This is a genomic window from Ottowia sp. VDI28 (assembly GCF_049532675.1).
GTDB lineage: Bacteria > Pseudomonadota > Gammaproteobacteria > Burkholderiales > Burkholderiaceae_C > Ottowia.
On record NZ_CP149820.1, the window covers coordinates 5751029 to 5980147 of the forward strand.

General features: G+C 62.7%; 209 protein-coding genes and 18 pseudogenes (2 of these 227 only partly in view). 82 read left to right on the forward strand and 145 right to left on the reverse strand.

Annotated features, from left to right (window positions below):
• From WJU18_RS27245 to WJU18_RS27255, 3 genes are all read right to left on the reverse strand, one after another.
• On the reverse strand, window positions 1–591 hold the 5' portion of the coding sequence (locus WJU18_RS27245) for a glycosyltransferase family 4 protein (RefSeq protein WP_423457162.1). The gene continues 414 nt to the left of window position 1, outside the view; the window shows 591 of its 1005 coding nt (coding positions 1–591); the start codon lies at window positions 589–591; the stop codon falls past the left edge of the window.
• Entirely contained in the window at window positions 588–1835 is a 1248-nt protein-coding gene (gene lplT, locus WJU18_RS27250; RefSeq protein ID WP_423457164.1) for a lysophospholipid transporter LplT, read from the reverse strand. The genes WJU18_RS27245 and lplT overlap by 4 nt, the downstream gene beginning before the upstream one ends.
• A 139-nt stretch (window positions 1836–1974) precedes the next feature.
• Window positions 1975–2733, reverse strand: a complete 759-nt coding sequence (locus WJU18_RS27255; RefSeq protein WP_423457166.1) for a GntR family transcriptional regulator — start codon at window positions 2731–2733, stop codon at window positions 1975–1977.
• Window positions 2734–3079: 346 nt separating this feature from the next.
• Here WJU18_RS27255 and WJU18_RS27260 point away from each other — a divergent pair.
• The 12 genes and pseudogenes from WJU18_RS27260 to WJU18_RS27315 all read left to right on the forward strand — a co-directional run bounded on the left by WJU18_RS27260 (window position 3080) and on the right by WJU18_RS27315 (window position 14189).
• Window positions 3080–3876: pseudogene (locus tag WJU18_RS27260) on the forward strand (tripartite tricarboxylate transporter substrate binding protein).
• Window positions 3873–4157: a hypothetical protein gene (locus tag WJU18_RS27265; protein ID WP_423457168.1), complete on the forward strand. Its 285-nt coding sequence runs from the start codon at window positions 3873–3875 to the stop codon at window positions 4155–4157. Before WJU18_RS27260 ends, WJU18_RS27265 begins: the two are co-directional and overlap by 4 nt.
• 116 nt (window positions 4158–4273) lie before the next feature.
• Window positions 4274–5050, forward strand: a complete 777-nt coding sequence (locus WJU18_RS27270) for an acyl-CoA dehydrogenase family protein (protein ID WP_423457170.1) — start codon at window positions 4274–4276, stop codon at window positions 5048–5050.
• A gap of 17 nt (window positions 5051–5067) precedes the next feature.
• Entirely contained in the window at window positions 5068–6255 is a 1188-nt protein-coding gene (locus WJU18_RS27275) for an acyl-CoA dehydrogenase family protein (RefSeq protein WP_423457172.1), read from the forward strand.
• Complete coding sequence (locus WJU18_RS27280) at window positions 6252–7394, forward strand: acyl-CoA dehydrogenase family protein (RefSeq protein WP_423457174.1); 1143 nt, start codon at window positions 6252–6254, stop codon at window positions 7392–7394. Before WJU18_RS27275 ends, WJU18_RS27280 begins: the two co-directional genes overlap by 4 nt.
• Entirely contained in the window at window positions 7391–8194 is an 804-nt protein-coding gene (locus WJU18_RS27285; protein ID WP_423457176.1) for an enoyl-CoA hydratase/isomerase family protein, read from the forward strand. Before WJU18_RS27280 ends, WJU18_RS27285 begins: the two co-directional genes overlap by 4 nt.
• 8 nt (window positions 8195–8202) lie before the next feature.
• Window positions 8203–9372 (forward strand): CaiB/BaiF CoA transferase family protein, encoded by a 1170-nt coding sequence (locus tag WJU18_RS27290; protein ID WP_423457178.1) that lies wholly within the window; start codon window positions 8203–8205, stop codon window positions 9370–9372.
• Between the two features lie 200 nt (window positions 9373–9572).
• A complete protein-coding gene (locus WJU18_RS27295) occupies window positions 9573–10580 on the forward strand; it encodes a Bug family tripartite tricarboxylate transporter substrate binding protein (protein WP_423457180.1) in 1008 nt (335 codons plus the stop codon).
• 64 nt (window positions 10581–10644) lie between these two features.
• Window positions 10645–11232 carry an amino acid synthesis family protein gene (locus tag WJU18_RS27300; RefSeq protein WP_423457182.1) on the forward strand — a complete coding sequence of 196 codons (588 nt, stop codon included), beginning with the start codon at window positions 10645–10647 and terminating at the stop codon, window positions 11230–11232.
• On the forward strand, window positions 11222–12046 hold the full coding sequence (locus tag WJU18_RS27305) for an alpha/beta fold hydrolase (RefSeq protein WP_423457184.1): 825 nt from the start codon (window positions 11222–11224) through the stop codon (window positions 12044–12046). Before WJU18_RS27300 ends, WJU18_RS27305 begins: the two co-directional genes overlap by 11 nt.
• Complete coding sequence (locus WJU18_RS27310) at window positions 12043–13488, forward strand: NAD-dependent succinate-semialdehyde dehydrogenase (RefSeq protein ID WP_423457185.1); 1446 nt, start codon at window positions 12043–12045, stop codon at window positions 13486–13488. Before WJU18_RS27305 ends, WJU18_RS27310 begins: the two co-directional genes overlap by 4 nt.
• Window positions 13489–13496: 8 nt before the next feature.
• The gene (locus tag WJU18_RS27315; RefSeq protein WP_423457186.1) at window positions 13497–14189 is read left to right on the forward strand and encodes a GntR family transcriptional regulator; all 693 of its coding nucleotides are present in this window, start codon (window positions 13497–13499) and stop codon (window positions 14187–14189) included.
• A 103-nt stretch (window positions 14190–14292) separates the two neighbouring features.
• On the opposite strand, the gene WJU18_RS27320 is transcribed toward WJU18_RS27315, so the two are convergent.
• The 5 genes and pseudogenes from WJU18_RS27320 to WJU18_RS27340 form a co-directional block, all read right to left on the reverse strand.
• Complete coding sequence (locus WJU18_RS27320; RefSeq protein ID WP_423457188.1) at window positions 14293–15456, reverse strand: iron-containing alcohol dehydrogenase; 1164 nt, start codon at window positions 15454–15456, stop codon at window positions 14293–14295.
• A 23-nt stretch (window positions 15457–15479) separates the two neighbouring features.
• Window positions 15480–16727, reverse strand: coding sequence for an ABC transporter substrate-binding protein (locus WJU18_RS27325; protein ID WP_423457190.1), 1248 nt, complete (start codon window positions 16725–16727; stop codon window positions 15480–15482).
• A gap of 35 nt (window positions 16728–16762) precedes the next feature.
• Window positions 16763–17472 (reverse strand): annotated as a pseudogene (locus WJU18_RS27330) (ABC transporter ATP-binding protein).
• Window positions 17465–19261, reverse strand: a complete 1797-nt coding sequence (locus WJU18_RS27335) for an ABC transporter permease subunit (protein ID WP_423457191.1) — start codon at window positions 19259–19261, stop codon at window positions 17465–17467. Before WJU18_RS27335 ends, WJU18_RS27330 begins: the two are co-directional and overlap by 8 nt.
• Before the next feature lies 1 nt (window position 19262).
• A complete protein-coding gene (locus WJU18_RS27340) occupies window positions 19263–20204 on the reverse strand; it encodes a branched-chain amino acid ABC transporter permease (RefSeq protein WP_423457192.1) in 942 nt (313 codons plus the stop codon).
• Window positions 20205–20399: 195 nt separating this feature from the next.
• On the opposite strand from WJU18_RS27340, the gene WJU18_RS27345 reads away from it, so the two are divergent.
• Window positions 20400–21872 carry an aldehyde dehydrogenase gene (locus WJU18_RS27345; protein WP_423457193.1) on the forward strand — a complete coding sequence of 491 codons (1473 nt, stop codon included), beginning with the start codon at window positions 20400–20402 and terminating at the stop codon, window positions 21870–21872.
• 31 nt (window positions 21873–21903) lie between these two features.
• Here WJU18_RS27345 and panD read toward each other — a convergent pair whose 3' ends face one another.
• Genes panD through nadA form a run of 3 tightly spaced genes read right to left on the reverse strand, consistent with a single transcriptional unit; the run spans window position 21904 to window position 24993 of the window.
• The gene (gene panD / locus WJU18_RS27350; protein WP_423457194.1) at window positions 21904–22284 is read right to left on the reverse strand and encodes an aspartate 1-decarboxylase; all 381 of its coding nucleotides are present in this window, start codon (window positions 22282–22284) and stop codon (window positions 21904–21906) included.
• A gap of 34 nt (window positions 22285–22318) precedes the next feature.
• The gene (nadB, locus tag WJU18_RS27355; RefSeq protein WP_423457195.1) at window positions 22319–23899 is read right to left on the reverse strand and encodes an L-aspartate oxidase; all 1581 of its coding nucleotides are present in this window, start codon (window positions 23897–23899) and stop codon (window positions 22319–22321) included.
• Complete coding sequence (nadA, locus tag WJU18_RS27360; RefSeq protein ID WP_423457196.1) at window positions 23896–24993, reverse strand: quinolinate synthase NadA; 1098 nt, start codon at window positions 24991–24993, stop codon at window positions 23896–23898. The genes nadB and nadA overlap by 4 nt, the downstream gene beginning before the upstream one ends.
• Before the next feature lie 263 nt (window positions 24994–25256).
• Between nadA and WJU18_RS27365 the strand changes: the two genes are divergently transcribed.
• Together WJU18_RS27365 and chrA are read left to right on the forward strand one after the other, a co-directional pair.
• Window positions 25257–25802: a GNAT family N-acetyltransferase gene (locus WJU18_RS27365; RefSeq protein WP_423457197.1), complete on the forward strand. Its 546-nt coding sequence runs from the start codon at window positions 25257–25259 to the stop codon at window positions 25800–25802.
• A 12-nt stretch (window positions 25803–25814) separates the two neighbouring features.
• Window positions 25815–27026, forward strand: a complete 1212-nt coding sequence (gene chrA / locus WJU18_RS27370) for a chromate efflux transporter (protein ID WP_423457199.1) — start codon at window positions 25815–25817, stop codon at window positions 27024–27026.
• Here chrA and WJU18_RS27375 read toward each other — a convergent pair.
• The 3 genes from WJU18_RS27375 to WJU18_RS27385 form a co-directional block, all read right to left on the reverse strand.
• Window positions 27020–27169, reverse strand: coding sequence for a hypothetical protein (locus WJU18_RS27375; protein WP_423457201.1), 150 nt, complete (start codon window positions 27167–27169; stop codon window positions 27020–27022). The genes chrA and WJU18_RS27375 overlap by 7 nt on opposite strands.
• A 26-nt stretch (window positions 27170–27195) precedes the next feature.
• Window positions 27196–27900 carry a phosphoribosyltransferase gene (locus WJU18_RS27380; RefSeq protein WP_423457203.1) on the reverse strand — a complete coding sequence of 235 codons (705 nt, stop codon included), beginning with the start codon at window positions 27898–27900 and terminating at the stop codon, window positions 27196–27198.
• Between the two features lie 157 nt (window positions 27901–28057).
• Entirely contained in the window at window positions 28058–29200 is a 1143-nt protein-coding gene (locus WJU18_RS27385) for a serine hydrolase domain-containing protein (protein WP_423457205.1), read from the reverse strand.
• A gap of 92 nt (window positions 29201–29292) precedes the next feature.
• On the opposite strand from WJU18_RS27385, the gene WJU18_RS27390 reads away from it, so the two are divergent.
• The gene (locus WJU18_RS27390) at window positions 29293–30297 is read left to right on the forward strand and encodes a serine hydrolase domain-containing protein (RefSeq protein ID WP_423457207.1); all 1005 of its coding nucleotides are present in this window, start codon (window positions 29293–29295) and stop codon (window positions 30295–30297) included.
• A 27-nt stretch (window positions 30298–30324) separates the two neighbouring features.
• Here WJU18_RS27390 and WJU18_RS27395 read toward each other — a convergent pair whose 3' ends face one another.
• The 3 genes and pseudogenes from WJU18_RS27395 to WJU18_RS27405 all read right to left on the reverse strand — a co-directional run bounded on the left by WJU18_RS27395 (window position 30325) and on the right by WJU18_RS27405 (window position 33004).
• Window positions 30325–30594: an MFS transporter gene (locus WJU18_RS27395; protein ID WP_423457208.1), complete on the reverse strand. Its 270-nt coding sequence runs from the start codon at window positions 30592–30594 to the stop codon at window positions 30325–30327.
• Window positions 30531–31571 (reverse strand): annotated as a pseudogene (locus WJU18_RS27400) (MFS transporter); the annotation flags it as partial. The gene WJU18_RS27395 and the pseudogene WJU18_RS27400, both read right to left, overlap by 64 nt.
• Window positions 31568–33004 carry an amidase gene (locus WJU18_RS27405; protein ID WP_423457210.1) on the reverse strand — a complete coding sequence of 479 codons (1437 nt, stop codon included), beginning with the start codon at window positions 33002–33004 and terminating at the stop codon, window positions 31568–31570. The pseudogene WJU18_RS27400 and the gene WJU18_RS27405, both read right to left, overlap by 4 nt.
• Before the next feature lie 110 nt (window positions 33005–33114).
• Here WJU18_RS27405 and gcvA point away from each other — a divergent pair, with 110 nt between their 5' ends.
• Window positions 33115–34008: a transcriptional regulator GcvA gene (gcvA, locus tag WJU18_RS27410; RefSeq protein ID WP_423457212.1), complete on the forward strand. Its 894-nt coding sequence runs from the start codon at window positions 33115–33117 to the stop codon at window positions 34006–34008.
• On the opposite strand, the gene WJU18_RS27415 is transcribed toward gcvA, so the two are convergent.
• The 5 genes from WJU18_RS27415 to WJU18_RS27435 all read right to left on the reverse strand — a co-directional run bounded on the left by WJU18_RS27415 (window position 34002) and on the right by WJU18_RS27435 (window position 37954).
• The gene (locus WJU18_RS27415; protein WP_423457214.1) at window positions 34002–34661 is read right to left on the reverse strand and encodes a dihydrofolate reductase family protein; all 660 of its coding nucleotides are present in this window, start codon (window positions 34659–34661) and stop codon (window positions 34002–34004) included. The two genes, gcvA and WJU18_RS27415, sit on opposite strands and share 7 nt — an antisense overlap.
• 45 nt (window positions 34662–34706) lie before the next feature.
• Window positions 34707–35081, reverse strand: a complete 375-nt coding sequence (locus WJU18_RS27420) for a nuclear transport factor 2 family protein (RefSeq protein ID WP_423457216.1) — start codon at window positions 35079–35081, stop codon at window positions 34707–34709.
• A 50-nt stretch (window positions 35082–35131) separates the two neighbouring features.
• Window positions 35132–35557, reverse strand: coding sequence for a VOC family protein (locus tag WJU18_RS27425; RefSeq protein ID WP_423457217.1), 426 nt, complete (start codon window positions 35555–35557; stop codon window positions 35132–35134).
• 242 nt (window positions 35558–35799) lie between these two features.
• Window positions 35800–36975 carry an FAD-dependent monooxygenase gene (locus WJU18_RS27430; protein ID WP_423457219.1) on the reverse strand — a complete coding sequence of 392 codons (1176 nt, stop codon included), beginning with the start codon at window positions 36973–36975 and terminating at the stop codon, window positions 35800–35802.
• A gap of 10 nt (window positions 36976–36985) precedes the next feature.
• Window positions 36986–37954 carry a Bug family tripartite tricarboxylate transporter substrate binding protein gene (locus WJU18_RS27435; protein WP_423457221.1) on the reverse strand — a complete coding sequence of 323 codons (969 nt, stop codon included), beginning with the start codon at window positions 37952–37954 and terminating at the stop codon, window positions 36986–36988.
• 131 nt (window positions 37955–38085) lie between these two features.
• Here WJU18_RS27435 and WJU18_RS27440 point away from each other — a divergent pair, with 131 nt between their 5' ends.
• Window positions 38086–38865 (forward strand): IclR family transcriptional regulator domain-containing protein, encoded by a 780-nt coding sequence (locus tag WJU18_RS27440; RefSeq protein WP_423457223.1) that lies wholly within the window; start codon window positions 38086–38088, stop codon window positions 38863–38865.
• Between the two features lie 37 nt (window positions 38866–38902).
• On the opposite strand, the gene WJU18_RS27445 is transcribed toward WJU18_RS27440, so the two are convergent.
• From WJU18_RS27445 to WJU18_RS27460, 4 genes are all read right to left on the reverse strand, one after another.
• Window positions 38903–39880, reverse strand: a complete 978-nt coding sequence (locus WJU18_RS27445) for a PDR/VanB family oxidoreductase (protein ID WP_423457224.1) — start codon at window positions 39878–39880, stop codon at window positions 38903–38905.
• A gap of 9 nt (window positions 39881–39889) precedes the next feature.
• Window positions 39890–41086: a Rieske 2Fe-2S domain-containing protein gene (locus WJU18_RS27450; protein ID WP_423457226.1), complete on the reverse strand. Its 1197-nt coding sequence runs from the start codon at window positions 41084–41086 to the stop codon at window positions 39890–39892.
• A gap of 20 nt (window positions 41087–41106) precedes the next feature.
• Complete coding sequence (locus WJU18_RS27455; protein ID WP_423457227.1) at window positions 41107–42069, reverse strand: Bug family tripartite tricarboxylate transporter substrate binding protein; 963 nt, start codon at window positions 42067–42069, stop codon at window positions 41107–41109.
• Window positions 42070–42231: 162 nt separating this feature from the next.
• On the reverse strand, window positions 42232–43155 hold the full coding sequence (locus WJU18_RS27460) for a LysR family transcriptional regulator (RefSeq protein ID WP_423457229.1): 924 nt from the start codon (window positions 43153–43155) through the stop codon (window positions 42232–42234).
• A gap of 463 nt (window positions 43156–43618) precedes the next feature.
• On the opposite strand from WJU18_RS27460, the gene WJU18_RS27465 reads away from it, so the two are divergent.
• Together WJU18_RS27465 and WJU18_RS27470 are read left to right on the forward strand one after the other, a co-directional pair.
• Window positions 43619–43948 carry a helix-turn-helix transcriptional regulator gene (locus WJU18_RS27465; RefSeq protein ID WP_423457231.1) on the forward strand — a complete coding sequence of 110 codons (330 nt, stop codon included), beginning with the start codon at window positions 43619–43621 and terminating at the stop codon, window positions 43946–43948.
• Window positions 43945–45192: a type II toxin-antitoxin system HipA family toxin gene (locus tag WJU18_RS27470; RefSeq protein ID WP_423457232.1), complete on the forward strand. Its 1248-nt coding sequence runs from the start codon at window positions 43945–43947 to the stop codon at window positions 45190–45192. The genes WJU18_RS27465 and WJU18_RS27470 overlap by 4 nt, the downstream gene beginning before the upstream one ends.
• Before the next feature lie 127 nt (window positions 45193–45319).
• Here WJU18_RS27470 and WJU18_RS27475 read toward each other — a convergent pair whose 3' ends face one another.
• The 7 genes from WJU18_RS27475 to glmS all read right to left on the reverse strand — a co-directional run bounded on the left by WJU18_RS27475 (window position 45320) and on the right by glmS (window position 52204).
• Window positions 45320–46495 carry an MFS transporter gene (locus WJU18_RS27475; protein ID WP_423457234.1) on the reverse strand — a complete coding sequence of 392 codons (1176 nt, stop codon included), beginning with the start codon at window positions 46493–46495 and terminating at the stop codon, window positions 45320–45322.
• A 10-nt stretch (window positions 46496–46505) separates the two neighbouring features.
• A complete protein-coding gene (gene arsH / locus WJU18_RS27480) occupies window positions 46506–47222 on the reverse strand; it encodes an arsenical resistance protein ArsH (RefSeq protein WP_423461110.1) in 717 nt (238 codons plus the stop codon).
• A complete protein-coding gene (arsC, locus tag WJU18_RS27485) occupies window positions 47209–47640 on the reverse strand; it encodes an arsenate reductase (glutaredoxin) (RefSeq protein WP_423457236.1) in 432 nt (143 codons plus the stop codon). The genes arsH and arsC overlap by 14 nt, the downstream gene beginning before the upstream one ends.
• A gap of 28 nt (window positions 47641–47668) precedes the next feature.
• Window positions 47669–48955: an arsenic transporter gene (locus WJU18_RS27490; RefSeq protein ID WP_423457238.1), complete on the reverse strand. Its 1287-nt coding sequence runs from the start codon at window positions 48953–48955 to the stop codon at window positions 47669–47671.
• 26 nt (window positions 48956–48981) lie between these two features.
• Complete coding sequence (locus WJU18_RS27495; RefSeq protein ID WP_423457240.1) at window positions 48982–49305, reverse strand: ArsR/SmtB family transcription factor; 324 nt, start codon at window positions 49303–49305, stop codon at window positions 48982–48984.
• Window positions 49306–49540: 235 nt separating this feature from the next.
• Window positions 49541–50167, reverse strand: a complete 627-nt coding sequence (locus tag WJU18_RS27500; protein ID WP_423457242.1) for a LysE family translocator — start codon at window positions 50165–50167, stop codon at window positions 49541–49543.
• A 117-nt stretch (window positions 50168–50284) separates the two neighbouring features.
• Window positions 50285–52204 (reverse strand): glutamine--fructose-6-phosphate transaminase (isomerizing), encoded by a 1920-nt coding sequence (glmS, locus tag WJU18_RS27505; RefSeq protein WP_423461111.1) that lies wholly within the window; start codon window positions 52202–52204, stop codon window positions 50285–50287.
• Window positions 52205–52356: 152 nt separating this feature from the next.
• Here glmS and WJU18_RS27510 point away from each other — a divergent pair, with 152 nt between their 5' ends.
• Window positions 52357–52827 (forward strand): Lrp/AsnC family transcriptional regulator, encoded by a 471-nt coding sequence (locus WJU18_RS27510; RefSeq protein WP_423457243.1) that lies wholly within the window; start codon window positions 52357–52359, stop codon window positions 52825–52827.
• Window positions 52828–52830: 3 nt separating this feature from the next.
• Here WJU18_RS27510 and WJU18_RS27515 read toward each other — a convergent pair whose 3' ends face one another.
• From WJU18_RS27515 to cyoA, 8 genes and pseudogenes are all read right to left on the reverse strand, one after another.
• Window positions 52831–54555 (reverse strand): lysoplasmalogenase family protein, encoded by a 1725-nt coding sequence (locus tag WJU18_RS27515; protein WP_423457245.1) that lies wholly within the window; start codon window positions 54553–54555, stop codon window positions 52831–52833.
• Between the two features lie 43 nt (window positions 54556–54598).
• The gene (locus WJU18_RS27520; RefSeq protein WP_423457246.1) at window positions 54599–55150 is read right to left on the reverse strand and encodes a response regulator transcription factor; all 552 of its coding nucleotides are present in this window, start codon (window positions 55148–55150) and stop codon (window positions 54599–54601) included.
• Window positions 55131–56510: an ATP-binding protein gene (locus WJU18_RS27525; RefSeq protein ID WP_423457248.1), complete on the reverse strand. Its 1380-nt coding sequence runs from the start codon at window positions 56508–56510 to the stop codon at window positions 55131–55133. The genes WJU18_RS27520 and WJU18_RS27525 overlap by 20 nt, the downstream gene beginning before the upstream one ends.
• Window positions 56511–56519: 9 nt before the next feature.
• Window positions 56520–57326, reverse strand: a complete 807-nt coding sequence (locus WJU18_RS27530) for an SURF1 family protein (RefSeq protein WP_423457250.1) — start codon at window positions 57324–57326, stop codon at window positions 56520–56522.
• Complete coding sequence (gene cyoD / locus WJU18_RS27535) at window positions 57286–57711, reverse strand: cytochrome o ubiquinol oxidase subunit IV (protein ID WP_423457251.1); 426 nt, start codon at window positions 57709–57711, stop codon at window positions 57286–57288. Before cyoD ends, WJU18_RS27530 begins: the two co-directional genes overlap by 41 nt.
• Window positions 57711–58327 (reverse strand): annotated as a pseudogene (cyoC, locus tag WJU18_RS27540) (cytochrome o ubiquinol oxidase subunit III). Before cyoC ends, cyoD begins: the two are co-directional and overlap by 1 nt.
• The gene (cyoB, locus tag WJU18_RS27545; protein WP_423457253.1) at window positions 58320–60326 is read right to left on the reverse strand and encodes a cytochrome o ubiquinol oxidase subunit I; all 2007 of its coding nucleotides are present in this window, start codon (window positions 60324–60326) and stop codon (window positions 58320–58322) included. The pseudogene cyoC and the gene cyoB overlap by 8 nt, the downstream one beginning before the upstream one ends.
• Window positions 60327–60332: 6 nt before the next feature.
• Entirely contained in the window at window positions 60333–61334 is a 1002-nt protein-coding gene (gene cyoA, locus WJU18_RS27550) for a ubiquinol oxidase subunit II (RefSeq protein ID WP_423457255.1), read from the reverse strand.
• Window positions 61335–61570: 236 nt separating this feature from the next.
• Here cyoA and WJU18_RS27555 point away from each other — a divergent pair, with 236 nt between their 5' ends.
• Window positions 61571–62902 (forward strand): MFS transporter, encoded by a 1332-nt coding sequence (locus WJU18_RS27555; RefSeq protein WP_423457257.1) that lies wholly within the window; start codon window positions 61571–61573, stop codon window positions 62900–62902.
• Between the two features lie 69 nt (window positions 62903–62971).
• Here WJU18_RS27555 and WJU18_RS27560 read toward each other — a convergent pair whose 3' ends face one another.
• From WJU18_RS27560 to ttcA, 5 genes and pseudogenes are all read right to left on the reverse strand, one after another.
• Window positions 62972–63541: a cysteine hydrolase family protein gene (locus WJU18_RS27560; RefSeq protein WP_423457259.1), complete on the reverse strand. Its 570-nt coding sequence runs from the start codon at window positions 63539–63541 to the stop codon at window positions 62972–62974.
• A 7-nt stretch (window positions 63542–63548) separates the two neighbouring features.
• A complete protein-coding gene (locus WJU18_RS27565; RefSeq protein WP_423457261.1) occupies window positions 63549–64157 on the reverse strand; it encodes a hypothetical protein in 609 nt (202 codons plus the stop codon).
• Between the two features lie 208 nt (window positions 64158–64365).
• A pseudogene (locus tag WJU18_RS27570) lies at window positions 64366–65009 on the reverse strand (histidine phosphatase family protein).
• Between the two features lie 182 nt (window positions 65010–65191).
• Window positions 65192–65866, reverse strand: a complete 675-nt coding sequence (locus WJU18_RS27575) for a DUF4136 domain-containing protein (protein ID WP_423457263.1) — start codon at window positions 65864–65866, stop codon at window positions 65192–65194.
• Window positions 65867–65885: 19 nt separating this feature from the next.
• On the reverse strand, window positions 65886–66842 hold the full coding sequence (gene ttcA, locus WJU18_RS27580) for a tRNA 2-thiocytidine(32) synthetase TtcA (RefSeq protein ID WP_423461112.1): 957 nt from the start codon (window positions 66840–66842) through the stop codon (window positions 65886–65888).
• A gap of 157 nt (window positions 66843–66999) precedes the next feature.
• Between ttcA and aroQ the strand changes: the two genes are divergently transcribed.
• Window positions 67000–67443 (forward strand): type II 3-dehydroquinate dehydratase, encoded by a 444-nt coding sequence (gene aroQ / locus WJU18_RS27585; RefSeq protein ID WP_423457265.1) that lies wholly within the window; start codon window positions 67000–67002, stop codon window positions 67441–67443.
• 8 nt (window positions 67444–67451) lie between these two features.
• On the opposite strand, the gene WJU18_RS27590 is transcribed toward aroQ, so the two are convergent.
• Window positions 67452–67832 (reverse strand): dihydroneopterin aldolase, encoded by a 381-nt coding sequence (locus tag WJU18_RS27590; RefSeq protein WP_423457267.1) that lies wholly within the window; start codon window positions 67830–67832, stop codon window positions 67452–67454.
• A 4-nt stretch (window positions 67833–67836) separates the two neighbouring features.
• Window positions 67837–68628: an SDR family oxidoreductase gene (locus WJU18_RS27595; protein WP_423457268.1), complete on the reverse strand. Its 792-nt coding sequence runs from the start codon at window positions 68626–68628 to the stop codon at window positions 67837–67839.
• 114 nt (window positions 68629–68742) lie between these two features.
• Here WJU18_RS27595 and WJU18_RS27600 point away from each other — a divergent pair, with 114 nt between their 5' ends.
• Entirely contained in the window at window positions 68743–69762 is a 1020-nt protein-coding gene (locus WJU18_RS27600; protein ID WP_423461113.1) for a class I SAM-dependent methyltransferase, read from the forward strand.
• A 17-nt stretch (window positions 69763–69779) separates the two neighbouring features.
• On the forward strand, window positions 69780–69974 hold the full coding sequence (locus WJU18_RS27605; protein ID WP_423457270.1) for a DUF2905 domain-containing protein: 195 nt from the start codon (window positions 69780–69782) through the stop codon (window positions 69972–69974).
• 28 nt (window positions 69975–70002) lie between these two features.
• On the opposite strand, the gene WJU18_RS27610 is transcribed toward WJU18_RS27605, so the two are convergent.
• Genes WJU18_RS27610 through WJU18_RS27630 form a run of 5 tightly spaced genes read right to left on the reverse strand, consistent with a single transcriptional unit; the run spans window position 70003 to window position 75546 of the window.
• Window positions 70003–71238, reverse strand: a complete 1236-nt coding sequence (locus WJU18_RS27610; RefSeq protein WP_423457272.1) for a CaiB/BaiF CoA transferase family protein — start codon at window positions 71236–71238, stop codon at window positions 70003–70005.
• Window positions 71235–72290, reverse strand: coding sequence for a tripartite tricarboxylate transporter substrate binding protein (locus tag WJU18_RS27615; RefSeq protein ID WP_423457274.1), 1056 nt, complete (start codon window positions 72288–72290; stop codon window positions 71235–71237). Before WJU18_RS27615 ends, WJU18_RS27610 begins: the two co-directional genes overlap by 4 nt.
• 28 nt (window positions 72291–72318) lie before the next feature.
• Window positions 72319–73884 (reverse strand): acyl-CoA carboxylase subunit beta, encoded by a 1566-nt coding sequence (locus WJU18_RS27620; protein WP_423457275.1) that lies wholly within the window; start codon window positions 73882–73884, stop codon window positions 72319–72321.
• Window positions 73885–73920: 36 nt separating this feature from the next.
• Window positions 73921–74142, reverse strand: coding sequence for an acetyl-CoA carboxylase biotin carboxyl carrier protein subunit (locus WJU18_RS27625; protein WP_423457276.1), 222 nt, complete (start codon window positions 74140–74142; stop codon window positions 73921–73923).
• Between the two features lie 27 nt (window positions 74143–74169).
• Entirely contained in the window at window positions 74170–75546 is a 1377-nt protein-coding gene (locus WJU18_RS27630) for an acetyl-CoA carboxylase biotin carboxylase subunit (protein ID WP_423457278.1), read from the reverse strand.
• Window positions 75547–75677: 131 nt separating this feature from the next.
• Here WJU18_RS27630 and WJU18_RS27635 point away from each other — a divergent pair, with 131 nt between their 5' ends.
• From WJU18_RS27635 to WJU18_RS27655, 5 genes and pseudogenes are all read left to right on the forward strand, one after another.
• Entirely contained in the window at window positions 75678–76175 is a 498-nt protein-coding gene (locus tag WJU18_RS27635) for a MarR family winged helix-turn-helix transcriptional regulator (protein WP_423457280.1), read from the forward strand.
• Window positions 76176–76452: 277 nt separating this feature from the next.
• A pseudogene (locus tag WJU18_RS27640) lies at window positions 76453–77258 on the forward strand (Bug family tripartite tricarboxylate transporter substrate binding protein).
• A 5-nt stretch (window positions 77259–77263) separates the two neighbouring features.
• Window positions 77264–78022: an IclR family transcriptional regulator gene (locus WJU18_RS27645; RefSeq protein ID WP_423457281.1), complete on the forward strand. Its 759-nt coding sequence runs from the start codon at window positions 77264–77266 to the stop codon at window positions 78020–78022.
• Window positions 78023–78028: 6 nt separating this feature from the next.
• A complete protein-coding gene (locus WJU18_RS27650; protein ID WP_423457282.1) occupies window positions 78029–79213 on the forward strand; it encodes a mandelate racemase/muconate lactonizing enzyme family protein in 1185 nt (394 codons plus the stop codon).
• Window positions 79214–79216: 3 nt separating this feature from the next.
• On the forward strand, window positions 79217–80170 hold the full coding sequence (locus tag WJU18_RS27655; protein ID WP_423457283.1) for an NAD(P)-dependent oxidoreductase: 954 nt from the start codon (window positions 79217–79219) through the stop codon (window positions 80168–80170).
• Between the two features lie 191 nt (window positions 80171–80361).
• On the opposite strand, the pseudogene WJU18_RS27660 reads toward WJU18_RS27655, so the two are convergent.
• The 3 genes and pseudogenes from WJU18_RS27660 to rodA form a co-directional block, all read right to left on the reverse strand.
• Window positions 80362–81923: pseudogene (locus WJU18_RS27660) on the reverse strand (phospholipase D family protein).
• 125 nt (window positions 81924–82048) lie between these two features.
• Window positions 82049–82384, reverse strand: a complete 336-nt coding sequence (locus WJU18_RS27665; RefSeq protein ID WP_423457284.1) for a YegP family protein — start codon at window positions 82382–82384, stop codon at window positions 82049–82051.
• A 173-nt stretch (window positions 82385–82557) separates the two neighbouring features.
• Window positions 82558–83708 (reverse strand): annotated as a pseudogene (gene rodA, locus WJU18_RS27670) (rod shape-determining protein RodA).
• Window positions 83709–83747: 39 nt separating this feature from the next.
• On the opposite strand from rodA, the gene WJU18_RS27675 reads away from it, so the two are divergent.
• Window positions 83748–84338, forward strand: a complete 591-nt coding sequence (locus tag WJU18_RS27675; RefSeq protein ID WP_423457285.1) for a YqiA/YcfP family alpha/beta fold hydrolase — start codon at window positions 83748–83750, stop codon at window positions 84336–84338.
• 9 nt (window positions 84339–84347) lie between these two features.
• Here WJU18_RS27675 and WJU18_RS27680 read toward each other — a convergent pair whose 3' ends face one another.
• Genes WJU18_RS27680 through WJU18_RS27695 form a run of 4 tightly spaced genes read right to left on the reverse strand, consistent with a single transcriptional unit; the run spans window position 84348 to window position 87025 of the window.
• Complete coding sequence (locus WJU18_RS27680) at window positions 84348–85247, reverse strand: patatin-like phospholipase family protein (RefSeq protein WP_423457286.1); 900 nt, start codon at window positions 85245–85247, stop codon at window positions 84348–84350.
• A complete protein-coding gene (locus WJU18_RS27685; RefSeq protein WP_423457287.1) occupies window positions 85240–86148 on the reverse strand; it encodes a patatin-like phospholipase family protein in 909 nt (302 codons plus the stop codon). The genes WJU18_RS27680 and WJU18_RS27685 overlap by 8 nt, the downstream gene beginning before the upstream one ends.
• Window positions 86145–86642 carry a type III secretion system chaperone gene (locus WJU18_RS27690; RefSeq protein WP_423457288.1) on the reverse strand — a complete coding sequence of 166 codons (498 nt, stop codon included), beginning with the start codon at window positions 86640–86642 and terminating at the stop codon, window positions 86145–86147. Before WJU18_RS27690 ends, WJU18_RS27685 begins: the two co-directional genes overlap by 4 nt.
• Complete coding sequence (locus WJU18_RS27695) at window positions 86639–87025, reverse strand: hypothetical protein (protein WP_423457290.1); 387 nt, start codon at window positions 87023–87025, stop codon at window positions 86639–86641. The genes WJU18_RS27690 and WJU18_RS27695 overlap by 4 nt, the downstream gene beginning before the upstream one ends.
• Before the next feature lie 188 nt (window positions 87026–87213).
• Here WJU18_RS27695 and WJU18_RS27700 point away from each other — a divergent pair, with 188 nt between their 5' ends.
• The 10 genes and pseudogenes from WJU18_RS27700 (at window position 87214) to ruvC (ending at window position 98125) form a co-directional block, all read left to right on the forward strand.
• Window positions 87214–89286 carry a ribonuclease catalytic domain-containing protein gene (locus tag WJU18_RS27700; RefSeq protein ID WP_423457292.1) on the forward strand — a complete coding sequence of 691 codons (2073 nt, stop codon included), beginning with the start codon at window positions 87214–87216 and terminating at the stop codon, window positions 89284–89286.
• Window positions 89286–90146: pseudogene (locus WJU18_RS27705) on the forward strand (energy transducer TonB); the annotation flags it as partial. The gene WJU18_RS27700 and the pseudogene WJU18_RS27705, both read left to right, overlap by 1 nt.
• 152 nt (window positions 90147–90298) lie before the next feature.
• On the forward strand, window positions 90299–91024 hold the full coding sequence (gene mtgA / locus WJU18_RS27710) for a monofunctional biosynthetic peptidoglycan transglycosylase (RefSeq protein WP_423457294.1): 726 nt from the start codon (window positions 90299–90301) through the stop codon (window positions 91022–91024).
• A gap of 429 nt (window positions 91025–91453) precedes the next feature.
• Window positions 91454–92287, forward strand: a complete 834-nt coding sequence (locus WJU18_RS27715) for an enoyl-CoA hydratase-related protein (RefSeq protein WP_423457296.1) — start codon at window positions 91454–91456, stop codon at window positions 92285–92287.
• Window positions 92284–93885, forward strand: coding sequence for a class I adenylate-forming enzyme family protein (locus tag WJU18_RS27720; RefSeq protein WP_423457297.1), 1602 nt, complete (start codon window positions 92284–92286; stop codon window positions 93883–93885). Before WJU18_RS27715 ends, WJU18_RS27720 begins: the two co-directional genes overlap by 4 nt.
• A gap of 65 nt (window positions 93886–93950) precedes the next feature.
• Window positions 93951–94940: pseudogene (locus WJU18_RS27725) on the forward strand (CaiB/BaiF CoA transferase family protein); the annotation flags it as partial.
• 133 nt (window positions 94941–95073) lie between these two features.
• Entirely contained in the window at window positions 95074–95934 is an 861-nt protein-coding gene (locus tag WJU18_RS27730) for a Bug family tripartite tricarboxylate transporter substrate binding protein (RefSeq protein ID WP_423457299.1), read from the forward strand.
• 137 nt (window positions 95935–96071) lie between these two features.
• The gene (locus WJU18_RS27735; protein ID WP_423457301.1) at window positions 96072–96746 is read left to right on the forward strand and encodes an enoyl-CoA hydratase/isomerase family protein; all 675 of its coding nucleotides are present in this window, start codon (window positions 96072–96074) and stop codon (window positions 96744–96746) included.
• Between the two features lie 81 nt (window positions 96747–96827).
• The gene (locus tag WJU18_RS27740) at window positions 96828–97580 is read left to right on the forward strand and encodes a FadR/GntR family transcriptional regulator (protein ID WP_423457302.1); all 753 of its coding nucleotides are present in this window, start codon (window positions 96828–96830) and stop codon (window positions 97578–97580) included.
• Between the two features lie 5 nt (window positions 97581–97585).
• The gene (gene ruvC / locus WJU18_RS27745; protein ID WP_423457303.1) at window positions 97586–98125 is read left to right on the forward strand and encodes a crossover junction endodeoxyribonuclease RuvC; all 540 of its coding nucleotides are present in this window, start codon (window positions 97586–97588) and stop codon (window positions 98123–98125) included.
• Between the two features lie 11 nt (window positions 98126–98136).
• On the opposite strand, the gene WJU18_RS27750 is transcribed toward ruvC, so the two are convergent.
• From WJU18_RS27750 to urtA, 6 genes are all read right to left on the reverse strand, one after another.
• The gene (locus WJU18_RS27750) at window positions 98137–98970 is read right to left on the reverse strand and encodes an urease accessory protein UreD (protein ID WP_423457304.1); all 834 of its coding nucleotides are present in this window, start codon (window positions 98968–98970) and stop codon (window positions 98137–98139) included.
• Window positions 98967–99659, reverse strand: coding sequence for an urea ABC transporter ATP-binding subunit UrtE (urtE, locus tag WJU18_RS27755; protein ID WP_423457306.1), 693 nt, complete (start codon window positions 99657–99659; stop codon window positions 98967–98969). Before urtE ends, WJU18_RS27750 begins: the two co-directional genes overlap by 4 nt.
• Window positions 99660–99684: 25 nt before the next feature.
• Window positions 99685–100563, reverse strand: coding sequence for an urea ABC transporter ATP-binding protein UrtD (gene urtD, locus WJU18_RS27760; protein WP_423457307.1), 879 nt, complete (start codon window positions 100561–100563; stop codon window positions 99685–99687).
• Complete coding sequence (urtC, locus tag WJU18_RS27765) at window positions 100560–101720, reverse strand: urea ABC transporter permease subunit UrtC (protein ID WP_423457309.1); 1161 nt, start codon at window positions 101718–101720, stop codon at window positions 100560–100562. Before urtC ends, urtD begins: the two co-directional genes overlap by 4 nt.
• A 3-nt stretch (window positions 101721–101723) precedes the next feature.
• Window positions 101724–103325, reverse strand: a complete 1602-nt coding sequence (urtB, locus tag WJU18_RS27770; protein WP_423457311.1) for an urea ABC transporter permease subunit UrtB — start codon at window positions 103323–103325, stop codon at window positions 101724–101726.
• Between the two features lie 114 nt (window positions 103326–103439).
• Window positions 103440–104720, reverse strand: coding sequence for an urea ABC transporter substrate-binding protein (gene urtA / locus WJU18_RS27775; protein ID WP_423457312.1), 1281 nt, complete (start codon window positions 104718–104720; stop codon window positions 103440–103442).
• 305 nt (window positions 104721–105025) lie between these two features.
• Here urtA and ureA point away from each other — a divergent pair, with 305 nt between their 5' ends.
• The 4 genes from ureA (at window position 105026) to ureC (ending at window position 108179) form a co-directional block, all read left to right on the forward strand.
• Entirely contained in the window at window positions 105026–105328 is a 303-nt protein-coding gene (gene ureA / locus WJU18_RS27780; RefSeq protein WP_423457314.1) for an urease subunit gamma, read from the forward strand.
• Window positions 105329–105366: 38 nt separating this feature from the next.
• Window positions 105367–105981, forward strand: coding sequence for a HupE/UreJ family protein (locus tag WJU18_RS27785; protein WP_423461114.1), 615 nt, complete (start codon window positions 105367–105369; stop codon window positions 105979–105981).
• Between the two features lie 7 nt (window positions 105982–105988).
• On the forward strand, window positions 105989–106294 hold the full coding sequence (locus WJU18_RS27790) for an urease subunit beta (RefSeq protein ID WP_423457315.1): 306 nt from the start codon (window positions 105989–105991) through the stop codon (window positions 106292–106294).
• A gap of 166 nt (window positions 106295–106460) precedes the next feature.
• On the forward strand, window positions 106461–108179 hold the full coding sequence (gene ureC / locus WJU18_RS27795) for an urease subunit alpha (protein WP_423457317.1): 1719 nt from the start codon (window positions 106461–106463) through the stop codon (window positions 108177–108179).
• Window positions 108180–108212: 33 nt separating this feature from the next.
• Here the strand turns inward: ureC and WJU18_RS27800 are convergent, their stop codons facing one another.
• Window positions 108213–108746, reverse strand: coding sequence for a gamma-glutamylcyclotransferase family protein (locus tag WJU18_RS27800; protein ID WP_423457319.1), 534 nt, complete (start codon window positions 108744–108746; stop codon window positions 108213–108215).
• A gap of 90 nt (window positions 108747–108836) precedes the next feature.
• Here WJU18_RS27800 and ureE point away from each other — a divergent pair.
• The 3 genes and pseudogenes from ureE to ureG form a co-directional block, all read left to right on the forward strand.
• A pseudogene (gene ureE / locus WJU18_RS27805) lies at window positions 108837–109373 on the forward strand (urease accessory protein UreE); the annotation flags it as partial.
• Window positions 109366–110079 carry an urease accessory protein UreF gene (locus tag WJU18_RS27810; RefSeq protein ID WP_423461115.1) on the forward strand — a complete coding sequence of 238 codons (714 nt, stop codon included), beginning with the start codon at window positions 109366–109368 and terminating at the stop codon, window positions 110077–110079. The pseudogene ureE and the gene WJU18_RS27810, both read left to right, overlap by 8 nt.
• Window positions 110076–110741: an urease accessory protein UreG gene (gene ureG / locus WJU18_RS27815; protein WP_423457321.1), complete on the forward strand. Its 666-nt coding sequence runs from the start codon at window positions 110076–110078 to the stop codon at window positions 110739–110741. Before WJU18_RS27810 ends, ureG begins: the two co-directional genes overlap by 4 nt.
• 32 nt (window positions 110742–110773) lie before the next feature.
• Here ureG and WJU18_RS27820 read toward each other — a convergent pair whose 3' ends face one another.
• The 22 genes and pseudogenes from WJU18_RS27820 to WJU18_RS27925 all read right to left on the reverse strand — a co-directional run bounded on the left by WJU18_RS27820 (window position 110774) and on the right by WJU18_RS27925 (window position 135862).
• On the reverse strand, window positions 110774–110950 hold the full coding sequence (locus WJU18_RS27820; protein WP_423457323.1) for a hypothetical protein: 177 nt from the start codon (window positions 110948–110950) through the stop codon (window positions 110774–110776).
• 17 nt (window positions 110951–110967) lie between these two features.
• A pseudogene (lpxC, locus tag WJU18_RS27825) lies at window positions 110968–111890 on the reverse strand (UDP-3-O-acyl-N-acetylglucosamine deacetylase).
• A 124-nt stretch (window positions 111891–112014) separates the two neighbouring features.
• Complete coding sequence (ftsZ, locus tag WJU18_RS27830) at window positions 112015–113229, reverse strand: cell division protein FtsZ (RefSeq protein WP_423457324.1); 1215 nt, start codon at window positions 113227–113229, stop codon at window positions 112015–112017.
• Window positions 113230–113375: 146 nt separating this feature from the next.
• Complete coding sequence (gene ftsA, locus WJU18_RS27835) at window positions 113376–114605, reverse strand: cell division protein FtsA (protein WP_423457326.1); 1230 nt, start codon at window positions 114603–114605, stop codon at window positions 113376–113378.
• Between the two features lie 34 nt (window positions 114606–114639).
• Window positions 114640–115431 carry a cell division protein FtsQ/DivIB gene (locus tag WJU18_RS27840; protein WP_423457328.1) on the reverse strand — a complete coding sequence of 264 codons (792 nt, stop codon included), beginning with the start codon at window positions 115429–115431 and terminating at the stop codon, window positions 114640–114642.
• Window positions 115432–115492: 61 nt separating this feature from the next.
• A complete protein-coding gene (locus WJU18_RS27845) occupies window positions 115493–116476 on the reverse strand; it encodes a D-alanine--D-alanine ligase (protein WP_423457329.1) in 984 nt (327 codons plus the stop codon).
• A complete protein-coding gene (murC, locus tag WJU18_RS27850; protein ID WP_423457331.1) occupies window positions 116477–117895 on the reverse strand; it encodes a UDP-N-acetylmuramate--L-alanine ligase in 1419 nt (472 codons plus the stop codon).
• The gene (gene murG, locus WJU18_RS27855) at window positions 117892–118959 is read right to left on the reverse strand and encodes an undecaprenyldiphospho-muramoylpentapeptide beta-N-acetylglucosaminyltransferase (RefSeq protein ID WP_423457332.1); all 1068 of its coding nucleotides are present in this window, start codon (window positions 118957–118959) and stop codon (window positions 117892–117894) included. Before murG ends, murC begins: the two co-directional genes overlap by 4 nt.
• 262 nt (window positions 118960–119221) lie before the next feature.
• A pseudogene (ftsW, locus tag WJU18_RS27860) lies at window positions 119222–120484 on the reverse strand (putative lipid II flippase FtsW); the annotation flags it as partial.
• On the reverse strand, window positions 120481–121995 hold the full coding sequence (gene murD / locus WJU18_RS27865; RefSeq protein ID WP_423457334.1) for a UDP-N-acetylmuramoyl-L-alanine--D-glutamate ligase: 1515 nt from the start codon (window positions 121993–121995) through the stop codon (window positions 120481–120483). The gene murD and the pseudogene ftsW, both read right to left, overlap by 4 nt.
• Before the next feature lie 132 nt (window positions 121996–122127).
• Window positions 122128–123306 (reverse strand): phospho-N-acetylmuramoyl-pentapeptide-transferase, encoded by a 1179-nt coding sequence (gene mraY / locus WJU18_RS27870; protein ID WP_423457336.1) that lies wholly within the window; start codon window positions 123304–123306, stop codon window positions 122128–122130.
• The gene (locus WJU18_RS27875) at window positions 123296–124717 is read right to left on the reverse strand and encodes a UDP-N-acetylmuramoyl-tripeptide--D-alanyl-D-alanine ligase (protein ID WP_423461116.1); all 1422 of its coding nucleotides are present in this window, start codon (window positions 124715–124717) and stop codon (window positions 123296–123298) included. Before WJU18_RS27875 ends, mraY begins: the two co-directional genes overlap by 11 nt.
• Before the next feature lie 5 nt (window positions 124718–124722).
• On the reverse strand, window positions 124723–126246 hold the full coding sequence (locus WJU18_RS27880) for a UDP-N-acetylmuramoyl-L-alanyl-D-glutamate--2,6-diaminopimelate ligase (protein ID WP_423457338.1): 1524 nt from the start codon (window positions 126244–126246) through the stop codon (window positions 124723–124725).
• Complete coding sequence (locus WJU18_RS27885) at window positions 126246–127976, reverse strand: peptidoglycan D,D-transpeptidase FtsI family protein (protein WP_423457340.1); 1731 nt, start codon at window positions 127974–127976, stop codon at window positions 126246–126248. The genes WJU18_RS27880 and WJU18_RS27885 overlap by 1 nt, the downstream gene beginning before the upstream one ends.
• A complete protein-coding gene (ftsL, locus tag WJU18_RS27890) occupies window positions 127973–128245 on the reverse strand; it encodes a cell division protein FtsL (RefSeq protein WP_423457342.1) in 273 nt (90 codons plus the stop codon). The genes WJU18_RS27885 and ftsL overlap by 4 nt, the downstream gene beginning before the upstream one ends.
• Entirely contained in the window at window positions 128242–129156 is a 915-nt protein-coding gene (gene rsmH / locus WJU18_RS27895) for a 16S rRNA (cytosine(1402)-N(4))-methyltransferase RsmH (protein WP_423457344.1), read from the reverse strand. The genes ftsL and rsmH overlap by 4 nt, the downstream gene beginning before the upstream one ends.
• Window positions 129157–129172: 16 nt before the next feature.
• Window positions 129173–129601 carry a division/cell wall cluster transcriptional repressor MraZ gene (gene mraZ / locus WJU18_RS27900; protein WP_423457346.1) on the reverse strand — a complete coding sequence of 143 codons (429 nt, stop codon included), beginning with the start codon at window positions 129599–129601 and terminating at the stop codon, window positions 129173–129175.
• 412 nt (window positions 129602–130013) lie between these two features.
• Window positions 130014–131354 (reverse strand): ATP-dependent protease ATPase subunit HslU, encoded by a 1341-nt coding sequence (gene hslU / locus WJU18_RS27905; protein WP_423457348.1) that lies wholly within the window; start codon window positions 131352–131354, stop codon window positions 130014–130016.
• An 8-nt stretch (window positions 131355–131362) separates the two neighbouring features.
• Window positions 131363–131908 carry an ATP-dependent protease subunit HslV gene (gene hslV / locus WJU18_RS27910; protein ID WP_423457350.1) on the reverse strand — a complete coding sequence of 182 codons (546 nt, stop codon included), beginning with the start codon at window positions 131906–131908 and terminating at the stop codon, window positions 131363–131365.
• Window positions 131909–132000: 92 nt separating this feature from the next.
• Window positions 132001–133734 (reverse strand): STAS domain-containing protein, encoded by a 1734-nt coding sequence (locus tag WJU18_RS27915; protein WP_423457352.1) that lies wholly within the window; start codon window positions 133732–133734, stop codon window positions 132001–132003.
• A gap of 25 nt (window positions 133735–133759) precedes the next feature.
• On the reverse strand, window positions 133760–134503 hold the full coding sequence (gene dksA, locus WJU18_RS27920; RefSeq protein WP_423457354.1) for an RNA polymerase-binding protein DksA: 744 nt from the start codon (window positions 134501–134503) through the stop codon (window positions 133760–133762).
• A 303-nt stretch (window positions 134504–134806) separates the two neighbouring features.
• Window positions 134807–135862, reverse strand: coding sequence for a CobW family GTP-binding protein (locus WJU18_RS27925; protein ID WP_423457356.1), 1056 nt, complete (start codon window positions 135860–135862; stop codon window positions 134807–134809).
• A gap of 131 nt (window positions 135863–135993) precedes the next feature.
• Between WJU18_RS27925 and WJU18_RS27930 the strand changes: the two genes are divergently transcribed.
• The gene (locus WJU18_RS27930; protein ID WP_423457358.1) at window positions 135994–136836 is read left to right on the forward strand and encodes a phosphate/phosphite/phosphonate ABC transporter substrate-binding protein; all 843 of its coding nucleotides are present in this window, start codon (window positions 135994–135996) and stop codon (window positions 136834–136836) included.
• 161 nt (window positions 136837–136997) lie between these two features.
• Here the strand turns inward: WJU18_RS27930 and WJU18_RS27935 are convergent.
• From WJU18_RS27935 to WJU18_RS27970, 8 genes and pseudogenes are all read right to left on the reverse strand, one after another.
• A pseudogene (locus WJU18_RS27935) lies at window positions 136998–137978 on the reverse strand (tyrosine-type recombinase/integrase); the annotation flags it as partial.
• 43 nt (window positions 137979–138021) lie between these two features.
• Entirely contained in the window at window positions 138022–138786 is a 765-nt protein-coding gene (locus WJU18_RS27940) for a DUF484 family protein (RefSeq protein ID WP_423457360.1), read from the reverse strand.
• Between the two features lie 28 nt (window positions 138787–138814).
• Entirely contained in the window at window positions 138815–139681 is an 867-nt protein-coding gene (gene dapF, locus WJU18_RS27945) for a diaminopimelate epimerase (protein ID WP_423457363.1), read from the reverse strand.
• A 314-nt stretch (window positions 139682–139995) separates the two neighbouring features.
• Complete coding sequence (gene aqpZ / locus WJU18_RS27950) at window positions 139996–140679, reverse strand: aquaporin Z (protein ID WP_423457365.1); 684 nt, start codon at window positions 140677–140679, stop codon at window positions 139996–139998.
• A gap of 298 nt (window positions 140680–140977) precedes the next feature.
• Entirely contained in the window at window positions 140978–142051 is a 1074-nt protein-coding gene (gene ruvB, locus WJU18_RS27955; protein WP_423457367.1) for a Holliday junction branch migration DNA helicase RuvB, read from the reverse strand.
• 273 nt (window positions 142052–142324) lie between these two features.
• Window positions 142325–142594: a hypothetical protein gene (locus WJU18_RS27960; RefSeq protein WP_423457369.1), complete on the reverse strand. Its 270-nt coding sequence runs from the start codon at window positions 142592–142594 to the stop codon at window positions 142325–142327.
• On the reverse strand, window positions 142582–143817 hold the full coding sequence (locus tag WJU18_RS27965; protein WP_423457371.1) for a hypothetical protein: 1236 nt from the start codon (window positions 143815–143817) through the stop codon (window positions 142582–142584). The genes WJU18_RS27960 and WJU18_RS27965 overlap by 13 nt, the downstream gene beginning before the upstream one ends.
• A 48-nt stretch (window positions 143818–143865) precedes the next feature.
• Window positions 143866–144210: an I78 family peptidase inhibitor gene (locus WJU18_RS27970; RefSeq protein WP_423457373.1), complete on the reverse strand. Its 345-nt coding sequence runs from the start codon at window positions 144208–144210 to the stop codon at window positions 143866–143868.
• A 130-nt stretch (window positions 144211–144340) separates the two neighbouring features.
• Between WJU18_RS27970 and radA the strand changes: the two genes are divergently transcribed.
• Window positions 144341–145729, forward strand: coding sequence for a DNA repair protein RadA (gene radA, locus WJU18_RS27975; RefSeq protein WP_423457374.1), 1389 nt, complete (start codon window positions 144341–144343; stop codon window positions 145727–145729).
• 25 nt (window positions 145730–145754) lie between these two features.
• Here radA and WJU18_RS27980 read toward each other — a convergent pair whose 3' ends face one another.
• The 19 genes and pseudogenes from WJU18_RS27980 to WJU18_RS28070 form a co-directional block, all read right to left on the reverse strand.
• Window positions 145755–146549 carry an ABC transporter ATP-binding protein gene (locus WJU18_RS27980; protein ID WP_423457376.1) on the reverse strand — a complete coding sequence of 265 codons (795 nt, stop codon included), beginning with the start codon at window positions 146547–146549 and terminating at the stop codon, window positions 145755–145757.
• Window positions 146546–147469, reverse strand: a complete 924-nt coding sequence (locus WJU18_RS27985) for an ABC transporter permease (protein ID WP_423457378.1) — start codon at window positions 147467–147469, stop codon at window positions 146546–146548. The genes WJU18_RS27980 and WJU18_RS27985 overlap by 4 nt, the downstream gene beginning before the upstream one ends.
• 135 nt (window positions 147470–147604) lie before the next feature.
• Entirely contained in the window at window positions 147605–148585 is a 981-nt protein-coding gene (locus WJU18_RS27990) for an ABC transporter substrate-binding protein (RefSeq protein ID WP_423457380.1), read from the reverse strand.
• Between the two features lie 169 nt (window positions 148586–148754).
• Window positions 148755–149492 (reverse strand): enoyl-CoA hydratase/isomerase family protein, encoded by a 738-nt coding sequence (locus WJU18_RS27995; protein WP_423457382.1) that lies wholly within the window; start codon window positions 149490–149492, stop codon window positions 148755–148757.
• Window positions 149493–149572: 80 nt separating this feature from the next.
• Entirely contained in the window at window positions 149573–151687 is a 2115-nt protein-coding gene (locus tag WJU18_RS28000; protein WP_423457384.1) for an acetate--CoA ligase family protein, read from the reverse strand.
• Between the two features lie 83 nt (window positions 151688–151770).
• Window positions 151771–152931, reverse strand: coding sequence for a CaiB/BaiF CoA transferase family protein (locus WJU18_RS28005; protein WP_423457386.1), 1161 nt, complete (start codon window positions 152929–152931; stop codon window positions 151771–151773).
• Between the two features lie 172 nt (window positions 152932–153103).
• The gene (locus WJU18_RS28010; protein WP_423457388.1) at window positions 153104–153844 is read right to left on the reverse strand and encodes an ABC transporter ATP-binding protein; all 741 of its coding nucleotides are present in this window, start codon (window positions 153842–153844) and stop codon (window positions 153104–153106) included.
• Window positions 153845–154009: 165 nt separating this feature from the next.
• Window positions 154010–154855, reverse strand: a complete 846-nt coding sequence (locus WJU18_RS28015; RefSeq protein ID WP_423457391.1) for an ABC transporter ATP-binding protein — start codon at window positions 154853–154855, stop codon at window positions 154010–154012.
• A gap of 187 nt (window positions 154856–155042) precedes the next feature.
• A complete protein-coding gene (locus WJU18_RS28020) occupies window positions 155043–155942 on the reverse strand; it encodes an ABC transporter permease (RefSeq protein WP_423457393.1) in 900 nt (299 codons plus the stop codon).
• Entirely contained in the window at window positions 155939–157030 is a 1092-nt protein-coding gene (locus tag WJU18_RS28025; protein WP_423457395.1) for an ABC transporter permease, read from the reverse strand. The genes WJU18_RS28020 and WJU18_RS28025 overlap by 4 nt, the downstream gene beginning before the upstream one ends.
• A complete protein-coding gene (locus WJU18_RS28030) occupies window positions 157027–158622 on the reverse strand; it encodes an ABC transporter substrate-binding protein (protein ID WP_423457397.1) in 1596 nt (531 codons plus the stop codon). Before WJU18_RS28030 ends, WJU18_RS28025 begins: the two co-directional genes overlap by 4 nt.
• Before the next feature lie 69 nt (window positions 158623–158691).
• A pseudogene (locus WJU18_RS28035) lies at window positions 158692–160130 on the reverse strand (NAD-dependent succinate-semialdehyde dehydrogenase).
• A gap of 84 nt (window positions 160131–160214) precedes the next feature.
• A complete protein-coding gene (locus WJU18_RS28040; RefSeq protein WP_423457399.1) occupies window positions 160215–161858 on the reverse strand; it encodes an ABC transporter ATP-binding protein in 1644 nt (547 codons plus the stop codon).
• Entirely contained in the window at window positions 161836–162699 is an 864-nt protein-coding gene (locus WJU18_RS28045; protein WP_423457401.1) for an ABC transporter permease, read from the reverse strand. Before WJU18_RS28045 ends, WJU18_RS28040 begins: the two co-directional genes overlap by 23 nt.
• Complete coding sequence (locus WJU18_RS28050) at window positions 162696–163673, reverse strand: ABC transporter permease (protein WP_423457403.1); 978 nt, start codon at window positions 163671–163673, stop codon at window positions 162696–162698. The genes WJU18_RS28045 and WJU18_RS28050 overlap by 4 nt, the downstream gene beginning before the upstream one ends.
• Before the next feature lie 26 nt (window positions 163674–163699).
• The gene (locus WJU18_RS28055; RefSeq protein WP_423457405.1) at window positions 163700–165283 is read right to left on the reverse strand and encodes an ABC transporter substrate-binding protein; all 1584 of its coding nucleotides are present in this window, start codon (window positions 165281–165283) and stop codon (window positions 163700–163702) included.
• 24 nt (window positions 165284–165307) lie between these two features.
• A complete protein-coding gene (locus WJU18_RS28060; protein WP_423457407.1) occupies window positions 165308–166684 on the reverse strand; it encodes an aminotransferase in 1377 nt (458 codons plus the stop codon).
• A 57-nt stretch (window positions 166685–166741) separates the two neighbouring features.
• Entirely contained in the window at window positions 166742–167776 is a 1035-nt protein-coding gene (locus tag WJU18_RS28065) for a histone deacetylase family protein (RefSeq protein WP_423457409.1), read from the reverse strand.
• Between the two features lie 133 nt (window positions 167777–167909).
• Window positions 167910–168935 (reverse strand): AraC family transcriptional regulator ligand-binding domain-containing protein, encoded by a 1026-nt coding sequence (locus WJU18_RS28070; RefSeq protein ID WP_423457410.1) that lies wholly within the window; start codon window positions 168933–168935, stop codon window positions 167910–167912.
• A gap of 156 nt (window positions 168936–169091) precedes the next feature.
• Between WJU18_RS28070 and WJU18_RS28075 the strand changes: the two genes are divergently transcribed.
• Window positions 169092–169856, forward strand: coding sequence for an IclR family transcriptional regulator (locus WJU18_RS28075; RefSeq protein ID WP_423457412.1), 765 nt, complete (start codon window positions 169092–169094; stop codon window positions 169854–169856).
• Between the two features lie 16 nt (window positions 169857–169872).
• Here the strand turns inward: WJU18_RS28075 and WJU18_RS28080 are convergent, their stop codons facing one another.
• Window positions 169873–170778: a LysR family transcriptional regulator gene (locus WJU18_RS28080; protein WP_423457414.1), complete on the reverse strand. Its 906-nt coding sequence runs from the start codon at window positions 170776–170778 to the stop codon at window positions 169873–169875.
• A 142-nt stretch (window positions 170779–170920) separates the two neighbouring features.
• On the opposite strand from WJU18_RS28080, the gene WJU18_RS28085 reads away from it, so the two are divergent.
• The 5 genes from WJU18_RS28085 (at window position 170921) to WJU18_RS28105 (ending at window position 176175) form a co-directional block, all read left to right on the forward strand.
• Window positions 170921–171577 (forward strand): FMN-dependent NADH-azoreductase, encoded by a 657-nt coding sequence (locus WJU18_RS28085; protein WP_423457416.1) that lies wholly within the window; start codon window positions 170921–170923, stop codon window positions 171575–171577.
• 239 nt (window positions 171578–171816) lie between these two features.
• Window positions 171817–172512: a response regulator transcription factor gene (locus WJU18_RS28090; RefSeq protein WP_423461117.1), complete on the forward strand. Its 696-nt coding sequence runs from the start codon at window positions 171817–171819 to the stop codon at window positions 172510–172512.
• Complete coding sequence (locus WJU18_RS28095) at window positions 172509–173885, forward strand: ATP-binding protein (protein WP_423457418.1); 1377 nt, start codon at window positions 172509–172511, stop codon at window positions 173883–173885. The genes WJU18_RS28090 and WJU18_RS28095 overlap by 4 nt, the downstream gene beginning before the upstream one ends.
• A 258-nt stretch (window positions 173886–174143) precedes the next feature.
• Window positions 174144–174632, forward strand: coding sequence for a tripartite tricarboxylate transporter TctB family protein (locus WJU18_RS28100; RefSeq protein WP_423457420.1), 489 nt, complete (start codon window positions 174144–174146; stop codon window positions 174630–174632).
• A gap of 31 nt (window positions 174633–174663) precedes the next feature.
• Window positions 174664–176175 carry a tripartite tricarboxylate transporter permease gene (locus tag WJU18_RS28105; protein ID WP_423457421.1) on the forward strand — a complete coding sequence of 504 codons (1512 nt, stop codon included), beginning with the start codon at window positions 174664–174666 and terminating at the stop codon, window positions 176173–176175.
• A 64-nt stretch (window positions 176176–176239) separates the two neighbouring features.
• Here WJU18_RS28105 and WJU18_RS28110 read toward each other — a convergent pair whose 3' ends face one another.
• Window positions 176240–176440: a DUF2783 domain-containing protein gene (locus tag WJU18_RS28110; protein ID WP_423457422.1), complete on the reverse strand. Its 201-nt coding sequence runs from the start codon at window positions 176438–176440 to the stop codon at window positions 176240–176242.
• 10 nt (window positions 176441–176450) lie between these two features.
• Window positions 176451–178150, reverse strand: a pseudogene (locus WJU18_RS28115) (FAD-dependent monooxygenase).
• Window positions 178151–178240: 90 nt separating this feature from the next.
• On the opposite strand from WJU18_RS28115, the gene WJU18_RS28120 reads away from it, so the two are divergent.
• From WJU18_RS28120 to WJU18_RS28160, 9 genes are all read left to right on the forward strand, one after another.
• A complete protein-coding gene (locus WJU18_RS28120) occupies window positions 178241–179032 on the forward strand; it encodes an IclR family transcriptional regulator (protein ID WP_423457423.1) in 792 nt (263 codons plus the stop codon).
• Window positions 179033–179453: 421 nt separating this feature from the next.
• On the forward strand, window positions 179454–180713 hold the full coding sequence (gene proV / locus WJU18_RS28125; RefSeq protein ID WP_423457424.1) for a glycine betaine/L-proline ABC transporter ATP-binding protein ProV: 1260 nt from the start codon (window positions 179454–179456) through the stop codon (window positions 180711–180713).
• 14 nt (window positions 180714–180727) lie between these two features.
• Window positions 180728–182005 carry a glycine betaine/L-proline ABC transporter permease ProW gene (proW, locus tag WJU18_RS28130; RefSeq protein WP_423457426.1) on the forward strand — a complete coding sequence of 426 codons (1278 nt, stop codon included), beginning with the start codon at window positions 180728–180730 and terminating at the stop codon, window positions 182003–182005.
• Between the two features lie 25 nt (window positions 182006–182030).
• Window positions 182031–183053 carry a glycine betaine/L-proline ABC transporter substrate-binding protein ProX gene (gene proX, locus WJU18_RS28135; protein ID WP_423457427.1) on the forward strand — a complete coding sequence of 341 codons (1023 nt, stop codon included), beginning with the start codon at window positions 182031–182033 and terminating at the stop codon, window positions 183051–183053.
• A gap of 271 nt (window positions 183054–183324) precedes the next feature.
• Window positions 183325–183741 (forward strand): glycerate kinase, encoded by a 417-nt coding sequence (locus WJU18_RS28140; RefSeq protein ID WP_423457428.1) that lies wholly within the window; start codon window positions 183325–183327, stop codon window positions 183739–183741.
• Between the two features lie 82 nt (window positions 183742–183823).
• Complete coding sequence (locus WJU18_RS28145; RefSeq protein WP_423457429.1) at window positions 183824–184762, forward strand: branched-chain amino acid transaminase; 939 nt, start codon at window positions 183824–183826, stop codon at window positions 184760–184762.
• Between the two features lie 12 nt (window positions 184763–184774).
• Window positions 184775–184981 (forward strand): zinc-finger domain-containing protein, encoded by a 207-nt coding sequence (locus tag WJU18_RS28150; RefSeq protein ID WP_423457431.1) that lies wholly within the window; start codon window positions 184775–184777, stop codon window positions 184979–184981.
• Between the two features lie 49 nt (window positions 184982–185030).
• Window positions 185031–186320 (forward strand): O-antigen ligase family protein, encoded by a 1290-nt coding sequence (locus WJU18_RS28155; protein WP_423457432.1) that lies wholly within the window; start codon window positions 185031–185033, stop codon window positions 186318–186320.
• On the forward strand, window positions 186317–187429 hold the full coding sequence (locus WJU18_RS28160) for a glycosyltransferase (protein ID WP_423457433.1): 1113 nt from the start codon (window positions 186317–186319) through the stop codon (window positions 187427–187429). The genes WJU18_RS28155 and WJU18_RS28160 overlap by 4 nt, the downstream gene beginning before the upstream one ends.
• 92 nt (window positions 187430–187521) lie before the next feature.
• On the opposite strand, the gene WJU18_RS28165 is transcribed toward WJU18_RS28160, so the two are convergent.
• A complete protein-coding gene (locus tag WJU18_RS28165; protein ID WP_423457434.1) occupies window positions 187522–188451 on the reverse strand; it encodes a LysR family transcriptional regulator in 930 nt (309 codons plus the stop codon).
• Between the two features lie 156 nt (window positions 188452–188607).
• Here WJU18_RS28165 and WJU18_RS28170 point away from each other — a divergent pair, with 156 nt between their 5' ends.
• Window positions 188608–189687, forward strand: a complete 1080-nt coding sequence (locus WJU18_RS28170) for a YeiH family protein (RefSeq protein ID WP_423457436.1) — start codon at window positions 188608–188610, stop codon at window positions 189685–189687.
• A 3-nt stretch (window positions 189688–189690) separates the two neighbouring features.
• Here the strand turns inward: WJU18_RS28170 and WJU18_RS28175 are convergent, their stop codons facing one another.
• The 4 genes from WJU18_RS28175 to WJU18_RS28190 all read right to left on the reverse strand — a co-directional run bounded on the left by WJU18_RS28175 (window position 189691) and on the right by WJU18_RS28190 (window position 193641).
• Window positions 189691–190938 carry a sensor histidine kinase gene (locus tag WJU18_RS28175; protein WP_423457438.1) on the reverse strand — a complete coding sequence of 416 codons (1248 nt, stop codon included), beginning with the start codon at window positions 190936–190938 and terminating at the stop codon, window positions 189691–189693.
• An 18-nt stretch (window positions 190939–190956) separates the two neighbouring features.
• Window positions 190957–191664, reverse strand: coding sequence for a response regulator (locus WJU18_RS28180; RefSeq protein ID WP_423457440.1), 708 nt, complete (start codon window positions 191662–191664; stop codon window positions 190957–190959).
• 133 nt (window positions 191665–191797) lie between these two features.
• The gene (locus WJU18_RS28185) at window positions 191798–193126 is read right to left on the reverse strand and encodes an AmpG family muropeptide MFS transporter (RefSeq protein ID WP_423457442.1); all 1329 of its coding nucleotides are present in this window, start codon (window positions 193124–193126) and stop codon (window positions 191798–191800) included.
• A 35-nt stretch (window positions 193127–193161) separates the two neighbouring features.
• On the reverse strand, window positions 193162–193641 hold the full coding sequence (locus tag WJU18_RS28190) for a winged helix-turn-helix transcriptional regulator (RefSeq protein WP_423457444.1): 480 nt from the start codon (window positions 193639–193641) through the stop codon (window positions 193162–193164).
• A gap of 139 nt (window positions 193642–193780) precedes the next feature.
• Between WJU18_RS28190 and WJU18_RS28195 the strand changes: the two genes are divergently transcribed.
• A complete protein-coding gene (locus WJU18_RS28195; RefSeq protein ID WP_423457446.1) occupies window positions 193781–195103 on the forward strand; it encodes a D-amino acid dehydrogenase in 1323 nt (440 codons plus the stop codon).
• Window positions 195104–195206: 103 nt separating this feature from the next.
• On the opposite strand, the gene WJU18_RS28200 is transcribed toward WJU18_RS28195, so the two are convergent.
• From WJU18_RS28200 to phnG, 11 genes and pseudogenes are all read right to left on the reverse strand, one after another.
• Window positions 195207–195845, reverse strand: a complete 639-nt coding sequence (locus WJU18_RS28200) for an MBL fold metallo-hydrolase (RefSeq protein ID WP_423457448.1) — start codon at window positions 195843–195845, stop codon at window positions 195207–195209.
• Window positions 195846–195902: 57 nt separating this feature from the next.
• Window positions 195903–196661 (reverse strand): phosphonate ABC transporter, permease protein PhnE, encoded by a 759-nt coding sequence (phnE, locus tag WJU18_RS28205; RefSeq protein ID WP_423457450.1) that lies wholly within the window; start codon window positions 196659–196661, stop codon window positions 195903–195905.
• Between the two features lie 73 nt (window positions 196662–196734).
• Entirely contained in the window at window positions 196735–197679 is a 945-nt protein-coding gene (phnD, locus tag WJU18_RS28210) for a phosphonate ABC transporter substrate-binding protein (RefSeq protein ID WP_423457452.1), read from the reverse strand.
• Between the two features lie 73 nt (window positions 197680–197752).
• The gene (gene phnC / locus WJU18_RS28215; RefSeq protein WP_423457454.1) at window positions 197753–198607 is read right to left on the reverse strand and encodes a phosphonate ABC transporter ATP-binding protein; all 855 of its coding nucleotides are present in this window, start codon (window positions 198605–198607) and stop codon (window positions 197753–197755) included.
• A gap of 96 nt (window positions 198608–198703) precedes the next feature.
• A complete protein-coding gene (locus tag WJU18_RS28220) occupies window positions 198704–199864 on the reverse strand; it encodes an alpha-D-ribose 1-methylphosphonate 5-triphosphate diphosphatase (RefSeq protein WP_423457456.1) in 1161 nt (386 codons plus the stop codon).
• Window positions 199861–200576, reverse strand: a pseudogene (gene phnL, locus WJU18_RS28225) (phosphonate C-P lyase system protein PhnL). The gene WJU18_RS28220 and the pseudogene phnL overlap by 4 nt, the downstream one beginning before the upstream one ends.
• The gene (gene phnK, locus WJU18_RS28230; RefSeq protein ID WP_423457458.1) at window positions 200573–201364 is read right to left on the reverse strand and encodes a phosphonate C-P lyase system protein PhnK; all 792 of its coding nucleotides are present in this window, start codon (window positions 201362–201364) and stop codon (window positions 200573–200575) included. The pseudogene phnL and the gene phnK overlap by 4 nt, the downstream one beginning before the upstream one ends.
• Window positions 201361–202284, reverse strand: coding sequence for an alpha-D-ribose 1-methylphosphonate 5-phosphate C-P-lyase PhnJ (locus WJU18_RS28235; protein ID WP_423457460.1), 924 nt, complete (start codon window positions 202282–202284; stop codon window positions 201361–201363). The genes phnK and WJU18_RS28235 overlap by 4 nt, the downstream gene beginning before the upstream one ends.
• Window positions 202281–203393: a carbon-phosphorus lyase complex subunit PhnI gene (locus WJU18_RS28240; protein ID WP_423457462.1), complete on the reverse strand. Its 1113-nt coding sequence runs from the start codon at window positions 203391–203393 to the stop codon at window positions 202281–202283. Before WJU18_RS28240 ends, WJU18_RS28235 begins: the two co-directional genes overlap by 4 nt.
• Before the next feature lie 2 nt (window positions 203394–203395).
• Complete coding sequence (gene phnH, locus WJU18_RS28245) at window positions 203396–204049, reverse strand: phosphonate C-P lyase system protein PhnH (RefSeq protein WP_423457464.1); 654 nt, start codon at window positions 204047–204049, stop codon at window positions 203396–203398.
• The gene (gene phnG / locus WJU18_RS28250; RefSeq protein ID WP_423457466.1) at window positions 204046–204561 is read right to left on the reverse strand and encodes a phosphonate C-P lyase system protein PhnG; all 516 of its coding nucleotides are present in this window, start codon (window positions 204559–204561) and stop codon (window positions 204046–204048) included. The genes phnH and phnG overlap by 4 nt, the downstream gene beginning before the upstream one ends.
• A gap of 74 nt (window positions 204562–204635) precedes the next feature.
• Here phnG and phnF point away from each other — a divergent pair, with 74 nt between their 5' ends.
• The 3 genes from phnF to phnN are packed head-to-tail and all read left to right on the forward strand — an operon-like array spanning window position 204636 to window position 206744.
• Window positions 204636–205400: a phosphonate metabolism transcriptional regulator PhnF gene (gene phnF / locus WJU18_RS28255; RefSeq protein WP_423457468.1), complete on the forward strand. Its 765-nt coding sequence runs from the start codon at window positions 204636–204638 to the stop codon at window positions 205398–205400.
• The gene (locus tag WJU18_RS28260; protein ID WP_423457470.1) at window positions 205390–206181 is read left to right on the forward strand and encodes a DUF1045 domain-containing protein; all 792 of its coding nucleotides are present in this window, start codon (window positions 205390–205392) and stop codon (window positions 206179–206181) included. Before phnF ends, WJU18_RS28260 begins: the two co-directional genes overlap by 11 nt.
• On the forward strand, window positions 206178–206744 hold the full coding sequence (phnN, locus tag WJU18_RS28265) for a phosphonate metabolism protein/1,5-bisphosphokinase (PRPP-forming) PhnN (RefSeq protein WP_423457472.1): 567 nt from the start codon (window positions 206178–206180) through the stop codon (window positions 206742–206744). Before WJU18_RS28260 ends, phnN begins: the two co-directional genes overlap by 4 nt.
• Before the next feature lie 138 nt (window positions 206745–206882).
• Here phnN and WJU18_RS28270 read toward each other — a convergent pair.
• Window positions 206883–207514, reverse strand: a pseudogene (locus tag WJU18_RS28270) (LysE family translocator).
• Between the two features lie 199 nt (window positions 207515–207713).
• On the opposite strand from WJU18_RS28270, the gene WJU18_RS28275 reads away from it, so the two are divergent.
• The gene (locus WJU18_RS28275) at window positions 207714–208784 is read left to right on the forward strand and encodes a pirin family protein (protein ID WP_423457474.1); all 1071 of its coding nucleotides are present in this window, start codon (window positions 207714–207716) and stop codon (window positions 208782–208784) included.
• Between the two features lie 761 nt (window positions 208785–209545).
• Here the strand turns inward: WJU18_RS28275 and WJU18_RS28280 are convergent.
• The 5 genes from WJU18_RS28280 to WJU18_RS28300 all read right to left on the reverse strand — a co-directional run bounded on the left by WJU18_RS28280 (window position 209546) and on the right by WJU18_RS28300 (window position 215814).
• The gene (locus WJU18_RS28280; RefSeq protein ID WP_423457475.1) at window positions 209546–210502 is read right to left on the reverse strand and encodes a hypothetical protein; all 957 of its coding nucleotides are present in this window, start codon (window positions 210500–210502) and stop codon (window positions 209546–209548) included.
• Window positions 210499–212415 carry a hypothetical protein gene (locus WJU18_RS28285; protein ID WP_423457477.1) on the reverse strand — a complete coding sequence of 639 codons (1917 nt, stop codon included), beginning with the start codon at window positions 212413–212415 and terminating at the stop codon, window positions 210499–210501. The genes WJU18_RS28280 and WJU18_RS28285 overlap by 4 nt, the downstream gene beginning before the upstream one ends.
• On the reverse strand, window positions 212412–213674 hold the full coding sequence (locus WJU18_RS28290; RefSeq protein ID WP_423457478.1) for a metallophosphoesterase family protein: 1263 nt from the start codon (window positions 213672–213674) through the stop codon (window positions 212412–212414). The genes WJU18_RS28285 and WJU18_RS28290 overlap by 4 nt, the downstream gene beginning before the upstream one ends.
• A 34-nt stretch (window positions 213675–213708) precedes the next feature.
• Entirely contained in the window at window positions 213709–214539 is an 831-nt protein-coding gene (locus WJU18_RS28295) for a DNA adenine methylase (protein ID WP_423457480.1), read from the reverse strand.
• Between the two features lie 813 nt (window positions 214540–215352).
• Complete coding sequence (locus tag WJU18_RS28300; protein ID WP_423457481.1) at window positions 215353–215814, reverse strand: hypothetical protein; 462 nt, start codon at window positions 215812–215814, stop codon at window positions 215353–215355.
• A gap of 603 nt (window positions 215815–216417) precedes the next feature.
• Here WJU18_RS28300 and WJU18_RS28305 point away from each other — a divergent pair.
• Complete coding sequence (locus WJU18_RS28305) at window positions 216418–216702, forward strand: helix-turn-helix domain-containing protein (protein ID WP_423457483.1); 285 nt, start codon at window positions 216418–216420, stop codon at window positions 216700–216702.
• A gap of 233 nt (window positions 216703–216935) precedes the next feature.
• On the opposite strand, the gene WJU18_RS28310 is transcribed toward WJU18_RS28305, so the two are convergent.
• Together WJU18_RS28310 and WJU18_RS28315 are read right to left on the reverse strand one after the other, a co-directional pair.
• Entirely contained in the window at window positions 216936–217847 is a 912-nt protein-coding gene (locus WJU18_RS28310) for a polysaccharide deacetylase family protein (protein ID WP_423457485.1), read from the reverse strand.
• 58 nt (window positions 217848–217905) lie between these two features.
• On the reverse strand, window positions 217906–218790 hold the full coding sequence (locus WJU18_RS28315; protein WP_423457487.1) for a LysR family transcriptional regulator: 885 nt from the start codon (window positions 218788–218790) through the stop codon (window positions 217906–217908).
• A gap of 147 nt (window positions 218791–218937) precedes the next feature.
• Between WJU18_RS28315 and argC the strand changes: the two genes are divergently transcribed.
• The 6 genes from argC to WJU18_RS28345 all read left to right on the forward strand — a co-directional run bounded on the left by argC (window position 218938) and on the right by WJU18_RS28345 (window position 224383).
• The gene (gene argC / locus WJU18_RS28320) at window positions 218938–219870 is read left to right on the forward strand and encodes an N-acetyl-gamma-glutamyl-phosphate reductase (protein ID WP_423457489.1); all 933 of its coding nucleotides are present in this window, start codon (window positions 218938–218940) and stop codon (window positions 219868–219870) included.
• A gap of 54 nt (window positions 219871–219924) precedes the next feature.
• Window positions 219925–220494 (forward strand): YdeI/OmpD-associated family protein, encoded by a 570-nt coding sequence (locus tag WJU18_RS28325; protein WP_423457491.1) that lies wholly within the window; start codon window positions 219925–219927, stop codon window positions 220492–220494.
• 146 nt (window positions 220495–220640) lie between these two features.
• Window positions 220641–221162, forward strand: coding sequence for a MarR family winged helix-turn-helix transcriptional regulator (locus WJU18_RS28330; protein ID WP_423457493.1), 522 nt, complete (start codon window positions 220641–220643; stop codon window positions 221160–221162).
• Window positions 221159–222346, forward strand: coding sequence for a mandelate racemase/muconate lactonizing enzyme family protein (locus WJU18_RS28335; protein ID WP_423457495.1), 1188 nt, complete (start codon window positions 221159–221161; stop codon window positions 222344–222346). Before WJU18_RS28330 ends, WJU18_RS28335 begins: the two co-directional genes overlap by 4 nt.
• Before the next feature lie 32 nt (window positions 222347–222378).
• Window positions 222379–223347, forward strand: coding sequence for a D-2-hydroxyacid dehydrogenase (locus tag WJU18_RS28340; protein WP_423457497.1), 969 nt, complete (start codon window positions 222379–222381; stop codon window positions 223345–223347).
• Between the two features lie 40 nt (window positions 223348–223387).
• Entirely contained in the window at window positions 223388–224383 is a 996-nt protein-coding gene (locus WJU18_RS28345; RefSeq protein WP_423457499.1) for a Bug family tripartite tricarboxylate transporter substrate binding protein, read from the forward strand.
• A gap of 126 nt (window positions 224384–224509) precedes the next feature.
• Here the strand turns inward: WJU18_RS28345 and WJU18_RS28350 are convergent, their stop codons facing one another.
• Together WJU18_RS28350 and WJU18_RS28355 are read right to left on the reverse strand one after the other, a co-directional pair.
• Window positions 224510–224881: a VOC family protein gene (locus WJU18_RS28350; protein ID WP_423457501.1), complete on the reverse strand. Its 372-nt coding sequence runs from the start codon at window positions 224879–224881 to the stop codon at window positions 224510–224512.
• Between the two features lie 51 nt (window positions 224882–224932).
• Entirely contained in the window at window positions 224933–225823 is an 891-nt protein-coding gene (locus WJU18_RS28355; RefSeq protein WP_423457503.1) for a LysR family transcriptional regulator, read from the reverse strand.
• Window positions 225824–225942: 119 nt separating this feature from the next.
• On the opposite strand from WJU18_RS28355, the gene WJU18_RS28360 reads away from it, so the two are divergent.
• The 4 genes in view from WJU18_RS28360 to WJU18_RS28375 are tightly spaced (at most 11 nt apart) and all read left to right on the forward strand, a layout consistent with a single transcriptional unit that may run on beyond the window.
• Window positions 225943–226965, forward strand: coding sequence for a Bug family tripartite tricarboxylate transporter substrate binding protein (locus WJU18_RS28360; RefSeq protein WP_423457505.1), 1023 nt, complete (start codon window positions 225943–225945; stop codon window positions 226963–226965).
• 11 nt (window positions 226966–226976) lie between these two features.
• Window positions 226977–228158 (forward strand): thiolase C-terminal domain-containing protein, encoded by a 1182-nt coding sequence (locus WJU18_RS28365; protein WP_423457507.1) that lies wholly within the window; start codon window positions 226977–226979, stop codon window positions 228156–228158.
• Entirely contained in the window at window positions 228155–228646 is a 492-nt protein-coding gene (locus WJU18_RS28370; protein ID WP_423457509.1) for a Zn-ribbon domain-containing OB-fold protein, read from the forward strand. The genes WJU18_RS28365 and WJU18_RS28370 overlap by 4 nt, the downstream gene beginning before the upstream one ends.
• On the forward strand, window positions 228643–229119 hold the start of the coding sequence (locus WJU18_RS28375; RefSeq protein WP_423457511.1) for a CaiB/BaiF CoA transferase family protein. Its footprint extends 717 nt past the window's final position; only the first 477 of its 1194 coding nucleotides appear in the window; its start codon is at window positions 228643–228645; the stop codon falls past the right edge of the window. Before WJU18_RS28370 ends, WJU18_RS28375 begins: the two co-directional genes overlap by 4 nt.

Here is a 229119-nt window from a genome sequence, read left to right on the forward strand (position 1 = left end):
AAACTTGTGCACCTGCTTTTCCACCGCCAGCCGGCCCACATACAAAAAGACGGGTGAAGCACTGCGCTCCAGCTTAGGGCCATCAGGCGAGAAAGCCTCCAGGTTCACCCCGCGAGACCAGAGGCGTGCTTTCGTGAAACCGCGCGCCCTCAGGTCATCGACAATGGCTGGCGTGGGTGCCAACGTGGCCGCCGCGGCATTGTGAAACTTGCGCAAGAGGGCGTAGCTCCAGTTCAGAGGTATCCGCACACGCGCATGCACGTACTCTGGAAAGCGGCTGTGATAGGCCGCGGTGAAAGGCCAGTTGCGCCGCATTGCGACACCGCGGGCGGCCCACCCCAAGGGTCCTTCGGTGGCAATGTGCAGGCAATCCGGCGCTACTTCGTCGATACGGCGCGCTGCTGCCGAGCCAGTGGCCAGCGCCAGCGATATCTCGGGATAGGTGGGACAGGGTACGGACTTGAAATCCAGCGGCGACAGGATGTGCGTCGAGTGCCCCATGGCTTGCAACTCTCGTGTGGTCATTTTCAGCGTGCGCACCACCCCGTTGACCTGAGGCTCCCAGGCATCGGTAACGATCATGATCCTCATGGTTGCTCCTCTTTCAGCGGCAGATACCCAAGGCCGGCCTTGCGATGGCGCCACATCACCAGAGCCACACCGCCTGCCACGAACGCTCCCAGCAGGAATACAAGCCGGTGCAGCGGCCACCCGGCTGCCTGCAGGCTCGCGTACGCGCCCAGCATGGCCAGGACACACAGGTTCTCGCTGAAGTTCTGCACGGCGATCGACTCACCGGCCCCTTGCAGCAGCCGGCCCCGATGCTGCAGGAGTGCATTCATTGGCACGATGAAAAAACCCGCAAGCGCCCCCACGGCGGCCATGAGCGGTACCGCCACCGCCACGCTCTGCACCAGTGTCATCAGCGGCACGCAGCAGCCCATCAGCAAACCGAGTCCGAGCATGCGGGGGGCCTGGTCCAGCGTTACCCAGCGGCCCGCGGCCAGCGCGCCTGCGCCGATTCCCACAGCCACCATACCCTGCAGATAAGCGGCCTCTGACAAGGACAATTCCAGGTTGTGCTGCGCCCAAGCCAGAACCACGAACTGCAGCGTCGCTCCCGCGCCCCAGAACAATGTGGTGACTCCCAGGGAAATGCTGCCCAGCGGATCGCGCCACAACACACCCTGCGCATGGACGAAGCGCTTCATCAGTGCCCGCCAATCGCCCTGCATTGCATGCGGCCGTGCGCCACTGGCCGGAATCAGAATATTCAACAAGGCCGCCAGCACATACAACCCCAGCACCATCGTCAACGCGGCCGCCAGCGGCGCGCCAACGGGCAGCCAGGCCCCCAACTCCGGCACGAGATCATCGGCCAGCAATGGGCCCACGAGCGCACCACCCAGCATCGTGCCGAGCACGATGGCGCCCACGGTGGTCACCTCCAGCCACCCATTGGCGTCGACCAGTTGATCGATTGACACCAACTCCGCGGTCAAGCCATATTTGGCGGGAGAATAGGCTGCCGCGCCCACCCCGGCCACTGCGAACGCGAGCAAGGGGTCGACACCCAACGCGATCAACATGCACCCCAGCGCCTTGAGCCCATTGGCCGCCAGCATCACCCGAGCCTTGGGCCAGCGGTCAGCCACCACTCCGACGACAGGCGCCAATCCCACGTAAGCCAGCGTGAACACCGCTTTCAGCAGCGGCGCGAGCCACATGCTTTGCCCCTCTTCATGCAAGCGGGCCATCGCGACGATGAGCAAAGCGTTGTCGGCCAGGCCCGACACGAACTGTGCCGCCACAAGAAGGGCGATGCCGCGCGTCATCGCCCGGCGCTGCTGGCGCAAAGATGCATCCAGCGATTGGAGCGGGAGAGTGTGAAAGCGGGATGACGGCCGCTACGCCCAGCACCATGCTGGGCACCAACGTCGCATTAGCGTCGCACTAGCGCCGCATTGCGCCGTATTAACGCCGCACCACCACCCTGTACGTGAACTGATCAGGCCGGGAATACATATCGGCGTAGAACAGGGCAAGCCCCGTCAGGTCGTGGGGCACGAACCGCATGTACAAAAGAGGCGTATCGGCGGGAACGTCCAGCAGCACGCCCCGGACTCGCCCGGCCTTCACCGCGGAGGCGGCGATTTGCGTACGGTCCAGCCGGAAGCCCAGTTCGTCCTCAAGCAGGGTCATGGCGTCTTCCTCGCCCACCCTGTCGGCCAGGATGTCTCGGCCCAGCGTGGGTTCGTAGTAGCTCTGGAAGTACGCGGCAGGGACGCCGTCGGCCATGCGTATCGTGCGCGCGATGGTCACGAGGGTGCCCGGCGCCAACTTGAGCGCCCTGGCCACGCGGGCCGGTGCAGGCCCGGTGCGCTTGCTGAACGTGCGCCCGCTGATCACTTTGCCATGGGTGCGCAGCAATTCGTTGAACCCGGTGAGCATGCCCAGCCGCGGCGCATTGGCCGGGCGGGTCACGAAGCTGCCTTTGCCGTTGAAGGTTTCGATCAAGCCTTCCGCCTGCAACTCGCTCAGCGCTTGCCGCACCGTGATGCGGCTGACGCCGAAGGCCTTCTGCATCTGCGCCTCGGAAGGCAGCTTCTGGCCTGCCGGAAGCCGCTTTTCGAGGATGTCCTGGCGCAGGCGCGCCTTGATCTGCGCAAAAAGAGGCAGCGGCTGCGGCGCGGGTTCACCGCTGGGGAGAGGAAGGTCCTGGAGGCTTGTCATGAACTTCTTGGTGGGACATGGCCAGATTGGAAATGACGCAGTGTAGCGTCAAGCCAACCTGTCATATCAGGTATTGCCTATTTGCCAAACCACACCTATCATGACAGGTTAGAGGAAGCTGGCGCAGACCAGCGGGAATCCACAACCGGCACATCCATTCAATTCAAGGAGACATTCGATGAATCGTCGGCACCTATTGCAGACTCTTCTCGCCACTGGCGCCACGGGAGTCCTGGGCGTATCGGCCCATGCGGCGGACGCCTACCCCTCCAAGCCCATCAAGATCCTGGTGCCCTACGCGGCTGGCGGGGTCGTGGACGTGCAGACGCGCGCCATGACGCAGACCATGGCGGAAGTGCTGAAGGCGGCTATCGTGGTGGAACCCAAGCCTGGCGCCAGCGGCAGCATCGCCGCGGAAGCGGTGTCCTTGGCTGCCCCGGATGGGTACACCCTGATCGTGTCGGCCAGTTTCCTGAATTCGGCTCCGCTGCTGGAAACCAATCTCCGCTGGACTCCCAAGCAGTTCACCCCTGTGGGCCGGTTCGCCCTTTCGCCCAGCTACTTCACCGTGCCGGCCAACTCGCCCGCCCGCACGGTCAAGGAATTCGTCGAGATGGCCAAAAAATCGGCCAAGCCGCTGCAGTACGCCAATGGCGGAAACGGGACTCCCCAGCAGATTTCCAACGAGTTGTTCGCCCATGAAGCCGGTATCCGCCTGGAGCCGGTGATGTACAAGGGCGCGCCCCTTCGGTCCCTGATTTGATCAATGGGCTGATCGCGATGGCCGTGCTGCCCTCCTCGGTCGCTCATCCGCAAGTCAACGGAGGCAAGCTGCGCGCCTTGGCCAACATGAGCAGCAGGCGGTCTGCCCAATTGCCGGACGTGCCGACCATTGCCGAGGCCGGCTACCCTGGTGCTACCGTGCTCTCATGGTACGGGCTGCATGCCCCGGCGGGAACGCCGCCGGAAGTGATCCGTGTGCTGGAAGCCGCCATGCGGCAAGCCTGCGCCACTGCTGAGGTCAAGCAGCGCCTGGTCGCCGCTGGCGGCGAGGAAGCGTTCATGGGCACCAAAGACTTCACGGCCTTCCTCGCCAAGGACGCCGAGCAATGGGTACAAGCCGTGAAAGTGATCTCCAAGTGAAGCACCTGGCAAACACCCGAACCCCTGATGAGTATGCGGCGCTGATCGATAATGCTCGCGATTTCATCGACACGGAAGTCATCCCGCGCGAAAACCTGACATCCGCCCACGATGGCAACGAGGTACGCCGCGTCGCCCGCGAGCTGCAGGCGCTGGCGCAAGCCCGCGGCCTCGGAGCCCCCGCGGCCGCCGCGAAGATGGTGGCCTGGCACTGTCATGGACAGAGTGCTGCGCCTACCTGGAGCAAGCTGGCCGCAGCTTTCTCGGCCCCCAGGCGCTGAGCTGCGCGGCACCGACACAACCTGACGTCTTCGCGCTGGAACGGCTGGCCACTCCCGCCCAACGCGAACGCTATCTGCTGCCCCTGATGCGGGGTGAGCGGGCCTCCTGTTTTGCCATGACCGAACCCGCACCAGGGGTGGGCTCCGACCCGCGCATGCTCTCGACAACTGCCCGGCGCACGAACGGCGGCTGGGCCATCAACGGGCACAAGTGGTTTATCTCAGGTGCCATGCGGGCGGATTTCGCGATCGTCGTGGCGCGCACCGAATCCGGCCCCTCGTGGTTCCTGGTGGATATGGATACGCCGGGCTTCCGGATCGTGCGCGACATTCCCACCATGGAGCCCTTCGATATTGGGGGGCATGCCGAGATACTGCTCGAAGACCTTCATGTACCTGCCGACGCGCTGATCGGCGAGGAAGGCAAGGGTTTGGCGCAGTCCCAGCTGCGACTGGAGGGCGCCCGGCTCTTTCACTGCATGCGCTATATCGGGCTCGCGTCGCGCGCGATGAGCATCGCGCAGGAGTACGCCAGCCGACGCGAATCACAAGGAGCCAAGCTCGCCGATCACCAGATGGTTCAAGCCATGGTGGCGGATGCCCACATCCAGCTCTATGCCGCCAGGCAAATCACCGTGGACGTGGCGCGCCGTCTCGATGCGGGAGAGTCCATCCGCCACCACTCGTCCATGGCCAAGGTATTCGTTGCCGAGGCCGTTTACCAGGTGGCTGATTCCGCGGTGCAGATCTGCGGTGCGTTGGGTATTTCCGAGGACATCCCTGTTTCCATGATCCTGCGCATGCTGCGGCCGTTCCGTATCTATGACGGTGCATCGGAAGTTCATCGGGCAGCCATCGCCCGCCGTGCGCTGGCGCACGGCCTGGCAGCCTGACGGCCATAGGAGCAAGCATGTTCACCACAACGAACCTCGATCAGTTCCGCGAGGAAGTGCGGCAATTCGTGCACGAACAATTGCCCCCAGAGCTGCGCCAGACCGTGCGCCAAGGGCAACAACCCACACGTGAGCAACTCATCGGTTGGCACGAGCGGCTGGCGCAGGCGGGTATTCTGGTACCTCATTGGCCGGCCCAATGGGGCGGCCGCGGCTGGACGGTGACCCAGCAGATGATCTTCGACGAGGAAATGGCCCTCGGCGGTGCGCCTGAGTTGAATGCCATCACTTTCGACATGATCGGGCCGGTGCTGATGCGCTATGGCCGCCCTGATCAGCAGCAGCGCTTTCTGCCAGACATTGCCTCCGGGCGGCAGTGGTGGTGCCAGGGCTACTCCGAGCCCAATGCCGGTTCCGATCTGGCAGGGCTGGTGACACGCGCCGAACGCGATGGCGATGACTATGTGATCAACGGCTCCAAGATTTGGACCTCCTACGCCCAATACGCCGACTGGATCTTCGTGCTGGTACGAACTGAGCGAGGCGGCAAGCCGCAGGAAGGCATCAGCTTCCTGCTGGCGGACATGAACACCCCCGGCATCACTGTGCGGCCGATCACCGGCATCCATGGCTGGCCGGTGTTCTGTGAAGTGTTCTTCGACAACGTGCGTGTGCCGGTCCATCAGCGCATCGGCGAAGAAAACCAGGGCTGGACCGTTGCCAAGTCGCTGTTGGAGTTCGAGCGGCTCAAGCTGGCACGCATCGGAGAGAATAAGCGCCGCATGGACCGTGTGCGGGAAATCGCGCTGTCTCGCAGACGCGGCGGCCGCCGCGTGGCCGATCTGCCCTGGTTCCGCGAGCGCTTTGCCGATCTCGAATCGCGCCTGATCGCGCTGGAAGCCAACGCCGGGCGCTTCGTGGCGCGTCAGGCCGCGGGCGAACGGCTGGGCGCGGAGGTGTCCATGCTCAAGATGCGCGGCAGCCGGCTGATTCAGCTCTGGGAAGAATTGATCGTGGATGCGCTGGGTCCAGAAGCCATGCCCCTGTCTCAGGAGTGGCTGGCCGGCCAGGCCGGCGCGGCGCCGCAGGAGGCGTTGGCGGGTACGGCGTCGTCCCGGCGGTTTCTGGCACGCGGCTACACCATCGCCGGTGGGTCGAGTGAAATCCAACACAACATCCTCGCCAAGCAGGTGCTTGCCTTATGACCGATCTTTCGACCGTGGACTCCGCCTTGGGCTCCGATACCGAGATGCATCAGATGTTGGCCGAGAGTGCCCGGCGGTGGGCTGAACATGCCTGCACGCCGGAGCAGCGCGCCCTGGCCTCCGATCATGCGACGGGCTGCCCGCCCGAGCGCTGGCATGAGCTGGCCGAACTCGGCTGGCTGGGCATCGCCCTGCCGGAAGCCGATGGTGGCTTGGGAGCCGGGCTGCCTGAGCAATGCCTGCTGGCCGAGCAACTGGGCCGCTCGTTGCTGGTCGAGCCATTCGTGGCTTGCGCGGTCCTGGGCAGCGGCCTGCTCGCACAGGTTGCAGAGGGTCCGCTGCGCGACGCATGGCTTCCCGCGCTCGCCTCCGGTGAGCGGCGGATAACCTGGGCCGCCTGGGAGCCCGATGGCAGCGCCATGCTGAGCCAGCCCTCCGTGCGGGCCGCCCGCCATGACAGCATCTGGCGGCTTTCCGGCGCGAAGGGCTTGACACCCGGCGCCAGCGGCGCCGATGCGCTGCTGGTGGCCGCACAGCTCACCGGCGATACCACCCGCATGGGGTTGTTTCTGCTGGAAGCCGGTACCCCGGGCCTCACCCTGAACCATCAGCGCCTGTACGACGGGCGGCACGCTGCCGAGTTGCGGCTGGAAGACGCCGCCGGCACGCTATTGAAAGAGGGCTCCAGCAAGGACATACTCGCCCTGCTGCACCAGGCGCTGGATCAAGGCCGTGTCGCGCATTGTGCGGAAACGCTGGGTACGGCACAGGCGGCCTTCGACATCACCCTGGAATACGTACGCACACGGCGCCAATTTGGCCGCGCCTTGGGACAGAACCAGATCGTGCAGCACCGCCTGGTGGACTTGTACGTGGAGATCCAGGAAACACGCGCCTTGTGCCTGGAGGCGGCCAGTGCCCCAGCTTGCCGCCAGGTCGCGGCGCTCGGCATCCGCACGGGACATGTCGCCCGCCACATGTGGGAAGAAGCCATACAGCTTCATGGTGCCATCGGCATGACGGAAGAGTATGTGCTGGGCGCCTACGTACGCCGGCTGGCACTGGCAGCCGACCTCTACGGCAGCGGCACCGACCATGCCGAACGCCTGACAAACCTGTCCTTGGGAGACGCCATATGACCACCCACTCCGCCGCATCGCAACCCGCCGTTCTCGTCGAGCGCCTGGATGGCGTGATCCAGTTGACACTCAACGCGCCGCAGAACCGCAACTCACTGCAATCTCCCGGGATCTACGAAGGCTTGATGGCCGGCCTTGAAGAACTGGAACAAGATCGGAACTTGCGCGCAGCCATCATCACCGGAGCCGGTGGCGCATTTTGCTCAGGTGGCGATCTGCGCCAACTGGCCGCCGGCAGCGAAGACGAAGTGCGCACACGCATGACACGCAATACCTGGCTGTACCGCCGCATTGCCCTCTCGGACAAGCTGATCGTGGCCGCAGTGGATGGCCCCGCCTACGGGGCAGGTCTCGGTCTCGCGGCGGCATGCGATGTCGTGGTCGCGGGGCAGAACGCGGTATTTTGCTGCGCCTTCACCCGCGTGGGCGCCATGCCTGATGCGGCCCTGTTCTGGTCGCTGCCGGCCCGCGTCGGGGTGGCCCAGACGCGCCGCCTCATGCTCTGGGCCAACGAGGTCAAAGGCAGCGAAGCAGTATCGATCGGCCTCGCCGATGAGCATGCCGCGGAGGGCAGTGCACTGCCCCTGGCGCAAAAACTGGCCCTGCGGATCGCCCAAGGCCCCGCCCGGCCCTTCGGCCGCATCAAGGCAGGCCTCCGGCAAGCGCCCATGTCGCTGGAACAAGCGCTCGGCTTTCAGCTCGACAACGCCCCCGGCCTTTTCGCAAGCGACGACTTCCGGGAAGGTGCCGCCGCCTTTTTTGAAAAGCGGGCGCCCCGCTTCGGACGCAGACAGGATTGAATACGCCAATGACCACAAGCCAGCCAACCTCCGAAAAAGCCCCGCCCCCTCTGCAAGGGCTGCGCGTGGTGGAACTGGGCCAATACATTGCTGCGCCCGCCGCTGGCCAGATGCTCGCCGATCTGGGGGCCGACGTGATCAAGATCGAACCACCAGGTGGCGACGCCTCCCGCCGCGTAGGCTGGGTCCATGACGACTACGGCCCGATGTTCAGTGCCTACAACCGCGGCAAGCGATCGGTCATGCTGGATCTTCGCGGCACCGAGGGACAGTTGCAAGCCAGGCGGCTGGCCCTCGGCGCCGATGTCGTGCTGGCCAACTCCCGGCCCGGCGCACTTGAGAAGCTGGGACTGGGTGCCGATCAATTGCTCCCCGAAGCGCCGCGCCTGGTCTATGGCCGCGTCAGCGCCTTTGGCCAGACAGGCCCCGCCAGTATCCGCGCGGGCTTCGACATTGCAGCCCAGGCAGAAAGCGGCATGATGAGCCTAAACGGCGAGGCCGGCCGGGACCCCGTGCGCGTCGGCTATACAGCGGTCGACGTGCTGGCGGCCCACTCCCTGGCGACAGGCGTGCTCGCGGCCCTGGTGCGCCGCGGTATCACCGGGCGCGGCGCGCTGGTTGACCTTTCGCTGATCGATGTGGCCATTTCGGCGCTAACCTACACTTGGGCCGAGTACCGGCAATCAGGCCAGATGCCCATGCGTCGCGGCAACGGCCAACCCACCGTGGCGCCCGCAGCCGATGTGATCCAGACCCGGGACGGCATGGTGGTGCTTTCCGCCTATATGGACGAGCACTTCGTTCGCCTGTGCAAAACGATCGGACGGCCCGAGTTGGCCCAGGATCCCCGCTTTGCCAACAACCCGGCCCGAGTCAGCCATCGCACTGAACTGATGAGCCTGCTGAAGGAGGCCATGAGCCACTTCGACTCCGATGCACTGGTCGATATGCTGGCCGAGGGCGGTATCGTTTCGGGCGCCATACGGGATATGTCGCAGGTTCGCCCCGGCCACGCCGGCGTCAGTGCGGACCTCTTCGTGGACGTACATGCCTCAGGCCGGACGCTCATCAACATACCGGGCCTGCCCATCAACCTGGACGGCATTCAGCGCCGGCCGGGGCGCTTGCCGGGACTCGGCGAGCACACGAACGAAGTGCTGGCCAATCTCGAAAGCTGAAGACGCTGAAACTTCTCGGCAACGCAACGGGGCGGGTTTGAAACCCGCCCCATACAAGCCGCTCAAGCAACTACGGCACCCCTCCAGAGCACAGAGCGCGCAGGCCCTGCCACCTGACCCCAGGTAGCGTCCAGGCCATCATCTTGCATCACCCATTTTTTTGGTATACCATAATATCGGAATACAAATGGAGAATGCTCGTGAACAAAACCCACCGGAATCCTGGATGGGCGACAAGGCTCGCCCACCATCTGCGTCTCGGCGTTGTAGCCGGACTGGCCTGTGCCTGCAGCGCCGCCTTCGCCGTCTACCCTGAAAAGCCGATCACGCTGGTCGTGCCGTTTGCACCGGGCGGCAGTTCGGACATCATCGGCCGCAGCCTCGGCCAGCCCTTGTCCGAAAAGCTCGGGCAGCCGGTGGTTATTGAAAACGTCGCGGGCGCTGGCGGCGTCCTGGGCACGCAACGCGAAGTACGCGCTGCGCCCGATGGCTACACGATCCTGCTGGGCTCGGGCTCCGAGATCCTGATCAACAAGCTCATCAACCCCAGCATCTCCTACGATGCGTCCCGCGACCTGGCACCGGTGGTCTTCGTCGGCACCGGGCCGATGGTGCTGCTCGGGAAGCCCTCGCTGCCGGCCAACAATGTCACGGAACTGTTGGCGCTTGCCCGTGCGAAGCCAGGTGCGCTCAGCTATGGCTCGGCCGGCAATGGCACGCCGATGCACGTCGCTGGCGAGCTGTTGAAAATGCGCGGCAACATCTCCATGACTCATATCCCCTACCGGGGAGCTGCGCCCGCGCTGGTTGACCTGCTGGGCGGCCAGATCGATCTGGCGGTGTCCACGCTCAGCGCGGCACAGACCTACATCAAGAGCGGCCGTGTGAAGGCGCTCGCCATCACTGGAGCCAAGCCGTCGGAACTCGCACCAGGGCTTCCCGCCATGGGCATGCAGCCCGGGCTCTCAGGCTTCGACCTGGGAGTATGGTTCGGCCTTTTCGTGCCGGCCAAGACGCCGGCTGACGTCATCCAGAAGATCCAGACAGCCGCGCAGCAGGTGCTAGCCGATCCGGCTGTGCGCAGCCGGCTTGCAGAACAAGGTGTCAGCGCTTCCGGCGAATCAGCCGACAGCCTGCGCAAGTTCATGGCCGCTGAAACCGAGAAATACCGCGCGGTGGTCAAGGCAGCGCACATCACCGCCGAATGAGCGGTCCGGCCGCCAAGCGCCAGCCGCCTTTTCGCTGCAAATACCTCAAACACAAGGAACCCGTATGAACGCCAATATCCGCAAGATCGTCAGCTATTCCGAAGAAACCCGCATCGAAGGCGGTAAAGCCGCGGAGCGGCCGTTAACCATGTACGGCGTGGCCGCCGTACTCACCAACCCATGGGCCGGCCGCGGCTTCGTGGAAGACCTCCAGCCGGAAATCCGAGCCCTCGCGCCCATCCTGGGCGAGCTGCTGACCTCCGCCATCCTGAAACAGGCTGGTTCAGGCGAGGCCATTGAAGGCTATGGCAAGGCAGCCGTCGTCGGCACCGCCGGAGAAGTGGAGCATGCTTCCGCCCTCATTCACACGCTGCATTTCGGCAATTTCTATCGCAAGGCCGTGGGTGCGAAGAGCTACTTGAGCTTCACCAACGTGCGCGGCGGACCCAACTGCTCCATTGCCATCCCGATGATGCACAAGCACGACGAAGGCAAGCGCTCCCACTACCTGACGCTGCAGTTCGCGATCAATGATGCCCCCGCCCCTGACGAGATCGTCGTGGCGCTGGGTGCCTCGGTCGGCGGACGTCCTCACCACCGTATCGGCGACCGCTACCAGGACCTGAAAGAGCTCGGCAGCAATGATGCGTGAAGGAAGCATCCTGCACGCCCCCGATGGAACCGCCTATGCCGTTCATGGCGAAGGCGAGCCCCTGGTGCTGGTGCATGGCGTCGGCATGCAGCATGGCGTGTGGGCACCCCAGGTCGATGTACTGGCTCGTACCCACCGCGTAGTGGCCTATGACATGCTCGGCCATGGCGGCAGCCCCTTGCCGCCGGCAGATGCGGCCCTGGAGGACTATGCCGCTCAGCTCGAAAGGCTTCTCGACCACCTCGGCATTCCCGGGGCCAACATTGCAGGGCACTCGATGGGCGCACTGGTCGCCATCGAATTCGCCTTGCGTCACCCCTCGCGCACCTTTCGCCTCGCAGCCCTCAACGCCGTCTTCCGGCGAACGCCGGAACAGCGCGCAGCCGTGCAGTCCCGCGCCGCGACGCTGAATCAGGCAGGTGTGCAAGCCACCATCGGAAGCACCATCGCACGCTGGTTCGGAGACCCCGTTCCAACACCGCTGCAATCGATGGCAGCCAATGTGGCAGGCTACCTGCGCGACGTCCAGCCGGAAGGCTACGCCCGAACCTACAAACTCTTCGCCTCGTCGGATGAAGCGCACGCCGGCCGGCTGCACCGGCTGTCGATGCCTACCTTGTTCCTGACCGGCGAATACGATGCCAATTCGGCTCCTGAAATGTCACGGGCCATGGGAACGGAGGCGCCTCACGCCGTGGTTGAAGTCATCCCCGGCGAACGCCACATGATGAACGTGGTGGCACCGGAGGCCGTCAACCAGAGCCTGCAGCGCTGGCTCAAGGTACCGCTTGGAAAAGAAGCCGCGTTGCCATGACCCTATTGACTGACGACGATCTGCGCGAAACGCGCTGCCTGATCAATGGCGAATGGATCACTGGTCCCGCCACCTTTGACGTGCTGAATCCAGCTACCGGGCAGCGCGTCGCCTCGGTGCCGCTGCTGGGGGCCAGCCACACGCGCTCGGCCATCGATGCGGCCCACAAAGCGGGGACGAATTGGAAAGCGCTGACCGCCCACGAGCGATCCGGCATTCTCAAGTGCTGGCACACGCTGATCCTCGCGCATGCCGAGCCTCTGGCGCGCCTGCTCACGGAAGAAATGGGCAAGCCGCTCGCAGAAGCTCGGGCCGAGGTGATGTACGGCGCCTCTTATGTCGAATGGTTCGCCGAAGCCTGCCGCCGCGTCTATGGGGAAGTGATCCCGTCGCATGATCCGCGCAAGCAACTGAGCGCGGTGCGCCAGCCGGTAGGCGTGGTCGCCGCGATCACACCCTGGAATTTTCCCAATGCCATGCTGGCCCGCAAGCTCGCGCCCGCCCTCGCGGCCGGGTGCACGGTCGTCGCCAAGCCAGCCGAGCAAACTCCGCTCTCCGCCTTGGCGCTTGCCAAGCTGGCCTGCGCCGCTGGCGTTCCTGCGGGTGTGCTCAATATCGTGACGGGAGATCCGGCCGCCATTGGCAGCGAACTCACCAGCAACCCGCTGGTGCGAAAACTCACGTTCACAGGCTCCACAGCCGTGGGCAAGCTCCTGCTCCGCCAGTGTGCCGATACGGTCAAGCGCGTGAGCATGGAGCTGGGGGGCAACGCGCCCTTCATCGTCTTCGACGATGCTGATCTGGATGAGGCCGTTGAAGGCGCGATCATCTCCAAATTCCGCAATGCCGGCCAGACTTGCGTCTGCGCCAACCGCCTGTTTGTGCAGGAAGGCATCTACGATGCCTTCTCTGCACGCTTGGTCGAGGCGGTGCGCCACCTGCGTGTGGGCGACGGCATGCAGGAAGGCGTGAGCATCGGCCCCTTGATCGACGACCGGGCCCGCCGCAAGGTCGAGCGGCATGTTCAGGACGCGCTCGCCCATGGAGCCGTGCTCCTGCAGGGAGCCCGCGAGCCGGATGGATTCTTTTTCGCGCCAATTGTGCTGGGCGACGTCACGCCATCGTTGCTCGTGGCGAGCGCGGAGACCTTTGGGCCGGTTGCCCCGCTGCTGCGCTTTCGCGACGAAGCCGACGTGCTGGCGCAAGCCAACGCCAGTGAGGCGGGCCTCGCCGCCTATTTCTTCACCCGGGATATTGCCCGCGCGCACCGCGTGGCAGCGGCCCTGGAGGTCGGAATGGTCGGCATCAACACAGGAGCTATTTCCACCGAAGTAGCCCCTTTCGGAGGGATCAAGGAATCAGGTTATGGCCGCGAGGGAGGACCTAACGGACTGGATGACTACCTGGACGTGAAATACTTATGCCTCGGAGGTCTTAACTGAGGAACGTGATGACTACCCCCCGCCCAGCTTCGTTGAAAGTCGATCGCAGCGCGAAGACGCTGCGTGAGTTGTCGCTCGAAAAGATGCGCGACGCCATCTGGAATGGGCATTTCAAGCCCGGCGACCGCCTGGTCGAGCGAAATCTATGCGAACAACTCGATGTCAGCCGCTCCATCGTGCGGGAAGTGCTGCGCCACCTGGAAGCCGAAGGGCTGGTGGAATCCGGCAGCCACCAAGGCCCGGTCGTCGCCACGCTGACGGCCGACCAGGCCGCGCAAATCTATGAAATCCGTGCCCTGCTCGAAGGACACGCCGCGCGCACCTGTGCCGAGAAGGCCAGTCCCGCGGCCATCAAAAGGCTGGTCTCCCTGAACGCCGCGACCCAGGCCGCTTTTCGCGAAGGCGACTTCCACGAAGTTCTGGTACGCACCACGGCGTTCTATGAGGCCCTCTTCAGCGAGGCAGGCTTGAGCATGGCCTGGGAAGTGGTGCAGTCGCTCAATGCGCGTATCAATCGGTTGCGCGTGATGACCATCAGTTCCGCCGGCCGCAAGAAGGAAGCTGCCGCGGAAATGAGCCGTATTGTCGAAGCCCTGCAAAAACGGGATCCGCTGGCCGCACAGCAAGCATCACAGGAGCACGTTCAGCGGGTGGCGCAGATCGCCGCCGAGCGCCTGAAAGAAGGCGGCATCGCGCCCTGATCAGGCGTCATCCCGTACTCCCGTACTCCCGTACTCCCGCGCAAGCCGGGATGACGGGATGACGGGAATTCTTGAGTATCCGCCTGCGAATGAAACTCCACCCTCAATCCACCCAGGCGGCAGCGTAGATCGCCTCGATGTCCTGCTCTGTTGCCAGGCGCGGGTTGTTAGCCGGCGTGCCAGACTGCAAAGCTTGGGTCGCCATGGTGGTGCGCAACTCGAAATAGCGGGTCTTGTCGATACCGAAGGCTGCCGGTGTCGGCACTTTCAGGACACTGTTGAGCCGGTGAAAGCCCGCGATCAGCGCGGCGACAGCGTCGGTCTCCGCGTCGCTTTCCTTGGCCCAACCCAGGGCGCGGGCCGCCGCGGCATAAGGCGCTGGAGCCGCCGGAGCGGAAAATTCCGTCACCGCTGCCAGCAGCATCGCATTGGACAAGCCATGCGGCACATGGAAAAAAGCGCCGATCGGCCGGCTCATTCCGTGCACCAGGGCGGTGGACGTATTCGACACCGCCAAGCCGGCATGTGTCGCGCCCAGCATCATCGCCTCGCGCGCGGCGCGGTTGGCCGGTTCGAAACAAGCGGTTTCAAGATGGGCGCCAATCAGCCGCAACGCGGACAGCGCGAACGCATCCGCATGGGGATTGCGGTTGCGGTTGACCAGGGCTTCCAGCGCGTGTGTCAGCGCATCCAGGCCAGTATCCGCAGTCACCCGGAAGGGACAGGACAGCGTGAACTCGAAGTCCACCACTGCTGCCGCGGGCAGACAGGACATCCCCAGGATCAGCATCTTCTCGTGCGAAGCCGAATCAGTCACCACGCAAGCGCGCGTCACTTCGCTGCCCGTGCCTGCCGTCGTGGGAATGGCCACGACCGGCATGGCGGCCTCGTCCACGATGCGAGGCACCATGAGGGAACGGATGGGCTGGCGCAGGGTCGCCACCACTGCGGCGGCCTTGGCCGTGTCAATGGCGCTGCCTCCGCCGAAGCCGATCACACCGTCATGATCCCCCTCGACGATAGCCGCGGAAGCGGCATTCACACAGGCATCGGTCGGATCCTCGACCACATCGGTGAACAGGGTATAGGACACACCGGCGTCACGCAGGACACTTTCCACACGGGTGGAGAGGCCCAGGCGGACCAGGTTCGGATCCGCCACAAGCAGGGGGCGCTTGATCCCTAATTGCGCCAGCACCTGGGGTAACTGCTCAATGCTGCCGCCCCCAACCACGAGCCGGCGTGGCGTAAGAATGTTGTTGATCATGGATTGACGCCTTCCGCTCGGACTCAACGGGCCCACACAGGGGCGGAAGCCGCGATTTCGCTAGGATAGACCAGCACGGGCTTGCCTTTGCGCCACTGCACGAGCATCACGGTCTCACCACGGCGCAGGCCGCGCTCGTCGTAGGACACCCCGCCAGGAAACACGTTTCCGGACTGCGCTTCGGTCAGATTCATGGAGTGCAGAGTCTGGCCCAGGGCCACGCGGTCGGCGGACTTGGTGAGCTCCAGAGCCTCCTTGATGATGTGCATCTCGGCATAGGGCACGATGGAATCCTGGGTCAGGAAAGGCTCCTTGGTCCGCGCGACGAAGTTCTTTTCCAGCGCGGCGTGCGCCTTGCCTGGCCAAGCGGCCACAGTGGTCAGCATGCCTTCGAGGGCGTCAGGACCGACCGCCGACAGCACGGCGGGATCAAGCACCGGACCTCCATGCCCCAACAGCGGCAACTTGATGTTGTACTCCTTGAGCTTGTCAAGCAGCAGCTTGTAGTCCTGCGGATTGGTCGCCAGAAGATACAGCGCATCGGGTTTGGCACGGCGCAAGCGCTGAATCAGCGTCGACGCGTCGGACAGTGGTGGGGTGTAGACCTCGTCCATCACCAGCTTCACGCCCATCGTGGGTGCCACCTTCTCCCGGAACTCCTTGACGAAACCGCTGGGATTGGGCGTGTTGTCATAGATCGCCGCGATGTTCTTGAATGGCGCGCCCGCCGATTTCGCCAGGGCCGCGGCCGTGGGTGCGGCCTTGTCGGCAAAAGTGGACGCACGCGGAGCGGTCTGGAACACGTACTTGAAGCCGCGTGAAGTGATCTGATCCGAGAACGAGAATGTGAACCAGGGCAGCTTCTCCCGCTCCGCGACTTCCGTGATCGCCAGCGTGAGCGACGACAGCCATGCGCCGCTGCCAGCGACGATATCGGGGTGAGAAGCCAGCAGGCCCCGCACGGCCGCCGCGGCCTTGTCGGCGCTGTCGCCCGCATCGGCCACCACGAGCTTCATCTTGGCGCCGCCAAGGGCCTTGATGCCGCCCTTGGCATTGATCTCCTCGATGGCCATCTCAGCGCCTGTCCGCATGAGTACCCCCGGACGAGCCCAGGGCCCGGAGAGCGGCGCCACCATGCCCACCTTGATTTCCTTGGATTGCGCGTGCGCGATGGCGGAGAAGCCACCCAGCGCCGCGGCGGAAGCCAGGCCACTGGAGGTGCGGAGAAACTGGCGGCGGGATGCCTGCCGCCCCATGGGTGCTGAAGACATGAACGGTCCTTTCGAGAGGATGAGTGGGAGAGAAACTAAACGCCGATGTAAGCCGAGCGCAGGGCGCCGCCATCAGCGATGAGGGACGAACGCGGACCCGACCGCACGATGCGGCCGGATTCCAGGACCACGCCGTGATCGCAGGCGTCAAGCGCCTCGCCAGCACGCTGCTCGACCAGCAGAATGGTCAGGCCGTGCTCACGATGAATCTGGCCGACACGATCGAAGATCTCGTCCACGACCACCGGCGCAAGCCCCAGCGAAGGCTCGTCCAGCAGCAGCAGTTGCGGAGACGCGGCCAGCCCGCGGCCGATCGCCAGCATCTGCTGCTGGCCGCCGGACAGCGTACCGGCGAGCTGGTCGCGGCGCTCGGCAAGAATGGGGAACATGGCGTAGATGGCGTCCAGCGTCTGCTTGAAATGCGCGCGGCCCCGGCGCGAGTAAGCGCCCATCTCGATGTTTTCCAGCACGCTCAGCGAGGCAAAACCCTCCGGCCTTCCGGCACATGCGCGATACCCAGGTGGGCGCGCTCGTGCGGCGGCACCCGCAGCAGGTCCTGCCCATCGAAGCGGATCGACCCTGACGCGGGCTTCACGGTGCCGGACAATGCCTTGAAAAGCGTGCTCTTGCCTGCACCATTGGCCCCCACCACGGCCACGAACTGGCCCTTCTTCACGCTGAATGAAATGTCGGACAGCGCGCGCAGGCCGCCATAGTTCACGGTCAGGTTCTGGATTTCAAGCATGGGTCATGCCCTCCGCAAAACGGCGGCCCAGGTAAGCTTCCAGCACCTGCGGAAGCTGCATCACGGCGCGCGGCTCCCCGTCGGCAATCACGCAGCCGTGGTCCAGCACGAGGAAACGATCTGCCAGGCGGAGCATGGCGTGCATGGTGTGTTCAATGATCATGATGGTGGTGCCTGCATCGCGCAGCCGCAGCAAGGCGGTCACCATTTCTTCGACGTCGTCGGAGCTCAGGCCCGCCAGGCACTCATCCACCAGGATGAGGCGCGGCTGCTGGGATGCCGCGCGCGCCAACTCCATGAGCCGCAGGTCGCGTGCGGTAGCCTGGCCAGCCAGCACATCCGCGCGCCCCTGCAAGCCCACCAGATCCAGCGCACGCCAGGTCGCGGCACGCCAGTCGCCGCTGGCTGGACCGGCCAGCGCGCCAACCGCCACGTTCCCGAACAACGTCATGTCCGGGAAGACCCGAGCCACCTGGAAGGTACGGCCGACGCCCGAGCGAGCCACTTCGTGCACGGATTGGCCGAGCAACTCCGCCCCATCCAGAAGCACCGATCCGGCATCCGCCGCGATGTAGCCATTAACCAGGTTCATCAGCGTGGTCTTGCCCGCGCCATTGGGCCCGATGACGCCCAGGATTTCGCCACGGCGGACTTCAAAAGACACGTTATCGGCGGCGGTCACGCCGCCGAACGCGCGCTTCAGCCCCTCGACACGCAGCAGCGGAGTGCCTGCCTGCCCCGCCTCCCTGGGTGCGGCTTGCGCAGACAAGGCCGGGACTGTAGAGACAGACAATGGCGGTGACTCGCCAGGCTCACTGTATGGATCGCTGGCAGTCTTGCGGCCCAACGCCTCGCGGACACGCCAGAAAATCCCGCGAGGTGCCAGCAACACGGTGGCGATCACGATCGCGCCGAAGATCACACCGTTGATGCCAGGCAATTGCGCCCCCAACTCATGCTTGAGCAGTTCCGCCAATGGCACCAGCAACACCGCGCCGATGACCGGCCCCCACAAAGTCCCCAGGCCGCCAAACAACGTGAGCACCAGGGCTTGCGCCGACACCGCCATGCCGAAAACACTGGTGGGGGTCACGACCAGCACGACCTGTGCATACAGCGCACCAGCCGCCGCGCCGAGGCCCCCGCTGAGCGTGAGCGCCAGCAGCTTCCAGCGGAAGCAGTGCACGCCCAAGGCCAGTGCCGCAGGCTCGTTCTGCTTGATCGCTCGCAACCAGAGGCCGAAGCGCGAGCGCTCGATCATCTTGCACAACACCAACGCCACAGCCAACAGCCCCAGTGCAAGAAACACATAACTGCGCTGGCTCTGGAATTGCATGAACCACAACGGCGCCTCCCGGTGCATGGGCACGGTGACTTCCTGCAAGCCCAGATACTCGAACAGATAGATCAGTGCCATGGGATAGCACAGCATCGCCAGCGCGAAGTACACCCCCGACAAGCGCAGCGTGATCACACCGATGAGCGCGCCCGCGGCAGCGCCAAGCAGCGTAGCCAGCGGCAACCCCAGCCATGGGGAAAGCTGGAACTTCAGTTGCAGCAACACGATGGCGTAGGCGCCCAGGCCGAAAAACACCGCATGGCCGAAGGACACCAGCGCGGCGTATCCGCTCACCAGGTTCCACGACAACGCGAGCACCATCCACAACACCACGATTGTGAGCAGGTTGAGGTGAAACGCCGAACCCAGGCCAAAGGCCAGCAACAGGCCAATGGCCAGCACGGCGGCGATGCCGCCATAGTTCTTCAGAAAGCTATCGGTAGCGGGCATGTCAGATCCTTTCCGACACGCGGCCGAACAAACCTTGCGGGCGCATAAGGACAATCAACAGGAAAGCGACGAAAACCACCATGTTCTGCAACTGGATTGGCAAGAACACAGTCGAAACCTGCTGCAGCAAGCCGATGGTCATGCCGCCCCAGAATGCGCCGGTGATACTGCCCAGGCCGCCCAGCACCACCGAGGCATACATCAGGATCAGGAAATCCAGACCGATATAGGGTTGAAACGGGGTCCAGGTCGCGATCAGCGCGCCAGCCGCGGCGGTCATCGCGATGCCCAGGCCGAAACCGATGCGGTGCACCCGCGCCACGTTCACACCCATGTAGACGGCCGCTTCCGGGTTGTCGGCAGCCGCGCGCATGGATTTGCCGGTGAGCGTGCGAGCCATGAACAGCTGAAGGCCAATGGTTAGCACAATGGCCGCCGCGAATGCCATGGCCTTTCCCTGATTGAAAAGCAGGAAGTCCCATGACCACGCCTGCGAAGACAACGGCGTGCGGATGGTCAAGGGATCTACCCCGAACAGCATGCGGCCACCGTTCTGCAGCAGCATCGAGATACCCAGGGTCATCATCACCTGCGCGTCCTGCCCGCCCTGCTTCTCGCTGAGTACGCGGGAAAGCAGCACGCGGTGGACACCCCACCCCAGCAGCCCGACAACAATCGCGGCGACGATCGCGCCCATCAACGGTGTCGCCACAGGCCCTGCGAAAGCCATGCCGCCCACGGCGGTGATCGCGAAGAACGCGGCGTACATGCCAAGCATCATGAAATCCGGCTGAGCGAAGTTGATCACCCGCATCAGGCCGAAGATCAGCCCCAACCCCACCGACATCAGCGCGTAAACACCCCCAATGAGAATGCCGCTGACGACGGCCTGCGCCAGCAGCTCCAGCGTAAAGGACACGTCGTCCCAAGAAATTCCTGTCATCGCGATCTTTCTGTCTCCTGAATGCGGCCGATCCGAATCACCGAAGACCGCCAAAAGCGAAGGCGTCAACGATGAATGTCAAAATACTGTCAGCTGGTATACCATATTATATAAATCGCGATTTGGCAATATTTTTCGTTCTCCCGGGGGAGACGGCCTGATCGCGCCGCCTCTTTCCAACAAGGAGTTATGACCATGGTCCAACGTTTCCAGCAGTACATCGACGGCGTCTTTGAAGATGGCGGCGCGAGTTTCGACAGCCTCGACCCCTCTACCGGCAAAGTCTGGGCGCAGATGCCGCGTGCGAGCGCCGCGGATGTGGACCGCGCCGTGCGCGCGGCGCATCGCGCGTTCAACGCTCCCGAATGGACCGGCCTCACCGCCACCCAGCGCGGGAAACTGCTGTCGCGGTTGGCGGACCTCGTGGCCGCCAAGGCACCGCATCTGGCGCAGCTCGAAACCGCCGACACAGGCAAGATCATTCGCGAAACCCGCAGCCAGATCGGTTACGTGGCTGACTACTACCGCTACTACGCAGGTCTGGCCGACAAGATCCAGGGGTTTACCGTGCCAGTGGACAAACCGGATATGGACGTCACCGTACGGCGCGAACCCATCGGCGTGGTGGCTGCCATCGTTCCATGGAACTCGCAGCTCTTTCTCTCGGCCGTCAAGCTGGGACCGCTACTTGCGGCAGGCTGCACCGTGGTGCTGAAGGCCTCCGAGGACGGCCCCGCGCCCCTGTTGGAATTCGCCCGCCTGGTGCATGAGGCGGGTTTTCCACCGGGCGTGGTCAACGTGCTCACGGGCTTCGGAGAAGACTGCGGGCAGGCGCTCACGACCCATCCCTTGGTAGCCCGTATCGCCTTTACCGGTGGTCCTGGCACGGCGCGGCATGTGCTGCGCAACTCGGCGGAGAACCTGGCCAGCACCAGCCTGGAGCTGGGCGGCAAGTCACCCGTTGTCGTATTCGATGATGCCGATCTCGACAGCGTTGCCAACGCGGTAGTCGCGGGCGTCTTCGCAGCAACAGGCCAGAGCTGCGTGGCCGGCTCCCGCTTGCTGGTACAGCGTGGCGCGCATCAGCCCTTGCTGACGCTGCTCAAACGCAAAGCCGAAGCCATCCGCATTGGCGACCCACAGGACATGGACACCGAGATAGGCCCTCTGGCCACACGGCGCCAGCGCGACCATATCGAGGACGTGGTGGCGCGGAGCGTCGCCGAGGGTGCGGCGCTGATCACGGGCGGCAAGCGAGCGCTGGATGACAGCGAAGGCATTTATTACCAGCCCACCATCCTCGATTGCCCGAATGCCACCATCAGCAGCGTGCGGGAGGAGTTGTTCGGCCCTGTGCTGAGCGTCCTGAGCTTCGACACGGAAGCCGAAGCCATCGCCTTGGCCAACGATACGGCCTACGGCCTCGCTTCGGGCGTTTTCACCACCTCGCTCACGCGTGCACACCGCGTGGTGCGGGCCCTGAGAGCCGGCGTCGTGTGGGTCAACACCTACCGGGCCGTCTCACCGATCGTCCCCTTCGGTGGCTACGGGCTGAGCGGCCAAGGACGTGAAGGCGGCCTGGACGCGGCGCTCGAATACACCCGCACCAAATCCGTCTGGATACGCACCTCCGACGAGCCGATCTCGGACCCCTTCGTCATGCGCTGAAGCCAGGGCGATTGCGCCTGCCTCACGCTCCTCAGAGTGTCTGTGTCGGTACTGCGTGGCGCAACTCCACCTGCCGGTTGGCGGCATCTACGAACACCAGCTTCGGCTTGTGTTCCTTGACCTTGTCCTCGTGCACTTGGGCGAAGGCGGCAATGATGAGCAGATCGCCCACCGCCGCCCGCCGCGCGGCGGAACCATTCACGGAGATCATTCCGCTGCCGCGCTGCCCCTTGATGGCGTAGGTGACGAAGCGCTCGCCGTTGTCGACGTTCCAGATGTGGATCTGCTCGTTCTCCACAATGTCAGAGGCATCCATCAAGTCTTCGTCGATCGCGCAAGAGCCTTCGTAGTGGAGCTCGCATTGCGTGGTGGCAACGCGGTGGATCTTGGATTTGAGAAGGGTTCGGAACACGATGAAATCTCCTTGGAACTAGGGTAGGCATGCCTCAGGCTGCAAGCATGGCACCCGCATAATCACTGTTGAAATGCCCGCCACGGCTCTCGCGGCGGGACTGCGCCGCGGAAACGATCAGGCTGGCCACCTCCACGAGGTTGCGCAACTCAGCCGCCTCGCGATGAGCCGTCGAATCTACCTCAGGTTGTGCCAATGTGCGCCGCAAGCCTGCCAATCGCTGTGCCGCGCGCGCAAGCCCAGCCGTGGTGCGCACAATACCGACATCTTCCCACATGGCAGCCTGGAGAGAACGCCGAAGCAATGCCCAATCCACCGCGGCGGAATCGCCTCCGCGGACATGATCGTTAACCGCCAGCTCAGGCTCCCACCCCGGTATTGGCGAAGACCGGGTGATGTCCTGGGCGGCCGCGTGCGCCAGTACCACGCACTCCAGCAGCGAATTGCTGGCCAGGCGGTTGGCACCATGCAGGCCCGTGCAGGCAGTCTCCCCAATCGCGTAAAGCCCCGCCACGTCGGTACGGCCATGCAAGTCCGTGCGAACGCCGCCGCAGGTGTAGTGCGCGGCGGGCACCACTGGAATCGGGGTACGCGTAATGTCCAGCCCCAGCGCCAGGCAGCGGGCATGAATGTTCGGGAAATGCGCCAGGATCTGCCCAGGCGGCAGGTGCGATATGTCGAGCTCCACGCAATCGAGGCCGTGGCGCTTCATTTCCAGGTCGATCGCGCGGGACACGATATCGCGCGGCGCCAGCTCGGCCCGGGCGTCGTGCGCGGGCATGAAACGTTCACCGCCCGCCTGTGCCGGCAAACGCAGCAGGCCGCCTTCGCCCCGGACTGCCTCGCTGATCAGGAATGAGTTGGCTTGCGGATGGTGCAGGCTGGTCGGGTGGAACTGAATGAACTCCATGTTCGCCACCCGGCAGCCGGCACGCGTGGCGGCGGCTATGCCATCGCCTGTGGCGGCCTTGGGATTGGTGGTGTGCTGATAGACCTGCCCTGCGCCACCTGTGGCCAGCACGGTATGCGGCGCCTGAAAACGGCGCCTGATGCCGGTGGCCACGTCCAGAGCCCGCAGCCCCACGCAGCGCCGCTGGCCATTTCCTCCGGGCACGGTCAGCAGATCGAGCAGCATATGCTGCTCGAACACCTGAACGCCGGGTGTCATGCGCAACTGCGCCACCAGAGCCTGCTGCACCGCCGCCCCGGTCGCGTCGGTGGCGTGCACAATGCGCCGCGCGCTGTGGCCGCCTTCGCGGGTCAGGTGCAAGGCGGCTCCTTCGCGCGTAAAGGGCACACCCAATGACTCGAGCCACGAGATGCAGCGCGGCGCTCCCTCCACGATGAAACGCGTGGCCTCGGGATCGCTCAGGCCGGCACCCGCTACCAGCGTATCCTGCAAGTGCGCATCAAAACTGTCGCTCTCCGCCAGCACCGCGGCGATGCCGCCCTGCGCTTGAGCGCTCGCACCGTCCCCCAGGCTTTCCTTGGTCAGCACCGCCACGCGATGGTGTGGCGCCAACTGAAGCGCGGCGCTCAATCCGGCGAGGCCACTGCCTACGATCAGTACATCGACGGCCTGCACCTCTCCCTCTTGCGGCTCGGACGATTTCATACGGCGCCCAGGTGCGGCACAAGCCCGGCTGCTGTCCCTTTGGAACGCGACGCTGCGGTGAACGCGAGCATGCGATCGATGGGCACACGGGCACGCACACCGATCGCCGGATCGACATGAATCTCATTGGCGCCGGCCTCCAGCACGCGTGCGAGATCCGCCAGCCCGTTCATGGCCATCCAGGGGCATTGCGCGCAACTCTTGCAGGTGGCGCTCTGGCCTGCGGTCGGTGCGGCCAGAAAGGTCTTGCCCGGGTTCAATGCGCGCAGCTTGTGCAGCAAGCCGAGATCGGTGGCCACGATGAACGTCGTGGCATCGAGTTCGCGCGCGGCCTTCAGGATGCCGGAAGTCGAGCCTACGGCATCGGCCAGCGCCACGACTTCGGCAGGCGCCTCGGGATGGACCAGCACCTTGGCGCCCGGATTCTCATCGCGCAGCCCCTGCAATTCAAAGGCCTTGAACTCGTCGTGCACGATACAGGCGCCGTTCCAGAACAGCATGTCGGCACCGGTTTCGCGCTGGATATATCCCCCCAGATGGCGATCGGGCGCCCAGAGGATCTTGTTGCCCTGCTCATGCAGCGCACGCACCACGTCGAGCGCGCAACCGGAAGTCACCACCCAATCGGCCCGTGCCTTGACTTCGGCGCTGGTGTTGGCATAGACCACCACGGTACGGTCTGGATGCGCATCGCAGAACGCGCGGAAGTCCGGCGCGGGGCAGCCCAGGTCAAGCGAGCATGTGGCGTCGAGGTCGGGCATCAGCACGCGCTTGTCCGGGGAAAGAATCTTGGCGGTTTCCCCCATGAAGCGGACACCCGAGACCACCAGCGTGCTGGCCGGGTGGTCTCGCCCGAAGCGCGCCATCTCCAGTGAATCGCTGACCAGCCCGCCCGTTTCTTCCGCCAGATCCTGCAAGGCCGGGTGCACATAGTAATGCGACACCATGACGGCGTTGCGCGCCCGCAGCAGTTCCTTGATGCGTGCCTTCAAGACCGCCGCTTCCTCCGGCGAGGGTTCGGCAGGAACGCGTGCCCAGGCTCGCTGCGTGCTGCACGCGTGCTGTTCGTAGTCAACTTCGAAAACAGCGCTCATGGACGAAGCTCCCCTGTTCGGCCGGAAGTGCTGGGCGATGAGCGTAGCTCGGGGATCGGGATGGCAATCTGCATGCGCTGACGTGCGTGGGGCACGCTCTCCTGTTTTCAAGATAGGTCGGAAAACGGGCGCATGTTAGCCCCACTTGTTCAGAAAACCGGCCAGTTTAATAGACAGATCGACAATATGGGTATGCCAGCCAGGAATAAGGAAGCCCTTCCCTTCCACGAAATTCCAGCCCGCGGCTGCTCTACGATTCAGATATGCGCAACTTTTCAGAAACACGCTCCAGAGGCGTGGGCCACTGGCAAATCCGCCGGCTTGAATGGCCCGACATCGAGGGGCTGATGCAGGTTCAGGAAGCTTGCTATGGCGCGGACTACATGGAATCCGCCGAGGTCTACCGGGCGCGCCTGGCGTGCACCACTCAATGCTCCTTGGCAGTGGTAGATGGCAATACGGTGCTGGCCTATCTGGCGGCTTACCGCTCGAACCTGGGCAGCATCACACCCATCCATGGCGGATTCTCGGTCAGCCCCTTGCCTGACACCCTGTACTTGCACGACATGGCGGTCAGGCCGGACTGCGCCGGACAGGGCTTGGCGGCCGCTCTATTCGAGGCCTTGTGGCGCGAGGCCCAGACGTGGTCGCCCCGCTATTCGGCATTGGTTTCGGTACAGGGCTCGCAAGGCTACTGGGCGCAAAAGGGTTATGCGCTGCATACGCGACTCACGCAGGAAAACGCCGAAGCTTTACGCAGCTATGGCGATGATGCGGTGTACATGACGCAACCTTACGTGCAGCCTTAAGTCCCTTCACTCATGGGAAACAGCCAATCCACCAGAGAAAGAGAAAGCGCGTGGAGCGTCTTTCTGATTTTTCTTCGGCTCGGCCTGACCTCCTTCGGCGGGCCGGTAGCGCACCTGGGCTATTTCCGCGACGAATTCGTGGACCGGCGCCGCTGGCTGAGCGAGCGGAGCTACGCCGATCTGGTAGCCCTTTGCCAGTTTCTGCCAGGACCCGCCAGCAGTCAGGTCGGCATGGCCTTGGGTCTCTCACGCGGCGGCTACGGCGGCGCGTTCGCGGCATGGGCGGGGTTCACATTACCCTCGGCCCTGGCCCTGATTCTCTTCGCGCTCGGTCTTACCCATCACGCCAACCTTATTCCCGCAAGTGCGCTGCACGGACTGAAGATCGCGGCGGTGGCCGTGGTCGCTCAGGCCGTCTGGGGCATGGCCAGGGGCCTCTGCACGGATACGCCCAGGATAACCTTCATGGCAATCGCGTGCTGCTCGGCCCTGCTGGTGCCCTCCGCGATCGGGCAGATCGGCCTCATCGCGGCAGCCGCCGTGGCGGGCCTTCTCCTGTTCAAACCCGCACCGGCCCATGAGCACGACCCGTTACCTATCGCTGTCAGTCATCGCGCAGGCGCCATGTGGCTGGCCCTGTTCTGCGGGCTGCTGATCGGCTTACCCGCGCTGGCCGGGCTGCTGCCCTATCAGGCCCTTGCGGATCTCGATGTGTTCTTCCGCGCAGGCGCACTCGTCTTCGGCGGCGGCCATGTGGTGCTGCCTTTGCTGCAAGCCGCCGTCGTTCCTCCCGGCTGGATCAGCAACGATGCATTTCTTGCAGGCTATGGCGCTGCACAAGCGGTGCCGGGCCCCTTGTTCACCTTTGCAGCTTTCCTGGGCGCGTCCATGAACACCGCCCCTTCCGGATGGATCGGCGGGCTGCTCTGCTTGCTGGCCATCTTCGCGCCTTCCTTTCTGCTGGTAGCGGGTGCCTTGCCGTTCTGGGAGAAGCTGCGCCGCCACACGCGCACTCAAGCGGCGCTGATGGGAGTCAACGCGGCAGTGGTCGGCCTGTTGTTGGCCGCGCTCTATCACCCGGTATGGACCAGCGCCATCCTGGGAGCGAAAGATTTCGGCGTCGCCGTGTTCGCACTCGTCGCTTTGATGGTCTGGAAACTGCCGCCTTGGATGGTGGTCATAGGGTGCGGCGCGGCGGGCTGGCTGATCAGCTTCGGTCAGTGACGCTTGAAGTACTGCACCTCGCGTTCATGCTGCTCAGCTTGCGCACGGGTGTCGAAGGTGCCCAGGTTACGGCGCTTGCCGGTCTTGGGATTGATTTTGCGGGAATATAGGCGGTACTGGCCGCTGGCGAGCTTGCGGATCATGGTGGCAACTCCTTGATGCAAAAAATCTACTTGGGACGCGCGGCGTCATATGAATCAGCCCCAAACTGCGCCGCCTCATCCAGCAGGCGAATGACCTCTTCGTCTGAAGTCGCATCGAAATTCTCATAAGCCTGCCCCACGGATACGAAGTTCTGGGGGCGCCAGGGGCAAACCAAGCTATCGCATATCTCCCCAACACGGACGCATGCATCAGGCATGCCTACCGGCGCCGCCGCAATCAGCCGAGCCGGTTGCAGCATCCGAAGCGCGAGCAAACCTGCGTACATGGTGGCGCCGGTAGCGAGCCCATCGTCGATCACGATCATCGTTCTCCCCTCTACGGAAAGAGGCCTTATCGGCGCGCCTCGATAGAGGGCCTCGCGCCTCTCCAACTCCAGGCTCTCTCGTTGCCTCGCCAACTCGAGTTGCCTTTCGGTGATTCCCAGCGCAGCGACTACATCCGTATCGACAAACTCAGCTCCGCCACTGGCCATGGCACCCATGGCGAATTCCTCCCGGCCAGGGACACCCAGCTTGCGCACCACGTAAACGTCAAGCGGCGCTGCCAGCACCCGGGCCACCTCGAAAGCAACCGGTACACCCCCGCGCGGAAGTCCCAGGATCAACACGTCCTGCCGATCCGCCCACACCCGCAATTGGTCGGCCAGGTATTTGCCTGCGTCGCGGCGATCGATGAAGGGAAGAACTCGCATGGCAACCAGATTCGTCATGTTGCGCGCAACGGCATATCCAACGCGCACTGCTCACCATACGCTGTTGAGCGGGGCTGTCTGTCAGCTAAAGACGGATCTGCTGGTGGGCCGGCAGACAACGGCCATTCATCATCTGAACGCGCCCCGCGAAGGGCTGCCGCCGAGAATCATTCCATCAAACGGCTTCGACGACCGCCGCCAACCGCTCGAACAACTCCTGTGCCAGATTGAAATCCCGCCGTGAACCTTCGGGTGAGGCGTTCACCATGACCGACACCGTCACATTTCGCGAAGCGAGGTTCATGGTCGCGATCTGGAATCCGACACCACTGCCCGTGTGGCCCCACCATTGACCAATCTGTCCGATACCCAGGCCGTAGCGATCGTACTCAGGGCCATTGGTGACATCCCGCGCCAACGATTTCCGCAGGCCCTGAAGTGCGGGATCGAGAAGCGAGCCGAGTCCCAATGCCTCCCCCCATACGAGCAGATCAGCGAGTGTCGACGCCATGGCACCAGAGCCCGCCAGCGAGGTCGGGCTGATGAGCGGTTGCTCATCGAGAGCGCCTGTGACGACGTTGACCGCATAAGGCGTCGGCGTCGGCGAAGGGAGATCAGCCGATGCCGGATAGCGGGTGCCGGCCAGTCCCAGCTGCTTGAAGATCCGCTCCCCGAGCACATCGGCCAGCGGTTGGCCTGTGACCGCCTCCACCACCATGCCGAGCAGAACCGTATTGGTGTTGCTGTACTGGTACTGTTCGCCGGGAAGGAACCCCGGCTGCACAGCGAACGAAAAATCCACGAGCTCCTGAGATGTCCAGATGTGCAATGGATCTTCGACGAAGACCTGAAAGAACCCGGGCTGTGCCGAATAGTCGGCCAATCCGCTCTGGTTGCCAGCCAGGTCCGCCAGGCTGATCAGATGTCCATTGGGCACACCGGCAAGGTAACGCTCGATCTTGTGATCCAGCCCTACCCTGCCGGCCTGGACCAACTGGAGGAGCAATGTCACGGTAAATGACTTGGTGATGCTGCGGATCGGAAATGTACTGTTCAGCGCCATGGGCACCGCACCGGCCACATCGCCCAAGCCGAAGGCCTTCATCCACAGTGTCTCACCGGCCCTGCGCACCCCCGCCAGAATGCCGGGCGCGTGATAGTCCGTGAACAGGCTCTCGACGGCCTTCACGTAGCCCGCTTCGCGAAGATCCGTACCGCCTGCATCATCTGATCCGCCGCATGAGGCCAGCCAGGGAGCCAGCGCCGCAGCCGCGGCCCACCGGCCCAGATGACGGCGTGATAGATCGTGATGAGTCATGATGGCCGCCTCCTGGTGTAGATTGTTCTCAGCACCAAGCCCAAGCCCGCCATCTTTACGATCATCCTGGAGACCTTAGTGTGAAACCTTTAGTGCGAAACATCATCATATGCCTACTTCTGCTGGCCGGAACGATAGCCTGGGCTCACGATACGCCCCCTTGGCGCCCTTCCAGCCAGGAGCAGCAGCAGCTTGACGCCGCCGCGTTCCAGGCGGTGGACCAGGACATCACTGGCAAGTTTGGCGACGTGCAGAGTGTGGTGGTGATCCAGAAGGGCCGCAAGGTCTACGAGTTTTATCGGGACGGCCAACCGGACACCTTGCGTGAGGTTCATTCCGTGACCAAGAGCGCGCTGGCCTTGCTGGTAGGAACCGCATTGCAGCGAGGGCAGATTTCATCACTGGACCAGCCCGTGCTTGATCTCATGCCCGAATGGAAAGCGCTCAATGCCGATTCACGGGCTTCTTCGATCACACTTCGGCACCTGCTCTCCATGACACCAGGCTTCGACGTGGATGATCCCACAGGGACCGCCACTGCACTAGCACCGGCAGCGGCGTGGGCCCGTCCCATGGGAGCGGCGCCAGGGCAGCGGTTCGCTTATGACAACAGCGTGCCATCCATCGTTGCAGCCGTACTCGAACGAGCGGCGGGCCTCCCCATTGAAGACTTGGCGCGCGATCAACTCTTCACACCGCTGGCCATGCGCGAACCCAGCCTTCTACGCGGCCGGCTGAGCATGCGGACAGAAGACATGGCCAAGCTGGGCTACCTGATGCGGCAAGACGGCCGTTGGGCAGATCAGCCTTTGATGCCTCCAGGGTTCGTGGCCCAAATCATTCACCCTGAAAGCTCTGGCGGCGCTCCGGTACGACTACCCTATGGCTTGCTATGGTGGGTGGCGTCAAGAAACACTTATTTTGCGAGCGGACATGGCGGGCAGCTTGTGTGGGTGCACACACCGCTGGATCTGGTCGTCGCCGTCACAGCCAAAGTATCACCGCAGGGCGTTCAGCGAGGAGAAGCCCTCAAGCTTGTGCGGGAGCGCGTCTTTCCTGCCGCACAAAGAAGATTTTCTGCCACGTCTGCTCCATAGTGCACTACCCGGCACAAAGATGGACACTCATACATCCTGCGAGCGTTCCATGGGCTTCTTTGACCTGACCGTCGCCCATGCAATCACCGCCGCCAACGCATTGGTGCCGGCGCTGATCAGAATCGGGACCGAATAGCTGTGCTGGATATCAAACAGAAATCCGGCAGCGGCGGGCCCAAGCAGCGTGCCAATGGCAACGCTGGTATATAGCGCCCCAATGATTCCGGCAACGTGCTGCGGGCCAAAGTTGTCAGCCACCACGGCAGGAAGGACTGCAACCCAGCCGCCATAGAACACTCCAAAAAGCAAAGCGAAAACCGAGAGCGAAAAAATCCTTCGCCCAAACTCCAAATGCCCAACGACGCCGCCATGCCAACGTTTGTCGCCACCAGAAAGAGATTGCGGCCAACTCGATCTGCCACACCTCCCAGAAAGAAGCGCCCGGCGGTACTTCCTACGCCAATCATCCCGAGAAGAATGACGGCATTTGCACCCGATACCTCGCGCTCCAATGCATATGGAATCAGGTGCACAAACGGCACGAAGACCCCGATCGCGCTGAGTAAGCACGCCACATAGAGTCCTAGAAATCGGCGCGTACGAATCGCCTGGCGCACGGTAAGCCCATGCCCAGCGGTCGATGCCGGCGGGGCAGCCACGCCCTCTCCATCGGGAACGAGCCCCAGCTTGGCGGGCATGTCGACCATCATCATGGCTGCGCCCAAGCCCATGAGAACAGCTACCACACCTATCACCAGATAGGCAGAGCGCCAACTGAGCGTTGAGATCAGCCAGAGTGCAATCGGCGGCATGACAAGTGTCCCCACACCGATCCCACTGACAGCAAGCCCTGATGCAAAACCCCGGCGCCTCACAAACCAGCGCTGTACGACGCCAAGTGCGGGAACATAAACACAGCCCACGCCCAAGCCAACCCCCAGGCTATAGGCCGCATACACGTGAAGTATCGACTGGGCCCGGCTTGCGAGAATAAAACCTGTGCCGATCAGGCAGACACCCAATGCAATCAGCTTTCTCACGCCCCAGCGATCTGCAAGAGGGCCAGTGATGACTCCCAATCCAAAGTACAGGAAGCCAGCCAGAGAAAACACCAGGGAAATGGCTCCTCGCGATGCGCCAAACTCTGCCTGCATTGACTCCATGAAGGAGCTGAATGTGTAGGCGCAACCAAAGCCGACGAAAGTGATGGTGAACACCGCCGCCACGATGTTCCACCCATAGAAGTAGGCCGGTTGAACACGCCCTCGCGTCATCGGATGCCTCCGGTCGGCGGATGCTGCAGATGCCAGCTAGTGACCCTCTGAAAGGCTGAGCCCAATCTAAGTAGCGTGGATTCGTCGAACTGGGCAGCTATCAATTGCATTCCAATGGGCATACCGTCCCGTGCGAAGCCGGCAGGGATGGAAAGCGTTGGGTGCCCGCTCATGTTGAAAGGACTCGTATACCGCTGTAGTTTCGAAATGAGTTCAGGTTGTGCGCCCAACGTGGAGATCGTTTTCAGAGTCAGCGGTGGGAATGGGTGCGCGGGAGTGATCACCGCATCAACCGATGCAAGGAGCGCGTTCACCTTTTCCTTGAAAGCGGCGCGGCGCAGCAGGATCTTCTGATAGTCCATCCCTGATAGGCTGGCGCCGGCTTCAATCACGGAAGAAAAAACCGGGCCATATAGGCTCTTGTGCCTTGCGAAGAGAAGCTCATGAGCCACCGCCGCTTCCACTGCACAGTTGGGTACCCAGTCCTTTACAACCTCATCGGCCTTTGGAAACTCGATTTCCACAATTGAAGCCCCAAGCTCCGCAAAGGCCTTTGTCCCGGCGAGCACCGCATCCTGAGTCTCTTTATCTACATCCAGAGTGTTCCATTGCGGATCAACGCCGATACGTAGTCCTTGTATATCAGCGCCCATGGCGGCGGCCACGTAATCCGGCCTTGGCAACTGTGAAGCTGTCGGGTCTCGCGCATCGCCGCCTGCAATGGCCGAGAGAACAATGCTCGCGTCGACTACGCTTCTAGCCATGACACCGATATGATCCAACGATGCGGCGAGCTCGATAACGCCGAACCGGCTGACCAATCCCCATGTAGGTTTGATACCCGTAATGCCATTGGCAGCCGATGGCCATCGAATAGAGCCTCCGGTATCCGTGGCAATCGAACCGAAGCAAAAGCCGGACGCCACGGCAACCGCCGACCCGCTCGATGATATTCCTGTCCAGTAATCACTGTTCCAAGGATTCAACGTAGGTTGAATCGAAGAGTGGTAGTCTGAATAGGCGCCCTCGGTCAATCGCGTCTTGCCGATCAGGATCGCTCCCGCCTCCCTCAGAAACCGGACCACGCTCGCATCTTCTTCGGGCCTGAATTCGCTGAGTACGGCAGTGCCGCCCGCACACGGAAAGCCTTTGATCCAGCATAGATCCTTGACCGCCACTGGAACACCGTGAAGTGGTCCTCGCACCTTTCCGGCCGCAATTTCCCGGTCAGCGCGGTCGGCCTGCGCGAGAGCCTCCGTCCCCATCACCAACACGAAGGCACGCAGCCCGGAATCGCGTTGCGCAATCCGCTGAAGCAGGGCTTCCGTCACTTGCCGCGATGTCACTGCGCGGCTCTGAATCAGGGCCCCTATGCCCGCAAGGCTCTGATAAGCCCAATCCTCTTCCGAAGAATATGCCAAATCTTCCTTCATGATCTATATTCTCTAAATCGTGACCGATGAACAAGAACGCTATTTGATCGGCTATATTTGTTCTTTGCAATTCATAATATTTTTCAATATTGAATTAGATTTTCTAAATCATGAATCACAAGCTTCCACCGCTCAACGCCTTGAAAGCTTTCGAGGCGACAGCCCGGCACCTTTCGGTCAAATCAGCAGCGGAGGAGCTTTGCGTCACTCCTGGCGCGGTCAGCCAAATGCTGAAAATACTGGAGTCTCATCTGGGCGTGCAGCTTTTCCAGCGGGTGACCAGAGGGATCTATCTCACCGATGCCGGGCGCAACTATCTGCCTGCCATCAGGAATGCATTCCGGTTGATTACGGATGCATCCCTCAAAATCGCATCGTCCGCCGAATCCGGCCTGCTGACCGTCAGCGCGACGCCATTCTTTGCCTCTGCATGGCTCGTTCCTCGTCTGGCGTCATTTCAAACCATGCATCCAGAAATTGACTTGCAGGTCGTCGCAAGCAGCACGGTCGTTGATTTTTCGCGCGGCGATGCGGATGTTGCCGTACGGCACGGTCTGGGCCGCTACCCTGGCCTTAGAAGCGATCATGTGGTTGCCGTGGAAATGGTTGCCGTGGCAGCACCACGGCTTGTGGACTCCTTGGGATATCCAGAAACACCACAGGCGCTTCTGAACTGGCCTTATGTGCACGATGCGGAGCGCAAGGGATGGAGCCTTTGGTTCGAAAGCCATGGCATCACAGAGTTGCCCTCGCTACGAGGCCCGTCATTCAATGATTCGGCGCTTCTGCTGAAATCTGTACTTGCAGGTCATGGCGCCGGTCTTCTGCCTGCGGCCATGGTGGAACGAGAACTGGTTGAGGGCGCTCTGGTCCAGCTTGTGGAGGCGGCGCGCATTGAGCAATTCGCGTACTACCTGGTCTATCCCGAAAGCCGCCAAGGGAACCCCAGAATCGAGGCATTCAGGAAATGGATTCTTTCCGCCGCCTCTCAGCCTGGTCACTGATCTTGCTGCCGGGTGAAAACCACGTGCGTGGCCAGTGGCGACGCCACATGCTGCGTGCAAGCGTATCCCAGGGCGGGCAGGTTGATCCCTTCGAACAGCCGCTCTCCAGAGCCAAGAAGAACGGGCGCGATCGCGACGTGCATCTCATCGATCAGGCGCTGGCGAAGATACTGCTGGATGACGTTGACGCCACCTCCCAAGCGAATGTCCTTTCCTTGGGCGGCTTCACGCGCTTGGGCGAGCGCGGCTTCGATACCTTCCGTGATGAAGTAGAAGGTCGTGCCGCCTTCCATGACCAGCGGTGCGCGCGCATGATGGGTCAATACGAAAACGGGTACTTGATACACCGGGTTTTCACCCCACCAGCCTCTCCAGCTTTCATCCGGCCAAGGCCCGCGAACAGGACCGAACATGTTTCGGCCGAGAATCCATGCGCCAAAGTTCCTGAAGCCTCGCGCAGCGAAATCTTCGTCGATACCCTCCGTGGCTCCGCTCTCGCTGCCTAGCACCGCGCGCTGAAAGGTCCTGGTGGAGAAAGCCCAGCCATGGAGCGATGTACCACCCACCCCAAGCGGGTGGTTGAGATCCTGGTGAGGACCGGCCCCAAAGCCGTCCAGTGAAATCGTGAAGCTCTCCACGCGAAGCTTGGACATGGTGTCTCCTGAATTGATCTTCGAGCAGCCGGCTATCCGCCCCTGTCATCCTTTAGGCGTTTCGGTGTGAACGGCTGCCAGCCATTTACCGTTACTTTTGACCCAGGTCGTCGTGTCAAAACAAATCATTTCATGCACCGTATCATTCATTTCGAAGCTTTGCCGGGCCTCGTAGGTGGCAACCGCCACATCTGGCGCAGGAAAAAAGACCTTCTCATTCGAAAATAAAAAGGATGTGAGCTTCGCGGGACCATCCTTGGCCATTTTCAGATACTCGGCCGGACTGAAATGATGGATCCCGTACATCGCGACGTTGGCTGCCTCACCGGTCAACAGCGCGGCGGCTTTTTCCGGCGCTTGATCAACCAGCGACTGCCAGAATTCAGTCTCAAGCTTCATGATGTCTGCCTTTGTGGCCATGCTGCTCTCCGTAACGAATACGACAGGTAAAGAATAGCAGCGCCAGTGACCTACTCGGTGTTACCAGGAGTTTGCGGAAGGCAGACCACTTCCCACAGATGCTCGTCCAGATCCATGAAATATCCCGCATAGCCGCCATAGAAAGTTGCGGCAGCGGTTCTCACGATCTTCGCGCCAGCCTTGACCGCTTGGGCCATGACGGCATCCACCTCGTCCTTCGAAGACACGTTATGCCCCAAAGTGAACTCCAGCGAACCTCCCGTTCGCAATTCCAGGCCTGTGTCGGCTGCGATGCTGCTACGGGGCCACAAGGCCATCCGCAGGCCTTCCTGCAAATCGAAGAACGCGACGGCCCCGATCTCGAACTCCGTGCCGATGATGCCCTCCGTTCTGAACCCCAGGCCGTCGCGGTAAAACGAAACCGCTCGCTCCAAGTCCTGAACCGCGAGAGTGATGACAGTGATTCTTGCTTGCATGACGCACTCCATGAAAGTGATGTTGAAAATAAAACATCACCTGACGGGGGACGGCAAGAAGCGGGAAGACGCACGCAACCCCACTCTTGACGGAAACCATGTCAGGAGAAGGTCGCGGGGCTGGCACGCCAGCGCAGAGTTCCATGCGGAACGGTCGGACTAACCATACCGACCCGTCTTTTTCGACAACCCCATCGTAGCACCGTCAAGGCCTGCGTAAAAGAGCAACTCCGAAAGACTATTCAGCCCGGGAAAGACAGTGCCTCCTTCTCGATGTCATAGTCATAGAGTGATTTCCGGAACTCCGCGGCATTGGCAATTTCTCTATCGCGCTGGGCCAGGTCTTCGTACTTGGAGTCGTAGCGCAAGCCATTTTTCCTGGCTTCGGCTTGCACGAGAGAAGTGCGCGAGTGCCGGAATGCTTCATATTTTTTCAGCACCGTCTCGATATCGTCGCCCTTGCGGCACTTTTGCAGCAACACGGCCAGTGCGGTCCCATCCTCAATGGCCTGATTGGCCCCCTGGCCCAAATGCGGCAGCATGGGATGCGCGGCATCGCCAAGCAAAGTGAGCCGCCCGTTCACCCATCGACCGAGCGGCTTGCGGTCGTACAGCCCCCACCAGAAGCAGCTTTCCACCTTGTCCAGCAGTTCGGTCACGCGAGGATCCCACCCGGTGAAAGACGCCGCCAACTCGTCCCGGTCCCCTACAGCGGACCAGGATTCGGCCGTTTCGCTTGCCGTGGGAACAAAGCCCACGTAGTTCAACAACTCGCCGCGCCGAACAGGAAACACCATGAAATGCTTGCCGTGCCCCATCCAGACTTGATGCGCTTGAGACCTCCATTGCGGCAGCTTCTCCGCTGAAATCAACCCCCTGTAGGCCCGGCAACCGGAGTATTCGGGCGCCGAAGGTTCGACGACATATTTCTGCAGGACCGAGTTGATACCATCCGCCGCGAGCACGACATCCGCGTAAGCCACGTTGCCATTCTCGAAGGTCAGGCGCGCGCCCTTCTCATCCTGGGTGAATCCCACGCAACGGTGGCCGGTATGAATCGAGGCCGGCGGCAAGGCATCCGCCAGCACGTTCAACAGATCAGCGCGGTGCATGCCGTACATCCCATTCCAGCCGCTGGAATCGGTGGTCAGGATCTTGCCGACCACCGAGCCGTCCATACGGTAATACTCGGAGCCAGGGCCAACCTTTGCACCCACTCGCGCCAAGGCGGCACCCAGGCCCATGCGCTCCAGTTGCCTCAGGCTATTGGGGTAGATGAAAACCCCCGCGCCCACTTCTCCCAGTACCGCTGCTTGCTCGTATACCGCCACGCTGATGCCGCGATGCCTCAAGGCGTTCGCTGCGGCAAGGCCGCCTATGCCACCGCCTACGATGGCCACATGAATATTGCTCGACACAGAGACTTCCTCAAGACTTTCTTTTGGCACCAGAGCCGAGCAGGTGCTTGACCGACTGATATTCGTTGATGATTTCCTCGGACATCTTCTGTGCCGAAGCCCATTCCTGCACGATACCCATGGGTTGCAGCTTCGCCGCGATAGCGGGATCCTTCACCACCTTTTCCAAGGCCGGCAAGATGGTGTCCAAGACATTTTTCGGGGTGCCTTCGGGCATGAAAAACCCGAACCAGACGCCCAGGATTTCTTGCTTGTATCCCAACTGGCCGAGGGTGGGTATATCGGGAAATTCCGGGAACTTGGAAGAGATGGCCAAGCCTCTCAAGGACCCGCTGCGCATATGGGCACTGACCGCTCCCAGCGCCAGAATGATGCCTTCGATGTGGCCCCCCAATAGATCGCTCACAGCGGGTGCGGCGCCCTTGTAATTCACCGACATCATTTCGGTACCGGTGGTGGCACTCATCAGTTGCACGCTGATGTCACCAACGGATCCAGGCCCCGCATTGCCGATGCGAACGGCATTGGGGTTCTTCTTGGCATACTCCACCATCTCCTGGAAATTCTTGAAGGGAGCGTCCTTGCGCACGACCAAGACGGACGGACTCCTGGTTGCCATGCCCAGGGGAGACAGGTCTTTCAATGGGTCATAGGATGCGCTGGCAGGATCGGTCACCCGGCGGATCGTCAAAGGACTGTTTTGCGCATAAAGCATGGTGTAGCCGTCCTTGGGAGCGCGGATGACGGACTGTGTTCCCAGCGACCCGCCTGCACCGGGGCGGTTGGCCACCACAATCGCGACACCCAGCAGTTTCCCCAGCTCCTGTCCCATCAGTCGCGCTGCCGTATCAGCGGCGTCGCCTGACGCGAGAGGCGTCACCAAGTTGATGGGCGAACTCGGATAATCGTTCGCGTATGAAGCCATGGGAACAGCCAGCAGGCTGGTCAGGGCCAGGATTTCTCGTCGTTTGAAGGTCATCTTGAAGAACTGGTTTGCACTTGGGGCAATGCTGAATTTCATGGCCGGATGGCATGAACCAACCTGACAAATTCTGAAGATCATCAAGAGTTGACGCAACACAATGCTTCGCATTGCGCAATAATGGACGGATGTCCGACGAGTACCGCTCTCATTCCCGAGACTTCGTCGCCTCCCTGGACAAGGGTTTTCAGGTGCTGATGTGCTTCGAGCGCAAGCACTCCAAACTGACTCTGTCCGAGGTAGCCCGCCTGACGGGCTACTCGCCTGCGACGGCCCGCAGATTCCTCATGACGCTGCATGCGCTTGATTACCTGCACACCGATGGCAAGCATTTCTGGGTCGCGCCCCGCACGCTGTTGCTTGCAAGGCCTTATCTGGTTTCACGGCCTGCCCCGCAACTGGCACAGCCCATTCTGGACAGCCTGGCCGAGCGCACGCGCCAATCAGCTTCTCTCGGCATATTGCTCGACAACGAAGTGCTGATCATCGCCCGGTCCACAGGCAGGCGAACTCTTTCGACGGGCTTGGCAATAGGCTCCCGGCTGCCAGCTTATTGTTCCTCGCTCGGCCGGGCGCTGCTATCGGCCCTTCCTCAGGAAGATGTCATGAATCGCTTGGCCGAAACTTCTTTTGAACAGTGGACGCCCAAGACCGTGCAGGACGCGGCATCTGCCGCAGAATGTATAGAGCGCTGCCGGTCCCTGGGTTGGTCTGAATGCAATGAGGAACTGGAAATGGGCGTTCGTGCGATCGCAGTCCCCATCCGCAATGCCTCAGGCCAAGCTCTTGCCGCAGTCAGTCTCTCTGTACGGGCCGAGCGCATGAGCCTGCAGACGTTTCAGGAAACGCATCTTTCCGCGATTCAGGAGGCTGGCAACCGCCTTGGATCGATCATCTCTTTCGATTGAAACGCTTCGGACTAAAAGAGAAAGCACGAGTTGGCGGTTACAAGTCCAGCACCAGCCGGGACGACAGCGCCCGAGAGCAACAAGGCGTGAACTGGTCGTTGGCAGCCTGCTCCTCGGGCGTGAAGTACAAATCCCGGTGGTCGGGCGCGCCTTCAAGCACGCGAGTGACGCATGTACCGCACACTCCTTGCTCGCATGAGGTCGGGATCTCGATACCCGCCTCGGCAAGAACTTGCGAAGCCGACTGATCTGGTGGAACAATGAAAACTTTTCCCGAACTGGCGAGCTGAACTTCGAAACTCTTGTCGGAGTCACGTTGCACCGGTTCGGCGCTGAAGAACTCGTAGTGCAATCGTGCTTCAGGCCAGCCCTGTCTTCGGGCCTCCGCCAGAACCATATCCATGAAGCCTTTGGGACCGCACACATAGATGTGTGTATCGCAGCAACCTCGAGTGTTCAGCAATGCGGGAATATCGAGCCTCTGCAAATCGGCGCCGTCATCAAAATGGAAATGCACGCGGGATGCGAAGCCGCTATTTGCAATGTACGAAGTGAACGCGGTACGGTCCCGGTTGCGCGTGCAGTAGTGCATTTCAAAGTCAACGCCTACCGCGGATAGCCGCTCGGCCATGCACAGGATGGGCGTCACACCAATCCCACCAGCCAGCAGCAGACTGCGCTCGCCCGCGTGTGCCAACGGGAAGTGGTTGCGCGGCGCGCTGATCTCCAGGACGTCGCCGATACGCAAGCGCTCGTGCATCGCTTTTGATCCGCCACGGCCGTTAGCTTCCTTCAACACCGCGATCAGGTAGCGGTGCCGCTCGGTTGGAGCGTTGCAGAGCGAGTACTGTCTCACCATGCCCTCGCCGAGCCTCACGTCGATGTGTGATCCCGCCGAGAATGCCGGCAGTAAACCCCCATCGGTGGCGGCGAGTTCAAAACTGATGATGTCGGCAGCTTCTTCACGACGCTTAGCGATTCGCACCGCCAGCGTGCCTGACTGGTCATTGGCCATGTTCCAGCATTAATCCTCGATGAAGTTACCGGCGTTGAAACGTACCGGCGGTGCATGGGGATCAAACACCACGCCAGCCGGATCTCCCCCTTGCCGCACTGTCTCGACCTGCTTTTGCAGAAAACGCCTCAGCATCACGATGCCGCGGTCGCTGGTCGCCAAATGCTCTTCAGAGTGTCTGGCGATCTTGCCCTGGCCAGTCATGGCTTCGTAGTCGCCGGGGAAACGCTGATGCTCCTCCTCAGTCAATTCCTCCCATAGCCGTTGGCCATCAGGGCGCGAACGCATGCGTGTCAACTCTCCTGCCGCTTGCACCCTGCCCACGGTATAGATGCGGAAGTGATGGTCATCGATCGGCAGTACCCAGCCAATCGACTCTACCGGCCCGAACCTGCCGACGCGAGGACTGGGCACGACCCGCAGCGTCGGTATCGCGGCTTGGCTGAGGCGGCGGAAAATCTTGCCATCCGGAAACTGGCGCACCTGCGTGGTCTGCACGCCGAGCTCCACGGGATCCCAACTCACCTGAGGCATCTGTGCCAATTGCTCGACGAACTGTGTGCCACTGAAGGTCGAGTGCAACACGACGACGTGAAATGGATCGACCAGATTCTCATAGTGCTGCAGCCAATTGCAATCGACGATCCGAGGCCCGCCGCCGCCAATGCTGCTGTCATCTGCCTCGAGGAATTCGCCTTCGCCCAAGCTCTCCAGGCTCTCATAGCGCGGAAGCACCGGCTTTTTTTCTGGTGGCCCCATGTAGGCCCAGATCAATCCGTACTGTTCCAGCACTGGATACCAAGGCTGCCGAATCTTGTCGCGCGCGCGACCGCCATTTGGCTCGCAAGGCTGCTCAACGCAACGTCCCTGCACGTCGAACAGCCAACCGTGATAGCAGCAACGAATGCCTTGCTCCTCCACTTTGCCATAGTAAAGCGAGGTACCACGATGCGCACAGTGCGGGTATACGAGGCCTGGACGCCCTCGCTTGTCGCGAAAGAGGATCAAATCTTCGCCAAGCACACGCACGCGCCGTGGCGTATCCGTCGCATCGGCCAACAGCCCAATGGGATGCCAGTAGCGCCGCAGCAGCTCGCCCATTGGCGTACCAGGACCAACTTCGGCAAGTTCCACCCGATAGGATGGCTGGGGCCGGCCATAAGCCGTACCTGCATCGATGGCAATCGGAATCACGCGTTCACTCATGATTTTTCTCTCGTTGGAACTCAACTGCCGCGAACACCTGACGCGCGGATCAGTTCACCCCAGCGCGGCAAATCTCGCTCCTGGCTTTTCGCAAACTCCTCGGGACTGCTGGAGATCGGCTCAAGCCCCATCTCCAGCAAGCGCGTGCGCACATCGGGCGCCTGGGCGCTCTCATGCAGCTTCTTGACGATCTGATCGACAATGGGGCGCGGTGTATGCGCTGGCGCGAGAAAGCCGAACCAACTGTCAAGCTCGAAGCCGCCTTGATACCCTTGTTCTGTGAAGGTCGGCACGTCCGGCAATACGCCAATGCGGCGGCTTCCGGTCAAGCCAAGAATCCGCACCTTGCCAGCCTGCTGATGGACCTTGGCGGTCGCAGGGTTGGCCCAAGCCGAGTCCAGCACGCCGCTCAGAAGATCAACGTGCGCCGGCCCCTGGCTTTTGTAAGGAATATGCTCAAGCGGAGCATCAGCCTGGTTTTTCAACAACTCCGTGTACAGGTGCGCAGCCGTACCCTGTCCCCAAGTCCCGCAGGTCGCCCGCCCCTTCTTTTTGGCCCAAGCGACGTAGTCCTTGATGTTGTTCGCAGGATTGTCTGCGCGCACCATCAGCACAGGTCCACCAGCACCTACCGGAGTCAAGGGCTGGAAATCCTTGACCGGGTTGTAGGGCACTTTCTGCAGGTACGGCAGCACCAGTTGGGTATGGGTCAGAGTAAACAACAACGTGTAGCCGTCAGGGGCGGCGCGCGCCACGAAGTCTGCCGCGATCATTCCCCCCGCACCGGGCTTGGCCTCTACGACGACAGGCTGCCCCCAGGCGTCCGACATCTTGGTCCCGAAGGTTCGGCCCAGAATGTCCAACGGCCCACCGGGTTCGCCGAATGGTATGAGCCGGATCGGCTTGTTGGGATAGATGGCAGACTGTGCCCGTGCCGCGCACGGCAACGCCACTGCCGCGCTCAATAGAGTTCTGCGCTTCATCTTTGTCTCCTGTCATCCGCCAAGGGCCAGATCAGCGTTCTTGCCTCGCATCCAACGAGAATCGCTGAAGGGCATGAGGATATGGCGTCACTCCGGAAGAATCCAATTCAATGCATGGATAAGTGACATCCGCGGTATCAATACCTGGAAACTCCTGACGAGTCAGAGGTTGACTTGGGCCGCCTGGCAGATCTGCTCGCGCAGCCATTCGATGGCTGGATCCGCATCGCTTTTTCGGTGCCAGCATAGGTGCAACCGATAGCTCGGCAAGTCGAACGGCAATGGAACAATGCCCAGTACGCGGGCGTATTTTTCTGCCACTCTCTTCGGAAAAACCGAGATCAAATCCGATTCCGTCAGCAGATCCGCCATTTGGCTGAAGGATGCAACAGCGACCTGTATCTGGCGAGCCTTATCACTGCGCGCGAGAATCTCATCAATGGTGTCATCCAAGACGGAACGGGTTTGGCCCAACACGATATGCCGGTACGCAGAGAATCGGTCCAGATCGAAATGTCCGTCCAGAATCGGATGCCCTCGATTGGCGACGCAGACATACGAGTCCTCGCACAGGAGTGCGCTTTGCACGCCTGTAATCTGCGTGATCCGAGGCACCAGGGCAACGTCCACTTCGTTCTTGGATAACTGCTCGGCAACCCGGCTGAAGTCAGCCAGCTCCCAGGAAACCTTCATACTCGAGCCCGCATCAGACAAGCATCGGCACAGGGCGGGGAGCAAGGTTCTGCAGGTGTAATCGCTCCCCGCGATGCGTAAGATGCGGTCCGATCTGCCTGGATCAAACGCCTCGTGGCTGTTGAGCAGCTTCTGCAGCTCAGAAAGCACCGCTTCCACCCGAGGCGCCAGCGACAGCGCTCGAGGCGTCGGCACAACGCCGTACCTTGAGCGAGTGAACAGCTCATCTCCGAATGTCTCGCGCAATCGCTTCAGACATGCGCTGACCGCGGGCTGACTCAGGAACAGGCGCGCACCGGCGCGAGAAACATTGCGCTCGCGCAGCAAGGCGTCGAAAGTACGGAGCATGGTGATATCCATGCCGCGCAGATCGGTGTAAGACTTCTCTTTCATCGTGAGACTCATGACCATCTATCTCAGGCTGGACTATAGAGCTCGCCGGTCGTGCGATGACTCGTTGAGGCATCGGGATTGAAATCCGGTTGCCGGCCAAAGAAAATTGGAATGGACGGATCCGCAACCTCGGATCAGAGGGAGGGGTGGCGCGACCATTGCGGGCACGGAAGGGGCAGTGAGCGCCACCGCAAATCCCGAGGCCAATCCGCCGCTGCTGGATCAAGCCGAGCTGTACGCGCGTGTCACGAACTGGTATGAAAACGGAGTGGCTCCACCGCGTCAGTCCCCCTTGATGCCGAGGTCCTTGATCAGTTTGCTCCAGAGCACCATCTCATCATGAATGGTTCTATCGCGTGCTTCTGGAGTTCCAGGCAAAGGCACCACGCCTTGTGCTTCAACAAGCCTATAAGTATTCAATAGCAGATATAAATTGTGATAAAGTCTACTTATATATACTTATATGAGACATCGCGATCCTTCAGCCGAGCCCTATGAAGTCACTCAGTTTGTGGCTGAAGTCGGCACGCGCATTCGATTGATGCGCCTGGCGCGAGGATTGACCCAAGTGGAACTGGCCGAGCGTGCGGACATCAGTCGGCTGACCCTGATGTCCATTGAGGCAGGGGCCCTTTCTTCCCGCTTCGTTGACGTGGCGCGACTGCTGTGGGCTCTTGATGACGTGAGCCTGCAAACTGCCATGGCCGCCGCCGCGGAAGACCCGGCCTTCCAGGAGGCGGCTCGCCGCAATTTGCCGCGCTTCTCGTCGCGCCGGAAAAAGGCATTGCCATGACGCGCCGTGCTCCGGTCTATAGGTGGACGGTGAACCCGCAAACGCAGGAGCGGAGGCCCGTGCGTGTTGGCGAACTCACGCAGGAGGACGTTCGCTGGGAGTTCCTCTATGACCCGGACTACCTGGCACTGGGCAAGGACGCCTGGGAACTCGACCCCACCGGCATCCGCAACAAGCAGCGAAGCGCGTTCACGCGGGTTGGGTCTGTTCCGTTCCCTGTGTTTTGTGACATCGCACTGTCGGGGTGGGCGTTGGATGCCCTTAAAACGCGTACTACCTCGTTCCTAGGGTCCGGCACAGCGACAAGCGATGAGCCTTGGGGCTGGTGGGAGCGACTGCTGTATGCGCCGGCGGACGGGTTCGGGGCCTTGTTCGTGGGCCGTCTCGATGACAAGCCCGACGCGTTCGATGCTCTTAACGACGCATTGAAATCGGTGACGAATGCATCGCTCGCCGAGTCCTCGCGAGACTCGTCTTCAGGGGTGATGGGTGGTGAGCGCCCGAAAGTGTCCATCTACGTCGACCCGCGCAACGGCACCGCCCCCAAGCCCGTGCTGCTCAAGTTCGCTCAGCCATCAGAGCGCGCGGACACTGTGGTCGCAGAGGCCACCGCGCTGACGCTGGCGTCCGAGCTCGGCATGCGGGTGCCCGCCCACGAAGTGGAGTGGTTCAACGATGTGCCGGCCCTGAGCATTGACCGCTTCGACCGTGGTGCCGGGCTGCAGGGCCCTGTGTGCCACTGCGTCAGCGCGGCCACCGCACTGGATCTGGTCCCGGGCACCGACGTCGAAGACGCAAAGCGAAGCTACGTGAAGCTGCGCTCGAAACTCAAGCGCCCCAATGATGCGGCAGAGCTCTACGGCCGCATCGTACTCAATGCTGTCGTCGGCAACACCGACGACCACCCGTGGAATACGAGCTTGCGTCAGGTTGGGCTTGGAGACTGGGAGCTAGCCCCGCTCTACGACGTATTGCCCTTCTTCGAGCGCAAGGGTGTGCCAGTGTTCAGGATGGACCTCACCCGGCAAAGACCCTCTCGAGCAGCGACCCGCGCGAACCTCTTGGCGGCCGGCAAGCAGCTGGCAGGGCTGAATGAAGCAGCGGCCTGGTCCGTCGTGGCGCAGACCAGTGCCTACGTTCGCGCCAACTGGCACCGCGTGTTCCTGAAGCACAGCGAGAAGCATGCCGATGCTCGGCCCGATGACTGGGCGAAAATCTTCGAGTACGACTGGCTGAAGAGTTGAGCGCTGTAGCCGTTGACTGGCGCATTGCCGCGCCCCCGGTGAAAACGCGCCTTCTACGGCCCAGTGCCAGCACGGCTTGCAACGCCACCCGCGCAGAACGCGGTATCCGCCACTCACGAAGAGATCGTCAACGCGTTCTCATCTCCCACGCCATGCGCGTCAGCGCAAGACACGCGGCCACGCCCAGGCCCGCTGAGATCCACAGCGCGCCCATTCCCAGCCGCTCCACCGCCAGGCCGAACAGGAACGGTGCCCCAGCTTGAACGACGCGAGCCGGCACCATCAGGAAACCTTGCCGCTGGCCGTACCCCTTGGCGCCGAAGAACAGCAGCGGCAGCGTCCCGATGGCGATCGTGAGAATGCCGTTGCCGAGTCCGTGCAACACCGCGAAGGCGATGGCGCCCGAATTACCGAGCAGGCCGATGCACAGCACGCCCAGGGGATGCGCCAGAGTGGCCAGCCGCGCCGACAACAGCGGATGCATGCGGCTGAGGAACGCGAACTCGATCAACCGCCCCGCGACCTGGGCCGGCCCCACGAGCGCCGCGATACCCACGGCCGCCGCCAGGCTGACCCCCGCGCCCATCAGCAACTGGGGCAAATGCGCCGCCATGGCCGTGCTGATGAACCATGCCACGGCAAAGACGAACGCCATCAGGATCGCCGCGCTGCGCTGCCGGTCCGGGGCCAGCATGGCTTGCGGCTCGGGTTGGCCAGGAGTGTCTTGCGGCGCGGGCACGGTACGCTCCGCCGCCGGCAACAGGGCATTGAGCGGCAGGCCAATCAGCAGGTGCAAGGCAGCCCATACCAGGCAGGCTCCCCGCCATCCCAGGCTGTTCTCCAGCCAAGCGGTCAGCGGCCATCCGACCGTGCTGGCAAAGCCGGCGAACAACGTGATGCCCGTAATGGCACGCCGGGCTTGTTGGCCGTAAAGACGTACTACGGTGGAAAACGCGGCTTCGTAAAGGCCGCTCCCCATCGCCAGTCCCATGACAGCCCAAGCCGCGAAGACATGCAGTGGTTGTTGTGCCTGGCTGAGCGCGGCCAGGCCGACCGAGAACACCAGATTGCTGGTCATCAGCACAGGCCGGCCGCCTCGCCGGTCGATGAGTCTGCCGGCAAACGGACCGATGGCTGCGGAGATGAGCAAGGCTACCGAGAAGGCCCCGAACATGGTGGAGCTGGATGCACCCACGCTTTGGCCAATGACGCCAGCCAGGATGGCAGGCAGGTAATAAGAGGAAGCCCACGCCAGAGTTTGCGCCACGCCCAGCAATACGGTGGTCACAGTCCGGCTTTGCATCGGGGATGTGTCAGATGCCGCGCAGGTTGACCCGCTTTGACAATGCCTCGGCACTCTCCCTCCGTTCGCTGTAGCGGTCTACCAGGTAGCCTGCGCAATCGCGTGTCAGGAGTGTGAACTTCACCAACTCTTCCATCACGTCCACCACACGCTCATAGTAGGGCGAAGGTTTCATGCGGCCATCTTCCTCGAACTCGGCGAAAGCCTTGGCCACCGAAGATTGATTGGGAATGGTGAGCATACGCATCCAGCGCCCGAGCACGCGCAACTGGTTCACGGCGTTGAAGGACTGAGAACCGCCCGACACCTCCATGACCGCGAGCGTCTTGCCTTGCGTTGGCCGCACCGATCCCGCGGACAAAGGAATCCAGTCGATCTGCGACTTCATGATGCCGGTCATCGCCCCATGCCGTTCTGGCGAACACCATACCATGCCCTCCGACCATTGCGCCAGCTCGCGCAACTCCTTCACCTTCGGGTGATCCTCGGGAGCGCCATCGGGTTGCGGCAGGCCACGCGGATCAAAGATGCGCGGCTCCGCCCCCATGGCGCGCAGCAACCGTGCCGCTTCCTCGGTCAGCAACCGGCTGTAGGAGCGCTCCCGGACCGAGCCATAGAGCAGGAGGATACGCGGCGCATGGGTTGCACGCTTGGCCGGCAGCAGCCGAGCCAGGTCTGGCCGGTGCAAGCTATCGCTATCGACGTTCGGCAGTTCAGGGCTTCGCAATGCGAGCCCCCTTTTCATCAATGACGGCTTCGCCGTCTTCCTTGGTGAAAGCGCCTTGCTGCGGCCGCGGCAACAAATCGAGCACCTCTTCCGAAGGCCGGCACAGCCGCGTACCCAGCGGGGTGATGACAATGGGCCTGTTGATGAGGACCGGCTCCTGCAGCATGAAGTCGATCAGCTGTGCATCGGTCCATTCGGTGCGATCCAGGCCCAATGCATCGTAAGGCGTGCCCTTGCGGCGCAGCAGTTCGCGTGGGGTGATGCCCATGGCCGCAATGAGCGCTTCCAGCGTCGGCCTGTCGGGCGGCGTTTTCAGGTACTCGATGATCCGGGGCTCTTCACCCGAGTTGCGGATCATCGCCAGCACGTTGCGCGACGTGCCGCAGGCGGGGTTGTGATAGATCGTGATGTCGCTCATAGCCGGCTCCTTGTCATGCGGCGGATGTTCAAACCAGGCTCAGGCGCAGCGCCAATGCAGCCAGGGTGACCAGCAGGACGGGCAGCGTCAACGCGATACCGACCTTGAAGTAGTAGCCCCAGGGAATCGTCATTCCCTTCTTCTGGAGCACATGCAGCCAGAGCAATGTGGCCAGACTGCCGATAGGGGTGATCTTGGGCCCGAGGTCGCAGCCGATCACGTTGGCATAGACCATGGCTTCTTTCACAAGACCGCTGGCCTGCGACGCATCGATCGCGAGCGCGCCGATCAGCACGGTGGGCATGTTGTTCATGACTGACGACAGCAACGCGGTGAGAACGCCGGTGCCCATCGCCGCACTCCAGACACCGCCCTGCGCGAAGACATCGAGCAGCGCGGCGATGTGGTCGGTCAGGCCTGCGTTGCGCAAGCCGTAGACCACCAGGTACATGCCCAGCGAAAACACCACAATCTGCCACGGCGCGCCACGCAGCACTTTGCGTGTGCTTATAACGCGGCCCCTCGCTGCCACAATCAGCAGCACGGCAGCGGCGCTTGCCGCCACTGCACTAACAGGCACGCCCAGCGGCTCCAGGCCGAAAAAACCCGCCAACAGCAAAGCCAGTACGACCCAGCCAGCACGAAAGGTGGCCGGATCGCGAATGGCCTGAGCCGGCGCTTTCAGTTGAGCCAGGTCGTAGCGTGCCGGCACACCACGGCCAAAGTAGAGGAGCAGAACCAGCAGACTCGCCAGCACGGCGGCCATGTTGACCGGCACCATCACGGAGGCGTAAGCGTTGAAACCGATGCCGAAGAAGTCGGCCGATACGATATTGACCAGATTGGAGACGATCAGCGGCAGGCTGGCCGTATCGGCAATGAAGCCGGCAGCCATCACGAACGCGAGCGTGGCGGCCGGTGTGAAGCCCAGCGCCGCCAGCATGGCCATGACGATGGGCGTCAGGATCAGCGCCGCGCCATCGTTGGCGAAGAGCGCGGCCACAGCCGCACCCAACAGCACAATGAAAGCGAACAACCGGCGGCCGTGGCCACCGCCCCATCGGGCCACGTGCAGCGCGGCCCACTCGAAAAAACCCACCTCGTCCAGCAGCAGGCTGATGATGATGACCGCAACGAACGTGGCGGTTGCATTCCAGACGATGCTCCACACCACGGCAATATCTGCCAGTTGCACCACGCCGAACACCAAGGCAAGCAAAGCGCCGAGAGAGGCGCTCCAGCCGATGCCCAAGCCCCGCGGCTGCCAGATGACCAGCACAAGCGTGCAGAGAAAAATAAGGAGGGCCGCGAGCATGGGGCTGGATTCCTATCGCCGTGTTTTCAGCAATCGCAAGCCGCAGCGCCGGTGACGGAGCAAGCAGCTCCCTCGCAGCAATTTTCAGTCAGGTAAGCCAGCAGATCGTTCATCGTGGTGAAAGAGGCGCGATAGATCAGATGCCGGCCCTGCCGCTCCTGAGTCACCAGCCCGGCATGCGTCAACTCCTTGAGATGGAACGACAGCGTGTTGCCCGCCACCTCCAACTGCTCGGCCAGTGCGCTCGGAGTCAATCCCTCCGGACCAGCGACGACCAGCGCGCGAAACAGGCGCAGACGCAGCACCTGCGCCAGGGCTGCGAGGGATTGGACGGCATCGGTCTCTTTCATATATCAATTATACAACGAATATTGAATTATTTCCTGCAGTATAGAGCTCACCACAAAAAGACGAACAAATGGCAGCTACGTGTCAAGCGCCAAGCCGCTGGCTCTGAAGCCATGGACACCAAAGACCGTGCAGGAGGCTGCATCCGCTGCTACGGAACGCGTGGAGCGCTGCCAGTCCTTGGGCTGGTTTGAATGCAATGAAGAACTGGATCTGGGTGCTGCCACTCGACTGCAGTCAAGCATTCTTGCGATACAGCGCGAGAGAACTTGCGAGAGCAAGCAATGCGCCCCCGCTTGCTCGATCCAGCCAAAGAACGCCTTTTGCCTTAAACAGCCGAATCGCTTTTGCACCTGCCACCGCGTAGGCGAACATGATCGTGAAGTCGATCGCCGCGAAAACTACCCCCAAGAGGACATACTGCGGAATCTGCGGCTGACTTGCCGAGACGAACTGCGGCAAAAAGGCTGAAAAAAACAAATAGCCTTTTGGGTTGGTAACCGCTACCAGGAAGCTTCGGAGAAACACGGACCGTGCCGAGGGAGGCCCTGCACTCAATTCATCCCGGGGAAGCTGTAGAGCGCCTTCGGACCGGAGCAAGCGAATACCGAGGTACGCAAGGTAAGCGACGCCAATCCACTTGACAACCGAAAACCAGAATTCAGAAGCGGCCAGCAGAGTGCCAAGCCCAAGCGCTACTGCGGCGATGAGCACGAAATCCGACAGAACGGCACCTACCATGCCCGGAAGTGAAGCTCTGACCCCTAGCCGTGAGCCGTTCGTAAGTGCCAGCAGGACCGTTGGACCGGGTGTGGCAATACCGATCAAGGCCACGGTTGCGAAGATGATGAGAGCGGAAGCCATATGGATGAGAGCCTACCGCAATCAAGTGGCCACGTCTTCAAGGCCCTGGGCATATCGGCATGGTTGCGATCTCAGATAGCTCACGGCAAGGAACACCGGTCCAACTCCTTCTGATAGCTACTCTACCGTCACCGATTTGGCCAAGTTCCGCGGTTTGTCCACGTCGGTCCCCCGCGCCACCGCCGTGTGATACGCCAGCAACTGCAGCGGCACTACATGCAAGATAGGTGAGAGCGGGCCGTAATGCTCGGGCATGCGAATCACGTGCACACCTTCTCCGGATTCGATGCGGGTGTCGGCATCGGCCAGCACATAGAGCACACCGCCCCGTGCACGCACTTCCTGCATGTTGCTCTTGAGCTTTTCCAGCAGCGCATCATTGGGCGCCACGGTGACCACCGGCATGGCGCTGGTCACCAGGGCGAGCGGGCCGTGCTTGAGTTCACCGGCTGCATAGGCCTCCGCGTGAATGTAGGTGATCTCCTTGAGCTTGAGCGCGCCTTCCTGCGCAACCGGGTAGTGCAGGCCACGGCCCAGGAACAACGCGTTTTCCTTGGTGGCGAACTGCTCTGCCCAGTTGATGATCTGCGGCTCCAATGCCAGCACGGCTTGCAACGCCACGGGTAAATGCCGCATGGCCGTGAGGTGCGCGGCTTCCTGCTCTTCGGTCAGCAAACCGCGTGCCTGGGCGAGCGAAAGTGTGAGCAGGAAGAGGCCCACCAGTTGCGTGGTGAAGGCTTTGGTGGACGCCACGCCGATCTCCACGCCCGCGCGGGTGAGGTAAGCCAGTTTGCACTCGCGCACCATGGCGCTGGTGGCCACGTTGCATACCGTGAGTGTGTGCTTCATACCCAGGCTTTGCGCGTGCCGCAGCGCGGCCAGTGTGTCGGCCGTTTCACCCGATTGGCTGATGGTGACCACCAACGTCTTGGGATCAGGCACGGATTCGCGGTAGCGGTATTCGCTGGCGATCTCTACCTGGCAGGGAATCTTGGCGGTGGCTTCCAGCCAGTATTTGGCCACACACCCTGAGTAATAGCTGGTGCCGCATGCCAGGATGAGTACCTTGTCGATGGCGCGGAAAGTGGCGTAAGCGCCCTCCCCCGGTTCGTGGTTGCTGGCGGCCTCGAACAGTTCCGGCACCACCGCCTGCACACCCTCCAGCGTATCGGCCACCGCGCGCGGCTGCTCGAAGATCTCCTTTTGCATGTAGTGGCGGTAGGGTCCCAGCTCGGCGGCGCCGCTCATGGCCTGCACGGTCTTCACGGGGCGCGCGGCACTCTGGCCTTCACGGTCCGTGATCCAGTATTTGCCCAGTTGCACATCGACCACGTCGCCCTCTTCCAGGTAGACGATCTGATCGGTCACGCCGGCCAGCGCCATGGCGTCGCTGGCAAGGAAGTTCTCCTGCCCATCGGCCCCCACGCCCAACACCAACGGAGAGCCCTCCCGCGCGCCCACGAGGCGCTGGGGCTCGTCTCTGTGCAGCACGGCCAATGAATAGCTGCCGCGCAAGCGCTTGGCCGCGGCCTGGACAGCCTGAAACAGATCGCCCTCGTACAGGCTGTCGATCAGGTGAACGACAGTTTCGGTGTCGGTCTGGCTGGTGAAAAAGTAACCGCGTGCCAGCAGCTCGGCGCGCAACTCGTCGTGGTTTTCAATGATGCCGTTGTGCACCAGCGTGACACGCGCAGGACGCTCTGCCGCCTGCTCACCCGCCATGCCAGCCGGCACTGGGCCGCGGCTGACGTGGGGGTGCGCATTGGCCACGGCCGGGGCACCGTGTGTGGCCCAGCGTGTATGGGCAATGCCGGTCACGCCGGCCAGGCCTTGCGAATCAGCCTGCGCGGCCAGATCGGAAACGCGAGCGATGCCGCGAAGGCGTTTGAGCCTGGTGCTCGGCGCGAGCGTGGATGCATCGGCAGCATGCACAGCCACACCGCAGGAATCGTAGCCGCGGTATTCCAGCCTTTGCAGGCCCTGCACCAGGATAGGAACGATGTTGCGCGTGGAAACCGCGCCGACGATGCCGCACATGTTGGTGTACCCGTTGACGAAAGATGCGACGATCCTACGCATAGCACCGTGAAATTTGTGAAGATAATTTCCATAAAAATGAAATCATCAATCAGTTACACATAAACATGAATTAATATTTCTATTTATCATTTGATATGAATGATTTTTTCATGGACGAGACGGATTGGCTGCTGCTCGATGAACTCCAGCGCCATGCGGGTCTCAGCAATCAGGTTCTGGCCGAGCGTGCCCATATTTCCGCCCCCACCTGCTTGCGCCGGATCCGGCGTCTGCGCGAAGCCGGGTTGATAGCAGCCCAGGTAGCACTTCTGAATGAAGACGCCATCGCCACCCTGCAGGGCCACGGTCTTACGGCCATTGCAGAGGTGTCGCTCGATCGCCAAGGCGATGAGCATCTGAGCACTTTTGAGGCACGCGCGGTCGCCGATGACGCGGTGATGCAGTGCTACCGCGTGACGCCAGGACCCGACTTCATCCTGATGATCCGTGTGCGTGACATGCCGGGCTACCAAGCCCTGGCGCAGCGCCTGTTCACCCAGGATGCCAATGTGCGCAATGTGAAGGTGTTCTTTTCCGTGCAGCGAGGCAAGTTCGAAACCCGGATACCGCTGAATCGGTAAAAGTCAGTTGGGCTTTTTTGGTGTGGCGTAGACGGCGATGAGGATCTGCGCGGCGTAGTACGTGCTCAACACCCATAGCGGCGCCAACGATAGCGACCACACGAAGCGGTTGGTGGCCAGCAGGGAATCGCTCAGCATGAAAAATCCCGCCCCCAAGGCCACGGCCATACTGGCCTTGTCGCCTTGCACGCGAGCGCGGCCAATGGCTTGCGCGGCCATCAATGCAATCACGGTGACATAAGCGGCCACCGGCACCCGCAGAGCCGAAGGGAGCCCGCCAAACCAGAGAAAGGCGTACATCGCGGCGCCGATCAGGAGCGTGGCCACCAGGGCGCCACGGCTGGCAAACCAGGGCACGCCACGTTTGAAGAGCGCGATATAAGCCAAGTGGGCCAACAAAAACGCCACCAGGCCCGGGACGAAATAGCCCTCGAACATGAGCGCGACATCGCCCAGCATGGAAAGCGCCAGTGCCACTCCAAGGATCAACTCAAAGCGGGAATCCGAGGCCTCTGAACGAGCGCGGGCGGCCACCAAAGCGATCGCACACACCATCGTCAAGGGCTTGAACACGCGGTGCCATTCGATCAGGCCGAGCGCCGCGGTCGCGGTCGCCAGCGCGGCCGATTCGATCAGCAATACCTGCAATAGGCCAATCCTTCCTTGCAACAGCGCGCCCACGGCCCATAGCCCGGCCGCCAACACACCGAACCACATGGCCGAACGCGCAAGCGGCGCCGTATCAGCCTCCCACAGAAAAAGAGCCGCGCCGGCCACCAAGGCGATGAACTGCAAACCGGCGAACCAGCGCACGCCCTTGCTTGTAGGTATTTCGTAGTAACGCATGGAAGACATATTAAACGCCGGTTTCGGCCAGCGCGCCGCCACATCCGGGGGCCGCCAGCCCGGTGGCTTGACCCATACACGCAGCTTGTCGGCCCAGTGCCGGGCGCGCCATGAATCCTGTGCCAGCGCCCAATAGACTTCGGCATTGGCCCAAAGCGGATCCCAGGAGTTGAGCGGCGCGCGCGTGCCATAAAGAGGCTCCTCCCGCAGATCTTCCTCTTCAAAGCTGCCGAAGATCCGGTCCCACACGATCAGGATGCCGCCGTAGTTCTTGTCCAGGTACCGGTCATTCACCGCGTGATGCACGCGATGGTTGGAGGGTGAGCAGAACCAGCGGTCGAACCAGCCCAGCTTGGGCACGTGCTCGGTATGCACCCAGAACTGGTAGAGCAGATCGATCAGCGCCACCACGCCGAACACCAGGGGAGGCACGCCGGCCACCGCCATCGGCAGATAGAAGACCCAGCCCAGCAAAGCGCCGGTACTGGTCTGGCGCAGCGCAGTACTCAGGTTGTAATGCTGGCTCTGGTGGTGCACCACGTGCGCCGCCCACAGCACAGCGCTTTCGTGGCCCATGCGGTGGAGCCAGTAGTAGCACAGGTCATAGAAGAGCAGCGCCAGCAGCCAGCCGTACCAGGCGGTCCAGAAAGCATCGGCACGCAGGAGCGCAATGTGCTCGAACACCATCGTGTACAAGCCAATGCGCAACAGGCGCGTGAACACCGCGCTGATCTGGCTGAGCACACCCAGGCCGACGCTGTTGATGGCGTCGGCCATTTTGTAGGTGTCATGCCTCTTGGCCCTCCCCCATGCCCATTCAAGCGCGATAAGCAGCAGGAAAACCGGAGTCGCAAAGACGATGACTTGGCTAGGAGAGGGCATGAAGGATGGCGAATGGGCCATCCTTTATACGCGGTCTGCCCTCCTATTTCACCTGCTGCTTACCCAGCTTGCGCGCCAGCGTGCGCCGGTGCATACCAAGCCGCCGCGCCGTCTCTGAAATGTTGAAACCCGTCTCGGCCAGGGTCTGATGGATGTGCTCCCACTCAAGGGTCTTGATGGAGCTGGTACGGGCAGTCAAGGACACTTCAGTGGAACCTTCGACGCGGTCGAAAGCGGCTTCGATGTCGTCGGTGTTGGACGGTTTGGCCAGGTAGTGGCAAGCGCCCAGCTTGATCGCCTCGATGGCCGTGGCGATGCTGGCGAAACCTGTCAGCACCACGATCAGCATGGCAGGGTCATGCTCGCTCAGCACGCGCACGCAGGCGAGACCGGATGCCTCGCCTTTCAGTTTGAGATCGACCACCGCATGGCTGGGTGAGAAATCCGCGAGCAACGGCGCCAGCTCGTCGAAACTGGCGATCGTTCGCACCATGTAGCCCCGCCGCTCGAAAGAGCGGCCCAGCGTGCGCGCGAAAGCTGCGTCGTCCTCGACGATCAGCAGGCGGGGAGCGTTGTCAGCGGCCGTCTCTGCCATCTTGATCCTCTTCGTCTTCGTCTTCCAGCAGAGCCAGGGAAACCAGCGGCAGCGTGATCCGCACCTCTGCTCCGCCATGAGGACGGTTGTACGCCTGCACTTTGCCGGCGAGGGCGCGTGCCACGTTGGCCACCAGGAAAAACCCAAGGCCGCCACCGGGCCGGCCTTTTGTGGAACGATAGGGTTCGCCCAGATACGGCAGCACTTCAGGCGCGAAGCCCGGCCCTTCGTCGCGCACCATCAGGACCAGATCGTCGCCCTCGCGCATGGCCTCCAGTTCCATGGCGTGGGGTGATGCCTCGAAGGCATTGTCCAGCAGGTTGTCCATCATCTGCTTGACCGCCGAATCCGACACCATGGACAGATCCTTGCCGAAACGGTTCACGTAGCTCAGGCGATTGTCGGGGTGGCGGCGGCGCCAGTCGTGAACCACTTCGTCCAGAAAGTCGCACACAGTGGTGGCCATGGACGATTCACTGCGCGCCTCCCCCGCGGACAGCAGGATGCCGCTCACGATGGCCTTGCAGTGCCTCACCTGATTCTGCATTTCCGTCACATCGCTGGCCAGCTCGGGATCAGCACTCAGCTGTGGCAGGCGCTTCCAGTCGCCGAGGATCACATCCAGCGTGGACAGCGGTGTGCCCAGGTTGTGCGCTGCGCCGGAGGCCAGCAACCCCATGCGGACAATGAGCTCCTCCTCCACGGCACGCTGGCGCATCGCCGCGAGGCGCGCATCGCGTTGGCGCAGGTTGCCCATGATCCGGATGATGAACAGCACCAGCAGCGCCGCGTTGAGGGAGAAAGAAATCAGCAGGCCTTCCATGTAGAGACTGGCAAGGCCCTGGTCATGATCGAGCGGCAGCGGCAAAGGATGCGCGAAGCGCGCCAAGCCCGCGAAGCACAGCATGCTCACGACCACCATGATCCAGGCCGCGCGCGCAGGCAGGAGCACCGCCCCCAGAATCACCTGCAGCAGGTACAGAAAGACGAAGGGATTGGCTGCACCGCCGCTGAGATACAACTGGGCCGTCAGCGCGGCCACATCGACCAGCAACACCAGCAGCAGCTCAGTGCTGGATACACCGCCCGGCAACAGGCAGCGAAGCATGCTCATGCCATTGAACACCGCGAGCGCCGCCAGCACGACCAGCATTGGCTCCACAGGGATCTCAATGCCCAGTCCCAAGCGCACCACGCCGATGGTGATGACCTGCCCAACCACCGCCAGCCAACGCAGCTGGATCAGCTGCTTGAGGTTATTCAGGCCGACGGCGTCCGAGCCGGCATCCTCTGGTTCATGCGGGAGCCATCTGTTCGAGGAGGCCGGAGGAGCTTTGGAAGAAGAAAGCAAAGCAGGCATGTGCGCCCATTATCCCGCGCCCACCCGGTGCCTGCCGCGCCATACATAGACAAGCGCCGCCAGCAACCCAAGCGCCAGGCCATACCAGGTCAAGGCGTAGACCAGATGGTTGTCGGAAAAGCGCACCACGGTCAGACCGGCGACTGGCCAGGGCCCGGCGTCCTGCGGGGCAGAGACCAAGGGCCCTTGACCCGGCGCGGCTTCCTGATCGATGAAATAGGGCGCCACTTCTTCCGGTGGCAGACCGCGCGACTGTGTCAGCACCGCGACGTCTCGGGAATGCCAGCGGTCAGCGCCGGGATCGTTGTCACGCAAGAAGGCGCCTCCTGGCTCGCTGAGGCGCAACAGACCGGTCACGCTGACGTCGCCTTCGGGCGGCGCCAAGCCGCGGCGGGCCGGATCGCGTGCCGCCGGCGGAACAAAACCGCGGTTGATCCAGACCATGCGTCCCTCGCCGGTCCGTAGCGGCGTGAGTACCCAGAATCCGGCCCCCAGCGCGGTGGTGGCCTGCACCAGCGCTTCGTGCTCATGCAGAAAGCGCCCTGTCACATGCACCCTGAGGTATTCGTGCGAAGCCTGGTTCACCTCCGGCCATTGGGCCTGGTTGGGCGCAGCCGCCGGAGGGGCGTGGATCCGGGCATCCACCCGGGCAATGAGATCATGTTTCCAGGCGAGACGCTGGACTTGCCAGGTACCCAGAGCCAACAGAGCCAGAAACAGCACGGCCGCACCGGCCAGCCACGGCCAGCGCAGCCGGGCCGCTGAAGCCCCCTGCTCAGAGCCCCCCATGGGTTGCATGGCCCACGTGGCCGGCATGCCCCGGCATCATGTTGGCGTTCATGTGGAACATCACCCACAGCGTGCCGGCCACCGCAATGGCCACAAATACCAAGGTGAAGATGGTCGACAGCATGGTCCAGCCGCCTTCAACCTTGCCATTCATGTGCAGGAAGTAAACCATGTGCACGAGGATCTGCGCCACAGCCAGCCCGCCCAGGACCAGCACCGCGACGGTGCGGTCGGTGATGACGTGGTTCATCACCAGCCAGAACGGAATCGCCGTCAGGACGACCGACAGCACAAAGCCGATCATGTAGCCCGAGAACGTGCTGTGCGGCCCCTCTTCAGCTGCATGGTCGTGATGGGCGTCGTGCGGTCCATTCGTATCGGACGCCTCGTGCGTACGGTGTTTCTGGCTCATTACAGCACCCCCATGAGATAGACAAAGGTAAAGACGCCGATCCAGATCACGTCCAGAAAGTGCCAGAACATCGACAGGCACATCAGGCGGCGTTTGTTCTCGCGGCTCAACCCGTGTTTTCCGATCTGGATCATCAGCGTGATCAGCCAGATCAGGCCAAACGTCACGTGCAGGCCGTGGGTGCCCACCAGCGTGAAGAAAGACGACATGAAGGCGCTGGAGCCGGGGGTGGCGCCCTCATGGATGAGGTGCGCGAATTCATAGAGCTCCAGCCCCAGGAAAGCAGCGCCGAACAGGCCCGTCACGGCCAGCCAGCCGAGCGTGCCGCCCACCTTGCCCTGCTGTTTCTGCAGCATGGCGAAACCGAAAGTGATCGACGACAGCAACAGGAAGGCCGTGTTGATGGCCACCAGTTTCAGATCGAACAGTTCCGCGCCGCCAGGGCCCCCGCATAGTTGCGGCCGAGCGCGCCATAGGTCGCGAACATGGCGGCGAAGATGAGGCAGTCGCTCATCAGGTAGAGCCAGAAGCCCAGCGAAGTCCCGTTCTCGGGATGCGGCTCATGCTCCAGGTGGTAGGCGCGTTCGGCGCCTGTATTCAGTGCAAGATCAGACATGGCGGGCAAGCAGTTGGGTCCGTGCCTCTTCCGTGGCGGCCACTTCGGCTGCCGGGATGTGGTAGTCACGGTTGTAATTGAAGGTATGGATGATGGCCGCGAGCACGACGCCAGCGAAGGACGCGATCGCCAGCGGCCACATATGCCAGATCAGGGCGAATCCGAAGACCCCGGCCAGCACGGAAATCACCACGCCCGCGCCCGTATTGCGGGGCATGTGGATGTCCTTGAAACCCGCCAGCGGACGCTTGTAGCCGTGCTTTTTCATGTCGGCCCAGGCATCGGTGTCGTAGACCACGGGCGTAAACGCGAAGTTGTAGTCAGGCGGTGGCGATGAAGTGGCCCATTCCAGCGTGCGGCCGCCCCAGGGATCACCCGTTTCGTCGCGCAGTTGATCGCGCTTCAGATAGCTGACCCCCAGTTGAATCAGGAAGCAGGCAATGCCCACCGCCACGATGGCCGCGCCGACTGCCGCGATCTGGAACCAGATTTGATAGGCAGGATCGTCAAAATGGTTGACACGCCGGGTCAGGCCCATGAGGCCCAACACATAAAGCGGCGTGAAGGCGACCCAGAAGCCGACCAACCAGCACCAGAAAGAACGGCGCCCCCATTTGTCATCCAGCTTGTAGCCGAACGCCTTGGGAAACCAGTACGTAATGCCGGCAAACGCGCCATACACCACGCCGCCGATGATGACGTTGTGGAAGTGAGCAATCAGGAACAGGCTGTTGTGCAGCACGAAGTCGGCGGGCGGCACAGCCAGCAGCACCCCCGTCAAGCCGCCAATGGCGAAGGTAGGCAACGCGCCCATCACCCACAGCATGGGCACTTCGAAGCGGATGCGGCCGCGGTACATGGTGAACAGCCAGTTGAAGATCTTGGCACCGGTCGGGATCGAGATGATCATCGTGGTGATCCCGAAGAACGAGTTGACACTCGCCCCCGACCCCATGGTGAAGAAGTGGTGCAGCCACACCAGGTACGACAGGATCGTGATACAGACGGTGGCATACACCATGGAGGCGTAGCCGAACAGGCGCTTGCGGCTGAAAGTCGCCACGATTTCCGAGAAGATGCCGAAGCAGGGCAGGATCAGGATGTAGACCTCGGGGTGACCCCAGATCCAGATCAGGTTCACGTACAGCATGGGGTTGCCGCCCAGCGTGTTGGTGAAGAAGTTGGTGCCGACATAGCGGTCCAGGGACATCAGCACCAGCGCGGCGGTCAGGATCGGGAACGAGGCCACGATCAGTGCGTTGGTGCACAGTGCCGTCCACGTGAACACCGGCATCTTCATCAGGTTCATGCCGGGCGCGCGCATCTTGATGATGGTGACGATCAGGTTGATCCCCGACAAGGTCGTGCCCACCCCCGCGATCTGCAACGCCCATATGTAGTAGTCAAGCCCCACCCCGGGGTTCTGCGCCCCCAGGTTGGAAAGGGCCAGCCAGCCCGAAGTGGAGAACTCGCCCAGGAACAGCGACACCATCACGAGAACGGCGCCGGCAGTGGTCATCCAGAAGCTGAAGTTGTTCAGGAAAGGAAAGGCCACATCACGGGCACCGATCTGCAGCGGCACGAGGTAGTTCATCAGGCCCGTGACCAGCGGCATGGCCACGAAGAAGATCATGATGACGCCGTGTGCCGTGAAGATCTGGTCGTAGTGGTGCGGCGGCAAATAGCCCAGGTTGTCGCCAAATGCCATGGCCTGCTGCAGACGCATCATGAGGGCGTCGGAGAAGCCGCGCAGCAGCATGACCACGCCCAGCACCATGTACATGATGCCGATCTTCTTGTGATCGATGCTGCAGAACCAATCGCGCCACAACGGCCCCCAGAGGCGGTAGCGCGTCAGAAGCCCGAGCAGGACGACGCCGCCCAGCACGCAAGCCAGGAAAGTCCAGAGCACGATGGGCTCGTGGGCCATGGGGATCGAATCCCAGGTGATACGACCCAGCAGCCAGTGGGCCGGCACGGAAGTGTGTTCAACAGACATGAAGGGTTACTCGAAAATGGGCGTATCGGTGGTGCAGATGTCCTGCTCGGCCAGCTTGTCCGGCGCAAGTCCGCTGTGATGGGCGTGATTGCGCCGGGCGTCGCGGGCCATCATTTCATCCATGCACATCTGGCCGTCTTCCACGCAAAGATTCATGATGCGCTGGTACAGCCCGGCCTCCACGGAGGCGAACCGCTGCACGGGATCGCGTGACGAGGGTTTGGCCAACGCCAGATAGGCGTCGCGCGTCAGCACCTTGCCGTCTGCCTTGGCGCGGTCCACCCACTGCGCGAAATCTTCGTCACTCAGCCCGTGGAACTTGAAGGTCATACCGGAGAAGCCTTCGCCGCTGTAGTGCGAGGACATCCCTCTGTAAGTGCCAGCCTTGTTGATCACCGCGTTCAGCTCGGTCTGCATGCCGGGCATGGTGTAGATCATGCCGGCCAGATCGGGCACGTAGAAAGCGTTCATGGTGGAGCTGGAAGTCAGCTTGAAGTGGATGGGCCGGTTCACCGGCGCTGCCAGCTCGTTCACCGTGGCGATGCCCTGCTCAGGCAGCAGGAATAGCCACTTCCAATCCAGCGATATCACCTCGACCTCCAGCGGCTTGACGTTTTCCGGCAACGCCTTGGTCGCGGAAATGCGGTCCAGCGGGCGGTAGGGGTCGAGCTTGTGTGTGGTGATCCAGGTCAGCGCCCCCAGGGCGATGATGATCACCAGCGGAGCTGCCCATATCAGCAACTCCAGGCGGGTGGAGTGGTCCCAGTCGGGTGCGTAGTCGTCCTGCGCATGCTTGGCGCCCTGGCGATAGCGCCAGGCAAACAGAAAAATGAAGAAAATGACCGGCACGACGATCAGCAGCATCAGGATCGTGGCAATGACGATCAATTGCCCTTTCTGGGCAGCGATGTCTCCGGAAGGATTGAGCACAACCAGATCGCTGCAACCGGCCAGCAAGCTGGTAAGAACAACGAGGACTGATGCGCGGCGCAGGTTCGAGGTGAGCATACGAAGCGAAGTGGAGTAACCGTGCCCCTGGGGGATACGGCAGCACATATGAAATGTGCGTACAGTTGTCAGCCTCGAAATTTATCGTTCCTTAGGAGAAAAGCACATTGGACGTTTTGTCCTATGTCAAGAACCCAACGGCTGTCGCATACTCCATGCATGGGCTTAGAACGTGTATACGTTCTTGGAGCGCGGTTTGAGCGCTCCCCTGCGGTGAAACCACTCCCTTCAATGCCATGACCGGTATCCACACGACTCACTCTCACGCACTTCCGTCTGCCGCGCCGCATCTTGCCGAATCCGGCAGCCACGATGTCGCGCCTGGCGATATCGCGGTGGGGGTTGTGATTGGCCGCGCCTCCGAATACTTTGACTTCTTCGTCTACGGCATCGCCTCCGCGCTGGTGTTCCCGACGGTGTTCTTCCCGGGCGAAAGCGCATTGAACGGCACGCTGTATGCCTTTACCATCTTCGCGTTGGCCTTCGTGGCCCGCCCCTTCGGCACCGTGCTCTCCATGATGGTGCAGCGGCGCTGGGGCCGCAGCACCAAACTCACGCTGGCGATGTTCCTGCTGGGCACCTGTACTGCCGGCATCGCTTTCCTGCCCGGCTATGAAGCGCTGGGCCCGACGGCCATCTTCCTGCTCGCCCTCTTTCGCATCGGCCAGGGCATGGCGCTTGGTGGTTCCTGGGACGGCCTGCCTTCGCTGTTGGCCATGAACGCCCCCGCCGAACGGCGGGGCTGGTATGCCATGCTGGGCCAGCTCGGCGCGCCCCTCGGTTTCGTGCTGGCAAGTGCGCTGTTCGCGTATCTCTACGTCAGTCTCCCGCTGGATGAATTCCTGGCCTGGGGCTGGCGTTACCCGTTCTTCGTGGCTTTCGCCATCAACGTCGTCGCTCTGTTCGCACGGCTGCGGCTGGTGGTCACCCGCGAATACGAGCACCTGCTCGAAAAAAGCGAACTCGAGCCAGTACCCATCGGCGAGCTGGTAGCCAACCAGGGTGGCAACATCATCATCGGCGCTTTTGCCGCGCTGGCCAGCTACGCGCTGTTCCACCTGGTGACCGTGTTTCCCCTGTCCTGGATCCTGCTGTATGCGCAACAGCCCATCCCTTCCTTCCTGGGCGTGCAGATCGTGGGCGGCGTGCTGTGCGCGGGCGCCATCGTGGCTTCCGGCTGGCTGGCCGACCGCTACGGCCGGCGCAATACCCTGGGCGCGCTCGCGCTGATGATCGCCGTCTTCAGCGGCTTCGCCCCTACCTTGATCGGCAGTGGAACCGTCGGCCAGAACATCTTCATCCTGGTGGGCTTCGTGCTGCTGGGCCTCTCCTATGGTCAAGCATCGGGAACCGTCACGTCCAACTTCTCATCACGGTACCGCTACACCGGCGCGGCCCTGACCAATGATTTCGCCTGGCTGATCGGCGCCGCCTTCGCCCCCGTGGTGGCACTGGGATTGTCTGCCCATTTCGGGCTGGCTTACCTGGGTGTGTACTTGCTCTCCGGCGCTGTCTGCACGCTGGGTGCGCTGCTGCTCAACCGCAAGCTGGAAACCGAGAGAGATTGAAAAACAAGCGTCGATTTGAAATGCTTCCTTTGCAAGGGATGCATTCAGTTTATCCTCGGCGATCCATCGTCACACTGCAGCACTGACGGAGCACTTGAATGCCCGTCTCAGTTGAAGGAGCGCATGTGCCTTGCGCGTTGGTGATTCAGCCGCGGTGCAATTGCTTGGCACCCATACGTCATATCCCGCCATACGCGCGTCAGCAGCCGTCAGCATCACGCACATATCAGTGGCAAAGCCCACAACAGTCAGGTGTTCGGCCTTCATTCTCTGCAACAGGTGCAACAAAGGAGTGGAATGAAAGGCCGATTGCTGCGGCTTGAGAATGACCAGATCTTTGGCGGCAGGCGCCAGGAGGCGCGCAATTTCACCGCGTTTCGCTGGGAGTTCGCAGCAAGCCGTAAGAATGCCGCTGAATTCGCTGTGCCACGTTCCATAGTTGTCGTTGGCATAGATCGCGGGCACACCTTTTCCTTCGAGCCGCGCCTTGAATCGGGCGATATGAGCCGCTGCCCCTGCGGCATCCTGGACCAGGGCTTTCGCGTTTGGAAAGCGAAAAGGATTGATCACATCCACCAGCAACAGTACCTCGCGGCTCAGAGGAACCTGCGTGGGTTTCAACCAGTGGGCGCGAGGCATGGCGCTTTTAGAGCATCGCTTCCCGCTGTTGCTCGGCCCGCGAGGCCCCGATAGCGGTCTCGACCTGCTTGACCTCTTCAGGGGGAGGAAGGACCGCCGGCATCCCAAGACTCTGGATGGACAGTTCTCTGCACCAGCCTTGCGTGTGGTAAAGATGATGATCCTCGTCTTTTTCCACCCGTGAATAGGCTTCCTTGAGAATCGTGCCCGTTTCTCCGGTTGCGACTTCGGCAATCTTTCCAAGCAATTCCCAGTTCGAGTGATCCTTGGTTTCTGCATGCACCACGCATTCGCAAGCGACGATCTGGGCTGCGTCGGCGTCACCGCCCATCTTGGCCAGTTCCATCGCTTTTACCAACGCCTGACCGATATGTTTCACTACGTCCCGTGACGGAGAAGCCTCATCTGCGTTGATACCGAGCCGCTCGCAGGTGGTTCGCACAACATTCTGGTGGCTCTTGGTTTCCTTCAGATACTCTTCCCATTCGCTTTTGAGGTCTTTGTTGACCGCACACCCAAGAGCCGCCAGATAGATTTTTTCGCCACCCAACTCCGTTTCCATCATTTGAAGCAGCAGATCCTTGAGTTGCTTCTCGTCATATCGTGCATTCGCCATGCTGATCTCCGTGTAGTTACTTGCAGGGTTGAATCCGGGCCGGGGCCCGGTGAATACGACCTGAGCACCGCCGCGGCCTGAGCTCGCGGCGTGACAGTACGTATTACTTTGATCTACCTATGCAGTAGCAGACGTAGGAACCGGCTGTGAAAGGTGTAGGGCAAGGTCGACATAGCCCATGCACGGAGGCAGTTGCGCTAATCTGCTTTCAGGCCGTGCTCTCATCAAGCGAAGCACCTTCCAGATGTGTTTCGTCTCCCCAGCCGACCAGGGAGAGGCCTTCTGGCGTCCATAGCAGCCGGTTAACGGCGGCATTGCCGAGCTGCCAAGTACGCGCATCCTGTAAACCCATGCCGGCCGCGATGCGGTAGAGCATGTCGAGCACGCCACCGTGGGTAAACAACGCAATGTGTTGCCCCATGTGGCGAGCAGCCAGCTCATTCACGGTTTGCACCAGGCGTTCCTGCAGCTGCCGCAGGGATTCCCCCCGCCGGGTGGCGCCCAATCGGGATCGCGCTTGCGCCAGCGTTCGCCCTGTTCAGGCCAGGTCTCGGTGATGTGAGGGAAGGTCATGCCCTGGTACTCGCCGAAGCTGCGCTCGCGCAGGGCAGGTGTGGGGATCACCTCCATATGAAGGGCGTCGGCCACGATCTGGGCGGTTTCACGGGCACGCGCCAGATCGCTGCAGTAGATGGCATCAAAGGTTTCGCGCCCAGCCAGCGCTTTGGCCAGGAGCCGCGCCTGGTTGCGGCCGGTTTCGTTGAGTTCGATGTCCAGGTGGCCCTGGATGCGCTGGCCGACGTTCCAGGCGGTTTCGCCGTGGCGTACGGCAATGATGCGGGTGGATTCCATGACCCAATCATGCCATTGATCGGCGCTTGGCCCTGCCGCGGCAAGAAAGGCTGCCTGCATCTCCTCTCTGGACACGAACAGCCACGCACCGCCCCTCCCGTCATTCCCGCGCAGGCGGGAATCCAGTGCTTCCTGCCTAGTATTCCTGGATTCCCGCCTGCGCGGGAATGACGGAGGAAAAATCAGCGCACGGGCTGAGGTGCGGTGGCGGGAGCGGGCTGTGCGGGCGCAGCAGCGGGCGCTGGCGGAGCGGGCAATAGCGGGACGTCCACTCTTCGCGTGGCTTGGGCTGGTGCAGGGTAGCCTTCCATGGCCGCGACGAACAAGGCTGCCAGCACGTTGTCGGTATCGTGCCAGGGGCCATCATGGCGGGCACGGGTGTCGTAGACGATCTGGCCGGTCTGCAGATCGCGCATCAGCACGCTGACTTCGCTTACGTAGGCGGGAATGCCGGTGTCCCACATCGGCGAGCCGAAGCCAAAACCGATGCCGCCACCGCGAAAGGCGTGACCCGCACCAAACCCGAAACTCCAGCCCGGGCGGCCATAGCCGCCGGAGCCGTCGACCCAGTAGGCACCGACGTTGCCGCCGACCTGCACACTGATGCGCGGCCGGACCTCGTCGCGCACCATGCCTACCCGGGCCATGGCTTCCTGGGCCATGGCTTCCAGCCGTTCGGGCGCGGGTTGGCCGATCGCCTGAGGGGAACGCTCGAATTTGTAGTGTGCGCCGGCCAGCATGTCGGCGCCCGGCGCGCGTGCGGCCGTGGTCTGCACCAAAGCATCCACGGTGCGCGGGCCTGTAGCGCATGCGCCCAGGAACAGGGTGGCAAGAATCGCGGCGAGGAGTGCGCGCATGCGGCTTCCTTTCTCTTTTCTATGAGACTCCGCAGGACTCATTGCTGGAGGGGGCCTGCACCCAGCGGATGGCGCCTAGCGCGGGCAGCGCCGGAGGATCGATGCGTTCGTCGTCAAACGCCTTGTCGCCCTGCTCGTCGGGCAGGCCCGTGGGCTGCAGGCTCTTGAAATCGTGCAGGGTGCTGTCCATCAGATGCGAGGGCACCACGTTCTGCAGCCCGGTGAACATGGTCTCCAGCCGGCCCGGGAATTTCTTGTCCCATTCACGCAGCATGTCGCCCACCACCTTGCGCTGCAGGTTTTCCTGGCTGCCGCAGAGATTGCAGGGGATGATTGGAAACGCCTTGTGCTCAGCCCAGTCGATGAGATCCTTCTCGGCGACGAAAGCCAGCGGCCGTATGACGATGAATTCGCCGTTGTCGCTGGTGAGCTTGGGAGGCATGCCCTTGAGCTTGCCGCCGAAGAACATATTGAGGAAAAAAGTTTGCAACATGTCGTCGCGGTGATGGCCGAGCGCAATCTTGTTGCACTTGAGCCGCCGCGCGACGTTGTAAAGAATGCCTCGGCGCAACCGCGAGCACAGGCTGCAGGTGGTCTTGCCCTCGGGGATCTTGGCCTTGACGATGCTGTAGGTATCCTGCGTTTCGATGTGGTGCTCGATGCCCAGATCCTGTAGGTATTCGGGCAATATGTGGGCCGGAAAGCCGGGTTGCTTCTGGTCCAGGTTGACCGCTACCAGCTCGAACGGCACGGGGGCCCGGCTTTGCAGCTTCATCAGGATGTCGAGCATGCCGTAGCTGTCTTTACCGCCGGAAAGGCACACCATGACCCGGTCGCCAGCCTCGATCATGTTGAAATCGGCAATGGCCTGGCCCACCTGGCGGCACAGGCGTTTTTCCAGCTTGAGCGCTTCGCGCTCCATCTTGGTACGGGCAGCGGGGCCGGTGGCGCTCAGAGGCGCTTCTTCGGAAACCATGGAGGTACTCATACCCCCGATTGTCCTATCTCAGGGCGCCCCGTGCTCGACTCAGGGCTTAAGAACGTTTCAACAAGCTGCAAAATCTGGTCTAACCTCATCAAAATCCCCGGAAATCCCTCCCAAAATCTCTCCCCAAATCCCTCAAGAGGCAGGCATGAAGAAGATCCTGATGCTCCATGGCGTCAACCACAATATGTTCGGCAAGCGCGATCCCAAGCAGTACGGCACCATCACGCTACAGGAGATTGATGCGCGTCTTCAGGCGCTGGGCCAGGAGCTGGGCGCTGAAATCGAGAGTTTTCAGACCAACAGCGAAAGCGCCATGTGCGAGCGCATCCACGCGGCGTTCACCGAGGGCAAGGATGCCGTGCTGATCAACGCCGGAGCCTGGACGCACTACAGCTATGCCATCCGCGATGCGCTGGACATCCTGACATGCCCGATCGTGGAGTTGCACATGTCCAACATTCACGCGCGGGAGGAATTCCGGCACCATTCGGTGTTCGCCGACATCGTGCGCGGGCAGATCTGCGGCTTTGGCGTTGACAGTTATCTGCTGGGGTTGCGGGCGGCTATGGGCGCATTGCCGGCCAACTAGCCCCCGGGCTACCACTGCCCGGATTCCATCCGGATCGCCACCTCACAATCGTCGAATATCTCGAGTTTGGCGATCTTGACCCGCACGCCTTGCACGCCGGGCAGTTGAAGCAGGCGGTGGCTGAGCTTGCCGATCAGCGATTCGAGCAGGTTCACGTGCTCGGCGGTGCATTCATCGATGATGATCTGGCGCACCTTGCGATAGTCCAACACGTGCGTGATGTCGTCGTCGTGCGGCTTCAAAGGCTGCGCGCCCAGGTTCAGTTCGGCATCGACCTGAATAGGCTGGGTGTTATCGCGCTCGTGGTCCAGAATGCCCAGGGAAGCATCGAAGCGCAGGCCGGTGAGCGTCAAACTCTGCTGGCCGGTGGAAGGGGATTGGTTTTTCATGATCCTAGGACGATGGCATCAGCGAGAAATCGCGCTCGAACCTCATCAGGTGCTGGCCGCCATCGACCAGCAGCGTCGTGCCCGTGATGGAACGGTTTTCCAGGGCAAACACCACCGTGCTCGCCACATCTTCGGGGGTGGAGGAGCGCCCGAGCGGGCTGAGGGCATGGAGCGCCTTGAACTCATCGGCCTCCAACATGTGGCTGGTGAGCGTGAGCCCCGGCGCCACCCCCACCACCCGCACTAGCGGGCTGAGCGCTTGCGCGAGCAGGGTCGTGGCCGTGTGCAGCGCGGATTTGCTGAGGGTGTAGCTGAGAAAGTCCGGGTTGGGATTGAAGAGCTTCTGGTCCAGTAGGTTGACCACAGCGCCGCTCGCCGGGCCGGCGTCGCGCCCGCTCAGGTGGGCGTGCAGTGCCTGGGCCAGCAGGATGGGAGCCGCGGTGTTGGTACGCCAGTGGCGCTCCATGGCCGCCATGCCGAAGCTGGCGGCGTCGTCGAACTCAAACAGGCTCGCGCTGTTGACCACGGCGTCCACGCTGCCCATCTCGGCTGCCACGCGCGGCAACAAGCCTTTGACCGCGGCCTCGTCAGCCAGATCGGCGCCAAAAAGGCCGGACTCCCCTGCGATCTCCCTGCAGGCCGCCGCGGTATCAGCGGCTTCCTGCCGGGACGCGCGGTAATGCACGGCCACCCGCCAGCCGGCGCGCGCCAGCGCCAGCGCGATCTCGCGCCCAAGGCGCCGGGCGGCGCCGGTCACGAACACCGTGCGAGGCACATCAGAAGAGCGGGAAGGCATTTGGGAGGACAATCTCAACCTGTGAAAAGCGAAGTCATCAGTTTAGAGCCTATTCATGCCCGCGTGACCGAGGCCATCACCGCCGCGGGCGGCTGGATCGGCTTCGACCGTTTCATGCAGATAGCACTGTACGAGCCGGGCCTCGGGTATTACGCCAATACCAGTCCCAAGTTCGGCCCCATGCCTGTAAGCGGCAGCGATTTCATCACCGCCCCCGAGCTCTCTCCGCTCTTCGGGCAAGCGCTGGCCAACCAGGTGGCCGAGGCGCTGGCAGCAACGGGCAGCGCGGAGGTCTGGGAGTTCGGCGCCGGCTCAGGCGCGCTGGCGGCCCAATTGCTGCGGGCGTTAGGTGAAAAAGTACGGCGCTACCACATCGTGGATGTATCGGGAACGCTGCGCGAGCGCCAGCAAGCCGCGCTGGCGCCCTGGAAAGACATCGTGCAGTGGCATGACACGCTGCCGGCAGCCATCAGCGGCGCGGTAGTGGGCAACGAAGTGCTCGATGCGATGCCTGTGCAGTTGCTGGCGCGCGTGAATGGCGATTGGTACGAGCGGGGCGTGGCCCTGCATGGCGAATCTTTCGCCTGGGCCGACCGGCCCACCAGCCTGCGCCCGCCTGTCGGCATCGAGGGTGAGCACGATGTGGTCACCGAAGTCCATCCTCAGGCACGCGCCTTCATCGCCACGCTGGCCGGTTGCCTGCGCGCGGGCACCGGAGGGGCGGCCTTCTTCATCGACTATGGCTTTCCCGAGGCAGAGTACTACCACCCGCAACGCATCGGAGGCACCCTGGTGTGCCACCGGGCGCACCAGGTGGATGACAACCCGCTGATCGACATCGGCCGCAAGGACATCACCGCCCATGTCGACTTCACGGGCGTGGCTCTCGCGGCGCAGGACGAGGGTTTGACTGTGCTGGGCTATACCTCGCAAGGGCGTTTTCTGCTCAACTGCGGTCTGGCTGACCTGATGCAGGCAGCCAGCCTGCAGGAGCGTGCCAACGCCATGAAGCTGCTGGCTGAGCATGAGATGGGCGAACTTTTCAAGGTGATCGGCTTTGCCGCTGGAGGCGCCCAGGGCGCTGGATGGGCCGCACTCGGTTTTGCCGCGGGCGACCGCAGCCACCGTCTATAGGACATAGGACCTTTGCCGTGATTAGATGGGTCATCGTCGTCTTTATCGCCTTGATGGTCATCAGCTGGTTCTCCCCGCTGCTCCACAAGCTCGGCTTCGGGCGCCTGCCGGGTGATTTCCGCTTCCGGCTGTTCGGCCGCGAGTGGTTCATACCGCTCACCACCACGCTGCTGCTCAGCGGGTTGATGAGCCTGATTGCGCGCTGGCTATAAGCCGACTGCGAGTAAGTAGCGAGCAAGCTCAAGCGTTCGCGGGCTTCTCGAACACCACCTGCCGCTCGAACAGATCGGCCACCTCGCTGGCAGACAGGCCCAACTCGTCACGCAGCACCTCGCGGGTATCCTGCCCCAGGTCCGGGCCGCTGCGCCGGATCTGGCCCGGCGTTTCGGAGAGTTTGGGTACCACGCCAGGATGCACCAGTTCGCCCAGTTCAGGGTGCGGCACGCGGGGGAGCATGTTCCGGGCCGCGAAGTGAGGATCGGCAAAGATATCCGGCATGGTGTAGACCCGGGACACCGGCACTTCGGCGTCGAGCAGCATGCGCTCGATCTCCACGCCATCGTGCTGCACGGTCCAGGCTGAGACCACGCTGTTGCAATAGGGGATGTTCGAGCCGCGCAACCGGATCGTGCGCATCAACGGGTCGTCCTGCAGTTCAGGCTGCCCCATCACGCCGATCAGCCGCTTGAAGGTGGCGTCGCTGTTGGCGGCGATCAGCACATAGCCGCCATCCTTGGTCGGATACAGGCTGTTGGGCGCCATGTTCGGCAGGTTCGGGCCCACGCGATTGGGCACGAAGCCTGTGGTCTCGAAAGCCGGTATGTACGCCTCCATCTGCGAAAAGGCCGCTTCGTACAGAGCAGCATCCACCACTTGGCCGCGCCCGGTGCGCCCACGCGCCAGCAATGCGGTCACCGCCCCGAACGCGGCGTAGACCGAGGTAAGGTAGTCGGTGGTGGCCAGCGCCACGCGCGCGGGCGGACGATCCGGATCGCCGGTAAGGTGGCGGACACCGGCCACGGCTTCGCAGATGGCGCCGTAGCCTGGGCGCTCGCGGTAAGGGCCGGACTGGCCATAGCCCGAAATCCGCACCATCACCAGCCCCGGGTTTTCCTTTGAGAGCTCCTCATAGCCCAGGCCTAGCCGCTCCATCACCCCAGGCCGGTAGTTCTCGACGAGCAAATCGCTCTTGAGCGCCAGGGCTCGGACGAGTTTCACGCCGTCCGGCTTCTTCAGATCGACGGTGATGGCCCGCTTGTTGCGCAAGATGGTGGCCGCATACAGCGACACATCGCCCTTGTGCCGGCCCATGCTGCGAAGCGGGTCCCCTGCGGGCGGCTCGATCTTGATGACATCCGCTCCAAAATCAGCCAGCAGCCGCGCGCAGGCAGGGCCCGCGACGGTGGAGCACAGTTCGATCGCACGGTAGCCGGACAGGGGCCCCTGAGGAGCCGCGGTGGAGTTGTCTTGGGTCATGTCTTTACCTGCAACAGCCCCAGCTCGGCCACGATGCCGCGCATGGACTGGTATTCCTTCTCGTAGTAGGCACTCGCCTCGGCGTGCGGCATGAAGTGCGATCGGCTCTGGTTGCGTTCGACCAGCAGCTTCCACTCCTTGTGCTCGACCAGCTCCTTGCACCGTGCTTCCCAGTAGGCCAGTTGATCGGCTGTGATGCCCTTGGGCGCGATGATGCCTAAGGCGGAGCTGAAATCGGAATCCACACCGCTTTCGCGCCAGGTGGGCACATCCTTGAAAGCACCGCCCAGCCGCTGCGCGGAGCTGACAGCCAACAGCCGGATCTTGCCGGCCTGCAGCATCGCGATCACATTGGGCGTGGTGGATGCCACCAGTTCCAGATGCCCGCCCACCAGCGCCACGATCGATTCAGAGGAAGACTTGAAAGGCGCCACCACCAGCTTCTTGATGTCCACGCCGCCAGCCCTCAGGGCCTTGGCCGTGCCGACATGGATGTGATTGCCGATGCTGGTCGCCACGCCCATGCGCTGGCTGGCCGGATCGCGCCGCATGGCCGTGAGCAAGTCCTGTATGTTCCGGATGGGAGAATCGGAACGCACCGCCAGCGTCAGGAACTCGTCCTGCAGAACGGCGATGGTAGTGAACTCGCGGTGCGGCAGGACATCGAGGTTGCCGGTCAGGTAGCTCGCGATATAGCCATGCGTGTTGAGCGACAGAAAGTTGGCATCGCCCGGGCGCTGCTTGAGCATATCAAAAGCGATTTTCCCGTTGCCGCCGGGCTTGTTGGTGACCAGAAAAGTCTTGCCCGGGGGCGCGTCGCCTCTCTCGTCATAGAACTGTTTCATGGCCCGGCCGACCTGATCGAGCGCGCCTCCCGCGCCGGCCGGCACCACGAACTCCACGTTCTGATCGGGCTTCCATGGCGCCGCCATCGCCATGCCGGGCAGCAGGCCGGCCAACGCAGCCCCCGCCATGCCGCCTGCCGCGCGGCGCCGGTTCAGGCCGCGCATCGATCCCTGCCACTCCTGGTTGCCTATGGCGCCTTCGCTCATGGTTGTCTCCTGGTAGTTAAGGCTTCGGTTACGGCCGCACGCCGGTGCGTGCCTTGGGCCCGAGCTGGGTACGCAGCCGGTTCTGCGCTGCGTCGATGAACTGGCACAGGTAGGGCCGGGTCTCGCGAGGATCGATCAGGTCTTCCACAGCGAAAGCCTCAGCCGTGCGGAAAGGCGAAGACAGCGCCCGCAATTCGGCCTCGATTTCCGCCTCGCGTGCCTTGGGATCGGGCGCTTCCTCGATCTCCTTGCGGTAGGCAGCTTTGACACCTCCCTCGATCGGCAAGGAGCCCCAGCTCGCCGAGGGCCAGGCAATCTTGAAGTTGAGCCCGGCGCGGTCCATCACGCTGCCGCCGGCCACACCGAAACACTTGCGGACGATGACCGTGTAGACCGGCACCGTGGCCTGCGCCAGTGCGTACCGCTGCTGAATGCCGAAGCGCATGATCGCCTCGGATTCGGACTCCACGCCGACCAGCAGGCCAGGCACGTCGACGAAAAACACCAGCGGGATATTGAACGAATCGCAAAGCTCGATGAAGTGGGTTTGCTTGCGCGCAGCCTTCACGTCGACAATGCCGCCGACCATAGGGTTATTGGCGACCACACCCACCACATGCCCATTCATGCGCGCCAGCGTGGTGATCACCGCGCGCCCGAAGCTGGGCTGGATCTCGAACATGGAACCTTCATCGACCACCATGCCGATGAGTTTTTTCATGTTGTAGGCCCGCCGCTCGGAGCGCGGCACGATGTCGACCAGGGCATCCTCACAGCGATCGGCCCGGTCGGCCGGCACGATCGACGGCGGCAGTTCCCAGGCGTTCTGCGGCATGTAGGAGAGAAACCGGCGGATCTGGCGCAGGCAGTCTTCCTCGTTGTCAGCCACGTTGTCTATGGTGCCTGCCGTATCGGCGGCAATTCCGGCGCCGCCCAGGTCGTTCTTGTGCAGCCGCGTGCCGAAAGCCCGCTCGACCACCGGAGGCCCCGCCGCGAAGATCTGGCTGGTGCCCCGCACCATCACGGTCCAGTGCGCCAACACCGCGCGGCCCGCAGGCCCGCCAGCTACCGTGCCCATCACCGCGCTGACCACCGGCACGATCCCCAGCAGAGAGGCTGAGCGCTCAAAGCCGTCCCAGCCGTAACCCGGAATCACCGAGTAGCCCTTGCGCTTGACCGTATTGACCGTACCGCCGGTGCCGTCGATCAGATTCACCAGCGGAATCCGGTATTCATAGGCCAGGTCCTCAACAAACCCCCCTTGCCCGCCTTTGCGCCGATCGCTTCCGAAACCGGTGCCGGCCCGAATGGTGTAATCCTCACCCCCTACCGCCACCGCGCGGCCATCGATGGCGCCGAGCCCCATCACATAGGGTGCGGGCTCGAAGCTTGTCAGCTTGCCGTCGGTATAGACCGCCTTGCCAGCCAGCTTGCCGACCTCGCGAAAGGAACGTTCGTCCAACAGGCGTCCGATGCGCTCGCGCACCGTCAGCTTGCCGGCGGCGTGGTGCTTTTCCACGGCGGCGGGTCCGCCGCAAGCCTCGGCAAGTTGTCTCCGCCGATGAATCTCTTCGGCCTCTTCTCTCCAGCTCATGCTTTCGTCTCCTTTGGCGTTACAGGCACATAGTGGTCAGGTCTGGATGATTGCTACCACCTGCCCATCCTCCACCGCATCGCCCTCGCTGACCATCAGCTCGACGACCTCGCCGCCTTGTTCACTGGAAACCGGAATCTCCATCTTCATCGACTCCACCACCATCACAGGATCCTCGGCGTCCACCCGCTCCCCGACGGGCACCAGGATCTTCCAGACCTTTCCGGTCACCTCTGCCCTTACTTCAATGCGCGCCATCTCCAACTCCTTCTTTCAAACATCAACTCAGGCAACCGCTTCGGCGGCGGCTTCGGTCCTGGCGCGTGCCAGCACCTCTCCGCCAAGGCCGGTGTGAACATCACCCGCCACGAACTCGGGGCTCGACAACACCCTCTGTACAAACGGAATGTTCGTTTTCACGCCTTCAACCACCGTGGCGGCCAGCCCTTCCCGCAGGCGGCTGATGGCCTCTGCACGCGAAGCACCCCGTGCAATCACTTTGGCGATCATCGGGTCGTAGTAAGGCGTGACCCGGGCCCCTTCGGCATACCCCGTTTCCACGCGGATGCCCTCGCCCGCAGGCAGGCGCAGCGTCTTGAGCACTCCTGGCGAAGGGAAGAATTTCACAGGATCCTCGGCGTAGATGCGGGCCTCGATCGCGTGGCCATGCAGGGCCACCTCCTGCGGCAGCACCTGGTCAAGCCGCTCGCCCCATGCAAGGCGCACCTGGGACGCCACGAGATCGATACCGGTGACCTCCTCGGTCACTGCGTGCTCCACTTGCAGCCTCGTGTTCATCTCCAGGAAATGGAAGCCGCTCTGTCCGTCATACAACGTCTCCACAGTGCCGATCACGTCGTAGCCCAGGCCCGCCAGGATGCCGCTGATGTTCTCTGCCGCCTGATCCAGCTGTACCCTTGGAATACGAGGCGCGCCAGCCTCTTCGATCACTTTTTGGTGCCGGCGCTGCACGGAACAGTCGCGCTCGAAAAGATGCCGCACATTCCCGTGCCGGTCGGCCAGAATCTGAAACTCGACATGCCGCGGGCGCTCAATGAGCCTCTCCAGATAGAGCTCGGCGTTGCCAAAGCTTCGCTGCGCTAATGAACGCGCCTGCGCCACGGCTTTCAGCAGCTCAGCACCGTCCCGGGCGGGCAGCATGCCGATGCCGCCTCCGCCGCCGGCCGGTTTCACCAGCACAGGAAATCCTACGCGCGCGGCCTGCGCGAGCGTGCGTTGCTCGTCCTCGTCCAACAGCTCGGAGCTGCTGCCCATGGGCATGCCGTGGGTCGCCATCAGATCCCGTGCGCGGGTCTTGTGGCCCATGGCCGCGATCCACCGGGGGCTGGGGCCGATAAAGCCGGCACCGGCGGCCACCACACGCTCGGCGAAGTCCGCGTTCTCCGACAGAAACCCATAGCCAGGGTGCACGCCATCCGCACCGGTGCGCCGGATCACATCCAGCAGCACATCCTGATTCAGGTAGCTGCTGCGCGCGTCGGCGGCTCCGATGGCGTGGGCTTCATCGGCCATGGCCAGGTAAGGAAGATCCGCATCCGCCTCCGAATACACCGCCACTGTACGGATACCGAGCGACTTCAGCGCCCGCAGGACGCGCGCCGCCACAGCGCCTCGGTTGGCGACCAGCACCTTATGAAACATGGCTCTCCTTTTGCAACTCGATCAGCTTGACCGCGAATCTAAGATCAAATCACAAACTAGTCAACACTGTTTACCATTACAGTTTGGATTTCCCGGCATGGGCCCACCCCAGGTGCTACATTCATCCACGCATGCTCACTCGAAATCAACTGCAAACGCTACAGGTTTCCCGCCGTTACGGCATCGGCCGCTTGCTCCTGCTCGCACGGCGCGACTTCCTGGAGCGCCTGGCCGATCGCATGCGGGGTGACGAGACCGTCATGAGCCTGGCGCAAGGGCACAAGGCGGTAATGAACCAGGCAAGCGGCCGCTTGCTGCCATTCATTGATCTGGATGGCACCCGCAGCGTGGATCTGGCCAAGCGCCTGGGCGTCTCCAAGCAAGCCGTGGGCCGGCTGGTGAAGGAACTGGAAGAGGCGGGCCTGTTGCACCGGGAGCCGGACGGCGCCGACAAACGGGCCTTCCTGGTCAAGTTCACCGAACCGGGCCTGGAATACCTGAAATGCATGCATGCCAGCATTCAGCAGATCGAAGACGAGTACATGGCCCTGGTGGGAGCCGAGCGCATGCAAGCCGTGCGCGAAGCGCTGAGCCTGATTACCTACGGTGAAGCGCAAGCATTGAAGTGAATGTGGCCTGCTCCAACCCGCCCATTGTTATAAGAAAAAAATATTAAGAATAAACCCGGCCTGTCTTTTTGTATCCCATAAAGATACGATGTATCCCATAAAGATCCATGGAGATATGATGAAAAGACGGCTTCTGCTGAGTGGAACCGCAGCCTCGCTGTGCGCTCCACGCATGGTTTTCGCGCAGTCAGGCAGGACTGATGCCCCTCTGACCATTGTTTTCCCCTACGGCGCCGGCGGTGCGGTGGATGGAATCATCCGGACCTTGGCAGAGTACATGTCAGGCGCGCTGAAGCGGCCGGTCATCGTGGACAACAAGCCTGGGGCCAATTCCATCATCGGAGCGGAATACGTGGCTCGCGCACGCCCTGACGGCAATACGCTGCTTTGGGCGGCCTGGCCCACACTGACCACGAATCTGGCGCTCTATCCGAGCATCCGGTTTTCCCACAGCAACTTCGCGCCCATCACGTCGACCATTCAGGGCTATACCGGTCTCTCAGTTGCCAACCAGGTGCCCGCGCACAACTTCAAGGAACTGGTCGATCACGTCAAAAAAACGGAAACCAGCTGGCCTATGGGTCATTGGGCAAAGGCGGCTCACCACACCTGATGATGGAACTGGGCAGCATCGTCAGCGGCGTGAAATTCGATCTGGTGCCCTACAAGAGCGATGTGCAAGGCATTGGCGATCTGCTGGGAGGCCATCTCACGGCCTATGCGGGGCCTATTGCCAACCAGGCGCCCCATCATCAGGCCAAGACGCTTCGCATCATCGCGATCTCCAGCGAGAACCGGCTTCCTGACCTGCCGGATGTTCCCACATTCAAGGAAGCGGGCTTTCCAGAGTTGGTTGTATCGTATTGGCATGGCGTCGTGGCCCCGGCAGGGATGTCCAGGAATCTCATCACGGAGTTCAACCAGGTCATTGCGGCGGGCATGCAACAGCCCTCCGTCAAGGGCAAGCTGGCACTCGATCAACGGGTCATGACCTCCTCTCCGGAGTCATTCAAATCATTGATCGAGTCGGACACCAAGAAATGGGGCGATCTGATCAGGAGCCGGGGAATCAAGTTGGAGTGATCGAATTGAATCTAGAAGCGGCAGCGGATGAATCTTCAGAAGACGGCTCGGCCAGGATCAGCTCCGTCAGCCTGGCCTTCCAGGTCTTGGAGCAAGTGGGTTCGGTCGACCACCCCATTGGCGTGACCGAGATCGCCCGGCGGATGGGAGAGCAGAAGGCCCGGATTCAACGGCACCTGGTCACCCTGAGGTCCCTGGGCGCCCTGAGCCAGGACGAAGCGGGCAAGTACCGGCTGGGATGGCGGCTGGTGGAGTTGGGGCAACAGGCCATTACCCAATTCGATCTGGTCGGACTCGCGGAGCGCGAAGTCAAAGGGCTGCGCGACACGGTTTCGCTCACCTCGGCCCTCGCGCTCGTTTCAGGGCGGGGACTTCGCATGGCGTATGTGGCGGAAAGTGCGCAAATGGTCGCGGTCACCGTGCGCAACGGTCTGGCCGTGCCCTTGCGCGGCTCGGCGGCAGGCCGGCTGCTGATGGCCTTCGGCGGAAGCGACAAATACGGTCTGGACGATTCGTCCGGGGTCGATGCAGCCCACCTGGAGAAGATCCGGTTGCGCGGCTTCGAGTACTCGGCCGGCGAAATCTCCAGCGGCCTTCATTCCCTGGCGGCCCCCATCCTTGATCCCAACCACAAGATGATCGCCGCTCTGGTTTGCGTGGGCACGCATACTCAGATCGCCGTGCCACCGCAAGACGAGTTGATCCGCGCGGTCAAGCATTTCGCGGGCGAAATCGAAAACAAAGTTCATCAGCGCCAGAAATAGTCTTCAATGAAAATTTCCAATATCCAGACCTTGCACGCAGATGGCGGTTACCGCACGTGCTCGTATGTCAAAGTCAGCACGGATGAGGGTCTGGTCGGCTGGGCGGAGTATTACGACGCGTTCTCCGGCACATCGCTTGCCCCCTTGATCGAGGCTCACGGACAAATGGCCAAAGGGATGGACCCCACCGCCTATGGTGCCGTGAGCGAATCCTTGCTCGCCACGACCCGCCCTGCCAAGGGCGGCGTCAATCATCAAGCGGTCGCCGCCATCGAAAATGCCTGCCTGGATATTGCGGCCAAGGCAGCCAACGTGCCCGTCGCCAAGCTCCTGGGAGGTCCGTTCCGAAACTCCATGCGCCTGTACTGGACGCATTGCGGCAGCTTTCGCGCCCGGCACGCCGAAGCCTTCGAAAGCTGGGGTTACCAACCCGTCAGGCGCCTCGACGACCTCGAAGCCATCGGACGCGAGGTTGTGGCGCGGGGATTTACCGCCGCGAAGACCAATCCGCTCACTTTCGGCGAAAAACCCACCATGGCCAACCCAGGATTCCGGATCGCACCGGGGTTCCTGGACCGGTCCATGACCAGTGCCCAACTGTCCCTGTTGCGCGAGCAGTTGTTCACGCTCCGGTCCGGATGCGGTTCCGAGGTGGATTTGATGCTGGATGTCAATTTCAGCCAGCGCACGGAAGGAGGCATGCGGATCGCGCGCGCCCTGGAAGACCTTGGCCTGTACTGGCTCGAGATCGACATTCACGACCCAGAAGCGCTGGCACGTATCAGGCAAAGCAGCCGCACGCCCATCGCCTCTCTTGAGAGCCTGCATGGCATCGACGAATACCGCCCCTACATCTCGGGGCAAACGGTAGATACCGTCATCGTGGATGTCATGTGGAACGGCGTCTACCAATCCGTGAAAGTCGCCAACCTGGCAGACGCCTTCGATACCCACGTGGCGCCGCACAATCCGGTGGGAGATATGGGGAGCCTCATGAGCCTGCATTTCTGCGCGGCCGTCCCCAATGCCAGGATCATGGAGTATCGTCCGGACGAGGCGCCCTGGACCAAACAGTTTCTCACCCACCCCCTGGACATCGCGCATGGCCACATCACACTGCCTGACCGCCCAGGCTGGGGTGCCGATATCAATGAAGAGGCGTTAGCACCCTACCTCATCACAAGAGCCTGAAAAATGAAAGTCATCTATTGGCCGAACATTCCCCTGGGGCGCGACGAACTCATCGCGATGCTTCAGAGCCTCGAAGCCGTTGAACTGGAGGTGGTCAAATCCCGGGAGGAGGTCGCCGCGGCCTTGCCCAAGGCTGACGGCCTGATCGCGGCCAACCCCTCGCCCGAAGAAGCGGCACTGATCGGCTCCGTGCTCCAGTCGGACAACGTGCTGAAATGGCTGCACCTGGTCAGTGCCGGAGATGATGGCCTCGCGCTGTGCCAGTTGCCGCCTCACATACGAACCACGAACACCCCCGGTGCGACAGCCAACGCCGTAGGCGATCACGCCATCGCGCTCCTGTTCGCCTTGATGCGGTGCCTGCCCGGGGCGTGGGAGCAGCAGCGTGCACACCGATGGGCCAAAGGCGAGCTTTCGCGGCGCGCTACCTCGCTTGAAGGCAAGAGTGTCGTACTGCTGGGCCACGGCGCAATCGGCCAGTATCTGGCAAAAGTCCTGGCTGCCTTCGGTGTGGACATCCGTTTCGTCTCGCGCAGTCCGGCAAAGCCTGCCGCACCCGCGAAGGCCTTCCAATTGCCGCAGATCCGGGAAGCGCTCCAGGGCGCAGATGTTTTGGTCTGCGCGATTTCGCTCAGCGATCTGACCTCGGGCATCGTTTCGGAAGAAGCCATCCGGCAGATGAATCCGGGCAGTTTCCTGATCAACGTGGGCAGGGGGCCCCTAGTGGAGCGCCGAGGGCTGCTGCGCTGCCTGCAAGACGGTCACTTGCAAGGCGCCGGCCTGGACGTCACCGACCCTGAGCCTTTGCCCGAGGATGATGAGCTCTGGGCCGCGCCAAACCTGATCATTACCCCACACTATGCAGGGGCGGGAAGCCGGCAAGCAGGCGCCAGGGTCGCGCAGGCCGCCAAGGATGTGATTCTTTCGGAGATACAGCGCCTGGGCGTCAAAGGCTAAGAACGTGTTCAAAATCTCCTCGCGGGTCCCTTGCGCCCGAAAAACTGCGTCTGCAGCGTTGAAAATACTCGCGATACCACGAGGTATCCCTGCGTTTTTCGCCTTGCAGCCACAGCTTTTCGAACACAATGGCCCTCGCGACGAGATCTTGAACACGTTCTAGAGCGTGTTCCACGTCTTCGCGCGCAGATTCAAAGCATCTCATCCGGCGCAAGCGGTCCGAGAAGCCAAAGGAGGAAGCGCAGCCCAAGGCCCGCGTCGGGCTCGGAGTCGGCGTCATCAAACTCCGCTTCGGGCGGCGCCTTCCAGATCAGGTTCCCATCATCGAGACCAAGGAGCCAAGCACTTTCATCCAAAGTCGTCTGGACAAGCCCGGCCGCCTGCTTCGACAGCGCTTTGCTCCGGATCAGCAAGGCCACTTCACTGTTCTGTAGCTTGGATCTCAGATCCAGATTCATCGAACCTATGCTGGTGATCCGGCCGTCGATCACGATCAGCTTGGCATGCAGGCTCGCCTTGGAGCCACCTCCGGACGTGCCAAAGACCGTGCGCCCTGCCCGCCGTGGAAGGGCACGCATCTCATGCAATTCCACGCCTATCTTGAGCAACTCGCGCCGATACCGCGCATAGCCTACGTGAGCCAACGGCGCATCGTTGGAGGATAGTGAATTGGTCAGTATGCGCACGCTCACCCCCGCGCGCGCATGCTGGTCAGAACCTCCATCATCTTCGCACCGGGCACGAAATAAGGCGAGACGACAAGCACATCGCGCCTAGCCTGCTGCATCAGAGAAAGCAGCCCGTCCACCACCGTATCCTGAGCATGTTCTTCATGCTCTTCTGGGATCAGCTTGGCCGGCTTGTCCACCAGCAGTGCGGCTGGCGCCCAGATCAATGGAAGTTTGGCAAGATCCATGGCATGGGGCAGATCAGGTGGCGCCTGTCCGATGGCAGGATCTTCAGATCCCATCTCGGCTTCCCGCATCCTCCGCAACTCTTCCTGGGTGATCAATGAGGACACAGGATAGGCCAGAGGATTGTTCCAGTAATGATCAAAACTAGCCGACATATCGCGCACCACGGCGCCAGCAGCCAATACATCCAGATCAATGAAGTTGCTTTCCTTTGAGTGGCCGAAATAGGCGTCGCCCAGATTTCGTCCGCCCGTAATGCCCCATGCGTTATCGGCGATATACAGCTTGTTGTGCATGCGGTGCTGAATACGCTCGAAATCGTTCAGTGAACCAAGCGCCCGAAGCAATCCGGCGCCCCTGGCGCCCGGGATGGGGTTGAACATACGCATCTCGACGCCCGGAATGAACGCCATTCGCATCACTTGCGCGTTCAGCCCTGTGGAGTGAAAGTCGTCGAGCAGAATGCGGATGCGTACACCCCGAGCAGCGGCCGCCCGCACGGCACGCAGCAGCTCGCGTGTACTGGGATCGGCATGGATGGCGTAGTACTGGATGTCAAGCGTCTTCTGCGCCATCTCCGTCAACGCCAGCCGGCTCGAATAGGCCGAATCGGCCGAGTCGATCAGTGCGAAGCCTGACACCCCTTCACGCGCTCCCGGCCGGCGGGCCTGCACCAACTCGCCGAGCGGCGTCGCCACATTGGCGGGCAGCGCCTTCGACACAGGCCGCTCAACATCTTTCGGCAAGCTGCCGCACCCAATCAATGCAAGGGCCGCGAGCGTCATCAACCATGTCGCCCGAATGCGGCGGACAGCGAATAAGAAAGCTGAAGGCAGCATCGAGCAGGGTTATAAAAAGTGGTCAGCACATGATAGTGCGAGTTACCCGCGCCGCCTGTCGGACTGCGCCGGATATTCAACAAAAAAACCGCCCGAAGGCGGTTGGATGGCGTTGAAGCGCAATGTCAGGCCGTCTGGTCGTCCACTGCGGCACCGGGCGCGTGGGTCACGCAAGAGGCGATGCCTGCATCACGGGTGGCTTCACTGGAATACATCTGGCTTTGCCCGATGACCTGGTGGTTGGCGGCCTTGAGGGTGAAATAAGGAGAGCCGTCCTTGCCCGTCAGTTTCTCGTAGCTGGCGGCGTTGCCGCCATTTTTCTTCACGGATTCGATGCCATTGACCGCGCTGGCCTTGGTCTCGTACATCTCGCTGCTCAGGATAATTTGCCCATTGCTGGCGTGAAGATTGAAAAAGAATTTATCGTTCTTCGATTTCTTGAGTTCGAACTTTCCTGCCATGAAAACTCCTTCCAAGATGTTTGCAAAATCACGACTGGTGGCGCATTTTTGCACCTTGCCGCCCCCGCTTTATACGCGGTTCTGCGCAATCGTGCGGTAACGCACACTGGCGTGGCGCCATGACCGCAGGTTTTCGGGCGCAACGGGCCCGCGAAGAGATCGTAAACACGTTCTCAGGTCTGAGCCGAACGCCTGGCTTTGGCAACCGACATCAAAAGGCCCAGCCCCAGCCCCAAGGTCACCATGGCGGTACCGCCGTAGCTGATGAAGGGCAGCGGCACACCCACCACCGGCAGGATACCGCTCACCATGCCCATGTTGACAAAAGCATAGGTGAAGAAGATGCTGGTGATGCCGGCAGCCAGGAGGCGGGAAAACAAGGTCGACGCCTCTGCCGCGATGACCATGCCGCGGGTTATCAGGAAGATGAAGCCCGCAATCAGCGCGAGGTTGCCGGCCAGTCCGAACTCCTCGGAGAAGGCGGCGAAGATGAAGTCCGTGGTGCGCTCGGGAATGAACTCCAGGTGGGTCTGGGTGCCTTGCATGAAGCCCTTGCCATAGACCCCCCTGAGCCGATGGCGATCATGCCCTGCAGGATGTGAAACCCCTTGCCCAGGGGATCACGCGCCGGATCCAGCAAGGTGCAGATCCTTTGTTGCTGGTAATCATGCAGCACCGGCCAACGCACGCCGTCGGCGCAGATTTGCGGTTCATAGGCGACGATCAGCACGATGGCGAGGGCCCCGGCCAGCACCGGCGGAATCACCAGCTTCCACGACAGGCCGGCAAAAAAATCACCGCGAGGCCCGCGGACATCACCAGCAACGCCGTACCAAGATCGGGCTGCTTCATGATCAGCCCGACCGGCACGGCCAGCAGGATGAAAGCGACCACAAAGTCCATCCGCCGCTTGTGCCCTTCGCGCTGCTGAAACCACCAGGCGAGCATGAGCGGCGTGGCGATTTTCAGCAACTCGCTCGGCTGGATCACCACACCCACGTTGATCCAGCGCTGCGCGCCCTTCTTGGTGATGCCGAACAATGCCACGGCCACCAGCAGCGTCACGCCCAGCACATACAGCGGCGGCGCCAAGGACATCAAACGTTGAGGAGGAATCTGCGCGACGACGAACAAGATGCCGGCGGCCAGCATCATGTTGCGGCCATGATCGACAAAGCGCGTGCCGTGGTCGTAGCCGGATGAATACATGGCCATCAGCCCCGCACCCGCCAACAAGGAGACTGCCAGCAACAGCAGCCAATCAAAGCCGCGCAGCAGGGGCAGCAGGCGCTGCCACAGGGGGTCGCTCGAACACAATGGACATGCTTGATTATCCCCCCGGACACGCCTCTAAGATGCTGGCATGAGCACCACTCACCTTCTGTATCTGCACGGTTTCCGTTCCTCGCCCCAATCCGCCAAGGCGCGGCAGATGGCAGCCCGAGTCGCCAGAGATTACCCCGCCGTTCATTGGTGGTGCCCGCAGTTGCCGCCCTCCCCGGCCGAGGCCGCCGCGCTTATTGCCCAGGGCACGGCCGATTGGGATTCAAGGCGCATGGCCGTGGTGGGCTCGTCGTTGGGCGGTTTTTATGCGACCTGGCTGGCCGAACAGCGGGGATGCCGCGCAGTCGTGCTCAATCCGGCCGTGGACCCGGCGCGGGATCTGGCGGGCTACATCGGCGAGCAGAGTGCCTGGCATAACCCAGCCGAACACTTTTTCTTCCAGCCGCAATATATCGGTGAATTGCGCGCCCTGGAGGTGGGGCTGCTGTCACATCCCGAGCACTTCTTCGCCCTCATGGCCAAGGGCGATGAGGTCCTGGATTGGCGCGAAATGACGGCCCGCTACCCCGGCACCCGCCTCAAGCTGCTGGAGGGCGGTGATCACGCCCTCAGCGACTTCGAGGTGCACATGCAGGAGGTGCTGGATTTTCTTGACCTGGAAACGATGTAAGCGAAGTCTTCAGACCAGCATCGATATCGGTGCCGGCCGCCAGCCCGGAAGCGATAGTTCATACAGCTGCCGCTGCAACCGGTAAGCAAGGTCGGCTTCGCGCTTCGGGTAATCCAGCGGGCTGGGCGCCCCGCCTTCCCGCAGAGCCTCTTTTTCCGTTCTGGTGAGCATGGCAAAACACTCACCGACACTGCGGCACTCCACGGCACAAGCCTGGCCTTGGCGCTGCTCGATTTGCTCCAGCGTCTTGAGCGTGGACATTAGCTTGGCCTTTTCCACCTGTTCTTTCGAGGCCCCGAGATCAAGGGTTTCGATGTCCCCGTGGAACACCACGAAGGCATTGGGACCGGCAGCCGCCACCTTGGCCTTGTCATCCATGGACGATCGCCCGTAGCTAGGGTTGCCGGTGATCAGGGACATGATCCAGTCACGCAGGCCGTTGCGCTCGCGGGGCGGCTGGTGCATCGCGGCGTAGGCGCCGCCGTTGTCGTCGAACGTCATGACGGCCGTTCGAGACCGCGCTTCCGCCAGAGCGTTTCCGCTCAAGCCGCCCGTGATCACTTCGGTGGGCATGTTGCTGCCTACGCCACCGTCGACGAAGGTGCGCGCGCCTTGGCCGTCGCCAGGATCGTAGGTGACGGACTTGAATATGACCGGCAGGCTCATCGAGATACGCCCGGCCACCGCGATCGGCATGTCTGGCGCGTTCACCACGCTGAAATAGTCCATGCGCTTGCGGGTATCGTCCCAGGCAGTCAGCACCAGCGCTTTGAATCTGGCGGGATCGAGGCCCTGTAGAAGCGCCAGATCAGCGAACGTGATCATCTGGCCGGTACGATCGGTCTCGAAATCCTGCTGGCGCAGGGTATCCAGGCGCGCCAGAGCTCCCGGGCCGTTCGTTTCACCCAATTCCCGGAGCTTTTTCCGAAAGCCCCGGGAATTCCAGTTTTTCAAGATAGGAAGACACGCTGCCCGCCGAGATCTGGTCGAGCAATTCCAGTGCCCGGCCCGTATGAAAACCGACCCGCCAGTCCACGTTGACGCCGGGATAGCGCGCCTCGAAGTTCTGCGGCTTGTCCTTGAGTTCGGCCATGTCAAGCTGATCCGCCACTCGTGCAATTTCCTCGGGCCTCTGCCCGCTGGCCATGCTCAGTGCCACAAGCGCGCCCACCGAGGTACCCACCACCGTCTTCAACTCCTTGAGAAAACCAGCGTTTTCCAGCTCCATGAGCGCCGGCGCGGTTCCGATTCCCTTGGCCCCACCACCTCGCAATACCAGGTTCTCAATGCGCGGCGCCGGCCGGATCAGTTGGATGCTTTGCTGCTGACTGACGACAATCTGCGGCCGCAAGTCAAACACGGGCACATCAGCCATACGGGTGCGCAGGGCATTCGATTCCAGCTCCATGAGTGCGAGCTGGGCTCGCTCGTGGGCCCGGGAAAGGGCTTGGCGCAGCACGGGCTCGCCGATCTTACCGTCGCCACGCAAAATGGCGGCATCCATGACCTGGTTCAGCGACCCCTCAAGAATCTGCTGCATCAACTCCGCGCCCTGCTTGAGAAGGCGATCTTGATGCCGCGGCGGCACGCTCATTCCCAACTTCTGGCTCTGCTCCTGAAAAAAATTCTTGAAGTTTTCCCGGGCGTTGATGAGGCTCTCCACGCTCTTGACAGGCGTGCTGAAAATCTCCTTGAGCCTATGCCAGACACTTTGGCCGGCTGATGCCTCCTGCGCGGAGGATTGCCACATGGCGCTGCTGGCGCGTATGCGGCGGACATCGATCGCGGTGATGCTTGCAAGTGCGGTCATAGAGTGCTCGGTGAAGTGAAATCCATCCGGGGAACGGGTGCGGCATGGCCGGCAGCCCTTGGCGCCTCCTCGGCGCTCTCGAAACTAAGCGTACGTATCAATGCCCGCACGCGGCGGCCCTGATCGGCGAGCCAGATCAGCCATTCAGTGAAAGCGGGCCCATCCAGCTGCGCCAGCGCCTGACGGCCATGCAGCAGGATGAAATCCCTGCTGTCGATACCAATGGATAGCGGCCGCCCGGACTGTATGGCCTGGTTCAGCAGCAGAAGGGCCTTGATGACCGTGCGGCGAGGCGCGCCGGTCAGCAGGGCCGCGTTGCAGCACCAGATGTCCGCGGCCACCTCATCTCCATTGGGATGGAGCGAGACCGTGATGGCCAGATCGTCTTCGAAGACCAGCTCGAAAGAGGCCTGCGCCGAATCCGCCACCGAACAGCCCACGTTCTGTGCCAAGCGCTGGAATGCAGCGCTGCCGGTGCAAGCCGTGCCAGTCATGGCCGTCCCCCGGCAAGCAATGAAATGGCGAGCGAGCGCTCCAGCGTGCGGCAGAGCGCAGCTTCGGTGCCCTCGATATCGCCTGGGTGGCCCAAGGTGAAAGTGATGCAATCCCAGCCATGTTCATCGACGCCGCCACAAAGGCCGTCGGCCCAGCGGGTTTCGGCGCCCAAGCGCAGCAGGGCGGTGAGTGCGGCCTCTTCTTCGGCCTTGGTGCGATGCGCGGGGCGCCGCGCCAGAACAGCCTTCACCCCGGGCTGGCCCACCATCCACAGCAGCCTCAGTTCACACCGCTCATCCAGAGGAATGTGCAGCCACTGATCCGGCTCCAGTGGCGAGCCTCCCTCGGCAAGGGCCAGGGCGATGGCAGAAAGAGAGTTCATGGAAAAGCATCATTTCAGCTTACTCTCTATCCACATAGAAGGATTTCTACTTATTAAATTAATACCTAAGTAACCATAAAATGCCGCTCGCCTTCAAACCTTCAACGCCTGCACTCGGCGAGACACCACTCCAGCAAAAAAATCGGCAATCCTGGGGGCGGGCCCCGCGGTGCGAGACAATGCAGGCTATGTTCGCATTGTTTGATGAAGCCGGGAAATTCCTGGCGGGAAGAATCCTGTCTGAAACCGATAGCTCAGCGCAAGTGGAATTGGATTCGGGCAAACGCCTGAAGGTCAAATCCGCCAACCAGTTGCTGCGGTTTGAAAAGCCCTCGCCCGCTGCGCTGCTGGGGGAAGCGGCGTCACTGGCGGCAGAGATCGAATTGCCGTTGGCCTGGGAATTCGCGCCCGAGGTCGAATTCGGTTTCGCCGAACTGGCCGCCGACTACTTCGGCGACTCCCCCAGCGTGCCGCAGCAGGCAGGCATGCTGATGGCACTGCAGGAAGCGCCGCATTACTTCCGCCGGGCCGGCAAAGGCCGTTTCCGCAAGGCCCCCGCCGATATCGTGGCGCAGGCCCTGGCTGCCATTGAAAAGAAAAAGCAGATCGCCGCGCAGATCGCCACCTGGGCGGAGGAACTGGCCAAAGGCCAATGCCCGGCGCCTATCCGGGAGCAGCTTTACAAGATCCTGTTCAAACCCGACAAGAACGCCCCCGAATACAAGGCCGTGGTGGAAGCCAGCCGCGCCAGCCAGACAGCGCCTCTGGCCCTTCTGCAGAAGGCGGGCGCCATCGAATCGGCCTACCAGTTCCATTGGCAGCGTTTTCTGTTCGAGAACTTCCCCAAAGGCACGGGGTTCGGCACCCTGGAGGCACCCGCCATTGCCGAAGAGCTACCGCTGTCCCCGGCGCAGGCCTATTCCATCGACGATTCGCAGACCACCGAGATCGACGATGCGCTGTCCCTGCAGGGGCTGGGCACCGGCACCGTGACGCTGGGCATCCACATCGCGGCGCCGGGCCTGGCGATTCAGCCCGGCGATGCACTGGATCAGGTGAGCCGGACACGGCTTTCAACCGTGTACATGCCCGGCTACAAGATCACCATGCTGCCCGACGACGTGGTCCAGACCTACACCCTGAGCGAAGGGCGTGCGGTGCCAGCGGTGTCGCTCTATGTCACGCTCGATGAGGCCACGCTCGACATCAAGGACAGCGAAACCCGGCTTGAACGCGTGCCGATCGCCGCCAACCTCCGGCACGATCAACTGGACCAGCTCATCACGGCCGAATGGCTGGAGCATGGGGGTGCGGGGAGCGCGGAAGAAACCTCGCTGCCCGTGAAGCGCGAAGAGCTGTCCTTCCTGTATACCCTGGCCCGGCATCTGAAAGCCAAGCGCGAGCAGGTGCGCGGCAAACCCGAGACCTTCAACCGGCCTGACTACACCTTCCGGCTAGCCGGCAATGATGGCGAGATCCCCACGGGCGAGGAAACGGTGCAGATCACCACCCGCCAGCGCGGCGCCCCGCTGGATCTGATGGTGGCCGAGCTGATGATTCTGGCCAACAGCACCTGGGGCCAATGGCTGGCCAGCCTGGGGGTGCCCGCCATCTACCGCAGCCAGGCCAGCCTGGCGCCGGGCATCAAGGTGCGCATGGGCGCCAAGGCGCTGCCGCACGCGGGCATCGGCGTGCCCAGCTATGCCTGGAGCACCTCTCCCTTGCGCCGCTACGTGGACCTGGTGAACCAATGGCAGATCATCGCCGCCGCGCGCCATGGGCGCACCGCTGCCCTGGCCGCGCCGTTCAAGCCCAAGGACGCGCAGCTCTTTGCCATCATCAGCGCTTTCGACGGGGCCTACAGTGCCTATAACGCCCACCAGTCGAGCATGGAACGCTTCTGGACCTTGCACTACCTGCGCCAGGAGGACATCACCGAGCTGACCGCCAGCCTGCTACGGGAACAAGCCGGCGGCATCTGGCTGGCGCGTGCCGATGAGCTGCCTCTGGTGTTTACCGTGATGGGCGCTCAGGGCCTGCCGCGCGGTACGCGGGTGCGCGTGAAGCTGGGCGCCATTGACGACATCGCTCTCGACGTGGGCGGTACGGTGCTTGAGGTGCTCGTGGGCGCGGACGTCCCGGCGGACCCGGCTGGCAGCGAATCCGAGGACGATGAAGACGCCGCCGCCGGACCGATCTCCATCGCCGTCGATGTCAACGAAGCGGACACCACATCCAACGCCGATAATCCCGCTCCGTAATGGGCCGTTTCCACTTCCTCAAGTCGTTTTCCGTTCTCCAATGGACCTTGGGGATCTCGCTCGCGGTGCACGCCGTGCTCCTGACGGTGCGCTTTGTCGACCCCGAAGGGTTCAAGCGGGTGTTCGAGGAATCGCCCCTCGAGGTGGTGCTGGTCAACTCCAAATCGGATGAAAAACCCGAGAAGGCTCAGGCCTTGGCCCAAGCCAGCCTGGCAGGCGGTGGTGAATCCACCGCCAAGCGCATGGCCAGCACCCCGCTGCCGCCCAGCGTGGTCGAGGTGCAGGGTGACAACGCCGTCGACCAGAACCAGCGCCGCATCGACGCCATGCTGCAGCAGCAGGAACAGTTACTCACGCAGATACGTGATCAGTTGGCGGCCCTGCCCCCGCCGGATCCGGAACACAAGAGCGACACCCCCGAAACCCAGGCGCAGGAAGACAAGCGCCGGCAACTGGCCAAGCTGCTCGCGGTCATCGAGCGGCGGGTGGAAGAGGAAAACTCGCGGCCCAAGAAACGCTACCTCAGCCCGGCCACGCTGGGCACCACCTACGCGCTGTACTACGACGATCTGCGCCGCAAGATCGAAGTACGCGGGACGCGGAATTTCCCGGAGGCCGGAGGCAGAAAGCTTTATGGCGAACTGATGATGGCGCTGCTCATCAACCATGACGGCCGGATTCTCGATGCGCGGGTGGTCCAGGGCTCCGGCAACCGCGTGCTCGACCGCATGGCCGAAGCCATCGCGCAGGCAGCGGCGCCGTTTGGCAACTTCACCACCGCCATGCGCAAGGATACGGACCAGATCGACATCACTGCGCGCTTCAAGTTCACCCGCGAAATGACGTTGGAAACCTCACTTCTGGACGAGAATAGAGCCCCCCTGAGGCGCTGGCGCGCCTTCCCCCAAGGGGGACGCCTCCGGCGGCCGGGCCAAGCCCGCTCCGCGGTGGCCCTGGTATGGCCTGCTCCGCGGCCGCTTGAGTTTCATATTGAGTCGACTAGGGATTGAAATTGCGCATCGTTGGTCGTTGGCTGCTGCTCGTGGTGCTGGCGCTGCTTGCGCTGGAGGTGTTCTTTATCGGCCGGATTGCGCTGATGGTGGTGCTGGCCCCTCAGTCCACCACTTTTCAGCGCTCGGAAGCCTGGCGCCTTGCCAACAGCGGCTCATTGCGCTGGGGCCAGCGCTGGCTGCCTTATGACGACATCTCGGACAGCCTGAAGCGCGCCGTGATCGCCTCGGAGGACGATGACTTCATCAACCACGATGGCGTGGAATGGGAAGCCATCGAACAGGCCTGGGCACGCAACACCAAGGCCGAAGAAACCGCCGCCAAGCGGGCCGAGAAGAACCTGCCGGCACGGCCCGTGAAAATTCGCGGCGGCTCGACCATCACCCAGCAATTGGCCAAGAACCTGCTGCTCTCGGGTGAGCGCACACTGTTGCGCAAAGGCCAGGAGCTTGTGCTGACCTACACGCTGGAACAATTGCTGAGCAAGCAGCGCATTCTGGAAATCTACCTCAACAACGTGGAATGGGGCGAAGGCGTGTTCGGCGCCGAAGCTGCCGCGCAGCACTACTTCAAGAAAAGTGCTTCGCGGCTCAGCGCTTATGAGGCGGCTCGCCTGGCGGTCATGCTGCCGCGCCCTCGCTATTTCGAGAAAGTCCCGCGCTCGAGCTATCTGGATCACCGCGCCCGGGTGATCGTCGGCCGCATGCGCGCCGCCGAGTTGCCGTAATCCACTTCAGCGAGGTCACCAGACCTCACCGACCGCCTGAAGACGGTCCTGCTGGGCAAGGTGCACCGCTCGTTTAACTCTATCCAGGTCAAAGCGGCTTTGACCGCGAGCTGGCGATGGGCTGCGAAGTCCGCTCCCGCATAAACGCGATCAAGGCGTCGGCCTATTTTTTCATGGTAGAGCCAAAAAATCAGCGAATACAACCTCCTTGAGGAAGGGTGCGGCTGATCTCCACCGCCTCAATCCCTCCACCTTCCACGACCCCCTAGCAGAGGGGAATTCGAGAAGAAATCCTGGCCATCCCTCGCCTGCCATCCCAAAAATCAGAGGCGTAACCGCAATGTATAGTTGACGCACAAAATTCTTGGTACTACCATATAGAAAATTTACTACTAAATCTTGGTCTTACCAAAAATGGAACTCAAGGTAATGGATTTCAACGTTGACGCGGACGGTATCGCCACCGTGCGCTTCAACCGTCCGGGCCGCGGCAACTCCTGGACCGCCCGCATGAACCAGGAATACCGCTGGATCATGGCCACGCTCGACGATGACCCCGCCGCGCGGGTGATCGTGCTGCGTGGCGCGGGTAAGCAGTTCTGCGTGGGCGCGGATTTCAAGGCTCTGGATTTCTATGCCGAGGAAGAGCGCGATTACATGGCTACCGTGGACACGACAGCTGCCGCCCAACCAGGCTATGGCGTGCGTCCCGAATTCGAGCATGATCTCGTCTGGGCCTGGGGGCTGCGCAAGCCGGTCATCGCGGCCATCAATGGCCCCTGTGCCGGCATCGCAGTGGCCATTGCCGCCTACTGCGATCTGCGCTATGCCGTGGCCGGTGCCAAGATCACCACGGTGGCCGCGCGCCTGGGCCTGCCCGCCGAGTACGGCCTGGGCTGGGTACTGCCTCGCTTGATGGGCGTGACGCATGCGGCCGACGTGCTCCTCACCGGCCGCATCTTCACCGCCGAAGAAGCGTTGAAGATGAACTTCGTCAACGGCGTTTTCTCAGAGGAAGAATTCGACGAACGCATCACCGAGATTGCCCGCAACGTGGCGCGCACGGTTTCGCCGCAAGCCGCACTCGTCACCAAGCGCCAGCTCTATGCCGAGTTGATGGAATCTGATGTGGGCGCCTGCATCGAAGACAGCAAGCATCGCATCGGCAAAGCCATGCATCAGCGCGATTTCAAGGAAGGCGTGGCGGCCATGGCCGAGCGCCGCCAGCCGCGCTTCCAAGGTATTGGAAAGGGTGACGAGTGAACACGAGCACTGCCCTCCCCGCCGTGCGCTGGGGAACCCAGGTTGAAACCGGGACCGTCAACAGCCACCCTTGCCGCATGTATGCCGAGCGCCCGCGCGCCATGGGCGAGCTTCTGCTTGACGCCGGGCGCTGGACCGAACGCGAGTTCATGGTGCAGGGCGACCGCCGGGTCACTGGCCGCCAGCATGCGGTAAGCGTGGCTCGCGTGGCGGCACATCTGCGCCGCCTTGGCCTGCAAAGCGGTGATCCGGTGCTGTTGCTGGGCTTCAACCAGATCGAATGGCTCACCAGCTTCTGGGCGCTGCAATGCTGTGGCGCCATGGTCGCGCTGGGCAACGCCTGGTGGAGCGAGCAGGAACTCGATGATGCGGCCGCCTTGGTCAAGCCCCGCTTCGTGTTGATGGCCAGCCAGATCCAGCCGCCTCAGTATGAAGGTGCCACCTACCTGTCGTTCGACGACATACGGAGCATTGCCGAAAGCGGAATAGATGAACCGCTCGTGCTCGACGCGGTGGATGAAGAAGCGCCAGCCGTGGTGATCTTCAGCTCGGGCACGACCGGCAAGGCCAAGGGGTTGGTCATGTCGCATCGCGGCGTGATCGCCAACATCCAGAACCTGATGGTCATGACGGGCCGCCTGCCAAGCGAGCTGGCGCCTTCGCACCCTGGCACCGTGAGCCTGGTGACCATGCCCCTGTTCCACCTGGGGGGCTTTCAGATCTCCATCATGACATTGCTCTCCGGCGGCAAGGTGGTTTTCCTGAAGCGCAAGTTCGAGTCCCTGGAAGTGCTGGAGCTGATGCAGCAGGAACGCGTGCGGGCCTGGGGCAGTGTGCCCACCATGGTGGCCCGCGTGGTGCAGCACGAGCGTTTCGCCGAATTCGACACCAGCAGTGTCTCCAGCGTGCAAATGGGCGGCGCGCCCATCCCGCATGAGCTGCGCGAACAAGTGGGCAAGGCGTTTCCGGCCTCGCGCAAACGCGTAGGTGCCATGTATGGTTTGACAGAGGTCGGGGGCGTGCTCGCCACCGGCTCGGGCGATGACGTGCAGGGGCGCCCCGGCTGCGTGGGCCGGCCGCTCAGCACGGTGGAGATCCGCCTGGCCAATGCCGACGCCAGCGGTACCGGCGAGATCATGGCGCGCACCCCCACGGCCACCTGCGGCTATCTGGGTGACCCGACGCGGCTGGACGACGCCGACGGGTGGATCGCCTCTGGCGATCTGGGCCGCTTCGATGACGAAGGCCGGCTCTACATCACAGGCCGGGCCAAGGACATGATCATCCGCGGCGGCGAGAACGTCGCCAGTGTGCACGTGGAGCGCTGCCTGCGCACCCACCCTGCAGTAGCCGAGGTGGCGGTGGTCGGCCTGCCTCATTCCGACCTGGGCGAAGAAGTGGCAGCGGCCGTGGTAATTCGCCCTGGCTCGAGCGTCACGGCAGACGAACTCAAAGCCCACGCCGCCAGCCAGCTTGCGCGCTTCGAGGTGCCCTCACGCTGGTGGCTTCGCCAGGAACCGCTGCCCACCAACCCCACCGGCAAGGTGCTCAAGCGCGAAGTGACCGCCGCATGGCCCGCTGAAGAGGTGCTCGCATGAACCACCCCCTGACCTCGATGTTGCCCGGTGTGCTCGATGGCGTACGGGTGCTCGATCTCACGCAGATGGTGGCCGGCCCCCTGTGCACCTTGCTGCTGGGCGACATGGGCGCCGATGTGATCAAGGTCGAGCCGCCCACCGGTGACACCGCCCGCCATATCGGCCGCAACCGCGATTGCGGGGAGAGCGACTACTTCCTCAGCATGAACCGCAACAAGCGCAGCATCGTGCTGGATCTGAAGCAGCCGCGAGATCTGGAAGTGCTGCGTGCCCTGGCGGCCCGCGCCGACGTGCTGGTGGAAAATTTCCGCCCCGGCACCATGGAGAAACTGGGCATTGGCTACGAAGCGCTCAAGGCCGACAACCCACGCCTGATCTTTTGCTCGCTCTCGGGCTTTGGTAGCGAAGGTCCTTACCGCGACCGTCCGGCACTGGATCCGGTGATCCAGGCCATGTCGGGACTGATGCAGCTTACCGGCACACGGGACAGCGGACCGCTCAAGCTCGGCGTGTTGCTGTCGGACTTCGTACCGCCGCTGTTTGGGACGATTGCCGTTCTGGGTGCACTGCGCGCGCGCGATGCGAGCGGCGAAGGCCAGCGCATCGAAATCTCGATGCTGGATGCCACGGTGTTCTCCATGGTGCCGCGCGAGCAGTATTTCTTCTCTACCGGCAAAACGCCCGAGCGCTCAGGCAATGCCCACTACCAGATGGCGCCGTGGAACACCTACGCCACTGCGGACGGCAGGCATCTGATGGTCGTGGCGCACACCGAGAAGTATTGGCGCCACCTGGCCGAGGCGATTCATCGCCCTGATCTGCTCACCGATGCGCGCTTCACCGACAACGCCTTGCGCATGAAAAACCGCGAAGCGCTGGATGCCGCGCTAGCCGAAGCCTTCGCCACCGACGCGCTCGCCTCCTGGACCCAGCGCCTGACTGACGCAAATGTGCTGTTCTCGCCCGTTCGCGATTTCGAAGCCGTTTTCTCAGATCCCGCTGTACGCGAGCACATGGTGCAGACCGTGGATCACCCGACCGCCGGTGAACTGCCCCTGTTACGGGCACCCATTCGGCTGGGCGCCACGCCCACCACGATCCGCAGCGCCCCTCCCTGCTGGGCCAGCACACGCAGGAAATTCTGGCCGAACTGGAAGCCGACAAGATCCCCACGAAAGAGACATCAAGATGAACAAAAGAAATCAGTTGATCGCATGCCTTGCCGCATGCTTTTTGGGCGCCACGAGTGTGCCCGCCTCGGCCCAAACGTGGCCATCATCGCAGGCCGTCAAGATAGTAGTGCCCTTCAGCGCCGGCACCGGGCTGGATGTGGTGGCACGCGGCTTCGCGGAGGAATTCGGGAAGCAGACCAAGGGCACCTTCACCGTAGAAAACAAGGATGGTGCGGGAGGCACCATTGGCGCCATGTCCGTGCTCCGCGCAGCGCCAGACGGCCACACCATGCTGTTCACCGCTCATGAACCTTTCGCGGCCGCACCTTACATGCAGGCGGCTGCGCAATACGACCCTGCAAACGATTTCGAGCCGATTGCCAAGATTGCCGTCATTCCCATGGTGCTGATCACCGGAAGTAACTCGGGCTTGCACAGCTTCTCCGACATGGTGACCAAGGCGAAAGCGAGCCCCGGAAAAATGAGCTATGCATCATCAGGCATCGGTGCACCCAGCCATCTGAACGTGGAAGTGTTCAAACGCGAACTGGGCCTGGATATCGTCCCCATCCCCTACAAGAACACGGGCCAGGCGATGACCGACCTGATCGGCGGCCAGTTCGCGCTGTACATGCCTTCGTTCCCCGCAGCCTTGCCCATGCTTCGCAGCGGCCAGGTGCGGGCCTTGGCCATCGGCTCGGCGCAACGTTCGACCGTTCTGCCAGATATTCCGACGTTGTCGGAAGTACTCAGGAAGCCTGGCCTGGAAGCTGCAGTCTGGTATGGGTTCTTCGCGCCCAAGGGCACTCCCCCGCCATCCTTGACCGGATGCAGGCCGAGATCACCAAGGCGGCTCCCAAGCTGGAAGACCGGTTGAACAAGCTTGGCGCTCAGCCGGTCATGGTTCAGCGGGCGGAATTCCGGCAACAGGTGCGCAAGGATGCGGAAGCCTCCAAGAGTCTGCTGCGCGCGCTGAACATCAAACCTGAATAGCCTAGAGAACCCGGTACATCCATGATGAACCCGCAAGGCAGCGTCGACTATCTCGCCCGCGATGGGCGCGCTTATGTCACCCTGAACCGCCCCGAGAAGCGCAATGCCATGAGCCAGCATATGTGGGAGCAGTTGATGCATGCCTACGACCGCGCTGAAGACGACGACGATGTGCGCGTGGTGGTGCTGAGCGGCGCGGGAGACGACTTCTGCGCCGGTCACGACCTCGCGGAGGTAGGCAACCAGTACGGCAACGGCGGTACGGACGAAAACGGCCACAAACGCCGGCCCAGCCAACGCGCGCGCCGGCAATACGACAAGACCTATAGCAAGGCGCGCGAGCTGCTCCTGCTGGCCGAGGTCTGGAGTGCCCAGGAAGCGCGGGAAAACGGCCTGGTGAACAAGGTCGTGCCGCTGGGCGAACTCCATGAACGCGGCGAAGAGTGGGCCGAGCGCATCGTGCGCTTGCCGCGTGACGGCATCGCACTGGGCAAGGCCGCCACCAACATGGCCATGCAAACCTTGGGCGTGACCAGCCAGTTCGCCTACGGCCCCGTCTTGCATACCCTGGCGACCAACATGCGCTGGGAACCGGGCGAATTCAATTTCATGAAGGAGCGCAGTGTCAGCGGGGTGCGTGCCTCGACTCACCAACGCGAGGCGTTCTATCAAACGCCTCGAAAGCAGGACAGCTGATGGAAGACTGGCAAAATCAGTCTACCTTGTAGGTCCATCAACGCTTGGCCCTATCTTTCGATCCTTCCAGCCGCTCGCTCCATGCCCAGCAACACCTCCCCTATCTTCAAGCCGCTACGCAAGCGCACTTTCGAAGAGGTGTCCGCCCAGATCCGCGAGCAGATCGCCGCGGGCGGTCTGCGCGAGGGAGACAAGCTGCCTCCTGAACGGCAGTTGGCCGAAACCCTGGGCGTCAGCCGCAACACGGTGAGAGAAGCTCTGCGCTCACTGGAGCACGCAGGACTCCTCGAACTCAAGCCTGGCTCGGGCGGAGGTGCCTACATCTCAAACGGCGGCGTCAACGCGATCAAAGTTGCTTTCGACGACATGATGAATCTGGGCACCTTGAGTTCACAGGACCTGATGGAGGCGCGCATCACCCTGGGCCGCGAAGTGGCACGCATGGCCTGCCTGCGCTATACAGATGCCGACATGGCGGCCATGGAAGCCAATTTCGAGCAGATGTGTGCCGCAGCGAAAGCCGGAAACTTCAAGGTGCGGGTGCAGTACAGCGTCGATTTTCACCGCTTGCTGGCCCGGGCTGCTGGCAACCCTGTGCTGGCCATCATGACCAGTGTCCTTGTGGACATCACCATGAACTTCGTGCGCGTGCTCGGCGAGATGCCCAACGAGTTCGTGATCGATTCGCGCCAACGCATGCTGAGGTATCTGCGGGCGCGCGATGTAGAGAACACGGTGCAGGAATATACGGACTACATGCAGAAGACCCTGCGCAATTACATGCGGGATACGCAGTTGGACTCGACCGAATTACGGCCGGCCCGAAAGAACTGAGACCTATGAGGATCCTCGGCATTGATCCCGGCTTGCGCACCACGGGCTTCGGCGTCCTCGATGTCGACGGCCCCGCGCTGCGCTATGTGGCCAGCGGTGTGATCCAGACTTCGAGCGCTGACACGGGTAATCTGCCCGCCCGTCTCAAATTGCTGTACGACGGGATTTGTGAGCTGCGCTCGCGCTATCAACCCGAAGTGGCGGCAGTGGAGATCGTGTTCGTCAACGTGAACCCGCAAGCCACGCTGCTGCTGGGGCAAGCGCGCGGCGCCTGCGTGACGGCGCTGGTGGCGTGCGATCTGCCGGTGGCGGAGTACACCGCCCTGCAGATGAAGCAGGCCGTGGCAGGCCATGGCCGGGCCGCCAAGGAGCAGGTGCAGGCCATGGTGCAACGGCTTTTGAATCTGCCCTCTGCGCCGCGCCAGGATGCCGCCGATGCCTTGGGCCTGGCGATTACCCATGCGCACGCCGGCCGTACGATCGAGCGCCTGCAGGCAGCCGGCCTGGCACGCAGTACCAGCAGCATGTATAGACGCGCGCGCTGATGTATTGAGCGCTACATAGACCAGATTCTGGGCGAATGGCCTTCCAGACCCCATGCCTGGACGCGCCAGTGGGCCCAGATGGTTTTCCAGAACTGCATCAGGGGCTCGACGACTGGCCCCAGCCCGCGCAACACCAGCATATGTTCGTTCGGCGCAGTCACGCCCGCGATCACGTCTTCCGAGGCGGATTGCAGCAGTGCATGGGTGCTTTCCAGCAGCGTTTCCCGAAGGCCGCGCGACAAGGGCGTGCCGCTGGCCAGGATGAGGCTGGACATGCAGCGCCGCCCGGCCAGGCCCAATGGGCCGTCAAGCAACGAACGATCCTGCGCGTTCATCACGCCGCGCTCCAGGAAATACCCGGGCCACTCGATATGCTGCGTCAGCACGCCCGCCTCGAAGTGCTGGCTCGCCATGGGCAAACCCAGGGCGGTCACATCCCAGGCCAATAGCTGCGCACCTTCGGCCAGAGTAAATTCGAGATGATTGACGGCGTCGCAGGCGTTGTAGGCGATGGCTTCCAGAGGCAACCATTCCAACCGTGCGCCGGCTTCGAGCTTCAGACGCGTGCGCTGCACCGCTTGATGGCCATTGCTTCTATAAAAGCGCGTGGCGCCGGGTGTGGTGACCAGCGCGTGCGCGCCCTCTTCCACCTGCACCGTGATGTCGAGCACATCGCCGCCGACCAAGCCCCCCGGCGGATGCACCAGCACGTTGTGGCAAACACTCGGCCCCTCGGGGTACAGGCTCTTGAGCACACGCAGCGGACCCTCGTGCACGAAGTGCAGCGCGGTTTTTTCCTGGTTCAACCGATAGTTCAGCGCCAGCCGAGCATGCCATAAGCTCAAATCGCCACCAATTTCTGAATGCCTTTTTCCTTCATCTCGCAGCCAGGCCCGGCTGCGATTACCTCACCGCGCTCCATGACCACGTAGTGATCCGCCAGTTCCTCGGCGAAGTCGTAGTACTGCTCGCACAAGAGAATGGCCATGTCGCCCCGGTTGGCCAGCATGCGGATGACCCGTCCGATGTCCTTGATGATACTGGGCTGGATGCCCTCGGTGGGCTCGTCGAGGATGAGCATTTTGGGCCCCGGCGCCAGCGCGCGGGCAATGGCCAGTTGCTGCTGCTGCCCGCCCGACAGATCGCCGCCTCGGCGGTGCAGCATTTGCTTGAGCACCGGAAACAGTTCATACAGCTCGGCCGGAATTCTGGTGCGGGCGGAGCAATAGGCCAGCCCCATGCGCAGGTTGTCTTCCACCGACAGGCGCGAGAAGATCTCCCGCCCTTGAGGCACATAGCCTATGCCACGGCGGGCACGCTCGTAGGGGGTTTTGCGCGCGACATCGGCGCCTTGCCATTCAATAGTGCCGCTCTTGATGGGCACCAGTCCCATCAGGCTCTTGAGCAGTGTCGTCTTGCCCACGCCGTTGCGGCCCAGCAGCACCGTGATCTTGCCGATCTCCGCCCTGAGGCTGACGTCGCGAAGAATATGCGAACCGCCATAGTATTGGTGCAGATTGTTGACTTTGAGCATGTTCTCTCCTGGGTCTCCAAGGGGGTCAGCGCCCCAGGTAAACCTCAATCACTCTTTCGTCGGCCTGGACCTGGGCCAGCGTGCCTTCGGCCAGCACGCTGCCGTCGCACAGCACCGTGACTTTCTCGCTGATGGTGTTGACGAAGCTCATGTCGTGCTCCACCACCATGAGCGAGTGCTTGCCCTTGAGGCTCAGGAACAGCTCGGCCGTACGCTCGGTTTCCTCGTCGGTCATGCCGGCCACGGGTTCATCGAGCAGCAGAAGCTTCGGCTCCTGTACCAGAAGCATGCCGATTTCCAGCCATTGCTTCTGGCCATGGCTGAGCAAACCGGCCCTGCGCGTGACGCTGCCGGCCAGGTGAATGGTGTGCAGCACCTCGGCGATGCGGTCTTTCTGCGCGCCGCTCAGCTTGAACCGCAAGGACGCGGCCACCCCCTTTTGCGTCTGGAGCGCCAGCTCCAGGTTCTCGAAGACTGTCAGATCCTCGAACACCGTGGGCTTCTGGAATTTGCGCCCGATGCCCATGGAAGCGATCTCGGGCTCGCGGTAGCGCAGCAGGTCGATGGTGGAGCCGAAGAACACCGTACCGCTGTCCGGCCGCGTCTTGCCGGTGATGATGTCCATCATCGTGGTCTTGCCCGCGCCGTTGGGGCCGATGATGCAGCGCAACTCACCGGGCGCAATATCCAGGCTCAGGCCGTTGATGGCCTTGAAACCGTCAAAGCTCACATGAACGTCTTCAAGGTAGAGAATCCGGCCGTGAACCACATCCAGCTCACCGGCCTGCACCGGGCGGGCCATGCTGGCGCTGCGGTCGCCGGATTCGGTGGCACGCGCGCCCTCTTGCCGCTCCCGGTAGGCATTCAGGCGCTCCATGCCGGAGTGCATCAGATCGGGGGTCATGCGCGTGCTCCCTGTTTCAGGTCGGACAGGGCCATGGCACGGCGCTTCTCACGCCACTGCCGTATCTGCCCGGGCAAACGGATCAGGCCACCGGGCATGAACAAGGTCACCACGATGAACAAGGCGCCCAGCACATACAGCCAGTACTCCGGCGCCGCCACCGTGAGCCAGCTCTTTCCGCCATTCACGGCAAATGCGCCGGCGATAGGGCCAAGCAGGCTGGCGCGTCCGCCCACGGCGGTCCATACGGCCATTTCGATCGAGTTGCCCACGCTCATCTCGCTGGGATTGATGATGCCAACCTGCGGCACGTAGAGAGCGCCTGCCACGCCGCACATCATGGCTGAGATGATCCAGATCGAGAGCTTGTAGGGCAGCGGGTTGTAGCCGCAGAACATGGTGCGCGACTCGGCGTCGCGCACGGCCTGCAGCACGCGGCCATACTTGCTGCGGATCAGCCAGCGCGACAGCAGGTAGCACCCCAACAGCGCCAGGCCCGACAGCGCGAACAGCAAGACGTGCATGCGCTGCGTATTCAACGAAAAGCCGAGAATGCTTTTGAAGCCGGTGAAGCCGTTGTTGCCGCCAAACCCCGTTTCATTGCGGAAGAACAGCAGCATGGCCGCGTAAGTCAGCGCCTGGGTGATGATGGAAAAGTACACGCCCTTGATCCGCGAGCGGAAAGCAAAGTAGCCGAACACACCGCCGATCAAGCCCGGAACCAGCAGGATCAGCAGCAGCGTGGCCACGAAACTGTCCGAGAGCGCCCAGTGCCAGGGCAGCTCCTTCCAATCCAGGAAACCCATGAAGGCCGGCAGCCCGTCAGGGCCGGCCGCCTCGCGCATCAAATACATGCCCATCACGTAGCCGCCCAGGGCAAAGAACAGGCCATGGCCCAGGCTCAGGATGCCTGTATAGCCCCAGATCAGGTCGATGGCCAAGGCGCAGATCGCATAGCACATGAACTTGCCCAGCAAGCCCACCATATAGTCAGACACATGCCATGCACTGCCTTCGGGCGCCAACAGGTTCAGGGCCGGCACGGCGGCACAGATCACAATGAGCGCGCCGAGAAATGCCGTCCACCCTCTGACGCTGAGTAATGGTTCGGTCGAGGGCAATTGCAGCGTGGAAGGCTGGGATTTTTCAATGACCATGGCTTAGGTTTCCGCGCTACGGCCCTTCAAGGCGAAGATGCCTTGTGGACGCTTTTGAATGAAGATCACGATGAACAGCAGCACGGCAATCTTGGCGAGCACGGCACCTGTCCAGCCTTCGAGCAGCTTGCTGAGCACACCAAGCCCAAGGGCCGCGTAGACTGTGCCCGCGAGCTGGCCCACGCCACCCAGGACCACGACGAGGAAGCTGTCCACGATGTAGTTCTGCCCCAGGTCCGGACCTACGTTGCCGATCTGGCTCAGGGCGCAGCCAGCCAGGCCCGCAATGCCGGAGCCCAGCGCGAACGCATAGGTATCGGTGCGGGCCGTGTTCACGCCCACGCAGGAGGCCATGGCCCGGTTCTGCGTGACGCCGCGCACGAACAGGCCGAGCCGCGTCCGGGCGATCATGAAGGCCACGGCGCCGAGTACCGCGAACGCGAACACGATAATGGCAATGCGGTTCCAGGGCAGCGTCAGATTGGGCAGGAGTTCCAGTCCACCGCTCATCCAGGAGGGATTCTCCACGCCGACGTTCTGCGCGCCGAACAGGCTGCGCACCGTTTGCTGCAGCACCAGGCTGATCCCGAAGGTCGCCAGCAGCGTTTCGAGCGGACGGCCATAGAGAAAGCGGATCACACCCCGCTCGAGCACGGCACCCACCAGGGCCGACGCCATGAAGGCCACGGGCACGGCCAGCACCAGGTACCAGCCGAATACCGATTCCGGCAGGTAGCGCTGAAACAGGGCCTGCACCATATAGGTGGCATAGGCGCCGATCATGATCAGCTCGCCGTGCGCCATGTTGATCACGCCCATCAAGCCGTAGGTGATGGCCAGGCCCAGTGCGGCCAGCAGGAGCACCGAGCCCAGGCTGATGCCGCTGAAGATCTCGCCCAGGCGTTCGCCCCAGGTCAGTGATTCGACAATCGACGCCAGAGCGTCTCTGAGCGCTTTCTGCACGGCAGGATCAGATTCCTCGGCGAGGCGCTGGTTCAGCAGCAGCTGTGTTTCGGGGGTCTTCTGCTGCGCGAGCTGTTCGACGGCCCGCACCCGCTGAGCGGTATCTTCACTGCTGAGAAGGCTGGCGGCGCGGGCGCGGTTCAGCAGCGCCTTGACCTGCTCATCCTGCTCGCGGCCGAGCGCCTTTTCGATCAAGGGCAGGCGTGCCGCATCAGGTTCCGCGGCGATCCGCTCCGCTGCACTCCGTCGGGTGCTCACATCGCTGCTGCTCAAGGCCAGCGCGGCCTGCGCCGCCTCGATGACGCCGCGCAGGTAATTGTTGTTGACCACGTCCTCCGCCTCTGCCGGCAGCTTGACGGCCTGGCCGGTCACGGGATCGGTAGCGGCATCTCCGTTGACGATATAGGCCTTGCCCTCCGCAGTGCGCACGGCGTCATCGGCCAGCGCCTGCAGATAGGCGGAGAGTTTTCCGTCATTGCCCGGCTCCAAGACAGCCGAGTTGATGGCGGCCACGCGCGCATCACTGTCCTCGGCGGCAGCCATCGCAAAGGCTTGCTCAGGGGTCAAGGCGTGGCTGGAGAGGCTCGAAAGACTCAGCAGCAAGCCCAGGGCACTCGCGAGTGCAGCGCGCAGGATGGTCATGATTGGATAAGGTAAATCGATCAGGCGGGAATCCAAAGGCGGCAGTGAGGCGGCACTGGATTCCCGCCTTCGCGGGAATGACGGATGAGAGGATGTCCCCCTCAAGAAACTCCGTCAGGAGCTGCTCTTGCCGTCCGGCTCGTCCTTCTTCTTGTCGTTGCCTTCGATGAAGGGGCTCCAGGGTTGCGCCTTGACCGGGCCCTTGGTTTTCCAGACCACGTTGAACTGGCCGTCGGCCTTGATCTCGCCCACCATCACCGGCTTGTGCAGGTGATGGTTCTTTTCGTCCATCTTCACCGTGAAGCCGTCGGGCGCGGTGAAGGTCTGGCCGGACATGGCGGCGATCACCTTGTCGACGTCGGTGCTCTTGGCTTTTTCCACAGCCTGCTTCCACATGTGGATACCGACCCAGGTGGCCTCCATCGGATCATTGGTCAAAGGCTTGTCCTTGTGGCCCGCGATGTTCTTGGCCTTGGCGTAATCGCTCCACTGCTTGATGAAAGCCGTGTTCGTGGGATTCTTCACGCTCATGAAGTAGTTCCATGCAGCCAGGTGGCCGACCAGAGGCTTGGTGTCCACGCCGCGCAGCTCTTCCTCGCCCACACTGAACGCGACCACGGGCACATCCTTGGCTTTCAGGTTCGCGTTGCCGAGTTCCTTGTAGAAAGGCACGTTGGAGTCGCCGTTGATGGTGGAGATTACCGCCGTCTTGCCGCCCGTGGAAAACTTCTTGATATCGGCCACGATGGTCTGGTAATCGCTATGGCCGAAGGGCGTATAGGTTTCCATGATGTCCGATTCCTTCACGCCCTTGGACTTGAGGAAAGCGCGCAGAATCTTGTTGGTGGTGCGCGGATACACATAGTCCGTGCCCAGCAGCACGAAGCGCTTTGCGCCGCCGCCTTCCTTGCTCATCAGATACTCAACGGCGGGAATGGCTTGCTGGTTGGGCGCCGCGCCGGTATAGAAAACATTCTTGGACAGCTCTTCGCCCTCATACTGAACAGGGTAGAAAAGCAGGCCGTTGTTCTGCTCGAACACGGGCAGCACGGACTTGCGCGACACGCTGGTCCAGCAGCCGAAGACCACGGCCACTTTGTCCTGGGTCAACAGTTGCTTGGCCTTCTCGGCGAACAGCGGCCAGTTGGATGCGGGATCGACCACCACCGGCTCCAGCTTCTTGCCCAGAACGCCGCCCTTGGCATTGATCTCGTCGATAGCCATGAGCACCGTATCTTTCAGCACGGTCTCCGAGATGGCCATGGTGCCCGAGAGGCTGTGCAGCACGCCCACCTTGATGGTGTCGGCTGCCTGGGCGCTCACACCCGCGACCGACAGACCAGCGACGGCCGCTGCTGCGGCCAGGGTTTTCATGGCGATGCGACGCTTGAACATGGCTTTACCTTTCAGTGAAAAGAGAGTGATCGAGAGTTACTGATGACGACCGGGAATGCTTCCCAGCCTTGAAGGTCCCTTCATGCAATAGGTGTGCCAAGCCAGTTGCCCCCTGCGGCGCCGGTGCACCGGCACGGGTCTGCCCACCAGGACAAATCCCAAATTGGTGCGAGTTCGCACCATGAGCTGCCATGGCTTGGCCCAAACATGTGGCAAACCTCCCCATCTTGGTGATAACCTGCCCTCAACCCTTCAGTCGTGCACGCTCCCAGACCGCTGGCACGCCCCTTGCACGCCTCAAAGTCATGGAACTCACTCCCCGCGAAAAAGACAAGCTGCTGATCTTTACCGCCGCCCTGTTGGCCGAGCGGCGCAAGGCGCGCGGCGTCAAGCTCAACTACCCGGAAGCCGTGGCGCTGATCAGCGCCTTCGTGATGGAGGGCGCTCGCGACGGCCGCACCGTGGCCGAGCTGATGAGCGCGGGACGCACCGTGCTGACGCGGGAAGACGTGATGGAAGGTGTGCCCGAGATGATTCCCGACATCCAGATCGAGGCCACCTTCCCCGATGGCACCAAGTTAGTGACGGTGCACGAACCGATCGCCTGAACCGCCAGCTGTTTCCTGATCACTCTCCCATGCGCACCATGAAAATCAACAAACCGATCCTCTTCTCGGCCGCCATGGCCGCCTTGCTGCCCCTGTCCGCCCTGGCGCATACCGGTGCTGATGGCGGCCACCATCACGATGGGCTGAGCAGTTTCTTCCACGCGCTCATGCATCCTTTCACCGGGGCCGACCATCTGGCCGCCATGCTGGCTGTAGGGGTCTGGAGCGCGTTGACGGTCACCCCCGCATGGCGAGCGCCCGCGGCCTTCGTGGCGCTGCTGGTGGCTGGCGCCCTGGCAGGCTTCGCAGGCCTGTGGATTCCTGGTGTGGAGCCCATGATCGCCGCATCCGTCCTGGTGCTGGGCCTGCTGGTGGCGGTGCAGAAGCAGATGCCATGGGTGCTGGCGGCGGCCCTGGCAGGCGTGTTTGCCTTCTTCCATGGTGCGGCGCATGGCCAGGAGCTGGCGGCCGACAGCGCGCAGGCGGCGCTCGCGGCACTGGCAGGCATGGCGCTGGGATCGGCTGCCCTGCATATCGCGGGGATCGCGCTGGGCCGCGCGGTCATGCAACGCCATCAATGGCTGGCCAGGCTCGGCGGCGGGGCTACAGCCTTGCTGGGCGCGTTCATGCTGGCCCGTCTGGCGGGAGGGTGAGGCGGCCATGATTCCCGGTGAACTCTTGATAGACGAGGGCGCGCATACGCTCAATCCCGGCCGCGAGGTCACGACGCTGGTGATCCAGAATGCCAGCGACCGCCCGATCCAGGTCGGCTCCCACTACCACTTTGCGGAGACGAACGCCGGATTGGTTTTCGACCGCCAGGCGGCCCACGGCAAGCGCCTGAACATTGCCAGTGGCATGGCTGTGCGCTTCGAGCCCGGCCAGCAACGCACAGTGGAGCTGATCGACATCGGCGGAGACCGGCAAATCTACGGCTTTCGGGGCCTGATTCAAGGAGCGCTTTGAGATGAAATTCCCCCTGAGTCGCTCACGCGCCGTCCCCCCAGGGGGACGCACCCAGCGGCCTGGCAAAGCCAGCTCCGCGGCTGCTCTGGCACGGCCTGCTCCGCGGCCATTCAAGCTTTTACGTTTCATGCGGCCCAGGCGGCGCGCAGCGCAATGGGTAACTAAGATGGCCACAATGGACAAACGCGCCTACGCGGAAACCTTCGGCCCCACGGTGGGAGACCGCGTGCGGCTGGCCGATACCGAGCTGATCGCCGAAGTCGAAAGAGACTACACCCTTGCCGCCGGCGGTTATGGCGAGGAAGTGAAGTTTGGCGGCGGCAAGACCATTCGCGACGGCATGGCGCAGAGCCAGCGCAGCCGCGCACAAGGGGCGATGGATACGGTGCTGACCAACGCACTGATCATCGACCACTGGGGTATCGTGAAGGCCGACATCGGCCTGAAGGATGGCCGCATTGCAGCCATCGGCAAGGCCGGCAACCCCGACACCCAACCGGGCGTGGACATCATCATCGGGCCCGGCACGGAAATCATCTCGTGCGAAGGCCATATTGTCACCGCGGGCGGTATCGACACCCATATCCACTTCATCGCCCCGCAGCAGATTGAAGAAGCGCTGACCAGCGGCGTGACCACCATGATCGGCGGCGGCACCGGCCCCGCCACGGGCACCTTTGCCACCACCTGTACCCCCGGCTCCTGGAACATGGAGCGCATGTTGCAGGCGGCCGACGCCTTTCCCATGAACCTCGGTTTTCTGGGCAAGGGGAACGCCAGCCTGCCTCAGGGCCTGCATGAACAGATCAGCGCCGGCGCGATCGGGCTGAAGCTGCACGAGGACTGGGGCAGCACACCCGCCGCGATCGACAACTGCCTGACCGTAGCCGAAGAGACCGATACGCAGGTAGCCATCCACACCGACACGCTCAACGAGAGCGGCTTCGTGGAAGACACTGTGGCCGCCTTCAAGGGCCGCACCATCCACACCTTCCATACCGAAGGCGCGGGCGGCGGCCATGCCCCGGACATCCTGAAAGTGGTGGGCGAGGCCAATGTGCTGCCCAGCTCCACCAATCCCACACGTCCCTACACCATCAACACACTGGACGAGCATGTGGACATGCTCATGGTCTGCCACCACCTGGACGCGGCCATTGCCGAAGACCTGGCTTTTGCGGAAAGCCGCATCCGCAAGGAAACGATTGCGGCGGAAGACATCCTGCACGACATCGGTGCCATCAGCATGTTCAGCTCCGACAGCCAGGCCATGGGCCGCGTCGGCGAGGTGATTCTGCGCACATGGCAGACGGCGCACAAGATGAAGCTGCAGCGTGGCGCCTTGCCGGGTGACGGCGCGCGCAACGACAATTTCCGCCTCAAGCGCTACATCGCCAAGTACACCATCAACCCCGCCATCGCGCATGGCATCAGCCATGAGGTGGGCAGCCTGGAGGTGGGCAAATGGGCAGACATCGTGATCTGGAAGCCCGCCTTCTTTGGCGTCAAACCCGCCTGCATCCTGAAGGGGGGCTTCATCGCCATGGCCGCCATGGGCGATCCGAACGCCTCGATTCCCACCCCGCAGCCCGTGCACTACCGTCCCATGTTCGGCGCCTTCGGCGGGGCCATTGCCAGGACGTCCCTCACCTTTGTCTCCAAAGCCGGACTTGCCGCTGGCATTGGCCAGCGCTTTGGCCTGCGCAAGACGCTGGCCGCCGTCAAGGGCATACGCGGTGTGCAAAAGCGCGACATGGTCCACAACGATCTGGCGCCGCGCATGGAGGTCGATGCCCAAACCTATGCCGTGCGCGCCAATGGCGACCTGCTGACCTGCGAACCCGCGGCCAGTCTGCCCATGGCGCAGCGGTACTTTCTGTTCTGAGGCCGCTTAGAACGTGTCTACGATCATTACGCCTTACCCTGGATCCCGTGGCGTCTCGGCGGACTTGGCCGTATTGAGCTGAAAGGCGGTCGCCGGATGTTGCACGCCTTTGTCGCCAAACCATTGCAGCCAGTCATGGGCGGCAATCAGCGGCGCTTGCGCCACCGTGGCCGGCAGGGCCTCATACACCAGCAACTCCAGCATCTGCGTACCGCCTCCGGGCAGAGCGACGGGCAGGGTCATGATGCGCTTGGCGTATTCACCCACATCCGTGGGCCAGAGGCCCTCGATCCCGTCCAGCGCCTGCTCCAGCGCGGCGTCGATAGGATAGACCTCGGCCAGTACCTGCTGCGTGCCCTGCAACCGCAGACCCGGGTAGTAGCCCAGATCATGCAGGGTGCCGGTCAGCATGGTGCGCCCGGCGCTCAGAATGCCCGGGCGCAACCGCGCAATGTCGTTCACGCCACCGGCACGCAAAGTGCCGTAGACGGCCACATGGCGGGCGCCGCATGGCTGCCAGCCGGTATGCGCGGATTTGGCAGAAGGAAGGTCGGGAGAAGTTGACATGTTTGTCATGCTATAGCTTTGCAATGGCAAGTGTGGTGCAAGAACCAAGCCAACTTGCCCGGCTTTTTCCTCAAGAACTGAAAGAACACCATGTTGACCGTCAATAAGCTGCTGGCCCAGGGACAAGGCCTCTCTCCCGCTCTGCTCAAACGTGCGGCGGTCGTGGAACTCGACTGGGACGTGCGCCAGAAAAGCCGTTTTTCGACGACCGACAGCCAGGGGCGGAATCTGGCCATTTTCCTGCCGCATGGCCAGGCCGTGCGGGGAGGCGATGTGTTGGTCGCCGAAGACGGCAGCCTGATCCGCGTGCTGGCCGCACCTCAGAAGGTAATGCGCATCACCGCCTGCGCGGAACACGGCTCACCCTTTGACCTGACCCGGGCCGCCTATCACCTGGGCAACCGCCATGTACCAATCGAGATGCGGCCCGATCATCTGAAGATCGAGCCGGACCATGTGCTGGCGGACATGCTGCGCGCCATGCACATGACCGTGGTCGACGCCGAGTTGCCCTTCGAGCCCGAAGGCGGCGCTTATGGAGGCCACGTGACCAATGATGGGCACAGCCACCATCACCACGGGCATTCTCATGGACATTCGCACGGGCATTCTCACGGCCATGAGCACTGAGGACGTCTCCTCACCCGACGCGCTTCTGCAGCTGATGTGGTTGGCCTCGCCGGCCCTGCCCATTGGCGGTTTTTCTTACTCAGAAGGGCTGGAGGCGGCCATCCACGCCGAGCTGGTCACGACGGAGGCCGAGGCCGCCGACTGGCTGGTACAGCAGCTGCACCTGACCCAGGCGCGTGGAGACATGGCGGCCGTTGCCCAGGCGCTCCCCGCCTGGCGCCATGGCGACAGGCCCCGCGTGGAGGCGCTCAATGACTGGGTACTGCACACCCGCGAGAGCAGCGAGCTGCGTCTGCAGACCGAACAGATGGGCCGCTCACTGACCGACTGGCTGCGCAATCAGCATGCGGAAAATCCGGGGCGCAGCGGCTGCGTGGCCCAACTGGCGGCGTTGTCGCGGCGGCGGCCCACCTACCCCATCGCGTTCGCGCTGGCAGCGGCGTTCATCCAGGCGCCTGCGCAGCAGGCTCTGCTCTCCTATACCTTCGGCTGGGCCGAGAACATGGTGCAGGCAGCCATCAAGGCCGTGCCGCTGGGCCAAAGTGCCGGTCAACGCATTCTGGCGCGCCTGACCCAGGAAATTCCCGCCGCCGTGGCGCATGCCGAGACCTTGCCGGACGAGGCGCGCCAGGCCTTTTCACCCATGCTGGCCATTCTCTCGGCCCGGCATGAACATCAGTATTCGAGACTGTTCCGATCATGACCTCTTCAGCGCTTCACCATATTCAACACCGCACCAAAAAGCTGCCGCCATTGCGCGTGGGCATCGGCGGCCCGGTAGGCTCGGGCAAAACCACCATTCTGGAAATGCTGTGCAAGGCGATGCGGGACAAATGGGATCTGATCGCCATTACCAATGACATCTACACCAAGGAGGACCAGCGCCTGCTGACCATCAGCGGTGCGCTGCCGCCTGAACGCATCATGGGTGTGGAAACAGGAGGATGCCCGCACACGGCCATCCGTGAAGATGCCTCGATCAACCTGGAAGCCATTGACCGCATGCTGGCACAGTTTCCTGATGCGGACATCGTCTTCATCGAATCCGGCGGTGACAACCTGGCCGCCACCTTCAGCCCGGAGCTATCAGACCTCACGATCTATGTGATCGACGTGGCCGCAGGCGAAAAGATTCCGCGCAAGGGCGGCCCGGGCATCACCAAGAGCGACCTATTCGTGATCAACAAGACCGATCTGGCACCTTATGTGGGCGCGAATCTGGATGTCATGCGCGAAGACACCGTGCGCATGCGCACCACGCCCAGGGAGCTGAAGCCCTTTGTCATGACCAACCTGAAGACCTTGCAGGGGTTGGATGAGGTGGTGGAATTTATCGAGAAGCGGGGGTTGTTGGTGGCGGATTGATATTTCGGTAAGAACGTGTTCACGATCTAAGCTCAAAACACCCGCTCGGCGATCAATACGGCAAAGAAGCCGAGCGCGGCGAGGATAGTCCACTTGAGGACGATCCAGCCCAGGCGCTTGTAGCGCTGCTGCCCTGTCGCAGCGTAGTAGGCAAAGCAAACCCCTGCGACCAGCAGCGCCAACAGGATGATCCACCGGAAGAGCAGCATGCCGCGGCCCGCTCAGTTCACCAGGCCCGCGTCAGTTGCGCGAAGCCGGCAGGCGCTTTTTCTCGTCGGGGAAAGTGACGATGTCGTACGCGTCCGGCTGATCCAGCAGCTCGCGCAGCAGCCGGTTGTTCAGCGCGTGGCCCGAGCGGAAAGCACTGTAGGCCGCCAGCATGGGCTTGCCGATGCAGTACAGATCGCCGATGGCATCCAGGATCTTGTGCTTGGCGAATTCCTCGTCGTAGCGCAAGCCATCGCTGTTGAGGACCTTGTAGTCATCCATGACGATGGCGTTGTCGAGCCCGCCCCCCAAAGCCAGCCCGCTGGCGCGCATCATTTCCACATCCCGGCTGAAGGCAAAAGTCCGGGCGCGGGCGATGTCCCGGCTATAGCGGCCGGAGCCCATGTCGAACTCAACGCACTGCGCGGTCGAATCGACCGCGGGATGGTCAAAATCGATCTCGAAACTGAGCGTGAAGCCATGGTGCGGCGCCAGGCGCGCCCACTTGAGCTGAGGCCCCTCGCCTTCGCGGACTTCCACCGCCTTTTTGACGCGAAGAAATTTTTTAGGCGCGTTTTGCAGCTCGATGCCTGCACTTTGCAGCAAATAGACGAAAGATGAGGCCGAACCATCGAGGATCGGCACCTCTTCCGCCGTGATGTCTATGTAGAGGTTATCCAGCCCCAGACCCGAGCAGGCAGACATCAGGTGCTCGATGGTCCGCACCTTGGCATGGCCGCTCGAGATGGTCGAAGCCAGGCGCGTGTCGGTGACCGATATGGCGCTCACGGGAATATCGACCGGCTCCACCAGATCAATACGGCGAAACACAATGCCGGTATCCGGCGGCGCGGGGCGCAGAGTCAGTTCCACCCGCTCGCCGCTGTGGAGGCCGACGCCGACCGCGCGCGTGAGCGATTTCAAGGTGCGTTGCGAAAGCATGGCGTATTTTAAGTTTTGATGACCGAGGCTTTGCACTCAAGGGTTGTTCGGCTCACGCCTCCTCAGAGCATTGAAGCCGCCCGAAGGCGGCTTCAATTTCTCACATCGCGAGATTTTCCGGCGATCAGTCTGCCTGCTTGCGCAGGAAGGCCGGGATCTCGAAATCGTCCATGCCGCCCGAAGACAGGGCGTCGACGCGTGCAGCCGCGTGGGTGCGGTCTGCCGGCTTGCGCCACACGCTGGGCACGCTCATCTGGCCGTAGTCCTGGGCCGAACCCATGGCGCCCGGCGCGTTGGCGGTCGGCATGGAGAACGGCACGTTGTCGGTCCCGGTGCGCAGGCCGCCCTGCACCACGGTGATCGGCTGGCGGCGCACGCCCTGGCGGGAGAGGCCGGTAGCCACCACGGTGACACGGAGGTCATCGCCCAAGCCATCGTCGTAGGCGGTGCCGTAGATCACGTGAGCATCGGGCGAAGCGTAGGCACGGATGGTGTTCATGGCTTCGCGCGATTCGCTCAGCTTGAGCGAACCCTTGGCGGCGCTGATCAGCACCAGCACGCCCTTGGCGCCGGACAGATCCACACCTTCCAGCAGCGGGCAGGCCACGGCCTGCTCGGCGGCGATGCGGGCCCGGTCGGGACCGCTGGCGACAGCCGTGCCCATCATGGCCTTGCCGGGCTCGCCCATGACGGTGCGCACGTCTTCGAAGTCGACGTTCACGTGGCCGGGCACATTGATGATCTCGGCGATGCCGCCGACCGCGTTCTTCAGCACGTCGTTGGCATGCGCGAAGGCTTCGTCCTGGGTGATTTCGTCGCCCAGCACTTCAAGCAGCTTCTCGTTCAGCACCACGATCAGCGAATCGACATTGGCCTCGAGCTCGGCCAGGCCGGTTTCGGCGTTGGTCATGCGGCGGCCGCCTTCCCAGTCGAAGGGCTTGGTGACCACGCCCACGGTGAGAATGCCCATGTCCTTGGCGATGCGGGCGATCACCGGCGCTGCGCCGGTGCCGGTGCCGCCGCCCATGCCGGCGGTGATGAACAGCATGTGCGCGCCACGGATGGCTTGGCGGATGTCATCGCTGGCAGCTTCGGCAGACTCACGGCCCTTGTCGGGCTTGCTGCCCGCGCCCAGGCCGCTGGTGCCCAGTTGGATCGTGGCGTAAGCCTTGGTGCGGCTGAGTGCTTGCGCGTCGGTGTTGGCGCTGATGAACTCCACGCCATTGACATTGCGCGAGATCATGTGATCGACGGCGTTGCTGCCACCGCCGCCCACCCCGATCACTTTGATCTGGGTGCCCGCGTGAAATCCGTCCGTTTCAATCATCTCGATGCTCATGATGTCACTCCTTGTCTGCCTGCAGTTGCCGTAAATGGGAAAAAAATTGAAATTGCTGTTGTTTTCATTGACCTGATGCGCTTATGCACTTACTACCGCGAGGGTCCAGGTCGGGGGCCCCGTGCTCTGCCAGAAGCTTGCCGTCATTAAAAGTTCCCCACAATGAAGTCCTTGAAACGACCGAAGGCGGTTTTCATGCCACCGCTTTTCTGGGCCACCTTGAATCCGCGCAGGCGAGCCTGGCGGGCTTCTTCCATCAACCCCATGACCGTGGCCGCGCGCGGCTGGGCCACCATGTCCGAGAGCGCGCGCGAGTACTTGGGAATGCCCCGTCGCACGGGCTTGAGGAAGATGTCTTCGCCAAGCTCCAACATGCCGGGCATCACGGCGCTGCCGCCAGTGAGCACCACGCCGGAGGAAAGCACTTCCTCGTAACCGGATTCGCGGATGACCTGCTGCACCAGCGAAAAGATCTCTTCCACGCGCGGCTCGATCACACCGGCCAGCGCCTGCTTGGACAGCATGCGTGGCGTGCGGTCGCCAAGACCCGGCACTTCGACCTGCGTTTCGGCGTCGGCCAGCAGTTGCTTGGCAAAACCGTGTTCGACCTTGATGTCCTCGGCGTCCATGGTGGGCGTGCGCAACGCCATCGCGATGTCGCTGGTGATCAGATCACCCGCGATGGGAATCACCGCCGTGTGCCGGATGGAGCCACCCGTAAAGATGGCCACATCAGTGGTACCCGCGCCGATGTCGACGCTGACCACGCCGAGTTCACGCTCGTCGTCGGTCAGCACGGCCTGGGCCGACGCCAGCGGGTTGAGCATGAGCTGATCGACATCCAGCCCGCAGCGGCGCACGCACTTGATGATGTTCTCGGCCGCGCTTTGCGCGCCGGTGACGATGTGCACCTTGGCCTCCAGGCGCATGCCGCTCATGCCGACCGGCTCGCGCACGTCCTGGCCGTCGATCACGAACTCCTGCGGCTCGACCAGCAGCAAGCGCTGGTCGCTGGAAATATTGATCGCCTTGGCGGTTTCGACCACGCGCGCGACATCGGTGGGCGTGACTTCCTTGTCCTTCACCGCCACCATGCCGCTGGAATTGATGCCGCGGATATGGCTGCCGGTGATGCCGGTATAGACGCGGGCGATCTTGCAGTCGGCCATCAGCTCGGCCTCTTTCAGCGCCTGCTGGATGCTGGCGACCGTGGCGTCGATGTTGACCACCACGCCGCGCTTCAAGCCATTGCTCGGCGCCACGCCGAGACCAGCGAGCTTCAGGTCTCCGCCGGGCAGCACCTCGCCCACCACCACCATGATCTTGGCGGTGCCGATATCGAGGCCGACGATCAGATCCTTGTACTCTTTTGCCATTGTTTCACCAGTATCTTTTTGCTTTCAGCTTCGCTCATCTTCTCGGCAGCGCGCCCGCGGCATCCGGACGCATGGTCGTGACGCCGCGCAAGCGCAGCGCATAACCGGACGAATGCCGCAGATCAGCGGATGCAATGGCATCCGGACCACGCTGATGCCGTGCCGCCACTTCCCCCACCGTGCTGACAAACTGCGCCAGCCGCGCCTTCAATTCCTCCGGCGAGCCTTGCCCCAACTCAATGGTGGCTTCGTTCTCCAGCTCGACACGCCAGTTGCCGCGCGCCTCAAGCGCCAGTTCGGCCACGGGCTGCTGGAGCGGCTTGAGCACCGGCGCCAGCAACGCGTACATCTGCAGCACTTCGGCCGCACGCCCATCGGGGCCAAGCAGGCGAGGCAGATCGTCGTCGGCTGCGTCGGCATTGGCTTCGAAGACCTCGCCCTGCATATTGACCATGTGCGTGTCTTCTTCTCCCCAGAGCGCGACCGGCACGTGTTCTTGCAGGATCACGTTGAGCTGGTTGGGAAATACGCGCTGCACCATGGCCTTGCGTACCCAGGGGGCCGACTGGAAAGCGGCCCGTGCGGAATCCAGATCGAGCGTGAAGAAGTTGCCGGACAGGCGCGGCGCCACGGTAGCTCGCAAACTGGCCGGGCTGTTGTGCGCGGTGTCGCCCTCGACCGTGATGCGGCCGATGGAAAATGCCGGATTGCGCAGCCCCCACCACAACCCTGCCGCCAGGCAGGCGAGCAGCAGAATCGTGACCAGGATGGAAGTGGTCAGGTTCATCAACCGCACGTCCAGCGGCAAAGCCAAGGCATTGGTCACTGAATAACCTCCGTGCTTCGCACCGCGGCGCGAGCTTGCTTGGGGCGGCCTGGCGCGGCGCTCATGCATTCATCTCCGCTGAAGGTTTCGCAGGATAGTCAAGCGCCGCCGCCGCAAGCAGTTGCAGGCACAGATCTTCGTAGCTGATGCCTGTGGCCTTGGCCGCCATGGGCACCAGCGAATGGCTGGTCATGCCAGGAGATGTATTGGCCTCGAGGAGATAGGGCGCGCGCGTGGCGGCATCAATCATGACGTCGATCCGGCCCCAGCCCCGGCAGCCCAACAGCCGGTAAGCCTTGAGCACCAGCGCCTGGATGGCTTCTTCCTCGCCCGGCGGCAGATCGCAGGGCACGCGGTATTCGGTGACGTCGGTGAAATACTTGTTCTGGTAGTCGTACTGGCCTTCGGGCGCCACGATGTGAATCAAGGGCAGCGCGCGTGCATTGTCACCAGACCCGACCACGGCGCAGGTGACTTCGTCACCGGAGATGAATTGCTCGCACAGGATGTCGGCATCCATCGCCGCGGCGGCATCGACGGCATCCTGCATCTGCGAGTAGCCCATGACCTTGCTCACGCCCAGCGACGAGCCTTCGCGCGCGGGTTTGACGATCAGCGGCAAGCCGAGCTCATCAGGAATGGTCCGCACATATTCCCGTGTGCACTGGCCCCGGTGCAGCAGCACGTGGCGCGGCGTGGGCAGGCCTTCGGCCGTCCATACGCGCTTGGTCATGGCTTTGTCGATCGCCATGCTGGAAGCCAGGACGCCTGAGCCCGTGTAGGGAATGCCCATGAGTTCCAAGGCGCCTTGCACTGTACCGTCTTCGCCGTAGCGGCCGTGCAGCGCAATGAAGCAGCGCGCGAAACCCTGGCGGCGCAGTTCATCCATGCCTTTTTCGGCCGGATCGAAGGGATGCGCATCGACACCGCGGCTTTGCAGCGCAGCGAGAACACCCGCGCCGGACATCAGCGAAACCTCACGTTCCGCCGATTGCCCACCCATGAGGACAGCCACTTTTCCGAATTGAACGCCAGGGTGTGTCATTTAGCGCGAATTATGCTCTATTTTTTGTAGCAAATCAACGATTTTCGCCGGTACGGCGCCAATCGAACCAGCCCCCATACACATGACGACATCGCCGTCCTGCGCCTGCTCCGCCACCGATGCGGGAAGATCCGCAACGTCGGCCACGAAGACAGGTTCGAGCTTGCCAGCGACGCGCAATGCGCGCGCCAGTGAACGGCCATCCGCCGCCACGATCGGCTCTTCGCCGGCGGCGTAGACCTCGGTCAATATCACGTGGTCGGCCATGCCGATGACCTGCACGAAGTCCTCGAAGCAATCGCGCGTGCGGGTGTAGCGGTGTGGCTGGAACGCCAGCACCAGGCGGCGTCCGGGGAAGGCGCCGCGCGCGGCGGCCAGCGTGGCGGCCATCTCCACCGGGTGATGGCCGTAGTCGTCGATCACCGTGAAAGTGCCGCCGCCCTTGGCCGGAAGTTCACCGTAGCGCTGAAAGCGCCGGCCGACGCCCTTGAATTCAGCCAGCGCTTTCTGCACCGCCGCATCGGGCACATTCAGCTCGACCGCGACGGCGATGGCCGAGAGCGCATTCAGCACGTTGTGTTCACCAGCCAGGTTCAACATCACATGCATATCAGGCAGTTGCACGCCGTTGCGGCGCTGCACAGTGAAATGCATCTGGCTGCCAACGGCCCGCACATCCACAGCGCGCACCTGCGCATCCGCAGAAAAACCATAGGTGGTCACCGGGCAGGCCAGATTGCCCGCGATCTCGCGCACTGCCGGACTTTCCAGGCAGAGAATGGCCGTGCCATAGAACGGCATGCGGTGAAGGAAATCGACAAAAGCTTTCTTGAGCTTGCCGAAGTCATGGCCGTAGGTTTCCATGTGGTCGGCGTCGATGTTGGTGACGACGGCCATCACGGGCAGCAGGTTCAGGAACGAAGCATCCGACTCATCAGCCTCCACCACGATGTAATCGCCCGAACCCAGGCGCGCATTGGCACCCGCGCTGTTCAGGCGCCCGCCGATGACAAAGGTGGGATCGAGCCCCGCCTCGGCCAATACACTAGCGACCAGGCTCGTGGTGGTGGTCTTGCCATGCGTGCCTGCAATGGCCACGCCCTGCTTGAGGCGCATCAATTCGGCCAGCATCATCGCGCGAGGCACCACGGGGATGCGCTTTTCGCGCGCGACCAGCACCTCGGGGTTGTCTGCCTTCACCGCCGTGGACGTGACCACGGCATCCGCGCCTTCGACGTGCGCGGCCTCATGCCCGATAAAGGTCTTGATGCCCAGGGCCTCCAGCCTCTGCAAGGTGGCGCTGCCCGAGAGATCGGAGCCCGAAATGGTGTAGCCCAGGTTGTGGAGCACCTCGGCGATGCCGCTCATGCCCGAGCCGCCGATGCCGACAAAATGGATATGGCGAATCGCGTGTTTCATGCGGCCAACTCCTCGCAGGCTGCGACGATGTCCTGCACAGCATTCGTTTTCTTCATGGCTCCAGATTTCTCGGCAAGCGCGACCAGCGTGGCGCGCTCCGTCTTGCGCAGCAGTTCGGCCAGGCCGGCGGGTGTCAGGTCGCGCTGCTGGATCAGCCAGGCAGCCTCCTGATCAGCCAGGAACTTGGCATTGGCGGTCTGGTGATCATCGACCGCCGCGGGGAAAGGGACGAACAGCGCCGCCGCACCGATGGCGGCGATCTCGCTGACCGTGGTGGCGCCGGCACGGCAGATCACGAGATCGGCTTCGGCGTAGGCGGCGGCCATGTCGTCGATAAAGGGCACGAGCGTGGCCTCGACTCCCGCGGCCTCATAGGCCGCGCGCAAGGCATCGATCTGCTTGGCCCCGCTCTGGTGGGTCACTACCGGACGCTGCCCAGGATCGATCATGGCCAGCGCCTGCGGCACTACGTCATTCAGAGCCTTGGCGCCCAGGCTGCCACCCACGACCAGCAGCCGCAGCGGACCTTTGCGGCCGGCAAATCGCTCGGCTGGAGGCGGGTACTGCGTGAATGCGGCACGCAGCGGGTTGCCGACCCACTGCACTTTTCGCGCTTTGGGCAGCACCTTGGGAAATGCCGTGAACACACGGTCAGCCACGCCGGCCAGAATCTTGTTGGCCATGCCGGCCACCGAGTTCTGCTCGTGGAGCACCAGCGGCTTGTTCAGGGCCACGCCCATCATGCCGCCAGGAAAGGTGATGTAGCCGCCGAAAGCCACCAGCACATCCGGCTTGACGCGGCGGATCACACCGATGCTCTGGCCGAATGCGCGCAGCAGGCGCAGCGGCAACAGCAGCAGCGTTTTCAGACCTTTGCCACGCACACCGCCAAACTCGACGGATTCAAAGGCGTAGCCGCGCGGAGGCACGAGCTGGTGCTCCATGCTGCCCGGTGCGCCGAGCCAATGCACACGCCAGCCGCGTTCGCGCAGCCCATCAGCCACCGCGAGACCCGGGAAAATATGGCCGCCCGTACCGCCAGCCATCACGAGAGCGCAGGGCATGGCCCCCACGCTCTCCGCTACGCGTGGTTCGCTGCCCCCCGAGAGGGCCTTCGCGCCTTGGGGCGGCCCGGCGACGACATTCATAGCCCCCACGCTCCCCGCTACGCGTGGTTCGCTGCCCCCCGAGGGGGCCTTCGCGCCTTGGGGCGGCCCGGCGACGACATTCATAGCCCCCACGCTCCCCGCTACGCGTGGTTCGCTGCCCCCCGAGGGGGCCTTCGCGCCTTGGGGCGGCCCGGCGACGCTCATCACCTTCACGCGCGCCCCCTCTCATCAGCTGCCGGTTCTCTACATCCACCCGCAGCACGATGGCGATGGCCACCAGGTTCATCATGATGGCTGAGCCACCGTAACTCATGAACGGCAGCGTCAGCCCCTTGGTAGGCAGCGCGCCCAAGTTCACGCCGATGTTGATGAAGGCCTGGAAACCCAGCCACAGCCCGATGCCCTGGGCCACAAGACCCGAGAACACCCTGTCCAGGGCGATGGACTGGCGGCCGATATGCATGATGCGGCGGGTCAGCCACATGAAAAGACCAATCACGCACACCACGCCGATGAGACCGAACTCCTCGCCGATCACGGCCATCAGGAAGTCGGTGTGGGCTTCGGGCAACCAGTGCAGCTTCTCGATGCTGCCGCCAAGGCCCACGCCAAAAATCTCCCCACGGCCGATGGCAATCAATGCGTGCGAAAGCTGATAGCCCTTGCCCAGGGCGTGCTCCTCGCTCCAGGGATCAAGGTAAGCGAAGATTCGCTCGCGCCGCCATTCGGAGGCCGCGATCATCAACCCGAATGCAATCACCAGTACGGTGGCGATCAGGAAGAACATGCGCGCGTTCACGCCCCCCAGGAACAGGATACCCATGGCAATGACGGCGATCACCATGAAAGCACCCATGTCAGGCTGCGCCAGAAGCAGCAGGCCCACCACGGCCACGGCTACACCCATGGGCAGCACAGCGCGGAAGAAGCGCTCCTTCACGTCCATCTTGCGCACCATGTAGTCGGCGGCATAGAGCAGCACGGCCAGCTTGGCAAGCTCGGATGGCTGGAAATTCATGACGCCGAGCGAAATCCAGCGGCGGGCACCGTTGACGACGGTACCCACGTGCGGAATCAACACCGCAATAAGCAGCGCCAGCGACCCCACGAACAACCAGGGAGCGACCTTTTCCCACCAATCCATGCGCACTTGAAAAGCGATCAGCGCAGCCACAGAACCCAGGCAGAGCGCCAGAATGTGGCGGTAGAGGAAGAAGTTCTGCCCGTAGCGCGCAAAGCGCGGGTTGTCCGACATGGCGATAGTGGCCGAATACACCATCACCAGGCCCCAGGCCAGCAAACCCAGGCACACCCAGATAAGGGCTTGGTCGAAGCCAAGCACACGCGTGGGCGTGCTGGCGGTGCGCGCGTATTCCATCCCGCCAATGCGCACCGGCAGATCATTCTTCTTCGACGCGCGCGCGCCGCGGCGGCGGGGTTTGGGCTCGCTCGTGGGCAGTGACTCGGCTGTAGCGCTCATACCGGCACCTCCAGTTCCAGCCCTGCGTCGTGGGCGATTTCACGCACGGCGTCGCCGAAGGCTTCCGCGCGATGCGCGTAGTTGCGGTACATGTCGAGACTGGCACAGGCCGGAGATAGCAGCACGGCATCACCGGCCTGCGCGTTCTCATGCGCGAGCGCCACGGCCTGTGCCATGTCCTTGGCATCGAGCAAAGGCACACCAGTGCTTTCCAGAGCGGCCCGGATCTGCGGTGCATCGCGGCCAATCAGCACCGCTGCGCGGACAAAGCGTGACACGGGCTCCACCAGCGGGGCAAAGTCCTGGCCTTTGCCATCGCCCCCCAAAATGACCACCAACCGGCGATCAGCACCCAAGCCATTCAGGGCAGCCACCGTGGCCCCCACATTGGTGCCCTTGCTGTCGTCGAAATACTCCACGTCACCCAGCAGGCCGATGGATTCGACGCGATGCGGCTCACCCCGGTATTCACGCAAGCCAAACAACATGGGTGCCAGCGAGCAACCGCTGCTGACGGCCAACGCCAGCGCGGCCAGCGCGTTGACGGCGTTGTGGCGGCCACGGATGCGCAACGCGTCGACGGGCATCAGGCGCTGCAGGTGGATTTCCTGTTCGGCGTTCTTGCGGCGGCGCAAGGTTTCATCGGCCTCCAGGGCGCGCACCAGCCAAGCCATGCCATTGACCATCTCGATCCCGAAATCGCTCGGCGCGGCAGGCATGCCTGCGCCGAAGGTCAGTACCGGGCGCTGCGGCAAGCGCGCCGCCTTGCCCACGGGAGCGGGCGGCCTCTGCGCAGCGACCAGTGGGTCGTCCCGGTTGAGGATCATCACACCGCTGGCGCCGAAAATCTTGGCTTTGGCCGCTGCATAGGCGGCCATGTCACCGTGCCAGTCGAGATGATCTTGCGTGAGGTTCAGGACAGTGGCCGCCGTAGGTTCAAACGCCGCCACCGAGTCGAGCTGGAAGCTGGACAGCTCCAGCACCCAGACTTCAGGCAAGGCCTCCTGATCCAGCGCCTGGCTGAGCATGTCGAGAAGCGACGGTCCGATATTGCCCGCCACCACCACCGATTTACCGGCACGCTCCACCAGTTGCCCCGTGAGCGAAGTGACGGTCGTTTTGCCGTTGGTTCCGGTGATGGCCAGCACGGCGGGTGAATAGCCCCGCTCGGCCTTGAGCGCCTCGAGCCCCTGCGTGAACAAGCCCAGTTCGCCATCGATGGCCAAGCTGCGCTCGCGCGCAGCGGCAGTCAGCGAAGCCAGCTCAGCAGGAGGCAGGCCGGGGCTGCGGTAGATAACGCTGATGCTGTCGTCCTGCAGCAGTGTCGCGTCCAACGGGCCGGCGACGAAACGCGCGGCGGGAATCTCGGCGCGCAATAGCTCTAGTTGCGGCGGCGCTTCACGCGTATCAGCCACCGTCACCCGGGCACCGTGGCGGGCGCACCAGCGTGCCATGGCCAGGCCTGACAGGCCCAGGCCCAGCACCAATACGTGGCGTTCCATGGCTTGCATCAAGCGCCTCCCTGCCAGCTCAAAAGGCCACGGAGCAGGCCATGCCAGTGCCACCGCGGAGCGGGCTTCGCCCGGCCGCTGGTGGCGTCCCCCCTCAGAGGGGAAAGCACGGAGTGATTCAGGGGGAGTTCATTACCTTAGTTTGAGGGATGACAAGCCCACCAGGCACAGCAGCATGGTGAGAATCCAGAAACGCACCACCACCTGGGTCTCGGCCCAGCCGCTTTTCTCGAAATGGTGATGAAGCGGAGCCATCTTCAGCAGGCGCCGGCCTTCGCCATAACGGCGCTTGGTGTATTTGAACCAGGTCACCTGCAGCATGACCGACAAGGCCTCGACGACGAATATGCCGCCCATGACCGCCAGCACGATCTCCTGCCGCACGATGACGGCGATGGTGCCTAAAGCGCCGCCTAGCGCCAGTGCACCGACGTCGCCCATGAACACTTGCGCCGGGTGGGCGTTGAACCATAGGAAGGCCAGGCCCGCGCCGGCCATCGCCGCGCAGAAAATGAGCAGCTCACCAGCACCCGGGATGTGAGGGAACAGCAGGTAGCGCGAATACACCGTGCTGCCAGTCACGTAGGCGAATACGCCAAGCGCCGAACCCACCATGATGATCGGCATGATCGCCAGCCCATCGAGCCCGTCGGTCAGGTTGACGGCGTTGCTCGACCCCACGATGACCAGATAGCTCAGAATGACGAAGCCCAGCACGCCAAGCGGATAGCTGACTTCCTTGAAGAACGGCACCATCAGGCCGGCGGCGTGCGGCAGATCGATGGTGAAGCCCGAACCGACCCAGTCGGTGAACATTTCCAGCACGCGCGCGTTGGAGCTCTCGGAGATGCTGAACACCAGACACAGCGCCGCCAGCAGGCCGATCACCGATTGCCAGAAGTATTTCTCGCGCGAGCGCATGCCCTCGGGATCCTTGTTGACCACCTTGCGCCAGTCATCCACCCAGCCGATGGCGCCAAAGCCGAACGTCACCAGCATCACGATCCAGACGAAACGGTTGGACAGATCGAACCACAACAGCGTGGAAATGGCGATCGAGATCAGGATCAGCACGCCACCCATGGTGGGGGTGCCACTCTTGCTCAGATGGGTTTCCATGGCATAGCCGCGCACGGGTTGGCCGATCTTGAGTTCGGTCAGGCGCCGGATCACATAAGGGCCGGCGATGATGCCGATCAGCAATGCCGTCAGGGCGGCCATGACGGCCCGGAACGTCAGATACTGGAAGACGCGGAAGTACCCGAATTCGGGCGACAGTGTCTGCAGCCAGGTGGCAAGACTAAGCAGCATGAGGGCCCTCCGTTGATGCCTCGGCAGGCGCCGCAAGCGCTTCCACCACGCGCTCCATGCGCATGAAGCGTGAACCCTTCACGGCGATGCTGATGCATGACCCCATATGTGTGCGAACGGCTTCGATCAATGCCGTGATGTCCTCGAAATGCAAACCGCCACCGAATCCCATGGCAGCGTGAATGGCAAGCGGTCCGTGCGCCAACAGCCGTTCGATGCCGCGCTGGCGGGCATAAGCCCCCACTTCGGCATGGAAGGCCGGACCCTGCTCGCCGACTTCGCCCATGTCGCCCAGCACCAGCAGGCGCGGGCCGGGCAGTTCGGCCAGCACGTCGATGATGGCGCGCACGGAATCCGGGTTGGCGTTGTAGGTGTCGTCTACCAGCGTGAGCGTGCGCCCGCGTTGGCGCAGCAGCAGCGCGCGCGAACGGCCCTTGACGGGCCGGAAAGCGGAAAGCCCCTGGGCCATGGCTTCCAGAGGTGCCCCCGCGGCCACCGTGCAAGCCAGGGCGGCGAGCGCGTTGCCCACGTTGTGCCGGCCGGGCAGATGCAGCTCGAAGCCCACCTCGCCCGCTGGCGTAGCGGCTTTGACGTTCCAGCGGTCGGCCTGCCAGTCGGCCTGCACGGCATGCACCGCGGCACCGTCGGCTTGCTGCCCAAAGAGCAGTTCGGAGACGGCGTGTCCACTACCCTTGGATGCCGTGCGCCAGAGACCTTCGAACGTGTCGCCCGCGGGAAACACGGCCGTGCCGCCGGATTGCAAGGCGCTCAATACCGCGCCGTTTTCCCGCGCCACCGCTTCCACCGAAGCCATGAATTCCTGGTGCTCGCGCTGCGCATTGTTGACCAGCGCCACCGTCGGGCGAGCGATGTCCGCCAGCAGGGCGATCTCGCCCGGGTGGTTCATGCCCAGCTCCACCACTCCCACGAGAGAAGAGGCGCGCAAGCGCAGCAAGGTCAGAGGCAAGCCGATGTCGTTGTTGAAGTTGCCTTCAGTAGCCAATGCGGCCTCGCCACGCCAGGCCCGCAGAATGGCCGCGATCATCTGGGTGACCGTGGTCTTGCCATTGCTGCCGGTGACCGCGATCAAGGGTAGTGTGAACTGCTGGCGCCAGCCCGCTGCAAGCGCCCCCAGTGCCGCCCGCGCATCAGGCACCAGCAGGCCCGGCAAACCCGCGGCAGCCAGAAGAGGTTCGGCATCGGCATTGCAGAGCGCGGCTACCGCGCCCTTGGCCTTCGCTTCACGCAGGAATTGAGCGGCATCGAAACGCTCGCCCTTGATGGCCACGAAAAGATCACCGGCGCCAAGCGTGCGCGTGTCGGTATGCACACGTGCCACTTGCGAGGCAGGATCACCCACCAGCTTTGCGCCGGGTATCCAGGCGGCAGCTTGATCGAGGCGCAGGTTCATGGAAATCACGGCGCCGCCTCCCCATGGCGCGCCTGCAGCGCGGCGCGGGCATGCGCCTGATCGGAGAAAGGCAGGCGTTCGCCGCCCACTTCCTGGTAGTCCTCATGGCCCTTGCCCGCGATCAGCACCACGTCGGCCGGCGCCGCTTGAGCGAGCGCCCGCGCGATGGCGCGGGCACGATCTGGCTCAATCGCTATCTTCGCGCCATCAGTGAAGCCCGCCAGAATGTCATCAATGATCGACTGAGGGACCTCACCGCGCGGGTTGTCGCTGGTCACCTGCACGCGGTCGGCGCCCGCCTCGGCAGCCGCCGCCATCAAGGGGCGCTTGCCTGCGTCACGGTTGCCACCGCAACCGAACACGCACCACAACTGGCCGCCGCGCTGCTCGGCCAGAGGACGCAGAGCAGCCAAGGCCTTGTGCAACGCATCGGGCGTATGGGCGTAGTCGATCACCGCAAGGGGTTCGCCTTCATCGCCCACGCGCTCCATCCGCCCCGGCACCGCCGGCAGATCGGCACAGGCCTGCACCGCGCGCGAAAGAGAAACGCCCAGCGCACGCAGTGCCCCGATCACGCACAGCACGTTGGACGCGTTGTATTCGCCAACCAGCGGCGCCTCCAGCGCCAACGCCTGGGCACCCTCCGTGACCTGGAAAGTCATGCCACGCGCGCCATAGGACAGGCCGCTGCCACCGAGCCGCGCGGGCCGATGCAAAGAAACTGTCCAGACATCCAGCCCGCGGGCCCGCGCCTTGGCCTCCAGCTCAGCGCCACGGGGATCATCCAGATTGATCACGGCCGCTTGCAGGCCGGGCCAGTCGAACAACGCTGCCTTGGCTTGCCAGTAGGCCTCCATGCTGCCGTGGTAATCGAGATGATCCTGCGTGAAATTCGTGAATACGGCCACACGGATCGCCACGCCATCCAGCCGCTGCTCGGCGATGCCGATAGAGGAGGCCTCGATGGCGCAGCTCTTCACGCCCTGATCGACAAAATCGCGCAGACGCCGATGCAGCAGCACGGGATCGGGCGTCGTCATGCCGGTGGTCTGCACTTCGGGCGGCACCCCGGTACCCAAGGTCCCGACCAGGGCGCACGGAGACACCTCGGCCGCGTCAGACGGTTGCATGCCCGAAAGCGCCGAAGCCAGCCACCAGGCCGTGGAAGTCTTGCCGTTGGTGCCCGTGATGGCCACCATGCTGAGCGCGCGCGAAGGCGATTCGTAATAGGCGTCAGCGATGGGGCCGGTATCCGCCTTGAGCCCCGGGTAGGCAGCGACACTGCCATGGTCGAAACCGAAAGCCTCTGCACCTTCCTGCTCCACCAGGCAGGCGCGAGCGCCCTGTGCCAGCGCGGCGCCGACGAAGCGGCGGCCATCCGTGGCAGCGCCGGGCCAGGCGATGAAGCCATCACCCGCCCGCACCTGCCGGCTATCGGCATGCAGGTGCCCGGTCACCCGCGCACGAAGCCAACGCGCCGCTTCCTGCGGACTCTGGAGACGAGCGAGCGGTTTGAGCGGAAGCGCCATCAGAACGACTCCTCCACCGGGTCTGCCACGATCTGGGGCTTGACCGTCATGTCAGGCTGCACACCCATGATGCGCAGGGTCTGTTGCACCACCTCGCTGAACACCGGGCCCGCCACCGAACCGCCGAAATAGGAGCCGGCGGTCGGCTCGTCGATCATCACGGCCACAATGATGCGAGGCTTCTCGATCGGCGCCATGCCGGTAAACCAGGCCCGGTACTTGTTGCTGGCATAGCCCTTGCCCGCTTGCTTGCGCGCGGTGCCGGATTTACCCCCAACCGAGTAGCCCACGGTTTGCGCCCGCTGGCCGGTGCCGCCTGGGCCGGCGGCCATTTGAAGCATCTTGCGGATGGCGCGGGCATTTTTTTCCGAAAACACCTTGACGCCATGTGCCGGCTCGTCCGTCTTGAGAAGCGTCGCCGTGAGCACCTCGCCATCGTGCGCAAAAGCAGTGTACGAGTGCGCCATCTGGAACAGCGAAGCGGACAGGCCGTAGCCATATGCCATGGTGGCCTGCTCCACCGGCCTCCAGTTCTTCCAGGGCTTCAGCCGGCCGACCGCCGCCCCCGGGAAAGCCAGTTCCGGCCGCTGGCCGTAGCCCAGCGCCGTATAGGTGTCCCACATTTCCTGGGGACGCATCTTCTGCGCGATCTTCAGGGCTCCGACGTTGCTCGACTTCTGGATCACCCCCTCCACCGTCAGCGCGCCATAGTTGTGGGTATCGCGGATCGTGAAGCGATCGAGCTGATAGCTGCCAGGCGAGGTGTTGATGACCGTCTGCGGCGTCACACGGCCAGCCTCCAGCGCCATGGCGACCGTGATCGGCTTCATGGTGGAGCCGGGCTCGAAGGTGTCCGTAAGCGCGATGTTGCGAAGCTGCGCACCCGTCAGATTGCGGCGGTCATCAGGGGTGTAGCTGGGGTAGTTGGCCAGCGCCAGCACTTCGCCAGTGATGGCGTCGAGCACCACCGCGCTGCCGGTTTTGGCCTTGTTGGCGATCACGGCATCACGCAGCTTCTGGTAAGCGAAGAACTGCACCTTGGAATCGATCGACAGCTGAATGTCCTTGCCGTCGACGGGGGGCACCTCATCACCCACGGCTTCAACCACGCGGCCCAGGCGGTCCTTGATGACGCGGCGCGAACCGGAGTGACCGGCCAGATCCTTCTCGAACGAAAGCTCGGCGCCTTCCTGGCCCTTGTTTTCCACGCTGGTGAAGCCCACGACATGCGCCGCAGCCTCGCCTTCGGGATATTTGCGCTTGTATTCCTTGCGCTGGTAAATGCCCGGGATCTTCAGCTCAGCGATTTCCTTGGCAACGGGTTCATCAACTTGCCGCTTGAGCCAGACAAAGGTCTTATCTTCATTTCCCAGCCTTTTGTTGAGCTCGGACAGCGGCATGTGCAGCAGTTGAGCCAGCTTCTGCAGCTTGGCGGAATCGTGCTCGACGTCTTCGGGGATGGCCCAGATGCTGGGCGCGACCACGCTGGAGGCCAGGATCAGCCCATTGCGGTCCAGGATGCGGCCACGGCTGGCCGGCAGCTCCAGCGTGCGTGCAAAGCGCACCTCACCCTGGCGCAGGAAAAAATCGTTGCCGATCACCTGCACGTAGGCTGCACGGGCCACCAGCCCCAGAAAGGCCAGCGCCAAGCCTGCCACAATGAACTTGCTGCGCCAGACGGGCGTCTTGGACGCCAGGAGCGGGCTGGAGGTATAGCGGATGCTTTTCATCTCTTCACCTGGGCAGTCACGTACTCAGTAATGGCCGGTGAAACGGTACGCATGTTCAGCTTTTCCTTGGCCAGCTTCTCGACCCGCAGGGATGTGGCTTCCGCGCGTTTTTCGACCTCGAGGCGGCTGCGCTCGGTTTCCAACCGGTGCGCCTCGGCATTGGCGCGATCGAGCTCGGTGAACAGGCGGCGCGAGTCATACTGCACGCGCACCAGGTACATGGCACTGAAAATCACCGCCGCGAAGAGCACCACGGACAGCCTCGTCATGCCGGCACCTCCGTACGCTCGGCCACCCGCATGATGGCGCTGCGCGCGCGCGGATTGGCTGCCACCTCTTCGGCGCCGGGACGCACACGCCCCAACGCACGCAAGCGCGAAGGGGCGGGTTCTGCAAACGGGGCGCGGCGATCCACCACCGCGCGGGAATGCCGTGCGATGAATTGCTTGACGATACGGTCTTCCAGCGAATGGAAGCTGATCACCACGAGCCGACCTCCGGGTTGCAGCACCTCAAGACTTCCTTTCAGCGCTTGTTCGAGCTCTTCAAGTTCGGCGTTGACGAAAATCCGAAGAGCCTGAAATGTGCGCGTTGCAGGGTTCTGGCCCGGCTCGCGGGTTTTGACCGCGCCAGCCACGAGCTCGGCCAGTTCAAGGGTGGATGAAAGCGGCCCCCGTTCCTGTCGGCGAGCGACAATCGCCTTTGCAATGGGGCCAGCAAACCGTTCTTCGCCGTATTCACGAATCACCTCCGCAATCTGCCCCTGGGAGGCAGAGGCCAGCCACTCGGCCACGCTCTGGCCGCGCGTGGTATCCATGCGCATGTCCAGGGGTCCGTCGGCACGAAAAGAAAAACCCCGCGCGGGGTTGTCGATTTGTGGCGAGCTGATCCCGAGATCCATGAGGACCCCCGCCGCGCTGCGCGGCGGCAGCTCGCCCAGGTTCGCGAAACCCTGGTGCCGGATGGAAAAGCGCGGGTCTTCGATCCGCGCCGCTTCGGCCAGTGCCTCGGTATCCTTGTCGTAGGCGACCAGCCGGCCGGCCGGCGCCAGGCGCGACAGAATCAGGCGCGAATGCCCGCCCCGGCCGAACGTGGCATCCACGTAGTGCCCCTGCGGGTCCGTAACCAGGGCGTCTACCGCCTCTTGGAGCAGGACCGTGGTGTGTGACCATGTGCTCACCTACCTCCTGCGCTTTCTAGAAGACCAACTCTTCAAATGCCTGAGCCATGCCGGCCTGAATAGCCTCAGCCTCCTTGGCCTCGTACGTGGTCTTGTCCCAGAGTTCGAAATGGTTGCCCATGCCCAGCAGCATGAGGTCGCGCTCGAGACCCGCGGCCTGGCGCAACTCGGGCGACACCAGCACGCGGCCCGTGCCATCCATGTCCACATCCATGGCGCTACCCAGGAAGATGCGCTTGAGCCACTGAGCCGACATGGGCAGTTGGGCAATGCGCTCTCGAAATTTCTCCCACTCGGGACGAGGAAATACCATCAGGCAACCGTGCGGATGCTTCGTGATGGTGAGCTGCCCGGAAGCGGTGGCAGCCAGGACGTCGCGATGCCGGGTCGGCACTGAAAGCCGGCCCTTCGCATCCAGACTTAGCGACGACGCCCCTTGAAACACGTTGATCCCTTATGAAATACCGGCAATTTGGCGATGAAGGCACTTTTCACCACTTAATTGCACTTTTTTGCACTGTAGCAGGAATTCCGCGACCCACAATGGGGCATCTACAAATTATTTCAATGAAATCAATGCTTTAGCTGTGTATTTAGTCATACATTGATAGGTTTTCCGCTTTTAAATAAAGCACTTAGGAGAGATATCGAAAGTAAGAGGTTTCAAGAGGGGAGTTAAGTCTTGAGCGGGCGCGCATTACCTCTTCTCACAAGAGCGTGAGAAATTCACGAATACGGATGAAAAACGCGAACAGGGGTGAGGCCGCAGCCTCACCCCCAAGAACGTGTTCAAAGCGCTCCGTTATCCCGCGAGCGCCAACACAACCAGCGCCGGGATGTTTAGAGCGTGTTCTGACCTACAGGATGTAGCGAGAAAGGTCTTCGTCGCGGCTCAGGGCCGACAGCCTTGCGTCGACATACGCGGCATCGATGCTCACGGTCTGGCCTTCCATGCGGGTGGCCTCATAGCTGACCTCGTCGAGCAGGCGCTCCATGACGGTGGACAGGCGCCGCGCCCCGATGTTTTCGGTGGACTCGTTCACGGCGCAAGCAATTTCGGCCAGGCGCGAAATCCCTTCGGGTGTGAATTGCAGGTTCACGCCCTCCGTGGCCAAAAGCGCCTGGTACTGCCGGACCAGGGAAGCGTCGGTCTGGGTGAGGATGGCTTCGAAATCCTGCACCGAGAGCGAGGCGAGCTCGACCCGGATCGGCAACCGCCCCTGCAATTCGGGGATCAGGTCGCTGGGCTTGGACAGATGAAAAGCGCCGGAGGCAATGAACAGGATGTGATCGGTACGCACCATGCCGTACTTGGTGTTCACCGTGGTTCCTTCGACCAGCGGCAGCAGGTCACGCTGCACACCCTGGCGCGAAACCTCGGCCGTCCCGCCCTCGCTGCCGCGGGAGGCGACTTTGTCGATCTCGTCAATGAAGACAATGCCGTTCTGCTCCAGGTTCTGAAGCGCCTGGGTGCGGATTTCGTCTTCGTTGACCAGCTTGCCGGCCTCTTCGTCGACCAGGAGCTTCATGGCCTCGCTGATCTTCACGCGCCGCATCTTGCGGCGGCCCGCACCCATGTTTCCGAGCATGCCCTTGAGCTGCTCGGCCATGTCTTCCATGCCCGGAGGGCCCATGATCTCCAGGGCCGGTTGCGGCTGGGCCAGCTCGATTTCGATTTCCTTATCGTCCAGTTGGCCTTCGCGCAGCTTCTTGCGGAAGCCCTGGCGGGCGGCGCCATCCTGGCTGCCGCCCGGTTGCTGGGTGGTGCTGTCGGGCAGACGGGCAGGCGGGATCAGTACATCCAGAATGCGGTCTTCGGCCAGATCCTCGGCGCGGGTGCGATGCATTTTCATGGCGCCTTCACGCGCCTGCTTGACAGCCATTTCGGCCAGATCGCGGATGATGGAGTCGACGTCCTTGCCGACATAGCCGACCTCAGTGAACTTGGTGGCCTCGACCTTGATGAAAGGCGCCCCCGCCAACCGTGCCAGCCGGCGGGCGATCTCGGTCTTGCCGACCCCGGTGGGGCCGATCATGAGGATGTTCTTCGGGGTGATTTCAGGGCGCAGCTTTTCATCGACCTGCTGGCGCCTCCAGCGGTTGCGCAGGGCAATGGCGACGGCACGCTTGGCATCTTGTTGGCCGACGATGTGGCGGTCGAGTTCGGAGACGATCTCCTGGGGGGTCATTGAGGACATGTCTGGTTTCAGAGGATTTCGACCGTATGGTGCATGTTCGTGTAGATGCACAACTCACCGGCGATTTCAAGGGAGCGTTTGACGATCTGGTCGGCGGGCAACTCGGTGTGATCGAGCAGCGCCTTGGCCGCCGCCTGCGCATAAGCACCGCCAGAGCCGATGGCGACCAGGCCATGCTCGGGTTCGAGCACATCGCCGTTGCCGGTGATGATGAGCGAGCTTTCCCGGTCGGCGACCGCCAGCATGGCTTCCAGCCGGCGCAGCACGCGATCGGTGCGCCAATCCTTGGTGAGTTCGATGGCTGCGCGTGTCAGGTGGCCCTGATGCTTCTCCAGCTTGGCCTCGAAGCGCTCAAAAAGGGTGAATGCGTCGGCCGTGGCGCCGGCAAAGCCGGCCAGAACCTTGTTGTGATAGAGCTTGCGAACCTTGCGGGCCGAGCCTTTGACGACGATGTTGCCCAGGGTGACCTGCCCATCGCCGCCGATCGCGACCTGCCAGCCTTCGGGCGTCTTGCGCCGCGCACTGATGATTGTGGTGCCGTGAAATGCTTCCATCGCGCCCAGATGGGGGCGATGGCGCCATTCTCAAGGGCCCTCAAGAAAGCCCAGGGGCCAAGAACGAGGACGCTCCTGGCCAATGCTGAGCCTCAGTCCTTGCGCAACCTCACATGCGCGATCTCGGTGATACCCACCACCCCGAAAAAGGCTGCGACCAAGCGGTTGACATGCTTGAAAACAATCTGCCGCCCTGCACCCTGCTGCGCCGCCGCCCAGTTGAGCAGGGTGCCGGCTGCGCCGAAGTCGACGCGCGTCAGCTGATTGCAATGAAATTCAATGGACGCCGTGTCGCTGGCCAGGCTCAGGCTGTTGAGCGCGGCCTCGGCATCTCCCAGGAGCTCTCCCTGTAAATCCACTTTGAAAACCCCGTGGCTGCCGACCGACCCATCCCCCAACGGCGTCAGGCCGATCGCGGAAGAGTTGCGGGCCAAGCCGCCGTTCAGGCTCTGACTGACTGTGGAAGATGCCCCATCGCTCGTCATGACCGAGAAACTGTTGCCCGGCTCCTGCCAGGCCGGAGGAGAGACTTCGTACGTCACGCAGTATTTGAGCGCCACCAGTTCAAACTCGTCCATTTCGCCTTGCACACGCAGCAGCCCCAGACGCGCCGTCCACCACATGGGGTCGACCGAACGGTCGTCCGTGGGGGAGCCATCGACAAGCAGTTGCATCAGGCGCTCGCCGCCAAGGAAGTGGATGTGCACAGGCGTATCGGCCCATTGCTGCAGCGCCTGGGCAAATACCGGCAGCGCCGCCGGCTCGATGGTCTTGAGATAGCGCCAATCGATGCGCCAGGGCGGGGCATTGCGCGCGAGTGTAGCGTTGAGCGCCGCCACCGACTGCACGCCCATGGACGAGGGAGCGACCCATTGCACCTGGGCATTGCTGCTGAGTGGCGCGGGCTCCGTCACCAAGGCGGCAGTCTGGGAGTTCAGCACCGGCCCAAGCGCCCATTGGGGCGCCGAGCGGCCAAAGCGGCCTGCGAACTCGATGGCAGCGTCATCGAACTTCTGCTGGTCACCGGCAGCCCGATAAAAATCGAACAGCGTCAGCCAGATATCTTGTTGCTGGCTGCGCGGATCCGTTTCGCGCAAGACTTCCAGCAACCCTGTTTCGGCGCCCGCGACATCGCCATTGGCGAAACGAATGGCGGCTTCCTCGATTTCAGGCTCCTGCCTGGCTTCGGCAAAGCTTTCCATACCCGCCACACCGCCGTTCAGCGCAGGAGGCGCCAGGGGTATCGCCGAAGGCAGCACCGAAGGTGCCGCCGCCTCTTCCGCAGTGGGCTCCGGCTCTGCGTCTGACGGTTGCTGCTCTGGAAGAGGCAGATCGTCGACATGGACGGTGGGCAAGAAATCCTGCCCAGCCGACGTGCTATGGACGCCGGCGGACGGCAAGCTGGCCGGCCCCGTCGGCGACCCAGCCGCCGGGGAAAGAGGCACCCTGTTGGACTCACCTTTGCGCCGTAGCCAGACGCTGGACATCTGCTTTTCGATTTCGTCGATCTTCTCCAGCGTGCGCGCCCGCTCGCCAGCATCGGAAAACTGGCTGCTGGAAGGGAAAGATGACAGGTTGCCCGGCCCCGGGATACCGGAAACCTCACGGCGGCGAGCCTTGCGCAGCAGATCGAACTCGCGGTTGCGCACAAAATCATTGCGCCGCTTGCGCTCGATCATTTCCTTGAGCGCCAGCCGTGAATCGCTGGCCTCTTGATGATTTTCCGGGCGGTCGAGATCCGACCAGTGCGTGGTCGGGCTGCTGACGAATTTGACGACCTTCGATAGCAGGCCGCGCTTACCCGATGAGCCGGACTCCTTGCTCATGATCGGATCCCTGCCGGACGACGCATCAATCCCCAAACATTTTCTGCTTGAGCTCTCGCCTTTGCTGCGCTTCGAGCGACAGGGTGGCGGTGGGACGTGCCAGCAGGCGGCCCACACCGATGGGTTCGCCGGTCTCGTCGCAATAGCCGTAGTCGCCGGCGTCGATGCGGGCGATGGATTGCTCGATCTTCTTCAAGAGCTTGCGCTCGCGGTCCCGCGTACGCAATTCAAGCGCGTGCTCTTCCTCGATGGTGGCGCGATCAGCAGGATCGGGCACCACCACGGTGTCTTCGCGCAGGTTTTCGGTAGTCTGGCCGGCGTTGGCCAGCATGTCGTCCTTGAGCTGAACCAGCTTCAGGCGGAAAAACGCCATTTGCTTGTCGTTCATGTACTCGCTGTCGGGCATGGCGAGGACTTCGTCGTCACTCAGTTCCTCGGGCGACTTGGTCTTCCAGTTATTGGCCAGGCTCAGATCTTTCTTGAGGGGCACCGGAACGGGAGGAGAAGCAACAATGGGCATGGGCAGAATTTTCGGAGCTGCCGTCGCGGGGGCGGCGGCCGGAGAGGAAACGGTTGGACGAATGGCTTTTGGCGCGCCCGCTTTCGCAGGAACGCTCTTGGCCGGAGTTGCGGAGCGCCCGCCCTTGGCTGGCGCGGTGGCCTTGGTGGACGCGGCCACCTTGGAAGGGGCCGCGGACGCCTTCACCGGCGCCGCTTTCGCAGAGGGCGTCTTCGGTTTAGCCGGGCTCTTGGCAGCCGCAGGTTTCACTTTGTCGGTCTCCCGTGGGCGACAGGCACTACAAGATGCCCATCAATCCATCGAATGTACAACGGATGCAGGGAATCCCCTTCATCCGGCGAAGCCCTCTTATAGACCTTCCGGGGCTACTCTGCCAGCGGACATGCGCGCATTGCTCATAACCTGACTGGCATAAAGGCGGCGATTGTATCGGCCTTCTGGCCGGACAGGCAGCCAAGCCTGTCACCCTGAGGGGTTATGCGCCGAAGATAGTGCAATATTTGGGGTGTTTGACGTCAATCAGCCCCACGGACAGGGGTTCCAGGGAGATGTTTACGCCAGGCACTGCTCCAGTCCCTGCATGAGGATGTCCTTGGGCAGGTCGATGCCGATGAAGACCATTTTGCTGGTACGCGGCTCGCCTTCAGCCCAGGCCGGCCCTAGATCGCTGCCCATCAGTTGGTGCACGCCCTGGAAAATGACCTTGCGCTCAGTGCCCTTCATGGCGAGAACGCCCTTGTAGCGCAGCATGCGCGGTCCGTAGATGTTGACAATGGCGCCAAGAAAATCTTCCAGCTTGGCGGGATCGAACGGCCGATCGGCGCGGAAGACGAAGCTTTTGACGTCGTCATCATGATGATGGTGATGTCCGTGCCCGTGTCCGTGGTCATGCTGATGCGACGGGTGGTCGCAATGCTCGCCGTCGTGGTGATGATGGTGGTCGTGCTCGTCTTCCTTGAGGAAATCAGGGTCGATATCGAGCTTGGTGTTCAGGTTGAAGCCTCTCAGATCGAACACTTCGGCCAGCGGCACGTCGCCAAAATTCACCACCCGCTGGGGGGCGCGCGGGTTCATGTGCTTCAGGCGGTGTTGCAACGCATCCAGTTCCTGGGCGCTCACGAGATCAGCCTTGCTGATGAAGATCTGGTCGGCAAAGCCTACCTGGCGGCGGGCCTCCTGCCGGTCGTTCAGTTGCTGGGCGGCGTGCTTGGCGTCCACCACCGTCACGATGGCATCGAGCAGGAAGCTTTCGGCGATCTCGTCGTCCATGAAAAAGGTTTGCGCCACGGGGCCGGGATCGGCCAGGCCCGTGGTTTCGATCACGACGCGCTCGAAATCCAGTAGCCCCTTGCGCTTCTTGGCCGCCAGCAGTTGCAGAGTGCTGCGCAAGTCTTCCCGGATGGTGCAGCAGACGCAGCCGTTGCTCATCTGGATGATTTGCTCTTGCGTATCGTTGACCAGAATGTCGTTGTCGATGTTTTCTTCACCGAACTCGTTCTCGATCACGGCAATTTTCTGGCCGTGGGCTTCGGTCAGCACGCGCTTCAGGAGCGTGGTCTTGCCCGCGCCGAGAAAGCCGGTGAGGATGGTGGCGGGAATGGTGGACATGGCAGGGGATGTCAGTAAAAAACGCCAGCCGGGCTGGCAAACGGAACTTATCAGTGTAGCGCCCTAGGAAATTCCCTGCCGGCCAAGCCCAGGTTGCTCTACACTCGCGGAGCCAGTCCGAGGAGAGAAGAGTGAAAATAAGATCATTGCTGATCATTGGCCTGCTGTCCGTGAGCGCGCACCACGCCCAAGCGCGCGATTTAATTCTGGGAGTAAGCGAAGGCACCTCCGGAGGCACCGACCATGCGCGCGTGCTGCTCAAATACGGAGGATTGGCCAAGGTGCTGGGCGCGGCCCTCAAAACGAACGTGAACGTGGTGTTCGTGCGTGAGTTCGCGCAGCTCGAAGAAGGCATGAAAACCGGCCGGCTCGATCTCGCCATGGCGCGGCCGAGCGATTTCCCTGCCCGCGGCCTGCGCGACTATGGCTACCAGTACGTCGCCACGGCCAAGCCAGACGGCCAGTGCTTCATCACGATTCCGAAGAACTCACCCATTAAGTCGCTGGCCGACCTGAAGGGCAAGAAAATCGTGATGCCGGAAAAAATTTCCTACATGACGAAGTTCTGCACCGCCGAACTGCGGAACAACGGCATCGACACGGAAAAAGAAGCCGTGACCTATGTCCGCGAGCAGGAAGCCGTCACGTTCTACATCACGAATGGGTTCGGGCAGGTGGGCGCGCTGGCCTCCTACTCCGGCGCGGCGAAAAAATGGATCAAGGAGGGCGGACAAGTTCTGCACAAGAGCGTGCCACAGCCCTATTTCCCGCTGATCGCCGAGAAATCCATTGACCGTGCGGACATTGCCCTCATGCAGAAAGCCCTGCATGGCCTGCCCGCCACACCGGAAGGACAGGCGGTGCTGAAATCGATCGGCATCGAGGGCTTTGATACCTCCAGCGAAGACAAGCTGCGCAAGCTGCTGGATTGGCTGGGGTGCAAGGACAAGGGCTGTGTCGCTGAAAAGAACTGACCCCTGAGGCGCTGACGCGCCTTCCCCCTGAAAGGGGGACGCCTCCGGCGGCCGGGCCAAGCCCGCTCCGCGGTGGCCCTGGGATGGCTTGCTCCGCAGCCGTCTGACCGGTTTTGCCCGGCTGCTGGCTGCATCCCCGGCGCGTAGCGCCTCAGGGGGGATTTCCTTCTAGCTCTGGGGTGTGCGGCGTCGTAGGCTTTTGCAAGATGCTGGAAATCCAGCCGGGTATAAACCTGGGTGGTGCCGATGTTCGCATGGCCGAGGAGTTCCTGCACGGCGCGCAGATCGCCACTGGACTGCAACAGGTGGCTGGCGAATGAGTGGCGCAGCATATGGGGGTGCACTGGCGTGGCAAGGCCCGCGAGCAGGCTGCGGCGCTTGAGGCGCTGCCATACCGAGGCAGCGGTGAGACGGGTGCCGTGGCGGCCCGTGAACAATGCCCGTGCGGCATCTTCATTCGCTCCTGCCGGCACGCTGGGGCGCAATGCCAGCCAGCGGCGCAACGCGGCCTCGGCAGCCCCGCCCAGCGGCACGGCACGGCGCTTGCTGCCCTTGCCCTGCACGTGCGCTTCACCCGCCTCCAGATCAACCCAACCGCGACCGGCCCTCTCGGCCTCGGGGCTGGGCATCACATCCAGCGCCACCAGTTCGCCCACGCGCAGGCCACAACCATAGAGCAGCTCGACCATGGCGGCATCGCGCGCCTCCAGCAAGGGATCGTCTTCGGACTGCTGGTGCTCGGCCAGTTGAACGGCATCGTCTACCCCGAGCGCCTTGGGCAAGGGGCGCGGCTGGCGCGGGGCGCGCACGTCCTGCACCGGATTGGCCGTGATGAGGCCTTCGCGCCCCAGCCACGTATAGAACCCGCGCCAGCCCGAGAGAATGAGCGCGATCCCGCGTCCACTGCGTCCGCCGCCGTGCATCTGGGCCACCCAGCGGCGCACATGGTGGTTCCTCACATCCGCGAGCCGCACCTCCGCCTGCACGGCGCAAGCGGCCAGCTTTTCAAGATCCAGGCTGTAGAGCGTGACCGTGCGAGCAGCCAAGCGCTTTTCGACGCGCACATGCTCCAGATAGCGCTCGATCAAAGCAGCATCCCCCTCGGGAAGCGCCAGGTAGGTAGAGGCGTCAGGCGTGATCATGCAGCCCAAATAGTAGCCCACATCCCCTGAGGATCTCGAGAAATCAGGCGGCTGCGGAGCAAGCCATCCGGGGCCGCCGCGGAGCGGGCTTGGCCCGGCCGCTAGCGGCGTCCCCCTCCGGGGGAAGGCGCGCCAGCGCCTCAGGGGGGCTTAATCTATTCAGCGCAGCGCTGCCAATTTCGGCGATGCGCTCCAGGAAATCAGTGGCCATGCCCGCTTGATAGCGCTGACTGTCCGGCGAAGCGAGCACCAGCAACCCGAAGGCCGGAGCGGCTGCACTGGCGCGAAGGGGGATGAGGGCAAGCGACGCAGCGGTTTCCGGATCTTCGAGCCAACGCGCGACGTCGAAACCGGCGTTGACACCGCAATACGGCGTCGTGAGGGACGAAGCCAGGCTTTTCACGTCATCGCTGACGTCCTGGGTGAAGGGTTCGTCGGAGTAGGACTCTGCAACGCCCCATAGCTTGATACCTGCCTGCGGCACGCTGAACTGGCTCTTCAGTTCGCTCACCATCACGGCCGGCAGATCGGCCGCGTTATGGACCAGGAAAAGCTGGCGCGACCAGCGCTGGAGCTTGTCGCCGATGAGCATGTTCTCGTTGCCGTGGCGCATCATCTCCATCAGGCGCTGCTCCAGCACCTTGATTTTCTCGCGCAGCATCTCGGCTTGGCGCTCCTGCAGGCTCACCGCACGGCCGCCATGCGGGCTGGTCAGTTGCACCGCGGCCAGAAGATCGGCATGGCGTTCGAAGAAGTCTGGCGTATGCACCAAGAACTGGGCAATGTCTTCTTCGGTGATAGGGTTCATGGCAGAGGAGGTCATCCTGTGAATGGTATTACAGGCTCTCGGGGATCTCTATTTCGCCTTCGAAAACGGTGGTGGCGGGGCCGGTCATCATCACCGGACTGGCGGCCTGGCCTGCCCACTCGATCGTCAGCGTGCCGCCGCGCGTATCTACCCGCACACGCGCATCGAGCAAACCCAGGCGGATACCAGCCACCACGGCCGCGCAAGCACCGGTGCCACAGGCCAGCGTTTCGCCCGCGCCCCGCTCGTACACACGCAGGCGCACATGGCCACGGCTCACGACTTGCATGAAACCGGCGTTCACGCGATTGGGAAACGCCGGATGCGATTCGATCAGCGGACCTTGAACAGACACCGGAGCGGTATCGACGTCGTCCACCAGTTGCACGGCATGAGGGTTGCCCATGGAAAGCACACCGACCTGAACCGATGCGTGGCCCAGATCCAGCGGCCAAAGCTGCCAGCCGTGTCGGGCGGCGGGGGTCAGGCCAGCCGGGTTGAAGGGCACGGTGGGCAGATCGAATATGGGTGCGCCCATGTCAACGGTGACTTCGCCATTGGCCTGCTCGGTCAACTCGATGGTGCCGTTCTTGATTTTCACGCGCACCGTGCGCTTGTCGGTCAGGCCGCGCCCTCGCACATAGCGCACAAAGCAGCGCGCGCCGTTGCCGCAGTGTTCGACCTCGCTGCCGTCACTGTTGTGGATGACGTACTCGAAATCGGCGTCGGGCTGCGGTGAAGGGCGAACACCGAGGATCTGGTCGGCACCGACGCCGAAATGGCGATCCGCCAGCCAACGATACTGCGCAGGCGAAAGCCCCAGCGGACCGGCTGTTTCATCGAGCACGACGAAATCGTTGCCCGCGCCCTGCATCTTGGTGAAGCGAATGTGCATAGATGGATTATCTACTTCATGCTCGCAGGGAAGACCCGCGAAAGAGGAAAACCCTTCTGCTCAAACCAAGCCGCCTTCACCTTCTCCAGCACCCACACCCGGAAAAAAACGGATTTCATCTTCCCGCTCCAAAGCGCTGCGGAGCAAGCCATCCGGAAGCAGCCGCGGAGCTGGCTTGTATGGTTGGGGGTGTCCCTCTTTTCATCGCCGGGCCGCTCCCAAGATGAAAAGCGGCCCCCTCGGGGGCAGCGGACTACGCGAAGCGAGGGAGCGTGGGGGCTTTGTTCTGGGGAAGGCGCGTAGCGCCTCGGGGGTTACTCCTCTCCTGCTACGGCTCTGTAGATGACGGCGCCGATGATGCCGCCGACGATGGGCGCGACCCAGAACAGCCACAACTGGCCCACGGCGCCGGTCTGTGCAAAGAGCGCCACGCCAGTGGAACGCGCGGGGTTGACCGAGGTGTTGGAGACCGGAATGCTGATCAGGTGGATCAGTGTCAGGCACAGGCCGATCGCGATGGGGGCGAAACCGGCTGGGGCGCGCTTGTCGGTCGCGCCCATGATCACGAAGAGGAAGACCGCGGTCATGACCACTTCGCACACCAGCACGGCGGTCATGGAGTATTTGCCGGGAGAGAGATCACCAAAGCCGTTCGACGCGAAGCCGCCTGGTTGCCAGCCCGCCTGGCCACTGGCGATCACATACAGCACGGCCGCTGCCGCGATGGCGCCTACGACCTGCGCGACGATGTAGGGAATCAGATCCTTGCCGGGAAAGCGCCCGCCGGCCCACAAGCCAAAAGACACCGCCGGGTTCAGGTGGCAACCGGAGATATGACCGATGGCGAATGCCATGGTGAGCACCGTCAGGCCGAAAGCCAGTGCCACGCCGGCAAAACCAATGCCAAGCTCCGGAAATGCCGCGGCCAATACGGCGCTGCCGCAACCGCCCAGGACCAGCCAGAAAGTACCGATGACTTCGGCGATGTACTTATTCATGTAAATCCTCTTCAGATTTGAAAAATCTCCGCGCATCCCTGCCGCGCGCGGTCCGCTGTTTCCCCTGGGCAGACACATGCCTTGAACCATGCCAACGAAGAACTCGATTCAAAGACCAAAGACACCTGCTTACCGGGAGCAACTTATTGATTGCACCATAGGTAACCGTATATTTGCGATCTAAAGTGTTGTATCTGCGCCGATGCCATGCGTACTTTTTGTGCAAAAAAGTAAGCGCGTTCCCGCAGGGATGCAGGATTGCAAACGTCTAAGGCACTTCTTCAAAGTGCCAGTCCTGTCAGGATGCGTCGCCGAACAAGCCGCCAGGAGATTGCGGGGCGGCCACGCCGAGGTGCCGATAAGCGGCCAGGGTCGCCACGCGCCCGCGCGGGGTGCGCTGCAGGTAGCCCTGCTGAATAAGGTAGGGCTCGATCACGTCTTCGATGGTGCCCGGTTCCTCGCCAATGCTGGCGGCGATGTTGTCCAAGCCCACCGGGCCGCCGTCGAAGCGGTGAATCACGGCTTCGAGCATCTTGCGGTCCATGACATCGAGGCCAATGGGATCCACGTCGAGCATGGCCAGCGCACGGTGTGCGATGTCGGGCGTGATGCGCCCCTCGCCTTTCACGTCTGCGTAGTCTCGCACCCGGCGCAGCAGGCGGTTGGCGATCCGGGGTGTACCGCGGCTGCGGCGGGCGATCTCACGCGCACCCTCGGGCTCGGCTTCCACTTGCAGCAAACCAGCCGAGCGCGCCACGATGCGCGTGAGTTCCTCGGGCGTGTAGAACTCCAGCCTGGCAACGATACCGAAACGGTCGCGCAGCGGATTGGTGAGCATGCCGGCTCGGGTGGTGGCGCCGACCAGGGTGAAAGGCTGCACATCCAGCTTGATCGAGCGTGCCGCCGGTCCTTCGCCGATCATGATGTCGATCTGGAAATCTTCCAGCGCGGGGTAGAGGATTTCCTCCACCACCGGGCTCAGGCGGTGGATTTCATCGATGAACAGGACGTCGTTGCGCTCCAGGTTGGTCAGCAGCGCGGCCAGGTCCTTGGGCTTTTCCAGCACGGGGCCGCTGGTCTGGCGCAGGTTCACGCCCAGCTCATGCGCGATGATGTGCGACAGCGTGGTCTTGCCCAGCCCAGGCGGGCCGAACAGCAGCACATGATCCAGCGCCTCGCCGCGCTTTTTCGCCGCGCCGATAAAGATCTCCAGTTGTTCGCGCGCCTTGGCCTGGCCCACGTAATCATGCAGCAGCTTGGGGCGCAAGGCACGCTCCAGCGCTTCCTCCTGCGGCGACGCAGGCGCGGCCGACACCATGCGCGGCACCGCGCGGTCAGGCGGCATGTCGAAATCGTCAACGGTGATGCTCATGGCTCGATTGTGACGCGTGAGAAGGAAGAAGGGCCAGGAAGACTGGCAGAGTCCCCAAACGTCTGTCACCGCAGCGCGCCCACCCCATATCATTTCCGCGCGGACGAAACTCCAAGGCCGCTGGAAAGGAAGTACTGGATTCCCGCCTGCGCGGGAATGACGAGAGATTCAAAGGGCCGCGGAGCAGGCCATGCGGTGCCTCCGCGGAGCGGGCTTAGCCCGGCCGCCAGAGGCGTCCCCCTGGGGGAAGGCGCGTCAGCGCCTCAGGGGGGCCTACTGAATCCAGTTCTTGACCCCCGCGTCATAAGCCTTGTTGAAACGGCCGTAGTAGTCCGCCCCGCCACCGCTGCAGCTGGCATTGCCGCCCCAGAGCGTTCCGATCACATAGCGGGAGTTGCCGGATTGGGCAAAGATGGCGGATCCGCTGCTGCCCTGCTGGGTAGAGCCGAGTTGCCAGGTCACCTGGTAGCGGAGGCCTGTATTGGCGTCAGCCGCATTGCAGCTGTCGCTGGTGCAGAGGGCGTAGCCAGTCACTTCTCCCAAGCTGTACTTTTGCAAATCGCCCATGGGGTCATGGATGCCCACCACGTCCAAGCCCGACTGCACGCCCGCACCGAAGTAGGAACCGGCGTAGACCACCCTGGCAGGCGGTGAGCTATACAGGCGCAGCAGCGTGGTGTCGATCGACGCGTTGGCAAAGAGCAACTGAGAGCCCCCGTAACCCGCGTCATGCTCTGATCGTACTGAGGTGTGCTGTTGCACGCGGCGGCACGGAAGAACCAGTAGGTAATGAGGCTCGAAGCCGTGGCCTGATCGGGAACGCAGTGCGTGGCCGTCACGAAGTTAGGTGTCCGGCTGCCTTTGGCGTCGTTGAGCAGCGTGCCGGTGCACATGTAGGAACGGCCGTCGGCGCTGCTGGTATAGAGCATTTTGGCGACTGCCCGGCTCTCGGTCTCCAGATCCGGCCGGCACATCACGTCCTGGTGGCAACTGGCTGAACTGCCGATGGATTCCACTGTTTTCGACGTCAGGGTTTGCTCCGCGGTAGCGCCCAGATGCGACAAACGGGGCACGGCCAGCCGCAGCACGGCAGGATCGACACCGGGGGCGAGTTGCACTTCCAGGGTGCTGACATCCCCAGTGGTGTCCGGTCCCCAGACCATGCGCGCGGCATCGCCCGTGACGCCGCCCTGTTCGTTGCCCAGGCGCAAGGCAGCCAGTTGGGCCGCGCTCATCTCCACGACTTCATCGGTTTCCGCGCCATAGAAGCGCAGAACGGTGCCGGCGGGAATACTGTCGGCCAGCACGCCCAGCCGGACAGCTTGCGCACCGTCAGCGACAAAGGAAATGCCGGCGACCAGACCGCCGTCCGCCGTGGGGCTCCAGCTCAACAGCGCGGCCAGGCCGTCCGCCTCCGCGGTGGCGAGCACATCCCGGCCTTCGCCGATCCTGTAGGCCACACCCTTTGCTTCAGGGGCGACAGCCGATTTGACGACCGCCAGAGGCCCCAATTGCACGCGTCCCACGGGAGCGCCGGCGGGGATATGCCTGGTGGCGGCCTGGGCTGATTTGGCTTGGGCACTGCTCGGAGAAAGCGCGGTATCCAGCGGCTCGATGCGGTCGCCGGAGACGGGCAGCGGCGAAGGTGAAGGCGAGGGAGTAGGTGTGGGCGTCGGCGAAGGGGCCGGACTGTCGCTGGAGTCGCCTCCACAAGCCGTCAAGGCGGTAGCGGCTACGGCGGCCCACAGAATATGGCGCATCATCATGGGGGAACTCTCCTGTGAATAGGGTCGATTCAGAAAAAAATAGGACTTTCAACCGCAGCGGACGTGTGCAACGCGCTGCTCTTTGTCGATCACCAGGTTCAACCGGCCCATCATGAACTCCTGCGTCGTGATGCTATCTACATGCAGCATGCGTGCCTGATCGGCTCCGGCAGCGGTCATCGCCTGCGCCAACATGGCCGGCGCGTAGACCTGCCCGACAAGAGACTGCGCCGCAGCGGCATCGCACTTGTTTTGCGGAGGCTGGCCGCTGTCAACCTGAGTAGGGCCGGCCGCCGGGGGTGAGACTGCTCCTGGCGCCCCGGCACTACTGCACGCGGCAGAGGCCAATGCCGAGCTCAGGACGAACGGCCAGAGAAGTCGGTGGTATTTCATGCAATGAACTCCTGGATACAGCATTCTCCACCAGCGCAAGGGCGATCATAAGAGTTGGAATGGGTAAAGAGTCAGCACCGGTAAATCGAACACAGGCGGGCCCTGTGCCCGACACCGTTACGATCGGGCAATGGCCAAAGAAAAGAGTGTTTATACCTGCAATGAATGCGGTGCCACCAGCGCGCGCTGGCTGGGCAAGTGCCCCTCGTGCGGCGCCTGGAATTCGCTGATCGAATCGGTGTCCGAGGCGCCTGCTCCGGGCAAGAACCGCCTGGGCGCGGCCTTCTCCGCCCTGGCGCCGAGCAGCGAGGTGCGTCCGCTGGCCGCCATCGAGGCCGTGGAAGTGGCGCGCACGCCCACCGGGCAGAGCGAACTGGATCGCGTCCTGGGCGGGGGCATCGTCGAAGGCGGGGTGGTGCTGATCGGCGGGGATCCCGGCATCGGCAAATCGACCCTGTTGCTGCAGGCACTCGATGCGTTGCAGCACGCGCAATTGAATACGCTTTACGTGACCGGCGAAGAGAGCGGCGCTCAGGTGGCGCTGCGCGCCAGGCGGCTGGGCATCACAGGCTCGAAAGTAAATGTGCTGGCCGAAATCCAGTTGGAGAAAATACTGGCCACGCTGGCCAGCCAGCAGCCGGCCGTGGCCGTGATCGACTCGATCCAGACGGTTTACAGCGACCAGCTCACGAGCGCCCCCGGGAGCGTGGCACAAGTACGGGAATGCGCGGCGCATCTCACGCGCTATGCCAAATCCAGCGGCTGCGCGATCGTGCTGGTGGGCCACGTGACCAAGGATGGTCAATTGGCCGGCCCGCGCGTGCTGGAGCATATGGTGGATACGGTGCTGTACTTCGAGGGTGACACACATTCCAGCTTCCGCCTGATCCGCGCCATCAAGAACCGCTTTGGCGCCGTGAACGAGATCGGCGTGTTCGCCATGACCGAGCGCGGGCTCAAGGGCGTGAGCAATCCGAGCGCGATCTTCCTCAGCCAGCACCCGCAACCGGTGCCAGGCAGTTGCGTGCTGGTCACGCTGGAAGGCTCGCGGCCGATGCTGGTGGAAATCCAGGCCTTGGTGGATTCGGGCGGCCCCAGCCCGCGCCGCCTCTCGGTGGGCCTCGAGCGCGACCGCCTGGCCATGCTGCTGGCGGTACTGCATCAGCACGCCGGAGTGGCCACGGGCGATCAGGATGTCTTCGTCAACGCGGTGGGCGGTGTGCGCATCAGCGAACCGGCGGCCGACCTGGCAGTGATGCTGGCAATCACCAGCAGCCTGCGCGGCAAGCCGCTACCCAAGGGCTTCATCGCCTTTGGCGAGGTGGGATTGGCGGGAGAAGTGCGGCCTGCTCCGCGGGGGCAGGAGCGGCTGAAAGAGGCCGCGAAGCTCGGATTCTCCGTGGCGGTGGTGCCGAAAGCCAACGCGCCGAAGAAGGCGGACAAATCTTTTGAAGGCCTGACCATTCACGCGGTAGAGCGGGTCGACGAGGCCATGGCCTTGGTGCGCGGGCTGGATTGAAGGCCAGCCCGGCCCGGGCCGCCGCTCAATCGAGCAGCAGCGCGTCGTCGCTCACCTTCTCACCGCGCGTGCGCTCGAACATCGCCAGCAGATCCGGGACATCCATGCGGGAGCGCTGCTCACCCGAAACGTCGAGCACCACCTCTCCCTGGTGCAGCATGACGGTACGCGTGCCATGATCCAGCGCCTGGCGCATGGAGTGGGTGACCATCAAGGCTGTCAGCTTGTTTTCGGTCACGATGCGGTCGGTCAGTTGAAGCACGAAAGCCGCCGTTTTGGGATCGAGCGCGGCGGTGTGTTCGTCAAGCAGCAGAATACGCGAAGGCTGCAGCGCGGCCATCAGCAAGCTCACCGCCTGGCGCTGACCGCCGGAGAGCAGCCCCATACGGTCGCTGAGACGGTTTTCCAGCCCCAGGTTCAGCTGTTTCAGCCTCTCGCGGAACAGGGTGCGCAGATCGGCCCGCACGGCGCGCCCCAGGCCGCGGCGCTGGCCGCGCTGCCAGGCCAAGGCCAGGTTCTCCTCGATGCTGAGCGCCTCGCAGGTACCGGCCATGGGATCTTGAAACACGCGCGCCACAAGGCCCGCTCTCTGCCAGGCATTCAGGCGCGTCACATCGCGGTCATCAATGACGATGCGGCCGGTGTCAACGAGCAGATCGCCGCTGATGGCGTTCAGTGTGGTCGACTTGCCCGATCCGTTGGAGCCGATGACGGTCACGAACTCGCCAGCGGCCACGTTCAGGTTCACGCCGCGCAGCGCCGGGTTCTCGATCGGCGTGCCCGGATTGAAGGTCTTGCGCAGGTCATGCAATTGCATCATGGCTGGCCTCCCGTGACGGCGTTGGCGGATTTACCGTTTTTGGCAGGCTTGCGCCATTTGGACTTGAAGCGCGGCAGCACCAGGGCCACCGCCACGAGCACCGCGGTGATCAGGTTCAGATCCTGCGCCTGCAGGCCAATGAAATCCGCCTGCAAGGCCAGCGCGATGAAGATGCGGTAGAGCACCGCCCCCACCACGGTGGCCAGAGTAATGATGAACAACGCACGGCTGGGCATCAGCGTTTCGCCGATGATGACCGCGGCCAGGCCGATGACGATGGTGCCCAGGCCCATGGAAATGTCGGAACCGCCCTGCGTTTGCACATAAAGCGCGCCGCCCAGGGCAATCAATGCATTGGACAGCGCCATGCCGCCCAAGGTCACGCGCCCGGTGGCAATGCCTTGAGCCCTTGCCATGCGCGGGTTGGCGCCCGTGGCGCGCAGGGCCAGGCCCATTTGGGAAGCGAAGAACCAGTCAAGTATCAGCTTGACCACCAGCACGATCACCGCCAGCACCAGAGGCTGCACCCAATAGGCGTTGTCATCACTGACGAAAGGGCTGAAGACGGTGGGCTCGCCCAGCAGCGGAATGTTCGGCGCCCCCATGATGCGCAGGTTGATCGAATACAGCGCGATCATGGTCAGGATGGAGGCCAGCAGTTGCAAGATCCCCAGCCGCACGTTGAGCCAGCCGGTAACCAGCCCCGCCACCGCGCCAGCCAGCATGGCCGCGCCGCAGGCCAGCCAGGGATTGCAGCCTGACACGATAAGGACCGCGGCCACCGCGCCACCGAGCGGGAAGCTGCCGTCGGCGGTGAGATCCGGAAAATCGAGCACGCGAAACGAGATCCATACCCCCAGCGCCACCAGCGCGAAGATAAGGCCGATCTCCAGCGCGCCCATGAATGAGAGCATCGACATTGGCTGGTCCAGTCTTTTGCAACGAAACAAACAAGGCGTATAGAGGGTGTTCTAAGCCGCCAGGAAACAACACCGGCGCCACGCGGGCGCCGGTTTGGGAACGGGATTCTATTTCAGCCGCGCCATTTCACGGCTTCATTTCACCACTTCCGCGGCTTCCTTGACAAGCGCCTCAGGCAGTTTGATGCCTTGCTTCTCGGCTGCACCGGGGTTGACCACCAAGGACATCTTGGTGCCGACTTCAGGCGCGATCGCGCCCGGCTTGGTGCCCTTGAGGATGCGGTCGACGACCTTGCCCGTCTGGCGGCCGAGGTCGTAGTAGTTCATGCCCAAGGCCGCCACAGCGCCGCGCTTGACGGAATCGGTATCGGCGGCCACCAGGGGCAGCTTGCCTTCTTCCGCAACACGGACCATGGACTCATAAGCCGAGACGACGTTGTTGTCCGTGCTGGTGTAGATCACATCAGCCTTGCCCACCAGGCTCTTGGAGGCGGAGGGAATATCCACCGTGCGCGGCGCGGCGGCTTCGGCCACGGTCATGCCGCGCTTGGACAGCTCGGCCTTGAGTTCCTTCAGCACGATGGTGGAGTTGACTTCGCCCGGGCTATAGACATAGCCCACGCGCTTGGCGCCGGGTTTCACCTTCAGCAGCAGATCGATCTGCGCAGCCAGGGGCAGCGCATCAGAGACGCCCGTGACGTTGGTGCCTGAAGGCTTCCAGCTCTTGACCAGCTTGGCGGCCACGGGGTCAGTCACGGCGGTGAATACCACGGGGATGCTCTTGGTGGCGGCCACGGCGGCCTGGGCGCTCGGCGTGGCAATGGCCACGATGGCGTCGACCTTGTCGCCAGCGAATTTACGGGCGATCTGGCCGGCGGTGGCGGTATTGCCTTGGGCGCTCTGGTAGCTCAGCTTGAGGTTCTTGCCTTCTTCCCAGCCCAACGCTTTCAGTTCGTCTTCCACGCCCTTGCGTACGGAATCGAGGGCGGGGTGGTCCACGATGGCGGTCACGCCGACCGATTTGACGTTTTGGGCCTGCGCCCAGGGCGCTGCCGCGAGAGCAGCCATGGCGGCCATGGTGCCGATAGCCAGACGGCGAACAGCAAATTTGGTCATGACGATGCGAACCTTTCTTTACTCGGAAAACCGGAATGGGGCGTGATGTTCGCACAAACTGGCACCACCGCCCACAGGCAAAACCCTTTGTCAAGGACCTGCCCTCCCCGGTCACACGCATCGCCGGTTCCTGGAACGTGTGCACGTTCCAGGAACCGAGAAGAAGAAATCAGCGGCCGGTGTAGTTCGGCGTCCGTTTTTCGCGGAAAGCCGCCATGCCTTCCTGGGTATCGGCGCTCTCGCGCACCACGTTGAGCTGGCGGATGGTCTCGGACATGATCTCCGAGGGGCTCTTGGCCAGCACATGCTGGTTGACGAAGCGCTTGATGGTGGCGAGCACCAGCGGCGCGGAATTGGCCAGGGCCTGGGCCTGCTCCATCGCCACCTCGACATGCTTGCCGGTTTCCACCACATCGCTGACCAATCCCACGTCGTAGGCGCGCTGGGCGCTCATGGGACGGCCCAGCAGCATCAGGTCCATGGCGGCCTTGTGCGGAATGCGCGCGGCCAAGCCGGCGATCATGCCGCCAGTGAAGCCGAGGCGGGCTTCGGGGTAGGAAAAGCGCGTGTTCTCGGCCGCCACGATGAGATCGCACATCATGGTGAGCACCAGCGCGCCGCCTACCACCCAGCCTGCGGTAGCGGCGATGATGGGCTTGTCCGTGGTGAAGCCCGAACCCGGGATGCAGCGCCACAGCTCAGGCAGGTTGCTCACATCGGCACCCGAGGAAAACGAGTCGTTGCCGGAGCCGGTGATGACAGCCACGCGCTGCTCGGACGCATCGAAGGCGGCGAAGCCCGCCTGCAACTCCAGCGCGGTGTCCTTGCAGATGGCGTTCTTGCGGGCCGGACGGTTGATGGTGAACAGCGTGACCTTGCCGTGCTGCTCGATGGTGACTTGGGACATAGCTATCTCCTGAAGAAATATGGAACAAATGGGGCCTGTGCCGGAACGCTGCCGCGCGTACTAACACAGGCCACCTGAAATCAAACCTCGCCCATCTCGCCGATACGCGCACGGGCATCCACCGCCACGGCGCCCTGCCCTGCCAGCTTGACCTTGAGCGGGTTCACCTCGATTTCGAAATCCCGGCCGCTGGCCTCCAGGTCATGGGCCAGCCAGCCAAGACGCACGATGGCATCGACCACGGCCTCCACATCCAGCGCCCCGCGGCCCCGGTAGGGACGCAGCAGCGGCGCGACCTTGAGCGCGTCAACGGCGCGGCGCGCGCTGGCGGCATCCACCGGCGCAGGCAGCACCGCCACGTCCTTGAGCAGTTCCACCAGCACGCCGCCGGCACCCACCACCACCTGGGCGCCAAACTGCGCGTCGCGCCGCGCGCCGACGATCAGCTCGAGTTCACCGCTTTCCTGCTTCTGCAGCGAATAGCCTTCGATGCGCGCCTTGGGCGCGGCCTGCGCCACGCTGGCCTGCATGGCGGCAAGGCGCTGGCGGAGATCATCCGCATCCGCAATGTTCAGCGCCACGCCGCCCACGTCGGACTTGTGGGCGATATCGGGAGAAACGACTTTCAGCACCAACGGGTAGCCCAACTCGCCCGCAGCAGCCACAGCGGCTTGTGCATCCGCCACGACACGCTCCTGGTTCACAGGCAAGCCCGCCCGCCCCAGCAGCGCTTTCGAAGGGCCCTCGCCCAGCGTGCCATCGGCGGGCACCTCGGTGGCCGGCATGCCGGCGGGACGCTGCGGCGTCCCCGGTTCCTCGTGGATCGACCAGGCCTTCCAGCCGCGCAGGATATCCATCGCTTCGGCCAACGTGTCCACATAGGGCAGGCTGCGCTCCACCAGCATCTTGCGCGCGGGCTCGGCCACGCGGCCGGGCAGCATCACATAGAGTGTAGGTTTGCCGCCAGCCGCTGGGCGCTCCGCGCCGTCAGCCAACTGGCGCGTGAAGCCGGGCACGTCGGGAGCGGTGGTCAATACCATCAAGGCCAGATCGGTCGCCGGATCAGCCAGGGCGACCTCAGCCGTCACCACACCCAGATCAGGCCTGGCGTCGGACTTGCGGCCGCCGATGTCGATAGGGTTGCCGGCCTGCCCCTCGGAATAGTGCTCGGCCAGCGTGGCCTTCGTGGCCTCGCTGAAGCGCGTCAGGTCAATGCCGGCGTGGGAAAGCTGGTCGGCGGAGATCGCGCCGCCGCCACCCGAGGTGGTCAAAATGGCCACATCGCGCACGCGGCGCTTCGGATAGCGCACCATGGCGCGGGCCAGGCTCAGCATGTTCAACGGGTCCTCCATCATGACCACGTTCTCACGCTCGCAGATGGCCTTGAGCGCGGCGAAATCGCCCGCCATGCTCGCGGTGTGCGAGTAGGCCGCACGGCTGCCGTCATCGCTGGCGCCGGCCTTGACCATCAGCCATGGCTTGCCAGCCGCCCGCGCGCGCCGCGCCAATTCCACGAAGCGTGGCGCCGATTTGATGCCTTCCACATAGCTGCAGATCACCTGCGTGCGCTCGTCCTCGATGAGGAACTCCACGAAATCGCAGAGTTCCAGGTCCGCCTGGTTGCCCACCGAGACGCAGTGCGAAAACCCGATGCCCATGCCATAGGAACGGTCGAACAGCGTGCCCATGAGCGCGCCGCTCTGGCTGACAAAGCCAATGGGCGCTTCGATCAGGCTGGGCACATTGAGGGCCGGAGAAGAGCACAGCACCAGCTTGTTGGCGGGGCTGATGAGGCCCAGGCAGTTGGGGCCGATGAGGCGCATGCCGTGTTCCTGGGCTGCAGCCACCACTTCGCGCTCCAGCGCCAAGCCCTCAGGGCCGGCATCGGAAAACTTGGAGGTGATGATGATGCCCGCTTTGGTCCCTCGTGCGGCGCAGGCGGCGATCTCCGCCTTGACCTTCTCGCGCGGCAGGGCCATGACGACCATGTCCGGCGCCTGCGGCGTGGCATCGATGCTGGGGAAGGTCTTCAGGCCGAAAAGCGTATCGCGGCCGGGGTTGATGGGGTAGACGGCACCGTCATACTGGTGCTGCAGCAAAGTCTTGTAGAGACGGCCGCCGAACTTGGCCTGGTCTTCGGAGGCGCCGATCACGGCGACGGAACGGGGATTGAGAAGGGTCTTGAGGGGGGTCATGGATGGGCTAGAAACTAGGCAGGCTCATGCCCCGTCATTCCCTCGCAGGCGGGAATGACGAGGAATAGGAGTCAAACTAAAAATCACTCCACTTTTTGGGCGTACTCCGCGCGGATTTCCTCGGTATGTTCGCCGAGGCCCGGGGGCGAGCGGCGAATGGGAAAGCCCTGGCCGCTCAGCCGCACGGGTGACGCGAAGGTGCGCGTCTGCTTGCCATTGGGCAGCGTCAGCGGTTGCACCCAGCCCATGTGCTCGGTCTGCTCATCGGCCAGTGCCGAGGCATAGTCATTGATGCGCGCATGCGGCACCCCCGCTTCATTGAACGCCGCGATCCAGTGCTCCACCGGCTTCTGGGTGAACAGCGTCTCCAGGATCTCCTTCAACGCCGCCTGGTTCTTCGCCCGGTCGGTGGTGCTCACAAAGCGCACATCGTCGGCCAGCGCGGGCATTCCCACCACCTCCAGCACGCTCAGCCACAGCTTGTGGTTGCCCGCCGCAATGGCGAAATAACCGTCTTTCGCCTGGAACGCCTGATAGGGCGCATTGCGCGGGTGCGCCGAGCCCAGCTTCACCGGGCTGCGCCCATTGCCAAAATACTCGCTGGTCTGCAGCGCGGCGATGCCCAGCGTGCAGCCGAACATCGGGATGTCGATGTGCGCGCCCTGCCCGCCCGCGCGCACATGCGCCAGCATGGATGCAATGGAAAAGGCCGCGTACAGGCCAGAGGCGAAGTCCGACAGCGGCACCCCGCACTTGACGGGGGCGCCTTCCGGCTCGCCGGTCACGCTCATCACGCCCGCGGCCGCCTGGATGGTCAGATCGAACCCGCCTTCGCCCGAACGCGGGCCGCTCTGGCCGTAGGCAGAGATGGAGCAAAACAGAAGCGTGGGCTTTTCGGCCGACATGGCGGCCCAGCCCAGGCCCAGGCGGTCCATCACGCCAGGGCGGTTGTTCTCCACCACCACATCGGCATCCAGAATGAGCTGGCGGGCCAGAGCCACGTCAGCCGGGTCCTTGAGGTTGAGCACGGCCGAGCGCTTGTTGCGGTTGAGCGAGGCAAAATTTTCGCTGTAGCCTTCGTTGAGCGGAGGCCACTGGCGCAGGCCGTCGCCCGCAGGCGGCTCGATCTTGACCACTTCGGCGCCCATGTCGGACAACAGCATGGTGGAAAAGGGGCCAGAGGCGGTCGAGCAGAACTCGACGACACGGACGCCGGCCAGAGGCAGAAGAGGGGTGGTGGTCATGAGTGATGTTTTATGGGTTGAGCCGCTTCACGGAGCCGGCCTCGGTGGAACGAATCTTAGGGCGGTCACAAATAAAGAACAACTATTCCAAAATACAGAAAGCATCGTACCTGAACCCTCTTTCCCGCTGTTCGGAAGACCGTGAACACGCTTTTAGAACGTGTTCACGGTCTTAGTGGCTCAGCGCCGCCTCCAGCAACCGCTGAGCCTCCGGATCGCTCAGCCGGGCACCGCGCAGTTGCTCGCGCGGGAGCATGTCAGTAAAACGGCCGCCCACCATGAAAGCGACCTGATCGCACATATGGGCCACCACGTGCAGGTCGTGGCTGACCAGCACGAAGGCCTGTTGCTGCTCGCGCCGCAGCCGCGCCAGCAGGTTCAGCACTTCGGCCTGTACAGACACATCGAGCGCGGAAGTGGGTTCATCCAACAGCAGCACCTGCGGCTGCACCAGCAATGCCCGGGCGATGCAGACGCGCTGGCGTTGCCCGCCCGAAAGCTGGCCCGGAAAACGAAAACGCACCGAGAGCGGAAGCGCCACGGTTTGCAGCGCTTCGGCGATGCGCCTCTCGCGGTCGCCCACGCCGTGCACCACGAGAGGTTCGCGCAGAATTTCGTCGATGGTATGGCTCGGGTTGAGCGCGGCCAGCGGGTCCTGGAACACCATCTGCATGGCGCGCCGGTCCGCCGGTGCGCGCCGTATGCCGATAGGCCGGCCTGCCACTTCGATGCGGCCAGACCATTGCGTATCGATGCCGGCCACCGCGCGCAGGATGGTGCTCTTGCCGCAACCCGACTCCCCCACGATCCCCAGGCTGCCGCCACGCGGCACCTCGAAGGAAACGCCATTGACCACCTGCGCGCTGCCACGCTGCACCACCAGGTTTTCGATGCGCAAGGCAATTTCGTTCATTGCTGTTTTCCATGACGCTCACGCGTCACCCGCGGAGCACAAAACGTAATAGATCGAGAGGCTGCGGAGCAAGCCATGCGCGGGCACCCGCGGAGCTGGCTTTGCCAGGCCGTTGGGTGCGTCCCACCCCAGGGGGGAAGGCGCGTAAGCGACTCAGGGGGAACGTTACTCCAACCATGCGGCCTCCCGGTTGAGAACTGGCAGCTCGCCGCCAGGGTGATCCAGCGAAGGGCGGCAAGCCAGCAAGCCGCGCGTGTAGGGATGCCGGGCATCACTCATTTGCCCTCCCCGCAATTCCTCCATCACCCGGCCGGCATACATCACGAGAATCCGGTCGGCATATCCGGCCACCAGATCCAGATCGTGGCTGATGAGCACCAACCCCATGCCGCGCAGGCGCACCTGCTCGTCGATGAGATCGAGAATGCGGTGGCGCACCACGGCATCCAGGGCCGAAGTGGCCTCATCGGCAATCAGCAGATCGGGCTCAGCCGAGAGCATCATGGCCAGCATCGCGCGCTGCGCCATACCGCCCGACACCTCATGCGGATAAAGATCGGCCACGCGTTTCGGATCGCGGATGTGCACCTCGGCCAGAAGCTCTCGCACACGCTGCTGCAAGCCGGTACGCGGCACCTTGCCGCACAGCTTCAGCATCTCGGCCAACTGCTTGCCGATGGTCATGAGCGGATCGAGCCCTTGCTTTGGATCCTGGACAACCATGCCGATGCGCCGCCCGCGCAAGGCCCGCATGGCGCGAGGCCCGAGCGAAAGCAGATCATCGCCCTGCAAAGCCAGGCGATCCGCGCTCACGCTGGCGCTGGCCGGCAGCAAGCCCAGCAGCGAGCGAAAGCTGATCGATTTTCCTGACCCCGATTCGCCCACCACAGCGACACGCTCGCGGCCCATCGTGAGATTGACACCCCGTACCGCCTCGGTACGGCCCTGCGGCATATCGAAGGCAATCCGCAGGTTCTGAATTTCCAGCAATGGTTTCGTGTTGTCGTTCATCTCAGTTATCCATTACGTAGGCGTGCCCCCCGGCAAGCGCCGCCCCCCTCACCCCACCCCTCTCCCGCGAACGGGAGCAATACCAAAAGGCCACGGAGCAGGCCATCCGTAGGCAGCCGCGGAGTTGGCTTTGCCAGGCCGCTGGCTGCGTCCCCCTTGGGGGAAGGCGCGCCAGCGCCTCAGGGGGTCATTTCTTCTCGACTACGTCGCGCAGCGCATCACCCAGGAAATTGAACCCCAGGCTCAGCATCAAAATCATCAGGCCGGGCAGCGTCGACACCCACCAGGCCTCGAACACGATGGCACGGCCTTCTGCCACCATCGCCCCCCATTCAGGCGCAGGCGGTGGCAGGCCGAGGCCCAGGAACCCCAGGCCAGAAACGATGAGCACGATGCCCGGCGCATCCAATGCCGCGCGCACCAACGCCGAAGGCAGGCACAATGGCAGCGCATGGCGCAGCAGCAACCGCGTGCGGGAAACACCCAGCGCCGTCGCCGCCTGAATGAATTCCGCGCGGCGCAGTGACGCCACTTCAGCCCGCGCCACGCGCGCATAGGGTGGCCAGCCGGTAAGCGCGATGGCGATCACGGCTGTCCACAAACCCGAGCTCAGCGTCGCGGCCACGGCGATCGCCAGGATCAGCCGGGGAAACGCCATGAACACGTCCGAAAGACGCATCAGCACCGCATCGAGCCAACCACCCCACAGACCCGCCGCCGCACCGATCAGCAAGCCCACGGGCACACTGGCCAGCAGCACCATCATCACGATGGCCAGCGTGGGACGTGCCCCATAGACCACGCGGGAAAGCAGGTCGCGGCCCAGCGTGTCCGTGCCCAACAAGTGCTGAGCCGAAGGCGGCATCAACCGTTCGCCCAGAGACTGGGCCACGGGATCAGCCAGAGGCAACCAGGGCGCCAGCAGCGCCGCCAGCACCATGAGCCCGACCAGCACCAAGCCCGCCACGCCGATCGGGTGGCGAAGCAGACGGCGCAGGAACCGGTACGTAGCGCCCAAGCGGGCTTGGGTGCGCGTGGCGGGGGTATCGGTAGACAGCCACCGCGAACAGGAAGAAGCGATGCTCATACGGAACGGGAGCGGGGATCGAGCGCCGCCTGGATCAGTTCGCTGGCAATGTTGACCAGCATGAAAATGGTGCCCACCAGCAGCGTGGCGGCCAGCACCGCAGGGATATCGGCTGCGAACAAGGAATCGGTGATGTACATCCCCAAACCCGGCCAGGCAAACACGGTTTCAGTAAGCACCGCACCTTCCAGCAAATACGCATAGGTGAGCGCGATGATGGCCAGGATCGGGCCGGCCGCGTTGCGCAGCGCGTGGCGCCAGAGGATCGCGCTCTCGGACAAGCCCTTGAGCCGAAGCACCATGGTGTAGTCCTGCCGCAGCTGCCACAGGAGGAAGCTGCGCGTCATGCGTGTCACGAAGCCCATCGCCACCAGACCCAGCAGACTGGCCGGCAGGATCAGGTGTGAGAACGCGTTGCGGAAGGCGTCCCACTCGCCCGCCAGCAGGGTGTCGATCAGCAGCAGATGCGTCACCGCGGGCACGGAGTAGCGGTAAGCCACGTCGAGCCGGCCAGGCCCCGCCACCCAGCCCAGGTTGGCATAGAAGATCAGCAGCCCCACGATGCCCAGCCAGAAAATCGGCATCGAATGGCCCGCCAGCGAGAGCAGGCGCCCCAGGTGATCAGGCCAACGCCCCGCATATTGCGCGCACAGCACCCCCAGCGGAATGCCCAAAAGCACCCCCAGCACGATGGCCACCGTCGCCAGTTCGAAAGTGGCAGGAAAGTAGCGCACGACGTCTTCGGCAATCGGGTTGCCAGTGACCAGTGAGCGGCCGAAATCGCCGCTCAGCATGTCGCCGACGAAAGCCCCGAACTGCCGAGGCAGCGGCTGATCCAGCCGCATCTCGCGCCGCACCTGGTCGTATTGCTCCTGGGATGCCCTATCGCCCACCACGCGCAGCACCGGATCGGTCGGCAGCACCCGGCCCAGCGCGAAAGTCACGATCAGCAGGCCCAGCAGGGTGATGCACGCCGTCAGCAAGGTGGAGGCCAACCAGCGCAGGCGCCGCCGTGCCTTGCCCGGGCCACGCGAGGGCACAGGCACAGCGTCGTCGCTCACCGGCAAGGAGGAGGCCGCGCTGCTCACCGCTTCTCAATCACATGGAAGGCCGTGGAATCGAACGTCACCGCGCCCTTGTAGTTGTGCACGTTGGCGCGCACAGCAATAGGCTCGACTTTTTGCACGATGAAGCTGAAGGGAGAGTCATCACGCAGGGTGCGCTGGATATCCGCATAGATCTTCATGCGCTTGCCGTTATCCACCTCATGCCGCGCGCCCTCGGCTTTTGCCGTGAGCTCCGGAACCAGCCAATGCGCGCGCCAAGGGGCGTTCTTGTTGCTAGAGGTGGCCGCGTTGTCCGTATTGCGGCTGAAAAACTCCAGCGTGGAGCTCGGATCCGAATAGTCCGGCGCCCAGACGAACACGATCATGTCATGCCTGCGTTCGCGGTACGCCGTGAGCACCTGCGCGGGATCAGCCACTTTCAGATCGAGCTTGATACCCGCCTGTGCGAATGTGGATTGAACCGATTGGGCAATCTCGCGGTAGGGGCTTGCCGCCATCACATCGATGGAGGTCGAGAAACCATCGGGCACGCCGGCCTTGGCCAGAAGCGACTTGGCCTTGGCGATGTCCAGCTTGTAAGGCTGCTCGGTCAATGCGCCGTCAGTGCCGCTGGCCACGGCACTCTGGTTCACCTTGTACTGCCCGCGAAAGAGCTGCTTGGCAATGCCTTCATAGTCGATGGCCCAGCGCATGGCCTGCCATACTTCCGGTTTGGCGAACTTGGGGTTGGAGGTATTGACCGCGAGGTAATACACGTTGCCACGCGGAATCTGCACGACCTTGAGCTCCTTCTTGCTCGCGATCGCCTGCACCTGATCGGGGTTCAGATCGGAAGCCACGTCCACATCACCCTTTTCCAGCAACAGGCGCTGTGCGGCGGCTTCGGACACATGGCGCGTAATCACACGCTTGAGCTTTGGTGCAATGCCGCCCTGGTAGCCGGGGAAAGCTTCCATGACCACGGCATCCTTGGCTTTCCACTCCACCAACTTATAGGCCCCCGCACCCGCGGAGCGCGTGCGCAGCCACGTGTTGCCCATATCGCCGTTCTTCTCGTTCGACATCACCAGTTTCTTGTCCACCACCGAAGCGATGGCCGCGCTGAGGGCGCTGAGGATCAGATCAGTGGAATAAGGCTTCTCGAAGCTCAGGATGAGCTTGTCGCCCTCGGCGCGTACGCGGTCCTTGACGTTGCCCTTGTTCCAGCCGAACTGCTTGAGGATGATGGAAGGCTGCTTGTCGAGCAGGATGCCGCGCTGCAGCGAGAACGCCGCATCCTCAGCAGTAAGCGGGTTTCCCGATTGGAACTTGAGCCCCTTGCGCATGGTAAAGACGATCTGCATGCCGTCAGGCGCGGTTTCCCATTTCTCCGCCGCGCCTGGAATGATCTTGCTGAAATCCAGAGGATCATGCTGCACCAGGCGCAGATAGAGGTTGTTAAGGCTATCGCCCGAGGCCACTTCGAAGGCCTCGGCCGGATCCAGAGAGAGGAAAGCGCTGATGTCGCGCGCGATCACCAACGTATCGGCTGGCGTGGCAGCCCAGGCGCTGGTCATGGCCAAACAAGCCGCCAGGGTAGAGGCGCGCCATACTTTCTTGAGTGTGGTGTTCATGATGTCTCCTGTTGTAGATCTATGCGTGCGGGAATGACGATGCTTTTTTCCATGCGGAGGGCAAACCATTCAATCCATCTGCGTCACGAACTTGGTCACGAGGTAGCCATCGAAGGTCTCGCTGCCGCCTTCGCTGCCGATGCCGCTGTCCTTCACACCGCCAAAGGGGGTTTCGGGCAACGCCTGACCGAAGTGGTTGATGTTGACCATGCCGGCTTCGATACCGTTCTGGATGCGCAGCGCGTGGCGCGTGTTGCTGGTAAACGCGTAGGACGACAAACCGTAAGGCAGGCTGTTGGCGCGCTTGATCGCCTCGTCCAGGTCCTTGAAAGGCACACAGGCCGCCACTGGGCCAAAGGGTTCGGCCTGCATGATCTTGGCGTCGTCCGGTGGAGCGGCAATCACGGTGGGCGCGAAGAAGTTGCCCGTTTCACCCAGGCGCTCACCGCCCGTCTCGATGCGCGCCCCCTCGCACGCGCATCTTCCACGAATTCGGCCATCGCCGTCACGCGGCGCGCGTGTGCCAGAGGGCCCATACGGGTATCTGCCTCCAGGCCAGGGCCGACCTTGATGCCGCGGCTGACCTCCGTGAATCGGGCCATGAACCGGTCCCACGCCGGCTCCTCGATATAGAAGCGCGTAGGCGACACACACACCTGCCCGGCGTTCGAGAACTTGAAACCCGCCAGCATGGTGGCGGCGCGCTCCACATCCGCGTCGGCGCACACAATCACAGGCGAGTGGCCGCCCAGTTCCATGGTGATGCGCTTCATGTGGGTGCCAGCCAGGGCCGCCAGTTGTTTGCCCACAGGTACCGAACCCGTGAAAGAGACCTTGCGCACGATGGGCGACGAGATCAAATACTCGGACACTTCATGAGGCACACCCCAGACCACGTTGAGCACGCCCGGCGGCAGGCCAGCTTCGTGGAACAGGCGGGCAATCGCCACCACCGCGCTCGGTGAATCCTCTGGCCCCTTGATGACGATCGTGCAGCCGGCCGCCACGGCCGCCGCAATCTTGCGGATCGCCTGGTTGTAGGGAAAATTCCAGGGCGTGAAGGCCGCGCATACGCCAATGGGCTCACGCAGCACAAACTGGCGCACATTGGGCAGACGCGGCGGGATCACGCGGCCGTAGATGCGGCGGGCCTCCTCGGCATGCCAGTCGCAATGGTCGGCGCAGCGCAGCACCTCTCCCACCGCTTCAGCCAGCGGCTTGCCTTGATCCAGCGTGATGTTCCTGCCGATCTCCTTCGCGCGTTCGCGGCTGAGCTCCCCTACCTTGCGCAAGATGGCTCCCCGCTCCACGGGCGACACATGGCGCCAGGTAGCGAAGGCTCGTTCGGCCGCGGACAGTGCGCGGTCCAGATCGTCACGCGTGGCATGCGGCAGTTGACCGATCGTGTCGCCTGTGGCGGGGTCCAGCACGGGCTGCAGCGTGCGGCCACCGCCTTGGACGAACTCACCGTCGATGTAAAGCGCGAGGTTTTCGTATGAGTTGGACATGAAACAAGGTCTCCTGGGTAAATTCGAGGACGTTCAGCCTGGGCAGGGGCGAAAGAGCGCTGACGCGCTCCGCTTGCCACCGTTTCAGGCCAGGACGGGCGCGGTACGCTCCATATCGCGCTCCCAGGCCTGGCCCGGCATGGCCGCAAACAGGCTGCGCGTATACGGATGGGCGGGCGCGCGGGCGATGGCTTGAACGGTGCCGGTTTCCACGATGCGGCCCTTGTGCATCACGGCGATGCGGTCGCAGATCTGGCTGGCCACGCGCAGGTCATGGGTGATGAACAGCATGGACAGTCCCAGCCGCTCGCGCACTTCGCGCAGCAGGGTCAGCACCTGCTGCTGAACAGACACATCCAGCGCCGACACGGCTTCGTCGGCCACGATCAGGCGCGGCTGCATCACCAGCGCCCGGGCAATACCGATGCGCTGGCGCTGGCCGCCACTGAACTCGTGCGGAAAACGGTTCACCGCGCTCGGATCCAGGCCGACCATCGCCAGCACGTCCTGCATCCGGCGCTCGGCCTCCGCGGGAGGCACGCCGCAGAGAATGGCGTTTTCCGTCACGATGCGGCCCACGCGATGGCGCGGATTCAGTGATGCGAAAGGATCCTGGAAGATCATCTGGATCTGCGGACGCAGCGCCTTGAGCGCACGGCCCCGGAGGGCCTGAACAGGCTCGCCATTGAAGACGATCTGCCCGCCGTCCACGTCCAGCAGACGCATCACGCATTGGCCCAGCGTGGTCTTGCCGGAACCCGATTCACCGATCAGCCCGACGGTTTCACCTTCGCCGATCTCCAGGCTGACCTCGTCAAGCGCCTTCGTGCGCCCGCGCCCGCCAAAAAGGCCTTGGCCTCGCGCGCGATAGCTCTTGCTCACGCCTTCGATCCGCAGCAGCGGCGCCGGCCGTGCGGAAGCCTCGTCCATGGTGTCGCGCAGACGGGGCACGGCGTCGATAAGACGGCGCGTGTAGGGATGCTCAGGCTGGCGCAGCACCTGCGCGGCCGTGCCACTTTCCACCACCTTGCCCTGCTGCATCACGACCACACGGTCAGCAATGTCCGCCACAACCCCGAAATCGTGGGTAATGAAGAGCACGCCAATACCATGCGTGGTCTGCAAACGCTTGATGAGCGCGAGGATCTGCGCCTGCGTGGTCACATCCAGCGCGGTCGTGGGCTCGTCCGCGATCAGCAGCTGCGGCTCCAGCGCCATGGCGATCGCGATCACCACACGCTGGCGTTGCCCGCCGGAAAGCTGGAAGGGGTACCGATGGCGCAGGGTCTCCGGCTCGGGCAGGCTCATCTCCCGCATCAGTTCCAGCACCCGGCGCTCGCGCACGTGCGCATCACGCTCGCCATGGACGAGGAGTACCTCGTCGATCTGCTCGCCCACGGTCATGACGGGATTCAGCGCCGTCATCGGTTCCTGGAAGATCATGCCCATGCGCGAACCGCGCATGCGGCGCAGGCTTTCAGCGTCCAGCGACAGCAGGTCTTCACCTGCCAACGTGATCTCGCCGCTCTTCACGCTCAGCACCGGCGGCAGCAGGCGCATCACGGCATTGGCCATGACCGATTTACCCGAGCCGGATTCCCCCACCACGCACACGGTCTGGCCCGCGGGCACGTCCAGTGAAACATCCTGCACGGCAAAGACGCGGTCGCCTCCCGCAGGCAACGCGACGCTCAGATGGCGAATGCTAAGCAATGTGTGTTCGCTCATGCATTCCCCCTTGGCGCCGGCGCGGACTCAAGGCCTGATTGAGGGCGTCGCCCAAAAGGTTCAAGCCCAGCACAGTGATGAAGATGGCCACACCGGGTACCGCCGAGAGCCACCAGCTTTGCAGCAGCGTCGTGCGGCCCGCGCCGATCATGAACCCCCAGGAGATCATGCTGCGGTCGCCCAGCCCCAGGAAGCTGATGGCGGATTCCAGCAGAATGGCCGTAGCCATCATCAGGGAGGCAGCCACCACGATGGGAGACAGCGTATTGGGCAAGATCTGCCGGAACACGATGCGTGCGCTGGATTGGCCGCCGAGCACCGCCGCCTTCACGAAATCGCGCGTTCGCAGCGAAAGAAATTCGGCACGTACCAACCGCGCCACCGAAGGCCAGGAGATGACGCCGATAGCGCCCACGATGGAATACATTGAAGGGCCGAAGATCGCCACCATCAGCAGCGCCAGCAGAAAGCCTGGAATAGTCTGGAAGATCTCGGTGAAGCGCATGATGAAGTCGTCCACCCAGCCGCCGTAGTAGCCGGCCACCGCGCCCAGCACAGTCCCCACGATCACCGCGACCGCCGTGGCCACGATGCCGATCAGGAGCGACACGCGCGCCCCGTGTGCCACGCCGGCAGCCACGTCACGGCCCAGCATGTCGGTACCCAACGGAAAACCGGGGCTGAAAGGCGGCAGATTGGGATCGGTCACCATCGCCCACGGATCACCGGGATAGAACCAGTGCGCGCCCAAGGCCAGCACTGCGATAGCCAGCAGCATCAGCGCGCCGACCGCGCCAGCCGGCTGGCGCAGAAGGCGGGTCAGAAAGCGGTCGTGATTCATACTTGAAGTTCGATGCGCGGGTCGGCGAGGCTGTAGAGAAAATCAGCGATCAGATTGAAAATCACCACCATCACGGAACTGACGAAGAACACGGCCAGCAGCAGGTTGTAGTCGCGCTGGAACAGCGCGTCGAAAGCCAGGCGGCCAATGCCGGGCCAGGCAAACACGGTCTCGATCAGCACCGAACCGCCCAGGATGTGGCCGGCCTGCAAGGAAACGAAAGTGATCACGGGTAGCACCGAGTTGCGCAAGATGTGGCGCCGCCAGACCCTCCCTTCGGGCACCCCCTTGGCACGCGCAGTCTTCACAAAGTCCTGATCCATTACCTCCAGGGCAGCCGCGCGCGTCACCCGGGTATAGATCGCCACATAGAACAGCCCCAGCGTCACGGCGGGCATCAACAGATGCTTGGCCACATCCAGCACGGCCTCCCAGCCCGTGAAATCCGCCCCCACGGTACTCATGCCATAGGGAGGCAACCAGCCCAGCTTCATCGAGAACACCACGATGGCCAGTAAGCCGATCCAGAACAGCGGCATCGCGAAGAAAACCAGCGAACCCGCCGTGATGAGCGTATCCAGCAGGGAACCCGCGCGCCGGGCCGCCGCGATCCCCAGGCTGACCCCCACGGCCACCGAAAAGACGAACGCGCTGAGCGTGAGCAGCAGGGTCGCGGGCAACTTCTCCAGCACAATCTCCTTCACCGGCCGGTTCTCGCGGTAGGACTCCCCCAGATCGAAGCTCAGCAACTGCTTCATGTAGGTGAGCAACTGCACCGGAACAGGCTTGTCCAGGCCATATTCCTGGCGGATGCGCTCTACGAAGCCGGCATCCACCGCGCCGGCCTCACCCGCCAGGATGGTGGCAGGATCGCCTGGCGCGGCGCGAATCAGCGCGAAGTTGATGGCGATGACGCAGAGAATGACCAGCACCGCCTTGAAGCAGCGCCGGGCCAGGAAAAGAAGTCGGTCCATGCAGGGCCTGGAAGGTTCCGGTGGTGTTACTTGCCGATCCAGACGTCGGCGAAGTTCTCATTCATGCCGAGGCCGGTCGTGATGAGGTTCTTCACCTTGGTGCGGTAGACGGTGGGCATCACCATCTGGTGCGTCCAGAGGATCGGCAGATCCTTCGAGAGCTGTTTCTGCAACTGCGAATAGAGCTTGGCGCGCTCGGCCTTGTTCGTCTCCTGCTCGGCCTTGATCAGCAGCGCATCCACCTCCTTGTTGACGTAACCGTCGATGTTCGCCGCCGTGCCGCGGTTGAGCTGGTTGGTCGACAGATAGGTCTGGCTCACGCCAATGGCCGGGTCACCCAGCAGATAGACGAAGTTGTAGGCCAGATCGAAGTCGCCTGAAGACGCGCGCGAGAACCAGCCCGGCACATCGGTGGCCACGATGGTGGTCTTGATGCCCACCGCATTCAGGCGTTCGCGCGTGTATTCAGCCAGGCGCTGCCAGGTTTCGCCATAAGGCAGCGGCAACAGGCGCAGGGTCACACGGGTACCGTCAGCCCCCGGCTTGAGGCCCATTTCATCGAGCAATGCCTTCGCGCGGGCGGGGTCATAGGGGTATTTGGTTTCCACGCTGGTGTCGCGGAAGACGTAGCCCGCGGGGAAGGGGCCATTCACCGGCTCGCCAAAGGTCGAGAAGATGTTCTTGATGATGAACTGGCGGTCGATGGCATGTGCGATGGCTTGGCGGAAGCGCAGGTCGCCCAGCGGCTTGTTGCGCAGGTTCATGTTCAGAAAGCCCACGGGCTGCAGGAACTCCCAGCCGGCCTTGGTCAGGCCAACGCCAGGGGCGGCGGCCAGGCGCGCGATCTCGAAGTTCTCCACGTCGCCGGCACGGATGGCGTCGACCTTCCCGCTTTCGAACGCGATGGAACGGCCCACGGCATCCGGCACGATATGGAAAAAGAGGTTGTCCAGGTGGGGCTTGCCCTTGTCCCAGTAGTCGGCGTTCTTCACCAGCTTGATGAATGCGCCGCGGCGCCATTCGCCGAGCTTGAAGGGGCCCGTGCCCACGATGGTGTTGTTGACCTGCGTGGTGCGGTAGTCGGTCACGCCTTCGTAGAGGTGCTTGGGCATGATGGTGCCGCCCGTGGCCTCGAAGATGTACATGAAGGCGGGATAGGGCTGCTTGAGGGTGAACACCACCGTCAGTTCATCCGGCGCGTCGATGGATGCCACCTGCTCCATGATGAGCTTGGTGCGTGCGAAGGTGACCGGCAGGTACTGCTTGAAGCTGAACAGCACGTCGGCCGAGGTGAACGGTTTGCCGTCGTGCCACTTCACGCCAGGGCGCAGCTTGAAGGTGTACACCTTGCCATCGGGCGAGATCGTCCAGGACTGGGCCAGACGAGGAATCGGCTCCAGCTTGGGCGAGAGGGAGATCAAGCCCTCATAGATCTTGCTGCCCACGAAGGAGCTCGGCCCCAGCTTCGCGTTGCCCAGGTTGATGCCCGGCGGCTCCGGGTTCACGATGAGGTTGAGCGAACCGCCGTCACGCGGCGCCTGGGCAAGCGCTACGCTGGCGAGCAAGGCGGCGCCCAAAGCGAGCGCGAATCGGCGGAAAGCTTTTTTCATGATTCCCCTTGTGTTTGAAGATGGTCAGGATTTGGTGCCGAACTGCGCCTGGGCTTCGTCCAGCGCCTTGGCCAGGCCGTCCACGAGTTCGTCGATCTGCTGGCGCTCGCTGATCAGCGGCGGGCACAACGCGATGCAGTTGGCGATGGCGCGCACGATTACGCCGTGCTCCATGGCTTTGTTCTGGATCCATGCACCGGCGGCGGCCTCCGGCGGGAAGGGCTTCTTCGCCACCTTGTCGGCAGTGATTTCCACCGCGGCCAGCAGCCCCCGGCCACGCACTTCGCCCACCAGAGGATGGCTGGCGAGCGTATTCAGGCGTTCAAAGAAATACGGCGAAAGCGCCTGCACATGCTCAACGATCTTGCGCTCCTGGTAGATCTTGATCGTCTCCAGTGCCACGGCGGCCGCCACCGGGTGGGCAGCATAGGTCAGGCCGTGGGCGAAGGCGCCGATCTTGCGGCTGCCGGCTTTCAGTACATCGTTGATCTGGTCGGTCAGCAAGAGGCCCGAAATAGGCAGGTAGGCGCTCGAAAGACCCTTGGCCACGGTCATCATGTCGGGCTTCAGATTGAAGGTGTTGCTGCCGAACATCTCACCGGTACGGCCGAACCCGCAGATCACTTCGTCCACGATGAAGAGCACGTCGTGTTTGCGGAGAATGGCCTGCACACGCTCGTAGTACCCTTTGGGCGGTACGATCACGCCGCCCGAGCCGTGGATAGGCTCGGCGATGAAGGCCGCCACGGTCTCGGGACCTTCCTTCAGAATCATCTGCTCCAGGTTGTTCGCCAGGCGCTCCACGAACTGCTCTTCGCTCTCGCCCGGCTGGCCGAAGTGGTAGTAGCTCGGGCAGTCGGTGTGCAACACCTGCGGAATGGGCAGATCGAAATCCTTGTGCACATGCACCAGGCCCGTCAGGCTTCCGGAAGCCACGGTCACGCCGTGATAGCCATAAAGGCGCGAGATGATCTTCTTTTTCTTCGGACGGTTCAGCTGGTTGTTGTAATACCAGACCAGCTTCACCGCCGCATCATTCGCCTCGGAGCCCGAGTTGGCGAACAGCACATGGTTCAGCCCTTCGGGGGCGATGCCCGTGAGCGCCTCGGCCAGCGCGATGGCCGGCGGGTGCGAGCGGTGGTTGAAGAGATGGTAGTAAGGCAGCGCGTTGAACTGCTTCATGGCGGCATCGACCAGCCGCGGCTCCGAGAAGCCCAGCGAGGTGCACCACAAACCCGACATGCCCTCCAGATAGCGGTTGCCGTTCTCATCCACCACATAGCAGCCGTCGCCACGGGTGATCACCACCGGGCCGCGCGTGTCATGCGCGTCGAGGTTCGAGTAGGGATGGACCACGTGCGCGACGTCCTTCTGCCAGTTTTCGCTGCGGGTAGTGCTCATGAAGAATTTGTCCTGGTGTCTTGAAGAAAGGAATCTGAAGAATCAGAATCTGCGAAATCAACTGGCGTTGCGGGCGCGCATGTAGCCTTCGAGGAAAGCTTCGAGGTTCTCGCCGAGCTTCTCGACGAGATAGCCCCCCTCCTGGATCAGCACCACAGGGCCGCGATAGGCGCCGATGCGCTCGCCCGCGCCGCGAAAGCCCTCGGTGCTCACGGCCAGGTCGGAAGAAGGATCGCCCTTGAATGGATCAAATCCCAGCGACACCAGCAGCGCCTTGGGCTCGTACGACTGGATCGAGGCCATCCCCTGATCAACCGCATCCAGCCAGGCCGGGTCTTCGGATTTCAGCGGCAGCGGCAGATTGAGGTTGTGCCCCTTGCCCTCGCCTTCGCCGCGCTCATCGGCGTAGCCCGCGTAGAAAGGAAACAGCACATTCGGATCACCGTGCACCGAAACGAAGTGCACGTCGCCGCGCTGATAGAAGATCGATTGCGTGCCGTTGCCGTGGTGTGTGTCGATATCCAGGATCGCTACGCGGCCCAGCTTGCGGGCCATGTAGTTGGCCGCAATCGCCACGTTGTTGAGATAGCAGAACCCGCCGCCAAAATCGGCATAGGCGTGATGCCCCGGCGGACGGCACAGCGCATAGGCTTCACGCTCGCCCTCCAGCACCAGCCGGCTGGCTTCCAGCGCGGCATGGGCCGAACCCACGGCAGCGGTCCACGTGCCCTCAGCCAGCGGAGAGGATCCGCCTGCCAGGTAGTAACCCACCTGCCCTTGAATGCTCGAGGGACGGCGGCGGGAGGTGTAGTGGGCGAATGCGTGCGGATGAATCAGCGGCGTGGCATTCGGCAGTTCGCGCCAACGCTCGTGCGCGGTCGACAGAAACTCCAGATAGCCCGCATCGTGCACAGCGGCGATCCACTCCAGATCCCAACCCTTGGGCGCCACTTCTTCGTGGCCTTGGGCAAGCAATTGCTTGAGCAACGCATCGGCGCGCGCCGGCGACTCGAGATTGGCGACCATCGTGCCGCGCACCACGATCTGTTCGGGCGCATGCTGGCGGTGCAGAGGAGAGAAAGTGAACTTCACGGCGATTTCCTGATGAGGTCTGGACAGCGTATCCAGAGCCTCCGGAAATGAATTGACGGATCACGACAATCTGCAGCGACTGCTGCCCGCTCATCCCCTCAACGCCAACCTACGGCAAACCGGTGCAGCCTCTTCAAATCGCCAGCGCGGCCTGCCTGAAGGCCCTGGGACTCTGCCGCGTGTAGCCGCGGAACGCGCGCGTGAAGGCGCTGGTTTCGCTGAAGCCCAGTTGCTCGGCGATGTCCGTCACGGGCAATCGGCTTTCGGTCAGCATGTGCTGCGCGGTTTCCATGCGCACCTGCGCGAGCAGCGGCTGAAAACTGATGCCCTGTTCCTTTAGCCGCCTTTGCATGGTGCGCGGCGTCACACCGAAATCAGTGGCGGCATGCTCCAAAGTCGCCTGCCCTCGGCGCACGGCATGCGCCATCCAGGCGCGCAATGCATCGCCGAGCAGATCATGCCCATTGCACTTCGGCATCAGGCTTTCCAGGTGCGCGCAAAATTCCGCATAGCGTCCAGCGTCTGCGGTCGGGATAGGCTGCGCCAGCAGCCGCGAGGAAAAACACATCGAGGTGTTCTGCGCTCCGAATACCACGGGGGCCTGGAAAAACGCCCGGTACGGCGCCTGCTGCCGTGGCGCCGGGGCGGCCAGCGTCACATGCTCCAGCATCCAGGACTCGCCCACGGTCCTGCGCAGCGAGCGGCAAACCTTGCCCAGCGTATAGGCCGCATCCTGGAGCCGGTCGCCGACAGCCTGATCGTGAATGTCGTAAATCAGCTGCGAGGTGCCCTGGCCATGGACCAGTTCCACCCGTGTGCCCGTCTGCCCCACAGGAAAGTAGCGCGCCAGGGACTGGAGCGCATCGCCTATGGTGGAGGCATAGAGGAAAAGGCCGCCAAAGATGGTGTAGGGCGGCGCCTGCCCCGCATCAGCCATCTCCAGCCCCAGATGGGTGCGCCCGCTCTGCTCGGCCGCGCTGGAGAGCATGCGCGTATAGCCCAGCAGCGAGGTCTTGCTCGCCTCCGCCGATGGCCTCAAAGGCCACGCAGACACGGCACCGGACATCGGTCGCATGTCGCGCAAGAGGGAATTCATGAGATGGGTGGCCACGCGATTGGCTTCAGCACTGATCGCGCCCACCACGAGTCGAGTAGTCATTGCAGCAGTTTCCGGTTTGGTGAGTCACAGCCGGATCGTTTCACTTGGTTCCGCAAAATGGAACTTCGGTTTTATAATTTGCAAATTCGATTCCAGCATTAGGGCAAACCCCGGGGTTTGGTCCCGGCCGGTTCTCCAGCACAATTCGCGCCAACCATGAACAACACCCTTGTCAAGGGCCTGGCCATCATTGAGCTGCTGGCCCATAGCGACCGAGCGCTGGGCCTGACCGAAATCGCCATCGAGCTCGATCTGGGCAAAAGCAACGTGCACCGCCTGCTGCAGGCGCTGGTCGAAGCCCGCTTCATCCTCCGCGACGAGCGCAGCGGCCGTTATGCGGCGGCCATCAAGCTATGGGAGCTGGGCTCGGCCGTGCTGTCCAAGCTGGATCTGCGCGTGCATGCCGAGCAGATCATGGATGAGCTGCTGGCCCTCACGCAGGAAACAGTCCACCTTTCGGTGCTCGACGGCCACGAAGTGGTCTACGTCCACAAGCTCGACAGCCCCAATCCGGTGCGCGCCTACACGCAGATCGGCGGACGCGCCAGGGCCCACTGCGTGGCCACGGGCAAGGCCATGCTGGCCTTCTTTCCGCCCCCGGTGCTGGAGCGCGTTTCGCAGCAGTTGGAAGCCCGCACGCCCAGAAGCATCACCGACCCCCAGCAATTCCTGCAGGAAATGGCGCGCATCCGCAGCCAGGGCTATGCAATCAACAAAGGGGAGTGGAATGAAAACGTCTGCGGTATCGCCTCTCCCGTGAGCGACGCCAGCGGCCAGGTGGTGGCCGCGTTAGGCCTGTCAGGCCCCAAGGAGCGCTTCAAGCCCGCGCAGATCAAGGCCTTCGCCCCCTTGGTCGTGAGCGCCGCGGCACGCATGTCGCGCCAGCTGGGCGCGCGCACCTCCCTGCCTGCTCTGCGTTGAACCGTCAAAGGCCCTCTCAGGGCGCGTCCACCTTCAGCTTTTCGGCCAGAAAATCCAGCAGGTGCCGCACCGAAGGCACCAATGCACGGCGCGGCGGGTACATGGCGTGCACGATACCCACCGGCGGCTCCCAGCCCGGCAAGACCTCAACAAGCCGGCCCGCGCGCAGATCTTCCCGGCATAAATAGTCGGGCAAGATCCCGGCGCCCACGCCGCCCAAGACCGCAAAGCGTAATGCGGACAGATCATCGGCCAGATAACGTGGCGGAGCGGGCACATACAGAAAACCCTCTCCTTCAGGCCCCGTCAGCATGGAGCCCGCATGCGCATCGCCTGCGGACATGCAGACGGCATCGAGCATGCTCAGATCCTGCGGCCCCCGCAGCGCCTGCTGCCGCCTCAGCACCTCGGGCGCGGCCACCAGCATGCCCCGGCTGATGCTCAAGGTACGAGCCGCCAGCGTAGCGCTGTCCTCAATCACCGTGCGCACGCGCAGTGCCATGTCCATTCCCTCTTCAACCGGATCCACGGGCCGGTTGAGCACGTGCATCTCGATCTGCACGCTGGGGTAGCGTTGCATGAACAACGGCAGCAACTCGCCCACATCGCTCTGCGCCAACCCGACGGGGCAGCTCAACCGCACCACGCCCTGTGGTTCCCGGAGCACCTGGGCGACAGCCTCGGCGCCAGCCTCCGCCGTGTCGCGCACGCCGATGCAGTGACGCAGATAGATTTCGCCCGCGGGTGTGAGAGAAAGCCGGCGCGTGCTGCGCTGCAGAAGCTGCACACCCAACTGCGACTCCAGCTCCGCCACCCGGCGCGACAACCGGGATTTGGGCACCCTCAGGACGCGGCTGGCGGCCGTGAAACCGCCGCGTTCAGCCACCTCCGCAAAGAAGAGCATGTCGTTGAGGTCAATCATGGATGGATTGTCCTGTTCATGAACACAGTCTATTCCAAATTTGCCATCTTATCGATGATTGGATCCTCAAATAGACTTTATCCATACCCTACTCCCCTGTCATCAAGGCAGCGGTCCCGACAAGCTTCAATAAGGAATCATCATGAAACTGCTTCACGTAGACGCCAGCATCCTGGGCACCCAATCTGTCTCGCGCCTGCTCACGGCCGAGATCGTGTCGCAATGGCTGGCCCAGCATCCGGGCGCCACGGCCGAACATCTCGATCTGGCTGTGGACACGCCCAACCACTTCAGTGCCGATGCCTTGGGCATCAAGCTGGGTCAGCCAGCCGAGCCCACCGAGGCGCAACAGCGCGAGAACGCCGTCTCGGAACGGCTGGTCAGCCAGTTCCTGGCGGCCGACGTGATCGTGGTCGGCGCCCCGCTCTACAACTTCTCCATTCCGAGCCAGCTCAAGGCCTGGATCGACCGCCTGGCGCAAGTCGGCCGCACCTTCAAATACACCGATAAGGGTTCCGTCGGCCTGGCCGGAGACAAGACAGTGATCGTGGCCTCCAGCCGCGGCGGCGTCTACTCGACGACGGAGGCAGGCCGGGCCCTGGAGCACCAGGAAAGCTATTTGCAGGCGGTATTTGGCTTCTTCGGTATCACGGATGTGCGCTTTGTACGCGCTGAAGGCTTGGCGCTGGGAGAAGCAGCCCGAGCCGCCGCCCTGGCATCGGCCCGCAACGATATCCGCGTGGTCACGGGCAGCACGGCCGAAGCGGCCAACCAGGCGCATGGCACATTGGCGGCTTGATTCGCCGTCCGCCCCACAAAAAAGACCCCCACGCTTTCCCGCTTCGCGTGGTCCGCTGCCCCCCGAGGGGGCGCTTTTTTGTCTTGGGGCGGCCCGGCAACAAAAAAACGCCGGGGGAAACTCCGGCGTTTTTTGTTGTCTGCGAGGCATTCGGCCGCGACGCCGCTACTATGCGCGGTTCCTGCCCCATTTGCCTGAACATGATTGCGCCCCCCATCACCGCCCCCACCCCGTCCATGATGTGGCGTTGCCTGGTGATCGAAGACGATCTGGAAAACGCCCGCTACATCGCTGACGGGCTGCGCGCGCAGGGGCACGTCGCCATCATCGCCAGCGAAGCGCGCGATGCGCTGCAGCGCGCGTCCGGCGAGCACTGGGATGTGGTGGTTCTCGACCGCATGCTGGGCCCGCAGGTGGATGGGCTGCATATTCTGCACACCATGCGCGGCCTGGGATTGCGCACGCCGGTGCTGGTGCTCTCGGCCTTGAGCGCGTTGGACGAGCGCGTGCGGGGCCTCAAGGCCGGCGGCGATGACTACCTGACCAAGCCATTCGCCTTCTCCGAACTGTTCGCGCGCATCGAAGCGCTGGTGCGCCGCACCCGCACTGGCGACGAAGCCAAGGCACTTCATCTGGGGGGCCTGCGCCTGGATCTGGTGCACCGCACGGTACACCGCAACGGCAGGGCCATTGCGCTCAAGCCGCGCGAATTCCGGCTGCTGGCCTACCTCCTGATGCACGCGGAGCAGCCGCTGACCCGCACCATGCTGCTGGAAGCCGTGTGGGACTACCGGTTCGATCCGCAAACCAACCTCATCGACGTGCAGATCAGCCGGCTGCGCCAGAAACTGCAGGCACCGGGCGAAGAGCCTTTGATCCACACCGTGCGCGGCGTGGGCTACCGCATCGGCCTCCATCCCGAAGGCCACGCTTGACCAAAGGCCGCGGTCTCTGGCGATCCACCGGCCTGCGCCTGGCGGTGTTCTTCGGCTTTCTGGTGCTGGTCGCCGTGCTGTTCACGCTGTCGCTGGTGTACATCCAGGTGTCAGCAGTCCTGCACCGCAACGTCGACCGTCAGTTGCAGCAGATGCAGGAGCGCCTCACGCTGCAGTACGCATTCGAAGGCCCCGAAGTGACGGCCCAGACCATCCGCCAGGTGCTGCACGACGGGCGCGACACCGACCTGGAATTGGTGCTGCTCACCACACCCAGCCGGCGCTACCTCGCGGGCAACATCGACGTCGAATCCCTGCCTCCGCTGGCCACCATGGGAGCAGCGGTGAGCCAGCTGAACCTGAGCGCACAGACCGTGCATGCCCGGCTGATCGCCCATTCGCTGCCGGATGGCGCGCTCCTCGTCCTGGGGCACGATTTGCGGGAACTGCGGGACATCGAGTCCACCCTGGCCACCGCCAGCCTGGTGGCGGGCCTGTTCTCGCTGTCATTGGCGCTGATCGGCGCATGGCTTTTCCGGCACGAACTGGGCCGAAGCGTGGACGCGCTGCACCAGACCATCACCCGCATCGCCAGCGGCCAATTGCATGAGCGCGTGCTGCTGGAAAACACGCCCGACGACGAATTCGCCCGGCTGGAGCAGGATTTCAACCACATGCTCGACCGCATCGAGCAGCTCATGGACGGCGTGACCCACGTTTCCGACGAGATCGCGCACAACCTGCGCACCCCCTTGACCCGCCTGCGCCTGCGGCTGCAAGCAGCTCACGACACGGCCCCCGGCATCGCCGACCTTCGCGGGGCCCTGCAATCGGCCATGCACGACATCGACGACCTGAGCCGCGTGCTGGACAAGCTGCTGGCCATTGCCCAGGCCGAATCCGGCACCCGCCGCGCGCCGTTCGCGCCCACGTCATGGGAGGCCATCGGCGAAGATGTGGTGGAACTGTATGAAGCCCTGGCCGAGCACGAGGGCGTCGCCCTGCTCTGGACATGCGAGCATCCCGCCCCCGTGCTGGGCGACCGGCACCTGCTCGCCGGCGCCCTCGTGAATGTGGTGGACAACGCCATCAAATATGGCGGAAAAGGCGCGCATGTGGAGGTGTGCTCGCGCGTGTTCATGGAAGAAGGCACCCTCTGGAGCGAGCTCGTGGTGCGAGACGACGGCCCTGGCGCCCCGCCGGAGGCCATCCCCGCGCTCGGCCAGCGCTTTCTTCGCCTGAGGCCGGAACTGCCCGGCCATGGCCTGGGGTTGGCCAGCGTGCAAGCGGTGATGCAGCTGCACGGCGGCGGCATGCGGATCGAGCCCGCCAATCCTGGCCTGCGCGTGGTGCTGCGGCTACCGGCGCCCTGACCTGTGCGCCTCCCGATCCCGCGGGAACCTTGCATACCCTTGTCATGTAGCCCATAACGGGCCTGCACCGGCGAATGCAGCCGCCAGCCCCACCCTAAAGCCACCCATAGCTCCCATTTATATAGCAAAAGAGCATCCATCATTACCGTTTGGCAATGATCTGGTCACACACCAAGCGCCGGCCCGAATCTAAGATTTTCGTCTCCCCATGACAACCCACCGTGGCCCTTGCGCAGGGCCCATCAGGAGACTTTTGCCTTGAAGATTCACAGCCAGAGAGATTTCACCGCGGGGCTGCTTTTCAGCGCCTTCGGCGTCGCCTTCGCGTGGGGCGCCACCACCTACACCGTAGGCTCAGGCGCCCGCATGGGACCGGGCTACTTCCCGGTGATCGTGGGCGCGCTGATCGCGCTGCTGGGCGCGCTGATCACAGCGCGCTCGCTCATCGTGCATACCGAAGACGGTGAGCCCATCGGCTCCATTGCCTGGCGTCCGCTGATCTTCATCATCGGCGCCAACGTGCTCTTCGGCGTGCTGCTGGGCGGCCTGCCCAGCATCGGCTTGCCGCCCATGGGGCTGATCGTGGCCATTTACGTACTGACCCTGGTCGCGAGCCTCGCGGGCGACCAGTTCCAGTTGAAGCCCGTGCTGATCCTTGCCACGGTCTTGGCCGTGGGCAGCTATCTGGCCTTCGTGGTCGCGCTGAACCTGCAATTTCCCGTATGGCCCTCGTTCTTCGTGAGCTGATCGTTCCGCCCACCACTCAATACACCCCATCATGGAACTGATCGAGCACCTCTCCCTGGGCTTCCAGGTCGCCTTCACGGCGCAAAACCTTGTCTACGCCTTCATGGGCTGCCTGCTGGGCACCCTCATCGGCGTGCTGCCGGGCCTGGGCCCCGTGGCCACCATCGCCATGCTGCTACCCACCACGTATGCGCTACCTCCCACGGCAGCGCTCATCATGCTGGCCGGCATCTACTACGGCGCGCAGTACGGCGGCTCCACCACGGCCATCCTGGTGAACCTGCCAGGCGAGTCATCATCCGTCGTGACTGTGATCGACGGCTACCAGATGGCACGCAAGGGCCGCGCCGGCCCCGCCCTCGCCTCCGCGGCCCTGGGTTCGTTCTTTGCCGGCTGCGTGGGCACGCTGGTGATCGCCGCCTTCGCGCCACCGCTGACCGAAGTCGCGTTCAAGTTCGGCCCGGCCGAATACTTCTCGCTCATGGTGCTGGGCCTGATCGGCGCGGTGGTCATGGCATCGGGCTCGCTGCTCAAGGCCATCACCATGATCCTGGTGGGCCTGGCATTCGGCCTGGTCGGCACGGACGTGAACTCCGGCGTAGCCCGCTACAGCTTCGACATCCCAGAACTGACTGACGGCATCAGCTTCGTGGCCATCGCCATGGGCATCTTCGGCTACGGTGAAATCATCGCCAACCTCTCCGTGCCCACCGAAAAGCGTGAAGTCTTCACCGACAAGGTACGCGGCCTCTGGCCCACCAAGGAGGACTTCCGGCACATGTTCCCCGCCGTGCTGCGCGGCACGGCCATCGGCTCGGCGCTGGGCATTCTGCCGGGCGGCGGCGCGCTGCTGTCGGCCTTCGCGGCCTACACGATCGAGAAGAGAACCAAGCTCAAACCCGGCGAGATTCCTTTCGGCAAGGGCAACATCCGCGGTGTGGCCGGCCCTGAATCGGCCAATAACGCAGGCTCGCAAACCTCCTTCATTCCGCTGCTCACGTTGGGCATTCCGCCGAACGCCGTGATGGCCTTGATGGTTGGCGCCATGACCATCCACAACATCCAGCCCGGCCCGCAGGTGATGACCAGCAACCCCGACCTGTTCTGGGGCCTGATCGCCTCTATGTGGATCGGTAACCTGATGCTGGTGGTCCTGAACCTGCCGATGATCGGCCTGTGGATCAAGCTGCTGTCCATTCCTTACAAGTGGTTGTTCCCCGCCATCGTGCTGTTCTGCGCCGTGGGCGTCTACTCGGAGAACAACAATACCTTCGAGATCTGGATGGTGGCCATCTTCGGCATCCTGGGCTACATCTTCCACAAGCTGGCCTGCGAACCCGCGCCACTGCTGCTGGGATTGATCCTGGGCCCCATGGTGGAAGAAAACCTGCGCCGTGCCCTGCTTCTCTCGCGCGGTGACTGGAGTGTGCTGGTCACCCGTCCGCTGTCGGCCTCGCTGCTGGCCATCGCGGCGGCACTGCTGGTGGTGGTGCTGCTACCGAACATACGCAAGAAGCGCGAGGAAGCCTTCGTGGAAGACTAAGCCCCTGCCCACCGCCAAAGCCCCATGGTTCGCCGCCATGGGGCTTTTTTATCTGTGATGTCCCCTAGAGGTCGCGCAAGGCGGCCTCGATCTGTTGGCGGAACAAACCCGCATCGCCCAGCGCATTGGCGTTCAAGAGGGCCAGTTTCACCAGGAACAGTTCGGACTGCTCCTCACCGGCGCGGTCGATCGCCTCCGCCAGTGCGTCATAGGCGTCCTCCAGGCCGGCGATGGGCAAACCGCGGGTCATAGCTGTGGCAGTCATGGTGCGTCCTTCAGGCAAAGGCCAAAATATCGAGCGCCTCTTGAAGGCGGGCGGCGTCCAGCGTCAACCAGCGGGCGCATACATGTTGATCGGGACGCAGCAGATAGCAGGCGCCATCAGCCGTCACACCATAGCGGCTGCGCACATGCCCGTCCTGGTCGCTCAAATTCTGATCGGCCCCCGCCACCTGTACACCCGCGCTGCTGGAGCTGATCGCCGTGAGCCTGATGGGCACACCACGCCGGCGCGCCTTGGCCAGCACCCCCGCAGCGATTCAGGCACCTCGGGCTGATTGACGAAATACAGCAGATCAAGACCACCGCCTAGGTGATCCAGGAGAAAGCCGCCGGAACCCAGGCGGGCGTTTCGGGGAGGAGCGCCATTGCAAGGCCCGTCCGTAAACAGGAGGTTGTCGTCGGTCGGACAGTTCAGGCTTGAGCCTGTGTATTCATGAGGGCGCGAGGTTCTCCAGTGGTAGAGCGGCCGCACGAAATCCTCCGACAGGGACAACGAAAGCACGGCATTGCGAAGAAGCTGGAAGCCGCGCGTAGGCGGCGTCATGAACCGTGTGCTCTTGCCCGCTTCCTCGATGATTTCCCACGCCGCACCCAGGCGCTCGCGGCTGTAATTGGCCAGCAACGATTCGGATGCCAGGCCCCGCAGAACGAAAGCGAGGTGCCAGGCCAACGACTGCGCGTCCTGAAATGCGGTGTTGGCCCCTCTCACACCGAAAATTGGAAGCAGGTGCGCGGCATCGCCCGCGAACAGCACGCGGCGATGCACATATTCCGGCAAGGTGAGCGCGCGCGCGGAGTACACGGAACTCCAATCCAGCTCCCAAGGCACTCCGGCATGTCCGATCATCGCGAGCTGTGCGTCAATCCGCGCTTTCAGCGATTCCGGATGCAGTGCCTGCTCCGGCGTCTCTCCACGAGGCAGTTGATAGTCAACGCGCCAGATGCCATGCGGCTCCCTGTGCATGAGGACCGTGTTGCCCGGATTCCAGTCAGGATCGAAGTAGGCCAACCTCTCGGTCGGCAGCGGCAGGTCCACCCGGATATCCGCGATTACGAAATAGCCCTCATAGGAGGCCCCTTCGAGTTGCAGGCCCATCATCGACCGCAAGGATGACCGCCCCCCATCGGCGGCGACCAGCCACTTCGCCTCGAGGCCATAAGGCCCCTCCGGGGTGTCCACATCGATCAACACATGATCGCCCTTCTGGTCCACACCCATGCAACGGTTTCCCCAACGCAGATCGATCAGCGGTTGCGCCTCGCAGGCGTTGCACAGGAACTCCTCCAGATATTGCTGCTGGATATTGATCATGGGAGGAAAGCGGTCATCCGGATCGTGAGGCGCCTCCATCCGGAAAACATGCTGGCCGCGGTAGTAGCTGTTCCCGAACCGCCAGGGCAATCCGCTGGCGGACATCCTGTCCGCCACGCCAACTTGCTGAAGGATCTCCATGGAGCGGCGGGTGAACACGATAGCCCTGCTTCCTTCGGAAACCTGCAGCTCGGATGTGAGCACCACACTGGGGATGCCCAGCCTCGCGAGCTCCAGGGCAGTCACCAGGCCGCAAGGCCCCGATCCGGCGATGACGACAGGATGCCTCTCCACTGCCCCGCCCGGCTTCGGCAGCCAAGGCTTTTGAAGTTGGTAGGTGTAATAGATGGACGACCGTGGTTCTGCAAGCGGCGTATGCATGATGGAGGGTCTCGAAGTAGAAGCAATTTTTTTATTTATTGAGAAATTTGATCTTATTTCTCCATGAAAAATATGTCAATATCTCAATAAATGAGAAATTCTGTTGACCACCCTTCTGCAGGTCCGTCTGTCATCCAGCGCGTGATGTCGATCCTCAACCTGTTCAGCCGGAACCACACGGTCATCACAGTGGAAGAGATTTCCGAAGTACTGGGCATGAGCTCGGCATCCGCGTACCGCTACGCCAGCGAACTCAGCCAGGCGGGCCTTCTCGCCCGTTCCTCCGGCAAATTCCGCCTTGGCCCCAAGATCATTGAGCTGGAATACTTGATCCGGTTTTACGATCCCGTCATCAGCGCTGCCCAGGACCTGATGGAAGGGCTGGCCGAGCTGACCAGTTGCGACGTGCTTCTGTGCAACTTCTACGAGGACACGATCGTCAACGTGTCCCACATTCCCGGCAGAACGCCGGCGCGCATCACCTACTCCAAGGGCCTTCCCATGCCGCTCTTCCGCGGCTCACAGGCCCACGTCGTGCTGGCGCACCTGGATCGCCGGAAGCTGCGCCGCCTATATGACGCCGGCATGTCCGACCCAGCGCTCCGCCCTGACGTCTGCGCGATAGGCGCCGACTGGCCTCGCTTTCTCTCCGCGCTCAAGGCCATTCGTGAGCGCGGCCACTACGTCTCCCGCAGCGAGCTGGACTCCAGCGTGACCGGATTCGCGGCGCCTGTTTTCGGAGAGGCAGGAGAAATCGTCAGCAGCATAGTGGTGGCCGCGAACACCGGCCTGCCTTTACGCATGCCAGAAGAATCCATGATCACCCTGGTCGTCCAAACCGCCCAAGTGCTCTCTCAACGCCTGATCAGCCACCCAAAATAACCACTTCACTAAAGAGGTCATAAAAAAGGCCTTTTGGGCGTCCCTGGCTCCTCTCTTGCTTTCCGCAGCAAAGGCCTTCTCTTCATACCGATAAATCGATTTTTTTATCGGCTTCATACTATTCTTGATATAATCATGGTTCTCCAGACCCGACCGCGCCGCTTCTGGCGCCCAGGTCTTGCTCGTGGCGGCCTCTCCGTTCAATCTTGAGATCGGCCAGCCGCCGTGCCTGGGAACTGTGCCATCTGACAGGCACCCCCATGGCATCGGCTTCGTCGCGTCTGCGCTGAAGCACACGAGCGTTCCACAACCCACAACCAGGCCCGGCCTCCGCACTCGCCTGTCGTTGTCGGCGTCGTTGGCGTCGTTTCGGCCTGCAGCTTTAGCCGTGCCCGGTTGGATGAAACCGGAGGGAATGGCCGTGGCCAAACAAATCGTGATCGACAAACTGTTCAAAGTCTTCGGCGACGCACCGGAGCGAGCCCTCGCCTTGGCTGCGGAAGGCAAGAGCAAGCAGGAGATCGTGCAAGAAACCGGGCAATCGATCGGCGTGTTCGATGCCAGCTTCACCATCGAGGCCGGCGAAATCTTCGTGGTCATGGGCCTCTCAGGCTCAGGCAAATCGACCCTGGTGCGCATGTTCAACCGCCTGATCGAGCCCACCGCCGGCCGCATCCTGGTGGATGGCGACGACATCGCCCAATACAGCGAGTCGCAACTGCGCGACTTCCGCCGCAAGCACATCAGCATGGTGTTCCAATCGTTCGCCCTGCTGCCCCACCTGACGGTACTGCAGAACACTGCCTTCGGCCTGGAACTGGCCGGCATGCCGCGGGCCGAACGCGAGGCCGCCGCGCGCGCCGCGCTCGACCAGGTGGGCCTGGCCGTGTGGGCCAGCAGCTATCCGGATGAACTGTCCGGCGGCATGCAGCAGCGCGTGGGTCTGGCACGTGCGCTGGCGGCAGACCCTTCGATTCTGCTGATGGATGAGGCCTTCTCGGCACTCGACCCCATCATCCGCTCCGAAATGCAGGACGAACTGCTGCGCCTGCAGCAGGACAAGCGCCGCACCATCGTCTTCATCTCGCACGATCTGGACGAAGCCATGCGCATCGGCGACCGCATCGCCATCATGCGTGACGGCCAGGTCGTGCAGGTGGGCACGCCGGAGGAAATCCTACGCAAACCGGCCAATGACTACGTACGGCAGTTCGTGCGCGGCGTAGACGCGGCAGCCGTCTTCAAGGCAGGCGACATCGCCCGCAAGACGCAGGTGGAAGTATCCGAAAGCCCCACGCGCGGCTGCCGCCCGGCCCTGAAGCGCCTGCAAACCCAGGATCGCGAGTGGGCCTACGTGGTGGACACCCGCCACCGCTACCTGGGCGCCGTATCGGCCGACTCGCTGCGCGATGCGCTGCAGGGACACGAAGGCCCTCTGGGCCTGAAAAACGCCTTCGTGGAAGCCGTGCAACCGATTGCGTCCGACACGCCCATCACCGAACTCTACGGCCACATGATCAGCCAGCCCGCACCGCTGCCCGTGGTAGGGGCCGACGGGCAGTTCGTCGGCACCATCAGCAAGAACCGGCTGCTCACCTTCCTCGACCCGAACACCGACCCTGATGGCAACCCGCTGCCAGCGTCCGCCGCCGAAGCCGCGCCCGTCCAGGTAGCCGCCTGAAAAAAGGAGACACCATGAATACATCCGACAAGACCAACTTCGTTGACCCTTATCAGGCAGCCCCCGCCGATGCCCAGCCTGATTGGCTGGGCGGACCCGATGCCGTAGCCCAGGCCCCCACCCCCTCCGACATGAGCGCTGAACCCAGCGCCTTCCAGGACCCCTACCAGGCCGTGCCCGCAGATGCCCAGCCCGAATGGCTGGGCGGCCCGCAGGCCGTCACGCATGACCTGACGGCGCAGGGCGCACAAAGCCTCCAAGGCGCGAGCGACAGCCTGGCAGCAGCCGGCCATGCGGCCGCGCCATCCGCCAATCATGTCAGCGATGCCACACAGTCCGTGACCAGTTGGTTCGACGGCTCCCTGCCCGTGCAGGACTGGATCAACCAAGGCCTGAACTGGTTCGTCGGCCATTTCCGCCCGGCTTTCCAGGCGCTGCGTCAACCTGTCGATGCGCTCCTGGGCGGTGTCGAGGCCGCGCTGCAATACCCGCCCACGCTGGTGATGATCGGCATTCTCTCGCTGCTGGCCTGGCAACTGGCGGGCGCGCGCATGGCCATCGCCACGCTGGTTTCACTGATGGTCATCGGCCTGCTGGGCATCTGGCCCGAAGCCATGGTCACGCTCTCGCTGGTGCTGACATCCCTCTTCTTCTGCGTGCTGATCGGCTTGCCGCTGGGCATCTGGCTGGCGCGCTCCGAACGCGCCAACCGCATGATCCGGCCTCTGCTGGATGCCATGCAGACCACACCCGCCTTCGTATACCTGGTGCCGGTGGTGATGCTCTTCGGCATTGGCAATGTGCCGGGCGTGATCGTGACCATCATCTTCGCGCTGCCGCCGCTGGTGCGCCTCACAAACCTGGGCATCCGCCAGGTGCGGCCCGACCTGGTCGAAGCCACTCAATCCTATGGTGCCTCGCCTTGGCAATTGCTGACCCGGGTGCAGTTGCCGCTGGCCATGCCCTCGATCATGGCGGGCATCAACCAGTCGCTCATGCTGAGCCTGTCAATGGTGGTTATTGCCTCGATGATCGCCGTAGGCGGCCTGGGCTTGATGGTACTGCGCGGTATCGGCCGCCTCGACATGGGCCTGGCTGCGGTCGGCGGCCTCGGCATCGTGATCCTGGCCATCGTGCTCGACCGCCTGACCCAGGCGCTGAGCCAGCCGCAGCGCCACGGCCAGCCCTGGCACCAGCGCGGGCCGGTCGGCCTGGTGCTCCGCCTGCTGAGCCGCGGCCGCGCAACCACCCCGTCAGGCACTGCCGCAGCCGGTATCCCGCGCGCGGCCTAAGCACCAATCTACTAGGAACCCTTTCATGACCAACCTATTCAACTCTCTGCGCCGCGCCAGCCTGGCCTTGGCGTCCGCCGGCCTGCTGGCCGTTTCCCCCGCCCATGCAGCCGATCCCGAGCTGCCGGGCAAGGGCGTGACCGTGATCCCGCTCAAAAGCTCGATCGCCGAGGAAACCTTCCAGACCCTGCTGGTCATGAAAGCGCTCGAAAAGCTCGGCTACAAGGTGGAACCCATCCGTGAAGTCGAATACCCCACGGCCCACCTGGCAATCGCCAACGGCGATGCCACCTTCATGGCCGACCACTGGGATCCGATGCACAACGATTTCTACAAGAACTCCGGCGGCGACGCCAAGCTCTGGCGCGAAAGCACCTATGTCGCCAACAACCTCCAGGGCTACCTGATCGACAAGAAAACGGCCGACCAGTACAACATCACCAACATGTCCCAGCTGGCTGATCCGAAAATCGCCAAGCTGTTCGACACCGATGGCGATGGCCGCGCCAACCTCACCGGGTGCCCGCCCGGGTGGGCCTGCGAAACCATGATCGAAACCCAGCTCACAGCGTACAAGCTGCGGGATCATGTGCAACACCAGCAAGGCAGCTACTCGGCCTTGATGGCCGACGTCATTGCCCGCTACAAGAGCGGCCAGCCTATCCTCTACTACACCTGGACCCCTTACTGGGTCAGCAACGTCCTGGTGCCTGGCAAGGACGTCGTATGGCTGCAAGTGCCGTTCTCTGCCGCGCCCGGCGAGCAGGCCGGCCAGGACACCACCCTGCCCAACGGGCTCAACTATGGCGCCGTCATCAACACCCAGCGCATCCTGGCCAACCGCAAATTCATCAACGAAAATCCGGCCGCGGCCAAGCTCTTCTCTCTGATGAAATTGCCCATCACTGACGTGACGGCTGAAAACAATGCCATGAACAACGGCGAGAAATCCGCCGCCGACATCGAGCGCCACGCAGACGGCTGGATCAAAGCGCACCAGACGGAGTTCGATGACTGGCTGAAACAAGCCAGAGAGGCTAGTAAATAGCCCCCCTGAGCCGCTGACGCGTCTCCCCCGAACAAGGCCCCCACGCTCCCTCGCTTCGCGTAGTCCGCTGCCCCCCGAGGGGGCCGCTTTTTCATCTTGGGAGCGGCCCGGCGATGAAAAGGGGACGCCTCCGGCGGCCGGGCCAAGCCCGCTCCGCGGAGGCACGGGCATGGCTTGCTCCGCAGCCATTTGAGTACCTGTACTCCTGCGGGTGCCATGATTGACACTCGGAGAGGCCGTTTGCTACGAAAACCGGGCGACAATCACATCCATGACTTGGCAACGTATTCTTACTCTCGTGGCCGCCATCGCCCTGGGCGCGGCGGCTTGGCGCGCTGGCGGATGGTCGGGCATCGCTTTTCTGGTCAGCGGCGTGGTGCTGTGGTTCCTGCTGAACTACACACGCATGATCACCGTCATGAAGCGGGCTTCCGACCGGCCGATCGGCTACGTCGGCAGCGCGGTCATGCTGAACACCAAGCTGCGCCCCAAACTGCCCTTGCTTCACGTGATCGCCCTCACCCGCTCGCTCGGGCAACGGAAGTCCCCGGAGGGCGAAGATCCTGAAATCTACGTGTGGCGCGATCCGGGCGATGCCCAGGTCACCTGCGAATTCGTGGGTGGCCGCCTCGTGCGCTGGCATTTCGAGCGCCCCTCCGAAGCCGTCGCCGAGACAGGTCAGGCATAGCACCTCCCGGCCTGCCATAAAATCGGCGCAGCACCACAGCGGCTCACGCCGCCCCCTATTTCATACAAGCTGAGGAATTCCCATGAGCGCCCCCGACCTCACGATGGCCGACCGCGACGGCAAAATCTGGATGGACGGCCAGTTGGTTGACTGGCGCGATGCCAAGATCCATGTGCTGACCCACACGCTGCACTACGGCTGCGGCGCGTTCGAGGGCGTGCGCGCCTACAACACCGTGAACGGCACGGCCATCTTCCGACTGGAAGAGCACACCGACCGCCTGTTCAACAGTGCCAAGATCCTGCGCATGAAGCTGCCCTTCACCAAGGAGCAGGTCAACGAAGCGCAAAAAGCCGTTGTGCGTGAAAACAAGTTGGACAGCTGCTACATCCGCCCGCTGGTGTGGCTCGGCTCCGAGAAGCTGGGTGTCAGCCCCCGCGGCAACACCGTCCACCTGATGGTCGCCGCCTGGTCCTGGGGCGCCTATCTGGGCGAAGAAGGCATGAAGCGCGGCATCCGCGTCAAGACCAGCAGCTACACCCGCCACCACGTCAACATCACCATGACGCAGGCCAAGGCAGTCAGCAACTACAGCAACTCGATCCTGGCCAACATGGAAGCCCTGGACGACGGCTACGACGAAGCCCTGCTGCTTGATTCCGCCGGTTTCGTGAGCGAAGGCGCGGGCGAGAACGTGTTCGTGGTCAAAGACGGCGTGGTCTACACCCCCGATCTCTCTGCCGGCGCGCTCAACGGCATCACGCGCAACACGGTGCTGCATATCTGCGAGGACTTGGGGCTGAAGCTGGTGCAAAAACGCATCACCCGCGACGAAATCTACATCGCCGACGAGTGCTTCTTCAGTGGCACCGCCGCTGAAATCACCCCCATCCGCGAACTCGACCGCGTGGAAATCGGCATCGGCTCGCGCGGGCCCATCACCGAAAAAATCCAGAACGCCTTCTTCGACATCGTGAACGGCCGCAACGCGAAATACGCCAAGTGGCTCAGCAAGGTCTGAGAAAGCCAGGGTATGAGCCAAGCCGTCATTGAACTCAACGCCAAAGACGTCACCCCCGAGGGAGGCGTTTTCTGTCCCAACCCCAAGGCCGACATGAAGGTTTGGGACACGCATCCACGCGTCTACCTGGATATCGCCCACACCGGCGAGGCCAAGTGCCCTTATTGCGGCACCGTCTACCGGCTGAAGGATCCGTCCGCCCTCCACGCGGCGCATTGAGCCCGGCCTCTCCCGGAAGCCGCCCAGACTCTCTTCCGCCTCTGCCCATTTGACCGCGCGAACCAAACCCCTGGAGCCGCTGGCCCTTGACGCCGCGGTCTTTCTCCTGCTCGCGCTCTCCCTCACCGTCCCCTCGGGCTATTCCTGGGGCGCGGTGCTGCTGCTGCTGCTCGGCCTGGCGCGCTGGCCGGCGGTCCTGATGGGGCGTATCACCTGGCCAAGCGACATGCGGGCTTGGGCGATCGTGATCGTCCTCATGGGCTTCGTATGGTGCCTGCACATCGTCGTGGATGGCAAACTCATCACCAACTCTCTCGGGCTGGACCGCAGCCTGAAGTATCTGCTGGTGTTCCTCTCCGTGCCTGCTTTGCTCGGCAGGCGCCCGTCCGAGGCTGCCGTGAACTGGGGCTGTTGGATCGGCGCCATCGGCGCCGGTATCACAGCCCTGTGGCAGGTCTTCGTCCTGGGCTGGGACCGTGCCGCCGGCTACACCAATGCCATTCAGTTCGGCAACCTCGCGCTCCTGCTGGCCGCCTGGAGCGGCGTGCGCGCGATGCGGGCCCCTGACGTCCGGCAAAAAGCGATCGGCTGGCTGGCCTTGCTGCTGGGCACCGTCGCCAGCGTGGCCTCCGGCAGCCGGGGCGGATGGGTCACACTGCCTGCGCTGCTGCTGCTGGGCTTCTGGTTCAGCGCACCGCCGGTCACGCCTGCTCAATCACTGCCTCGCGCCCTGCGGGCCGTGGCCCTCACGCTGGCTGCCTGCCTGGTGCTGCTGGCCTTGCCGCCCGTACAGCAGCGCGTAACGATCGCCATCGACGAATGGAGTGCTGCGGAACAGCGCCCGGAAAACACGTCGGTGGGGTTGCGCCGCGCCTTCTGGGAGCAAGCCCTGGCCATCGGCCAAGCACACCCCTGGATAGGAGTGGGCCAGACCGGCTACGAAGAACTGCAGCGCGAAGCCGTGGCCCGGCGCGACATGCCTGAAGCGGCGCTGGAGTTCAACCACGCCCACAACGAATGGCTCGACATGTTCGCCAAGCGCGGGCTGCTGGGCGTAGCCGGGCTGGCCTTGTTCTTCGCCGTGCCCGGTGTGCTTTTCGCGCGCCGCCTGCGCCGCGACCCTGGCGAACCCTCGGATGCCGTACAAATCCCCGATGCCGAAGCCAGCGCACGCCGCACCGCCGCGCTCTGCGGCCTGATGACCGTGCTGGGCTTCGCCGGCTTCGGCCTGACGCAAGTCATGTTCGCCCACAACAACGGCAACATGATGTACTTGCTCACCGTCACGCTTTGGCTCGCCTGCCTCCAGTCCTCTCCGGCACAACCAGTTAAATCATGACCTCTGCCGTCTCCACCGCCACGGACAACCAGCGCCCGTTGCGGGTGCTGCATTTCGTCTCGGGCGGCTTCTCTGGGGCCACGCAAGTCGCCATCGATCTCTGCGGCGAGCAGCCGGGGCAGGAAACCTTGCTGGTGCTGCGCCGCCGTGCCTCCGTCGATCCCGCGCCGCGCGTACAGCAATTGCGCGGGCTGGGGTTGCGGGTGGAGGTGGTGCCCCGCTGGTCTCATACCGCCACCATCTGGGCGCTCAAGCGCATCTGCCGCGAATGGCAGCCCGACGTGCTCGTGGCCCACGGTTTCAGCGAACACCTCTGGGGCCGCTACGCGGGGCTGGCAGCAGGCGTGCCACGATTGATCCAGGTCGAGCACAACGTGCGCGAGCGCTACGGGTTCTGGCGCCTGCGGAAATCGCTGTGGCTGGCCCAGCGGACGGAGCGCATCATCGGCGTATCCCGGGCAGTGCGCGACGCGCTGGTACGCCTGGGCCATCCGGCCGAACGCTGCACCGTGGTGCTGAACGGCATCGAGCTGTCACGCTGGACACAAGGCCGCCCCTGGCAAGAACGCGAGGACGCCATCGTGATGCCCGCGCGCTTTGCCGGGCAGAAAGACCATTTCACGCTGATCCGCGCCACGGCCTTGCTGGCCGAACAAGGGCTGCGGCCCACGGTGTACCTGGCGGGCGAAGGCAAATCCAGCTGGCGCCAGCGGGCTGAGACCCTGGCACGCCAACTGGGCGTGGAACAGCAGGTGCGCTTCATGGGCCACGTGAGCAACCTGCCCGAACTGCTTGGCCGCGTGAAGCTGTGCGTACTCTCCACCCACTATGAAGGCCTGGGCCTGGGCCTGATCGAGGGCATGGCCTCCGGCTGCTGCGGCATCGGCACCGACGTCGAAGGCGTGCAGGAAGTCCTCACCCACGGCGAAACCGGGTTCCTGGTGCCTCACGAAGACGCCAAGGCACTGGCCGACACCATGGCACGCCTGCTGAAAGACCCCGCCACCGCCTCACGCGTGGCAGAGGCCGGCCAGAAGCACGTGCACGCCACCTTCGACCGCCGCCGCATGCGCCAGCAGTATCTGGATATTTTTCTCCAACGCCCCTGAAAAGCCCCTGACTTCGTAGGTTGGGTTAAGCGCAGCGAAACCCAACAGAGGGCATGTCTCGCATAACAGCCCCTTGTTGGGCTTCGCTGCGCTCAACCCAACCTACACGCGCCCCCCTCGTCGGCCGCCACTTCCTGGCAGGCGCGCACAAAAGCCTGAAGCGCCGGCGAGCGCCACTTGCCCGCCCGCTGCACGATCGAAAAATGCCGCCACATCCGTGGCAAGGTCGTCGGCACAATGACCAGGGAGCCGCTTTTCACCAGCGCCTCTACCAGCACATATGAGAGGCAGCTGATGCCCAAGCCCTGCGCCACGCACCGCGCAATGGCTTCGGAACTCGCCATGGTGGAGCTCACGGACCATTGCTTCAGATGAGGCAGCAGGGCATGTTCCACCACCTCACGCGTGCCTGAGCCGGGTTCTCGCAGAAGCCACGGCGCCTTGCGCAGCGTGCCCACGCCCACAGGCTTGTCCCGGGCCTGCACCGCCACCGGATGATCCGGCGCCGCCACGATCACCAACTCATCGCGCAACCAGGGCTCCACGTCCAGGCCCAGCCAATGGCCGGCGCCTTCTATCAAACCCATATCGGCTTCGAGCGTCTGCACCGCCTGAGCCACTTCCCTCGTATTGGCTACCTGCAGATCCACTTGCACGTGAGGATGGCTGCACGCCAGAACCGCCAGCACCTGCGGCAGCGCATACGTCCCGATGGTGGTGCTCGCGGCCACGCGCAGGCGCACGGGCACGTTGGCCGCGTGCCCGCTGAAGGCCTGCTCCAGGTTACGCGCCTGCTCCAGCAGGGAAAGTGCCTGGGGCAGCATCACGCGGCCGACGTCATTCAAGGCCAGGCGTTTGCCGCCCCTCTCGAACAAGGCCACACCTAAGCCCAGTTCCAACTGCTGCAAGGCCGCACTGGTCGCCGATTGCGACAGCGCCACCACCTCAGCGGCGGCCACGGTGGAGCCGCTTTGCGCCACTGCGCAAAACACCTCCAGTTGACGCAAGGTCAGATGCAGCAAAGTCCATGTCCCCCAGGATCAATTTCATATGCTACCTGGTATTTAGGTTATTACTAGAAGAAATATTCGTTTTTCAAATAAGCCCTGAATTCCTAAAGTGCGCATCAACACGAGAGAAAGCGTCGCCATCCGGCCTTTGTATCTCTCGCAGAGATCATGAGCACTTCCACACATTCACTCGACAAACCCGGCATCTTGGCGCCTCTGCACAGCGCCTGGGGCTGGCTCCGGGCCCTCGCGCCCGGCCTCCTTCTGGCGGGCGCCATCGCCGCCATCGCGATCTGGGCCGCACAATTCCCCATCGTCACCAACAACGGCCTGAGCGCCCTCACGCTGGCCATCGTCCTGGGTTTGATCGCGGGCAACACGTTCTACGCCAAGCTGGCCTCCCCCTGCCACAGTGGTGTGAACTTCGCCAAGGCCCGGCTGCTGCGCGCCGGCATCATCCTCTACGGCTTGCGCCTCACGTTCCAGGACATCAGCCAGGTCGGCATGGAAGGCGTATTCGTCGACGCGCTCGTGCTGGGCAGCACCTTCCTGCTGGCCCAATGGCTGGGCAACAGAGTGCTGGGCATGGACCGACGTACCGTGGCGTTGATCGGTGCCGGCAGCTCGATCTGTGGTGCTGCCGCGGTCCTGGCCACCGAACCCGTGGTCAAAGGCCGCGCGGAAGATGTCTCGGTGGCCGTGGCCACGGTGGTGGTCTTCGGCACCATCGGCACCTTTCTCTACCCGGCCCTCTTCCACCTGAACGCCGCCCATGGCTGGCTGGCCTTGAACGAGGCCCAATTCGGCCTGTATGTAGGCTCGACCGTGCATGAAGTGGCCCAAGTCGTGGCCGCGGGTGAAGCCATCGGGCCCCACGCCGCCGATGTCGCCGTGATCGCCAAGATGGTGCGCGTCATGATGCTTGCCCCCTTCTTGCTGCTGCTCTCCATGTGGATGGCCAAAGGCTCCGGCCCGGCAGGCAACGGCAAGAGCCGTATCACCATCCCTTGGTTCGCCGTCGGCTTCATCGTGATGGCAGGCATCAACTCCCTGGGCATCCTGCCCGCCGTGGTGATCGAGAAAGGCATCATCCTCGACAACATCTTGCTGACCCTTGCCATGGCCGCTCTGGGGCTGACCACGCACATCGGCGCCGTGCGCGCAGCTGGCACCAAGCCGCTGATCCTGGCAGCCCTGCTGTTTGCCTGGCTGTTGGGCGCCGGCCTGCTGTTCAACCTTTGGATCTAAGCGTCAATGGCCGCTTCCAGCCTTCACGGGCAGCCGTAATTCGAAGCATGCGCCCCCGCCGGGCCGGTTGTCGCAGGACACCATGCCCCCATGGCGCAGGGCGATGGAGCGCACCAGCGCCAGCCCCAGGCCGACGCCTCCGTCTCGCTCGCTCGCACCCGGCAGGCGATAGAAGGGCTCGAAAATCCGCTCGCGCTGCCCGGGCGGCACGCCGGGCCCCCTGTCATTCACGCGCAGAACCGCTTGCCCGTCTTCCACGCGCAGCTCCGCACTGACCTCTCCAGAGCTGCCGCAACGGCCGCCATGCCGGCAGGCGTTTTCCAGCAGGTTGCGCACAGCACGGCGCAGCAGCTTGGAAATGCCGGGCACCATGATCTCGGGGGTATCGGGCGCCAGTTCCATCTCCGCATTCACGCGCGCGCACTCTTCGGCCACCAGGCCGATCAGATCGATGCTCTCCACCGTTCCCAGATCAGCCTGCTTCGAATCCAGCCGGCTGGCCAGCAGAATCTCATCCACCAGTTGATCCAGCTCGGCGATGTTGCGTGAGATCTCGCCCCGTGCCGAGAGAGGCGTCTGCGGCCCCATCAGTTCGATCGCCATGCGGATGCGCGCCAGCGGGGAACGCAATTCATGCGAGGCATTGGCCAGCAACGATTTCTGCGACTGCAGCAGCGCAGCCTGCGAATCCATCAACCCTTCGATGCGCGCGGCTGCGGCATTGAAGTGGCGCGACAGATCCGCCACCTCATCCTGCCCGGTTTCCGGCAGGCGGACGGACAGATTGCCTTCACCCCAGTGCTGCACACCGCGCTGCAAGGCCTCCAGCCGCTGCGTCAACCGCCGCGCCACCGGGAAAATCCCCAACATCACGCCCAGGCCAGCCAAGCCGAGCACCCATAAGAAGCCGTAAGGCGGGCGCAGCCATGCGAGCGGCGGTTCGCGCTTTCCTCCGCGGTTGCGTGGCGCCATCTGCAGATACAGCAGTTGCCCGTTGTCGAGCGCCACCGCGAACTCCCAGCCCTGGCCTGGCATGCGGCGCGGCCTTGCTTCAGCATTGCCGATGAGATCACCTGCCGCGTTGCGCACTTGCACTTCGCGCGGCGCCGACATCTGGCGGTCGCGGTCTCTCTCCTGCTCGGCCACCTGCCAGGCCCAGCCGACCAGCAGGCTCAGCACGGCCACACTGCCGGCGACAGCCAGCCAGATGCGCAGGTAGAGTTTGCGGGCGATCAGGGAAGTCCAGCTCATGGGGCCGCCTGCACAATGTCAATCCTGATTCTTCGCGAAGACATAACCCACGCCTCGCACAGTCAGAATGCGCTTCGGATTCTTCACGTCCTCTTCGATGGCGGCACGAATACGCCCCATGTGCACATCGATGGACCGGTCGAAAGCCTCCAGCTCTCGCCCGCGCACGGCCTCCATGATCTGGTCGCGCGTCAGCACACGGCCGGCGCGCTCCGCCAAGGTGACCAGCAGATCGAATTGGTAGCTGGTCAAATCGGCCGCCTGGCCGTTCACGGTCACGATGCGCGCATCGCGATCTATCTCCAGCGCGCCGAAGCGCAAGGGCTTGTGCTCTGGCGCATTGCCCGTCTGGTGGCGGCGCAGCACGGCACGGATGCGGGCCAGCAGTTCCCGGGGCTCGAAAGGCTTGGGCAGGTAGTCGTCGGCGCCCAGCTCCAGGCCCACGATCCGGTCCATCGGATCCCCCTTGGCGGTGAGCATGAGCACCGGCACGCGCGCCACGTCGCCCGGCAGCGCGCGCAGGCGGCGGCACACTTCCAGGCCGTCGATGTCAGGCAGCATCAGGTCAAGAATGACCAGATCAGGCAGTTTGTCCTGCACCGCCGCCAATCCGGATTCACCGTCGAGCACATGCGTGACCACGAAGCCGGATTGGGTCAAGTATTCGCTCACCATGCCCGCCAGGCGGGCATCGTCTTCGATCATCAGCAGGTGTTGTGTGTTCATGCGTTCCTCATACACGCGTTATACGCAGGCGCACGCAGCGCCCCTGATCACTATCCTGCCCGCCTTGAAACAGCGGCGCTTGTCGGCAACGTAAAGATAGGTAAACGGCTGTGATGAGTGGCTCCCCATGCCTTCACGCCGCGGCGCGCGGCGCCCGCTGCGTTCGCATGGCCAGCGCCACGAGCACCAGCACCGGCAAGCCCAGCAATGCCGTGCTGGTAAAGAACGTGCCATACCCGAAGGCATTGACGTAGTCACCCGAGAAGCCCGCCACAAACTTCGGCAGCATCAGCATCAGCGAGGAAAACAACGCATACTGGGTGGCCGAGTAGCTGATGTTGGTCAGGCTGGACAAATACCCCACGAAAGCTGCGGAGGCGATGCCCGAGGACAGGTTGTCCATCGAGATCACCACAATCAGCGCGGGCACGCTGTGCCCATAGCCCGCCAGCCAGGCGAACAACAGGTTGCTGCAGGCGCTCAGGATCGCCCCAAGCATCAGGATGCGCATGACACCAAAGCGCAGCGACAGGCTGCCCCCCACGAACGCCCCCACCAGCGTCATGATGACGCCGTAGATCTTGGTCACCGCCGCCACTTCATCCTTGGTGTAGCCCATATCCACGTAGAACGGGTTGGCCATGATGCCCATCACCACGTCGCTGATGCGGTACACCGCAATCAACGCCAGGATGAGGAGCGCCTGCCATTTGTAGCGCCTGAAGAAATCCGCAAACGGCTCGATGAGCGCCGAGCGTATCCACTCCTCGGCACTTCGGGCGCGTGGCAGCGGCAGCGGCACAGGTTCCGGCGAAAGCAGCACCGTCAGCATGCCCGCCACCATCGACACGGCCATCACCACATACGCCACCTGCCACGCCGCGTTGTCATAGCCTTCCGTGGCGCCCTGCGCGCGCGCGGCCAGCCAGAGCACGCCCGCGCCCGACCAGATCATCGCCAGCCGGTACCCCGTCTGGTAGGTCGCCGCCAACGCCGGTTGCTGCTCCGTAGGGGCAGACTCGATACGGTAGGCATCCAGCGCAATGTCCTGCGTGGCCGAGGCAAAAGCCACCGCCAAGGCGCACCACACCACCGCCGTGAGCGAAATGCGCGGGTCCACCAGCGCCATGCCCACCAACCCCACGGCTACCCCGCATTGCGCGAGCAGCAACCAGCTTCGCCGCCGGCCCAGCCAGCGCGTGAGGCCCGGCAACGGCACCCGGTCTACCAGCGGGGCCCAGGCCCATTTGAAGCCATAGGCCAGGCCCACCCAGCTCAAGTGTCCGATCGTGCTGCGATCGATGCCGGCCTCCCGCAACCGGAATGACAACGTCCCCAGCACCAGCAGCAAGGGCAAGCCGGCGGAAAAGCCAAGCGCCAGCATGCGCAGGCTGGCCGGCTGCAGGTACACCTTCAGGCTTTCACGCCAGGAGGGCTTGTCCGGCTTATTTTCGCTAGTCATCTGCTTATTATTCATGCTCGTATTCACACTGGAATTCATGCCGGCCCCACCGGGTCAACAGGCAATATCAGCCCTTCCTTGATTTCTTCCATCACCACATAGCTGTTGCTTTGCGCGGGCACAGGCACCTTGCGCAAAATCTGCCCCAGAAGATCCCGGTATTCGCGCATGGCGGAAAGCCGAGCCTTGACGAGGTAATCGAACGAGCCCGAGATCAAGTGGCACTCCAGCACGCGGGGCTCATGCAGCAGCTCGCGCCGCATCTGCTCGAACACTTCGGCGGATTTCGAGGACAGCGTCAGTTCCACGAACACCAGCAGCCCCCTGCCCAGCGCTTCCGGGTCCACATGCGCGTGGTATCCCCGGATCACCCCCTCGCGTTCCATGCGCCGCACCCGCTCCGTGCAAGGCGAGGTAGACAGGCCCACGCGCTCTGCCAGCTCCGTCATCGGGATGCGGCCTTCGCGCTGCAATACATCAAGGATTTTCCGGTCGATTCGGTCAAGAAAGTGCATTTCACGGCCCCGGGCGGTTCAACCAGGGAATTCTCGCGGTTCACCCCGCAAACAGCAACCCAAATCAGTGTTTTTCACTCCCCTCCTTTAAATAGACTTCCTTTTCCTCTGTTTCTCTCTCATTTCCCAGGAGATATCGATGAAGGCTCTTGTTCTTGGCGGCGGCGTGATCGGTGTCAGCACGGCCTATCATCTGGCGTGCGCCGGGGCCGAGGTCACGGTGCTGGAGCGCCAGCCGGGCGTGGCGCTGGAGACCAGTTTCGCCAACGCCGGCCAGGTCTCCCCTGGCTATTCCACGCCCTGGGCTGCGCCCGGCATTCCCCTGAAGGCCCTCAAATGGATGCTGCAGCGCCACGCGCCGCTGGCATGGCGGCCTGATGGCACCCTTTTCCAATGGCGCTGGATGGCCGCCATGCTGAGCAACTGCACTGCCGAGCGCTATGGCGTGAACAAGGAGCGCATGACGCGGCTGGCCGAATACAGCCGTGATCGGCTGCGCCAGTTGCGCCTGGAAACGGGCATCGAATACGAACAGCGCACCCTGGGCACGCTGCAGGTCTTCCGCACCGCCGCCCAACTCGAATCAGCCCGCCGCGACACCCAGGTGCTGGACACCTGCGGCGTGCCGTACCGCCTGCTGACCAATGCCGATTCACTGGCCGACATCGAACCCGCGCTCGCCCACACCTCCGGCCTGGTCGGCGGCCTGCACCTGCCGGGCGATGAAACGGGCGACTGCCAGCGCTTCACCACACAGCTCGCCGAGCAAGCCAAAAAAATGGGCGTCCGCTTCCGTTTCGACACCCGCATCGGCGGCCTTCAAACCAGCGGCAACCGCATCACCGGAGTTCGCCTGGAAAACGGCGAAGTGCTCGAAGCCGACCGCTACGTCCTGGCGCTTGGCTGCTACTCGCGCGAGTTGCTGGCACCGTTGGGCCTGGATCTGCCGGTGTATCCCGTCAAGGGCTATTCACTCACCGTGCCGCTGGTCGACGCTTCGCGCGCGCCGCGCTCCACCGTGATGGACGAAACCTACAAAGTCGCCATTACCCGATTCGACGAACGCATCCGAGTCGGCGGCATGGCCGAGCTGGCCGGATTCGACCTGCGCTTGAATCCGCGGCGGCGCGCCACCCTGGAGATGGTGTTGGGCAACCTGTTCACCGGCGGCGATATTCCCCGGGCCGAGTTCTGGACAGGCCTGCGCCCGATGACCCCTGACAGCACCCCCATCGTCGGCCCCACCCGCTACAGCAACCTGTTGCTGAACACCGGCCACGGCACCCTCGGCTGGACCATGGCCGCTGGTTCGGGCAAGCTGGTGGCGGATTTGGCGCTCGGCCGGCCAACGGATATTTCGACGGACGGCCTGACGCTCTCTCGTTACGCCCAGAGCAGATCACGTGCAGGGACCACGCCAGCGGGGCGCAGCGCCCCCGCCAGCAACCCCGTCCATAGCTAAGGGTGCTCCCCCTGGGACCGCCGAGCTCCAGCTCGGCATTCGGGGCACCTGCAAGCGCCGCTTGCCGAGCTGGAGCTCGGCGGTCCCAGAAAGCCCAGTATCTTCAGGTTCCTGCCACGAACGGATTGCTTTGCCGCTCCTGGCCGAAAGTACTCTCGGGCCCATGGCCTGGAATGAACACAGTGTCATTCCCCATCGGCCACAGGCGCTCCGTGATGCTGGAAATCAGCTCTGCATGATTGCCACCAGGAAAATCAGTGCGCCCGATGCTGCCCGCGAACAGCACATCGCCCACGAAGGCCCGTTTGGCCTCCGGTGAATGGAACACCACATGCCCCGGCGTATGACCCGGGGTATGGCGCACATTCAACACCGATTCGCCCACCTGCACGGTATCGCCATCCTCCAGCCAGCGTGCCGGCGTGAACGCCTCCGCCGGAGGAAAACCGAACATGCGCGACTGCTCCTCCAGGGCATCGATCCAGAACTGATCACCCGGGTGCGGCCCGGTAATGGGCAAGCCATGCCGCTTGGCCAGTTCGGCGGTACCGCCTGCATGATCGATATGGGTGTGCGTCAACCAGATCTGGCCGAGCTTCAAGCCCAGGCGCTGCACGGCGGCCTCGATCTTCGCGAGATCACCGCCCGGATCGATGACGGCAGCCTCCATAGTCCGATCGCACCAGACGATGGAGCAATTCTGCGCAAACGGGGTAACGGGAACAGTAAGATATTTCAGCATGGGTGCGGACTAGTCTAATTCAACCGTCCTCCACGCCATGTCACTTCTGGTCTGGGTTCAGAGCACCAGCTTTCGTATCTGCGCGGAAGCCATGTCGATCAAGCTCACCGTCAGAACAATGATCAGCATGATCGCAGCAGTCTCCGCATATTGGAAAGCGCGGATCACTTCCCACAGCACCGTGCCGATCCCTCCGGCGCCGACCATGCCGACGACGGAGGCCGAGCGCACATTGGCTTCGAACCGGTAGAGCGTGTAGGAGATCCACAGCGGCGTGACTTGCGGGATCACGCCGTACACCACCTCGTGCAGCGCGGAAGCGCCCGTGGAGCGGATCCCCTCGATCGGCTGCGGATCAGTCGCCTCCACCGCTTCCGAGAACAGCTTGGCCAAGGTGCCCGATGTATGTATCCAGAGCGCCAGCACCCCCGCGAATGGCCCCAATCCCACCGCCACCACGAACAGCATCGCGAACACCATTTCGTTGATGGCGCGGCACATGTCGAGCACGCGGCGGACGGGCTGGTACACCCACCAGGGCACCAGGTTGGACGATGCCAGCAAACCCAGCGGGATGGCGGTCAGCACCGCGAGCGCCGTGCCCCAGACCGCGATCTGCAAGGTGATCAGCGATTCCTCGACATACATCCGCCAGCCGGAGAAATTGGGCGGAAAGAACTCACTCGCGAAAGTGGCCATGTTGCCCGAATCCCGGAACAGCTCCATCGGCCGCATGTCGGCGCCGTTCCATGAAGCCGCCAGCACCAGGATGACCGCCGCCCAGCCAAAATACCAGGCCAAGCCGCGGCGCGGCACGGCACGGCCACATGAGCCAGACCTTGCAAGGCCGTGTGAGTGGTGGACGTGGTCATGCCTCAGCTCTCCGGGCTTACTTGAGAGCAGCCAGCTGCTTGTCGATCTCGGCCAGCTTGACAGTCTTGTCAGCGGCGGCAAGCGTGGTGTCGGCTTCGATCTTGTTGCGCTTGCCGAAGAGATCCAGCTGGCGGATAGGAATCAACTGGTCATTGGTGGACGCCTTGAACCCGGAAAGCTTGGAGATCTTGTAGACAATGTCCTTCTCACGCTGATCGGTCTTCGCGTAGTTGTAGAAGAAGTTCTTCAGCTTCTCCTTGGTGGCTTCAGGCAGGCCCTTGCTCATCACCATCGGATCCAGCGGAATCAGCGGCGAAGTCCATATGATGCGGATGTCCTTGAACTTCTCGGGCAGGCGTTCTTCGATCTTGGTCATCGCTTCGCTGTTGCAGGTGGCCACATCGACCTGCTTGTTCGCCACGGCCAGTGCATTGGCTTCATGGTTGGCATTGCGCACCACTTTGAAGAGCGACTTGGGATCGACCTTGTTCTGCGCGAACACATAGAACCCCGGCACCAGGAAGCCCGACGTGGAGTTGGGATCACCATTGCCGAAGCTCAGCGATTTGCCGTTCTTCAGCACGTCTTCCACGCTGCGGATCGGGCTGTCCTTGTTGACCACCAGGTGCGAGTAATAGCCCTGCGTACCGTCCGCGTTCACCATCTGGGCAAACACTTCCCCATTGGCACGGTCTACCGCCTCGACGGCCGACTTGTTGCCCAGCCAGGCCATCTGCACTTTATTGAAGCGCATGCCTTCGATGATGCCAGCGTAGTCAGAGGCGAAGAAGGCCTTGACCTTCAACCCGGTCTGCTTGGCCAGATCGTCCAGCAGCGGCTGCCAATCGGACTTCAGGTTCTGCGAGGACTCCGTGGAAATCAGGCCAAAGTTGATGTCCTGGGCCCAGGCGGTGGCCATGGACAAACCCATGGCAACGGCCAAGATGGTTTTCTTGATCATGATCGAATCTCTTTAAAAAGGGGAGGAAAGAACCGCGCAGAAATGCGCGCGAGAAAATCAGGTGGCGAAAAAATCAGGCAGCGTGTGCCAGGGGTGCCGGCCAGGCAATCACAGGTGAAGAGGCCGGCTTGGCGGGCTCATGTAGCGAGCTGCTGCCATTGAGGATCTCATCGGCCTGCATGCCGTAAAGCTCACGCAGCAGTGCGGGTGTCAACTCGCTGGAAGGGCCGTCATAGACCACGCGGCCCTGGTGCAGCGCGACCACGCGCGGGCAATAGCGCACCGCCATATCCACCTGGTGCAGCGACACCACCACGGTGCAGCGGTCTTCACGGTTGATGCGGGCGAGGATCTCCATCACCTTGCGCGAAGACTCCGGGTCGAGCGAGGCAATGGGCTCATCCGCCAGCACCACCTTGGCGCCCTGCACCAGGGTCCGGGCAATCGCCGCGCGCTGCTGCTGCCCACCCGACAAGGTCGAGGCGCGTTGCGCGAAGCAGTCGGAAATTCCCACGCGGGCCAATGCGTCGTAGGCCACCGCACGTTCCTCGGCCGTGAACCAGCGGGTCAGGCCTCGCCACCAGGGCATGCCGTGCACCCGGCCTACCAGCACGTTCATGAAAACCGGCAGCCGATCCACGAGATTGAACTGCTGGAACACGAAGCCGATCTGGGAGCGGGTGCGCCGCACGTCGCGCTGGATCCGTCCTTCGCGCTGCACGCACCGCCCCGCCACCTCGATCACCGACCCTGGCGTGGCGTCGCCCGCCACCAGGCCAGCCACGTGGCGCAGCAGTGTGGACTTGCCGGAGCCGGACGCCCCGATCAGGGCCACCATCTCGCCGTCGGCCACATCGATGCTGACGTTGTCGAGCGCGAGCTTGCCGCTGGCAAAGCGTTTGCTGAGATTGTGAATACGAAGAGCCATGTGGGGATTCCCAAATATGTCTAGACAGCTTTCAGTGTCGGGAAAGTTTGTGAAAGTCCGTTGACAAGGTTCGGAAGATTTCGTGACGGCATGGTTTTAGATGACCCGCAGGCCTTCGCGCCAGGCCGCGCGCACCACGGCCTGCTGACCACCGCGGGGCAGATCCACCACCCTCACCTGAATCAGATCCGCCCGCAAGCCCTCGCGAATTTCGCCCCGGTCGCCCAGCCCGCAAGAGCGCGCCGGATTGCGCGACACCGTTGCCACGGCCTCCGGGAGGCTGAGCAGTTCGTCATTCACCAGCCGCATGGCCGCCCCGAGCAGACTGCCGGGCACGTAGTCGGAGGACAAGATGTCGAGCAGCCCCAGACGCGCGAGCTCAGAAGCCGCCACGTTGCCCGAGTGCGACCCGCCCCGCACCACGTTAGGCCCGCCCATCACCGTGAGCATCCCGTGCTCGCGTGCCGTACGCGCCGCCGCGACGGTTGTCGGGAACTCCGACACGCTCGCCCCTTCGGCATGCGCCTGCCGCACATGCTCTTCCGTGGTGTCGTCGTGGCTGGCCAGGGCGATCCCGTTCGCCCGGCAGTAGTCCACAAAATACGCCCGGTGCGGCTGCGCATAGCGCGCCTGCAGCTCCGCCGCGTACTCCACCTGCCGCTGAAACTTCTCCAGGCTCCAGCCTTTCTTGCCCGTGTAGTACACCCGGGCCTGCTCGATATCTTCCCATTGCCGTTGGCCCGGCGTATGGTCCATCAAGGAAATCAGCGAGAGCCTTGGATGCCCGTGGAACGGCGCGAACAAGTCGATGGTGTTCGGCGCGGGCAGCTCACAGCGCACGTGCAAATGATGGTCGGCCCGCAACAACCCCTGTTCGGAACAGGTGTCAATGGTGTTCAGCACCTGCTGCCACGCACCGCCCCGCAGGCTTTCAGGATCGGCATCGCCCACACCCAGCGCATCGAACACCGTAGTGATGCCAGCGGCTGCCACCTCGGCATCGTGCGCGAGCAGCGCAGGCGTCTCGGCCCACTGCACCTTCGGGCGCGGCATCAAGTGACGCTCGAAATTGTCGGTGTGGATCTCCACGAACCCCGGCATCAGGTAGTCGCCATCCAGATCATGCCCGGTGGCCTGCCCCACACCAACGCCGCTCTCCACCGCGGCGATACGGCCATCTTCCACCCGTATGCTGCCGTTCACGACTTCATCGGCCAGCACTACCCGGCCATTAAGGAAACTGATACTGGGTTTCATGCACTTTTCCTGAAGCGAGACATATCGACAAAGCGGGTGGCCACCTGCGCCCCCACCTCCTGGTCGTGGAAAATGCCCAGAACCGCCGAGCCACGGCTCATGGCCTCTTGGATCAGTTCCACCACCGTGTGTGTATTGGCGGCATCCAGCGATGCCGTGGGCTCATCCACCAGCAGCAGCGGCCGGGGCTTGATCAAACTGCGCGCGATGTTGATGCGCTGCTGCTCACCCCGGAAAAAGTCGCTGGCGGCAACGCCCACAGCCGCTGGGGAATGCGCAGGCGCTCCAGCCACTTCGCGGCTTCAGCGCGGGCTTTCTGCACGGCCTCCGGATCCGCGCCGCAGCCTTCCATCAGCGGCTCGGCCACCACATCGAGAGCGGACACGCGCGGAATCACCCGCAGAAACTGGCTCACGTAGCCCACGGTGTCGCGGCGCATGCGCACCAGATCTCGGGCGCTGGCCTCGGTCACCTCCAGGAACTCGCCGTCGGCACCGCGCACGCGGATGCGGCCGGCACTGGCCAGGTAGTTGGCATAGACCAGCTTCAGCAAGGTACTCTTGCCCATGCCGGAAGGGCCATCCAGCACCAGGCATTCCCCCGGGCTGGCCTCCAGATCGACATCGCTGAGAACCGGCAACTCGGTGCCGCTCTGGTGGTGAAGGGTGAAGCTTTTCCCCACCCCGGTCATGGAAAGAACAGCAGAGGTCATGGCTGCAATACCGAAGAAACAAGCAGTTGGGTGTAGGGGTGCTGAGGGTCGTCCAGCACCTGGTCGGTCAAGCCCGATTCGACGATGCGGCCGCGCTGCATCACCACCATCCGGTGCGCCAGAAGCCGCGCCACGGCCAGATCGTGCGTGACGATGACCACGGCCAGTTGCAGCTCCTGCGTGAGCTGCCGGAGCATGTCCAACAAGCGCGCCTGTACCGACACATCGAGCCCTGAAGTAGGCTCATCCATGAAGACGAGGCGCGGGTGCGTCACCAGGTTGCGGGCGATCTGCAATCGCTGCCGCATGCCGCCTGAAAACGTACGGGGCGCGTCGTCGATGCGGATGGGGTCGATCTCCACCCGCTGCAGCCACTCTTCGGCGGTGGCACGCAACTGGCCGTAATGGCGCTTGCCCAGTCCCATCAGCCGTTCACCGACGTTCGCGCCTGCCGAGACATCCATGCGCAAGCCATCGGCGGGGTTCTGGTGCACAAAACCCCAGTCTGTCCGCGCCAGCAGGCGCTGCTCGGCCTGGCTCATGGCGTGCACATCCTGCAGCGCGCCATCGCGCATGCGGTATTCCACGGTGCCGCCATCAGGCACCATCCGGGCCGCGATGGCATTGAGCAGCGTGCTCTTGCCCGAGCCGGACTCGCCCACCACGGCCAGCACTTCGCCAGGCCAGAGGTCGAACGAGGCCTCGTTCAACGCGGCCAATCCGCCGTAGCGTTTGGCCATGCCGCGCACCCGCAGCAAGGGAGAGGAATCTCGAGCGCAAATCGTCATGGCTGGCCCCTTTCATCAACCGCAACTGAAGCGCTTTCCGCCTGCCGATCCTGGCAGTAATCGGAATCCGAGCACACGTGCATCCGCGTGCCCTGGTCGTCGGTAATGATCTCGTCCAGAAAGCTCTCGGTAGAGCCGCACAGGGCGCAGGCCGAATTCCACTTCTGCACCTCGAACGGATGGTCCTCGAACCCCAGGCTTTCCACCTTGGTGTACGGAGGCACCGCGTAAATGCGCTTCTCGCGCCCCGCGCCGAACAGCTGCAAAGCGGGGTTCATGTGCATCTTCGGGTTGTCGAACTTCGGATTCGGCGAAGGCGCCATCAGGTAGCGGTCGTTCACCATCACCGGATAGTCGTAGGTGGTCGCGATGTGCCCGTAGCGCGCGATGTCTTCGTACAGCTTCACATGCATCAGCCCATATTCGGCCAGCGCATGCAGCGTGCGTGTTTCGGATTGGCGTGGCTCCAGGCGCTGCATGGGCTCGGGCTGCGGCACCTGGTAGACGATCACCTGCCCCTCGCTGAGCGGTGTCTCCGGAATCCGGTGCCGGGTCTGGATGATGGTCGCTTCGCGTGTACGGGTCGTCACAGGCACTCCGGTGGTCCGCTGGAAGAAGCGGCGGATGTTCACCGCGTTGACGGTGTCATCAGACCCCTGGTCGATCACCTTGAGCCGGTCGCCCGCCCCGATCACCGCAGCCGTCACCTGAATACCGCCTGTGCCCCATCCATAGGGCAGCGGCATCTCGCGCGAACCGAACGGCACCTGGTAACCAGGAATGGCCACCGCCTTCAGCAGCGCGCGGCGGATCATGCGCTTGGTCCGCTCATCAAGGTAGGCAAAGTTGACTTGAGGCGCGAGCTCCGCGGTTTCCGGGAGTGCTGCCTGCATCAGGCCTTGTTCCACAGGCATGTTCATGTGTTCTCCTGTTCGTTGCTTGGGGCCTCGGAGCGCGCCTGGGCACGCATGCGGCGCACCAGATCCAGCTCCGCCTGAAAATCCACGTAGTGCGGCAACTTGAGATGCTGCACAAAGCCGGAAGCTTCCAGGCTGTCGCTATGAAAGAGCACAAACTCCTGCTCCTGGGCGGGTGATTCCACAGCCTCACCCAGCTCCGGCGCCCGGAGTGCACGATCCACCAGACTCATCGCCATGGCCTTGCGCTCGCAGTGGCCAAACGTGAGGCCATAACCGCGCGTGAACTTGGGCGGCTCCGTCTTGCTGCCCGCGAACTGGTTGACCATCTCGCATTCCGTCACTTCGATATCGCCAATGGAAATCGGGAAATCCAGCTCTTCGGGCGCCAGCTCTACCGCCACCATGCCCAGGCGGATCTCGCCCACGAAAGGATGGGTGTGCGAATAGCCGCGCTGCGTCGAGTAAGCCATGGCCAGCAGAAAGCCTTCGTCGCCGCGCGCCAGGTTCTGCAAGCGCGTAGGCCGGTCAGCCGGAATGCGCAACGGCTCTTGCGTCAGGTCCTTCGGAGCGGGATCACCGGCAGGCTCCGGGAACATCTCGATCAGCTCTTCCTGATTGAGCAGATCCACCACGCGCGGCGCATCCACCGGTACCGAAACCGCGGCACCGCTCTCGGCAGGAAGAGAGGCTTCCCCTTGACCCTCGGCCATCAACGTGAAGTCGAGCAGGCGCTGGGTGTAGTCGTACGTAGGCCCCAGCAGTTGGCCGCCCGGCACATCCTTGAAGGTGGCCGAAATGCGCCGCGACAAGCTCATCTTCGCCGTGCGAAGCGCGCGGGTTTCGCCCAAGCGGGGCAAGGTGGCGCGGTACGCCCGCACCAGAAAGATCGCCTCCACCAGATCGCCGCTGGCCTGCTTGATGGCCAGGGCCGCCAGATCAGGGTCGTAGACCGAGCCTTCGGTCATCACGCGGTCCACCGCCAGTTTCATCTGGGAGCGGATCTGCCCGATGCTCAGCTCAGGCACCGCCAGGTCGCCACGGCGCTGTTGTGCCAGCAAGCGGTAGCTGTTGAGAATGGCGGTCTCGCCGCCCTTGACTGCAACGTACATGTTCAGGCCTCCATCGCCGCCAACGAGCGCGGACCGGTCACAAGCTCGGAAATCACACGTGTGGTGCGAGGCAATCCCACCAACTGGCCTTGCACAGCCAGCAGCACATCGACGCCGCGCGGAAACAACGCGTGATTGGCGGCCCATTGGTCCTCAAAATCAGCCGACAAACCGCGGACCGACAACGCTTGCTCCCCCAGGATGCCCGGGCCTTGCAGCGTCCACGCCTGCCCTGCGGTTCCGCTTATCGACTCCACTTCCATGATGCAAGTGGCGGATTGGTCGGGGCTCTCGTCGGTGCCGCGATGAAGCGCGGCCAATGCAGGCCATTCATCGCCCACAGCCAGCCAGAGAAACTGCGCCTGCGCCGGATCACTCACGCAGCGGCACCCGGTATGAAACCGCAGCCACGCCTCGGCATCCGAGCCTTGCAGCGAAGGCGACAGCCAAAGACTGCACTTGCTGTCCAGCAAGGCCAGCAGCGTCTGTGCGGCAGCAGCACTGCCCTGGCATTCCGGCAGCGTGGCGCGCACCGGAAGCTCCACCACGCGCCCCGGCATCGAGAGCGCCTCCAAGACGCGCCGGAATACCGCCTGGCTATCCTGGACCGGATCCTCGAATCCAGGCCGCACCCTTTGCAAAGCTTCCTGCTTCATTCTGCTTCCTCCTCGTCTGCGCCATCACCTGCTTCACGGGCTACCGTGAAGAAGTTCACCTTGGTGGATTGCACCTGCGCCTGCTTCTCGGCCTTTTGCGCGGCCAGGTATTGGCTGACCGATACCAGCAAGCCGCTGACCAGTTCCTCCTGGTGCGCCCCCTCCTGCAGCAAGGCATCAGCCAGCGCCGCCAGCTCGGCTTGCCGGTGTTGCCGCCCCAGCACATAGGCCACGCCCGCCGGGGCTTGCGAAGCGTCTTCCTTCACGCTGCGCAATGCGCAGCGCGTCACGGTGACTTCGCCCAGGTTGAATCGTTCGCCGGTTCCGCCGGTTCGGCCCTGCACCATGTACAGCCCGGTTTCCGGCCGCCGCAACCATTCGGTACGGCGCTCCGATTGAAGAGGCAGCAATGCAGACTCCAGCAGCGGCAATGGCGCGCGAGCCAGCAACGCCATCCAGTCTGGCCGCGATAAACCACGGCCGGAGCTCAGCTTGTCAAACGCTTGAAACACGGTAACGTTATCCTGTAATTTGTATAGACAACTTTCCAATGCCCTGAAGCTTAGAGGGCGCCTGTGTAGCTTTCATGACAAGAACCATCAGTTCCGATCCATTACCGCTGGCACTGCCAGATCCCACGCACAGCTTCTGGGCCCGCATCGCGCATGAGATTGCCGATGCCATCGGCCGAGGCGTTTACGCGCCGGGAGACCGCTTGCCTTCGGAGCAGCACCTGGCCACGCAGTACGGCGTGAACCGGCACACCGTGCGGCGGTCCCTGGCCACACTGGGCCAGCTCGGCCTGGTCCGCTCCACGCAAGGCAGCGGTACTTACGTGGAAGAATTCGCGGTTGATCTGGTCCTGCGCAAGCGCACCAGATACCGGCAAAGCCTGGCCCAGGCAGGCGTAAGAGGCGGCATGCGCGTGCTGGCCACCTCCCATGAAAAAGCGGACACCGAAGTCGCCAAGGCGCTGCGCCTACCTGTAGGCAAGCCGGTACTTCATCTGGTGGTGCTGGGCGATGGCGGCGGGCAGCCTCTGCACGTCAGCGACCGCTACTTCCCCTTGCCGCGCTTCGAAGGCCTTGATGCGTACCTGCAGGAAACGGGCTCCATCACGCAATCGTTCGATCGTTTCGGTATCACCGACTACACCCGCCGCCAAAGCCGGATCTCGGCCCGCATGCCCGCCGCCGAAGTGGCCTCGCATCTGCAACAGCCCGCCGGCCGGCCCACGCTCCATGTCACCAGCGTCAACATCGACATGAATGGCGAGCCCATCGAATACGCCAGCGCCTGGTTCGCGGGTGACCGCGTCACCCTTACAGTGGATCACGGCCATGACCTATGAGCTTTCATCGCCGGGCCGCTCCCAAGATGAAAGAGCAACCCCCTCGGGGGGCAGCGCACTACGCGAAGCGAGGGAGCGTGGGGGTCATGTTTCAAGATGCTATCGGGTAGCCATCTACTTCGCGCCGGATGTTCACTCGGGTTGGTGGCGAGCAGGCAGCGAATGGATTGGCCGCTGCGCTTCGACCGGCCAGGCTTTCCCGCCGCCGCATGTCGAAGGGCTGACGCCATCGGCCCTGAGCGAGCTGACGTCGGACCCTCGCCGCTACGGATGGCACGCCACGCTCAAGGCACCGTTTCAGTTGGCGGCTGGGCACGACCTTGATTCGCTGCGGCAAGCGATGCGCCAGCTATGCGCAGGCCGTGCGCCATTCGACCTCGCACCGCTTCAGGTCACCCTCATGGGAAATTTTCTGGCGCTTCGGCCCGCGCATGCCCAGCCCATGCTCGAAGAGCTTGCCGCCGATTGCGTGCGGCAGCTTCATCCATTGGCAGCACCGCTGACCGACAGTGAACTGGCGCGGCGCCGCAAAAGCCGGCTGACGCCCGAGCAAGACGAGTTGCTGCAAGCCTGGGGCTACCCCTATGTGATGCAGCACTTCCGATTCCATTTTTCTCTGACGGGGCCATTGCCTGCGGATGCCGTATTGCCCTTGTCAGAAGCCGCTGCAAAGCGCTTCAACGCCTTGCCGCCCTGCCATGTGGATCGGCTTTCCATCTTCATTGAGCCCGAGCCCGGCGCCCCGTTTCAGCTGTTGGAGCAAATGGAGTTTCAGCCTTGAACCATCGCCTTGTTTACATCATCGGCCCATCCGGAGCAGGTAAGGACAGCGTTCTTGGCAAACTGCGCGAAGCATGGCCCGCCCACGCTCCTGCGCACTGGGCCACCAGAACCATCACCCGCCCTGCCGATGCGGGCGGAGAACAGCACGAGGCCGTCAACGCCCCCACCTTCCAGCAGCTTTGCCAAGCCCAGGCCTTCGCCATGCACTGGACGGCCAATGGCCTCTCGTATGGTGTGCGCCATGAAGAACTGAAGCAGTTGAGCGCCGGACGCTGGGTCTTCGTCAACGGTTCGCGCGCCTACCTTACTGACTTTTTGCGGCAGTGGCCGCAGGCCACCGTCGTCCAGATCAGCGCATCCATAGAGGTGTTGACCAAAAGACTGGCCGCCCGAGGACGCGAAACCCAGGAAGCCATCGCCCTGCGCCTGTCCCGCGCCGTTCCGCTCCAGCTACCGCCCGACGCTCTGAGCATCCTCAACGACGGCGATCTGAATGATGCAGCCAACGCCTTGCGCGAATCTCTTCTGATGCGTGATGGCCGCCCGCTCAAGCACAGTTAAGCTAGCCCCAATCCCGTTCAGTTAAACCCAGCCCGTTCACACTGAGCGTGTATTCACCGCATTGTTTCTTTCGTCATTCCCGCGCAGGCGGGAATCCAGCGACAGCGCCCCCGTCCTCTCCGAGCCATCAATCGCCCATCAAGCCCGATGCGCCGACAAAACCAACCGCAGCCCCAATAGCATCATGACGCCCCCCGCCATCCGATCGATCCCCGCCTTGAAGCGCAAATAAGCCCGCCGCGGCCGCTCCGAAGACAACGCATAGGCGACGATCGAATACCACCCCGCCTCAATCAGGAACACGCAAGCGATCAACACCGCGCTAAACCCCAAGGACGGCGCCTTGGGCAGAAACGCCGCAAAAACGCTCGCATAAACAATCGCCGTCTTCGGATTGCTAACCTGCGTCGCAAATCCCAGCGCCAGTGATTTCTTCCTCGAAGCACCACGCCCAAGCAGCTCATCGGAAACCGCGAGCGGCACCTTGGCCCCGCGCCAGATCCTGAACCCCAAGTAAGCCAGATAAAGCCCCCGGCCACCTTGAGAATCAAATAGAGCGACGGAACCGCCAGCAGCACAGCCTGCAGCCCCAAAAGCGCCGCGGATCCAAAAAGAACACCCCCGAATCCCATCCCCAGGGCCGCCATCAGCCCATTGGACCGCGAGGTAGAAACCGCCGTCCGCGCCACCATGACAAAGCTGGGCCCAGGGCTGATGACACCCACAGTCAGCGCGGCAATAACGCCGATCAGAGCAGAAATCTCTTGCATGGACGGTCTTTCGTGAAGAAGCCGGCCCACTTAGAGAGCCGGTCAAGAAAGCGATAGTAGCTCCGCCCTCCTCCATTCAGCAACCAGTGCCTTCACCCGCCCCTAGCACCCACCTATTGCATTCCCCTACCCGACCACCATCTATATCCATTAAACGGAGCCCCAGTCGCCCCTACCAATCGCTCCCATAGGACCTCCCATGAAAGCCCCATCCAGCGTCATCCTCGGCGCCCAAGCCCTGGAGCAAACCTTCCCCGGCATCGACCCTTTCATCTTCGGCGCCTACCACCAAGACCACTACCCCGCCGGGAATGGCCAGCTCGGCCCAGACCCCACCTTGCTGAAGGGCCGCGACATCGGCATGGATTTCAGCCGCCAGGACGGCTGGAGCATGTACCACGGCGACAAAATCCCCGGCTTCCCCGCCCACCCGCACCGCGGCTTCGAAACCGTGACCATCGTCCGGAAAGGCCTGGTCGACCATGCCGACTCCCTGGGTGCCACCGCTCGCTATGGCGAGGGTGATGTGCAGTGGCTCACCACCGGCAGCGGCGTGCAGCACGGCGAGATGTTCCCCATGGTGCACGAAGACAAGGACAACACGCTCGATCTGTTCCAGATCTGGCTGAACCTACCCGGCAAGAAGAAAATGGCCCCGCCCGACTTCACGATGTTCTGGGCTCACGACATCCCGCACGTCGTGCAGATTGACGCGCAAGGTCGACGCAGCGAAGTGGAAGTCATCGCGGGCAACTATGCCCCGGTCGACGCGGCTGCCGCAGGCGGTCAATCACTGGTCAAAGCCCTAGCACCTCCGCCCAACTCCTGGGCCAGCGAAGCAGAGGCCGACGTCGCCATCTGGATCATCCGCTTGGAACCCGGAGCCAACCTGACCTTGCCTGCCGCCAGCAGCCAGGCGCGGCGTGCCCTGTATCTGACCACCGGCAGCACCTTGACGGTAGATGGCCACGCCTTCAACCAACGCGTGGTGGTGGAAGTCCGCGCCGACGCGCAAGCCCCACTGCAGAACCAAGGTACGGAAGTAGTTGAAGTCCTTCTGCTACAAGGCAAGCCGATTGGTGAACCAGCGGCTGCGCACGGCCCCTTCGTGATGAACAACCAGCAAGAGTTGGTGCAAGCGATCCAGGATTTTCAGCGTACCGAGTACGGCGGCTGGCCCTGGCCGTCACATGCCCATACGCATGGCAAGTCCAGTCGATTTGCCAAACATCCCGATGGGCGAGTGGAAACCCCCTCCGTCGGGGAATAGCTCTCAACTTACTTAACCTGGCCGAGGAACCCCTAGATGACTGAAACGGTAAACATAAAGAAGGCCAGTCACAACCACTAGCATTCACTGCAAGGCCGTCGGCAACAATGGCCCTGGAGCATATGTGGTGAGAGTTCACACTGCAACTGAAATCGCAACAATCGCCGCAGAGCGGCTCCCAGGAAACGATGTCCGCTTCACGCTAGACAGAGTTATTCGCCGTCGCCTGCCCGAGCACTACTTTGGCTGCAACCGCCCATCCGATGGGCACATGGAAGTTGAGGGGCGCGATCATCTGCGGCACCTCGCGTAGGAAGCGTAGTCCCCAGCCAGGAGCGAATCGCGGTAGGCAATCGTCACGCAGGCAAACGTATAGTTCGACGCGCCTATGGCCGCCATCGACACCTGTCAGCGCCCGCCATTAGCCAATATCAACGCCGGTTCGGCATAGTCCACGAACAGATTCTCGTCGACAGCTGTTTGGGGCTTGGGGTGAGGTCGACCGGTTGTTTGACCAACAGGGTGTAAGCGAGGGCAAATCAGGGCTTACTCTAGGCTCAGCGTTGAGAGTTTTCGCGGCAAAGTTAGGTTGCTCCTGGGCTACACGGCAGCGCAAATGCGTTGGCGGGGCATGGCCGGAAGCGACCGCCCCCACGAACACGATCAAGCAATTTTGCTGTCGGCAGACACTTGGTCCATTTCTTGGCGTTAGCGCCTTGACGCGCTCCTCACACTGCTCGGCCAAGCGTCAATTGCCCCAATCAGACAGCGTCTGGTATCTCGGCGACTGGTTCGATTCGACAGCTTAATATGACGGCGTGAGGCGAGGGCTGGCCTTGATCCGTGCTGGACGTGTTCTCTCCGTCAACGAACCAGACTGCGGTCTCCTCAATGATCATAGCTACCAGAAGAGATAGTGCGAAGAACACTTTCGGCCCAAATGGAAGCAGGATAGGACGCGCAGTACGTCGAGTCCCGCGTACGAGAGACAGAAGCGAGTGGTAGGCATCGACGGGCTCCATCACCCCATATTCGATCTGCTTGCCATTCAACTCCTGCAGCAGATCCTTGTTCTGCTCCTGCACCTCCTCTAGATATTTCTCTTCAGGAGAGGTCGGAACGAACAGCCAGGTGTCCCCCGGCTCCAAATACTCCGCCGCACCGATAGCTTTGCCCTTCTCGTAACCCAACGCCACGATTAGCTCGATCGGGTTGTCTGGCGCTGCCGTCCAACCCGCGAACTCGTCGTTCACCGGTGCAATCCGGCGGATGGCGGAGGACCATTGGGCAGTTGGCTTCACATAGCGCGCCAAGCTGTAGCCGATCTGAAGGTCCACCGGCCCGCTGTGTGCAAGTCTCTTGATCTCCGAAAAAATAGCGCCCATCTGCTGGCGCGACAGACAAGACACGTCGACAAATATCGAAACCGTGTCGTTGCTGTTGCGCGAGAGGGCGCGGATGGCATCGCATGTGTCGCGACATGTCAGACGTTCAACCTCGAGGCGCTTCGAGAACCGGGCTTCACCTTCGACTCCATATCCAACCGCAATCATCCGCGCGTTCAGATCACCCTCGGCCGTCAGCAGCATCAGCAGATTCCGTCTCCGCCGGCCTTCGCCGTCTCCGACAATGATCAGTGCAGGCTCGCTGCTAAGCGCAGCAGAAGTTGCCTTGCCTTCGATGTTTACTTGCGTGAGGTTTCGGATGGCCAGCTTCAAAATAACCCATCCTGCTTCCACGCCCCGGATTGCTCCGGTGGCGATTCAACAACTTTCGCTTCACTCTTTCGCTCCACGGGAGGTGGATTGAGGATCGCAGACAAGGACACTGGTTTTGACTTCCGCATCGGCAACTTGAAGATCGGCGCTAGGAGATAAGTCAATCTGAAGCGCTTGCCCCTAAGCGACCGGTATCCACCAACCGTCGCGGCCGATTCAAAGCAAACGATTGCGCCATGGTTCGTCGCGATCCGCAAGGCGTTCTCGACGTCATCGTCGACGTCGTTGTCGACGATGAAAGACAACGGAGGATCCTCGACAAAGTCGGCAGTGACCAAACGGTCATGAAAGTAGTCACCTATCTTCTCCAGCACTTGGAAAACCGATGCAGAAGTCTTGATTGAGTGGAACTGCTCACTGGCCAGGGACTGTAACATCTCAGAATACCGCTGGCAGTTCCAGAGCACCCCTTCCGTCTGCCGAGGCACTGGCACAGGAAGCTGCCCGGGGTCAGCATGGGACAGGATGCGTGTGATCAGACCGATCAGCCAACGTGGATTGCCCTCGCTAATCGCCGACAGAGACTCCCAACCCGCATAGGTGGCGTTGAACGGCTTCACGCCACGCTTGCGTCCTTCTGACCTGCCTCGGTAAGCGCTCCGGAATGCAACCAGCGGTGCGACCTTGCGCAGAGTGTTGCCGTTCAAGTCGCTAGGCTGCATCCCAAGTTCCCGCGTAAGGTCGATTCCCTTACGTTCGAGAAATCTGACGAAGGAAGCGTCCTTCTCTGCGAGTGAGACAAAGTGATGCTTGATCTGCTTGGCCGCTGCACGCGTAGCCCCTGCGAACAATCCCAACTGCTCCGCTTCTTCACCCTCGTCGACCACCGGGTAAGCAGACGTGCCGAACACGTTGTTAGGGGTTTCACCGCTCAGCCCTATATAAGACTGACTTCTTGAAAGGAACACGTTCTTGCAGAACTCGCTGGCCTCTGCCTTGTCCGCGTACCAAAGCTCGACCTGTCGAACGTCGTTGAGTTGGCTTGGAGCGGCAACGTCTCGCTGGTAGAGCACCTCAGGTCCGCACGGTGCCAGTGCGACCTTTAGCAAGAGCTTCTGACCACCGCTCGCTCGCATAGACGCTAGCACCATCTGCTGCAAATGCATCGGCGCCACCTCGAACTCGTCAAGGAGCAGGCACCAACGATGGTCCGACCGGCAATACAAGGCGTCAAATGTCTGCAGCCCCTGGGAGGTTGCTTCCAACATGTCGAGACCAAGATAATCGCAGCTGCGAACAGCTGTTTCCCCGACCACCTCCGGTCCCAACGATGCGCATAGATGCGCTTGGCTCTTGATGTCCAGCAGACGGAGGCGCAGCGCTTCCACCAAGCTGGCTGGGGACAACGAAATCGGCTTGAGGCGCCACAACGCCGCAATAGACTTGATCGCGACCTCCAGCTCGGTCTGCGTCGGACGCAGCTCGCCATCAACGATATCGTTGCCGCGCCGAACGGGGTTCAAACGAACATGCCGCTCAATCCCGTTGGCAACCGCCAGCAATACGTGCGTCACGAACGCGGCCTCCGAGAACAGGATGCCCACCTGTTCGTTCTGGCCCGAGCGCTGCAGCGACTCGAGCATCGTGCCCCACGCTATGTCGGAAGGAACGTAAACTCCGGTATAGCCGAGTGTAGACTTGACCTCATCCGCTTGCGGACCACTCCAGGCCGCTTGTCCCTCAGCGCTCAGCATCTTCAGAAGCGTCGTCTTACCGCCGCCCCGAGGTCCGACCAACACCGAGTTCCACGGTCCAGCCAGAAGCGCAAACTTCGTGGATGGCACGAACGTGCGAGCCACATCCGCAAAGCTCATTGCTTTGGCGTTGAATGGCTCCAGGAAACCCTGACTCATGAGGCTTTCCTCTCTAGCGTCAGCCATCGGCCGTCTCTGTCTGCATGGATATTTAGACCATGTCGACGATCGAGCTGCTTTTTAACGTAATTGCGCGACTCTGGCGTCAGCAGGTCAGCCTCGGGAACATGCTGGATAACATCTGACCAGTCCATCGGAAGATCCTTGAGACTCGCGATCTCGACAATAACTCTTCCGGGATCTCGAGCGCCAAATGATGCACCGTTGTAGATGCTGTTGCCGTCAGAGATTGCGGGCTGCCAGCCCTTCCCTTGCGCCCAGTCCCAGGTGCGAAACCGCCCAGTGATGCCGCGAGAATCCAGCCTGACTGTGAGCAGGTAAAACTGGTTCTGAAAGGTCCCCGCCAGTTCGCTGATATAGAACGCAAGGCTTGCCGCGCCGAACACGAACGGCTGTTCGCCATTACCCGCAGAGATTCCCAGTCTCGCTTCGTGCTTGTGGCCGTGGATCACCAGCCAATTACCCTCTTCAGACAGCAGTCGCAGGAGCTCTTGGCCGTTGTCGATGAAGTCGTGCGCGCCTTCGCCGTTCTGGGTGTGCGGCTCAGGCGGATGATGCATGATCGCGATGCTGATTTTGCGATGATCGCATTGCTGCAACGCCAACTCCAGCTCCGCCACCGCTGACTTTGGGAATGTACCTCGCTCGTGCTCGAACTTATCGTGACCGTGTTCGCTGCAACTGTTGACGAGTAACACCTGATATTTCTCGGCCTGAACTAGGACAAGCCCTGCTCCGAAGTACCGTACCCGATGATCTCGCCCCTTGGCCCCATCGTCGTCGCCCCGCGTCACCGACGGATACGGGGGCTTGAGAACCTTCAGCGGTTCGAAGGGCCCCAGGCCGGCTTTCAGGTTCGCGATGACATTCTCGTGAACTTTGGCTTCCAGGCTGCGAGAGGTGACATCATGATTGCCAGTCGCACACAGTACGTGCTCGCTTTGCAACCGCTTGCCTAGGTCAACCAAGTGCTTCCACCCCGCGGCAAGCGTCAAACCGTCATTTTGGAACGCGATATCGCCCGGACAAAGAACCGCGTCTGCCGTCAAGGACTGCGTGGCAACGAGCTCGTTTAGCCCTGCCCATGGATTCTGCTTTGGACTTTCGCTCGCCAATTCACCCGTAGGCTTGATTTTCAGGTGCGTCCGCGCACCTGCCGCATGGGCGAAGTGCGGGTCACCCAGTACGGCAAACACTGCCTCCACGACTTGTCCATCATGCCCATCGGCATCCTCCACGAGCGCCCCCTTTTAATATTGATTTTGTGTATTGTTAGTCGTGCTGCCAATCGTAGTTGGAAAGAAGCACTTCGGCCGCGTGACGGCGTGCCGACGTAAATCCAGCAACGTTGCGCGCCACGGTAAGATCGCGACGCCGCCATTTATTAAGACCCTGTAAGACGGTGTCTGCAGGTGAGTATGAGAGGAGCACTTTCGCGCCGCGACGGTCTGCCGCCCGGAGCGATGCAATCAACCGCCTCTCATCTTTCTCTCTGAATGCGTCACAACCGTACTCGCCCCGATCCCGCTTGTCGCCCAAGGCGTAAGGCGGATCTAGATAAACAAAGTCACCGTTTCGGGCCTCCTCGAGAATCTCTTCAAAGTCGCTGCAGCGCAGCTCAGCGACCTTCAATAGCTTGGCGAACGCCTGAAAAGCCTCAAGGCTTGGCATGAAAAGATGACCCTTTCCTCGTGCGACGTTGAATTGACCTGCGCGGTTTGTTCGATAGACGCCATTGAAGCAATACCTATTCAGGTACACGAACTGGGCTGCGCGGTCGAAGGCGTTCAACCGCTCTCGTGGCACCGCCCTAAGCTTGTAATAGTCCTCTGGATTGCTGCCAAATTGCGACGCGCGCTTCCACACCGCACGCGGACAGCGCTGAACAATGCGGTACGTCTCGATGAGAGATCGATTCAGGTCCCCAAGGATGGCGTCCTCTACACGCAGTCGCAGGAACAGCACTGCCGAGCCTGCGAACGGCTCGATGTAGCGGTTTGCATCCTCGGGCACCGCGGCAAGCAGCAAGGGCAACAGCTTTTTCTTGCTACCGGCCCAACGCAGCAACGGCTCCGCCGCGCCAGAGGCGCCGTCGGGACTCAATGTTTGCCTCACTTGCATAAGCAAAGATTATGAACATAAACTTTATGAATCTGCAGGAATGTTGTTTCGTTAGCAAAGGCTGCGTTCAAGTAAGTTCGCAGAAAAGATGTGCCGCTCAGTAAATCAACCAAGCGTGCCCGTGCCTAAACCGGCGAGATCGACTGATTGGCACTGTTCTTTGGGGTCAAGCATGGCAGACTGACGGTGAGCAAGTGGCTGCTGCTATAGCTGACCCGTTCACCGGGCACAAATTAGGTTCTCAACGAGGTCTCAGGCCCCACAATGTTTGAAAGGCCCCTAGTGTGAATCAGCACGTAAGTTGCAGTGGTCGCGTTCGCACCTTCATCGCCTTCCGCGTAGCCCTCAGCGGTTGATCGAGATCTAGCGCCCCCTCCTCAAGCCGAGGAATGTAGAGGATCTCGTCTAGGCCTAAAAAGGCACACTCAGCCTAGGCAGAACCGTCACGCCATGCCACGTTGACGCATCGACAAAAGCGCCGTCATCTGGAGCCTGAACAGCGTCCGCCCGCCTGAACGGCTCTGCAACCTCGAAGTCCGTCAAAGGCCATTGCACCATGGCTTGCTCGGGTCAGCGCACTAGCTGCCCCCATATGCCGCTCGCTTGAGAGCTCATTGTCACGAGCACGAACCCAAGCATATTGCACTATCCGCTTTCATTTACCGTCAAACTTCTTTCTCATGAAAATAGAACATAGACAACGAGAGATTCGAGCGAGCAGATTTCCATTTTATCAAGCATCTAAGCTGCCAACTTTTCATCAGCCGTTCAATGGAGCGCTACTCGCCCGATTTTTTAAATTTCAATAATAGTAATATCTGATGCACACCCTCGATTGGTAGCGTGAATCTTGCCCGCCAAGTTCACTTCTGACGTAGTTGAATTGTTCTTAAGTACAGCCGAACTCACATCGGCTACCTGACCTGTTCCTAGATCTCTTAAGCTTCCAGAAAAGCGAAAACCATTTGTGTTGTCACCCGATTGATACGTCAGAGTCGCCTCTAGCACGACAGATCCACTTGAACGATCTCGGAAGGACATGAAAATCCCGTTATCTCTCGGGGCCGTGTCAATTGCAAACGTATTTATGCCAACTGCTGAACACGAAGCAAAGGACATCCTCACGAGAGGATCAGTGCCGATCAAGGTGCTATATGGGCTATCAATCGGGTCAAGGTCTTGATCGCTATCGCCACCACCACCGCATCCAATAACCACAAAAGAAGCTAATAGCGCAGCTACCAAAGTTTTTTTCATTTTATTCAATCCATTTAAATATATAAGTGAAATTTATTTCGCACAGATTTAATTCCACTAAAATCCCTATCTAAAAAGAGACCTTCAGAGGCCGTAAATCTGACATATAAATCAATAAGCGATTCTGCTTTCAGTCAGTCATCTAGCAGGTCTGTAGGAATTTTCGATTCATTAAGAGATACGAGAAAATCTTAATTCCTTATATCTCTGATCTATATACGGCCATCTCAATCTAATCGCACCGGTGCTCGGCAACAGGTAACAGATCGGCAGCCAACTGGTCCCGCCGTCGGCAATTTCAATAACAAGATCTTCCTCATTCATCACTCCTTTCGTTTGTTTTTTATTCGCCACTCGTCTTCATATGCCTTAGTCATATTGAAATAAAGATGCCCTCCTAAAGTCCCAAAAAATTCTTCTCAGCCGAAATCGCTTGCAGACGTAGGCGCCGGCAACTGGCTTGAGACCCTCTCCTCCATGGCCTGACGCAGCCTCCCTGATAGAGCAGGTGCGGGTCGACCACGAGAGACATGTAAAGAATAGTCTATTTTGGACTATTCCGAAACGGACTTTAACGTGCAATGACCTTCAAGTCACTGCGCGATGTCCCGCTCGACCCATAACACTGACTACCAGCTCTTGCTGTCTGTCCTCAAGACGGCTCGCAAGCGCATGGGTGTGTCACAGGTCGAACTGGCTGAGCGCCTGAGGAATACGCAGACCTTCGTGTCGAAGTGCGAGCGTGGGGAGCGCCGTATCGACGCTGTAGAACTGGTGGAATTCGCAGAAGCCTTGGACATAGCGCCCCAAGACTTGCTCAAGGAATACCTCGAGAAGCGTGGCAGTCGCCTGTTCGCACGAAGCAGGAAGACAATGAGCGGAAACTGAGTGCGGAACACTGTGTCCAGTTGTGGACAATGGGCACGCAGATCGAAAGTTGGTTCAATCTGTCTCGTGACGAGGCCACATTGAGTAAGGCCAATCTTGATCGCATGCGTGTTTTGGTTAGCGGCAAACGGCCTCGTGAGACAACAGCGTTGCGCTATGAGCAGCCCTTTTTTGCGCTCAGGCGGAAGAAGAGAGTCAACCGCCAAACGCCGGTCTCGCCTCAGAGGTGACCGCTAGGGCAGCAGCCCCGCTGAACGGAGCTTAGGTTCTTCATAGACCGAATCCTCGGCGGGGTAGCGCAACCCAGCAACGCCATGGACTTTCGCATTTGCCCATATGACACTTTCGCCAGCTGGCAACGTATCGGGTGGCGAGGTATAGACCGGGTCGTCAAAAGCGGTCATTGGCGGTACAAACGCCCAGCCGCGTTTTCTGAAAGCTGCCACGATTTCCGGCAGAGCCGCCGCGTTGATTTCGCTGGTATGCAGCAGCATCACGTGCAATGGACTGCGACCTAGAACCTGCTTTGCCAATCCATCGTAGTAAGACGCCCGGTCCAACAGGTGTTCGATGTATGCCGCCTTGACCCGGACGGCTTTTTCCTGCAAACCAGCCTTCAATAGCGTGGAATAGATTTGGTTGTAATACCAGTCGCTGGCATCGATGGAGACTGGGGCCGGCCTGTACTTATGGGCGTTCATCCACGACCGGAAGCCGTCGCGCTTTTCCAGCGTATCGCCTTCTTTCAGGTACGGGAAACGAAGCATGGGCACCCACGTCGGAAAGTGATTTAGCGCTGCATCAGCCTTCTCGACGTCCAAGATGAAGTCGGCGAGCGTCATATCCTTGGCGGCAAGACTTCTGTGTGAGGCGGTGTGATTGCCCACCGCATGGCCAGCTTGGGCCCACTCCATGATGAGGCTCATGCCTTGGTCGCCGCCGATGCGTGCGAGCGAGGGAAACACCATCGCCGTGATGCCCGCATCCTTAAGGACGGCAATGATTTTCTGATTCCAAACTTCGGCCTGGGTTTGCGTGTCGGGATTCAGCCCATCATCAAACGTCAAACTCAGTGTCTGCGCAAAACTCAATGACGACCAAAGCAGAACAGCCAGCGGTGAAATGAAGCGAATGATGGTCAACATTTGAGCTTATGCCCGGATGGGATCGATATTCAAAAACAACGGCGGTCAGTTGCGGCGTCTACACCAATCGCAGATCCCACAGCACATCGAGCACGTGCTGCGTGGAACGTTCGACATACCCCGCGCGATGAGCAATGCCGAGCCGCCGCCACAACGCCGGGCGCAGCGGGCGCATGACAATGCGCTTCTCGGGTAGCGGCGAAGTGGCCTCATGAGGCAACAGTGTTGCGCCATAGCCCGCCGCCACCAGGCTCTTGATGGCGTCGTTGTAGTTGAGCTGGATGCGCGGCACAGGATGGTGGCCGCCGGCAGCGAACCATTCTGCCGTCTGGCGAGAAAGACGCGTGGTGGCGTCATTGAGAATAAGCGGCTGGGTGGCGAGCCATTCTGGCGTGATACGGGCCGGGCATTGCCAATGTGCCGGCACAAAGGCCATCACCGGGTCGCGGCGCCAAGGCTTGATCACGAGACCCGCCACTGGGGGCTGGGGCAGCGCGATCAGCCCGACATCCAGCGTCCCATCGGCCAACCGCGACAGCGTTTCCTGCGAAGTGAGCACGGCGATCTGGATGTCGATGCCAGGATGCTGCTGGCGCAGCACTTCGAGTGCCTGCGGCAACAGGTGCGCGATCACACCCGTCGACGCACCTAGCCGCGCGCGCCCCTCAAGCCCCTGCACCTGGCGCTGAATATCGTCCAGCGTCTTTTCTGCATCGTCCAGCAACCGGCGTGCGCGCTCCACCAGCACTTCGCCGATGGCTGACGGCTTGATGTGCCCGCGCTTGCGTGACAACAGCGGCGCTCCAATACGGTCTTCCAACTCAGCGATGTGGAGGCTGACCGTGGGCGGCGCCAGGTGCAAGGCACGCGCCGCCTCGACAAACGAACCACGGTCGGCAATGGCGACCAAGGTGCGCAAGCGGTCCAGGCTGATTTCTCGCATACAGATAGATGAATAGAAGATAGATGCTCAGATTCATAGAAACTGAATATCAACTTTGTGAAATTCAACTTTCCTTATTTTATCTATCCGAGGAACATAAGGGCTCATTCCACAAGATATGGCACACAGTCACGGAGTATTCCTCGTATGAGCTCCCCCATTGTTTTCATCGACGGCGACCAGGGCACGACCGGCTTGCAAATCCACGAACGGTTGCGCAACCGGACCGACATCAGGCTGTTCACGCTTCCCGCTGCAGACCGTAAAGATCCGCAGCGCCGCGCGGAAGCCATCAACGCCTGCGACATCGCCATCCTCTGCTTGCCCGATGCCGCCGCGCGCGAGGCCGCAAACAGCATCACCAATCCTGCCGTCAGAGTGATCGACGCCAGTTCCGCGCACCGTACCCATCCGGATTGGACCTACGGGTTTCCGGAAATGACCAAGGGCCAGTCTGAACGCATTGCGCGTGCACGCCGGGTCACCAATCCCGGCTGCTATCCAACCGGCGCGATTGGCTTGCTGCACCCTCTGGTGCAAGCTGGGCTCCTGCCAGATCACTATCCGATCAGCATTCATGCGGTATCCGGCTATTCAGGGCAAGGGCGGGCCGGCGTGGAGAAGCACGAAGGACCGGAAGCCATCAGTGCGCCTGCGTTCCAAGTCTATGGCCTGGAACTTGCGCACAAGCACACGCCAGAGATCCAGCAGCACGCGGGGCTCGCGCAGCGTCCTATTTTTGTCCCCGCGTACGGCGCGTTCCGCCAGGGGATCGTGCTGACGGTGCCATTGGCGCTGCGGCTATTGGCACCGGGCGTCGATGGCCGCGTGCTACATACCTGCCTCTCGCGCCACTATGCCGGGATGCCTCATGTCAGCGTGTTGCCGCTGAGCGAGTCGAGCGCTTTGAAGCATCTGGATCCGCAAGTGCTGAACGGCACGAACGACATGTACTTAAGCGTTTTTCAGAACGAAGCGCATGGGCAGGTTCTGCTGTCTGCGGTTTTTGATAACCTTGGCAAAGGCGCCTCCGGCGCCGCGGTCCAGAACCTGGATCTGATGCTCACACACCAACAGTGACGGATGAATGGAGCCCGCGTTCAGCCGTCTTCCTCTATATGAAGACGGCGCCGCATGACTGAGCCTCGTTTGACATTCCTTGATCAGAATGAATGGGAGAACTGGCTGACGCAGAACGGCGGCACCTCGGCCGGAATATGGCTGCGCCTTGCCAAGAAGGGCGCAGGGCAGCCCTCCCTGACTTACGCACAAGCGCTGGAAAGCGCCCTTTGCCATGGCTGGATAGATGGCCAGAAAAAGACCGAGGATGAAGCCTACTGGCTGCAGCGCTTCACTCGGCGGTCCGCAAAAAGCATCTGGTCCCAGCTCAACAAAGGCCGTGCCGAGGCATTGATCGCGGCGGGCAAAATGCGCCCCTCTGGCCTGCGGGAGATCGAGAAAGCCAAGGAGGACGGCCGCTGGGAGGCCGCCTATGCCTCCGCCAGCAACTCGGTCGTGCCAGATGATCTCCAAGCCGCCCTGGATGCCAACCCCAAAGCCAGCGCCTTCTTTGCGGCCCTGAACAGCCGGAACCGCTACGCCATCCTGTTCCGGATACAGAACGCCAAGAAGCCCGCCACACGGGTGCGCAAGATCGAGGAATTCGTCGGCATGCTGGATCGCGGCGAAACCATTTACCCCTAGATCAAGAAGTTCGCTACACAGCGGATACCGGCACTTGACGTGCCATCCAGAACGTTTCCCTGTGCAATTGCCGCACTTCCTGTTTCCTGCGTCAGCTAAGGGAAAGCCCCGTATCGACCAGAGGCTCGGATTCCTAATATGTAGACATGTCTACATTGAAAAGAGAGCCTGACAGCAATTCCAACTGTCCATGGCTTGACCCCGGCCCGCATGGCAACAAGCTAAAGCTGGAGGACTACCCCAGCGCACTGTTGATGCGCGTGGCCAACCGTATCCAAACTGACGTCACCAGCGTCTACGCTCGGCAGCACGAGCTAAGCGTGCCCGAGTGGCGCCTGCTGGCTCGGCTTCACGAGTCTGCGCCGATGCAACTGACGGCACTGTGCCGCACCTCGTACTTCGACAAGGCCTATGCCGGCCGCATCCTGCGTGACCTGGAGGCCCGCGGACTGACCTGCACCCAAGCGGACGCAGCGCACCGGCGCCGGTTAATCGTCGACATCACGCCCGAAGGGCGGGCCCTTGCCCGCAAGGTGGTAGCGGTGGCGCGCCGCAGCCAGGCCCACCTGCTGGACGTGCTGACACCCACCGAACGCACAGCGCTCTATGAAACCCTGCACAAATTGCTGGACGCCACGTCTGCGCTGGCCCCCGAGGAAACCTCATGAGAATCACCAAAGTTGAAACCCTTCAGGCCGATGGCGGATACCGCGTCTGCTCCTACATCAAGGTCAGCACCGACGAAGGCTTGGTCGGCTGGGCCGAGTTCTACGACGGCTTTTCCGGCACCACGCTAAGCCCGCTGATTCTGGCATTTGGCAAACTTGCGATAGGCATGGACCCGCGGCACTTTGGCCGCATCAGCGAATCACTGCTGGCGACCACGCGTGTCTCGGCCGGCGGTATCTCGCACCAGGCGGTGGCCGCCATCGAGAACGCCTGCCTGGACATTGCGGCCAAAGCCTTAGGCGTACCTGTCTACCAGCTATTCGGCGGGCCGTTCCGCGACCGTGTACCGGTGTACTGGACTCATTGCGGCAGTTACCGCGTGCGCCATGCGGCTCTCTACGAGGAACTGGGCTACGAACCGGTGCGCACCCTGGATGACTTCACCCGCCTCGGGCGCGAAGCTGTGGCCCAGGGTTTCATGGGCGTCAAAACCAACCCGGTGTTCTTCGACCGCGAACAGCCTTATATGTTCAACGGCGGCTTCCGTATTGCCCCGGGCTTTCTAGACCGAAGCATCAACGATGCCCATCTGCAGGCGGTGGTGGACCAATTGAGCGCCCTGCGCGAAGGCATCGGCCCGCATATGCCTCTGATGCTGGACGTGAGCTTCAGCCAGCGCCCGGAAGGCTACCTTCGCCTGGCCCGCCGGTTGGAACCGCTGAACATGTACTGGCTGGAGCTGGACATTCGCGATCCCGAGGCGTTGGCTCACATCCGCAACCACACCAGCACGCCAATTGCCTCGCTCGAGGCCATGCATGGCCTGGCCGAGTACCGGCCTTATCTGGCTGGCCGTTCGGTGGACACGGCCATCATCGACCCGATGTGGAATGGCGTCTGGCAATCCGTACGCATCGCCACGCTGGCCGATGCGTTCGAGACCCATATCGCGCCGCACAACCCCGTCGGTGAACTCGGCAACCTGATGAGCCTGCAACTGTGCGCAGCCTTGCCCAACATACGGATCATGGAGCTTCGCCCGGACGAGGCTCCGTGGACGCGTGATTTCGTCACCCAATGCCCGGTGATGGAAGCCGGACATCTTCTGGTGCCGAACACCCCCGGCTGGGGCGCCGACGTAAACGAAGACGCACTGCGGGCGCACCCCGTGCGCGCTGCCTGATCCGATCAAAGAAACGAACAAGGAGACTACCCATGCGCATCGTCTATTGGCCCAAGATCCAGATTGGCAAGGCCTTGATCACAGAACAGCTCAGCGCCCAACCGGGTGTGGAGTTGGTGGTGGCGGACGCGCTGCCCCAAGTACTTGACGCCCTGCAAGGAGCTACTGGGATCGTGCTGGCCGACGCCCCCGAGGTCGAAGCCCGTCAGGTGGCCGAGGCTATCAGGGCTGGCGGTACGGTCCGCTGGATGCACTTCGTCTCCGCCGGAAGGGAGGGTTTCGAAGCGGTGGGCCTGCCCGCCGGCGTGGCTGTAACCTATGCGGCCGGCGCAGCGGCGCCAGCCGTGGCCGAACACGCCATGGCTTTACTGCTGGCCGCGGGGCGCCGCATCGCCGATGTGCTGGCCCAGCAGGCAAAGCGCCGCTGGGACCGCACGCCACCGGCATCGCGTGCCTGGGCACTGGAAGACAAGACCTTGGTGATCGTGGGTTATGGGCAGATCGGCCGCGAGATCGCCAAGCGCGCCAAACCGTTTGGGGCCCGCATCGTGGCGTTGTCACGGATGGCACCCGCTGCCGATGGGTTGGTCGACGAAGGTCTGCCGATAAGCCGGTTGCACGAGGTGCTGGCACGCGCCGACGCCGTGATGATTTCAGTGGCATTGACCACGGATACCCACCACCTCATCAACGATACGGCGCTTTCTGCGCTCAAGCCAGGGGCGCTTCTGGTGAATGTGGCGCGCGGCGGCGTAGTAGACCAAGTGGCGCTGCGCAAGGCCTTGCACGACAAGCAGTTGGCAGGCGCCGCGCTGGATGTGACAGACCCAGAGCCGCTGCCCGCCAGCGACCCGCTGTGGGACAGCCCAAACTTGATCTTGTCGCCCCATTTTGCTGGATCGGGCAGCCCCGCCAGTGCCCGGCGGCTTGCTCAGGGCGCTGCGGAGAACTTGCGGCGCTTCATAGCCGGAGAGCCCTTGCTGCACCAGATTGCGGGCTGACGATTTCGCAGCAGTTTCCAATCACCACAGGAGACATCCGATGACCGATCGCCGTCAGTTCATTCATGCCCTTGCGGCACTCGCCGCGCCTGCGGCGCTGGTGCCTCGTGCCGTACAAGCGCAGTCCGCGCCGCCAGTCAAGCAGCTCACGCTGGTGGTGCCCTTCCCCGCAGGGGGTGCCACGGATGCCGTTGCCCGGCTCCTTGCCGAACACGCTCTGCGCGGGGCATATGCAGAGAACGTGGTGGTAGAAAACCGGGCCGGGGCCGGTGGCCGAATCGGGGTGGAATATGTGAAGCAGCGGCCCGCCGACGGAGCCACCCTGCTCTACACGCCGGCATTTCCGATCGCCATCTTCCCTCATATCTACCGGCGCCTGCCCTACGATGCGATGGCGGACTTCGTTCCCGTGGCCGCCTCGGCCAAAGGCATGCTGGGATTGGCCGTCGGTCCCGCCGTCCCGGCTACCGTTACGAAACTGGCTGATTTCGTAGCCTGGTGCAAAGCCAATCCTTCGAAGTCCAATTTCGGTACGGGTAGCGGGTCGGGCCAGCACTTCGCTGGCGTGACCTTCGCACATGCCGCTGGCTTCGACCTGCGCCTGGTTCCCTACAAAGGGGGCGCACCAGCCGTGGTGGACTTGCTGGGCGGTCATATCAGCTCGACTGTCAGCCCGCTGCCCGAGATCATGCCGCATGCGGCCGAAGGAAAGCTCCGGATCCTGGCTGTCACCGGTAGGCAGCGCTCGCGCTTCCTGCCCCAGGAACCAACCATGGTGGAACTGGGCTACCCCGACATCGTCTTTCAGGACTGGTCGGGCGTACTGGCACCGGCAAAGACCACGCCGGAACTGGTGGCTCGGGCCAATGCGGCCATCTCTACCTACGTGCGCTCCGACAAGGGGGTAGAAGCCCTAGCCAAGGTGGGCACGGAAGCCGACGCACAGAACGTTCCTGAATTCGCCGCCACAGTGAAGGCCAGTTGGGAACGCTACCGCGAGATCGTCAAGGCCACCGGCTTCACGGCGGATGATTGATACTGAGTACGACCTGCATAAGCCAAGGAACCCGCGCACCGCGGAGAACCGCGCTCGCTCCTTGTAATCAATGCAGTCGCGCCAGAATCATTCGCATTGCAAGGCAGCCCTGGCACAGATGAGTCGCTAGCCTTGACCCTCACCAGAGATGACTTGCCCGATCGACAGCTCATTGCCGCTGGGGTCGGCTATCCGGCAATCGCGCATGCCATAGGGACGATCGCCCATGGGAACGATGATATTGACGCCCGCCTCCACGAGGCCCGCATGGTATGCGTCTATCTCCGATACGCGCAGATAGATATGCGATGCACCAGGAGGATGGGCTTCCGCACGCTGTACCAATGTGATCTCCACCGCGTCACGGCAAACCGCCGCGATATCCGGTGGCTCGCCCCAGGACCAAGCCAGATCGAATCCAAGCACATTCCGGTAGAAGTCTATTGACTGCTGTAGATCGTTCACCGAGAGAATGGGGGAAACAGACTCAATTTTCATGTGTGCCATGTCCTTTCCGTGAGATCCTGGAGCCTTTTTTCCAACAAACGCCTAGTGGCAGTACTCGCGCAACATGGCGATCATGGCCTGAACTGCTGGCGAAGCGGTACGCCCTGTGCGGGTCAAAATTCCCACCACGCGGGTCTGCACTGGTTGGATCAGAGGAATATAGGTAATCTCATCCTGGCCTGGGGGTACACCCAGCCGGGGCAAAACCGTCACACCCATGCCATGGTGAAGCATCGACAGAAGCGCCGTCATCTGCGATGTGAACAGTGTCGCCCGCCTGAGCGGCTCCGCCGGTTCGAAATCCATCAAGGGGCGGTGCGCAGTAGTGCCGATCAGAGGCAAGCCGGATAGCTCCGCCCATGTGATGCTGGTGCGGTTCGCCAGGGGATGGTCACGGCGGCAAACCAGTCCGAAGCGATCGGTCACCAATCCTTCGAACGACAGGCGCGGATCATGACTGACCGGGGTGCACAGGCCAAGATCGATTTCGTCCGCCAGGGCCATGCGCTCGATGTTGGCTGAATGGTCGTCGAGCAGATGGATCTTCACATTGGGATGCTCGCGCACGTAGGCAGGCATCAGATTCGGCAGCCAATACGAAATCGCGGTGACGATACACGCGATCACGATCTCGCCGGATTCACCCCGCGCCAGCTTCTCCATGGAGTCGCTCACCGCCCTGTGCTGCCTGACCAGGTCTCGGACCATCGGAAGGCATTGATGTCCGAACGGCGTGAGGACATTGCGGTTTTCCGGCTCGAACAACAGTTGGCCCAGTCGCGCCTCCGCCTCCTTGATGGATAGCGAAAGCGCGGACACGGACCGATTCGCCAAAGTGGCCGCCGCGCGGAAACCACCGCTCTCCGCCACCAGAAGGAAATGCAGCAGGTGCGAAATCGAAAGCCGCGGGACGAATGAAGTGGATTCGACCATAGTCAGTTTGTTGAGAAAAACTGGACGACCGTTTGAGACAACAAACTTTACCTGAACAGACCGACTCTCTACGATTCGGTAGCCTTTCTCGGGCTGCCCTCTTTGGAGATCACACGGATATGACGTCTGAACAGGATCCTCAATACATCGATGCGACCCGCCGGCGCATGGTGGCAGGTGCCGCAGGCGCCTTGATCGCAGCGGCGTATGCACCCCAGGCCGCTGCACAAAGCAGCACGCCCCAACCCCACTTTCCCAGCAAGCCCATCCGGATCATCATCCCCTACGGTGCCGGTTCTTCCACCGACATTGCGATGAGACTAATCGCGCCACGCATGGCGGAAAAACTCGGGCAACCGATAGTGATAGAGAACCGCGCGGGCGGCACGGGCATCATTGGCAGCGAATTCGTCGCCAAATCACCGCCTGACGGCTATACCCTCGTTGCGGGAACGGTGGCATCGCATGCGGCCCTTGTCCCGCTGATGCCGGGGATGCCCTATAACGTCCGCACTGATTTCACACCCATCGGGCTGGCGGTGGTTCCACCCGCGATCGTCGCCATTCATCCCGCGGTACCGGCGAAGAATATTTCAGAGTTCGTCGCATGGTCGAAGCAGCAGCCTGCGGGGGTCAGCTATGCGTCGAGCGGTAGTGGCGGCTCGGGACACCTCGCGACGGAGTTGTTGAAGCTCAAGACAGGTGCCAACCTGGTCCATGTGCCGTACAAAGATGCGTCCCGCGCGGTCACCGATCTGATGGCGGGCCACGTGCAGCTCATGGTGTATTACGCCACGCTGTTGCCTCATATCCGCGCAGGCAAGCTTCGCGCCTTGGCGGTCCTGTCGGATAAGCGAGTGGCCTTCGCACCAGACATTCCCACGGCGGCGGAGCAAGGCCTTCCCATCTCGGTCTCCGGATGGATCGGCCTGTTTGGCCCGGCCGGCCTCCCAGCGCCGGTGCGGGACGCCATTTACGCCGCCATGCGCGAAGCCTTGCTCGATCCCGCGATCCAACCGCAGATGCTCAGTTCAGGACAAGAGCCCCAACCCCTGCCACCTCTCGAGTTCGGCAAGTTCGTGGACGCCGAGATTGCCAGATGGACAGAAGTGGTGCGGGCGGCCAACATCAAGATGGAGTAATCGAAAAGAACATGCCTGAAAGGACACTCAAAGGCAAAACCGCGCTGGTGGGGATTGGTGAAACCGATTACTACAAGCATGGCCAGAGCCCAGACGCGGAGTTCAAACTCGCGCTCAAAGCCGTGCTGGCCGCGTGCCGTGATGCTGGCATCGATCCACGGGAAATCGATGGTTTCTCTTCCTATAGCAATGACCGGAGCGATGCCTCCCGGTTTGCGGCGGCCCTTGGCGTACGCCAGCTGCGCTGCGCCCTCATGCAATGGGGTGGTGGTGGCGGCGGCAACTGCGCATCCGTCACCAACGCCGCGGCAGCCGTCGCCACCGGTCTGGCGGATTGCGTGGTGGCCTTCAGGTCTCTCGCGCAAGGCCAGTACGGACGGTTCGGACATGGCAATGCGGCCACTACCGTGTCAGGAGAGATGGCCTACCAGGCGCCTTATGGCTTGATCTCCCCCGCTCACCGGTTCGCCATGAAAACCCGGCGATTCATGCATGACCACGGTATTGGGCAGGAGGCCCTGCGCGCCATCGCGATGGCTTCCTACCACCATGCGCAGAACAACCCGCGCGCGCTTATGTATGGCAAACCCCTCGACGAGGAGAAGTACGACGCTTCACGATGGATCACAGAGCCCTTCCATCTGTTCGACTGCTGCATGGAAAACGACGGAGCGGCGGCGGTCATCATCGTTTCCGCCGAACGGGCCAAGGATTTTCCGAACAAGCCGGTCTACCTGCTCGGCGGAGCCAGCGGATCCCAATACCGTTGCGGTGCAGGACCTCACAATGCGCCAGACTATGCGAGCGCCAGCTTCCGGACAGTCGCCGCCGATCTGTACCGCATGGCTGGCCTGACACCGAAAGACGTGGGCGTGGTGCAAAGCTACGAGAACTTCACGGGAGGCGTCCTCATGGCGCTGGCTGAGCATGGATTCTTCCAGCCCGAAGAGGCCAACGAGTTCCTCCAACTGCACAACTTGACCGCACCCCATGGCCGCCTTCCGCTCAATACCAGCGGGGGCAATCTGGCCGAGTGCTACATGCATGGGTTCGAGCAGGTGCTTGAAGCCGTGCGCCAGGTACGCGGCCAATCGACCAATCAAGCTCCCCGCAGTGATGTGGCCCTGGTCATTGGCGGCCCGATGGTGACGCCGGTCAGCAGCATTCTGCTCGGATCGGAGGCGACGCTGTGAACACCCCCGCGACACACTATCTTCCATCCGGGCTGCCAGCACCAGTGCCCGAAGCCGACGGCCTCAGCGCGCCTTACTGGAAAGGATTGCAGCAGGAGCAGTTGCTCGTGCAGCGCTGCACGGCCTGCGGCACATGGCAGTTCGGCCCGGAGTGGATATGCCATCACTGCCACTCGTTCGATCTCTCCTGGGTTCAAGTGGCCCCGCGCGGAACGATTTTCAGTTGGGAACGGGCTTGGCATCCGGTTCACCCCGCCTTGCACGGGCACGGCCCGTACCTGATTGTTCTGGTGGAACTGGCGCAGGCGGGACGTATCCGGATGGTCGGAAATCTGCTGGGAGACCCCGCCCAGGAGGTGCGCATTGGTACCGAGGTCACCGGCGTCTTTGAACACCACCTCGATCGTCCCGAGCCCTTTTCGCTCCTGCATTGGCGCATCGGCGAGCCGGCCACCCTCCCCAAGACCATCCAGCCGGGGATTTCATGAGTTATGAGAAACCCTATGCAGGACTGAAGGTCATTGATCTGAGCCAGGGCCTGGCGGCTCCTTATGTGGGCATGCTGCTGGCACAGCATGGCGCGGATGTCATCAAGGTCGAACCGCCCGCGGGTGACTGGAGCCGCATTCTCAACCAGAACTACGGCGACCACACCGCGTTTTCCGTGGCGGCCAACCTGGGCAAGCGCAGCATTGCACTGGACTTGAAGCACCCCAAGGGCAAGGAAATTCTCTGGCGGTTGTTGGCCGATGCCGATGTCATGATCGAAGGCTTCCGCCCGGGCGTCCTCGCACGTCTGGGATTCGGCTATGCCGAAGTCGCCCAGCGAGCCCCAAGAATCATCTATCTCTCCATTTCCGGATTTGGCCCGGAACATCCGCTGAAGGCAAAAGCCGCCATGGATCCAGTACTTCAGGCCTACACGGGACTGGTATCTGCGAACCGGGGAGAGGATGGAACG

Bases quoted from the DNA above. Each gene is read 5' to 3' on its own strand.
- WJU18_RS27915 (WP_423457352.1), bottom strand. From the start codon at position 133,734: ATGAGCAAGGAGTCCGGCTCATCGGGTAAGCGCGGCCTGCTATCGAAG.
- WJU18_RS28020 (WP_423457393.1), bottom strand. From the start codon at position 155,942: ATGAGCATCGCTTCTTCCTGTTCGCGGTGGCTGTCTACCGATACCCCC.
- WJU18_RS28010 (WP_423457388.1), bottom strand. From the start codon at position 153,844: ATGAACGAAATTGCCTTGCGCATCGAAAACCTGGTGGTGCAGCGTGGC.
- WJU18_RS28005 (WP_423457386.1), bottom strand. From the start codon at position 152,931: ATGACCACCACCCCTCTTCTGCCTCTGGCCGGCGTCCGTGTCGTCGAG.
- WJU18_RS27275 (WP_423457172.1), top strand. From the start codon at position 5,068: ATGTTCACCACAACGAACCTCGATCAGTTCCGCGAGGAAGTGCGGCAA.
- WJU18_RS27530 (WP_423457250.1), bottom strand. From the start codon at position 57,326: ATGCCGGCCACGTGGGCCATGCAACCCATGGGGGGCTCTGAGCAGGGG.
- radA (WP_423457374.1), top strand. From the start codon at position 144,341: ATGGCCAAAGAAAAGAGTGTTTATACCTGCAATGAATGCGGTGCCACC.
- WJU18_RS27800 (WP_423457319.1), bottom strand. From the start codon at position 108,746: ATGTCAACTTCTCCCGACCTTCCTTCTGCCAAATCCGCGCATACCGGC.
- argC (WP_423457489.1), top strand. From the start codon at position 218,938: ATGAGCTCCCCCATTGTTTTCATCGACGGCGACCAGGGCACGACCGGC.
- WJU18_RS27740 (WP_423457302.1), top strand. From the start codon at position 96,828: ATGCCCAGCAACACCTCCCCTATCTTCAAGCCGCTACGCAAGCGCACT.
- nadA (WP_423457196.1), bottom strand. From the start codon at position 24,993: ATGAGCGCTGTTTTCGAAGTTGACTACGAACAGCACGCGTGCAGCACG.
- WJU18_RS28070 (WP_423457410.1), bottom strand. From the start codon at position 168,935: ATGACTACTCGACTCGTGGTGGGCGCGATCAGTGCTGAAGCCAATCGC.
- WJU18_RS27675 (WP_423457285.1), top strand. From the start codon at position 83,748: ATGAGCACCACTCACCTTCTGTATCTGCACGGTTTCCGTTCCTCGCCC.
- WJU18_RS28000 (WP_423457384.1), bottom strand. From the start codon at position 151,687: ATGACCCCCCTCAAGACCCTTCTCAATCCCCGTTCCGTCGCCGTGATC.
- WJU18_RS28275 (WP_423457474.1), top strand. From the start codon at position 207,714: ATGAAAGCCCCATCCAGCGTCATCCTCGGCGCCCAAGCCCTGGAGCAA.
- WJU18_RS28345 (WP_423457499.1), top strand. From the start codon at position 223,388: ATGACCGATCGCCGTCAGTTCATTCATGCCCTTGCGGCACTCGCCGCG.
- hslV (WP_423457350.1), bottom strand. From the start codon at position 131,908: ATGGAAGCATTTCACGGCACCACAATCATCAGTGCGCGGCGCAAGACG.
- WJU18_RS27615 (WP_423457274.1), bottom strand. From the start codon at position 72,290: ATGAGCGAAGGCGCCATAGGCAACCAGGAGTGGCAGGGATCGATGCGC.
- ureC (WP_423457317.1), top strand. From the start codon at position 106,461: ATGGCCACAATGGACAAACGCGCCTACGCGGAAACCTTCGGCCCCACG.
- WJU18_RS27620 (WP_423457275.1), bottom strand. From the start codon at position 73,884: ATGAGCTGGAGAGAAGAGGCCGAAGAGATTCATCGGCGGAGACAACTT.
- WJU18_RS28050 (WP_423457403.1), bottom strand. From the start codon at position 163,673: ATGGACCGACTTCTTTTCCTGGCCCGGCGCTGCTTCAAGGCGGTGCTG.
- phnH (WP_423457464.1), bottom strand. From the start codon at position 204,049: ATGAAGCAGGAAGCTTTGCAAAGGGTGCGGCCTGGATTCGAGGATCCG.
- WJU18_RS27650 (WP_423457282.1), top strand. From the start codon at position 78,029: ATGAAAATTTCCAATATCCAGACCTTGCACGCAGATGGCGGTTACCGC.
- proX (WP_423457427.1), top strand. From the start codon at position 182,031: ATGACCAACCTATTCAACTCTCTGCGCCGCGCCAGCCTGGCCTTGGCG.
- WJU18_RS28325 (WP_423457491.1), top strand. From the start codon at position 219,925: ATGACTGAGCCTCGTTTGACATTCCTTGATCAGAATGAATGGGAGAAC.
- WJU18_RS27965 (WP_423457371.1), bottom strand. From the start codon at position 143,817: ATGATGATGCGCCATATTCTGTGGGCCGCCGTAGCCGCTACCGCCTTG.
- WJU18_RS28055 (WP_423457405.1), bottom strand. From the start codon at position 165,283: ATGAAAAAAGCTTTCCGCCGATTCGCGCTCGCTTTGGGCGCCGCCTTG.
- WJU18_RS27735 (WP_423457301.1), top strand. From the start codon at position 96,072: ATGATGAACCCGCAAGGCAGCGTCGACTATCTCGCCCGCGATGGGCGC.
- WJU18_RS27470 (WP_423457232.1), top strand. From the start codon at position 43,945: ATGACGCGCCGTGCTCCGGTCTATAGGTGGACGGTGAACCCGCAAACG.
- phnC (WP_423457454.1), bottom strand. From the start codon at position 198,607: ATGGCTCTTCGTATTCACAATCTCAGCAAACGCTTTGCCAGCGGCAAG.
- WJU18_RS27425 (WP_423457217.1), bottom strand. From the start codon at position 35,557: ATGCAAGCAAGAATCACTGTCATCACTCTCGCGGTTCAGGACTTGGAG.
- WJU18_RS28080 (WP_423457414.1), bottom strand. From the start codon at position 170,778: ATGATTGACCTCAACGACATGCTCTTCTTTGCGGAGGTGGCTGAACGC.
- WJU18_RS27575 (WP_423457263.1), bottom strand. From the start codon at position 65,866: ATGCGCGCACTCCTCGCCGCGATTCTTGCCACCCTGTTCCTGGGCGCA.
- WJU18_RS28360 (WP_423457505.1), top strand. From the start codon at position 225,943: ATGACGTCTGAACAGGATCCTCAATACATCGATGCGACCCGCCGGCGC.
- WJU18_RS27565 (WP_423457261.1), bottom strand. From the start codon at position 64,157: ATGGCGAATGCACGATATGACGAGAAGCAACTCAAGGATCTGCTGCTT.
- WJU18_RS28235 (WP_423457460.1), bottom strand. From the start codon at position 202,284: ATGAACATGCCTGTGGAACAAGGCCTGATGCAGGCAGCACTCCCGGAA.
- WJU18_RS27695 (WP_423457290.1), bottom strand. From the start codon at position 87,025: ATGAACTCTCTTTCTGCCATCGCCCTGGCCCTTGCCGAGGGAGGCTCG.
- WJU18_RS27970 (WP_423457373.1), bottom strand. From the start codon at position 144,210: ATGAAATACCACCGACTTCTCTGGCCGTTCGTCCTGAGCTCGGCATTG.
- WJU18_RS27595 (WP_423457268.1), bottom strand. From the start codon at position 68,628: ATGCCTTCCCGCTCTTCTGATGTGCCTCGCACGGTGTTCGTGACCGGC.
- WJU18_RS27820 (WP_423457323.1), bottom strand. From the start codon at position 110,950: ATGCTGCTCTTCCGGTGGATCATCCTGTTGGCGCTGCTGGTCGCAGGG.
- WJU18_RS27555 (WP_423457257.1), top strand. From the start codon at position 61,571: ATGACCGGTATCCACACGACTCACTCTCACGCACTTCCGTCTGCCGCG.
- WJU18_RS27255 (WP_423457166.1), bottom strand. From the start codon at position 2,733: ATGACAAGCCTCCAGGACCTTCCTCTCCCCAGCGGTGAACCCGCGCCG.
- WJU18_RS27520 (WP_423457246.1), bottom strand. From the start codon at position 55,150: ATGGCAGAGACGGCCGCTGACAACGCTCCCCGCCTGCTGATCGTCGAG.
- WJU18_RS28220 (WP_423457456.1), bottom strand. From the start codon at position 199,864: ATGAAACCCAGTATCAGTTTCCTTAATGGCCGGGTAGTGCTGGCCGAT.
- WJU18_RS27560 (WP_423457259.1), bottom strand. From the start codon at position 63,541: ATGCCTCGCGCCCACTGGTTGAAACCCACGCAGGTTCCTCTGAGCCGC.
- WJU18_RS27335 (WP_423457191.1), bottom strand. From the start codon at position 19,261: ATGCCCGCTACCGATAGCTTTCTGAAGAACTATGGCGGCATCGCCGCC.
- WJU18_RS27875 (WP_423461116.1), bottom strand. From the start codon at position 124,717: ATGAACCTGCGCCTCGATCAAGCTGCCGCCTGGATACCCGGCGCAAAG.
- WJU18_RS27790 (WP_423457315.1), top strand. From the start codon at position 105,989: ATGATTCCCGGTGAACTCTTGATAGACGAGGGCGCGCATACGCTCAAT.
- proW (WP_423457426.1), top strand. From the start codon at position 180,728: ATGAATACATCCGACAAGACCAACTTCGTTGACCCTTATCAGGCAGCC.
- WJU18_RS28175 (WP_423457438.1), bottom strand. From the start codon at position 190,938: ATGAGCTGGACTTCCCTGATCGCCCGCAAACTCTACCTGCGCATCTGG.
- WJU18_RS27630 (WP_423457278.1), bottom strand. From the start codon at position 75,546: ATGTTTCATAAGGTGCTGGTCGCCAACCGAGGCGCTGTGGCGGCGCGC.
- dapF (WP_423457363.1), bottom strand. From the start codon at position 139,681: ATGCACATTCGCTTCACCAAGATGCAGGGCGCGGGCAACGATTTCGTC.
- WJU18_RS28015 (WP_423457391.1), bottom strand. From the start codon at position 154,855: ATGAACGACAACACGAAACCATTGCTGGAAATTCAGAACCTGCGGATT.
- WJU18_RS27305 (WP_423457184.1), top strand. From the start codon at position 11,222: ATGATGCGTGAAGGAAGCATCCTGCACGCCCCCGATGGAACCGCCTAT.
- aroQ (WP_423457265.1), top strand. From the start codon at position 67,000: ATGAAGAAGATCCTGATGCTCCATGGCGTCAACCACAATATGTTCGGC.
- hslU (WP_423457348.1), bottom strand. From the start codon at position 131,354: ATGTCCTCAATGACCCCCCAGGAGATCGTCTCCGAACTCGACCGCCAC.
- WJU18_RS28075 (WP_423457412.1), top strand. From the start codon at position 169,092: ATGAACAACACCCTTGTCAAGGGCCTGGCCATCATTGAGCTGCTGGCC.
- WJU18_RS28350 (WP_423457501.1), bottom strand. From the start codon at position 224,881: ATGAAAATTGAGTCTGTTTCCCCCATTCTCTCGGTGAACGATCTACAG.
- WJU18_RS27325 (WP_423457190.1), bottom strand. From the start codon at position 16,727: ATGTCTTCAGCACCCATGGGGCGGCAGGCATCCCGCCGCCAGTTTCTC.
- WJU18_RS28160 (WP_423457433.1), top strand. From the start codon at position 186,317: ATGACCTCTGCCGTCTCCACCGCCACGGACAACCAGCGCCCGTTGCGG.
- WJU18_RS27715 (WP_423457296.1), top strand. From the start codon at position 91,454: ATGGATTTCAACGTTGACGCGGACGGTATCGCCACCGTGCGCTTCAAC.
- murC (WP_423457331.1), bottom strand. From the start codon at position 117,895: ATGAAACACGCGATTCGCCATATCCATTTTGTCGGCATCGGCGGCTCG.
- murG (WP_423457332.1), bottom strand. From the start codon at position 118,959: ATGCCCTGCGCTCTCGTGATGGCTGGCGGTACGGGCGGCCATATTTTC.
- WJU18_RS27925 (WP_423457356.1), bottom strand. From the start codon at position 135,862: ATGTCCACCATTCCCGCCACCATCCTCACCGGCTTTCTCGGCGCGGGC.
- aqpZ (WP_423457365.1), bottom strand. From the start codon at position 140,679: ATGAATAAGTACATCGCCGAAGTCATCGGTACTTTCTGGCTGGTCCTG.
- WJU18_RS28085 (WP_423457416.1), top strand. From the start codon at position 170,921: ATGAAACTGCTTCACGTAGACGCCAGCATCCTGGGCACCCAATCTGTC.
- WJU18_RS27455 (WP_423457227.1), bottom strand. From the start codon at position 42,069: ATGAAGCGCAGAACTCTATTGAGCGCGGCAGTGGCGTTGCCGTGCGCG.
- lplT (WP_423457164.1), bottom strand. From the start codon at position 1,835: ATGACGCGCGGCATCGCCCTTCTTGTGGCGGCACAGTTCGTGTCGGGC.
- WJU18_RS27310 (WP_423457185.1), top strand. From the start codon at position 12,043: ATGACCCTATTGACTGACGACGATCTGCGCGAAACGCGCTGCCTGATC.
- WJU18_RS27995 (WP_423457382.1), bottom strand. From the start codon at position 149,492: ATGTCCCAAGTCACCATCGAGCAGCACGGCAAGGTCACGCTGTTCACC.
- WJU18_RS28200 (WP_423457448.1), bottom strand. From the start codon at position 195,845: ATGCTGAAATATCTTACTGTTCCCGTTACCCCGTTTGCGCAGAATTGC.
- WJU18_RS27375 (WP_423457201.1), bottom strand. From the start codon at position 27,169: ATGATCCGCAAGCTCGCCAGCGGCCAGTACCGCCTATATTCCCGCAAA.
- WJU18_RS28285 (WP_423457477.1), bottom strand. From the start codon at position 212,415: ATGAGTCAGGGTTTCCTGGAGCCATTCAACGCCAAAGCAATGAGCTTT.
- WJU18_RS28060 (WP_423457407.1), bottom strand. From the start codon at position 166,684: ATGAGCACTACCCGCAGCGAAAACTGGCAGAAGGACGTCGCGCACGTG.
- nadB (WP_423457195.1), bottom strand. From the start codon at position 23,899: ATGAAATCGTCCGAGCCGCAAGAGGGAGAGGTGCAGGCCGTCGATGTA.
- urtB (WP_423457311.1), bottom strand. From the start codon at position 103,325: ATGACCATCCTGCGCGCTGCACTCGCGAGTGCCCTGGGCTTGCTGCTG.
- phnD (WP_423457452.1), bottom strand. From the start codon at position 197,679: ATGATCAAGAAAACCATCTTGGCCGTTGCCATGGGTTTGTCCATGGCC.
- WJU18_RS27635 (WP_423457280.1), top strand. From the start codon at position 75,678: ATGCTCACTCGAAATCAACTGCAAACGCTACAGGTTTCCCGCCGTTAC.
- ftsA (WP_423457326.1), bottom strand. From the start codon at position 114,605: ATGGCAAAAGAGTACAAGGATCTGATCGTCGGCCTCGATATCGGCACC.
- WJU18_RS28195 (WP_423457446.1), top strand. From the start codon at position 193,781: ATGAAGGCTCTTGTTCTTGGCGGCGGCGTGATCGGTGTCAGCACGGCC.
- WJU18_RS28090 (WP_423461117.1), top strand. From the start codon at position 171,817: ATGTGGCGTTGCCTGGTGATCGAAGACGATCTGGAAAACGCCCGCTAC.
- WJU18_RS27340 (WP_423457192.1), bottom strand. From the start codon at position 20,204: ATGACAGGAATTTCTTGGGACGACGTGTCCTTTACGCTGGAGCTGCTG.
- WJU18_RS27280 (WP_423457174.1), top strand. From the start codon at position 6,252: ATGACCGATCTTTCGACCGTGGACTCCGCCTTGGGCTCCGATACCGAG.
- WJU18_RS27420 (WP_423457216.1), bottom strand. From the start codon at position 35,081: ATGGCCACAAAGGCAGACATCATGAAGCTTGAGACTGAATTCTGGCAG.
- WJU18_RS27495 (WP_423457240.1), bottom strand. From the start codon at position 49,305: ATGAAAGAGACCGATGCCGTCCAATCCCTCGCAGCCCTGGCGCAGGTG.
- WJU18_RS27590 (WP_423457267.1), bottom strand. From the start codon at position 67,832: ATGAAAAACCAATCCCCTTCCACCGGCCAGCAGAGTTTGACGCTCACC.
- WJU18_RS27990 (WP_423457380.1), bottom strand. From the start codon at position 148,585: ATGACCAAATTTGCTGTTCGCCGTCTGGCTATCGGCACCATGGCCGCC.
- WJU18_RS28240 (WP_423457462.1), bottom strand. From the start codon at position 203,393: ATGTACGTTGCAGTCAAGGGCGGCGAGACCGCCATTCTCAACAGCTAC.
- ttcA (WP_423461112.1), bottom strand. From the start codon at position 66,842: ATGGTTTCCGAAGAAGCGCCTCTGAGCGCCACCGGCCCCGCTGCCCGT.
- WJU18_RS28105 (WP_423457421.1), top strand. From the start codon at position 174,664: ATGGAACTGATCGAGCACCTCTCCCTGGGCTTCCAGGTCGCCTTCACG.
- WJU18_RS27290 (WP_423457178.1), top strand. From the start codon at position 8,203: ATGACCACAAGCCAGCCAACCTCCGAAAAAGCCCCGCCCCCTCTGCAA.
- WJU18_RS27500 (WP_423457242.1), bottom strand. From the start codon at position 50,167: ATGGCTTCCGCTCTCATCATCTTCGCAACCGTGGCCTTGATCGGTATT.
- arsC (WP_423457236.1), bottom strand. From the start codon at position 47,640: ATGAGCGACATCACGATCTATCACAACCCCGCCTGCGGCACGTCGCGC.
- WJU18_RS27600 (WP_423461113.1), top strand. From the start codon at position 68,743: ATGCAGATAGCACTGTACGAGCCGGGCCTCGGGTATTACGCCAATACC.
- WJU18_RS28330 (WP_423457493.1), top strand. From the start codon at position 220,641: ATGTCTACATTGAAAAGAGAGCCTGACAGCAATTCCAACTGTCCATGG.
- WJU18_RS27880 (WP_423457338.1), bottom strand. From the start codon at position 126,246: ATGGCGCTTCCGCTCAAACCGCTCGCTCGTCTCCAGAGTCCGCAGGAA.
- WJU18_RS28300 (WP_423457481.1), bottom strand. From the start codon at position 215,814: ATGAAAAAAACTTTGGTAGCTGCGCTATTAGCTTCTTTTGTGGTTATT.
- ruvB (WP_423457367.1), bottom strand. From the start codon at position 142,051: ATGAGCATCACCGTTGACGATTTCGACATGCCGCCTGACCGCGCGGTG.
- WJU18_RS27700 (WP_423457292.1), top strand. From the start codon at position 87,214: ATGTTCGCATTGTTTGATGAAGCCGGGAAATTCCTGGCGGGAAGAATC.
- murD (WP_423457334.1), bottom strand. From the start codon at position 121,995: ATGCAAGCCATGGAACGCCACGTATTGGTGCTGGGCCTGGGCCTGTCA.
- WJU18_RS27730 (WP_423457299.1), top strand. From the start codon at position 95,074: ATGAACAAAAGAAATCAGTTGATCGCATGCCTTGCCGCATGCTTTTTG.
- ureA (WP_423457314.1), top strand. From the start codon at position 105,026: ATGGAACTCACTCCCCGCGAAAAAGACAAGCTGCTGATCTTTACCGCC.
- WJU18_RS28145 (WP_423457429.1), top strand. From the start codon at position 183,824: ATGAGCGCCCCCGACCTCACGATGGCCGACCGCGACGGCAAAATCTGG.
- cyoA (WP_423457255.1), bottom strand. From the start codon at position 61,334: ATGCTCACCTCGAACCTGCGCCGCGCATCAGTCCTCGTTGTTCTTACC.
- WJU18_RS28140 (WP_423457428.1), top strand. From the start codon at position 183,325: ATGACTTGGCAACGTATTCTTACTCTCGTGGCCGCCATCGCCCTGGGC.
- WJU18_RS27380 (WP_423457203.1), bottom strand. From the start codon at position 27,900: ATGACGAATCTGGTTGCCATGCGAGTTCTTCCCTTCATCGATCGCCGC.
- WJU18_RS27985 (WP_423457378.1), bottom strand. From the start codon at position 147,469: ATGTCGATGCTCTCATTCATGGGCGCGCTGGAGATCGGCCTTATCTTC.
- WJU18_RS27690 (WP_423457288.1), bottom strand. From the start codon at position 86,642: ATGACTGGCACGGCTTGCACCGGCAGCGCTGCATTCCAGCGCTTGGCA.
- cyoD (WP_423457251.1), bottom strand. From the start codon at position 57,711: ATGAGCCAGAAACACCGTACGCACGAGGCGTCCGATACGAATGGACCG.
- WJU18_RS27465 (WP_423457231.1), top strand. From the start codon at position 43,619: ATGAGACATCGCGATCCTTCAGCCGAGCCCTATGAAGTCACTCAGTTT.
- WJU18_RS27460 (WP_423457229.1), bottom strand. From the start codon at position 43,155: ATGAAAGAGAAGTCTTACACCGATCTGCGCGGCATGGATATCACCATG.
- gcvA (WP_423457212.1), top strand. From the start codon at position 33,115: ATGAATCACAAGCTTCCACCGCTCAACGCCTTGAAAGCTTTCGAGGCG.
- WJU18_RS27655 (WP_423457283.1), top strand. From the start codon at position 79,217: ATGAAAGTCATCTATTGGCCGAACATTCCCCTGGGGCGCGACGAACTC.
- WJU18_RS28310 (WP_423457485.1), bottom strand. From the start codon at position 217,847: ATGTTGACCATCATTCGCTTCATTTCACCGCTGGCTGTTCTGCTTTGG.
- glmS (WP_423461111.1), bottom strand. From the start codon at position 52,204: ATGTGCGGCATCGTCGGCGCGGTTTCCACGCGCAACATCGTTCCTATC.
- WJU18_RS27510 (WP_423457243.1), top strand. From the start codon at position 52,357: ATGGACGAGACGGATTGGCTGCTGCTCGATGAACTCCAGCGCCATGCG.
- WJU18_RS28355 (WP_423457503.1), bottom strand. From the start codon at position 225,823: ATGGTCGAATCCACTTCATTCGTCCCGCGGCTTTCGATTTCGCACCTG.
- WJU18_RS27300 (WP_423457182.1), top strand. From the start codon at position 10,645: ATGAACGCCAATATCCGCAAGATCGTCAGCTATTCCGAAGAAACCCGC.
- WJU18_RS28190 (WP_423457444.1), bottom strand. From the start codon at position 193,641: ATGCACTTTCTTGACCGAATCGACCGGAAAATCCTTGATGTATTGCAG.
- WJU18_RS27685 (WP_423457287.1), bottom strand. From the start codon at position 86,148: ATGACCGCACTTGCAAGCATCACCGCGATCGATGTCCGCCGCATACGC.
- WJU18_RS27270 (WP_423457170.1), top strand. From the start codon at position 4,274: ATGACCGAACCCGCACCAGGGGTGGGCTCCGACCCGCGCATGCTCTCG.
- WJU18_RS27885 (WP_423457340.1), bottom strand. From the start codon at position 127,976: ATGAAAAGCATCCGCTATACCTCCAGCCCGCTCCTGGCGTCCAAGACG.
- phnK (WP_423457458.1), bottom strand. From the start codon at position 201,364: ATGACGATTTGCGCTCGAGATTCCTCTCCCTTGCTGCGGGTGCGCGGC.
- WJU18_RS28170 (WP_423457436.1), top strand. From the start codon at position 188,608: ATGAGCACTTCCACACATTCACTCGACAAACCCGGCATCTTGGCGCCT.
- urtE (WP_423457306.1), bottom strand. From the start codon at position 99,659: ATGCTCAAAGTCAACAATCTGCACCAATACTATGGCGGTTCGCATATT.
- WJU18_RS27450 (WP_423457226.1), bottom strand. From the start codon at position 41,086: ATGAGTGAACGCGTGATTCCGATTGCCATCGATGCAGGTACGGCTTAT.
- ftsL (WP_423457342.1), bottom strand. From the start codon at position 128,245: ATGACGAGGCTGTCCGTGGTGCTCTTCGCGGCGGTGATTTTCAGTGCC.
- WJU18_RS27435 (WP_423457221.1), bottom strand. From the start codon at position 37,954: ATGACCTTCAAACGACGAGAAATCCTGGCCCTGACCAGCCTGCTGGCT.
- WJU18_RS27285 (WP_423457176.1), top strand. From the start codon at position 7,391: ATGACCACCCACTCCGCCGCATCGCAACCCGCCGTTCTCGTCGAGCGC.
- chrA (WP_423457199.1), top strand. From the start codon at position 25,815: ATGGGAAACAGCCAATCCACCAGAGAAAGAGAAAGCGCGTGGAGCGTC.
- WJU18_RS28185 (WP_423457442.1), bottom strand. From the start codon at position 193,126: ATGACTAGCGAAAATAAGCCGGACAAGCCCTCCTGGCGTGAAAGCCTG.
- WJU18_RS28040 (WP_423457399.1), bottom strand. From the start codon at position 161,858: ATGAGCGAACACACATTGCTTAGCATTCGCCATCTGAGCGTCGCGTTG.
- WJU18_RS28030 (WP_423457397.1), bottom strand. From the start codon at position 158,622: ATGAACACCACACTCAAGAAAGTATGGCGCGCCTCTACCCTGGCGGCT.
- WJU18_RS27315 (WP_423457186.1), top strand. From the start codon at position 13,497: ATGACTACCCCCCGCCCAGCTTCGTTGAAAGTCGATCGCAGCGCGAAG.
- WJU18_RS27415 (WP_423457214.1), bottom strand. From the start codon at position 34,661: ATGTCCAAGCTTCGCGTGGAGAGCTTCACGATTTCACTGGACGGCTTT.
- ureG (WP_423457321.1), top strand. From the start codon at position 110,076: ATGACCTCTTCAGCGCTTCACCATATTCAACACCGCACCAAAAAGCTG.
- WJU18_RS28045 (WP_423457401.1), bottom strand. From the start codon at position 162,699: ATGAATCACGACCGCTTTCTGACCCGCCTTCTGCGCCAGCCGGCTGGC.
- urtD (WP_423457307.1), bottom strand. From the start codon at position 100,563: ATGACCCCCGATCTGATGCACTCCGGCATGGAGCGCCTGAATGCCTAC.
- WJU18_RS27785 (WP_423461114.1), top strand. From the start codon at position 105,367: ATGAAAATCAACAAACCGATCCTCTTCTCGGCCGCCATGGCCGCCTTG.
- WJU18_RS27665 (WP_423457284.1), bottom strand. From the start codon at position 82,384: ATGGCAGGAAAGTTCGAACTCAAGAAATCGAAGAACGATAAATTCTTT.
- mraY (WP_423457336.1), bottom strand. From the start codon at position 123,306: ATGCTGCTTAGTCTTGCCACCTGGCTGCAGACACTGTCGCCCGAATTC.
- WJU18_RS28315 (WP_423457487.1), bottom strand. From the start codon at position 218,790: ATGCGAGAAATCAGCCTGGACCGCTTGCGCACCTTGGTCGCCATTGCC.
- WJU18_RS27475 (WP_423457234.1), bottom strand. From the start codon at position 46,495: ATGCAAAGCCGGACTGTGACCACCGTATTGCTGGGCGTGGCGCAAACT.
- cyoB (WP_423457253.1), bottom strand. From the start codon at position 60,326: ATGTCTGTTGAACACACTTCCGTGCCGGCCCACTGGCTGCTGGGTCGT.
- WJU18_RS28335 (WP_423457495.1), top strand. From the start codon at position 221,159: ATGAGAATCACCAAAGTTGAAACCCTTCAGGCCGATGGCGGATACCGC.
- WJU18_RS28120 (WP_423457423.1), top strand. From the start codon at position 178,241: ATGAGAAATTCTGTTGACCACCCTTCTGCAGGTCCGTCTGTCATCCAG.
- WJU18_RS27345 (WP_423457193.1), top strand. From the start codon at position 20,400: ATGGTCCAACGTTTCCAGCAGTACATCGACGGCGTCTTTGAAGATGGC.
- urtC (WP_423457309.1), bottom strand. From the start codon at position 101,720: ATGGTCATTGAAAAATCCCAGCCTTCCACGCTGCAATTGCCCTCGACC.
- WJU18_RS27320 (WP_423457188.1), bottom strand. From the start codon at position 15,456: ATGATCAACAACATTCTTACGCCACGCCGGCTCGTGGTTGGGGGCGGC.
- urtA (WP_423457312.1), bottom strand. From the start codon at position 104,720: ATGTTCAAGCGTCGCATCGCCATGAAAACCCTGGCCGCAGCAGCGGCC.
- WJU18_RS27440 (WP_423457223.1), top strand. From the start codon at position 38,086: ATGTCCGACGAGTACCGCTCTCATTCCCGAGACTTCGTCGCCTCCCTG.
- WJU18_RS27980 (WP_423457376.1), bottom strand. From the start codon at position 146,549: ATGATGCAATTGCATGACCTGCGCAAGACCTTCAATCCGGGCACGCCG.
- WJU18_RS27405 (WP_423457210.1), bottom strand. From the start codon at position 33,004: ATGAAGGAAGATTTGGCATATTCTTCGGAAGAGGATTGGGCTTATCAG.
- WJU18_RS28305 (WP_423457483.1), top strand. From the start codon at position 216,418: ATGTCCCGCTCGACCCATAACACTGACTACCAGCTCTTGCTGTCTGTC.
- WJU18_RS27940 (WP_423457360.1), bottom strand. From the start codon at position 138,786: ATGAACCCTATCACCGAAGAAGACATTGCCCAGTTCTTGGTGCATACG.
- ruvC (WP_423457303.1), top strand. From the start codon at position 97,586: ATGAGGATCCTCGGCATTGATCCCGGCTTGCGCACCACGGGCTTCGGC.
- WJU18_RS28340 (WP_423457497.1), top strand. From the start codon at position 222,379: ATGCGCATCGTCTATTGGCCCAAGATCCAGATTGGCAAGGCCTTGATC.
- phnF (WP_423457468.1), top strand. From the start codon at position 204,636: ATGACAAGAACCATCAGTTCCGATCCATTACCGCTGGCACTGCCAGAT.
- WJU18_RS27445 (WP_423457224.1), bottom strand. From the start codon at position 39,880: ATGGCCAATGACCAGTCAGGCACGCTGGCGGTGCGAATCGCTAAGCGT.
- WJU18_RS27525 (WP_423457248.1), bottom strand. From the start codon at position 56,510: ATGCCTGCTTTGCTTTCTTCTTCCAAAGCTCCTCCGGCCTCCTCGAAC.
- ftsZ (WP_423457324.1), bottom strand. From the start codon at position 113,229: ATGAGCATCGAGATGATTGAAACGGACGGATTTCACGCGGGCACCCAG.
- WJU18_RS28260 (WP_423457470.1), top strand. From the start codon at position 205,390: ATGACCTATGAGCTTTCATCGCCGGGCCGCTCCCAAGATGAAAGAGCA.
- WJU18_RS28150 (WP_423457431.1), top strand. From the start codon at position 184,775: ATGAGCCAAGCCGTCATTGAACTCAACGCCAAAGACGTCACCCCCGAG.
- WJU18_RS28110 (WP_423457422.1), bottom strand. From the start codon at position 176,440: ATGACTGCCACAGCTATGACCCGCGGTTTGCCCATCGCCGGCCTGGAG.
- WJU18_RS28365 (WP_423457507.1), top strand. From the start codon at position 226,977: ATGCCTGAAAGGACACTCAAAGGCAAAACCGCGCTGGTGGGGATTGGT.
- WJU18_RS27385 (WP_423457205.1), bottom strand. From the start codon at position 29,200: ATGACTCATCACGATCTATCACGCCGTCATCTGGGCCGGTGGGCCGCG.
- WJU18_RS27625 (WP_423457276.1), bottom strand. From the start codon at position 74,142: ATGGCGCGCATTGAAGTAAGGGCAGAGGTGACCGGAAAGGTCTGGAAG.
- WJU18_RS27490 (WP_423457238.1), bottom strand. From the start codon at position 48,955: ATGCTCGCGGCCCTCCTTATTTTTCTCTGCACGCTTGTGCTGGTCATC.
- WJU18_RS27515 (WP_423457245.1), bottom strand. From the start codon at position 54,555: ATGCCCTCTCCTAGCCAAGTCATCGTCTTTGCGACTCCGGTTTTCCTG.
- WJU18_RS27845 (WP_423457329.1), bottom strand. From the start codon at position 116,476: ATGACACACCCTGGCGTTCAATTCGGAAAAGTGGCTGTCCTCATGGGT.
- WJU18_RS27610 (WP_423457272.1), bottom strand. From the start codon at position 71,238: ATGACCCAAGACAACTCCACCGCGGCTCCTCAGGGGCCCCTGTCCGGC.
- WJU18_RS27810 (WP_423461115.1), top strand. From the start codon at position 109,366: ATGAGCACTGAGGACGTCTCCTCACCCGACGCGCTTCTGCAGCTGATG.
- WJU18_RS27365 (WP_423457197.1), top strand. From the start codon at position 25,257: ATGCGCAACTTTTCAGAAACACGCTCCAGAGGCGTGGGCCACTGGCAA.
- WJU18_RS28180 (WP_423457440.1), bottom strand. From the start codon at position 191,664: ATGAACACACAACACCTGCTGATGATCGAAGACGATGCCCGCCTGGCG.